A 230,686-nucleotide genomic window follows, 5' to 3' on the forward strand; every position below is an offset into this window, starting at 1 on the left:
CGCCATGGTCCGTGATCAGGTCGGCTGGCGATCCACTGCGCCTTGAGGAGCCAAAGGAAAAAGACAGTTGCTCCCACGAGTTGGGCGGCGCCACGATCACGGCTCGGCGAACAGCTTCCGCCAGCCCTCGATCCCCAGCCGATCCAGTGTCTCCATGTTCGCCTCGAAGATCTTCGAGGCCTCCGGGAACGCCGCCACCGCGCGGTCGATGCTCGCCTCGCGCAGCAGGTGCAGGGTCGGATAGGGCGACCGGTTGGTGTAGTTGGTGATGTCGTCGGGCGCGGTGCCTTCGAACTGGAAGGCGGGATGGAAACTCGCCACCTGGATATCCCCCTCCAGGCCGAGGTCGGCCACCGTCTCGTCGGCGACCTCCAGGAATTCGTTGTAGTCGAGGAAATCGTCGAGCACGTGGGGGTGGATCAAAAGCGTGGTGTCCACTGCCTCGGGGTCGGCGTCACGCAGAAATTCCAGCTCACGGACCAGGTCCGCGTGCAGTTGCAGCGGCTGCGTGGCTTCGCTGACGACGTAACGGACCTGTCCCTTCTTGTGCACCGCCTTGGCGAAGGGGCACAGGTTGAGGCCGATGACCGCGCGTTCGAGCCAGAGGCGGGTGGCCTCGATCGCCTGGTCGGGTGGGAGCTTGGAGTCCATGCGAAGGTTTCCGTGGTTCAGGGCGCGAGCCAGGCGTCGAGTTCCGCCTGGCTGAACGTGCCGAGCTTGCGCCGCAGGATACGCCCGTCCTCGCCGATGAGTACGCTATAGGGCAGCACCCGGCGGGTGTTGCCGAAAGACAGCGAGCCGCCCGGGGCGTCGCTGTCGGCAAGCACCACCGGATACTCCACCGGCTGGGCCGCGAGATAGGCGCGCACGGCGCCTGCCGTGTCCTCGGCTACGCCGAGGATGGCGACGTTGCGCGCCTTGTAGCGTCCCGCGTTCTCGCTCAACAACGGCATCTCCCGGCGGCAGGGAGCACACCAGGTGGCCCAGAAGTTGATGAGCAGGCGCTTGCCACGCCAGTCGGAAAGCTGGCGCGGCTTGCCTTCCACGGTGAGGAAGGTGGCCGGTGGCGGAAGCTCGCCGACATCCGACACCGTGACGCCTTGCGGCGGTGGCGGATTCAGGCGGCGATGCTCCAGGTACAGCCCCGTGGACGCGGCGGCGATCGCCAGCACCACGATCCAGAAGGTCGGGCCGCGGCTCATGGATGCGCGGCGGCCTCGAGTGCTTTCTCGACGCTGTCGTAGGTCAGCACGGTGGACAGCTTGCGGCCATCGCCACCGCCCTTCGGGTAGACCACGTAGAGCGGCACGCCCACCGAGTGGTACTGCTCGAGGAAGGCGGCGATGGTCGCATTCACGTCGGTCCAGTCGCCCTTCATGTAGACGGTGCCGGTGCGGGCGAGCAGCGCCTTGAAGGCGTCGGTATCGAGCACGGCCTTCTCGTTCGCCTTGCAGGTGATGCACCAGTCGGCCGTCATGTCGACCAGGACCGGCGTCCCCGCGCCGCGCAACTCGGCCAGCTTCTCCGGTGAATACGGGACGGAACCGTCGGCGGCAACGCGCAGGGTCGCACCCTGCGCCGGCAGGCCGTGCACGGTCCAAAGCGCCGCAGCGGCACCGATCATCAGTACGCTCGTGAATACCCAGGACAAGCGCGAGCCACGGCTGCGTCCGTACCACCACAGGGCCATGGCCAGCAGTACCCCGCCGGCGAGCACGAGGGCGGTCGCGTCGGCACCGCGCTGCTTGGTCAACACCCATAGCAGCCAGACGGCCGTGAGGTACATCGGAAACGCCAGCAACTGCTTCAGGGTCTCCATCCACCGGCCCGGGCGCGGCAACAGCCGCGCGATCGCGGGTACGAATCCGATCAGAAGGAAGGGCAGGGCAAGGCCGAGGCCGAGCGCCAGGAAGATGAGGAAGGCCACGCCAAGGGGCGCGGCGAAGGCGAAGGCGATCGCGGAGCCCATGAAGGGCGCGGTGCAGGGGCTGGCCACGACCACGGCGAGCACGCCGGTGAAGAAGTCGCCGGAGGGGCCCGATCGTGCGGCGAGACCGCTGCCCACGTTGCCGAGCGAACCCCCGATCTCGAACACGCCCGACATCGACAGGCCCACGGCCAGCATCACGTAGACGAGCAGGCCGATCGCCAGCGGTTGCTGGAACTGCGCGCCCCACTGGACGCCGTGGCCCGCCGCTCGGATGCCGACGATGACCAGGCCCAGGATGGCGAAGGCGGCCAGCACGCCGGCCGTGTACCAGAGCGCGTGCTTGCGTGCGGCGCCCGGGCTTTCCCCGCTTTCGAGCACGGTGATGGCTTTCAGCGACAACACCGGCAACACGCACGGCATCAGGTTCAGTACCAGGCCGCCGAGCAAGGCGAGGCCGATGGCCGCGATGAATCCGACGGGTGCGTCACCGCCTGGCGCCAGGCCGGGCGGCGGCGGGGTCGGGGCGACATCCGCCGGCGCGGCGGCGGGCTGTTCCTCGGACGGGGCGCCGACGGATGCCGTTCCCGCGCCCAGGTCGACCTTGATATGCCGCGTCATCACCGGATAGCAGATGCCGTTCTCGAGGCAGCCCTGGTAAGCCACGTCGATCGCCACCGCCGTGGCGCCCGCGGCGCCATTCAGCGGCACCGGCAGTTCCACCTGGTCGAAATAGACGATGGTGTCGCCGAAGTGCTCGTCGTGATGCGCGGTACCGCTGGGCCAGTCCGGCTCGCCCACGCTCACCCCGGCGGGCGAGGTCACCGTGATCTGCGTCTTGTCCCGATAGAGGTAATAGTCCTTGGGCATGGTCCAGCGCAGCAGCAGGCTGCCGTGGTCCTTGACCAGCGCCTCGAAACGGAACGCCTGGTCGGCGGGAAGCGCTTGCGCTTCGCTGCCGGGAGTCGCCGCCGGGGCGCCTAGCAAGGCCGCGCCGTTGGCGGCGGGCGCCGCGGCCGCGGGAATGGTCGACGCGCCGCCGATCGTGAGCTTCAGGTGCTCGGTGTTCGGCGGGTAGCAGATCTTCGGCTCCACCTCGTGGCAGCCCTGGTACTGGACGTCGAGGGCGAGCGTCTTCGTCGCGGCGTCGGCGAGCGTGTACGGCACGCTGGCTTCCACGTCACCGTGGTAGATCTCCACGTCGCCGAGGTATTCGTCGTGCTTCTTCAGGCCATCGGGAAGCGTCGGCTCGCCCAGCGTGACCGCCGCGGGCTCCGCCGCCTTGATCTTGATCCGGCCCCGGTAGAGGTAATAGTCCGGCGCGATCCGCCAGTGCAACTTCACCATGCCGGGCTGGCTGGCATCGGAAGTGAGGTGGAAGGCCTGGGTGACCGGCAGCAGGTCGTCATCGCCCTGGGCGAGCGCCGGCAGGGCGGCGGCGAACAAGGCGAGGCCGGCGACCAGGTTCCGCGCGAGGCGGGCGAACGACGTCATGTTGACTCCGGGGATCGGTGCGGCGACGAACCGCGAGGGGCGTCGATCATTATGACCGGGCATGCCCTTGTTAGCTTGCATCGACGCTGGCTTCCAGCCAGGCGAGGTAGGGCGCGTGGCCTTCCACCAACGGCAGGGCCACGACCTCCGGCACCTCGTAGGGATGGTGCTCGACGACGAAGGCCTCGACAGCGGAGAAGGCCTCGCGGGTGGTCTTCACCAGCAGGAGGTCCTCGGCGTCGGTGACCACCTCGCCTTTCCAGCGGTAGGTGGACCGCATCCCCGGCAGGTGGTTCACGCAGGCGGCCAGGCCGGCCTGCACGAGGCCATGGGCGAGGGAGGCGGCGGGTTCGCCGGCGGGACAGGCGACGAGGATGGCGATGGGTTCGGACATGGGTCGATTGTGGTCTTTTTTGTACCCGGGGCCTTGAACGGTTTCGCACAGGCGCCATCTGTCGATCACCCCGAGGCTCTTCCGATTCGCGTCGAGCTTTGGCTAAAATTCTGGCACTCACCCTTGGCAAGTGCTAACAGGGTGGACCAATTTCGTTATCCGTCAATCACATGGTTGGAGAAGTCATGAGCAAACTGCGCCCGCTGCACGATCGCGTCATCGTCAAGCGTCTCGAGGAAGAGCGTGTTTCCGCCGGTGGCATCGTCATCCCTGATAGCGCCACCGAGAAGCCCACCCGCGGCAAGGTCATCGCCGCCGGCACCGGCCTCCTCCTGGCCAGCGGCCAGCTCCGCCCGATGGGCGTGAAGGAAGGCGACGTCGTCCTGTTCGGCAAGTACGCCGGCCAGGAGATCAAGGTCGATGGCGAAGAACTGGTCTTCCTGAAGGAAGACGACATCGTGGCGGTCCTGGAAGGCTGAGCCCCCGCTCGCCCCGTTCCTCCCGGCTATCCCAAACAACTGATCTCAAGGATTCACTCTCATGGCATCTAAAGAAGTCCGCTTCGGCGAAGACGTCCGCGCACGCATGCTGAAGGGCGTCAACACGCTCGCCAACGCCGTCAAGGTCACCCTCGGCCCGAAGGGCCGCAACGTCGTGCTCGAGAAGAGCTTCGGCGCGCCGACCGTCACCAAGGATGGCGTCTCGGTCGCGAAGGAAATCGAACTCGCCGACAAGTACGAGAACATCGGCGCCCAGATCGTCAAGGAAGCCGCCTCGAAGACCTCCGACGTGGCCGGCGACGGCACCACGACGGCCACCGTCCTCGCCCAGGCGTTCATCCAGGAAGGCCTCAAGGCCGTTGCCGCCGGCATCAACCCGATGGACCTCAAGCGCGGCATCGACCAGGCCGTCACGGCCGCCGTCGGTGAGCTGAAGAAGCTTTCCAACCCGACCGCCGACGACAAGGCGATCGCCCAGGTCGGCACGATCTCGGCCAACTCCGATTCGAACATCGGCGACATCATCGCCACCGCGATGGGCAAGGTCGGCAAGGAAGGCGTGATCACGGTCGAGGAAGGCTCGGGCCTCGAGAACGAGCTCGACGTCGTCGAGGGCATGCAGTTCGACCGCGGCTATCTCTCGCCGTACTTCATCAACAACCAGCAGTCGCAGCAGGTTGAACTGGACGACCCGTTCATCCTCATCCACGACAAGAAGATCTCGAACGTCCGTGAGCTCCTGCCGGTGCTCGAGGCCGTCGCCAAGGCCGCCAAGCCGCTGCTGATCGTCGCCGAGGAAGTCGAGGGCGAAGCCCTGGCCACCCTCGTCGTCAACACGATCCGTGGCATCGTCAAGGTCGCCGCCGTCAAGGCGCCGGGCTTCGGCGATCGCCGCAAGGCCATCCTGGAAGACATCGCCATCCTCACCAACGGCGTGGTCATCTCCGAGGAAGTGGGCCTGCAGCTCGACAAGGCCACGATCAACGACCTCGGCCGTGCCAAGCGCGTCGTGATCACCAAGGAAAACACCACGATCATCGACGGTGCCGGCGAAGCCGAGCGCATCCAGTCGCGCATCGGCCAGATCAAGGCGCAGATCGAAGAGACCTCTTCGGACTACGACCGCGAGAAGCTGCAGGAGCGCGTCGCCAAGCTTGCCGGCGGTGTCGCCGTCATCAAGGTCGGCGCCGCGACGGAAGTCGAGATGAAGGAAAAGAAGGCCCGCGTCGAAGACGCCCTGCACGCCACGCGTGCGGCCGTCGAGGAAGGCGTGGTCCCGGGCGGCGGTGTCGCCCTGATCCGTGCGCTGAAGGCCCTCGAAGGCCTGAAGGGCAAGAACCCGGACCAGGACCTCGGCATCGCGATCACCCGTCGCACGCTGGAAGCCCCGCTGCGCGCCATCGTCACCAACGCTGGCGAAGAGGCTTCGGTCATCGTCAACCAGGTGAAGGACGGCCAGGGTAACTTCGGTTACAACGCCGCCACCGGCGAGTTCGGCGACATGATCGCGTTCGGCATCCTGGACCCGACCAAGGTCACCCGTTCGGCGCTGCAGTTCGCCGCCTCGGTGGCCGGCTCGATCATCACGACCGAAGCGGCCGTGACCGAGCTGCCGAAGAAGGACGACGGCCACGGCCACGGTGCCCCCGGCGGCATGGGTGGCATGGGCGGCATGGACTTCTAAGTCCGCGCTTCTCTGGCTCGTTATAAAAAAGCCCCGCGAAAGCGGGGCTTTTCTTTTTTCCCACCCACCCTCCGCCTCAGTACGAGATGGTCGCCGATGTCGCCGTCGTGCTGAGGCCGTAGTTGCATTGCGGGTTGATGCCGGAGGTGTCGCTGCCGCCCCAGGGCGGAGAGGCCACGCGTACGTTGTCGCGGTTGTACACCTGGATGTTGTGGAAGACGATCGGGCCGCCAGGGTATTCGCCGCACGTGGAGACGTTGTACACCTCGAGCACGCCGCCGAAGACCCAGGTGAGGTCGTCATAGGGATCGGTCGTGAGCGAACTCGTGCGGCCCGTGGTCGTGTTGCGCGAATCGATCTTCCACGTGGGGCAGTCCTGTCCCGCCGCGCAGGTGGAGTAGGTGTCGCCGACGACGACATCGCCCGCCTTCGCCGGAATCGGGTCGCTGTGGAACGTGGTGCCGTCGACACAGCAGTTCCAGCTCGCCAGTGTCCATGCCTTGTCGTTGTAGCCGTTCCATCCGAGCACGGGCTGGAGGATCGATTGCACGTTCGGCAGCTGCTCGAGGCCGGGGAAGAAATAGATGACCTGATCGTCCTTCGTCACGGGTGCGGATGGCACCGTCCATGTCGCGACGATGCGGCCGATGGGTGTGTTGCTGGCGTAGTTCGCGGCTTGCACCCAGCCGCTCTGCTCGGGCGGTGGCGTGGCGGCGGAGCGCAAGGTGCGGCGGCCGTCGGCTTCGATGCGGTCGCCGCGCAAGGTGTAGTTCGCCTTGCCGCAGGTCGCCGGTTTCTCCAGTGCGCCGGAGGCTCGCTGTATCAAGCCGTTCTTTTGCAGGCGATCACCTTCGTGCACGGTGGCCACGCAATCGGGAGAGAAATAGCCATTGGGGGTGACCACGTAATCGTCGGGGACGCCCGCGGGTTTCGCGGAGGGGGGCATGGCGGCGACGCGCGTGAGTTCCCGGGTTGGCACGGCCTGCGGATCTTGCGCGGCGGATGCCGCCATGGCGATGAAAAACATCGCGCCGATCAAAGCGAACCTCTTCATGTATACGACTCCTGCATTGGGAAGGATGTCGTCCATGTGGCAGCGGCGTAAGCGCCGGTGTCGCCCCCTGTTCCGCCGCGCATGAAGGGCGCGGATGATCAGGCTATGGGCGTGGGATCGCCAGGTTTGTGATGTGTGTACCAATCCATCGCGGCTTGCCGTCGATGCGTATGTCGCAAGAAATTGCGGTGGATGAGGCGCTACTGATGTGCGCCCGCCGCCGCGTTTTCGTCCGCCGTACCTGGCTGGCGCGCCAGCGCCGCCGCATCGGGCAGGGCGTATTGCGCAACCAGCGGTTCAAGCTTCTGCTTCATCCGCAGCATCGCCACGTTGCCCATGGATACATCCGTATATTTCTGCAGGGCATCCTCGGCCGGCGTGGGTGCGTCCGGTGCGTGCGTGAGCGCGGCGAGGCGCGGAGCGACGACCTGGGTGAGGGCGAAGTAGGGATCGTCGTGCACGCCCGCCTGCTCCAACAGCTTGCCGGGCAGCATCCACGCCGCGAGATCGGCTTTCTCCGGCGCGGGACCATCGCCGTGTGCGTCGATGAGGATGTACGGCACCGTCTGGTTGAACATGCCGGTACCGTCGGCGAAACCGAGCTTGTCGTACGCCTCGGTGAGCGCGGGCAGGTGATCGCCATAGAACAGGAGCAGCGTCGGCCGCTCGCGCTGCTTCAGGAGTTCGGCGAGGCGGCCGAGCTCGGCGTCGGCATGGCGCATGTGATAGATGTAGTTGCGCAGTTGCAGCTTCGCGTCGTCACTGATGCCGTCCGGCACGGGAATGGCGTCGCGCTCATGCGTGTCGATGTTCACGCTCTTGTCGTACGGTCCGTGCGCTTCCATGCTTATCGCGAAGACGAAGCGCGGCGGGCCGGAGTCCTTCAGCTGATTCATGATCTCGTCGGTCATGGCGCTATCGGCCATGTACTCGCCATCCTTGCGGAAGTCCTTGGGGAAATCCGGCTGTGAAACAAACCGGTCGAAGCCCAACGACCTGAAGGCCGTGGTCCGGTTCCAGAACGAGGCGTCGTTACCATGCACGGCGATGGTTTCGTATCCATGCGAACGCAACGTTCGCACCATGCCCGGAACGACGCCCGAATGCATCTGCAGGTAAGGGAATTGCATCGTCGGGAAATAGCGCAATGACAGACCCGTGAGCACTTCGAATTCGGTGCGGATCGTGCCGCCGCCGAACGTCGGCACATGCAGGCGACCCGTGCTCGCATGCTCCGCGAGACGGTGCAGGTTCGGTGCGAAGTCCTCGTTCTCGAGGCCGCGAATCGCGCTCGGGTCGAAGAACGATTCGCTCTGCACGACGACGATGTCGGGCGTCTGCCGTCCGTTGGCCGCCGCCACCGCCATGTGCTCGCGCAGGGCGGGCCCGGTGTCCGCCAGGAAGCGCCCGGCTTCGGCCGGATCAGCCTTGGTCTTCTTGCCTGCATCCTGGAGGCGGAACTGCACGATCGTCGTCACCACGCCGTTGTAGCCGGCGTTCGCCGCGGCGGACCAGGGTTGCAGCCCAAGGCGGTCCTTGTCGTAGATGGTCGACCACGCGGGGACGCCCGCGAACAGGGTTCCCATCAGCGCGACCAGCGCCAGGCCCGCGACGAGGCGGCGTCCCTTCGTGCGCCGCGCAAAAAGAGGCGGCTCGTAGCGGGCGATCACGACGATCAGCGCGATCGTTCCCAGGATGGCCAGGTACGGCAAGGGGTTGGCGGGCAGGTAACCGCCGAGCAGGTGGAGGCCGCCGTTCTTCAGCTGGCCGACCATGCGGAAGTCGGCAGGTAGCAGGGGCGCGCCCAGGTTCTTCATCTTGATGGCGCTGACCACCAGCACGGCGCCCTGCGCCATGAAGGCGAGGCCGAACGACAGCCATGCCCGGCGCGTCAGCACCAGCAACAGCGAGGCGAGCAGCAGGCCGGGGAAGGCGTTGGCGAACAGGTGCCAGGGCCGGGCGGCCCACTCGGCGCTGGATACGCCCGGGTTGCCGTCGAGGAAGCCGGTGTAGAGGACGAACGCCACGGCGAGGCAGAGTGGCAACGCCACCCGGGCCATAACGTCACGCCAACGCTTTGAATCGAAAGTCATAACGCCCTCTTGTCACGCCCCTGTAGCAAGGGGGTAGGGACTGTAACGCAGCGGACATGAACCGGTTGTCAGGCGAGGACGCACGTATTTCTTGCGATCCGTGACATGTCATGAGACGAATCGCAATCCGGTGCCGGGAAGCGCGCCATGCCGCCGCTAAGGCACAATGACCACCTCATGAATGCATCGACGACGGCTCCGCGCGAAAGCCCCGAACTACGCGCATTGATCGATACCCGTTATGCCGACGTGATGGCGGCATGCCGTGCCGCGCGCATCCCGCTGTACGACGATGCCGGCGTGGCCGAACGCATCCGGCGGACCTTGCTCGCCTCGGACTTCGCCTTCGATATCTTGCGTCGCCAGCCCGATTTGCTCGCGCCAGCCGGTCTGGAACGACTTCGTGCCAATGCCGACGCGGGAACGCGTGGCGCGACGCTGGAACTGCCGGCGGACGAGGATCGTTGCATGTCGGTGCTGCGCCGCTTCCGGCACGCGGAAGCGGTCCGCCTCGTGTTCCGTGACGTGAACGGGTTGGACGACCTGGACGAGACGCTTTCCTCGACGAGCGCGCTTTATGAAACCTTGCTCGAGGTCGCCTTGCGCTGGTCTGAAAGCGCCATGCATGCGCGTTACGGACAGCCGCGCGATACGAACGGCGTCGCGCAGCGCACGGTGGTACTCGGCTTCGGCAAGCTCGGCGGCAATGAACTGAATTTTTCCTCCGACATCGACCTGGTGCTGGCGTATGCCTCGGGCGGGGAAACCGATGGCGCGCGGCCGCTCGACAACGGCGAGTACTTCATTCGCGAGACGCGCCAACTCGTGCGCCTGCTGGCCGAGCCCACGCTGGATGGCATCTGCGCCCGCGTGGACCTGCGCCTGCGCCCGTTCGGCAACGCGGGGCGGCTGTCGCTGCCCTTCGCGGCGATGGAACAGTACTACCAGCGGGAAGGTCGCGATTGGGAACGCTATGCCTGGATCAAGGCGCGGCCGGTGGCTGGCGACCGCGTCGCCGGACGCGAACTGCAGGACATGCTCCGGCCGTTCGTTTATCGGCGCTACCTCGACTACACGGCGTTCGCGGGCCTGCGCGAGATGAAGGCGTTGATCGACGCGGAGGTCGCGCGCAAGGATCTCGCCGGCAACCTGAAGCTCGGACCCGGCGGCATTCGTGAAATCGAGTTCGTGGTGCAGCTGACCCAGATGATCCGTGGCGGTCGCGACCCGGCCTTGCGCGTGCGTGGCCTGTTGCCTGCGCTACGGGCTTGCGAGGCGCGCGGTTACATCCCCTCGGCACGAGCGAAGCTGTTGCGCTCGGCCTACGTGTTCTTGCGCCGCCTTGAGAACCGCGTGCAGATGCTGCGCGACGCGCAAACCCACGACATTCCCGACGATGCGCTGTCGCGCGAACGTCTGGCCCTTGGCTTGGGCTACGCCCATTGGGACGACCTGGCGCTCGACCTGGTCCGGCATCGCGATGCGGTGTCCGCCGAGTTCGCCGCCGTGCTCGTTCCCGAGGCTGGCGGTACGGCGACGGCCCCCATCGCCGATGTCGCGCTCTGGCAGGCGGCGCGGGCGGAGACACTCGATGCCTCCCTGATGGAGGCGTCGGGTTTCATCCCTGGCGAGGAAGCCGCCGGTGAACTGATGAAATTGCCGCGCACGGCGGCGGTCCGCTCGATGTCGGCGCGTTCGTCCGAACGCATCGAACGCCTGATGCCCCACTTGATCGGTGCAGCCCGTGGCAGCGTGGCGCCCGTGGCCAGCCTCTTGCGTTTGTTGCGCCTGGTCCAGGCCGTCGCGCGTCGTTCGTCCTATCTCGCCCTGCTCGACGAACAACCCAATGCGCGGCGGCGTGTCGCCAGCGTGTTCGCGGACAGTGCGTTCCTCGCGGAGCGAGTCATAGCGCAACCCCTGCTGCTCGACGACGTGCTCGATCCGCGCATCGACCAGTTGCCGCTGAAACGGGCGGATATCTCGGCCGAGATCGCACGCACCCTCGGTGCGTTGGACGAACGCGACGCGGAACACGAACTGGAACGCATCAACGAGTTCCGTTCGAGCATCGCCTTTCGCCTGGGCCTGGCCTTCAACGATGGCCGGTCGGACGCCACAGCGACGGCGCGGCGGCTCGCCGGGCTGGCGGAGGCGGTGGTCGCGGCCATCCTCGCGCTGGCGACGCGCGAACTTACCGCCCAGCACGGCCGCCTGCCGGGCGAGGGCAGCGGGTTCGCCGTGCTCGGTTATGGCAGCCTCGGCGGCGAGGAACTGGGTTTCGCCTCGGACCTGGACCTGGTCTTCGTCTACGACGGCAAGCGCGCCAATGCGATGAGCGACGGCCCCCGGCCGGTCGATGGCACGCGGTGGTACCAGCGCCTGGCGCAGCGCGTGATGCACTGGTTGAGCGTGCAGACGCATGCAGGCAGGTTGTACGACGTGGATACCCGCCTGCGGCCGGATGGATCGAAGGGGCTACTGGTCGCCAGTGTCGATGCGTTCGAGGCATACCAGCGCGACCGTGCATGGACCTGGGAACACCAGGCGCTGTTGCGCGCCCGCCCGGTCGCCGGCGATACGCGGCTTGGCGCCGCCCTCGCGGGCATCCGGCGCGAGATCCTCGGGGCACCCCGCGACGCCGCGCGCGTTCGTGCCGACGTGGGCGCCATGCGTGCACGCTGGCGCGGCGAGCGCGACCGCTCCGACATCGTCCATGTCGACCTGAAGCAGGGCGTGGGCGCGCTCATCGATATCGAGTTCATCCTGCAGGGCATGGTCCTCGGGCACGCGGCCACGCATCCGTCGGTGCTCGACACGCACGCCAGCAGCACCTTGATCGACGTGTTGCGCGAGGCGGGACTGTTCACCCAGGCCCAGGCCGACACGCTGCACCTGGCGCATGCGGACCTGCTGCAGATGGGACTCGCCTGCACGCTCGACCTGCGCCCGCGCATCGCCACGCGCACGCCGGCCCTGGACGCGCTGTGCGCCGGGGTGGAGCAGGTCGCGGCCGAACTGGGCTTCGATTTCTCCGGGCGTAGCGAGGCGGCGGCGCAGGGTGCCTGAATCCGATGCGCGGCGTTATGCTGTCCGGCCGTTCAACGACACGATCCCGATGACCCGAACCCCGTTGCTGATCGACACCGACCCCGGCGTGGACGACGCGCTGGCCATCCTGATGGCGCACGAGCATGCCGACGTCACCGCGTTGACGGTGGCCGCGGGCAATGTCGGGCTCGACCACACGGTGCGCAACGCCCGCACGCTGGTGCAACTGATCGGCGCGGCGACACCGGTGCATCCCGGTTGCCCTTCGCCATTGGTCCGCGCTCCCGACGAGGACGCGGCCTTCGTCCATGGCGCCGACGGTTTCGGTGATGTCGGATTCGCCGAACCCACGCATCCGTCGCAGGCCGAGCACGCCGCGCTCGCCCTGATCCGCCTGACCCGCGAGCGTCCGGGCGAGCTGACGCTGGTGGCGCTCGGGCCGCTGACCAATCTCGCCCTGGCCGTCCGTCTCGATCCGGCGTTCCCGGCGCGCGTGAAGCGCCTGGTCGTCATGGGGGGCGCCGTCACCGGTCATGGGAACACGGGCAAGATCCCGGCCGAGTTCAACATCGGTTTCGATCCCGAAGCGGCCCATGTGGTGTTCGAGGCATTCGAGATGTTCGACCTCGTGGACTGGGAAGCCACGGTGCGTCATGCCTTCGCGGACGAGGTCTACGAGGGATGGATAGCCTCCGGCGACGACCGGGCGGTGTTTTTCGAGAAGATCTTCGGTACCGCCCGCCGCTTCAACGCCGAGCACGAGCGCACGGGTTTCATCGCGGCGGACGCCCTGGCGATGGCTGTGGCCCTCGACCCGGCCATGATCGTCCGCGCCGAGACCCGCCATGTGGCGATCGAGCTCGATGGACGCCTGACCCGTGGCGCCACGGTGGTCGACTGGCACCGCCGACTCGGCGGCCAGGCCAACGCCAGGATCGTGCTGGAAGTGGACCAGGACCGCTTCCGCGAGTTGATCGCCGGGGCCCTGGGCGCCCGCTAGCCGCCCGTCCTCATGGGCCCCTGTCTTCCGTGGACTGACTGCCATGGGGGGCTCTTCCCGGCCGTGGTGGCTGGCAAGCCTCATATGTGGCTGGCAAGCCTCATATCCTGATGGGCTGGCCTAACCTGGTGGGAGCCGATTCATCGGCGATCCCGCGGCAGCGGGCCAGCCCGCGGCAAGCACCCATCGCCGCTGAAGCGGCTCCCACAACTGAAAACGGGGGAGTCAACCTGGGCCAGGCTTGCCGTGGCCGACTCCGCTGGTTACAATGCCGCTCTTTTCACCCCGCTATTTCTCAGGTTCAAGCCATGAAAGAGAACATCCATCCGAAGTACCAGCCGGTGGTCTTCCAGGACCTGTCGTCGGATTTCGCGTTCCTGACGCGTTCGACGATGTCCAGCAAGGAAACCGTCAAGTGGGAAGACGGTAACGAATACCCGGTGATCAAGCTCGATATCAGCAGCCACTCGCACCCGTTCTATACGGGCAAGCAGAAGACGCTCGATATCGGCGGCCGCGTCGACAAGTTCCGCCAGCGTTACGGCAGCAAAAAGTAAGAAGTCCACACCGAAATCCGCGCGCCGCCTGCGGGGTGGCGTTTCGCGAGGATCGACGGACACGGGGCGAGCCCACGGCTTGCCCCGTGTCTTTTTGCGTCCACGGATTGCCCTATGGTCGAACGGACGTTCGAACAGGCTCTGTGCGATAATGGGGAACTTCGGCTGCACGTAGTGGCCGGTACGACACCTTCCCCAGGGTGCCGTTTCCCCAAATCGTCGAGAAGAAGAGGAGCTCGCCGTGTCCGACGCCAAAACCGTCAAATTGGTCGATGAATCCAACAAGCCCGTGAGCGAACTGCCGGTCATCGGCGGCACGCTCGGCGCCGAGTGCGTCGACATCGGCACGCTGTACAAGGACACCGGCTACTTCACCTACGATCCGGGCTACGGCAGCACCGCCAGCACCAAGAGCGCCATCACCTACATCGACGGCGACAAGGGCGTCCTGCTGTATCGCGGCTACCCGATCGAGCAGCTTGCCGAGAAGTCCACCTTCCTCGAGACCTCGTACCTGCTGCTCAACGGCGAACTGCCCAGCAAGACCGAGTTCGCGAAGTTCGAGCACGACATCACGCATCACTCGATGATGCACGAGAACCTCAAGTTCTTCCTGCGTGGTTTCAACCACGACGCGCACCCGATGGCCATGCTGGCCGGCTCGATCGCTTCGCTTTCGGCGTTCTACCACGACAAGCTCGACGTCGATAACCCGGAAGACCGCAAGCTCGCCGCCATTCGCCTGATCGCGAAGATGCCGACGATTTCCGCGGCCATCTACCGCCATTCGATCGGTTGGCCCACGCGTTACCCGCGCAACAACCTCGAATACGTCACGCGCTTCCTGCACATGATGTTCGAAGTGCCGAGCGAGCCGCTGGAACTGAATCCGGTCGTCGCCAAGGCGCTCGACCTGCTCTTCATCCTGCACGCCGACCACGAGCAGAACGCCTCCACCTCGACGGTTCGCCTGGTCGGTTCGACCGGTGCCAATCCCTATGCGTCGATCGCCGCCGGCATCACCGCGCTCTGGGGTCCGGCCCATGGTGGTGCGAACGAAGCCGTGCTCAAGCAGCTCGAGGAAATCGGTTCGGCCGACAAGGTCGAGACGGCCGTCAAGCGCGCGAAGGACAAGAACGACTCCTTCCGCCTGATGGGCTTCGGCCACCGCGTGTACAAGAACTTCGACCCGCGCGCCAAGATCATCCGCGAAATGTGCCACAAGGTGCTCAACGAGCTCGGCGTTAACGATCCGTTGCTCGACGTCGCGATGAAGCTGGAAGAGGCCGCGCTGAAGGACGATTACTTCGTCGAGCGCAAGCTCTACCCGAACGTCGACTTCTACTCGGGCATCATCTACAAGGCGCTCGGCATCCCGACCGAGATGTTCACCGTGATGTTCGCCATCGCGCGCACGTCCGGCTGGATCTCGCATTGGATCGAGCAACACGAGACCCCGGGATCGCGCATCGGCCGTCCGCGCCAGATCTACACCGGCGCCGACGTTCGCGACTACGTTCCGAACGACAAGCGCTGAGAAAGAAACCCCGCGAAAGCGGGGTTTCTTTTGTGCCGGGAGGGGAGAAGCGCTCCGGCGTGGGAATCGCTTCTGTGGGAGCCGACTTTGTCGGCGATGGGTGCTTGCCTCGCCTTGGCCCGCTGCCGCGGGATCGCCGACAAAGTCGGCTCCCACACCCACAGGGCGTTCTCACCATTCGGTCGGCGGTCACGACGACGCGTTGAAGGCGGCGATATCCTCTTCCGCCATCAGCTCCTGCACCATGGCCGCCGTGGCGCGGCGCATCGGCCGTTCGTCCACGCGATCCAGGGGCGCCTGACGCAGCGCATCCATCGGCAACACGGTCAGGTCGAACGGAATGCCATCGGCACCGAACAGCAGCACCGGGTGTTCGCTTTGGGTGGTGCCGCCCGACCAGCGCAGCCGCCGCGTCTGGGTTTCCAGGGGAATGCCTTGCTCGCGCAGGAACAGGCCGGGAGCGTCCGGATCGTCGCTGAAGACATGCAGGCATACGGCGGAATGTTCGTCCGCCGTGCCTTCGAGCACGGCGCCGACCAGCCGCGCATCGAAACCGCGAAGGAATCGCATCGCCTCGACTGCGGCCTCGCGCCGGGCGCGTAGCGCCTGCGGCTGGGTGTCGGCGTGGAACAGGCGCTGGTGTTCGCGCAGCGCATCCTCGATCTCGTTGTTGCGGGGCAGGGCCTGCGTGTCGACGATGCCGAGCCGTTCGGCGGCCTTCACCTTCGCGTGGTGGAAATCCCGGATACCGTGCTCGCTCATCAGGCGTGCCGCCTCCTGGGCGACGAGGACGCGATTGCGCTGCGTCCGGTCCTGGGCATGGATCCTGTGGTGTTCGCCTCGTGCCATGACTCACCCCCGTATGGTGTGAACGTGTGCCAGGCGCGCGACCGCTGGCTCGGCGCGCGCGTCAGAAGATGTCGTAGGCGTGTTCCTGCTGTTCCTCCTGCTGTTTTTGTGTCGCCTGCTCGCGAAGACGGTCGACGTCCTCGACCTTCATGATCTCGTTCATGCCGCCCGGGGAGGGTAGGCCCGAACCCGGGTCGATCTGCACCGTGGCGATACCCGGCGGCATCGCCAACATGTGCGAGGGCTTGTCCTTGAGGAACGCGCCCATGTAGTCCATCCAGATGGGCAGCGCGGCCTTGGCGCCGAACTCGCCGCGTCCCAGCGAACTGAAATCGTCGAAACCGACCCAGACCGCCGTCGACACGTCGCCGTTGAAACCGACGAACCAGGCGTCGCGATGGTCGTTGGTGGAACCGGTCTTGCCCGCGATGTCGTCGCGGCCCAGGGCCTTCGCCGCGGCACCGGTGCCGCGCTTCACCACATCCTGCATCAACGAGGTGACGAGGTAGTCGTTGCGTACGTCGATCACGTGCGGCGCCAGCTTCGGTGCCTCCGAGGCGCTCGCATGGGCATCGGCGGGAAGCACGGCGTCGCCGGTGCCACTGCCCGCCGCCGTGCTCGAGGTCGCCGGGCGGGCGGGAATCAAGGCCGTCGAGGCCTGCGTCGGCGGTCCCGGCAGGGTCGGGTTCAACAGGCGCTCCTGGCATTCCGCACAGGCCCGCTCGGGATTGGCCAGGTAGACGGGGTTGCCGTCGCGGTCGTCGATCCGGGAGATGAAATACGGCGTGACGAGGTAGCCGCCATTGGCGAACACGGCATAACCGCGGGCCATGCTCATCGGCGACACGGATGCCGTGCCGAGCGCCAACGAAAGGTTCTGCGGCAGCGCATCCGGCGTGAAGCCGAACCGGGTCATGTAGTCGCGCGCGAAACGCAGGCCGATGGCATCGAGCAGGCGTACCGAAACCAGGTTCTTCGACTTCACCAGGGCTTCGCGCAGGCGCATCGGACCATCGAACTTGTTGTCGTCGTTGGCCGGTGTCCACATGCCATCCGGACGCGACGGATCGGGGAAGGCCACGGGGGCGTCGTTGACGATGGAGGCAGGCGTGAAGCCACGCTCGAAAGCCGCCGAATACAGGTAGGGCTTGAAGCTGGAGCCGGGCTGGCGGGCGGCCATCACGGCGCGGTTGAACTTCGAGCGCACGAAGCTGAAACCGCCTACCAGGGCGCGCACGGCGCCATCTTCCGGATCGAGCGAGACCAGGGCGGCCTGTACCGCGGGGATCTGGGTGAGGCGCCATTCGAGCCGGGCCGGTTCCGCCTTGGGTGCCGGTACGTCCTTGCCTTCTTCCGTGGCACCACTGGCCACGTCCTCGTTCACGTCGTCTTTCGCGGCGCGGAACAGGCGGACGACATCGCCACGCTTGAGCACGGCATCCACGCGGGTCGGTGCCGCGCCGGCGCGCCCTTCGTTGACGTAAGGGCGGGCCCAGGCCATGGACTCCAGGCTGAGCGTTACCGTCTCCTTGGGTGAGAGGTACACCTTGGCCTCCTTTGCGCCAGTCTCCGTGACGATGCCCGGCATCATGCCCGCCACGCTCGTGTAGCCGGCGAGAACGCGGTCATAGTCCTCCGGACCTGCCTGGGCAGGCAACTCTTCGTGGCCCTCGGGACCGCGGTAGCCATGGCGGCGATCGTAGGCCGAGAGGCGGCCACGCAAGGCCTCGTTGGCGGCGGCCTGGCTGTCGCTGGGCACCGTCGTATGCACGACGTAGCCTTCGGTCAGTGCCTCGTTGCCGAATTTCTCCAGCACCTGCTGGCGGACCATCTCCGCCAGGTACGGGGCGTCGACCTCGATCTGCTGTTCATGGGGGAAGGCGTCGTTGGGCTCGTTGATCGCCGCGTCGTACTCGGCTTTCGTGATGAAGCGGTTCGACAGCATCTGGCCAAGCACCCAATCCCGGCGGGCGAGCAGGCGCTTGGGATTGTTCAGCGGATTGACGACCGAAGGGAGCTGGAACGTCGAGGCGAGTGACGCGCTTTCGGCAACGGTGAGCTGGTCCAGCGTCTTTCCGTAGTAATACGAAGCCGCCGCCGCCAGGCCGTAGGAGCGGTGGCCCAGGAACATCTTGTTGATGTAGAGCTCCAGGATCTGGTCCTTGCTGAGCTCGTTTTCCATGCGCAGGGCGATGAACATCTCCGTCAGCTTGCGCGAATAGAGCTTCTCCGGGCTGAGGAAGAAGTTGCGCGCCACCTGCTGGGTGATGGTCGATCCGCCGGGACCCTTGTCGCCTCCGGAGAGGATCACGTGGATGCCGGCGCGGGCGATGCCGTGCCAGTCGACGCCCGGATGACTATAGAAATCCGCGTCTTCGGCCGATAAGACGGCATTCTTGAGGCGCGCCGGCACGTCGGCGATGCGCACGGGGATGCGCCGGGTTTCGCCGAAGGAGGCGATCAGGCGGCCGTCGGAGCTCAGGACGCGGAGGGGAACCTGCATGTGGTAGTCGCGCAGGACCGCCACGGAAGGCAGGCGCGGCGCCAGGAGCCAGTAGGCGACGCCCACGGCGCCAACCACGAACAGGATGCCGGCCAGGGCGAGGTACAGCGCATAGCGCAGCAGACGCTTGAGGATTCGCATGGAGGGGGAGGGGTCACCGCCGTATGGGTCGTGGCGGAGTATAGAACCAAGCCGGGGCCGGGGCGGGGGAGCCGGGGTTCGACCCGGTATGAGGGGATTTCGCTAACTCAGTGACTGGATTTGTGAATTAGTGCCGGTAAGCGGCCCGACGGGCCGTTGCCAATCTGTTAAGTTTTAGATCTAATGCCTTCGCGCCGAAGACCAATTCCGACAAGGCGCGGGGAAGGGGGAATCGTGGGGCTCTTTACACCCAAGGCGGCGCCGTTGATCGGCGTCGATATAAGCTCGACCGCGGTAAAGCTGCTTCAACTCAGCCAAGCCGGCGGGCGCTATCGCGTCGAACACTACGCCGTCGAGCCACTCCCACCCAACGCGGTGGTGGAAAAGAACATCGTCGAGGTCGAGGCGGTCGGCGAGGCCATCCGCCGCGCCCTGGCCCGCTCCGGCGCCAAGATCAAGCACGCGGCGGCGGCCGTGGCCGGCTCCGCGGTGATCACCCGCATCATTCCCATGTCGGCCGATCTCTCCGAGGACGACCTCGAAGGCCAGATCCAGGTCGAGGCGAACCAGTACATCCCTTACCCGATCGAGGAAGTCAGCCTCGATTTCGAGGTGCTCGGTCCGGTTCGCGACAATCCCGAGATGAATAACGTGCTCCTGGCCGCCTCGCGGACGGAGAACGTGGACATGCGCATCGCGGCGCTGGACCTGGGCGGACTGACCGCCCGGGTCATCGACGTGGAAGCCTTCGCCATGGAGAACGCCTTCGGCATGGTCGCCGACCAGCTCGCGGTCTCCCGCGACGCGCTGGTCGCGGTCGTCGACATCGGCGCCACCATGACGACGCTGGCGGTGCTCAAGAACCAGCGCACGATCTACTCCCGCGAGCAAGTCTTCGGCGGCAAGCAGCTGACCGACGAGATCATGCGCCGCTATGGCCTCTCCTATGAGGAAGCCGGGCGGGCCAAGCGCAAGGGCGGGTTGCCCGAGTCCTACGAGATGGAGGCGCTGGAGCCGTTCAAGGAATCGCTGGTCCAGCAGGTCAGCCGCCTTCTCCAGTTCTTCTTCGCCGGCAGCGAATACAGCCGCGTGGACCAGGTGGTACTCGCCGGCGGTTGCGCTTCCATCGAAGGCATCACCGAACTGCTCGAACAGCAGCTGGGCGTGCCCTGCGTGGTCGCCAACCCGCTCGCGCGGATGGCCTTGTCCAGCCGCGTGCAGGCCCAGACCCTCGCCCAGGATGCCCCCGCGTTGATGATCGCCGTCGGCCTGGCCATGAGGAGTTTCGACTGATGGCACGCATCAACCTACTTCCCTGGCGCGCCGAACGCCGCAAGCAGCGGGAAAGGGAGTTCTATACCCAGTTGGGCCTCGCCTTCGGCGCCGCGCTGGTGGTGTTGATCGGCTGGTCGTTCTGGATGGATGCCCGCATCGACAACCAGGGCGAGCGGAACACGTACCTGCAGGGCGAGATCAAGCAGCTCGACGACCGCATCGCGAAGATCAAGGACTTGGAGAAAGTCCGGTCCGACCTCCTCCAGCGCAAGCAGATCATCGAACAGCTCCAGGCCAACCGGTCGCAGATGGTCCACCTGTTCGACGAGCTCGTGAAGACGATTCCTTCCAGCGCCCGTTTGTCGGGCATGAAGCAGTCTGGCGATTCCATGTCGCTGGATGGCGTATCGCAGTCCAACTCCAGCGTGGCCGAGTACATGCGCAACATCGAGGCCTCGCCCTGGATGGGCCATGCCGACCTGCGCAAGACCGAGAACACGCACGACGCGTCGCGGATGCCGTATCGCTTCGGCCTCGACGTACGCCTGAACCAGCCGGGCGACACGCCTGGCGGTGCTCCGGCGGGGGCCTCGACCGCCGCCGCTCCGGCGCAGGCCGCCGTCGTGCCAGCCCCGTTGGCCAACGCCGCGCAGGCCATCGGTTCGCCCGCGCCGGCGACCCCGGCCCCGGCACCGGCGCAGGCGGCCGCTCCCGCCCCGGCAGGCGCGCCCCCGGCCCCGGTCGCCCCGGCAGGAGCCAAGCCATGAAATTCTTCGACGACCTGCGCAACCTCGATCGCCACAACGTCGGCGGCTGGCCGAAGTCGATCAAGCTGTTCTTCACCGTCCTGGTGTTCGCGGTGGTCCTGCTCGTGGGCTGGTATTTCCAGATCAGCACCCAGCAGGACGATCTGACCAACGCCGAGAGCCAGGAAGAGCGGCTGAAGACCGAGTTCTCGCAGAAGCAAGCCAAGTCGGCCAACCTCGAGGCGCTCGAACAGCAGCTGTCGGACATGCAGGACATGCTGCGCACCCTGCTGCGCCAGCTGCCCAGCAAGACGGAAATGCCGGAACTGCTGATCGACATCTCGCAGACCGCGTTGGCCGCGGGCATCGAGACGGAGCTGTTCCAGCCCGGCCCGGAAACGCCCAAGGACTTCTATGCGGAGAAGCCGATCACGCTGCGCATGATCGGTACCTACCACCAGTTCGGCACCTTCATCAGCGGCGTGGCCTCGCTTCCGCGCGTCGTCATCCTGACGCTGCACGATGTCTCGCTGAGCCCGAAGGAAGCGAAGGACGGCAAGGTCGGTTCCGGACAACTCGTCCTCCAGGGCACGGTGAAGACCTACCGGTACCTCGACGACGACGAGACGCCCAAGCCTGCGCAGACGGTGAAGGGGAAGAAGCGATGACACGCGCACACGCCATCCTTCGGCCCGTGGCCCTCGCCCTGTTCGCGGCCCTGGCGCTTGCCGGTTGCACGCGCGGCACGTCGGACCTGCGCGAGTGGGTCGATGCCGAGAAGCACAAGAAGGGCGAGCCGATCCCGCCGTTGCCGGTGATCCGCACGTTCGAGACGTTCGCCTACCAGGACCAGGGCGCCCGCGATCCGTTCAGCCCGAGCACGGCGGAAATGGACACGAGTGTCGCGAACGGTCCACGGCCCGACGAAAACCGTCCGAAGGAACCGCTGGAAATGTTCTCGCTCGACAGCCTGAAGATGGTTGGCACGGTCGGTGCTGGTGCCAAGCTGGAGGCGCTCGTGAAGGATCCCGGTGGGGTGATCCATCGCGTTCACCGAAATGAGTACATGGGGCAGGCCTACGGCCGTATCACGGCCGTCGGGGAGGATCGGATCGATCTGGTCGAGCTGGTGCCGAATGGCAGCGGCGGCTGGATGGAGCGTCCGGCAAGCATCGCGGTCGGCGAAAAATAAGAATTCGGGGATGACGCACATGACGACCAAACTCAACCTGCCGGGTAGCGCGCGCCATCGGCCGCGCCGCTGGATCCTCGGCGCCGTGCTGGCCTTGTCCGGAGCTTTCGCGGGCACGGCCGCGGCCGCCAACGCCTTGCAGAACGTTACCTACGACGCGCAGCCGGGAGGCCGCATCGAGTTGACCCTCGCCTTCGCGGATGCCCCGCCGGAGCCGAAGGTCTTCACGACCAGCAATCCGCCGCGCATCGCGATCGACCTGCCGGATACGGCCAACGCGTACAGCACCCGCCATCTCGACATCGGCAAGGGCGCCACGTCCGGCGTCTCGGTGGTGTCGGCCGGAGGGCGCACCCGCGTCACGATCGAATTGTTCCGCGACTCCGCCTACAAGACGCGCGTGCAAGGCAATAACCTGATCGTTACCGTGAACAATGGTCCGAGCAGCGCGACGACGACGACCGCGACCGTTTCGGACCCGACCAAGGCCTTGCCATCCAGTTCGGGCGTGCCCGTATCGAACATCGACTTCCGCCGCGGCCAGAACGGCGAGGGCCGCATACTGGTGACGCTCGGCAGCAGCGCCTCCACGCCGGAGATGCATCGCGAAGGCGATCACGTCATCGTCAGCCTGCCTGGCTCGACCCTGCCGCCGAAACTCGCCCAGCGCCTCGACGTGCTGGATTTCGCGACGCCGGTGCAGTCCATCGAGCCCACCTCCCGTCCGGGCGGCGCTCGTCTCGATATCCGCACCAAGGGCGAGATCGAGATCTCGGCGTACCAGAACGGCACGGAATACGCCGTCGAAGTGGCACCGAAGAAGGCCGCCGCACAGACCGGCAAGAACGCGAAGGGTCAGGAACCGACGTATTCGGGTTCGCGCCTGACCTTCAATTTCCAGGACATCCCGGTGCGTTCCGCCTTGCAGCTGATCGCCGACGAAGCCAAGCTCAACCTCGTCGCTTCCGACAGCGTCGGCGGCAGCGTCACCCTGCGCCTCGTCAACACGCCGTGGGACCAGGCGCTGGACGTGATCCTGCGTGCCAAGGGCCTGGACAAGCGCCGCAGCGGCAATGTCGTGTGGATCGCGCCGCAGGCGGAACTGGCCAACTACGAGCAGAGTCTCGCCGACGCCCGCCAGAAGGCCCAGGAGTCCGCGGAACTCATTTCCGACTACATCCCGATCAGCTACGGCAAGGCCGAAGACATCGCCAAGCTGCTGACCTCGGGCAGCATGCAGGGCGGTGGCGGGGCGTCCGGCGGCGGTAACACCACGCGCGGCTTCCTTTCCCCGCGCGGCAGCGTCTCCTTCGATGACCGCACGAACACCCTGTTGATCAACGACACGCCGGACAAGATCCGCGACCTGCGCGAACTGATCGGCACGCTCGACCGCCCGGTGCAGCAGGTGCTGATCGAATCGCGCATCGTGGTCGCCACCGACCAGTTCACCCGCCAGCTCGGCGTCCGCTGGGGTGCGCAGGCGTTCAACCATAACAACGCGAATCAGATCGTCGGCACCTCGCCGAACCTCAGTGGCGGTACGGACGGCACCGGCACGGCCGGCCTGGCGACGAGCGTCCGCAACAGCGACGTGAACTACGCCAACGCGGTGAACCAGTACAACGCCAGCGGTGGAACCGGCACCCTGCCGACGCGTGACGCCTATGAGTTGCCCGGCGGCTATAACGTGAACCTGCCCGTCTCGAACCCGGCCGGCAGCATCGGCCTGGCGATCCTCGGCGCCAACTACCTGGTCGACCTCGAACTCTCGGCGGCCCAGACCGAAGGTCGCAGCGAGGTCATCTCCAGCCCGCGCGTCATCACCGCCAACCAGCAGGAAGCGGTGATCAAGCAGGGTACGCAGATCGGTTACGTGACCTACCAGGCCTCCAGCACGGGCGGCGGCGCCTCGAACGCCACGGTCCAGTTCAAGGATGCGGTGCTCGAACTGCGCGTCACCCCGACGATCACGGCGGACAGCCGCGTCTACCTCAAGATCAACGTGAAGAAGGACGCCCTCGCCGGCAACACGCCGTCCCCGGGCGGTGGCTTCGTCCCGTCGATCGATACCCGCGAGATCAACACCTCGGTGCTGGTCGACAACGGCCAGACGGTGGTCCTCGGCGGCATCTACGAGATCACCAAGTCGAACACCACGGACAAGGTGCCCGGTCTCGGCGACATCCCCGGCCTCGGCGTACTGTTCCGTCGTACCAACCGCGGCAACAACAAGGCCGAACTGCTGATCTTCGTCACGCCACGCATCCTGAGCGATACGTTGCAGTAAGGTTCCGTCACCCGCTTGTCCGAACGCCCGCGCTAGTCGCGGGCGTTCTTTTTCCGGTGGGAGCCGACCCTGTCGGTGATGGGTGCTTGCCTTGACCTGGCCCGCTGCCGCGGGATCGCCGACAAAGTCGGCTCCCACAGGTCTGTTCCCAAGCTGGTCTACCCGATGCTGTTGTGGGAGCCGCTTCAGCGGCGATGGGTGCTTGCCTCGACCTGGCCCGCGAACCCTTACCCTGGATAGGCCCCCTGCCGGTGGTTGGCTAAACTTCTCGGCGCGAGTGTGGTCTCATCAGCCATTCCGCGTTACGAGTTACCCAGATGACCACATCGCCAACCGATGCAACGCCTCTCCAGGCGTCCTTCGTCCGTCTTCGCGAGGAACTGGCGCGCGGCATCATCGGCCAGCCGCATCTGGTCGAATGCCTGCTGATCGCCTTGCTGGCCGATGGCCACCTGCTGGTGGAAGGCGCGCCCGGCCTGGCCAAGACCACCGCGATCAAGGCCCTGGCGACGCGCGTGGAGGCCGATTTCCACCGCATCCAGTTCACCCCGGACCTGCTCCCGGCGGACCTGACCGGAACGGACATCTTCCGGCCGCAGACCGGTGGCTTCGAGTTCGAGCGGGGGCCGTTGTTCCACAACATCGTGCTCGCCGACGAGATCAACCGCGCTCCGGCCAAGGTGCAGTCCGCCCTGCTCGAGGCCATGGCCGAGCGGCAGATCACCATCGGCCGGCGCACCTGGCCGTTGCCCGACCTGTTCATGGTCATGGCCACGCAGAACCCGATCGAGCAGGAAGGCACCTTCGCCCTGCCGGAAGCCCAGCTCGACCGCTTCCTCATGCACGTGACGATCGGCTACCCGGATGCCGACGCCGAACTCGCCATCCTCCGCCTTGCCCGTGAGCAGGCCCGGCAGGCCCTGCATCCGGTGCCACCGCCGTCACACGTGCTGCGCCCCGCCGATGTGTTCGCCGCACGCGATGCGGTGCTGGACGTGCACATGGCCGAACCGCTGGAGCTTTACATCACCCAACTCGTGGTCGCTTCGCGCGAGGCCGGCAAATACGGCGCCGAACTGGCGCGCTGGATCGCCTGGGGCGCCAGCCCGCGTGCGACGATCGCACTCGACCGCTGCGCCCGCGCGCGGGCCTGGCTCGCTGGCCGCGACTACGTGGTACCGGACGACATCCACGCCATCGCGCACGAAGTGCTTCGCCATCGCGTGCTGCCGAGCTACGAAGCCGAAGCCGAGGGCGTTCGCATCGACGCCGTGATCGACCGCCTGCTGGACCTCGTCCCGTTGCCGTGAACGCCACCGCACCCATCGCCGATGGGCGCGTCCGTGTGTCGCTCCCGGAACTGATCGCCCTGCGCTCGCGCGTCGCCCGCGCACCCGCGCCACCGGTGGTCTCGCGCGCGCAGCGCAGTGGCCAGAAGCCATCGCGGCTGCATGGGCGTGGCATGGATTACGCCGAATCCCGCGTCTATCAGGCCGGCGACGATGTGCGCCGCATGGATTGGCGACTGACGGCGCGCAGCGGCGTCGCCCATACGAAATTGTTCCAGGAGGAACGCGAAGGGCGCTTGCTGATCCTGTTGGACACGAACGCGAGCATGCGTTTCGGCACGCGCACGCGCTTCAAGTCCGTGCAGGCGGCGCGCGTGGCGGCGATGGCCGCTTGGTACGCGGTGCGCGGCTCGGATCGCGTCGGCGTGCTCGCCTTCGGTGCCCAGCGCCAATTGCTGCGTCCACAGGGCGGTGCGCGCGGGGCGCTCGCCGTGGCGGGTGCCATCGCCACCTGGGACGGCCTTCCGCCTGGCGACGACGAGACCCTTTCCGCCGCGCTCCAGCGTGCGGGCAGGTTGATGCATGGTGCGTCGCGCGTGCTCTTGATCAGCGATGGTTTCGCGGTGGACGAGGCGGCACGTGGCCGGATGCTCGGCCTCGTCGCGAAGGCCGAGGTCGCGGTGCTGGCGGTGGCCGACCCGCTCGAACTCGGTGAACCCCCCGCAGGCCGCTACCCGTTCGCCCATCGGGGCACGCATTACGACGTGGTCCTGCATGGAGACCGCCAACGCGCGGACTTCGCGCGAAGCCTGGGCGAGGGGAACCGCCGTTTGACGGAACTCTGCACGGGGCTGGGCCTGCGCCAGCGCACGCTGGATACGAGTGCCGACCCGCTCGACGCGATCGTCGCCTTGCTCGGAACGGTGAGGGGACGCTGATGCCGGACAACGCGCCCGCACTGCGCGACATCCACGTGCCGCATGTGTCGATGTGGTGGCCCCTGGCGCCCGCCTGGTGGGTACTGCTGGCCTTGTTCGTAGCGCTCGTCGTGGCTCTGGTCGTGTTCCTGCGTCGGCGTGCGGCGTGGCGGCGCCACGTCGATGCTTCCCTGTCGGGCCTGCGCGACGCCGTGGCGAGGTATGCGACGGATGGTGACGCGCCCGCATTCGCGGCGGCGGCAAGCGACCTCGTTCGTCGCGTCGCCCGTAGCCGTGACGCAGGCAGCGTGACGAAATCCGGGCACGCGTGGCACGACGCGCTGGCCGCCATGGCGCCGAAACAGGATGTCACCGCCCTCGTCGCGCTGGATGCCGCGAAGTACCGGCGCAACGTGGATATCGATGTCACCGCCACGGCGCGCGATGTCGAGGCGTGGGTACGTGCGGCCATGCGACATGAGGGACGCCGGCATGTCGTTGCCTGAGTTCGCCTGGCCATGGCTGTTCCTCGCCCTGCCGCTGCCATGGCTGCTGCGCCGTGTGTTGCGTCCGGTGAAGCCGGCGCAGGCGTTGAACCTGCCGCAGCCCGGCCTCGTATTCGTGCAAGCCTCGTTGACCAAGGCACCTTTCTCAGCGACGTTGTTCCTGGCGCTGGCATGGATATGCCTCGTCACCGCCGCGGCGAGGCCGCAACACCTCGGCCCGCCGGAGCCACAGCGGCGCAGCGGTCGCGCCACCATGCTCGCGGTCGACCTCTCCGGAAGCATGTCGCTCGACGACATGCAATTGGCCGGCCGGATGGTGACGCGCTTCACCGCCGTGGAAGCGATCGCGGGCGACTTCATCGACCGCCGGGCCGGCGACGAGCTCGGCCTGATCCTGTTCGGCTCGCAGGCCTATCTCGTCACGCCGCTTACCTACGACCTCGACGCCGTGCGTGCACAGCTGCACGGTGCGGTGGTGGGCTTGCCGGGACGCGAGACCGCCATCGGCGATGCATTGGCGGTGGCGGTGAAGCGGCTGGCCGACATGCCCGAGCAGGCGCGCGTGGTCGTACTGCTCACCGACGGCGTCAACAACGCCGGCTCCATCGCGCCACGCGAGGCGGCTCGTGCCGCGAAGGCGGCGGGCGTGCGCGTCTACACCATCGGCATCGGTGCGAACGCCATGCGCGTGCCGGATTTCTTCGGCAGCCGCGTGGTGAATCCTTCCGCCGACCTGGATGTCGGCATGCTCACCGACATCGCCAACCAGACCGGTGGCCGTTTCTTCCGGGCCACCGATACCGACGAACTGGCCGACGCCTATCGCGCCATCGACGCGTTGGAGCCCGTGCCGCAACAGGGCGCGTCGCTGCGACCGCATGACGAACTGTTCCGCTGGCCGTTGCTCGCCGCGCTGGTGTTTTTCGCGCTCGCGGCCTTGCCGCGTTACGTGTCGGCCGGGAGGGCGGCCGCATGAGCCGGTGGCTGGCGGATTTCCACTTCATCGAGCCGCGCTGGCTGTGGTTGCTGGTGCTCGTTCCCGTCATCGCATGGTTCGTCGGGCGGCGCTCCGGCGAGGAACGCGTATTGGCCCGCCTCGCCGACCCCGCGCTGCTGCCCTATCTTTTAGATGGCACGCCGTCGGCGTCGCGCGCACCGGTCGTCGCGTTCGTCACCGCCGCCTTGCTCGCCATCCTCGCACTGGCCGGACCGGCGTGGGACAGGCAGGCGCAGCCCTTGTTCGCCGAGCGCGCCGCGCAAGTGGTCGTCGTTTCGATGTCGCCGCACATGTCGTCGCGTGACGTGGTACCCGACCGATTGAGCCGCGCTCGCTACAAGGTGCGTGAACTCTACGCCGCCAATCGCGATGGCATGAATGCCTTGATCGCCTATACGGGCGAACCTTTCACGGTGGCGCCCCTGACGACGGACGCGCACAGCGTGGATGACTTGCTCACCGCGTTGGCGCCCGACACCATGCCCGTGGAAGGCGACCATCCCGGAAAGGCGATCGACCAGGCGGCCGATCTGATCCGGCATGCCGACTTGCGCGGCGGCTCCATCGTGCTGGTGACCGATCGCGCCGATGGCGAGGCCGTCGCAGCCGCGCGCCGTGCGCGTGCGGCAGGCGACAGGGTTTCCGTGCTCGGCATCGGCACCACGCGCGGTGGCCCCATCGCCGTCGCCGATGGGGGATTCCTGAAGGACGAGCGCGGCGCCATCGTGATGGCACCGCGTGACGATGCCTCGCTGGCAGAAGTCGCCGAGGCTGGCGGCGGGCGTTACCTGCCGGTGGCCGACGATGCGTCCGACGTGACCGCGCTTGCCGGCCTGTTGCAGGGCGACGGCGATGGCAAGCCCGTCGAAGGGGCCGCCTCCGGTCAGTGGCAGGATCGCGGACCGTGGTTGTTGTTGCCCTTGTTGCCGATCGTGGCGTTGGCGTTCCGTCGCGGATGGTTGCTGGTGCTTGCCTTGGCCGTGCTGCCACTCTCGTCGCCCGCGCGTGCCGATGGCGTCGTCGACGCGTTCCGTACGCGCGACCAGCAAGCCGCGCACGCCCTGGCCCAGGGCGATGCGAAACGCGCACAGGCGCTGGCGCGGAATCCAGCATTGCGTGGTGCCGCGGCCTATCGCGCGGGCGACTACGCCGCCGCCGAAGCGGCGCTCGCGCATGGCACCGACAGCGATTCCCAATACAACCTCGGCAATGCGCTGGCGAAGCAGCAGCGCTACCAGGATGCGCTCGCCGCGTACGACCGCGCGCTGAAGGCTAACCCAGGCAACGCGGACGCCGTCGCCAATCGCAAGGCGGTGGCCGATTACCTGAAGCGGCAGCAACAGGACAAGCAACGCGACCAGGACAAGAAGGGCGGCAAGGGACAACAGGACAAGAACCCGCAAGGCCAGTCCGGCGACAAGGACAAGCAACAAGGCCAGGATGACGGCAAGGACGGCCGCGGCGGTGAGAACGGCCAGCAGTCCGGCGCCGACGGCAAGGATGGCAACGACCAGAAGGGTGCGAAAGACAAGGCGGGTGAAGGCGAGGGCGACGATCGCGGCAAGGACAACGGCAAGGCGCAGGCGCCGCAGGGCGACGCGGCGACGAAGTCGCAAGCCGAGCAGGCGCAGGCGAAGCAGGCCCAGGAAGCGCTCAAGCAGAAGATGGACGCCGCGCTGGCAGGCCAACGCGATACAAAGGAAGGCAAGGACGGCGATCAGGCGCACGACCTTGGCGTGGTATCGGACAAGGAAGCATCGTCCAAATTGCCGCCCGACGTACAGCGTGCCCTGATGCGCGTGCCGGACGATCCCGGTGGCTTGTTACGGAGGAAGTTCATGCTCGAGTATCAACGGCGCCACGGCGCGGAGCCGGAAGAATGAGATCGCGTCGGTTCCTGTTGTGCCTCTTGCTGAGTTGCGTCCCGCCGCTGGCCTGGGCGCAGGCCGCGGCACCGGTGGCGTCGCTCGACCGTAGCAAGATCGGTCTCGGCGAGACCGTGACGTTGAACATCGAGATCGGCGACGAGACATCCAGCCCACCGGATCTTTCGCCGTTGACGCCGGACTTCGTCGTACTGGGCACATCGACCAACCATTCGTTGAGCATCGTCAACGGTCGCCGGGAATCGCACACGATCCTCGGCATCGCCTTGCGTCCCCGTCGCGAAGGCCATCTCACCGTACCCTCACTGGTCATCGCGGGGCAGGGCACGCAGCCGTTGCCACTGGACGTGTCCGCGTCCAACGATGCCGGCAACGCCGCGGCGGATCGTCCCGTCGTGCTGGAAGGAAAAGCCGAGCCATCGCAGGCGTATGTCGGACAGCAGATCGATTACACGCTGCGCCTCTACTTCGCGGTGAACCTCGCGGACGGCCAGTTGGGTGACCCGTCCGCCGAGGCTGCCGAAGTACGCCGCATCGGACAGGATGCGAACTACCAGACCATGCGTGGCGGCCGGCGATTCAATGTCGTCGAGCGGCACTACGCGATCTTTCCCCAGCGCGCGGGCACGCTGGAAATCCAGCCGCCGACGTTCCAGGGCACCGCGGTGGACCCGACGGACGCGAACTCCTTCTTCGGCGCCGGGGAACCCATCAACGCCGTGGCGGAACGCGCGCGCGTCGACGTGCGTGCCCGGCCTGCCTCGGCGACCAATGGCGCATGGATTCCGGCGCGCGAACTCAAGTTGTCGCTCGATGGCATGCCGGCGGACGGCAAAGCGCGCGTGGGCCAGCCGATCACGCTGAACATGCGCCTGGAGGCCACGGGCATTCCCTTCGAGGCCTTGCCCGCGCTCTCGCTGCCGAAGCTGGATGGCGCGGACGTTTATCCCGACAAGGCCGTGACCGGCGGTGGCAGCAGCGGCTCGTGGGTCACCGGGCGGCGCCAGCAAAGCTTCGCGGTGGTGCCGACGCGCGTCGGTACCCTGCATATTCCGGAGACGACGCTGCACTGGTGGAACGTCGTCTCCGACAAGGCCGAAGTGGCGGTCGTGCCCGCGCAGGATATCGTCGTCGGCCCGGGCTCCGGCACCGCGGCGCCGGTGCCTGCGGCTCCGTCCCAGGAAGGTCGTGCGTCGGCACCGGCGCAGGCATCGACGACGGGCGTGGCGCCATCGCCGCTTGCCGGCGCTGGCGTGCCCTGGCGCTGGCTCTTCATCGCCGCGTTGGTGTTGTGGCTGGTCACGCTCGCCGCGTGGTTCGTGTTCGGCCGCCGACGCCGGCACAGTGCTTCGTCGACAGGCGCGTCCTCTGGTCCTGGCGTTCCCGCCGTCACCCGTGAGCGCCCGGCGCAGGAGTATTTCCTCAAGGTCGCGGCGGGCGACGATCTCGCCGCCACGGAGCGGGCCCTGCTGCAATGGGCCCGCATCGTGCGACCCTCCCTCCGCTCGCTGGGCGAGCTTTCCGTGGCGTTGCGCGAGGGCGCGCAACGGGACGCGATCACCGCATTGCAGCGCGCGCGCTTCGCCGGGGGCGAGCGCCCGGCCAGCCAGTTGCGCGACGCCTTCGCGAGGGGATTCGACTGGCTGGAGCCCCCTGCCGTGAAGGGGCGCGAGGGCCTGCCGCCGCTCTATCCTCGTTAGGACCTACAGCAGCGCCATGTATGTCCGGGTCATCGCGTCGCCGAACGTGCAGAAGACCACCCGCTCCGGAACCCATTCGGCGGTGCGCAGGGTTTCGACGGCCACGCTCGCGGCGGCATGGGCGGGGTAGCCGTAGATCCCCGCGCTGATGGCCGGAAAGGCGATCGATTCCACCCGATGATCGCGGGCTAGCTTGAGGCAATTCGCATAGCACGCCGCCAGCAGGTCCGCTTCCCCCTGCTCGCCACCCCGCCAGACCGGCCCGACCGTATGGATCACGAAGCGCGCGGGCAGGGCGAATCCGGGGGTGATCCGGGCTTCCCCCGTCGGGCAACGGACGCCGGGGCGGACCTCGGGAATCGCCCGGCAAGCGGCCAGCAAGGCCGGTCCGGCCGCCCGATGGATGGCGCCGTCCACCCCGCCGCCGCCCAGCAGGGATTCGTTCGCCGCATTGACGAGGGCATCCACCGCCAAGATGGTGATATCCGTCTGAATCACCTCGAAAGCCATAGGATTTTCTCTTTGTGACGGCTCGCCGGCATTTAGTTACGATGACAACCTGTCAGTTCTATTAATGCAGCCGAAGGTTATGGCCGACCAGCTCAAAGTTGAAGACATCTCGTTCGCCTACCTCATCAACGACGTGACCTTGCTCTTCCGCAAGCACTTCGATCGGCGAGCGGTGCGCTTCGGCCTGACGCGCGCCCAATGGCGTGCCCTCAAGGCCCTGCATCGCCGCCCCGGCATGCGCCAGAACGAGCTGGCCGAACAGCTGGACATGGAGCCGATCGCGGTGGGCCGGGTCATCGACCGCCTCCAGGCCGCCGGCTTCGTCGAGCGCCGGGCCGACCCCAAGGATCGCCGCGCCTGGCGGCTACACGACACCGAGCAGGCACGCGGTGTCATAGACGACATGGAAGATATCGCCCGCGGCCTGCGCCGCGATGCGACCCAGGGGATTTCCACCGCCGACCTGCAGACCATGCTGGCGGTACTGGACCGCATGAAGGAAAACCTGCAAGGGCTCGACGGGCCAGGCGAAGAAAGCTGAGTCCCCGGTCAACCGGCCGACAACATGTGCGTTAGCTTTTACGGATATCCGTCCTGAAACCAACGACCGCGTTCCCCAGCGCGGCGACCGAGCCCCGAGGGGGGATCGGCCGGAGCCCAGATGCAGCGATCCCCAGGGAAGAAACTCATCCTCGTCGTCGGCCTCGTGGCTGTCGTGGCCATTGGCGTCGGTCTCTGGCGTCATGATGCCGGGAGCAAGGATGTGTCCAAGACCGGGGCGTCCGCCCCCGCCGGGGTTCCGGTCGCCACGGCCGTGGCCACGCGGGGCGAGATCGACCTGTCCCTGAAGGTGATCGGCCGCGCCGAAGCCTATTCGACGGTGAACGTGCGCTCCCGGGTCAACGGGCAGCTGGAATCGCTGGCTTTCACACCGGGCAGCCACGTGAAGAAGGGCGACCTGCTCGCCCGCGTGGACCAGCGCCCGTTGAAGGCCGCCTACGACGAGGCCCAGGGCAACGTCGCCCGTGACCAGGCTCAGCTGGTGAAGGCCGAGGCGGACCTGGAGCGTTACCAGAACATGCTCGGCAAGGGCTTCGTCAGCCGCGCCGACTACGACTTGTACAAGGCCAACCTGGGCGTGGCCCGCGCCGCGCTGGAAAGCGACCGCGCGGCGGCCCGCGCCGCGCAGACCCAACTGGAATTCACCACCATCGTCGCGCCGTTCGATGGCGTGACCGGGGCGCCTCTCGCTTATCCCGGTGCCACGCTGAGCGCCGACACCACCGATATCGTGGTGTTGAACCAGGTCGATCCCATCCGCGTCGCCTTCGCCATTCCCGAGGACAGCCTCGCCGCCGTGCGCAACAGCCTGCGTCGCGGCCCGCTGCCCGTGCACGCGAAAATTCCCGGCGACGACGGCCAACCGCTGACGGGCGAGCTGGAATTCATCGACAACGCGGTGGATGCCACCACGGGCACGATCGTCCTGAAGGGCCGCTTCGCGAACGAGGATGGGCGGCTCACATCCGGGCAGTTCGCCGAGGTGACGCTACCGACCACGCGCCTGGCCGACGCGATCAGCATCCCCATGGTGGCGTTGCAGAGTTCCACGGCGGGGACCTTCGTCTTCGTGGTGAAACCGGACCACACGGTGGAGCAACGCACGATCGTCACCGGCGCCACCAGTGCGGATCGCGTGGTCGTCGACAAGGGTTTGCAGGCCGGCGAGCGCGTCGTCACCGAGGGGCAGATGCTGCTCGTCGATGGCGCCCGCGTGCGCGTCGACAAGGGCTGAGGGCGCCGTCGTGAACCTTCCGGAACTCTGTATCCGCCGGCCGGTGATGACCACGCTGCTGATGGCGGCGCTGATCATTTTCGGCATTGCCGCTTACCCGAGGCTGCCGGTCAACGAACTGCCCAACGTCGACTTCCCGACGATCAACATCAGTGCCAGCCTTCCGGGCGCCTCGCCCGAGACGATGGCCTCGTCCGTGGCGACGCCGCTCGAAGCACAGCTGTCCACCGTCGCCGGCATCGATTCGATGACCTCGTCCAGCTCGCTGGGCTCGACCACGATCACGGTCACCTTCGCGCTCGATCGCAGCATCGACGGCGCCGCGCAGGACGTGCAGGCGGCCATTTCCGCCGCGCAGCGCCAGTTGCCGCAGGACATGCCCACGCCGCCGACGTATCGCAAGGTGAATCCGGCCGATGCGCCGATCCTGTTCCTCACCATGCAATCGTCCACGTTGCCGCTGTCCACGGTGGACGACTACGCGGAGACGGAGCTGGCCCAGCGCCTGTCGATGGTCGACGGCGTGGCCCAGGTCAATGTGTACGGCTCGCAGAAGTACGCCGTGCGTATCGCGGTGGACCCGGACCGGCTTGCCGCCACCGGCATCGGCATCGACCAGATGCGCGAGGCGATCGCCGCGGCCAACGTCAACAAGGCCACGGGTTCGCTCAACGGCAAGCGGCAGTTGCTGTCGATTCGTTCGGACGGCCAGTTGATGCGTGCCGCGGACTATGGGCAGGTGGTGGTCGCCTATCGCAACGGCGCGCCCGTGCGCCTTTCGGACATCGCCGTGCCACGCGACAGCGTGCAGGATGACCAGAAGGCCAGCTGGTTCAACGGCAACCGTTCGATCACCCTGGCGATCCAACGGCAGCCGGGAGCGAACACGGTCGAGACAGTCGACAAGATCCTGGCCCTGCTGCCCGGCTTCACCGACACCTTGCCGCCGTCGGTGAAACTCAGTGTCATATACGACCGCTCCGAATCCATCCGCGACTCGGTGCACGACGTGCAGTTCACCCTCGTGCTCGCGGGCATCCTCGTGGTGCTGGTGATCTACCTGTTCCTCGGCAATGCCTCCGCCACGCTGATTCCCGCCGTGGCGCTGCCCATCTCGGTACTCGGCACCTTCGGCGCGATGTTCGCGCTGGGTTACAGCCTCGACAATCTTTCCCTGCTGGCGCTCACGCTCGCGGTCGGCTTCGTGGTGGACGACGCGATCGTGATGCTCGAGAACATCATGCGTCACATCGAGCATGGCGAAGCGCCTTTCGATGCCGCCGTGAAAGGCGCCAACGAGATCGGCTTCACGATCTTCTCGATGACGCTGTCGCTGGTCGCGGTGTTCATCCCGGTGATGTTCATGGGCGGCATCGTGGGCCGTCTGTTCCACGAGTTCGCCGTGGTGATCAGCGTGTCGATCCTGATCTCCGGCTTCGTTTCGATCACCCTCACGCCCATGCTGTGCAGCCGCTTCGTCAAGGCGCACGACCATGCGAAGCGCAGCTTCATCGTGGTCTGGTTCGATCGTGGGTTCTCGGCCGTGACCGCCAGTTACACACGTTCGCTGGCCTGGTGCATGAACCATCCGCGCACGGTGGTGGGTGTGTTCGGGCTCAGCCTCGCCGCCACCGCGCTGCTCTTCGTGATCGTCCCCAAGGACTTCATCCCCGCCGGGGACAGCGGCCAGCTGCGCGTCACGACCGAAGGCCCGACCGACATTTCCTTCGCCGCGATGTCCGCGCGCCAGCAGTCGTTGGCCGACATCGCGCGAAAGGACCCCAACATCGAAGCGGTCATGTCCAGCGTGGGTGCCGGCGGTGCGCGTGCCACCGTGAATTCGGGTTCGATGCTCCTGCGCTTGAAGGACCGGAGCGAGCGTGGGCACACCACACCCGACGAGATCATCCAGGAACTGCGACACAAGTTCGCCGAGGTGCCGGGCATCCGCACCTATATCCAGAATCCTCCGGCGATCCAGATCGGCGGCCGCCAGTCCAAGGCGCAATACCAGTACACGGTGCAATCGACCGACCTGCACGCGCTGTACGACTGGTCGGGCAAGTTGGTCGCCGCCTTCCAGAAGCTGCCCGGATTCCAGGACGTCACCACCGACCTCGATCTCAACAGTCCCTCGATGGTGGTGACGGTCAATCGCGACAAGCTCGCGCCGCTGGGCCTCACGATGGACCAGGTGCAGACGGCGCTGGGTACCGCGTTCGGCGAGAACCAGATATCCACGATCTACGGAGCCGCCACGCAGTACTGGGTGATCCTGCAAGTCGAGCGGCGCATGCAGGACGACCCGGCCGTGCTGTCGAGGCTCTACGTCACCTCGGACAGCGGCAAGCTCATACCGCTAAACACCGTGGCGAGCTTCGAACGCAAGCCGCAGGTGTTGACGGTAAACCACCAGGGGCAGCTGCCGGCGGTCACGGTGTCGTTTAATCTCGCCCCGGGCGTATCGCTGAGCGACGCGGTGGCGAGCATCGATCGCGCGACCACGGAGATGAAACTGCCGCCGACCCTGAGCGGCAGCGTGCAGGGTACTGCGCAGGCGTTCCAGGATTCGGTCAAGGGCATGGGCCTGCTCTTGCTGCTGGCCGTGTTCGTGATCTACCTCGTGCTCGGCATCCTCTACGAGAGTTTCATCCACCCGCTGACGATCCTGTCGGGACTGCCGGCCGCCGCGGTCGGTGCGCTGCTGACGCTGGTGATCTTCAACGCCTCGCTCGACCTGTTCGCCTTCGTCGGCATCATCATGCTGGTGGGCATCGTGAAGAAGAACGCGATCATGATGATCGACTTCGCGCTGGAACGTCAGCGCGAGGGAGGCGCCACGCCGTTCGATGCGATCTACGAGGCCTGCCGCGTGCGTTTCCGCCCGATCATGATGACCACGATGGCGGCCTTCGCCGGTACGCTGCCGATCGCGCTAGGCATCGGCGCGGGCGCGGAAACCCGGCGCCCGCTGGGCCTGGCGGTGGTGGGTGGCCTGGTGGTGTCGCAGATCCTGACGCTCTACCTCACGCCGGTGATCTACCTCTACATGAACCGCCTGCAAGACCGCCTGGCCCCGGTGGGGAGCCGCTCCCCGGGGGTAGCTCTCCGGTAAGAAGCCCCCCCGGTGGGTAGCCGCCCCCGGTGGGAAGCCTGCCGGGTGGGAAGCCGCTTCAGCGGCGATCCCGCGACAGCGGGCCAGGGTGAGGCGAGCACCCATCGCCGCTGAAGCGGCTTCCCACCAAGGCCTGGATCAGCTGAAGCGGTTTCCCACCAAGGCCTGGATCAGCTGAGCCAGCTTCCCACCAGGACCCGGATCAGTCGTGTGCGCCGTCCTTCGCGAAGGCGCCCGGGGCCGAGCCGAAATCGCCATTCGCCTGCGCCGCCATGTATGCGAACGTCACATAGACCGCCACGTTCTGCGCCAACGCCTTCGGGTCGATCTTGTCGAGCGTGTCGTTGGCGTTGTGGTGGTAGTCGAAGTAGTCCGTGCCGTCCTGCGTGAGCGACAGCGCGGCCATGCCCTTGGCGTGCATCTGCGAGAGGTCGGAGCCACCGCCGCCCGGCTTGCTCGCATCGTAGGCCACGCCGATCGGCTCGATCACCTTGGCGATCTGCTCGATGGCGCCGCGCGCTTCCGGCTTGACGCTGGCGGTCATGCGCCAGATGCGGCCCGCACCGAAGTCGGACTCGGTGCCGAGCTGAAACTTCGAGACCTCCTTCGCATGCGCCTCGGCATAGGCGCGACCGCCCCACAAACCCATTTCCTCATTGGCGAAGGCGATCACGCGGATCGTGCGATCCGGACGCTGCGGCATGTCCTTGATCAGTTTCGCCGCGGCCGCGGCGATCGCCACGCCCGCGCCGTCGTCGATGGCGCCGGTGCCGAGATCCCAGGAATCGAGGTGGCCGCCGATCGCGATGACCTGATCGGGATGCTTGCGGCCGGTCACTTCGGCGATGACGTTGGCGCCTTCATAGGTACCCGCGAAGCCGACATCGAGGTCGAGCTTCAGGGTGACCGGCTTGCCTTCCTTGAGCACGCGCTCGAGCTGGTCCGCGTCGGGCAGCGACAAGGCGGCGGCCGGGATCGCTTCCTTGGGGTCCTGGAAGCCGGTGACGCCCGTATGCGGGGTGCGGCTGTGCGGATCGGTGCCGGCGGAGCGCAGCAGGAAGGCGGCGGCGCCCATCTTCGCGGCCAGCACCGGGCCACCGGTGCGCGTGGCCGAGCCCATGCGGTAATCGTGGCCGTCCTTCTGCTGCTGCATGTGCGTCGAAACGTAGACGATCTTGCCCTTGACCGTCGCGGGGTCGGCCTTCTTGAAGGCGTCGAGGTCGTCGAAGCCGACGACTTCCGCGGTGAGGCCGCCTTGCGGCGTGCCGGCCGAATAACCCAGCGCCGTGAGCACCAGCGGCTGCGGGAACGGAGCGACGATCTCGGCATGCTCGCTACGGCGCTGCCACAACGGGTAGCTGACTTTCTCCGTATAGACCTTGTCGAAGCCCATCGCCTTGAACTTGGCCACCGTCCAGGCCACGGCACGCGCATCGGCGGCGCTGCCCGCCACGCGCGCGCCCACTTCCGTGGTCAGGCCGGAGACGAATTCGTAGCCGGTGTTGTCGTTCATGGCGCGGTCGCGCAGCGTGGTGGCGGCGGCGACGGCTTGGTCGGGAATCGTGGTGGCCTTCTCGGCGGCATGGGCGGAGAAGGCGAGTGCGAGGCACGCGGCGAGCGCGTGGAGGCGGAACGTATGACGCATGAGTGACCCCCGGGGACGGAAAGGTCGATTATGGCCCCGCGACGGGGTTTCCCGGCCTAGGTAGGAAGTCATGCATGGTCAGGTGGCGGCGGACCCTTCGACCGGCAATGTCACCACGACGCGGAGTCCTCCTTCCTTGCGGTTGCGCAGGGCCACGATGCCCCCGTGGTCCAGGACGATCGCCCGCACGGTGGCCAGTCCCAGGCCGATGCCGCCGGTATCGCGATTGCGCGACGCCTCCAGGCGGAAGAACGGCGTGAACACATGTTGCTGCATCGCCTCGGGAATCCCGGGACCGTCGTCGTCCACTTCCAGGACACAGTCGTCGCCGCTGGTGCGCAGGCGCAGCCGGACCCGGTGGCCATACTTGAGGCCGTTCTCCACGAGGTTCACGACCGCTCGACGCAAGGCGACCGGATCGCCTTGCAAGGTAATCGCGGAGCCGGATTGCACGCTCACCTCGTGGCCGACATCCACCAGGTCGTCCGCCACGCTCTCCACCAGCAGGCGGAAGTCCAGGGGTTGCCGCTGCACGCCCAGCGAACGGTCGCGGATGAAGTCCAGCGCGGCGGAGATCATCGCCTTCATCTCCTGGATATCGGCATCGACCTTGTCGCCCAGAGGGCTGGGCAGGCCGTCTAGCCGGAACGACAGGCGGGTGAGCGGCGTGCGCAGGTCATGGGCGATCGCGGCGATCATGTGCGTGCGTTCCTGCAGGAGACGGTTCACCCGGGCCTGCATCGCATTGAACGCGTCGACCGCCTTGCGCATCTCCGGCGGCCCTTCGCGCGGCACCGGTGGCGCATGGGTATCGGCGCCGAGGCGCTGCGCGGCTTCCGCGAAACGGTCGATCGGCGCGGCGAGGGCGCGGGCGAACAGCCAGGCCACCGGCAGCAGCGCCAGGGCGCCCAGGCCGAACAGCCATAGCAACTCCTGCTGCAACATGTCCGGAAAGGCCTCGCGCGGCACGGACACGACGCGCCATTGGCCGTCATCCTGTCGCAGCCCGATCACGGACCCCGCCCCCAGCACCGCATGCATGGGTCCCTGGCGGCGTTCGATGGCACTGGCGACGGCATAGACGCGCAACTTGTCCGTCGGCTGGAGAAGCAGATCGGACAGTCGTGTGGTCAGATGGGCCGAGAGGGTGGCGTCGAATTTCGCGGGCGGGGCGGGCGGGTCGGCCTGGGTAGCGATGTCGAGGTCGATGCCACCGGGCGGAGCCACCTCGTCACGCGCGGGCCCTTCACGATCGAACGGGCGCATGGCGAATGGCGGCATGTCCGGCTGCAACGTGGCCACCACGTCGAACAGGCTCGCCATCGGTGGCGGAGTCGGCGGGCGCACGACCAGCACGGCGAGCCCGATCGCGATGGAGAGCACCAGGGCGCAGACCGTCATCAGGAAGCTGCGGGCGAAGATCGACAGGCGCGAAAGCGCGATCACAGGCGTGAGACCCTCGGCAGCAACATGTAGCCCTCGTTACGGACGGTACGGATCATCTCTTCCTGCGCGCGATCGTTGAGCTTGCGGCGAAGCCGGCTTATCTGCGTGTCGATGGCGCGGTCGTACACCTCCGCCCGGCCGCCATGGACCAGGTCGAGCAGTTGGTCGCGGCTGAGAATGCGTTGCGGATGCTCGACGAAAGCGCGCAACAGCGAGAACTCCCCGTCGGAAAGATTGATGAAGATGCCGGTGGGGTCGCGCAGGTCGCGCCGCGTCACGTCCAGCCGCCAACCGGCGAAACCGTAGGGCCGCGCATCCTCGGTCTTGACCGGCTCCGCGCTGCCCGAGCGGCGCAGCACGGCGCGTACCCGGGCAAGCAGTTCGCGCGGATTGCAGGGCTTGGCCAGGTAATCGTCCGCGCCCACTTCCAGGCCGATGATCCGGTCGGTGTCGCTGCCCAGCGCGCTCAGGATGATCACCGGCGGACCATTGCTGGCCACCAACCGGCGGGCCGCGCTCAATCCATCCTCGCCGGGCATCATCACGTCGAGCACGACCAGGTCCGGCCGCTCGCGTTCGATCGCCGCGTTCATCTGGGCGGCGTTCTCGGCCGCCTGCACGCGGTAGCCGTGACCACCCAGGAAGGTGGTGATCAGGTCGCGCAGGTCGGGGTCGTCGTCGACGACGAGGATGAACGACTTCAGGTCCATGGGCATCCGTGGCTAGATACCAGATCAGTCTAAGCGCCGTGTGCCAGTCCGGCAAAAGAGCAGACACAAAGCTGACACACGAGGACAACCGGCGGTGACGCCGGCTCGGTAGTTTGAACGAGCCGTATCGCGTATTCCGGAGTCGTGTCTTGTTTTCCAATCAGTGCGTGTCCCAGCCCCCGGGGGATCTCGATGCCGGGGTGAACCGTGCCAACGCACGGCGGTTCTGGCAGGGATTCGCTGAAGGCACGGCCCGGCACGCCATCGCCACCAGCACGCTGGTCGACGGTTATGCAGGCGAGCGGCTGCGCCTGGGCGCGTTCCGGCACACGCCACACGTGCTGACCGACGAGGCGCTGCCCCGTGAACATCGCCAGGCCGTGCTGCTCACCCTGCAGCTCAATGGCCGCGCCCAGGTCGAACAGCACGACCGGCGCAGCGAGATCGAACCCGGCGATTTCTGCCTGATCGACCTTTCACGGCCTTTCCGCCTGGAGATCGATCGTTCCACCGTGCAGACGGTGCATCTACCCCTGGCCGTCCTGCGCGAGGCGGTGCCGCGCCTGGATGAAGTGTCGGCGGTCGGCCTGCATGGGCACCTCGGCTCGGTGGGATACCTGCGCGTGCTGTACCAGGAGATGTTCGCGCATCCCTCCGGGCTCACCGAAGCGGTGGCCGACCGGCTCGCCGATGCCATACCTCACATGCTCGCCGCCGCCCTCGAATCCATGGACGTGGCCGCCGCCGCGCCCTCGCGGTTGCGGCAGTACCACAAGCGGCAAGTGCGCCTGTTCGCTCGCGAGCACCTCTCCGATCCCGCGTTGTGCGTGGAAATGATCGCCAAGGGCGTGGGTCTCTCTCCAAGCCATCTGTTCGAATTATTTTCCGAAGACGACATCACCCTGATGCGCTGGGTGCGCATGGAGCGCCTCGCGCGCTGCCAGCGGGAACTTGCGGATACCAGCCTGCGCCATCGCAGCATCGCCCAGATCGCGCACGCCTGGGGATTCGGTGACATGACCCATTTCAGCCGTTGCTTTCGCGAACGTTTCGGCATGTCGCCCCGCGCCTATCGGCAAACGGCGATATCGGGAGCGCGGGCTATCGTCTCCCGCACGGACGTCCATACGTCCAACGAATGATCAAGTTACAGGGAAGTTTCCGCCATATGCGGACGTCTTCTTAACACTAAATTGAGGTCGTGGCCTCACTGCCACCGTTCACCACGTTATTGACGCGTCCATGGACCGGGTGGAGACGGCGCCTCGCCAAGGCGCCGGTCCGGGGACGCCGCACATCCAATCTTCTGGGGAGCTTTCCGCTGTGCTGATGAACAAACTGCAATTGATGCGCCTGAGCCGGATCAGCTTCGCGCTGGGCCTGGCGATGACCGGCGCCAGCGCGTACGCGCAGTCCACGACCGGTAGCGTCTTCGGCCAGGCACCGGCTGCCGAGGGCGAGTCGGTCCAGGTGAAGAGCACGTCCGGCGTCACGCGCGAAGTCGCCGTGGGTGCCGATGGCCGCTACACGGTGGGCTCGCTGCCGCTGGGCACCTATACCGTGTCGCTCGTGCAAGGCGGCAAGGTGGTGGATACGCGCAACGACATCACCCTGCGTGTCGGTTCCGGCACCGAGGTATCGTTCGCGACGGCATCCGGCGCGGATGCCACCAGCCTCGATTCGGTGACGGTCTCGGCGAATGCCTTGCCGGCCATCGACGTGAGCAGCGTCGACGCGCGCACGGTCATCACCTCGCAGCAGCTGTCCAAGCTCCCGCTGGCCCGTAGCGCCGAGGCGATCGCACTGCTCGCGCCCGGCGTCGTACCGGGCTACGGTGGCTTCACGGGCACCACCACCGGCGGTTCGCTGGTCTCTTTCAGCGGTTCGTCGGTCACCGAGAACGCGTACTACCTCAACGGGTTCAACACGACGGACCCGCTCAGCGGTTTCGGTGGCATCAGCCTGCCGTACGGGGCGATCGACCAGCAGGAAATCCTCAGCGGTGGCTATGGCGCGGCGTATGGCCGTTCCGACGGCGGCGTGATCAGCCAGAGCGGCAAGCGCGGCACCAACGAATGGCATTTCGGTGCGCAGGTGCAGTGGACCCCGGCTTTCGCCAGCGGCGTGAGTCCCGGCTCCTACTACGTTTCCGGCTCCAAGGCCGATACCCTTTATCGGCGCTATTCCGACAACAAGTCGTGGCAGGCGACCCAGAGCGCCTATGTGGGCGGCCCGTTGATCAAGGACAAGCTGTTCTTCTTCGCCGCGGTGGAAGGGCAGAAGCAGTCAGGTGACAGCGTGGGTTCGGTGACGTCGTCATACGACACCAAGTACGAGTACCACAATCCGAAGTGGTACTCCAAGATCGACTGGAACATCAACGACAACAATATCCTCGAACTGACCGGTGCGTCGACGAAGACCTCGTACAAGGGCAACCTGTACAACTACGACTACGCCACGAACAGCACCAGCGACCTCAACAGCTTCGACACGTCGACCAAGAACAGCGCGTCGGTCTACGTCGCCAAGTTCACCAGTTACATCACCGACGACATCACGCTTACCGCGCTCTACGGCAAGCAGAAGATGACGTACTACAGCGAAACGCCGGGGTACGACCCGACCCTGACGTACATCAGCGGCTCGGAATTCCAGAATCCGGACATCACCGGCGGAAACTCGATCGTCAATTCCCAGACGGTGCTCACGGCCGCCGACCCGACACATCGCGCGACGAGCAACAACCTGCGCCTCGACCTGTCTTGGAAGCTGGGCGATCACACGATCACGGCCGGCATCGACAACCAAAACTCGCACGACATGGATGATGGCGAGACCGGTACGGCCTGGATCTATGGTTTCGGCGACGCCGGCACGCCCATCAGCGACAGCCCGTTCGTCGCCGCGCCCAATACGGGTGCCGGTGGCGAGAACGGCTACTACGTGTCCAAGTACCTCTACAGCACGTCGGCGTCCGTGCGCGTGAAGCAGCGCGCGCAGTACATCGAGGACAGCTGGCAGGTCGACGACCGTTGGCTGGTGAAGATCGGCTTGCGCAACGATCAGTTCACCAACTACAACCCGGACGGTGACGCCTTCCTTCGCATGACCAAGCCCCAGTGGGCGCCCCGCCTCGGCTTCAGCTGGGACGTGAACGGCGATTCCACGCTCAAGGTGTACGGCAACGCGGGCCGGTACTACCTCGCCATGCCGGCGTCGGTGGCATTGCGCGCCGCCGCGGGTTCGCTCTATACCAACGAGTACTACACCTATACCGGCATCGACGGTAACGGCAATCCGACCGGCCTCACCCAGCTCGCATCCTCGACCGGCGGCGCGGTGTCGGCCAACAACGAATACGGCCAGGCACCGGATGCGAAGACGGTGGCCGCCAACGGCATCCAGTCCGAATACCAGGACGAGTACCTGCTCGGCTTCACCCAGCAGATCAACAAGGACTACGTCTGGGGCATGAAGGCGCAGGTACGTAAGCTGCGCAACATCCTCGACGATATCTGCGATACGAACACCATCGCTGCGAAGGCACAGTCACTCGGCTACGATATCGATCCGTCGACGCTCAACGGTTGTTACCTGTCCAATCCCGGCCGCAGCAACACGTACCGCATCCCCAATGGTTCGGGTGGTTACTACAACGTGAGCGTATCGGCCGATGAGTTCGGCATGCCCTCGGCCAAGCGCAACTATTACGGCCTGGAGACCTTCCTAGAGCATCCGTTCGACGGAACCTGGCAGGCGAAGGTCGACTACGTCTACTCGAAGAGCTACGGCAATTCGGAAGGGCAGGTGCGTTCGGACATCGGCCAGACCGACGTGTCGGCGACCGTCGACTGGGATTTCGGCAAGCTCATGGAGAACTCCAACGGCCTGCTGTCGAACGATCGCAAGCACCAGTTGAAGATCTACGGTTCATGGCAGGCGGCGCCCGAATGGATGCTTTCGGCGAACATCGCCCTGATGTCGGGCACGCCGAAGACGTGCCTCGGCTACTACGGCGCGGACGAGAGCAACCCGGTCGGTTATGGCAGCTACTACCACTACTGTGACGGCGTGCCTTCCGCGCCGGGCGATGCCGGTCGCCAGCCCTGGCAGCATATCGTCTCGCTTTCGGCGGAATACCGTCCGAAGTGGGCCGATCAGAAACTTGGCTTCAATGTGATGGTCTATAACGCACTCAACGAGTCGGTCGCCACGGCCACCTACGTTCTCCATGGCAGCTCGACTTCCGTGAACACCAACTACGACAGGGTCACGTACTGGAGCACGCCGCGCTACGTGCGCTTCGGCATCAACTACGACTTCTGATCGACGCCTCACCTTTTTCGCATACCAACAATAAGCGCCCGAGCCATCCCGGCTCTCCTCCCAGGGCGCAACGATCTCCCCGGATAGGCCGCCGATCTCCCAATCGGCGGCCTCTTTTTTTGGTAAGTGTTGGGTGGCTCGGGCTCGCCTTCGGCATCGCGGGTGGATGGTCGCGGCAAGAGCCGGCGAGTGCCACCCTCGGGGCCACGCCTCCGGCGACCCCTCAAGGAAGGGCCGCTGGCGCGGCCGTTTATCAATGGCCTGCGGCCGGGTCGTGAGCCAGCCGGGGTTCTTCGACTCGACATCCTGTCTCGCGAAGAAGGCCAACCATCCATGGTTGGCCCCCTGCGGGCCTGATCCGTCTGGATCACTCGCCTGCGCTAACGGCCCCGAGGGCGGCACTCGCCGGCTCTCCCCAACGACGAGGTTTGTTGCGGGAGAGCCACTGCTGCGATCGGCGCGCATGGCAAAAGCATGGGTTTTTGAGGATTCTTCTAAAGATGTCCTCATGCGGTATCGCTAAGCTGTCCTCATGAACCTAAGCACATGGACACTGCTTCCGCTGTTGTTGTTTCCCGCGCTGGCTGCGTGCACCGAGAAAAAAGACCTCAGTCCGCCGCCTCTGAATCCGCATCCGAAGGAAGCGCTGCACGTCACGGTGACGTTTGATCATCCCGAGGATGCCAAACGCTACCGCGTCACCATGAAGGCGCTTTATCAGAACCAGCAGCGCGAGTGTGGTTACTTCGACCCGCTTCGGGGTGGCGGTAGCTTTGTCTATCCCCACGGGACGTTCGACATTCCGAATGAAAGTCGGGACCAGAAACAGGCCCGGTTCGACGTCTACCTGGATAGGTACAACCAAGACGCCTGCAACTGGGAACTCGCGAAGCCTGGATTCACGGTTCATGACACCCTTACGGGACGTGATGCCTTCGGGTACTGGGGTCTCGACGAGGATCTGGCTCCCGGCAAGGAGTACAAGACCGTTTGCCAGTTCCAGGCAGATGATGATCCGCAAACCTGCTACGGCAGATGGCCGATGCCGGACGTGTCCCACTACAGCCGTGTCCCCATCACGGTTCATGTCTCCGATGACTCGGCACCCCTACATCCGAACGTACCGGGCTACTTCAGTCCTGGCAATTTCGTCAAACCCGTCACATCGAACGACGCACCAACCCTGTCCTCTCCGGGCAGCAACAATTGACGGTAATTTCTATCCAAGGAAACGGATATGTCTCTTCCCTCCGAACAATATGCATTTCTCTCTCATACGATTTATGAGCCGCTGACGGTTGGCGAAGAAATAAGAAGCAATACTCGTTTTTATGAAGTGCTCTATGTCTCTCCCCCGTCCGCCACAAACTATCGCGGTGCGGTAGTGCGGGACGAGACGACCGGCCAGCTTATCATCGCGAACAAAGGCACCGACCCTTCCAGTATTCATGACATCACCGCCGATCTGGGCATGGGGATGATGGGTGCGCCCACTCAATGGCCTGAAGCGGCTGCGACGATGCGCTGGGCTTTGCATCACGCCGAGAAGAATCATATCGCTGTAAGCGACATCAGCATCACCGGCCACTCCCTCGGCGGCGCCCTTGCGCAAATGCAAGCCGCCATGCCCGAATCGGCGGGCATACACGCGGAAACCTTCAACACCTATGGCGCCCGCTCCATGGCCGAGGGACTGGGTCTGGATGTCCGGGCCGCGGAGGATCGTGTCGTCAACCACCGCATGTACCACGATCCGGTGTCGACGCTCGCCGATTCGATTGGGCGCAGTGTGGACTACATGGATCACGCCGATTATCAGCGCCATAAGCAGGGCGGTCTGTCGCCGGTCGGCGAGGTGGGCGCCGTCGGCCGCGCGCACGGCATCGGCAACTTCTGGAACAACGAAAGCAATCAACCGGCGGCGGTGTTCGCGCATAACTACATGCGCGACCTGCACCATCGCCCGTTGGACGACTTGCCCCGTGGCGTTCCACTGGATCTGTCGGCGCCCTGGCACATGCTGGGCGAGCAGCAGGAGCGCACCGCCGTGCCGCCATTGGCGGCGACCGCCGGCATGGACGAGATGTTCGAGTATCTGTGCAAGGCCATGGAGCAGGACGACGAGGGTTTCATGGAGGCGCTTCGCCAGGTCGGCCAGACCGATGCCGCCAAGGAATTCCACATGGAGGCGGCGCGGCAGGTGGATATGGAAGACCGTATCGCGTCCCTGGAAGCGCAGGTGCAGCAGGCCCAGGAGCAGCAGTTTCGCAGGTCCGGGAGATCAGCGGCCCGGTGATGCGCCTGTAAGCTTTCCTGGTGGGAGTGTCCTGGTGGGAGCGTCGCTGTCGTGGGAGCCGCTTCAGCGGCGATGGGTGCTTGTCTCGACCTGGCCCGCTGCCGCGGGATCGCCGACAAGGTCGGCTCCCACCATGTCTGCTCAACCTTGATGGCGGTGAGTCTTGCTGTTGTGGGAGCCGCTTCAGCGGCGATGGGTGCTTGTCTCGACCTGGCCCGCTGCCGCGGGATCGCCGACGAAGTCGGCTCCCACAAGTCACCGGTGCACCCAACCAGTCACCGGTATATCCAACCAATCACGGGTGCACCAGCTAATTGTGGTGCACCCGGCTGGTCGGAACTGCTTTCAGTCGCTCAGGGTTGTGCGCCTGCGTGGATGGTTGCCTCGTTGATGGCGCGTACCTTGGCCTCGTCGACCTTTTCGACCTTGCGGTCGTAGGTGTACAGGCCGTTGTGTTCGCCTTCGACGTCGGTGATCTGGGTGTAGACGCTGCCGGATACACCGATGACGGGTCCCTTGTCGCGGAGTACCGCGGTGTTGGCGACGTAGCCATCGTTCAGTGCGGCGTTGTCCTTGACCTCACCATAGGGGTTGATGGCCGTGTTGGGCCACATATGTCCCGGGACGCCCAAGGTGAGGCCGCCGTGTTCGCCGTCCATGGAGGCGCGGGTGGCGTCGGGGTGGGGCAGGCCGGGCCCTTGATAGTCATGGATATCGTAGACGTCACCGGCGTGTGGGTCGCCCTTGGTGTCGCAACAGTTGAGGCCGCTGCGCGCATTCACCAGGCGCGAAGGGTCGAGTTGCTTGATCTGCTTCGCCAGTTCGGCGGCGGCGGGGATGCTCCACTGGCCCCAGCCTTCGTTGAATGGAATCCAGCCGATGATCGAGGTCGTACCCATGAGCTGTTCGACGATGGCCGAGACGTCCGTGCGGAAACCGGCCTTGTCCGCTTCGCTGAGTTTGTCGTTATGGCCGTTCGGTAGCGAAGGCATGTCCTGCCACACCATCAGGCCGAGGCGGTCGGCCCAGTAGTACCAGCGCGCCGGCTCCACCTTGATGTGCTTGCGGATCGTGTTGAAACCGAGGTCGCGGGTCTTCTGTATGTCGAACCTGAGTGCCTCGTCGGTGGGGGCGGTGTAGATGCCGTCGGGCCAATAACCCTGGTCGAGCGTGGCGAGCAGGAAGGTCGGCTTGCCGTTCAGCACGATGCGGTTGCGTCCGCCCACTTTCGCGATGGCGATGCTGCGCAGGCCGGCATAGCTGGTCACTTCATCGCGCTGGTCACCCTGGGCAAGCGTGGCCTTGAAGGTGTACAGGAACGGGTCCTGGGGACTCCATGTGCGCGGATGCGCGATGGCCAGGTGCAGTGGCTTGCTGGCGGGCCCCTTCGCCTCGCCTACCGGCTTGCCATCGGCATAGGCGATGACATGCAGCGTCGCGTCACCGCCGTCGCCATGCAGCTTCGAGGTCACCGTGAAGGCGTCCAGGCTCGAAACAGGTGTGAAATCCAGTTGCGCCAGGCTGGTGGCCGGCACGGGTTCCAGCCACACCGACTGCCAGATGCCGGAGGCCGCGGTATAGAATATCCCCTCGGGCTTCAGCCGCTGCTTGCCCACCATCACGTCCGCGGCGTCCACGGGCGCATGCACGGCGACGACGATTTCCTGGGGACCACCGGCACGAAGCGCCTTCGTGATGTCGGCACCGAAGGAGGTGTAGCCACCCTTGTGGCGAACCACTTCCGATCCGTTGACGTACACCGTCGCGTCCTGGGCCACGGCGCCGAAATTCAGCCGCAGGCGCTGGCCATTCGCGGTGAAGGAAGCGGGGACATCGACCAGTCGCCGGTAGAACATGAAGTCGGCATGCTGCTGCACGCCCGAAAGCACGGACTCGACCGGATACGGAACCAGCACCCGATCCTTCAAGGACTTTCCGAACGGCGGCGCGGTCTGCTCGTCGGCCGCCGTGTATTGCCACAGCCCGTTGAGGCTCATCCATTGCGGATGTTCCAGCGACGGGCGCGCCAGTTGCGGTCGCGGATACTCGGGCAAGGCGTTGTCGGGCGAAACCTCCGCCGTCCATGGCGTCGCCAGGGGCGCCTTCTTTCCGCTCCACGTGGTCGCCTGTTCCGGCGTGGGTGCCGCCGCCGTGCCGGCCGTCCCGCCTGTCGACATGGACGGCGGCGCGTCGTGCGGATCGGTGCCCCACGTCTTGCTCGGCTCCGGCCCCATCGTGAGTATCAGCGTCGCTCCGTTCTCGATATCGCCATGACTGAACCAGGGTTTGTTCCATGGCTTGCCGTCGAGCGTGGCGGACTGGATGTACATGTTCCGTGCGGAATTGTTGCGTGCGACGATCTCGAACACCTTGCCATTGCCCATGCGCAGACGAACGCGATCGAAGATCGGACTACCGATGATGTACTCGGGGCGGGACGGGTCGACCGGGTAGAACCCCATCGCGCTCAGCACGTACCACGACGATGTCGAGCCCTGGTCGTCCATGCCGGGATAGCCGTATCCCGTGGCATCGCTGCCATAGAGGTCGGCGAGGATGCGGCGCGTGAGCGCCTGCGTCTTCCAGGGCTGTCCGCTCCAGGTGTAGAGATAGGCGGCCTGCTGGTCCGGCTGGTTACCCTGCACGTACTGCCCGATCACGCCGGTGCAATCGCGACAGATCCCTTTCGGCTGGTACGGCGTGCTGAAGAACATATCGAGCTTGGCGTTGAACGCATCGCGTCCGCCGAGCAGGTTCATGAGGCCTTGCACGTCGTGCGGTACCAGCCATAGCGTGGACCAGCCCGAGGCTTCCTTCATCATGAAGTTGTAGTACGGCTCGGCTGGGTCGAAGGGCGAGATCCATTTGCCATCCTCCGTCCGGCCGCGGAAGAAGCCGACCGAAGGATTGAACACGTTGCGGTAGTTCGCGGCGCGCCGGAGGAATGTGGCGGCATCGTCGTTCTTGCCGAGACGGTGGGCCATGTCGGCGAGGGCATGGTCGTCCCAGGCATATTCCAAGGTGGTGGCGACGCCCGCCTTGCCGCCGGCGTAAGGCGGGCTCGGATTTCCCGGAGGAACGATGTCCGAAATCCATCCGTTCTTCACGTACTCGGCGAGATACCCACGTGGCCCCTTGGGATCGGTGGCGTTCTTGCGCAGCGCGTCATACGCGGCGGCGTAATCGAACGGGATGCCACGTTGCATCGCGCCGTCGTAGAGGAACACCGCGTGGTCGCCGTGGAACGACGTGTTCATGTAGCCGCGTTCGCGCGCACGGTCCAGTTCCGAACGCATGATGTCCTGCACGACGGACGGCGCGAGCAGCATCAGGAGCGTGATCTGGTTGCGGCCGGTGTCCCAGAACGGTACGGGGCCGTAATGGTCGTAGTCGGCCACCTGATCATGGCCTTCGGCGTCCGTGTAGTGCTCGCCCTTGCGGGCGATCATGCGCGGGCTGGCGAAGGAGTGGTAAAGCGTCGAATAGAACAGCTCGCGCTGCTTCGGCGTACCGCCGGTCACCTCGACTCGGTCGAACAACTCCGCCCACTTCGCCCGGGCTTTCGCATGCACCCGATCGAAGTCCGCGTCGCTGTCCTGCGCGCGAAGCCGCTGCTCGGCTTCCTGGGCACTGTGGCCATGAGCGATGCGCACCACCACCTGGTCGCCGGCCTTCGTGTCGAAGGTGACGTAAGCACCGGCGTAATCGCCCGAGACCGTGCGGCGGCCTGCCTGCACGTCTTCGTGTCCCAGCCCCTCTCCCGTGTGGGTCACCTCGGAGTGGAAGCTCCCGAAGCTGGCGAACGGCCGCGAGAATTCGGCGACGAAGAAGGGGCCGTCGGCGTCCCTGTCCCTGCGCCCGGCGGTGGCGACGCCACGAATGATCCGGTCACCCACCACTTCCACGTCGCCGCCCGCGCGGCGCAGGTTGACCACGACGTTGGAGCGGTGGCTCTCCGGGAAGGTGAAGCGCATCAGGCTGGTCCACTGCGTCGCGGTCAGCTCCACCTTGGTGTGGAATGTCGCGAGGTCGACCGTGTAGTAACCCGGCGACGCCTTCTCGGTCGCCTTGTCGTAATACGAGGTCGCGTAGTCGGGCGGCACCGTCCAGTCGCCCACGACAGGCATGACCATCGGCGCGCCGCGCGCCCCATAGGTCGAGCCGCCACCGGTGAAACCGAACATGACGGGACGCCGGTAGTCGTACGCCACCGGGACACCCGTGGCGAAACCCAGGTCGGCGTTGATGTTGACCGGTGCCGCCTCGGTGGCGCTCTGCGGAAGGCTCGCGCCCGGCGTCGTCATGCCCGTGTAGGTGGGCTCGCCGGGCGGTGGCGCGTTGCCGAGCAGCGCCTGGTTGTCGAGCGAGGCGGTGCCCACCAGGGGGTTGGCGATGTCCACCGGCGCCGCGGAGGACGTCGTGGACTGGTTGTCCTTCGCCAGCAGGGCCGTCGCCGTGGTCGCGGCGAGCACCGACAGCGCGACGGCTAGGGCACGGTGGGGAAGACGTGCCGTGGATGCGTTCATGGGTCATTCCTTCGCTTGGAAAGAAGACGGGGCCGGGCGATGTGCCCGGCCCCGTCGTTTTTTTACTTGTTGCTGTCACCACCGAACTTGTAGGTCACGCCCACGTAGTACTGGCGGCCCGGGTACAGCAGCTGGACCAGACGCGAGCGGGTGTCGCCGCCCAGGTAGGTATGCGGCCTCGCCTTGTTGAAGTTGATGATCGACGCGGTGACCATGAAGTGCTTGTTGAACTCGTAGTCGCCATTCAGGTCGATCTGGTGGTACGGCTGCGCGTAGATCGGCAGGCCGGCGGCCAGGCCTTCCATCGTGCGACCCGTCCAGTTGTCGCTGGCACGCAGCAGCAGGCCGTTCTTTTCATAGAACAGCGAGACGTTGGCCGCATACTTCGCGCTACCGATCAGCTCGGCCTTGCCGACCTGCGTATCGCCCAGCGACACCGCGGTTTCATTGGTGTGGTTGAGCGTGTAGTTGGCGATGTAGCCGAAGCCCGTGTCCCAGGTGTGCTGCGCGTAGATCTCGATGCCCTTCGACGTGCCGGAGCGGCCGTTGGCGTTGGTGCTGTACTGCTTGAAGTTCGTCTGGGTACCGCCCACGTTCACGTCGATATTGTTGACGGTGACCGGGACGACGAAGTTCTTCACCTTCTTCTGGAAGAAGTCGATACCGACGACGCCGTGCGGCGCGTAGTACCACTCACCGGCGAGGTCGAACTGGGTGGCGGTGAAGGGCTTCAGCTCGGCGTTGGCGCCGGAGCCGTACCAGCCCGGCAGCGGGGCGCCGAACTGCTTGCGGTCGTTGTAGTACTCCTGCGTGTTGTTGGTCAGCTGGCCCAGCTGGGCCAGGTCGGTGTAGTTGGCGCGGGCCATCGCCTGTGAACCGGCGGCGCGAAGGACGAAGTTCTCCGCGATGGTCCACGCGATGTTGAAGCTCGGCAGGAACTTGTTGTAACGCTTGTTGGTCGTCGAATTGTTGAAGTTCTCGACCACCGCCACTTCGCGCGGCAGGTACTGGAAGTCGCCCGGCGCGCACGCGCCACCGCCTGCGTTCACCCCCGAAGCAGGGCAGATCAGGATGTTGCCGCCCGCGTCGTGGTAGTACACCGCGTTGTTGGTGGTGACCTGGTTGGCAACGGTGAGGTCCTGCTTCGTGGTGACGAAGCGCACGCCGACGTTGCCGCGCAGGGTGCCCGTGTCGAAGTTGGCCTGCACATAGGCCGCCGCGATCTTCTCGCCGATCGACGACTTGTTCTGCGGCTTGTTGTAGATCGTCCGGTCGTAGGTGTTGTTGAGATAGTTGTAGTACGCCGGATAGTTGATGGCCGGGAAGATGCTGTCACCGTAGGCATGGTTCACGCCATTGAGGTAGTTCGACAGCAGGAAGTTGGACGGCAACTGGCCCGCGTTCGGATCGCAGGTCTGGAACTGCAAGGTGGTGCCCTTGCAGTACCAGCGCACTTCGTTGCTCTGCTGCTCGGCATTCGCATCGCTGTACTTCGCGCCGAACTGCAGCGACTGCAACCACGAGGAATCGAACGCCCAGGTGAAGTCCGCTTGCGCGAAGTTCTGCGAGTTGCGGGTATTCACCATGTTGGAGCCCGTCGAACCCAGGTCGACCTGGCCGGCACCGGCCTGCATGTTCTGCAGCACGGACGGATCGGCCGTGATGCCCGGCTTGCCGCTGAGGTTCCACGCGGCGCCGGTGCTGCCATTCACCCACTGGCCATTCACGAAGTTGCGCGGCTTGGCGGCCATGCCCAGTTCGATCGAGGGGCCACCTTTCGCCCAGGTCCGGCCGACGTTGAACGAACCGCTCAGGTCGCCGCCGTTATCCCACTCGCCTTCCAGGTTGAGGGTCTGCGAGGTCGCCTTCTCGACGGAATAGTTGCCGTTGAGCCACGGGATTTCCGTGTTGCACACGTCCACCGCCTGGCGGCTGGCACCGGTGACCGGGTTCACCGTGGAGTTGCAGCCGACGCCGGCGGGCGGGAGCACGTAGTTCGCACCGGTGACGATGGTGCCCGACTTGTCGAAGGTCAGGCCATTGGGTGCGAGAAGGCGGCCGTTCTGGTCGGCGTAGTTCGTATTGTTCGGCAGGCCCCACTCGGGAATCTCGAGGGTGTTGGTGATCTGTGTCTGCTCGCGTTCGAACCGGAAATAATTGCCCGTCAGCAGGAAGTGGTCGCTCGGCTTGAACTGCATCGTGGCCTGGGCGCCCTTGGTCTTCAGGGTCAGGTCGTTGCGGCTCGTGGCGAACTGCTGCGGCATCCAGAAGCCATTGGAGATGTTCCCGGCCTGATCGACGACGCCGTTGCCCCACAGGTCGATGTTGTTGTTGACCCCAGAGCTGTACGGATTGCCGTGGACGTCCACCGGCGGCTGCGTACAGGTCTCATGATCCTTGCAGGCGTCCGACCACCAGTGCCAGCTGGAGGCATCCGCCGAGTACGTGGTCGCCTGGCGCTTCTGGTAGGCACCGGCGACGAGCACGCCGAACGTCTCGTCCTTGTTCTTCCACGACCACAGCGCGGCGCCCTGCGGTTCCGTCTTCGAACTGGTATCCGAGCTCGCGGCGGTGCCGGTGACGAAGCCTTCGTTGGCGCCCATTTCGAGCGGGCGGCGGGTGCGCAGGTCGACGTTGCCACCGATGCCGCCTTCGTCCAGGCGTGCTTCCAGGCTCTTGTAGAGCTTGATGTCCGAGAACATGTTCGCCGGGAACAGCGTGTAGTTGAACGAACGCGTCAGGCCCGCCGAGGTATCGGCCGAGGCGACGTAGTTGCCGTTCAACTGCGTATAGGTCAGCTCGGGTGCGAGGCCGCGGATGCTCACCGTCTTGCCTTCGCCCGATTCACGGCTGATGACCACGCCCGGAACGTGCGCCAGCGCGTCGGCGATGTTCTTCGCGGGGAACTGCGCGATGTTCTGCGCGTTGATGACTTCGACGATGGAATTGGCTTCGCGCTTGTCCAGCACGTTCTGGTCGATCGACTGGCGGTAGCTCGTGACGACGACGGTATCGAGATTGGTGGGACTGGGCGACTGCCCGCGTTTTTCCTTATCGGCTTTCTTTTGCTTGTCGTCCTGGGCCGCAGTCGCACTATCGGACGTTTGCGCCGGCGCGGACGCCGGCGCGGTGGCCGGCCCGGATGTCTGTGCGAACGCGTCCGAGGGAATCCCCAGGTAGCCGACAAGCGACAAGGTCGCCGAGGCGAGCGCGGCGTAGAGCGGCTTGCGCTTGAGCATGTATGGCAGGTAAGTCATTTTTTTCTGTGTCCCCTCAGTGATGCGCCTGTGTGGATTCGGCGCGGTACTCCCCCGTTGAACCACTGCTACGTGTGCGCTTTATCGATGCACGCGTCCTCCTCTGTTCTCGACTTGGATCGATCCAAATTTCTGGCGTGCCACGGTCGCCGGCGTGTCGGCCGCGGATGGCAACTCAGGAAGTCGCTACGGCAGGAATCTGCCGAGGAAGGCGCAGGGAGATCGGTACGCCCCGGCGATCGAGGTCTCCCCTGGGGACGCGGCCAGCCGGTTGCCGCGTGGATCGGACATGATGAAAATGCGAGCGATTATCGGTTCCACGTCACGGCTCCCCATTCGTTCGACAGGCTTCGTGGCAAGCAGCGACGCGCGGACGGCGCGGTGTACGCACGTCGCGGTTCTCCTCACCCCGTTCCAGGTCGGGATGCTTCGTCGCCACGGCGTGGCGCGAGGCTCTCCTGGCTTGGATCGATCTAATTTCCCCCGGGGCGCAAATTAAGGCGCTGAAGTCGAAGGTGTCACGCTGCACCGCAAAAACTCGCTGTCGGACCGGTCATGGGCGAGTCCACGCCGGGCATACCCGATCCCGGGGTAACTCCCTGATGTTTCCTGCATTTGAAGCTATGCTCGCTATCCGATGGCGCACCGGCCATCACAGGGGAAATCGTTATGACGAGATGGGTCGCGCTGGCCTTTGGGCTGGCAGCCGTGGTGTGTGGGCCGGTTTCAATATCCGCCGATGCACCTGTGCGGCGTGTCGTGCGGGATGAAAGCCTTTCGCCTTCGTGCGGAAGCAAGCCGGCCAAGGTCGACGACTCGCGCTTTGTCGTCATCGGTGGGATCGAGCAGTGGGTGACGGCCAAGGGAGACAGCTGCGCCAATCCCATCCTCCTCTTCATCAGTGGAGGTCCTGGCAATCCGCTCAGCGGTCTTTCCGATAGCATCTACGGTGCCGGCGAGCGTGACTTCATCGTCGTCCAGTGGGACCAGCGCGGTGCCGGCATGACCTATGGCCGCAGTCCCCCGGCGCCGGGAGAGACGCTGACGATCGAGCGGATGGCGCAGGACGGAAACGAACTGGCCGCCTATCTGGCCAAACGCTATGGAAAGCGAAAGGTCATTTTGTGGGGCAGCTCGTGGGGCTCGATCCTTGCCGTGCATATGGCCAAGGCGCATCCCGAGTTGTTCTACGCGTACGTCGGCACGTCCCAGATAGTCAATTCGGTGGAGGCCCAGGCAGCGAGCTACGAAAAGCTCTCGCAACTCGCCGTGAAAGAGAAGGACGAGGGCTCACTCGCCGTGCTCAGGCAGGTCGGATCGCCGCCGTGGACCGATCCGCGCAGCTTCGGGAAAGTGCGCCGGATCATTCGCAAGTACGAGGCAAGGGTCACGTTGGCGCCCCCGGCGCACTGGCATCGCGCGGCTGTCTACACCACGGCCAAGGCAGAGGCGGATTACGAGGCGGGCGAGGATTATTCCTTCATGAATTTCGTCGGGATGCACGGCGACGGCATGCTGTCGAAGGTCGACCTGCCGAGCCTGGGCACGGACTTCGCCATCCCGGTGTTCTTCGTCGAAGGGGCGCACGACTTGCTGGCGCCACCGGAGTTGGCCCGCCGGTATTACGAGTCGATCAAGGCGCCGGCCAAAGGCTGGGTCTTGCTCGAACACTCCGGACACGATCCGAACCAGGAAGTCGTCGATGCCGAGTACAGGGTGCTCCGCGAGAAGGTCCTTCCGCTGACGCGAGATAAATAAGCCGACCCTGGATAAGTAAGCCGACCCTACATAAATAAGCCGACTCTGTCGGCGATAAGCCGTTGTGGGAGCCGACTTTGTCGGCGATCCCGCGGCAGCGGGTCAGGTCGAGGCAAGCACCCATCGCCGCTGAAGCGGCTTCCCACCAGAGCGTCGGCTCCCACAAAAAGCGTCGGGGCGGGACTTTACGGCCGCTGTTGCGACTTCAGCAGGTCGCGGATCTCGGTGAGCAGGGCCACGTCGGCCGGGGGCGCCGCTGGGGCTTCCTCTTCGCGGCGGCTGAGGCGGTTGATCGCCTTGACCACGAGGAAGATCGCGAAGGCGATGATGATGAACTGGATCAGGACGTTGATGAAAACGCCGTACTGCACGGCCACCTCGGCCGTCTTGGTGGCCGCGTCGGCGGGCTTCAGTACCCACTTCCAGTCGGAGAAGTCGATGCCGCCAATGGCCCAGCCGATCGGCGGCATGATGATGTTATCGACAAGCGACGTGACGATCTTCCCGAACGCGGCGCCGATCACGACACCGACGGCGAGATCGACCACGTTACCGCGCAATGCGAATTTCTTGAATTCCGCAACGAAACTCATCGGTCCTTCTCCTCATGGCATGGCTGAAACATTCGCGAAGTCAGACCACGCGCCCTTCGAGCGTGGCGATGCCTTCCAGCGTGGCACGGAAGCGGTCGCCGCGCTGGAGGGCGGCGACGCCCGCCGGCGTGCCCGTGTAGACGATATCACCGGCTTTCAGTTCGAACAGCCTGGATAGGGCGCTGAGTATTTCCGGCACGTCGAGCACCATGTCGGCGAGCGTGGCCTGCTGGCGTGTTTCGCCGTTGATCTCCAGGACGATGCGCGTGCCGGCTCCAGGGCTGGCCTCACTGGCGGGAACCAAGGCGGAAACCGGCGCGGAATGGTCGAATCCCTTCGCCACGTCCCACGGTGCGCCCTTGGCCTTGGCTTGCGCCTGCAGGTCGCGGCGGGTGAGGTCCAGCCCCACGCCATAGCCCCAGACCAGCGCGCGTGCCTCGTCGACGGAGAGGTTCGATCCGCCCGCACCCAGGGCCACGACCATTTCCACTTCATGGTGGAGGTCGTTCGTGGCGGACGGGTAGGGCACGTCGGCGCCGTCGGTGACGATGGCGTCGGCGGGCTTGGTGAAGAACATCGGGTTCGCCTTGTCGACCGAGGCGCCCATTTCGCGCGCGTGGTCGGCGTAGTTGCGGCCGATGCAGAAGACACGACGAACCGGAAAGCGCTCGGCGCGACCGGCGACGGGGATGCTCGGCGGGGCCGGCGGTGGAATGACGGTATTCATGCGCCAAGCGTATCAGGTGACACCTGTCACGACAGATGACTGATGCCCGAAAGTGGTGCACGTTCCGCGCGAATCGCATGATCTTGCCAGGGCGGCAGGCATGCGCTCGACCATCACGGGGACCCTGGGGAAGATGAATTCGAACAAGGAGCTGCTCCGGCAGCTGAAGATCGACAAGTCGCAGAAGGAGCCGCATGGCGAGAGCCGCGGGGGAACGCGCACCGTGCTGGTCGTGGTCGTCGTGTCGTTCCTCGTGCTCGTCGCGGCCGCAGGCGTCAGGGTCTTCCTCGCCCACCGGCCCGTGGAGGTCCGCACCGCCACGGCCGTATCGCCCAGCGCGGGCGCCGAGGCGGGGGCCGTATTGCAGGCGACCGGCTATGTCACCGCCCGGCGGCAGGCGACCGTCTCCGCGCAGATCACCGGCACCCTGGTCGAGGTACTGATCGAGGAAGGCGACCGGGTGAAGAAGGGCCAGGTGCTGGCCCGGCTCGAAGACAACGCCCTGCGCGCCAGCCTGGAGTCGGCCCGCGCCAACGCGGCGGCGGCGCACGCCAGCGTGGCCCAGACCCAGGCCCAGCTCGACCAGTCGCTGCGCGATGCGGACCGGCAGGAAGCGCTTGTCGGCCGAGGGCTGGTGTCCCGTCAGCTGGCCGAGCAGAGCCGCACCCAGGCCCATACCTTCCGCGCCCAGCTCAACACGACACGCCGTCAAGCCGATGCGGCCGAGGCACAAGTGGCCGTGGGCCAGGTGAATCTCGACTACACGGTGATCCGCGCGCCCTTCGATGGCGTGATCACCGACAAGGCGGCGCAGGTGGGCGAGATCGTCTCGCCGCTATCGGCGGGCGGCGGCTTCACCCGCACCGGCGTCGGCACGATCGTCGACATGGATTCGCTGGAGATCGACGTCGACGTCAACGAGGCCTATATCGGCCGCGTGCAACCGGACATGCCCGCCGAGGCGGTGCTGGACGCTTATCCGGACTGGCGCATCCCGGCCCACGTGATCGCCATCGTGCCCGCCGCCGACCGCGGCAAGGCCACGGTGAAGGTTCGCGTGGCGCTCGAGAACAAGGACGCACGCATCGTGCCCGACATGGGTGTTCGCGTGTCGTTTCTCGAACGGCGCGCCCCCGCGCAGTCCAGCGCGCCCAAGGGCGTACTCGTGCCCACGTCGGCGATCGTTCGTCGTGACGGCCAGGAGGTCGTCTATACGGTCGCCGATGGCAAGGCCATCCGTCACCAGGTCACGGCGGCGAAACAGGGTACTGGCGAGCTTCGCCTGGTGACCGATGGCGTGGCCGCCGGCGACACCGTGATCGTTTCTCCTCCCGATTCCCTCGCCGACGGCGCCGCCGTTCGCGTCGCCACCTCATCACCCTGATACGCACGGAGACATAGCGATGGCCACCCTGATCGACATCCAGGATCTTTCCAAGGTCTACGAGCGCGGCCGGCAGAAGGTCGAAGTGCTGCACGGCGTGAACCTGCGCATCGAGGAAGGCGACTTCCTCGCCCTGATGGGCCCGTCGGGCTCGGGCAAGACCACCCTGCTGAACCTGATCGGCGGCCTGGACACGCCGACCGGCGGGAGCATCACGGTCGGCGGCGACCGTATCGACCAGCTGGGGTCCGGCGCGCTGGCGAAGTGGCGAGCGGCGCATGTCGGCTTCGTCTTCCAGTTCTACAACCTCATGCCGATGCTGAGCGCGCAACGCAATGTCGAACTGCCCTTGCTGCTGACGAAGCTGTCCGGCGCGCAACGCAAGCAGAACGCGTCGATCGCGTTGCAGCTGGTCGGCCTCGCCGACCGGGCGACGCACAAGCCTTCCGAGCTGTCCGGTGGACAGCAGCAGCGCGTGGCGATCGCCCGCGCCATCGTCTCCGATCCGACCTTGCTCGTCTGCGATGAGCCGACCGGTGACCTGGACCGTCAGTCCGCCGAGGAGATCCTGGGCTTGCTGCGCGAGCTCAACCGCGAGCACGGCAAGACCATCGTGATGGTGACCCACGATCCCAAGGCCGCCGAATACGCCAACCACACCCTGCACCTCGACAAGGGCACCCTCGTCGAACAGTCCTTGGCCTGACGCGGAGGATGCCGGCATGAAATACCTGCACCTCATCTGGGCCGCGCTGTTCCGGCGCAAGGCCCGCACGTTCTTCACGCTGATCTCGATCCTCGCCGCGTTCCTGCTGTTCGGCATGCTCGACGCGACGCGTGCGGCCTTTTCCTCGGGTGGCAGCGTGATCGGCGTCGACCGCCTCATCACCACCTCGCGCTATTCCATCATCCAGTCGCTCCCGGCCAGCCTCGCCACGCGCATGCAGGCCGTCCCCGGGGTGAAGTCGGTGGGGCATGCCAACTGGTTCGGCGGTATCTACCAGGACCCGAAGAACTTCGTGCTCAGTTTCGCGGTGAGCGACAATTACGTCGATATCTACCAGGAGATCGTGCTTCCGCCGGAGCAGCGCAAGGTGTACGAGTCGACACGAACCGGCGCGATCGTGGGCGAGGCGCTGGCGAAGCGGTTCGGCTGGAAGGTCGGTGACAAGGTCCCGCTGCAATCCACGATCTTCCCGCAGCGCAATGGCGACAAGACCTGGCCATTCGACATCGTCGGCATCTACACGCCGGCCAAGGGCGCGGCCAACGGCACCGACCAGCAGTTCTTCTTCCATCACAAGTATTTCGAGGACGCGAACGCTTTCCAGAACGTCGGTACCACCGTGGGCTGGTACGTGGTGAAGCTGACCTCGGCCGACCAGGCGGATCGCGTGGCCAAGGCCATCGATGCCCTGTCGGCCAATTCGGACCATGAAACCAAGACGCAGACGGAACAGGCGTTCAATGCCTCGTTCGCCAAGCAGCTGGGCGACATCGGCCTGATCGTCTCGGCGATCATGGGCGCGGTGTTCTTCACCCTGATCCTGCTCACCGGCAACACCATGGCGCAGGCGGTCCGCGAACGGACCAACGAACTCGCGGTGCTGAAGACGATCGGATTCTCCAGCCGCAGCGTGCTCTGCATGGTGCTGGCCGAGGGTGTGTTGCTGCTCGTGCTCGGCGGTGTCTTGGGGCTCGCGCTGGCCGGGGTGCTCGTGCCGATCGTGGCGAAGGGCAGCGGGGGCATGCTCAACCTGCCGCCGATCGGCACGCAGACCTGGGTACTCGGGATCGTCCTGATGCTGGCCATCGGCGCGCTCGTCGGCCTGCTGCCCGCCATCCGCGCCATGCGTCTCAACATTGTCGATGCGCTCGCCGGGCGCTGAGGGAACACACGATGAAATCCGCAAAGAAGTTCGGAACCGGCGTCCTCACCTTGCTGGTGATCGCGGCCTTTCTCGCCGTATGGATCGCCTTGCCCTGGCCGGGCGTGGTGACGCTGGCGGTGGTGCTCGCCCTGTGGATGGCGCTGACCCGCCGCGGCCGGCAGACCTGGGAGGTGACCAAGGTGGGCCTGGCGACGGTCACCCAACGGCTGGGTTCGTCATCGGTCGTCGTCGTGGGCATCGCCGGCGTCGTCGGCGTGCTGGTGGCGATGCTGGCCATGAGCGAAGGCTTCGCCGAAACGCTGCGCTCCACGGGCAACGAACACACCGCCATCGTCCTTCGTGGCGGTTCACAGGCGGAACTCAATTCGATCCTCGATCGCGACAGCGCGAACGTGGTGATCCAGGCGCCGGGCGTGAAGAAGGATGCGAAGGGCAGGCCAATCGCTTCCGGCGAACTGGTGGTCGTGGCGAACCTGCCACGCAAGGGCGATCCCACCAGCGACTCGAACGTGCCCATCCGCGGCGTGAGCGAGGACGTCTGGAGCTTGCGCGACCAGGTGAAGATCGTCGAGGGCCGCAAGTTCCAGCCAGGGCTGCGCGAGTTGATCGTCGGCAAGGGTGCCAAGGCGCAGTTCGAAGGCCTCGATGTGGGCAAGTCCATCCGGCTTGCCGGGCAGACGTGGACCGTCGTCGGCGCCTTCGAATCGAAGGATGCCCTCGAGTCGGAACTGTGGGGTGACACGCAGAGCGTCGCTTCGGCCTACCGTCGCGGCAGCAGCGTGCAATCGGTGACGGTGTTGCTCGACTCGCCCAAGGCGTTCGACGCGTTCAAGGCCTCGCTGGTGGCGGACCCGCGCCTGAAAGTGGACGTCTCGACGACCCGCGAATACTTCGGCAAGCAGTCCGAAGGGCTGACCAAGGTGCTGCGCGCGGTCGGCATCACCGTGGGCATCATCATGGCGATCGGCGCGGTGTTCGGCGCACTCAACACGATGTTCGCCGCCATCCAGGCGCGCGCCCGCGAGATCGCCACGCTTCGGGCCATCGGCTTCCGCGGCGTGCCCGTGGTGGTATCCGTGATGCTGGAGACGATGCTGCTGGCCCTGCTTGGCGGCATCGTCGGTGCGGGTATCGTGTGGATCATCTTCAACGGCTACACCGCGTCCACGCTGGGTGCGAACTTCAGTCAGGTGGTCTTCCGCTTCCACGTCAGTGGCGAACTCCTGTGGACGGGCATCAAGTGGGCCCTGGCCATCGGGTTCATCGGTGGACTGTTCCCAGCACTGCGTGCGGCGCGGGTGCCGGTGACGACGGCGTTACGGGAGTTGTAGCGTCGCCGGGCGTGCCTTCCCGGAAGGGTTGGCACGCCGCCAGCGCGGCGATGCCGATGCCGAATACCGTCGTCATGCGTGCCATCCACCATCGAAGCCTGCGCGAGCAGGCGAAGCGCGCCGATCCGGCTCCAGCCATCGAATCTCTCCCACGAACGAGGAGGGCAGCCTAGGGAGTCGTATCTCGCATGGACATCGAAGGATTCTGAAAAACACCCGCTGCCTGCCGTCTTGCGACCTGCGTCACATTCCCGCACGCGTATCTGCGATCAGGCCTTGCGCACGCGCATCATCGTGATGATGCCCACGCCGACCAGGATGATCGCCATGCCTGCGAGATCGAACGGACCCACGTGTTCCCCGGCCAGGGCCACGCCGAACAACACGGCGACCGGCGGATTCACGTACGCGTAGCTCGTGGCGAGGGCGGGGCGGACGGTCTTCAGCACATAAAGGTAGGCACTGAAGGCGATGATCGAACCGAAGACCACGAGGTAGGCCAGCGCCGCGGTGGCACCGGTTTCCGGGTGCGCCGGGAAGCGTTCGCCATGCAGCACCGCGATGATCGTCAACGAGACGCTGGCGCACAGCATCTGCGCGGCGGTGTTCATCGGCCCCTTCGGCATGTCCTGGCGCTTCGACCACACGGAACCGAACGCCCACGCCATGGCCGCGCAGATCAGCGCGATGGCGCCGAGAGGCGAGCCGGAAAGGCCCGCGCCCAGGTTCAGCACGATCACGCCGACGAAGCCGAGCAGCAGGCCGGCGGTTTCACCGCGCGTGGGCCACTCACGATAGATGCCACCGAACAGCGCGGCGAACAGCGGCATGCTCGCCACCGCCACCGCGGCGATGCCGGAGCTGACCGTCTGCTCGGCGAAGCAGACCAGGCCATTGCCGCCGGCGAGCAGCAGGGTGCCGACGATGGCGGCGTTCTTCCACTGGCGCGCGGTGGGCAGCGCGGCCCCGCGCAGGCGCAGCACGGCGAAGAGCAACACCCCCGCCACGGCGAAGCGGATGGCGGCCAGCAGGAACGGCGGGTAGCTCACCAGGGCATAGCGGATGGCGAGATAGGTCGAGCCCCAGATCACGTAGAGCGCGAACAGCGACAGCGGCACCATCCAGCGCGGATCGCTGAGGGCGGTGGCGGGAGCTTGGCTGGTACTACAGGCGGCGTCTGACATGCGGGGGAATCCAGGGGCGGGCGCGCACCGCGTCGTGCGGCGCAATCCCGCAAGATATCGCCGCTACCGGATGGACGGTAGCGAAAGGTTCGACGGTCAGCCTTGAGTGGCTTTCATGGCACGCTCGGTGGCCAGCAGTTGTTGCTTGATGTCCATGCCCCAGCGCCACCCGCCGAGGCTGCCGTCCTCGCGGATGATGCGGTGACAGGGCACCAACAGGGCCAGCTTGTTGCTGCCGCAGGCGCGGCCGATGGCGCGCGCCGCCTTGGGTACGCCCAGCGCGGCGGCCAGTTCGCCATAGCTCAGGGTCTCGCCACGGGGAATGCGCGTGAGCGCATCCCATACGCGCCACTGGAAGGCGGTGGCGGCGACGTCCAGCGGTGGCAGGGCAGGCGCGTCGCGATCGCTCCAGCCGAGGTCGTGGGCCACGCGGGCGATGACCGCGTCTAGCCATTCCTCGCGACCCTCGTCGACCCGTTCCCGCTCGGCGAGCGGAAATTCCTCCGCCAGGCGAGTCTCGAGTTCGCGATCGTCCTGGCCCAGCGTCACCGAGCAGATGCCCTTGGCGGTGGTGGCGACCAGCAGCATGCCGAGCGGCGTCTGCGTGGTGGTGTAGCGAATCGAGGCGCCGGCGCCCCCGGCCCGATAGCTGGCGGGAGTCATGCCGAGGCGGCGGTCGCTTTCTTCGTAGACCCGGCTACCGGAGCCGAAGCCGGCTTCGTAAACGGCGTCGGTCACCGCCGCGCCATCGCGTAGCACCTCGCGCAGCTGATGGAACCGGCGGGCGCGGGCGTATTCGGCGGGACTGACGCCGTAGCGGCGCCGGAAGGCGCGCTGTAAATGGGTGGGACTCAGCCCCGCGATGGTGGCGAGGCTGGCGAGATCGGTGGCGCCGTCGGCCTGTTCCAGGGCGGCGCGGACGCGTTCGAGTGCATCGTCGGCGGCGGGACGCATGGCGTAAGCCTGAGAGTTCATGGTGGCCTCCTTCATGGGAGACCAGCGTAGGCGGGGCGGGGCCCCGTCACCATCCGCTTCTTGCGGGCCCGATCAGTGGTGGATGGGCGTGTTCTGGCGGATCACCACGAATTCGCCTTCCAGCACGTTCGGGTCTTTCTGGGCGGCGGGCCGTGCCGCGCCGGCCACGCGGCCGTGGGCGAGCTTCCACTGGCGCACGGCGAGGAACACCAGGCCGCCGGCCATCAGCACGCCGAGCACGACCACGCCGAACACGAGCAGCACCCCCACCACGGCGAGGCCCAGCACCAGCGACAGGGCGCGGACAAGGGGATTACGCGAACGGCGGATGGGTGGGAAGATGAAGCGCATTGGTTAAAAATCCGTATGGCACAATGACATGCATGCGAGCCTCTTTACCTTGGGGCAATCGATCCTCATAGACAAGTGCCATGACCACTACCGCCGACACCGCTCCTCTCTGCCTGCTGGCGGACATTCCCGACGGCAGCGCCGTCGAAATCGAGACCCTGGTCGACGGCGAGGTGGAGTCCCTGCTGGTCTACCGGCACGGCGACGAGGCCCGCGCCTACTTCAATGTGTGCCCGCATGCCGGACGACGCCTGGACTACGCCCCGGGCAAGTTCCTCGTTCGCGCCGGCCAGATCATCTGCGCGGCACACGGGGCCACGTTCACGGCCGAGAGTGGCGACTGTACGGCCGGCCCTTGCCGGGGCGACCGGCTACGCGCGGTACCGCTCGCCGTGGTGGATGGCGCCGTGCGGCTGGCCTGAGGCCGGCGTCAGCGATACATCAGATTGATCGTAACGAGCGTGAGCGTGAGGATCAGGATCGTCAGCGGCAGGCCCACGCGGAGGAAGTCCTTCGAGCGGTAGCCACCGGGGCCGGCGACCATCATCAAGGCGGGATGGCCGGACGGCAGCAGGAACGTGTTCGACGACGATACCGCCACGATCAGCGCGTATGCCGACGGATTGCCGCCCGTACTCACCGCCACGCTGATCGCGATGGGGACCATCATCACCGTGGCGCCCACGTTCGACATCACCTGCGAGAACATCAGGGTCAGCACGGCGATGGAGAGTTGCAGCGTCCACTGCGGCGCGTGGCCGAGGATGGCCAGCACCTCCTGGGCGATCCACGAGGCGGTGCCCGTGGAATCCATCGACCAGCCCAGCGGGATGAGGCAGGCGGTGACGAAGATCGTCTTCCAGTTGATCGCCTTATAGGCCTCGTCCATGTTGAGCACGCCGGTGAGCAACATGCCCACCGCGCCGGTCATCATCGCCACCGAGAGATCGAGTTGGGTGAACAGGGCCAGGCACTTGGCCAGCACGAAGAAGCCCACCGCCTGCCAGATCTTGCCGGGGCGCTGCTCTTCCTTCGGGATGTCGGTAACCACGACGATGTCGCGGTCTTCCTCGGCCAGCATCAGGTCGCGCCACTTGCTGTGCAGCACGAGGGTATCGCCGGCGCGCAGGGTCACGGCACGCACGTCCTCGCGGTAGACCTCGTCGCCGCGGTTCACCGCCAGCACCGAGATGCCGAAGCGCTTGCGCAGCCGCAGGTCGCCCACCGTCTGCTTGATGAAGCGCGAACTCGGCGGTACCACGGCTTCGGAAATACCGGCGCGGGTGGTGTTGAACTGGTCGCCCAGCTGGCGCATGCGCATGGACACGCGGCAGAGCTGGTTGTTGGCGAAGGCGTTGATCGCATCGCGCGGCGCCAGCACGCCGAGCACCGTGCCCACCCAGATCATCTGGTCCGAGGGCGGCGCCACACGGCTCTCGTTGCCGTTCTTGATCGCGAGGATCAACGGGGCCCCATGCAGTTGTTCCACCTCGCCGATGCTCATGCCCACCAGCGGGCTCTCGGCGGTGACGGTCAGCTCGGCGGTCTCGCCGGCGATGCCGTAGGTGTCGGCGAAGTAGCTCTCGGTACGGCCGGGGGTGACCTTGAGGCGCTCGTCCTCGCGTTCCGGAAGCAGCTTGCGGGTGAAGAAGTAGAAGAACAGCACGCCGGTCACGGCCAGCACGAGGCCCACGGGCGTGACGCTGAACAGGCCGAACTTCGGGATCGTGTGCGCGCCCGGCGGCAGGTTGCTGTTCGCGCTGGCGATCAGGTCGTTGAGGACGATCAGCGGCGAGTTGGCGATCAGCGTCGTGTTGGTGGCGGTGAGGATGCAGAACGCCATCGGCAGCAGCAGGCGCGACATCGGCACGCCCGTGCGGGCGGACAGGCGGCTGGTGACCGGGATCATCAGCGCGGCCAGCGCCTGGCTGGGAATGACCGCGCTGAACAGGCTGGTGACGCTGTTGATCACCACGCCCAGGCGCGATTCCACGCCACGGGCCATGCGCATGACGAAGGCGGCGGTGAGGTTGAGCACGCCGGCGCGGTCCAGGCCCGCGCCCATGATCATGATCGCGATGATGGCGATGACCGCGTTGCCGGCGAAGCCGTTGAAGACCTGATCGCCGGGGATCAGCCCGGTGAGGCCGATCGTGACCACCACCAGCAGGGCGACCATGTCGGCCCGGATCCACTCCAGAACGAGCATGAGCATGGTGAAGCCCACCAGGCCCAGCACGAGGATCATTTCGGGAGTGAGGGTCAGTGCCACTAGCCGGCTGTCCGGATCCGGTCGGTTGAGGCGTGCGGTGGCATGGTCTTGCCAGGCTGTGGATATTGCCGCAGGAGTATACGCGCTGGGGGTGGCTCCCGGCTGAAGCTGGCGGCACCGGACCCTCGGTGGTTCCTATCCGCTCATCGGCTGAGGTTGCTCAGCGCCAGGTCGACGATCGTGTCGCCACGGCCACTCATCACCGCCTTCAGCGCGTAGAGGCTGAAGCCCTTCGCCTGCTCCGCGGTGATCTTCGGCGGCATGGACAGCTCCAGGCGGTTGCTCACCACGTCCAGCAGCGCGGGACCTTCGTGCGAGAGCACCTCGGCGATGGCCGAGGGCAGGTCGCTGGCGCGGGTCACGCGACGGCCATGGATACCCATCGCGTTGGCCATGGCGGCGAAGTCCGGGTTGCGCAATTCCACGCCGGTTTCGAGCAGGCCCGCCGCCTTCATCTCCAGCTCGACGAAGCCGAGCGTGCCGTTATTGAGCACGATGACCTTCACCGGCAGCTTTTCCTGGGCCAGAGTGATGAAGTCGCCCATCAGCATCGAGAAGCCGCCGTCGCCCGAGAGCGAGATGACCTGGCGGCCTGGATAGGCCGCCTGCGCACCGATGGCCTGGGGCATGGCGTTGGCCATGGAGCCATGCACGAAGGAGCCGAGCAGGCGGCGCTTGCCGTTCATGCGCAGGTAGCGCGCGGCCCATACGGTGGGCGTGCCCACGTCGCAGGTGAACACGGCATCGTCCTCGGCCAGTTCGCTGACCAGGCGGGACACCTGTTGTGGATGGATCAGGTCGTGGCCGGGCTCGATCCTCGCCAACTCGTCCAGGCCTTCACGGGCACGCGCGTAATGGGCGAGGCAGCGGTCGAGATGGCCGCGCACGCGCTTGGGCTCGATGCGTGGAAGCAGCGCGCGCAAGGTCTCGCCGACATCGCCGACAACGCCCAGGTCCACGCGGCAGCGACGGCCGATGTTGCCAGGGCGGATGTCCACCTGCGCGATCTTCGCGTCCTCCGGATAGAACTGGCGATACGGGAAGTCGGTGCCGAGCATCAGCAGCGTGTCGCAATCCTCCATCGCGTGATAGCCCGAACTGAATCCGATCAGGCCCGTCATGCCCACGTCGAAGGGATTGTCGTACTCGACGTATTCCTTGCCACCCAGCGCGTGCACGATGGGCGATTTCAGTGCATCGGCGAGTGCGATGAGTTCGCCGTGCGCACCGGCCGTGCCGCGCCCGCAAAGCAGGGTGACGCGCTTGCCCGCGTTGAGCAGGGCCGCCAAGGCATCGAGTTCGCGTTCGGCGGGGATGACCTTCGGCGCGGGTGGAAGCAAGCCCGCCGCCGGCGTCACCTTCTTCACCGGTGACGCGCGCATGGCCACGTCGCCCGGGATCACCACCACGGCCACGCCGCGTTGCCCGACCGCCGCGCGGATCGCCGCGTCGAGCACGAAGGGCATCTGCGCTGGGTCGGACACCATTTCGCAGTACACGCTGCATTCGCGGAAGAGTTCCGTCGGATGCGTTTCCTGGAAGTAACCGCTACCGATTTCCGCGCTGGGGATATGCGCGGCGATGGCCAGCACCGGCGTGCGCGAGCGATGGCAGTCGAACAGGCCGTTGATCAGGTGCAGGTTGCCGGGACCGCAACTTCCTGCGCAAACGGCGAGTTGCCCCGTGAGTTGCGATTCACCGCCGGCGGCGAATGCGCCGGCTTCCTCGTTGCGCACATGCACCCAGTCGATGCGATTGCGCTCGCGCAGCGAATCGGTGATGGCATTGAGGCTGTCGCCCACCACGCCGTAGATGCGACGGATACCGGCTTCTTCGAGGGTTTCGGCGATCAGGTCGGCAAGGTTGGAGATGGACATGGGGGAACTCCGTGGGCACGAAGTTCCATGTTATGCCGCGACGACGGTCAAGAGGCCGTCGTCGGGCCTATCCATTCGTATAGGTAATCCCATACGCCATGACCGAGTCGCGTGCCCCTGCGCTCGAAGTGCGTCTCGATGCGCCACGCCGGACGCTCGGCGGTTTCGCCTGGGCCGACACGATTGCGCCAGCCTTCGGCGGCTTCCATCGTTTCGCGCATGTGCTCGGCGTAGGCCTCCCAATCGGTGGCCAGGTGCAGCAGACCGCCAGGTGCCATGCGCGACGCGAGCAAGGCCACGAACGCGGGTTGCACGAGGCGACGCTTGTTGTGGCGCTTCTTGTGCCATGGATCGGGAAACCAGATGCGCACCTCGGACAAGCTGCCCGCGGGAATCTCGTTTTCCAGTACCTCGACGGCATCGTGCTTGTACAGGCACACGTTGGACGCATCGCGCGCGGCCAACGCGTTCATCAGGCGGCCGACGCCGGGGCCATGTACTTCGACGCCGATGTAGTCGCGCGCGAGATCGTGCTCGCTCGCCCATGCCAAGGCTTCGCCATTGCCGAAACCGATTTCCAGCACGCGCGGCGCGTGCCGCCCGAAGGTGGCGTCGAGGTCGCGCTCATGACCCGTGTAGTCGAGGCCGAAGCGTGACCAGTGATCGTCGAACGCGCGCTGCTGCGCCGGGGTCATGCGACCCTCACGCAGCACGAAGCTGCGTATGCGGCGGTGGAACGGGGCGTCGCCCGGCGTGTCGTCGTCGTGTGCCATGGTCAACCGACCATCCCGTCGACGGGGCTCGATGCCGAAGCGAAACGCTTGCGCGGGATGCGGCCGGCGCGGAAGGCGGCGCGGCCCGCTTCGACGGCGAGCTTCATCGCGTGCGCCATCAGCACGGGATCTTTCGCCCCGGCGATGGCCGTGTTCATCAGCACGCCGTCGCAACCGAGTTCCATCGCGATGGCGGCGTCGGAGGCTGTACCTACGCCCGCGTCGACGATGACCGGGACCTTCGCGTTCTCCACGATCTCGAGCAGGTTGTAGCGATTCTGGATGCCCAGGCCCGAACCGATCGGTGCCGCCAGCGGCATGATCGCCGCGCAACCGATCTCTTCCAGGCGGCGGGCGAGGATGGGATCGTCGGAGGTGTAGACCATGACGTCGAACCCATCGGCCACCAGCTTCTCGGCCGCGACCAGGGTCTGCACCACGTCGGGATAGAGCGTGCGTTCGTCGCCGAGCACTTCCAGCTTCACCAGGTTGTGCCCGTCGAGCAGTTCACGTGCGAGGCGGCAGGTGCGCACGGCGTCGTCGGCGGTGTAGCAGCCGGCGGTATTCGGCAGCAAGGTGAAACGGTCGGGCGGCAGCGCGTCGAGCAGGTTCGGCTGGCTGGCGTCCTGGCCGATGTTCACGCGACGGATCGCCAGGGTGACGATCTGCGCACCGGCGGCCTCGGTGGCCCGGCGGGTCTCGTCGAAATCCTTGTACTTGCCGGTGCCGGTGAGCAACCGCGAGTGGAACGTGCGGCCGGCAACGGTGAGCAGGTCGTCGGCGGCGGGAGAGAAGTGGTTCATGGGGCTATCCGTCGGAGGGCGCGGCGTCAGCCGCCGCCAATGGCGTGGACGATTTCCACCCGGTCGCCTTCGGCAAGCAGGTGCGTCGGGTGCGCGCTGCGCGGCACGATCTCGAGGTTGACCTCCACCGCCACCCGCTTGCCGGCATAACCGGCGGCGTCGAGCAGGGCGGACACGGAAGTGCCGGGCGCGCATTCGCGCGCGTCGCCGTTAAGAGTGATCAGCATCCCCCAATTGTACCCAACCCACCTGCTTGGGAAACCAAGATGAGAGCAGCCTAGGATGAGGGAGGCATGCAAGGCGGCCGAGCAGGGTGGCCGAGCAGGGTGGGAAGCGGCCTAGGCCGCGAATCCCCCCCCTCACCGCCCCCGCCACCCCTCACCACTACCACCCCGCAAAGGAACCCCCGTCCCCGGCTGATTCCCCGACCCCATACCCGTCCCCGGCTGCGGCGCCCTGCTGTTCGTCATCCCCGTCCCCGGCTGAGGCTGCTGGTTTCCATAACCACCATTCCAACCATTCCGCCAACGGTTATCCCGCTCCGGAGGCCGCTGCGGCGCCAGCTTCACACCCGCTCCGCTGGCCGAGGCATTCCCACCGGATGGCGCTGCCAGGCTCAACGAGCCGTTCCGGCCATGATCATGATCGTGTCCACCATCGTGACCGTTGCCCGGGCCATCGTGGTCATGGCCATGCCCGTCGTCGTGGCCGTCATGCCCATGCCCGCGCCGGTTGTCCCGGTCGTAGCCGTAACCGTAGCCCGGGGGATAGCCGCCACCGTAGTAATAGCCGCTTTCCGCCACGGAGCCATCGCCGTAGCCTGACTGTTCCCGATACCCGTCATCGCCCACCGATACTTGCCCGCCCACATAGAACCGGGGCGGCTGGGGCAGGCTTCCGGTGCTCACGGTGTCCTTGCGAACGGGTACGGAGGGCCCGGAGATATAGCTGACCCCCGGCTTGGGCATGTCCGCCGTGGATACGGTGCGCGATTGCGCACCCGCGACACCCGCGCCGAGCGCGAGCCCGATGGCGATGGAAAGCGAAAACGCGCGACGCATGGCCTGACCCTCGTAGGGATTCCCTCGCCGGATTATGCGCCCGGGGCCTGGAGCCGGCGTAAGAACCCACGGACGCGTTCAGCCACCCGCCACCTTTCCCCTATCGCCACTGTCGTATTACCATCCATGCCCGACGCGGGTGTAGCTCAATGGTAGAGCTGTAGCTTCCCAAGCTACTGACGAGGGTTCGATTCCCTTCACCCGCTCCACAACCTGCTGTAGCCCTTGGGGCGCAACGGTTGCAGGCAATAAGCGATACCCGGAAACGGCCTTCGAATAGGTATCGTTTTGGGTATCGCCTTCATGCCAAAGCCCCTCTTTCTCCATCGCCCCGCCGGACTCTACGTCCGCTTCCGTGTGCCTGCTGACCTGCTTGGCGTCGTCGGCTCCCGCTTCCTCGTCCGCCCTCTGAAGATGGTCAAAGGCGACCACGCCCGGCTGGTTGCCGAGACCATGGCTGTGGCACTCTCGCAGGCGTTCGGCAGCCTACGGAAGGGGGAAGGCGTGGACCTCAAGAAAGCACTGGATGCGGCCCGAATCGCGGGTCGCCGGGACCTGACTTTGGGCGAAGTGTCGCTGCCCAATGGCGTGACATTCCGGAACGTGCAAATCGACACTCCCGAAGACCAACGGCAGTTCCGTGAGCTTGTCCGGGAGGCCACGCAGCCGGCCCCGGTTGCAGAAACATCACCCGTTCCGGTCGCTTCCGCGCCGAAGACCATCCCCAAGAAAGAGGGTCTCCTCTCACACCAGATTTCCGTGCATCTCGGAGACCTGGAGCGGGCCAAGCGCGAAAAGAAAACCGTGCTCGGCAGCAGGCACACCCTGCGTCTGTTCGTGGGCATCGTCGGGGACAAGCAGGCGTCGGCATTGAATGCCGATGATTGCCGGCTGTTTTTTGATGAAGTGGCGTTTTGGCCGCGCAACGCGTCCAAGCAGGTCGAGAATGCCGGACTGTCGGTGCGGCAAATCATCGCAAAAGCCAAAACAGCGGGCGGCGAACCACAAGCAGCCCACACCTTGAGCAAACATCGCCAGCGCTTGTCGGTCTTCATCAATTTTCTGATGGACAACGACCATTTCCAAAAAAGTCCATTGAAGGGCATCGCCAAGGCATCCAAGTTCGACGCCATTTTTGAGCCGGTGGCGTTCGCCCAGTGGTCGGCGAAGTACCCGCACCGGTTCTGGGCGCCCTTGATTGGCTTGTTTTCAGGGGCTCGAATCACTGAGGTCTGCCAGCTCTACGTCGATGACATCGCCACTGAACACGGCGTGCCGGGGTTTCACATCCGAAAAAGCAAGCCCGGCCAAAAGCTCAAGAACAAATCCTCATTGAGGTTCATCCCCATTGCTCAACCGCTTCTCGATGCAGGTTTCATGGCATTTGTTGAAGACATGAAAAGTGCCGGGCAAGAGCGATTGTTTCCGCATTTGCCCAATCACGATGGCAACGGATTCGGCCGGCAAATGAGCCGGCAGTTCTCGACGTACATCAAGGGCCGGGGTGTCAGTGACTCTGGCATGGGTTTTCATGCGTTCCGACACACGATGGCCACGCGGCTTGACCGGGCCGGCGTCGGTCACGGGACGATTGCCCGCATCACCGGGCACGGGCTGTCGGGGGGCGTGTTGCCCAAGTTTTACATTGATGCACCGAGCCTGCCGGAGCGGGTGATGGCTCTATCGAAGTTTGAGGCGGGCGTAGCGTTGCCTGCGTATCGGTCGGGGCAGTTTTCCTTGCCAGCCTGGGCATCAAACAAAAACAAGGGAACTGCCTGATGCGCACCAACTACGTCCTAGTCGACTACGAAAACGTCCAGCCGAAATCCCTTATCGCCTTGGCTGGTGACCAGCCCTTTAAGGTCTTGCTGTTTGTCGGGGCAAGCCAAGCGAAGGTGACGTTTGAAGTGGCGGAGTCGATGCAGGCCCTGGGGTCTAATGCCAGCTACATCAAAATCAGCGGCAACGGCTCGAACGCCCTGGACTTCCATGTGGCGTACTACATCGGCCGCATTTCTTGCGAGGACCCCACAGCGTTCTTCCACATCATCTCGAAGGACGCGGGCTTTGACCCGCTCATTGCCCACCTCAAATCAAAGAAGATTCTGGCGGCCCGGCACAAGGACGTCACCGACATCCCGCTGCTCAAGGCCGCCAACTCGAAAACACTGGCCGAGAAGGTCGATGTCGTCCTGGCGAACCTCCGGCAGCGAGGCGCTTCCCGCCCGCGCACAGTCAAGACACTGTCCAGCACCATCGGGTCCCTGTTCCAGAAGCAGCTGGTGGACGACGACATCAAGGCCATCCTTGCGGGACTCGGAAAGGCGGGTCATCTGGCTGTGGACGGGTCCAAGGTGACTTACCGCCTTTAGCACCGAATAGCGGTTGGCGGTGAAATTTTGTTTCGAAATGCAAAGGAGGAGTGTTGTGGAACTGAAGAAAACTGTCCTGGAAATGGAGTCCTTGGGCGATTCCACTCATGCCTTTGAAATCCTGCCCCGGAACTTCGAAAGGCCCGATGAAGAGCCTTTGTTCCATGCCGCATCTATCTCTTTTGCAAAGTATGCGAAAGACAAGATTGACTTGGCTCCGCTTCCTGCCTCTGACCGGTTTCTGGTGCAAAAGTCGGCGGACATCTATCTTCCGATACTCAAGTTTGCAATTGACAACTGGGCCGTGGGTGCGCCGTTTCTCAACATGGTCATTGATGTAGTCGTGGCGTACATGAAAGATACCCACCCAAACTCAAAGGATGCACAGGTAAAATTCTCCGTTGTCGTCGAAGAAACGGCGACGCATAAGGTCACGCGCCTGGACTATTCCGGTCCTGTTGAAGGTCTGAAGGACCTCAAGATGGATGCCTTTAAGGATGTCTGACTTGGTCCATACTGACTTCGGGCACAAGCTCACAATCCCGGAGCTCTGTGACCGCTATTCCACGTTCATCGATGCGTGTGTTCACTTGAACTACATGGTCCGGTCAACTGAGCTACAGCGTCTGAAGGCGGAGGAGATTGATTCCTACATTATTGGCATCAAAGCGGTTAAACGCCATGCGGTTGTAGAACAGTGGGAGGACGTCGCCCACTTGATGTTCCATTTCCAATGCATGTTGCGGAGCGTTCAATCTGCCCTGCGGGTGTGGGTGGAGCTCAAGGAGGGTGACAGTGTGCGGGCATGGAGTCATCTGGTCGATGCTCAGGAATACTGCGCGACCGCCCTTTTGGCCAAGGACCACAATGGCGCACAGACGCTCCATGGGGTCTTGGGCAGGATGGAAAGCTGCCTTTTCCCGGCATTTAAAATCTTCAACAGTGCTGCCTATATCGAGACAGCAGGAGACTGCTCGATTTGTGGGCAGCCCTTCGGCGACTGCGACCACATCGAAGGGTTGATTTACTGGGGGAGGCTATGTCGAAGAGCCAACGTCCGTATTATCGAGGCTGACCACGTCTCACTTGTGACCCATCCCCGTGACAGGCGCTGCATCATCACAAGTCACTCCAATGATGATGGACGAATGGTTGACGTTATGTCGCTTGAAGTGACCGGTGACGTGGAGCTTGAACCCGGCGTGCTCATGCATGCAAACAGCATCTTCATGACGGCCACTGTCCTCGATTTTGATTGAAGTCTTTCATGCTTGTTGTCGCGTCTCTGGCGACCCGGTTTAACCCTGAAGCGTCATGACGATGTGCCGGCGCGTAGGGAGACCGAGTGTTGATGGCTTGATGACGCATATCTGAGACTCAAGTTTTCCCGAGCAGGGCCGATAAACGCTCTCTCCGGAAAAAGGTTTAGGGATGACCCTGTCAGTACAAGAGGCCCGATAGAGGGCGACGACCTACAAGACCATCAGGTGGGCTCTCTCGCTGGTGGCGATGGCACTGTTTGCCGCAGCAATTCCACATTCGCTGTACGCCTGGAGCCTGTCGTGGTACCCCGGTCACCTGGCCAAGCTGGCCGCTGACCTCAGTGCATTAAACGACGCGGTTGTGGCACTGCCAGGTATCGGCTGGGTGTGGAGCAGCCTGCCTGACCCGACGGAAGACCTCATCTCCGAATTGCTTCTGTCACCGGTCATCTGCACAGCCGTTGCCTTTGCCCTCGTCGGCGTGTAGCTGCGGAAGGAGGCCGCACGCTTGCGTGAAGCCATTGCCCCATGCCGGCAGCCCCTCGTCGCTGGTCCCACCCAGTCCATCGGTGCGGTCCATGCAGGCGGTAACATCAATATCCATCAGGTGGTTAACGAAAAACCCCGTGACAAGCCAATTCGTGTGGCGCTGATTAGCGGAGCCATCACTGTGGCGGTTAACCTTATCGGGGCAATCGTGCGGCACTTCCTGGGCTGACGAGAGGTTCCCGACGCACGACGGTCACGCCGCCCTGATGTGCTTCGCCAGAGCAAAGGCCAGCTCCACGTATATTTGAGTTTCGGCGACACCCAAATTTAGTTCTTCCGCGTGGACCGCCTTGTTCCGCAGCTCCTTGAGTTTGTTGAACGCGGCGAGCTGCGAAGCGTCGATGACTTTGCATTGGAGCAGGTACTCGCCGAGGCGCCGACTGTTGCGGAAGATTTCTGGCCTATTTCCAGGCATCCAAAATGACGCGGCCATTTCTGCTGCTGCCGTCTCCAATTCGACCCACGCCTCCATTATCGACGCACGCGGCGAAAGGGAGGCGAGACGCAAGACCTCTTCTTCGCGGTTCGGCCTTGCTTCCCGGCTGGCTAATGGGGGCGTCTGGCTCGTAGGGGCTTCGTTTGGACCGCCATCAGTGGCGGGGATGGGTGTTTCCTCTGTTTTGGAATTCGCCGAATCGAGTTGAACCTCTGCACCCAGTTGCACGACCTCCCTGGCAAACTCGACTTCGAACTCCTTGACCTTCAATTTGCGAAGGAGTGGAACGAGGTCTCGAATCGGTTTCCTTAGCCAGAATGTCAGGCCGAGTAGGGTGGCGGGCCAAGCGACGGCCTTGAGCACGCCCACAATGAAGGTCAACCAATCCATCTTGTGCTCCTGAATCCGTTGCAAGGGCCAATCGTCTTTGAGACTGCGTTGGCGTGATATCTCAAGCCAGTGCCGCCGGAGCTGACGGTGAATCGACCACCGACCATGGAAGAAGCTTGCGGTTTTCACACGTCAGGACCGCTAACCCCATGGGTGAGCATGCCTGCCCCTGGATGACAAGCACCGGAACTGCGGTTGCAAACCGGGAATTTTTGACGAGCTGTATGAATGCGTTGACATCACTCCTTGATGGGCGCGGATGAGGTTCTGGGTGTGTGTGCCATTCACCAAGATAAAAGAGCCCCCCCTCGCGCATCTCGGCAATAGCCCGGGCGGCAGCATGAGGATTTGAGCGATAGCTCGTCCGCGTTCGAGTATCACCTTTGTAGGGGCCACTCGCAGTAACGACGAGCAAACCCGTGTCGGCTGCACGTCCGAAAAGTTGTCCGCCCGCCTCCTTCGCAAACCAACCACTCTGCCGGTGCGCCTGGAGATGAGAGAGAGCTTCGAGTGCAAAACGGATGTCATCGGGAAAGTCAGGGTGGCTAGCCCGCCAAAGGGTTGAGGCGGAATTCGATGTCATAGAAGCTCTTTTTCCCGGCGGCTTCCATCAAACGCACCCGACAGCTTCGCCCCGAGTGCTTCCGGAACACTCCGGTCACCCAGCCAAACGCGGTGGACCGGGGCAGGCGTGCCCTTGAGCAGCACGTCGAGTGCAAGGCGCGTGGTGGTCTGGACGGTGCCCATCATGTCGGTGGCGGTGTAAGGCTGGAAGGCACTTCCGCACCCGGCAGGCGTGACATTTACGGCGGCGGCGAGTGGCCAATCGGACGTAAGGTTCGCAACCGGTCGGCCCCTGGAGTTGAGGAACGTGTCGCTTGTGAGCCCCGGTTCCACCAGTATGGCGTGGCCTGCGCAGGCAAATTCCTCCGTCCACGCAACCAGCAGGGGCGGCGGGTCGTCCAGACCGTCCCGCCAGCGGCATATACGGATAATGGCGAGGGCGTCAACGCCGGCCGCAATCAATAGATTACAGCTGGCAAGTTCGTTGAGCGCTTCGTCGCCCAAGTCCTCAAAGGCGCGGTGGTAGCACATAGATTTCGCAAGGTGCGGAAATTGCCGGGCGACATGACTACTCAGAGCGGGCGCCTTGCCTTGTCCTACCGATGACGCCCCCAGCGTGTGCCGCGTGGTGTTGGCCGACTCCATGCGGTCCTTGTCAACCAGAACAAATTGTCCGGTACCTGCCGCCGCAAGGAGGCGAACAATTTCGCTGCCAAGCGCGCCGCACCCGACGACGCCAACGACCTTGTCCGATAGGGTTGCGGCTGCCGAATTTTGGTCGCGACCGTGTACCCAGGCATGGTCTTGACGCATGACGCTCATCCGCGCGACCGGTGCGTTTCCAAAGACTTGGTCGCGTCGGTCTGCCGAAACGGGGTGAGCTCTTTTCGGGAGGCCGGGGACGTCCGGGGGTTGAATGACGACGGCCACCTGTGAAGTGCCGCCAGGCGTAGGTACATCGATAAGCACCGGCAACGGTGCCCGTCTCTCGCAAAGGTCACGCAGCTGTGGGTCAAGCGCAATAAGGTCCGCGCCCATCTTCGGGTAGTCGTCGGGTGAAGGGGCGGTCGCCAGGCGCACAAGCCGGGAGCGGTGGATATCGTCCGCTTTGTGCCCACTATGTGTAAGCCAGTGCGTGAGAGCAGCCTTGTCCTCGGCGAAGATATACGACTTGTCCCACCGGGCCCACACAATTGGACGCGTCGGCCCGCCGGGAACGACGAGTGAGCGTGCTTCGGGGATGGTGCCTGTCCGTCGGCCCCAATACGGGATGAACTCCCGGCCAAACTCCTCCGTCCGCGTTGCGTCGTCCATGCCGAGAATGTCGAATGCGTCACTGATGGCAAGTCGTACATGGCGCTCGACGTCGAGGGGCAAGGCACGCAGACAGAGTGCGCCTTCACCTTCGACGTGAGGCCATGCTGGCGTACCAGGCCCGACGGCGCCCGGGGCGTGGACGCGCATCCTGCTCAGGGGGAAGTCAGGGTCGACAGAGACCCATACGAACCGAACCCCGGCATGGCTGTGGTCTCCCGGCGCTGCATCTAGTCGCCACACGGTCCGTCCGGACATGCCGCCGGGCATGACCTCGTTGTCTCGGGCCCGGCGCCACTCGCCAGGCCAGCGCGCTTCAAGAATCGCCTCAATGGCATTGCGGGCAGCAGGGGGTAACACGATGGTCAACCGTAGACCCCACCACCATCGTTGCGGTCATCCGCCTTCGCCTCATCCACGGAAAGGCGCTTTTCGGGCGTCGGCTGCTTGGTGAAGTAGGTGGTGTCGTAGACCGCGTCCCAGGCCTCACGAGCCTCACGCCTAGTGCAGATGGTGTCCAGGATTTCCAGGTTTCCGAGTGCCTCGGTGAGCTTTCCAAGAAAGAAGTTGAGCTTTTCATCGCCATCTTCGGCGAGATTCTTGTCATTGACAGGATGGACGACCGCCAGCGAATTGGCCAGACGCGTCTCGATGGCCTGCCACGTTTTTCGTAGCGACTCGTCGTCTCGGGCCGGCACCTTCGCAAACTCGTCGCAGACAAGGCGGGTTAGTGTGATGCCGCTGCCCGTTTTCTCTGTCCATCCGTCCCGGCTGCGGGCAAAGGACTTGGTCAATCGCACGACACGACGAAGCTGTTCCCCCTTCTCGCCATCGCCCACACTTTCCAGCTTTCGTTCAAACCACCGGGTAACTTCTCGCGCATCGGACGATTCCCATCCTTGCTTCGTGGAGAGCTCGTAAGATTGATTTCCGTTGCCGTCGGCGCCTTTCGACACCTTGATGCGGTATACGGGAATATCGATGTGATACCCCTCCGGGTACACTTGACGGACGCAGTTGTCATGGATGGTTGCCGGATTGGCAAGGCGCTCATCCTGGCACAGGGCGTTGCGCACTCGCTCCTTGGCCTCGAGCGGGGTGAGTTCATTTCCACCGTCGTGCGTCAACGCGTCCAGAGAAAAATATGCGCCGTCGTCGATGTCAAATTCTCGATTGTCGTCCTGCACCATAGTTTTCATGGCATAAGACCCCTGTACGTGAAAGCTTGGGGTTTTGAAGCCGTCGCGTTCAAGCCCGTTTTCAAGACGGATGCGGCCATTCTTTCGCCGCTCTCGCATCTCCGTTTGCATCGCGGTCGGCAGCGCCACATCGTCGTCGTGAAAGTTCTTCATTTCCTTGCTGCAGTCAAACATGTGTCACTCCTCGTTTTTGATGCAAGCGGCGAGCGCGTTGCGGAATTGGGCAGCGTGGCCGTCGGGACTGCGGGCCGCCTCGGCCCAGAGCAGGTCGACATCGGACGCAGCCTGTCTGGACAACGCACCCAGCACCTTGGGTCGGGCATCGTCCATGTTCTCTAGATAGCGGTGGAGCTCGCCCGACGGGCACTGGGCCGGAAGGCGGTAGGCAAAGGACGCATGCTTCAGTTCCAGCATCTTCCGGGCAACGTAGTCATACCCTTCCGCCTGAGCATTGAGGCTTACCGTGATTGGTTTGACTCCAAATCCCCATCCGACCATGCCGCGATATCGCTTCCGGTCCGTGATTTCCTCGCCGCCTTGAGCGGGCAGGGAGCCGAGCATGAAGAGATGGATGGGCCGGTCGGTCTCTTTTCGCTCATTGAGCATCTCAATTGCCTCTATCGCGGCCAGTACGCCCGGGTTGTTGGCCCAGAGGCCGCCGTCTGTATAAACCACGCGCGCGCCGGAGCCTGGCTCGGTCACCGCTGCGAGCGCACGGAGGATGGGTGCGGCGGTAGTCGCCATGCAGGCGTCAACAAGAGTGCGTGTGTCGTCCCGGCCGTTCGAGCGCGCCAGATGCCGAGTTTTGAATACGACGGGTCGGTGTCGTCCCATGTCAATGGTGGGTACGGCCAGCGCGATGCCGCGCTTGTCGAGCACATCGGCAAATGTCATCGGTCCGAAAACTTCTTCAAGGGCCGTTCGGAGCGCCTTCTCACCAGCCCGGCTGCCGTAGCCGATTCCTCGAACGAGTTTGCCAAGGTAAGGAACGGACCGTAGCCACTGGCCTGGGAAAATGTCCGGCCCCTTCTCTGAATAGAGATCGCGCACCTGTTCAAGGGGAACTCCGGCTGCGAGCGCACAAGCGACAAGGCCTCCTGTGCTTGTTCCTGCAATAAGGTCGAAACACCGGCCGATATCGGTCTTGCCGGATGCGTCGCCACGCCAACGGCTAGCAAAGGTTTGCAGATAGGTAATCTGGTAGACGCCGCGCATTCCGCCGCCATCCAGACACAGCACCCTATATGGCTCGCTCAAGTCGATTCCCCTGATTGCATATCCCCGCGAATGAGACTGGGGCGCAGGTCACACTTATTCAAGTGTGTTCAAGGGCAGCTTCGCGCGGCCATGTCTCACCACCTGAGACAACTGGGCACGTCCGGTCTGGCGTGGCACCGGGTCCTTCGCAACGCCGTATGTGGTGTTCCACTACAGGAGAATGCCAGACAGTCCAGGTGACGGTTTTGCCGCATTTGCATATGCGCCGTCCTTTTGCAACGTTGCGGAGTTCCTACTCAAGGACTCCTACGCGCATACCTACCCTGGAGAATGCTCTGGATGGCTGTGGACAGTTCGGACTCGGTCGCGCTGAAGCGGCGCTAGCGATCAGTGACGTTGCATCCGTCACGCGAAGCTGGATGGGCTACTTTGAAGACTTCAATGTTCCAGGTAAGCAGATCGATTTGATCACCAGCGCCTTCAGGCGCCCATCCGATATCGGAATGGCCGTGGTCGACAAGGCGCTGTGATGCCAATCGTGGCACGATCAACATGCACGCCTACAGACAACTCGTTGTTGTTTTGCTACGGTCGCAACGTTGTCCACGCGTAGAATGTCTGCCTCGCGAGCAACCGCCGCTCAATGCGGTGAGAAGCGCAGGCCAAGGGTGCTACAACACCCCTGACCTGCTGACCACTACCAACTGTCAAGGAGTCGATCAGTGGCTACCCACGATCATACGGCACCCGCTCGCCCGCCGAATCCCCCCGGCGACATCCCCAACGGTCACCGGGCCGTCTGCCGACCTCGCAGACACGGTTGACGAACCGCGGATTCAGCCCCTCATTTGAGATGTTTCTTGGCCGCTTCCTAGGGCAAGCGCCTGCGTGGGCTACTGAAACAGGCTGACGCCGCATCCACTTCATCAATCAATCCGCCCCGGCGCCCGGTCTCGGGCAGCCGCTGAACCTGCGAGTCCGTTTGATCCGCGGCACGCTGCGCTGTGTGGCGTGCCGCACCTGGACGAGGGTGCGGCAGCATTCAAGGAATTCTCCATGTCTTTATCCGAAGGCAAGGGCACGCCTCGTCGTGCCAACGATCCGCTCGATCCCGACGCGACACCACATGATCTCCTGAACGGTGCCATCGAGTGGCTGCAATACGCGCGCGGTCTTTCCGAATTTCTCGCCGATCTCGTGCATGAATCCGATGCAGTCGACTGTCGTCGCATGGCGCTTTCATTGGAGGCCATCGCGGCACTGACGAACATGGGCGTGCAGTGCACGGCACAGGCGCATGCGCGGATGTCGTGGGATCAGGCGCGGGATGCGAATGCCTTCAATGCCGTCACTGAACGAACCGAAGTGAAGTAGTGAAGCGCTTATCTTCCTATAGCGTGAGAACTTTCCCCACGTTGATTGGCGCTCCGCATCCGGACATATCAGCGGACGATTTCATGGCCGTCGATGCAGCCTTGGGAATGCGTCGAACCTACACGGACTGCATTAGCGGAGGCGGCCCGGCTAGCGCGCGCCACGCTCCGCACGAACCAGCTCAAGCACCGCGTCCGCGAATGCCCTCGGCGCCTCTTGCGGCAGGTTGTGTCCCGCTCCCGGTATCACGCGGTGTATGCGCGGCCCCGTGAACTTCGCCGCCTGGGCCGAACCGTCGGTCGGTCGATGGGCGCTATCGTCGCCGCCATCCAGTGTCACCGTCCGCACCGGTATCGCGGGCAGCGATGCAAGCTTGCGACCGATCTCGGCATAGGCAGGGTCTCCCTGGACTGCGCCGAATCGGTGGCGGAACGAATGTATGGAGACTTCGACATGGTCGGGGTTGTCGAACGATGGGGCCGTGCGTGCGAAGGTCGCGTCGTCGAAGCGCCAGGTCGGTGACCATTGTTTCCAGAAGAGCCGGTTGAACTCACGGCGGTACTTTGTGTAACCGGCGCGTCCTCGCTCGGTCTGGAAGTAGAACTGCCACCAGAGCGGCATCTCGCTTTCGGGCTTCGCCGGGATCAACGCCGCAGCCGGGTCCGCGAACGCATAGCCGTTGCCCGATACCAGGCCCGCGCAGCGTTCGGGCCAGAGGGCCGCGACGGCGCTGGCCGCCTTGCCGCCCCAGTCGTATCCCGCCAGCACGGCGCGCGGCAACGACAATGCGTCGAGCAGTGCCGCCAGATCTGCGCCGAACGCCGCGAACTCGCCCGACCGAAGCGTGTCCGCGCTCAGGAATCGCGTGGGGCCGAAGCCGCGCAAATAGGGAACGATCACCCGGCAACCCGCGGCCACCAGGATGGGCGCGACTTCCGCGTAGGCCTCGATGTCGTACGGGAACCCGTGCAGAAGCACCACCGCGGGCCCATTTGCCGGCCCCGCTTCGTAGTAGGTGATGTTCAAGACACCGGCATCGACATTCTTCAAATGCGCCAAGGCCAATGCGGGTGATCCGATGCCACTGGCGGACGCCACTTTGCCACCCAGAGCCAGGTGCAGGCCGGCGATGCCTGCACCTGCCGCGACGCCTCGCAGCAGTCCGCGCCGCAGGAAATCCACGTGATTGGTCATACGGACTTCATTCCGCCGCTGTCGCAGCGAAACGCTGTGGCGCCCGGCCTGCGTCGTTCAATGGGGTCACTGCATCCGTCATCTGAATCTTTCCGTCGTCGAGTCGAAGGCCGCGTCCATCGTAGGTTCGGGCGGGGCCTGCCACTAGTCACGCGCCAGGCCCCACCGTGTTGAGCGATGGACATCAATCGGTTCGTTCTGCCGCGACAACCTCCTCCACGAACCCCCGATACGAATGAAGCGGCCGCCCCAACAACGTCGCCAGCCGCTCGACATCGCCAGCCTCCGGCACCATTCCGTCGGTAACGAACCGCTCACCCATCAGGCGCATGTCGAAAGCCATCCAGCTGGGCATGTATTGGCGCAGGTTCTGCTCGAATCCAGCCATGTCTTCACCCGGGTAGGCGATCGGGCGGCCAAGCACGTCCGCCCAGATCGCAGCGACATCCGCTCCGGTGAGCGTGTCGGGGCCGACGAGGTTGATCCGGTTGAGCGGCAGCGGTTCGGCCGCTTGCTCGCGGCGAAGCAATTCGATGGCCGCGATTTCGCCGACGTCACGCGTATCGACCATCGCCAGGCCCTTGCTGCCGATGGGCATGGGATAGATGCCGTACCCCGTCACCACATCCTTGATCGAAAGGTCGTTGTTGATGAAGTAGGCCGGGCACAGGATCGTCGCGTGGAGGCCCATGTCTTCGATCATGCGCTCGACGCCGTGCTTCCCCGCGAAGTGAGGAACGTTCACGTAGATGTCGCTATGGATCACCGACAGGTAGACGATGCGTTCGATGCCTGACTCACGGGCGATGTTGAGCGCGATGAGCGCTTGCGTGTATTCGTCGGCGGTCACGGCATTGAGCAGGAACAGCGTGGAGACGCCCGAGAAGGCTGCCCGCAGGGAGTCGACGTCGAGCAAGTCACCTTGGGCGACGGTAACGCTCGCCGGGAAGTTGGCCTTCGAGGGATCGCGTACGAGTGCGCGGACGTCGGCGCCGCGCTTCACGAGTTGTTCGACGACTTGGCGGCCGACATTGCCGGTGGCTCCGGTAACGAGAATGGTCATGATGTTTACTCCGGTGATTTAAATGAGGAGGGGTTACGGATTCAGAGGGAAAAATCGACGACGACCTTGCCGAGCTGCGGCTGGGTCCGGTTGCGTTCGATGGCTGCGGGGAGGTCGTCGAAGCGCACGACGTTGGCGATCTTGGACTGCAGGCGGCCCGCAGCCACTTCTTCGGCGATCGCATGCAGGCGGGTGGCGTCTGGCGTATTCACGAACCAGAGGCCACGGCGTCCGGCGGGTGTGTTTGCTTCGATGGCCGGCGACGCGGTGCTGACGATGACGCCGTCATCGGTGAGCACGGACCACGAGCGGCTCAGCACTTCCCCTCCGACGTAATCGAGTACGAGGTCGATGTCGCTCGCGCGGTCTTCGAATTGCTCCCAGTCGTAAGCGATGACGTGGTCCGCACCAAGGCCGCGGACGTACTCGGCGTGTTCTCCCAGCGCGGTGGCGAACACTTCCGCTCCCGCCTGGTGTGCGAACTGGACAGCGAAGCCGCCGAGCCCACCCGCAGCGCCATGGATCAGGACGCGCTGGCCGACGTGTATCGGGCCGGCGAAATGCAGGCTCTGCCATGCCGCCACAGAAGCCACGGGCAACGCGGCGGCTTCAACGAAGCTCAATGATTGCGGCACGGCACTGAGGTTGGCCTCCTCGACGGCGACCAGGTCGGCATAAGCGCCGAGTCGTCCGAGTGAACCCATGACGCGGTCGCCTTGACGCAGCCGCGTCACGCCGGGGCCCACTGCCTCGACCACGCCGGCGAGTTCGATGCCCAGGGTGGTTGGCAGTTGCAACGGAAAGACATCCCGCACGTAGCCTTCGCGGACTTTCCAATCCAGCCCGTTGACTCCGGCGGCGTGGACGCGGACCAGGACCTGGCCGGCTTCGGGAACAGGGGCGTCAACGGAGGATGTCCGGATGGTTTCCGGGCCGCCGTACGCGGCGAGTTGCAGGGCGCGGATAGTGTTCATCGATGCGTTTCCTTTGGTGTTTGGTGGGTACGGACCAAACAATAGGGGGTTCCACATTCGATACACAGACCATAGAATCGAGACACCTGGTATCAAAAACGAGACACCATGGATCTCAACGCACTCGATGACTTCCATCTCGTGGCGACACATGGGGGCTTTGGAAAGGCCAGCCGTGCCACGGGCCGCTCCAAGGCAACGCTGTCGCGTCGGGTTGGGGATCTGGAAGAGGAACTGGGCGCGCGTCTGATCGAGCGCGGCACGCAACGCCTGGAGCTGACCGACGCAGGCCAGTTGTTGGTGGGGCGCACGGAAGGACCCATGCGCGAGATCGCCGAGGCGTTCGCCGCCGTACGCGATGGCCTCGCGATGCCACGCGGTCGTTTACGTATCGCGGCGCCGCAGCTGTTCTCGCAACTCGCCTTGGGAGGGCTCGCCGCGAAATTCGTCGAGCGCTACCCGGAAGTACAGATCGAGACAGTGTCGGAGGACCGCTTCGTCAATCTGGTCGATGAACATTTCGACGTGGCCATCCGCATCAATCCGCAGAAGGACAGCGACCTCGTCGGGCGGTGCTTCGCCCGGGACCGTTTGGTTCTCGCCGCGGCGCCATCCATCCCGATGCCCAAGGGTCGCCGTGACGGACCTTTCCCCATGCCAGCCGTGGTCATGTCCACCTATCGCGACGGCGATGTATGGACCGTTCGCAACGGCAAGCTCGCCATCGAGCCGCAACCCGTGTTGCGCCTGTCGTCGCTACTGATGGTTCGCGATGCCGTTGCCGCGGGCGCGGGTGTCGCCTTGTTGCCGCAATCGATCGTGGGAAACCTGCTCGAAAGCGGCGACCTCGTGACATGGGGGATCGCGGGCAAGGACGTCGAGCTTTGGGTGCTGCATACGTCGCGACGTTTGCAAAGCCCGAAGGTGCGGGCCTTCGTGGAGTTCATGGCACAGCAGTACCCGGGCGGGTCGTTCACCATTCCACTCAGGTAGAGGGGAGTGGATGCGAACGATCGCCGCGTACTCAAGGTGCGTTACGTGGCGCGTCCAGCGTGCGGTACAGGCGACCCAGCGCCAGGACCTTCTCCCGGATCACCGCGATGTCCGTCTCCACGAGTTCCGGAGGCGACAACTCCTTCCCGAAGAATCTGGCCAGCAATTGCCGGGGCGGTGCATCGAACCCTTCCGCCATCAAGGCGGCATACCGCTTCTGGAAACCGGCAGGGTCCTTTCGAGCCATCTCGAACATCCTGGTCGCCCATAGGCCGGCATACAGGTAGTTGGCGAGATATAGAGGGTCCTCGAACATCAGCCGCTTGCCGATCCATGCATGGGCCAGTTGCGGGTCGATGGATGGCCAGATCTCGAACCGCTTCGTGATGTCCAGGGTCAAGGCATCCATGTCCGCGGCTCCCCGGATCTTGCCTGCCACCACGCCGTCGTACAGGCCTTCCTCCAGCTGGGCTTCCTCGGCGGAGGTAAAAATCTCGAAGGTCATTTCGTCCAGCTGTGCCTGCAAGTAGTAGGCCTTCGCGGCAGGATCGTCGGTATGGCGATAGAGGTATTCGTAGAACAGCATCTCGTTGAGGATGGCGATGCCTTCATGCATCCAACTCGGACCATGGTTGAAGAAAGGCGATACCCCACGCTCGTTCATCAGCTGGCTATGGATGGCGTGACCACCCTCGTGTGCGACGACGCTGGCTTCCGTGACCGTCGGCTTCCAGACACCGAGGAACAAGGTGCCGGGAGCACCCGGAGCGGTCATGGAGAAGGCATCGTTCTCGCGCGTACCTTGCGACGTGGCCAGGTCGGTACGCTTGTTCGCGGGGTCGAGCAGGGCGCGAAAATGGGCGACGTAATCACGGCCCAGGGGCGCCAGCGCGTCGGGAATCACACGGCGCATCCGCTCTTCATCGAACGCCGGTGGCGTGAAACCCGGCGTCGGCATGGACAGGTCCCAGCTGTGCGCCTGTTCGGTGCCAAGGACGTGTGCGACATGCTCCGCGCGTAAGCGTTGGTAATCCTGCAGCACGGACGCGTGAGCCTCCACCGCCTTCGACGTGGCGTCCACGTCGGCGCGCGTGAAAAGACGCGCGAAGTACGTGGCTTCCGGTGCGTCGTCGAAGTGCTGCATTTTGGCGACGCGGTCGTTCAGGCGGACGATGCCCACCAGGATCGATGCGTAGGTTTCCGCCTGGGCGGCAAGGGCGGCCTGGCGCTGTTTCCACGCCTGTTCGCGAACGCCACGATCGGCATCGGCCGCCAGCTTGTCCGCGTCCTTTCCGGCATCCAGGTCGCCATGCGCGGTGTGTACGCTGCCATAGGCGGCGCTCCGGCGGGTCTTCTGGTAGATGTTCCAGAAGGCCTTGCCGTCCTGGTCGGATAACGCGGAGACGATGGCTTGCTGGTCTTCAGGGAGTTCGTGCGGGAGTGTCCGCGTGGCGCGCTCGAGCAACCAGTGGTACTTGTCCAGGGCGGGCAGGGCGGCGACGTCCTTTGCAAAGCCGTCGTCGCCGATTTTCCGCAGGGTTTGTCGCGTGCGTTCCACCACGGTGTCGGCGGCATCGCCCACGGCATTTCGTGCTTCGTCGGCGGCATGATCGTCGATGTCCAACGCGGTGCGCAGATGTAGCCATGCGGCGTGACGCTGGTTGCGGCCGAGCAGGCTCTCGGCGCGGTGCAGGTAGTCGAGAAGCGCGCCCGGCGAGGGATTGTCCAGGACAGGCAGTGCGTCCGCATCCGCCAACAATATCTTGCGATCGGTGGCCTCCGCCGCGGGGCTCGCAAACCATATGCCGGGATCGATATGCCGGTCTTCGGCGTGGGCGGAAGCGGAAGCCAGGGCAAGGAAGGTGGCGAGAACATGGTTTTTCATGTGGCCAAGCTATCAGCCGTCGGCCACTCGCGCTTTACACGGATTAGCGTGACCTGCGCCAGGCCGAGGGTGTCATGGCGTGCACCGCGCGGAACGAGCGGGAAAACTGCGCCGCTCCCGCGAAGCCGCATTCGAGCGCGATATCCAGGAGAGGCCGTTTCGTGGTGCGCAAGAGATGCCCCGCACGTTCCACGCGCAGGCGGCGCAGGTAATCGCCCGGCGTGCAGTGGTGGAACAGACGGAAGCTGCGCGCCAGATGCACGGGATGCCGGCCTGCCACGGCGGCCAGGTCAGCCAGGGACAGTTCACGCGCCGGATCGTCATGCAGGCACTGCCGTACGCGGCGCATCCAGCCCGGTTCCATCAGGCTCAGTTCCGCCATGCCGCGACCGGTTTCAGCGAGCACATCGAGGGCCAGGGCCTCGGCGCACATGGGCGCGTGTGCGTCATCTACCGCCACCGCCTCCACGATGCGCCGTCCCAACTCGTATAACGCAGGCGAGCGGCGTATCAGCGGACGCCCGTCCAATCGCGCACGATGCTCGCCCAGGAGGCCCGTCAAGGTGTCGTCGGGATGGAAAATGACCTTGCGCGCACCCTGACTGCCGAATCGCTGCCCATGCGCGGCGTGGGCGGGGCAGAACAACAGGTCACCCGGCCCGTGGACATTGCGCATGCCCAGGATGCTTTCCTCGTAACCACCTTCCACGACGAGGCAAAACCACGCCTCGTCGTGACGATGACCCGCCATGCTGCCGCCCGGGCGGTACTCGGAGACGTGGAGATCGACGATACCGCTCATCCGTGTGTTCCCTTGCCGTCTATCTGGCAGTCGCTTTACCGGTCAGCCATGGCTGCGGTTCGACCAACTCGAATACGTTGGACTCCACCGCGTCTTTGCGCAAGTGCGGCCCATGGCCCGCCCCATAGACGACGAGCACGCGATCTCCCGGCTTCGTCGCCAGTGCGCGGATATGCGTGAAGATGCGCAGGTTCCGCGCATACCATTGGCCGACCCATGCCGCGCCCGGGTTGTTGGTATCGTCGCCGAAGAGCGGGAGCTCGAAGTAGCCTTTCGCGTCTTCGTTCATGCGCTTGGGATCGTTCCAAGTGAGGTACCAGTCGGTCACGCTGTGGCCTTTCAGGTACTCGGTCTCCTTTGCCGCTTCGGCCTTCCATGGCGCGACGGTTTTTTCCAGCAGATCGGTCTTGCCGTGCGCTTTCGCCCATGCCATCCAGTCGTAGTCGGCGTCCTTGCCTGGGGCGTCCCCGTTCCAGTCGACGGCATCGACACGCGGCAACCCGAGCTGCTTGGCCAGCCGCAATCCGATCTGGTCGGTTTCATCTGCCGACAAGGCGTACCGGCCGGCCCGATAGTCCGCGTAGCGCTTATCGAGTTCGGCCTGCTTGGCGTAGGGATATTCGATCGCGATGTGCGTGGGCTTCCAGGCGGCGAGCCGCGCGACCATCTGTTCGATCTCGGCCTGGCGTGCCGGCGTCCGCACGTCTTCCACATGCGTATTGGCCACGTCGCGATTGTGGTTGGCGAGGTGGCCCGAGCCGAGGAACATCATCTTCGGCAGTTCTTGCGCCGTAGCGGCGACGGAAACCAGGGCCAGAAGGGTGGCGGATATCCAGCGATGCATGTGATTCCCGTACTGACGAGTGAGCGGGTGGGATGCCGGCCCTGACGGGATGGTTGGCATGACTGATGGCATGTTGCCGGACCTCGGATATGTCCCGCAGGGACCGCTAAGTCGCCACCACGTCGTATTCGTGAGCCGTGTCGTGCGGCGCCACGGCCACGCGATACTCCATCAGCAACGGCGACGGCATCCGGCATGCCGGGTGCATCCGGGCCAACTGCAGGATCGATCCGGAGACACCGCTCATCAACCCGGGGGTGAACGCGTCGCGTGCGAGGCCGCCGACGATGCCGTGTTCCTCGATGCTGGACAGCACGATGGCCGCGGCTGGCAGCCCTGTGTTCGGCACGAGTGACGGATCGAGCCGCGCCGCGCGCGTCAGCAACTCCCAGGTGCTGAGGTCACCGTGGCAGAGGGTGTGGCTGTGTCCCCAGCCGCCGTCGGCCGCCGCGAGCACCGCACGGCGCAGCGTATCCAGGTGGCGCGGGTGCCTCGTTCGGTCGTAGAGGTCACACGCGGCCAGGCCGATGCCGACGCTGCCGTGGCACCAGGTGTTCGCGAAGTCGCCGCTGTCGGGCTTGCGCACGTCGATCCAGTTGCCCGCCTTCATGTCGAATAGCGACTCTTCGAAATCGAACGCCCGTTCCGCGAGGTTGAGCCAGCGGTGCCGGTCGTCCGCGTCGCCGGCATCGCTGAGGCCGAGGCGCGTGAGAGCCCAACCGGTGCCTGTCGCGCCATGGGCGAACCCACCGATCGGCTCGTCGAATATCGAAGCGGGCCAGCGCGCCCCGCGTTCATCGACGATGGCGGCCGCTTCGAGATGCCTGCCGGCGCGCCCGGCGAGCGCAAGCCAGCGCGAGTCGCCGGTGACGTCGGCGAGGTTCAGCAAGGGAACGATCGCGCCGCCCACGCCTTCGAGGATATCGAGCACGCGTTCGTTCTCGATGTCCCAGCGCTCCATGAGTGTCGCCTGCGCCACGGCACGCGCGAGGAAATCTTCGCCGGGATGAAGGTGGTCGAGCGTCAGCCAGGTCTGCACCTGTGAGCCCAGGCCGATGAAGCCGCCGATCGCCTCGGCTTCGTCGGTGTCCTCCGCAGCGCGCAGGATGCGAAGGACACCGTGCAACGCCTCCATGGTGCCGTCGACCTCGTCGAGCCGTCCTTGACGCATCTCCTCGGCATAGCCGGCCAGTGCGATGGCGATGCCGCCGAGGCCGACATAGAGGTTTGGCTGCAGGGTGCGCATCGTCCATCCCCCGCGCCCCAGGATGGGACTGATCCAGGTCATCGTCCCATCGTCGCCGCGCACGGAAAGGCGCAGGAGTTGTTCGAGCGTCTCCCGCGCCATCGACCGCCGCCTCCGGTCCAGGTCCCCGGCATGGGCGTTGCGGGCCGAAAGGTCGTAGGGCGAACGCTTGTCGTCGTTGAGCCGCACATTGAGGTGGGCTGTCACGAGAGCGCCGCGAATGGTCAGTTCCTCCAGATCGATGCGCATGTCCAGCCAGGCATGGAATACCTCGTCCCGTTGCGACTCGTCCAGGACGTTGGCGAAGACGGGAACGTCGCCGTGACGCATGTCGTCGATCTCGCTCGCGATGATGGCCGGGTCGGAAGGGGCGACGGGCGAGACGGCGGCATTGCGCGTCAGCAGATCGCGGGCGCGCTCGATGGCGGCCGGTTCGTCGTGCAGTGATGCGGGATGCCAGAGCATGCGCATCACCTCGACATACGCCTGTGTCGGCCGCCGGATGCGTCGTATGCGGCAACCGACGAAGGCATCGAGCAACGGCGCGAGCGCCCCGTCGCGGTGCCGTTCGGCGAGCACATCGGTCATCGTGCGGAAACCCGTGACGATGTCTTCCCAGAAGCGCGAGATGTCGGGGTTGGTGCAGGGATGGTTCTTGCCGGTCTCGATCTCGACGCTGACCAGACCGACCCGGGCGTCGGTCGTCCCGGCATCGACGATCTCCGGAACGCGGATCTTCGGTTGCTCGCCCTGAAGCGCGCCGATGGCGGAGATGTCGACGCCGTCCAGGCCCAGCACCGGTGCACGAAACGGCACCAGCCCCGTGCGCAACACCGACGAGCGGATGAGCGCCTGCGCGAGGTCGACCGCTTCGCCTTTCTGCGAGGGCGGGAGGGGAATCTCCGTGACGAACAGGCTCTCGACGTCGACCACGTATGGGATGGTGGACGAAGCGATCAGATTCTCGTAGTGGATATCGGTGCCGCCGAGCAAGCGCATGACCGCGAGCCAATGCCCGATGTTGCGATAGAAGATGGCCAGCTGCGTGTCGTCGGTGCAATGGACATGGTCGACGTGGCGGCTCCATCCGTAGTCGCCCCGGTCGAGCACCGGGGGTACGCGTATGCGTGAAGGATCGTCATGGAGCATCGTGTCGAGAAAATGGTCCAGCACGGCGTCGACACGCAACGACCTCGGCTTGTACATGACCGTGCCGCCGGCGAAAGTCAGGCGCGCCACGGACTGTCCGCCTTCATGGACATCACCCTCGCCGAGGTACAGCGAGCGCAGCTCGACTAGATCGGCCCCGACGAAGAGCGATAAGGCTTCACGGTCGGCGGCCAGCCGTGAAAGCATGGTGACGATGGCATGGCGTTGCTGGTCCAGCACCTTCGTGAGGCGAGGCGTCAGGACGGGATAGCGGCGATCGATCGCCGCTACGAATTCCGGTGTCATGGCTCGCGTGACGAAGGCGGCGAAACGCGAGGCTTCGGTCCCCTCGGGAAGATCACCGGAGAGCTTTGCCGCATGCAGCTCCAGCAGGAGTACGCGGTTGAGCTTTCGCTCGGCGTTGTCGAGCAAGGCGCGTTCCGCGACCCTTGCGACGAGCGGGCGCTCCATGTCGTCGAGCCCGGGTTGGCGGGCGATGTCCTCGGCGAGCCGCCGGCGTATGTGATCCGTGAGAAAGGCGATGACAGGGGCGAAGGCGTTCTGCGACGCGGATGCATCCATGGGCGGTCCCGGCGATACCGTTGCGGTTTCTAGGATGGCGAAGGGATAGCCGTGGTGGTTGGCCACGGCTATCGCGGCTACCGCGTGTTAGCAGCAGACGCCCGGCCGGGAGGCCGTACAGGAACTACAGTTGGAAATCAGTGCGATGTCCGTGCTGGTCATCGCCATCACCGTCTGGGCGTGGCCCTCGGTGTAGAGCGAACCCGCCGGATTGTCATACCCACCTACGCTGTCGGCGCCACTCAACCATCCCGCCAGGATCTTGTCGGTCTGCATACGAGTACTCCTAGGTGTTACGAATGTGCGCCCGGACGTTGAAGAAGCGCGTCGCGGCGGGCGCGTCCACGACGACGCCGCCGGAGCATTCTGATGACTCCGGGACAAGGATTTGCCCGGTTTGCCGAATTTGCGCGCAAGAGACGACACATACCGGCGACCGGTGTCTGGCACCATGCGATGACGCCGCCACGCCGGGTGGAAGGACGTATCGATGATCCTCAAGCGCTTCATCCTTCGACACCGTGGCCTCGTCCTCGGTGCCGTGGCCCTGTCCGCCGCGAGCGCCCTGTCCACCATGACGCTGCTGTCGCATATCAACGAACTGGCGGCCAATGGCGTGCATGCTGGCCGCACGGCGCCGCCGCTGGAGGGCGCAGGCTGGCTGGCCGCCGTGCTCGCGACAGGCGCGGTATCGCAGTTCATCCTGGCTCGCCTGGGCGGCGACCTCGTCGCGCAACTGCGGATCGATCTCTCGCGCCGCTTCATCGACCTGGAGTACGAGAAGCTGGCCAACGAGAAGCACGCGATCTTCGGTTCGCTCATCGAGGACGTGGCGAGCATCGCGCCGCTGGTGCTCGTCGCACCCTTGCTGGCGTACAACGGGCTGCTCGTCGTGCTGTATGCGAGTTACCTCGCCAGCGTTTCGCCACCTCTCCTCGGGATACTCGCCGCTTTTCTCGGCGTCACGGTCGTGGTTTCCCTGGCATTGGAGCGGTTTCTTCGCCGGCGTTTCGACGCCTTGCGCGAAGCGAACGAAAAGGTCTTCGAATACTTCCGCTACCTCAGCGAAGGAAAGAAGGAACTGGCGCTCAATGCCGCACGCGCCAGGCATGTCGCCGAGGAACTCATCCGTCCGGCCATCGGCCGTTCCCGCCGATTGATGATCCAGGTGCATACGGGCCTGGGTTTCAACGAGGCGTGGTCGTCGGCGGTTATCTACGCATCGGTCTTCGTCATCGTCTATGTCGGTTACGCGAGCCTGGCATTGCCGCAGGCGACGCTCATGCGCTTCGTCATCGGCGCACTGTTCCTCAGTGGCCCGGTCGCGTTCATCGTGAGCGCGGCACGGCAGGTGGGCGTCGGTACGGCCAGCTTGCGTCATCTCCAACGCGTCGGCCTGGACCTTGGTGGTGACGTCGATCCACCCGCACGCGAGGCGGATACGGGCATCGGCGACGAATGGCGCAGCATCGCGCTCAGGGGCGCCACCTATGCCTATGCCGGCGAGGAGGACGGACGGGTAGCGCTCGGCCCGGTCGACATGGAAATCCGGCGCGGCGAACTCCTCTTCATCGTCGGAGGCAACGGCAGTGGCAAGTCGACCTTGTTGCTCCTGCTCGCCTCGCTGCTCACGCCACGCACAGGCGAACTCGTCGTCGACGGCGTGCCATTGAATCGGGACAGGCAGCGGCATCGTGAGCGTTTCACGGGTGTGTTCGGCGATTTCTTCCTCTTTCCGCACGTGCTCGACGTGGCGGGACATCCTCTTCCCGACGAACGCATCCGGACACTGCTGGTATCGCTGGGGCTGGGCTCGCAGGTCGAGGTGACGCAGGGGGAATTATCGAAGCTCACCCTTTCCACCGGACAGCGAAAGCGCCTGGCACTCTTGCAGTGCTATGCGGAAGACCGCGATATCTTCTTCTTCGACGAGTGGGCCGCCGACCAGGACGCGCACTTCCGCGATTACTTCTATCGCAGCTTGCTGCCCGAGTTGAAGGCGCGTGGCAAGACGGTCGTGGCGATCACCCACGACGACAGGTATTTCTCCCTGGCCGACCGCGTGGTGAAGCTCGAAGCAGGGCGCATCGTTTCCGATACGCGGCGTCGCGATGATGAAGGGGCGTATGCGGCATACGACTCCGCGGCGGATCACCGCGTGATCTAGACGAAAAAGGCCCGCCACGAGGATACGTGGCGGGCCTTTCCTTCTCGCGTCTTACTTCCGCAGGTCGAAGCGGTCGAGGTTCATCACCTTCGTCCAGGCGGCCACGAAGTCGCCGACGAATTTCTCCTGCGCGTCGGCGCTGCCGTAGACTTCCGCCAGCGCGCGCAGGATGGAGTTCGATCCGAAGACCAGATCCACGCGGCTGCCGATCCATTTCAGCTTGCCCGTGCCGCGCTCGCTGCCTTCGAACGACTCCCTGGCGGGGGAGGTCGGCTTCCATACCGTGCTCATGTCGAGCAGGTTACGGAAGAAGTCGTTGGTCAGCGTGCCCGGGCGATCGGTGAAGACACCTTGCTTGCTTGCCTCGACATTCGCGCCGAGCACGCGCAGGCCACCCACGAGCACCGTCATTTCCGGCGCGGTCAAGGTCAGCAACTGCGCCTTGTCGATCAGCAACGCCTCGGCCGGCACGCTGTAGCGACCCTTGACGTAATTGCGGAAACCATCGGCGGCGGGTTCCAGCGGCTCGAACGAGGCGACATCGGTCTGTTCCTGCGAGGCGTCGGTGCGACCCGGTGCGAAGGGAACGGTGACGGCACTCCCGGCATCCTTCGCCGCTTTCTCGACGGCGGCGCTGCCCGCCAGCACGATCAGGTCGGCCAGGGAGATCTTCTTGCCGCTTGCCTGCGCGCCATTGAATTCGGTACGGATCCCTTCCAGGCGTTCGAGCACCTTCGCCAGTTGCGCGGGCTGGTTGACCTTCCAATCCTTTTGCGGCGCGAGACGGATGCGCGCGCCGTTGGCTCCGCCGCGCTTGTCGCCACCACGGAACGTGGAGGCGGAGGCCCAGGCGGTCGAGACCAGTTCCGATACGGTGAGGCCGGAAGCCAGCACCTTCTCCTTGAGCTGCTTGACGTCGTTCTCGTCGACCAGCGGGTGATCGACCTTGGGCACCGGGTCCTGCCAGATCAGCTCTTCGGCGGGTACCTCGGGACCGAGGTAGCGCGAACGCGGTCCCATGTCGCGATGGGTCAGCTTGAACCAGGCGCGCGCGAAGGCATCCGCGAATTCTTCCGGATGATCGAGGAAGCGGCGGGAGATCTTCTCGTAGGCCGGATCGAGGCGAAGCGAAAGATCGGTCGTCAGCATCGTCGGCTTGCGGTTCGGGCCGCCATGCGCATCGGGGATGACATCACCGCTGTCCTTCGCCACCCATTGGTGCGCGCCGGCCGGACTCTTCGTCAGCTCCCACTCGTGCTTGAACAGGTTCTCGAAGAAGAGGTTGCTCCACTTCGTCGGTGTCTGCGTCCAGGTGACTTCCAGGCCGCTGGTGATGGTGTCGCGACCGACGCCACTGCCATGGCTGTTCTTCCAGCCCAGGCCCTGCTGTTCGAGGTCGCCCGCCTCGGGCTCGGCCGCGACATTGGCGGCGTCGGCCGCGCCGTGTGTCTTGCCGAAGGAATGGCCGCCTGCGATCAGGGCGACGGTTTCTTCGTCGTTCATCGCCATGCGGGCGAAGGTCTCGCGGATATCGTGCGCCGCGGCGATCGGGTCCGGCTTCCCTTCGGGGCCTTCCGGATTGACGTAGATGAGACCCATCTGCACGGCCGCGAGCGGGTTCTCCAGCTTGCGCCCGCCTTCGGTGCGGTCTTCTTCCTCGCCGTGCAACTCGGGATCGGCGACGAGCACGCCTTCCGTCTGCGGCGTGACCTTGCCATAGCGGTGGTCGCCACCGAGCCATTCGGTTTCGTTGCCCCAGTACACGTCCTGGTCGGGTTCCCACGTGTCCTCGCGCCCACCGGCGAAGCCGAAGGTCTTGAAGCCCATGGTTTCGAGGGCGACGTTGCCCGTGAGGATCAGGAGGTCGGCCCAGGAGATGCTGTTGCCGTATTTCTGCTTGATCGGCCAGAGCAGGCGGCGCGCCTTGTCGAGGCTGACGTTGTCGGGCCAGCTGTTCAGCGGCGCGAAGCGCTGCTGGCCACGGCCACCGCCGCCACGTCCATCGCCGATGCGGTAGGTACCCGCGCTATGCCACGCCATGCGGATGAATAGCGGGCCGTAGTGGCCGAAATCGGCTGGCCACCAGTCCTGCGAATCGGTCATCAGGTCAGCCAGGTCTTTCTTCAGCGCGGCGAGGTCGAGCTTCTTGAACGCCTCGGCATAGTCGAAGTCCGGTGCGAGGGGATTGGACCGGGACGAATGCTGGTTGAGCAGGTCGACCCTCAGGCGCTTCGGCCACCAGTCGCTATTGGTCGTGCCGCCGCCGGCGGTGTGATTGAAAGGACATTTCGCTTCGCTCGACATCAGGAGGTTTCCTCTGGCTTGCCGGGACGAAGGACCGAGCGCCGGCGACTCGTGGTTTACCTAGTGCCTGGATCATGGCCCGATTGTGAGCATTGCAGAAATTGATTGATCTTATGATGACAAGAGGCTGCGCCTATCAAGAATTAGCGCAACTCCTGTAACCGGATCAGGTTTCCCGCCGGGTCGCGAACGGCGCAATCGCGGACCCCGTACGGTTGGTCGGCCGGTTCCTGGACGATTTCCGCGCCGCTGGCTTGCAGCCGGTCGAAAGCCTCGTCGAGGTTCCTCGTGGCCAGCAGGAGGATGGCGAAGGTGCCCTTGGCCATCATCTCGGCGATCGTGCGGTGCTCCTCCTCGGTGACGCCGGGCGAGGCGGCCGGGGGATACAGGACGATGGAGGTACCCGCCTGGTCGGCGGGGCCGACGGTGATCCAGCGCATGCCGTTGTACCCGACGTCCTTGCGAACCTCGAAGCCGAGGATGTCGCGATAGAAGGCCAGGGAAGCCTCGGGATCGTTGTGCGGCAGGAAGCTGGCGTGGATGGTGATGTCCATGGCGACGGTGCTCGTTGGTTTGGGAGCGGTCATCCTAGTCGTCGCATCGAACGGGGCGCTTCTCGATTCCTGACCGGTCGCGTGACCTGCTTCGCCACGCACGACGGCATACCGGACACCGCCTGCGCCTCCCGCTGGCGATAGACACTCGGAGGCATGCCGACCAGTTCCGTGAAGCGGGTGCTGAAGGTGCCGAGCGAAGAACAACCCACGGTGAAGCAGACATCGGTGACACTGAGGTCGCCGCGACGCAGCAACGCCATCGCGCGCTCGATACGGCGCGTCATCAGGTAGGCATAGGGCGATTCGCCATAGGCGAGCCGGAACTGGCGGCTGAGGTGGCCCGCCGACATGTGTACGCCGCGGGCGAGTGCTTCGACGTCCAATGGCTGGGCGTACTCGCGGTCGATGCGATCGCGGACCCGGCGTAGACGTGCCAGGTCGCGCAGATGCTGTGGCGGGGCGGGCCGGTCGGTCACGCGGCGGATCGTGACACGCCGCACCTTCTTCCCTCAAGCCGGTTGACGCTATCGGCGCGGCGCGCTTTCATCGGGAGATCTCTCTCCAGGATCCCCCCTTCGATGCCCCAGCGCACGCGCCGTCTCCTGGCTGGCATGGCCGCCGTTCTCGTCACCGGCATGGCCGTGGCCGCTGCCAGCACACCCTCGCCGTGGTGGAAACACGCTCTGATCCTCGAGATATACCCACGCAGCTACGGTGACAGCAACGGCGACGGCGTAGGCGACCTCGACGGCATCACGGCCCATCTCGACGACGTGCGCTCGCTGGGCGCCGATGCGATCTGGATCGCGCCGATGTATCCCTCGCCGCAGGTCGACTTCGGCTACGACATCTCCGATTACCGCGCCGTGGATGCGCAGTACGGCAACCTCGCGGATTTCGACCGGCTGCTTGCCGAGGCGAAGAAGCGTCACGTCCGCGTGCTCCTGGACATGGTGTTGAACCACACTTCCGACAAACACGCATGGTTCATCGAATCGGCCGGTTCGCGCCAGAATGCCAAGGCCGACTGGTACATCTGGAACGATGGCGTGGACGCGAACGCCCCGGGCGTGACCGCATTCCAGAAGCGGTTCATCCACGAGGGCAAGGTGCCGCCGAACAACTGGGAGTCCGTCTTCGGCGGTTCGGCGTGGGAATGGGTACCGGCACGCAAGCAGTTCTACTACCACCGCTTTTACCGGCAGCAACCCGACCTGAACTGGCGTAATCCCGCCGTGGAAGCCGCGATGTTCGATGCGATGCGCTTCTGGCTCGATCGCGGCGTCGCCGGTTTCCGGCTCGACGCGATCTCCACCTTGTTCGAGGACACGCGGTTGCGTAACGATCCCGAGCGGGGCGGTACCAACGCGCAGGGCGATCCGAACCTGCACAACCAGTACAGCGACAACCTGCCGGAAGTGCACGACGTCATGCGCCGCATGCGAAAGATGGTGGACGGCTACGCCGGCGACCGCGTGCTCATCGGCGAAACCTATACACCCAAGACCAGCGATCTCCTGCCCTGGTATGGCGGTGAACATCAGGACGAACTGCACCTGCCGATGGACCTGATTCCCGGCTTCGGCTGGCAGGCGAAATTCGACGCGGGCTGGTTCCGCGAACACCTGCAGGCCGCGCAGACCGATCTGCTCGGCCTGCCGCCGCTGATGGTCTTCGACAACCACGACAATCCGCGTTCCATCGACCGGTTCGGCGATGGCCGCAACGACATCGCGCGTGCCCGGATCATCGCGGCAATGTTGCTGACTAACCGTGGCGCGGCGCTTACCTATTACGGTGCTCCCATCGGCATGACCACGAGCACGCCCACGCGCAAGGAAGACGTGCGCGATCCCATCGGGATCACCGGCTGGCCGAAGGAAAAAGGGCGCGATGGCGAACGCACCCCGATGCAGTGGACGGCCGGCCCGCAAGCGGGTTTCTCCACGAACCCGAAGACGTGGTTGCCGGTGGCGGCCAATTACCGCACCGTCAATGTCGCCAGCGAAATGGCCGACCCGTCGTCCCTCCTGCAGTGGTATCGCACGCTGATCGCCTTGCGCCGGGACAATCCCGCATTGCGCGACGGTGCGATGACCTTCGTCGACACGAAGAACCCGGACGTGCTCGCCTACGTGCGCGAAGGCAAGGAACCCGTGCTGGTCGCCATGAATTTCAGCGGTGAGCCAAGGACGCTGAAGTCCGGCGTCGAGGGCCACGGCCTGCGCACGCTGGCTGCCAGCGACGCCTCGTTGAGCCGGTCGGACAAGCTGGATGGCACGATCCTGCCGCCGTACTCCGTCTGGGTGATTTCTTTCGAGCGATAAGCACCTATAGTCGCGCGATCACTCCCCGGATATCCCCATGAGCGCCATCATCGATACCGACATGACCGACCGCCGGCCGTTGGGCCGTGGCGATGCGAAAACATTGATCCTGTCCGCGCTGGGCGGCGCGCTCGAGTTCTACGACTTCGTGATCTTCGCGTACTTCGCCAAGACGCTCGGGCACCTGTTCTTCCCACCGGGAACCTCCGACTGGGTGGCACAGTTGCAGGCCTTCAGCATCTTCGCTGTGGGCTATCTCGCGCGGCCGCTCGGTGGCCTGGTGATGGCGCATTTCGGTGACCGGGTCGGCCGCAAGCGCATGTTCACGCTCAGCGTGTTCCTGATGGCGGTGCCGACCCTGTGCATCGGTTTCCTGCCCACGTACGCGACGATCGGGGTCCTGGCGCCCGTGCTGCTCACGCTGTTGCGCGTGGTGCAAGGCATCGCCATCGGTGGCGAGGTGCCGGGCGCATGGGTCTTCGTCGCCGAGCACGTGCCACGGCATCGGGTAGGCCTGGCGTGCGCGAGCCTGAGTTCCGGGTTGACCTTCGGCATTCTCATCGGTTCGCTGGTGGCTGCGGCGATGAGCGCGCGGATGTCCGAAGCGGACATGCTCGACCACGGCTGGCGCATCGCGTTCCTCCTGGGTGGCGTGTTCGGCTTCTTCGCGGTGTACCTGCGCCGCTGGCTCAGCGAGACACCGGTGTTCGCACGCATGCGCGAACGCAAGGAACTGACGACGGAGTTGCCCGCGTGGGTCGTCCTGCGCGACCATCTGCCGGGCGTGGCCCTGTCGATGGTCGTCACCTGGGTGCTCACGGCGGCGATCGTCGTGGTGATCCTGATGACGCCGACGCTGATGCAGACGGCCTTCCATATCGAACCGGCCCGGGCGTTCACCGGCGGCAGCCTCGCCGCGTTTTCCCTGTGCATCGGCTGCGTGCTCGGTGGCCTGCTGGTGGACTGGCAGGGCAAGGCGCGCGCGATGCTGGTGGCTTCGGTGGGACTGGCCGCCAGCACCTATGCCTTGTACCTCGACCTGAGAAGCGGCGGCACCCACCTGCTTGCGCTGTATTCGCTGGCCGGGCTGTTCGCGGGCGTGGCGGGCATCGTGCCATCGGTGCTGGTCGCCGCCTTTCCGCCGGCCATCCGTTTCTCGGGCATTTCCCTGTCATATAACGTGGCTTATGCCATCTGCGGTGCGGCCACCCCGGTCCTGGTGGGCTACCTGGCGAAGACCGCGGGTGGGCTGGGGCCCGCGCACTACGTCGGCCTCGTGGCCCTGGTCGGCATCGCCAGCTCCCTTTACATGATGCGGAAAGGGCGGGGCACGGACGCGGGCTGAGCCGTCGGGCCGCTTTCGCGCTTCACGCATTTTTCATGCCCGTGACGAGGGTGGTCCCCCGGCTGCCCGGTACAGTTGCGCCGGCTTCGTACCTTCGGCATGCTTTTCCCATCGAGGCATGCCGCCGCGAACATGGGTCGTTCCCCGCGACCCGCCGTCGTCCCCCCTACTCGTCGCTCCAGACCCCATGACTGACGTCATCACCCTAGGCTGGCGCGAACGGCTCGCACTTCCGTCGCTCGGCATTCCCGTCCTCAAGGCCAAGCTCGACACGGGCGCGCGCTCGTCGTCGCTGCACGTCGAATGGCTGGAGGTGGACCAGCGGGCCGACGGCACGTGGCTGCGCTTCCAGGTGCGTACCACGCGCAAGGGCGGGGTGTCCGCGCCCTGCGAGGCGAAGGCGACGGGCCAGCGCTCGGTCACGGACTCGGGCGGTCATGCCACCACGCGCTGGTTCATCCGCACGGAAGTGGAACTGGCCGGCCACCGCTTCATGGCCGACGTCAACCTGACCGACCGGCGGCACATGCTGTTTCCCCTCCTGCTCGGCCGGACCACCCTCGACGGGCGTTTCCTGGTCGATCCGTCGCTTTCCTACTCGCAGACGCCGCGCCGCGCCGTCCGGGACCCCTCATGAAGATCGCCATCCTGTCGCGCAACGCGCGGCTCTACTCCACCCAGCGGCTGGTGGAGGCTGCGCGCAAGCGCAAGCACACGGTGCGGGTGATCGACCCCCTGCGTTGCTACATGAGCATCGCGCCGCAATCGTTCGCCATCCATTTCAAGGGCAAGCCGCTCGGCCCGGTGGACTGCGTGATTCCACGAATCGGCGCGTCCAGCACGTTCTATGGCACGGCGGTGCTGCGCCAGCTGGAACTGATGGGCGTCTTCACCCCGAACCCGTCCGATGCCGTGCTGCGCGCGCGCGACAAGCTTCGGTGCCTGCAGTTGCTGGCGGCACGCGGGGTGGACATGCCCCTGACCGCCTTCGGCGACAACCCCGACGACACCGCCGATCTCATGGCGATGCTCGGCGACCCGCCGCATGTCATCAAGCTCAATGAAGGAACCCAGGGCGCCGGCGTGGTCCTGGCCGAGAAGCGCTCGGCGTCGCAGAGCGTCATCGAGGCGTTCCGCGGCCTTTACGCCAATTTCCTGGTCCAGGAGTTCATCCGCGAGGCGAATGGCCAGGACCTGCGCTGCTTCGTCGTCGGCGACCAGGTGGTGGCCTCGATGCAGCGGTCGTCGGCACCGGGCGAGTTCCGCGCGAACCTCCACCGTGGTGGCAGCGCGGCCCAGGTGACCCTCACCGAGGACGAGCGCCGGGTGGCGATCGAGGCCGCCTCGGCGCTGGGGCTGGAGGTGGCCGGCGTGGACCTGTTGCGCTCATCGCGTGGGCCGCTGCTGCTCGAGGTCAATGCTTCCCCGGGGCTGGAGGGCATCGAGGGCAGCACAGGCGTGGACGTGGCCGGTGCCATCGTCGCCCATTGCGAGGCCCGGCTGGCCGGCCGTCCGGCCGTGCCGAAGGCCCGCCGGCCCAAGGCGCCGAAGGGGTTAACAGCGATTTAAAGGGCGCTCCCCTATAAAGGTTCCACTGTGATTCCGCGACGCGGGGTGACGGTATCGGGGCAGTAGTTCTTTCGGCCCGGGCGGGTTCCCCCCGTCCGGGCCTCTCTTTTAGTTCTGTCCGCTTCACGGTTTCCCCGTTAAGCTTGCCGTCGCAATACTCATAAGACTCAAGCGACCGCACAACGGAGTGCCGCATGCGCGTTCTGGTCATCGAAGACAATACCGACATCGCGACCAACATCGGGGACTACCTCGAGGATCGTGGTCACGTGGTCGATTTCGCCGGCGACGGCGTCACCGGCCTGCATCTGGCCGTGGTGCACGATTTCGACGTCATCGTGCTCGACCTGACCCTTCCGGGGATGGACGGGCTCGATGTCGCCAAGAAGCTGCGCCACGAGGCGCACAAGCAGACGCCCGTGCTCATGCTCACGGCGCGCGATTCGCTGGAGCACAAGCTCACGGGCTTCGAGTCCGGCGCCGACGATTACATGACCAAGCCGTTCGCCCTGCAGGAACTGGCGGCGCGCCTGGAAGTGCTGGCGCGGCGCGGCAAGGGTCCGCAGAGCCGGGTGCTCAAGGTCGGTGGCCTCACCTACAACCTCGACACGCTCACGGTGACCCGCGAAGGCAAGTCGATCCAGCTGAACCCCATCGGCCTGAAGCTGTTGCAGGCGCTGATGGAGGCCAGCCCGTCCGTGGTGACCCGCCAGGACCTCGAACAGCGCGTCTGGGGCGAGGAACTGCCCGATTCCGATTCGCTGCGCGTGCATATCCACGGGCTGCGTGCGGCCATCGACAAACCCTTCGAGAAACCGCTGATCCACACGCGTCACGGTATCGGATACCGCATGGTCGATCCGGATGCGGTCCAGGCGTAAGCTTCGTTTCCGACTGATCGTCACATTCACGCTGTTCGGGTTCGGCCTGAGCGCGTTGTTCGCGTTCGCCGCGATCAACATCCGTGAGCGCGTCGAAGAGCAGCTGATCAACTCGGCCCTCCAGGACGAGGTCGATTCGCTGAACGAGCAGGTGCGCGCGAATCCGAACGAGCGCCCGCAGTTCAACATCGTCAAGGCGTCCACCTTCAGCGACCGCACGATCTACAAGGCGCCGCTGAACTGGCAATCGCTCGACACCGGCGTGCACGATCTCTACGAGACGGAAAGCGACGGCAAGAACCACCATTACAAGGTGGCGGTGCGGCGGGACGGCGGCATCATCAACTTCCTGCAGTTCGACGTCTCGCGCGATGAACTGGGCAAGCGCCAGCTGATCACCAGCGTGGTCGCGGCCGTTTTCCTGTTCGGCCTGTTTTCGCTGGTGCTGGGCGTGTGGCTGTCGTCGCGCGTCTTGCGGCCGGTGACCGACCTGGCGCGCCGCCTGCGCGACTTCCGCCGGGTGGGCAAGGCCGAGGCCCTGGCTCCGCATTTCGCCGACGACGAGGTGGGCGAGCTCGCCGTGGCACTCGACGAATACGCCATGCGGCTGACCTCGGTGGTCGAGCGCGACCGCGAGTTCAACTCCGACGTGAGCCATGAATTGCGTACGCCGCTCGCGGTCATCGCCAGCACCACGGAGCTGTTGCAGGGCTCGCCGGATCTCACCGACAAGCTGCGCGAGCGCCTGAAGCGTATCGAACGCGCCTCGCGCCAGGCCACCGAACTGATCGAGGCGCTGCTGCTGTTGTCGCGTGCGGAGCGCCGTGGGCCGACGCGTGGCGAGACCACGGACGTGGCCAAGGTCGCCGCCGACGTCATCGAGAGCCAACGTCCGCAGATGGGCGGCAAGCCGATCGAGATCGAACTGATCGCGCATGGATCGGTGACCGTCAATGCACCCGCATCGGTGCTGTCGGTGGCCTTGACCAACCTGATCGGCAATGCGATCAAGTACACGATGGAAGGCAAGGTCACCGTGCGTGTCCTCGACGGCCACATCGACGTTATCGATACCGGCCCCGGAATCAAACCGGAAGATGCGGAAAAGCTCTTCCAACGTGGTATCCGTGGCGAAAGCGCCACCGGTGGCGGCGCGGGGCTCGGCCTCGCCATCGTTCGCCGCCTGTGCGAACTCTACGACTGGGACGTTTCCCTGCGTCCCCGCCCCGAGATGGCCGGCGCGATCTCGACGATCGACTTCCGCTGACACGAGGGGCCCACGAGCGGTTCCCCTCGTTGTCATCTCAGCTGTCATCAAGATTTCATTTGGACGCCCGACTATCCAACGCTTCCACGGCGTGGACCGGGCTGCCTCAGGGGAGGGGCCGCGGCGCGTCAGCGTGAGTAAGGATGCCACTCTTGTTGAAGCAGACCGTTCTGGCCATCGCCCTGGGCATGGCCTTCGCTTCCGTCGCCCAGGCGACGGACACCGATACCACGGCCGAGACCGCCGATGCCGCGGCCAGGCGCGACAAGGCACAGGATCTCGACGCCGTCTCCGTCATCGGTACGGGCGAGACGCGCCAGGTGCAGCGCCTGCGCACGTCCGACCAGAAGGTGCTTCCCCCGGGAACCAGCTTGCAGAAGGTGTTGAACGTCCTGCCTGGCGTGAACGCACAGTCCGCCGACGCATTGGGCACCAACGAGCAGTCCATGACCCTGAGCTTGCGCGGCTTCAGCGGCACGCGGCTGGGCTATACGCTGGATGGCATGCCGCTCGGCGACAGCGCGTACAACAACTACAACGGCCTCTCGATCAACCGCGCGCTGATCTCCGAGAATTTCGCCGGCGCCGAACTTTCCGAAGGCATCGGCAACCTCGGCACGCCTTCCACGAGCAACCTCGGCGGCACGATCGCCTACCGTTCCAGCGACCCGCTCAAGACCATGGGCGGGCGCGTCGTACAAGGTTTCGGCAGCGACCAGAACCGCCACACGTTCGCCCGCTTCGATACCGGCGAGTACAACGGGTTCTCGATGTACCTCTCCGCCGCTCGCACCACCTCGGACCTGTGGAACGACCAGAGCGCCTACAACGGGTCGACCACGAAGCAGTTCAACGGCAAGGCGGTGTGGGATTTCGACTGGGGCCGCCTCACTGGCTTCGCGGATACCTCGCGTACCTCGCAGGCCGACTACTTCTATCTGTCCAAGAGCGAATTGGCCCGCGGACTCGGCTGGGATTGGGGTGGTTACGCACCGGACTGGCAGCGCGCCATCGGCAAGGCGTACTGCAACGCCGGTACGCTCAACGCGAAGCTCTGCGACAAGAGCGGTGCGGACACCGATGCGGACGGTGCCTTCACCGCCGGTCAGATCCTGCGCGACGACGATCTCTACTATCTCGCCGGCGACTTTTTTCCCAGCGACGCGGTCACCATCCACGCCCAGGTCTATCACCACGAGGATGCCGGTGAAGGACACAACTGGAACAGCGGTACCTATTCGTATCCGGGCACCCCACGCCAGTTGCCGATCATCTTCCGCAACACGCTGTATACGATCAACCGCTCGGGGGCGATCCTCTCGGCGGCGTGGGATTTCGCCAACCATCACATCGAAGGCGGTGTCTGGTACGAGCACAATGTCTCCAGCGCCTCACGCTACAGCAGCTATGTGAGCGGGCCGCGCGACCTGAGCGCGCCGATAGACGCGACACCGGACATCGGCGTGTTCGCGCAGCGCACGGTATGGAATACGCGGCAGGCCTTCCTGCAGGACACGATCCGCTTCCTCGACGACGCGCTCACCGTGGACGTCGGCGTGAAGAGTCCGCACGTCACCTCGCAAGCCACGGCGCTGCCCGGCGACGCCGTGCAGCCGATCAAGCCCACGTCGAACAACCAGTTCGCCAGCGGCAAGCTGAGCGCGAGCAAGGCCTTGTTGCCGCAGTTCGGCGCGCGCTACAAGATCGCCGACGGCCAGGAAGTATTCGCCAGTTTTGCGAAGAACATCGCGATGTTCCAGGGTGGCTTCAAGCTCGGACCGCAGGCGGTGAGCCAGGCGATCTGGGATACGCAGGGCGACCTCAAGCCCGAGAAGTCGCGCAGTCTCGAAGCGGGTTATCGCGTCGAGACCGGTCCGATCGCCGCCTCGGTGGCCGCGTACAACGTGCGCTTCGACAACCGGCTGCTCCAGTACAACCCTTGCGACTCTCGCCAGCCCGTCGGCCCGTCGTGCGGCAACCGCTTCTACAACGTGGGCGGCGTGGACAGCCATGGCGTGGAAGTGACCTTCGTCTGGACACCGACCGACCACCTGCGCTGGTACAACTCGGCCTCGTACAACCGCTCCACCTATGCCAGCGACTACACGCAGGCGGGCGTCGTCCAGCACACCAAGGGCAAGATCCAGACCGACACGCCGACCAAGCTCTTCGCGACGCAGATCGACTGGACCCAGGGCGCCTGGTTCGCCTCCTTGCGCGGGAAATACACGGGTGAGCGCTTCTACACGTACACGAACGACCAGGGCTTCGGCGGCTTCACCGTCTGGGACCTTTCCGGTGGTTACGACTTCGGGCCGGTTTCCTTCGCCAAGGACATCCGCCTGTCGATCAACGTGACCAACCTCGGCGACAAGCGTTACGCGAGCAACTTCGATTCGAGCGCCTTCGTGCCCGCCGATCCGAAGGGCACCGCGTATGTGTTCCATGCCTCGGCGCCGCGCCAGTACTTTGCCAATCTCGACGTGCGCTTCTGATGTTGCGCACGGTCGCCGCCTTCGCCATCGCGCTCCTGATCGGTAGCGCCATGGCGCAGACAGGTGAGGTGCGTGTGCCGGACATCGCTTCGACGCCACTGCCCAGGGCCATCCACGTGGGTGGCACGACGTATGTCGACAAGGGGCTGGTCGCCACGGGATCGCTGGCGGCCGGCACGGTGGATTTCCTCGGCGACACGCTCGGTTCGTTCTCGTCGCTGATGATCGAGCCAGGTAGTTGGAAGCGGGAAGGCGACACGTATACCGGTGTCCTGTGGACGCTGCCGGACCGTGGACGCAACGATCCGGAGCACGACGTGTTCTTCGATTACCGGGGGCGTTTGCATCGGTTTCGTTTCAGCATGACGGTGGGGCGGGGGGCTTTCGCCGCTGAAGCGGCTCCCACACGGGGTGTGATGCCGACGCATGGTGCGGTTCCTATACAGGGGGCGCGTCTTGTGTTGGTGCCGGACGGTGGGCGCGAGTTGCGCGACTTCGACGGCAAGCCATTCACGGGGGCGGAGCCACGAAGTGGCCTGCGTACGGAGCGAGGCATCGTCTTGCCTTCACCCTCGAAGGGAGAGGGCGCCGGCAAGGTGTCGCTGGATGCCGAGTCATTGCAGTTCACCGGCGATGGCGGCTTCTACGTGGGTGACGAGTATGCGGCCAACGTCTACCGCTTCGACGCGAAAGGGAGGCTCACCGGCGTCATCGTTCCGCCGAGATCGGTGCAGCCGCTCGACGCTGACGGCAAGTCCGACTTCACGTCCCTGCGTGCGCCCGCGAGCGGCCGGCGCAATAACCAGGGCGTGGAAGGCATGGCGCTTTCGCCAGACGGCAAACGCCTGTTCGTCGTGTTGCAGAGTGCCCTGGTGCAGGACAGCGCTCCCGGCGATGCCTCGGGCCGTACGCTCACCCGTGTACTCGTCTACGACGTGAGCCGGAATGCGGTGCCCAAGCGCCCCCTGGCGCACTATGTGGTTCGTCTTCCCGCGTACGACGACACGGGTAAGGGCGGCACGCCGAACAAGACAGCCGCACAGAGCGAGATCCGGGTCATCGACGACCACCGTTTCCTCATGCTTGCCCGGGACGGCAATGGCTACGGTGCCGAGAACGGCAAACCCATCGTGTTCAAGAGCGTGTTGCTGGTGGATACGGACGGCGCGAGCAACCTGGCGGGAACCACGCACGAGACGTCGACGATGTCTTTGCTCGGACAGGACGGCGGCCTGCGCGCCGAAATCCGCCCAGCCAGCTGGAAACCGCTGGTCGACCTGCTGGCCCCCGCCGACCTTGCTCGCTTCGGACTTTCGATCGAACGTGACCAGCCGGGCATGGCGATGCTTTCCGAAAAGTGGGAAGCGATGGACCTCGTCCCCGTGCTCGATCCGGCCTATCCGGACGACTGGTTCCTCCTGGTCGGCAACGACAACGACTTCATCGCGAAGCACTGCGTCATGGAAGGGCGGCGCTGCGATTCCGCCATCGATAACGACAACCGCATCCTCGTGTACCGGCTGACCTTGCCGGGCATGCGTTCCACCGCCGCCTCCTACCACCATTGAAGGGTCATGCGCATGATGAAACGTACGGTTCTATCCCTGTTGTCGGCCACGCTGCTTCTCGGCGCCACGGCCAGCCATGCCAACACGCCGGCCTACGTCGACAGCAAGGAATACAAGGTGCTGCTCGATCCCACGCGCTTCGCCAGCAATCCGTCCAGCGCGGCGGCCACGCTCCTGCACGATGTTTCGGTGCGTCTGTCCGCGCTTGCCTTCGACAAGACGATCACCGGCAACTTCAGCGCGGGCGATCGCGACACGCTGGCCTACTACGACACCCCGCACAGCTGCTCGCTGATGAATCGCGGCTATTCGGTGCGGACGCGCGCCGGCGACCATAGCGATATCCAGTTCAAGTTCCGTCACGCGGACGAAGAGCTGTCCTATTGGACGGACGTATCGGGTGCGGGCAAGAACAAGGAGACCAAGCTCGAGACCGACGTCACGCCGGGCGGCCTCGTGCTCGCACATTCCACCAAGCAGGACGCGACCACCACGCCCACGACCGTCTCGGCCCTGATCAAGCAGTTCCCGGGTGCGTCGGCGTTGTCCGATATCTCCACCGCCGGGCTTTCGCCGGTGGCGGGTGTCACGGTGACGCAACAGGAATACGACGGCCCGGAATCCGACATCGGGCAATCGGTGGCCGAGTTCACGCTGACCCTGTGGTACATCAACGGCGCGTCCGCTCCCGCGCTGGCCGAGCTGTCGTTCCGCGTCGAGGCCGACGCGGACAGCTACTTCACCACGCCAGTGCTCACCCGCTCGCAGACCCTGAACAAGGCGATCGGCTCGATCGGCAACGGCTGGAACATCGCCAACGACGGCGGCAAGACCAGCTGGCTCTACGCCTACAAGTCGTCCTCCTACCCGAACGGCTTCTGCAACTAAAGCGGCCCAAGGTGAAGCCACCCGAGGGTGGCAAGCAACCTGGGGTAGGAAGCAACCTGGGTGGGAAACGGCCTGGGTGGGAAGCGGCCTGGGCCGCGATCGGGCTTGCCGCAAGGCCGATCGCGCGCCAGCGCGCTTCCCACCCCGGTCCTACCCCGGGCCTAGCCGGGGGCCACCCTGGGCTTTCCTTTTGATCAGCCCCGCGGGTCCTCGTCGCAATGGCTGCCCTTGCAAGTGATTTCCAGCGGCGAGGCGGTGCCAGGACAGGCGCTGTAGAAATGAGCTTCGGCGCCGCTCACGCTCCTGACGCGCAGCAGTCGCTCGCACTGGTGCCGTGAGGCGACATCCTGTGCCGCAAGAAAGGTCGGCTTGTCCACGCGGGTATCGAGTACGGCCAGTCCACCCTCGGGCTGCGCTGCCGCCACGTTCGAGGTCGGGGCTGTAGATGCCACGGATTGTTCGGCAGGTACGGGAGTCGCGGCGTCGACGGCGGCATCGACCGGCTCGTTGACCGTCGGAGCGGCCTCGACGACCTTCGTCGGCGTAACGACCGTCCCCGTCGACGGGGGCACGCGGAACGCAGGGACGTCGGTCTGCAACAGGTCGCATTTTCGAACGCCGGCTTGCCCTACTTGTTCGGAGACGAGATGGAGCGCGCTACGGGCCGACATCAGGCCCATCTTCACCTCTTGCCAGACGTAGTACGTCTTGCCGGCTTCGGCATCGATGGCGAGGGAAGCGTCCTTCTCGCTGAGGGACGTGATGACGTGGTGTCCCGGAGTGACGGCGAGTTGCAGGAAGCTCTTCGGGCCCGTCTGTCCTGCAACGACGTCGTCGATCTTCACCGGCATCTTGATCGCGGCGCCCAGCAGTTCGTCACGGTAGACATAGACGATGGCCTTGTCGGTCATCGGTGTGAACATCTTCGCCTGGTCGTTCGCATCGTGTCCCGCTTTCTGGACACTGGCGCAGCCGCTGAGGACGGACGCGAGCGCTATCGCCGCAACGGCGGCGAGGTGGTTCCATTTCATGTTTTCCCCCTGTCGATGAGCCAGTCCGAGTTGGCACCTCCCTGGCGGCCGGATCGTATCGCGACGGGCCCGTCTCTTAACAGAGGGCTAGCCCGCCGCCGGGGGGCGACGGGCCAGTTTGCGGCTTCTTACAACGGTTCCAGCCAACCCCAGCGGTCTGCGGTCTTGCCGGTGAACAGGCCGAAGAAGAGTTCCTGGAGGCGGCGGGTGATCGGGCCGCCCTTGCCGCTGCCGACCTTCTTGCCGTCCACGGAGCGGATCGGCGTGACTTCGGCCGCCGTGCCGCACATGAGGATTTCGTCGGCGAGGTAGAGGTACTCGCGCGGCAGGTCGCGTTCGACCACCTCGATGCCTTCCTCGCGCGCCAGCGTCATCAGGGTGTGGCGGGTGATGCCGGTGAGGATCGAGGCGCTGGCCGGGGTGGTGTGCAGCACGCCGTCGAAGACCAGGAACAGGTTCTCGCCCGCACCTTCGCTGAGCAGGCCCGTGGAGGCCAGCGCGATGCCTTCACCGAAGCCCAGGCGGCGCGCCTCGCGGGCGATCAGCTGGCCGGAGAGGTAGTTGCCGCCCGCCTTGGCACCGGCGGGAATCGTGTTGGGCGCGAAGCGCTGCCAGCTCGACACGCAAGCGTCGATGCCATTCTCCAGCGCCTCGGGACCGAGATAAGGACCCATGGGCCACGTCGCCACGGCCACGTCGGTGGGGCATTCGGCCGAGAGGCCGAAGCCGCCCAGGCCACGGAAGGCGACAGGACGCAGGTAGGCGGCCTTGAGGTCGTTCTTCTTGACGACCTCGCGGCAGGCCTCGGCCAATTCATCGACCGAGTAGGGGATCTCGATGTCGTAGATCTTCGCCGAGAGGAACAGGCGCTTCAGGTGGTCGGTGAGGCGGAAGATGGCGGCGCCATCGGGCGTTTCGTAGCTGCGGATGCCTTCGAACACCGACGAGCCATAGTGCAGCGCATGCGCCATCACGTGGACGGTGGCTTCGCGCCACGGCTTGATCTGCCCGTTCTGCCAGATCCAATCGGGGTAGTTCTGCGACATGGGTACGCTCCGGAGGGGACCGCCCATGATAACGGGTACGGCGGCGGCCTACATGGCGCGTCGCGTCAGTGCGGTGGCGGATGGAGCGCCTGTCTCACCCCGGCGGGCGCAGCCACAGGCAGCCGGAATCCCTCACCACGCCAAAATGCGCGCGGCGGGTCGATCCGTCACCGCCGGGGCCCGAGGTCACCGCGTCGATGCCGCCACCCTCGCTGCCTTCGAGTGAGACCAGGGGTTGCCGCACCAGCGCTTCCATGGAACGAAGGCTGTCCACGGTGCCACCGCTGCCGTAGCCGTTCCACAGGATCAGACCGCCGATGCGGTTGGCGCTGCGGGAGGCGAAGGCTTGCGCCACGCCGTCGCGTAATTCGGCGAGATCCTTCGCGCAAAGCAGACCGGCCGAGGGGCCATCCGGTGTGGCCGCCAAAGCGGAGGACGCCGTCGCAGGCATGATCGACGTGGCGCCGAGGCTGGTGCACGGCTGGTCGCTGAAGACGGGGCGCCCGTCGGACCCGACACAGCGATGGATCGCGGTCTGCGCGGCGGCGGGCAGGGCGAGGAAAAGCAGGAGGAGCAGGGCGATGGCGCGGATCACGGGGCGGAACACGGTGGCGAGCGGTGCGTCATCATCCCCGGCGGCGCCTCACCGAAGGGTGACGGCGCGCACGTTTACCGCGCGGCGAGCCGTTCCAGCACGGAGATCGTCGCGCGCGCGCGATTGATCGTATAGAAATGCAGCCCGGGTGCGCCGCCGTCGAGCAGGCGCTGGCACAGTTCCGCCACCACCTCGGCACCCAGGTCGCGCACCGCGGCCGCGTCGTCGCCGTGGGCTTGCATGCGCTTCACGATCCAACGGGGAATTTCCGCACCGCATTGCTCGGAGAATCGGCGCAACTGGCTGAAATTGGCGATCGGCATGATGCCCGGGACGATCGGCACCTGCACGCCCAGCTTCGCCACGTCGTCCACGAAGCGGAAGTAGGCATCCGCGTTGAAGAAGTACTGCGTGATCGCGCCATTGGCGCCGGCGTCGACCTTGGCCTTGAAATGCCTGAGGTCGGTCAACGCGTTCTCGGCCTGCGGATGGGTTTCCGGATAGGCCGCGACCTCGATATGAAAGTGGTCGCCGCTGTGCTCGCGGATGAAGGCGACCAGTTCCGCCGCATAGCGGAAATCGCCAGGAGTGGCCATGCCGGAGGGAAGATCGCCGCGCAGGGCGACGATGCGACGACAGCCCGTGGCCTTGTAGGTCTCCAGCAGCGCGGCGATCTCCGCCTTCGTGCCACCCATGCAGGACAGGTGTGGCGCCACCGAAAGGCCGTGCTCGGCTCGCAGGCGCTTTACCGTGTCGTCGGTGTAGCTGAGCGTCGACCCGCCCGCGCCAAAGGTCACCGAAACGTAGTCGGGCGCGTGTGCCTTGAGGCGGACGACCGCCGCATCGAGCTGCGCGCGCTGCTCGTCGGTCTTGGGCGGGAAGAATTCGAAGCTGATGGCGGGCATGGGCGATCTCGCGTGAATGCCCGCAGTATAAATATCTTTCCATCCAGATGGAAAGATGTCCGTACGCGCGGATACAAATATAGGCGATTCGGGAAATCTCCCGAATACAGCGCAAGCGCCTAATGGGGCTACTCACCGGAGTAGCCCATGAAAACCATCGTCCTCGCCGCCGTCCTGGCATTCACTGCCACGTCGGCCACCCAGATCGCCGCCGCGGACCAGCCCACGACCAGCCGCCGCACCGAACTTTCCCAGCACGACCTCAGCATCCCCGGCTGGGAAGAAGTGCAATTGCGCGTCGATATCGATCCCGGAAAGACCGCGCCGAACCACAGGCACCCGGGCGAGGAAATCATCTACGTGATCGAAGGCACGTTGGAGTACACCCTGGAAGGGAAACCGCCGGTTCGCCTGAAGGCGGGCGAGGTGCTGTTCGTGCCCGCCGGTGTCGTGCACAAGGCGACGAACGTAGGAACCACCAATGGCGCCGAACTGGGCACCTACATCGTCCCGAAGGGAAAGCCACTGGTCGAATGGGTGCGTTGAACGTCATGGCCCGTGGTCCAAACGCAAGAAGGCGCCCGAAGGCGCCTCCTCGTGACCACGACGGATCGTTCGATCAGTAGCGGTAGTGGTCCGGCTTGTACGGGCCTTCCACCGGCACGCCGATATAGTCGGCCTGTTCCTTGGTGAGCACGGTCAGCTTTACGCCGATCTGCTCCAGGTGCAGGCGGGCGACTTCCTCGTCGAGCTTCTTCGGCAGGCGGTACACCGTCTTCTCATAGGTGTCCTTGTTCTTCCACAAGTCGATCTGCGCCAGCGTCTGGTTGGAGAAGCTGTTCGACATGACGAAGCTCGGGTGGCCGTGTGCGCAACCGAGGTTCACCAGGCGGCCTTCGGCCAGCATGTAGATGCTGTTGCCCTTGGCGAAGGTGTAACGGTCGACCTGCGGCTTGATCGTCTCGCGGGAGACGTCCTTCGCCGCGTTCAGACGGTCGATCTGGATCTCGTTGTCGAAGTGGCCGATGTTGCAGACCAGGGCGTTGTTCTTCATCGCCGCCATGTGCTCCAGCGTGATGATGTCCTTGTTGCCCGTGGTGGTGACATAGATGTCGCCGAGACCGAGGGTCTCTTCGATCGTCGTGACCTGGAAGCCTTCCATCGCGGCCTGCAGGGCGTTGATCGGATCGATCTCGGTGACGATGACGCGGGCACCGAAGCCCTTCAGCGAATGGGCGCAGCCCTTGCCCACGTCGCCGTAGCCACAGACGACGGCGACCTTGCCGGCGACCATGAGGTCGGTGGCGCGCTTGATGCCGTCGGCCAGCGATTCACGGCAACCGTAGAGGTTGTCGAACTTGCTCTTGGTGACCGAATCGTTGACGTTGATCGCCGGGACCAGCAGCTTGCCGGCTTCGGCGAGCTGGTACAGGCGGTGCACGCCGGTGGTGGTCTCTTCGGAGACGCCGCGCCATTCGGCGGCGACCTTGGTCCAGAAGCCCGGACGCTCCTTGGCGACGCGCTTGAGCAGGTCCTTGATGACCTGTTCCTCGTGGTTGGCGGCCGGCGAGTTCACCCAGTCCGAACCCTGCTCGAGTTCGAGGCCCTTGTGGATGAGCAGGGTGGCGTCGCCGCCGTCGTCGACGATCAGCTGCGGGCCGAGCTCGCCCGGGTGGGTCAGCATGTCGAGCGTGCAGTCCCAGTATTCCTCCAGCGACTCGCCCTTCCAGGCGAACACCGGCAGGCCACCGGCGGCCAGCGCCGCGGCGACGTCGTCCTGGGTGGAGAAGATGTTGCAGGAAGCCCAGCGGACCGACGCACCCAGCTCGCGCAGGGTCTCGGCCAGCACGGCGGTTTCCTTGGTGACGTGCAGGGAGCCGGAGAGGCGCACGCCCTGGAGCGGCTTCTCCTTGGCATAACGGGCGCGGATCTGCATCAGGCCCGGCATTTCCTCTTCCGCCATGCGGATGCGGCGGCGGCCGAGGGCGGCCTGCGAGATATCGCGGACCTTGTAATCTTGGAAGGTGTCTTTGGTGACGGCGTTCATCTGGCGTAGCTCCGGAGATTCACGGGGGCGCCGTTTGGTGGGACGCCGCGCCGAGCCTGGCCTATGGGACGTTCCCACGGTCGCAGCGCCCCTCGGCGGGCAAAACGGTCCGCCGATTGTATCGCGGAATCCGGATGCAGGGATGAACACATCTTTTTCGGTACTCTCAGGGTTTCGACGCCAACCGAGAGTCCCATGGAAGCCGCACGCGATCCCGAGTTCCTGCCCCACGACGGCCCCCTGCGCGAGGACGTGCGCCGCCTCGGCGCCCTGGTCGGCCAGATGTTGGCGGAACAAGGCGGCCAGGCCTTCTTCGAGCGCGTGGAACACGTGCGCACGGCGGCGATCCACCGCCGGCGCAGCGGTGCGGCCGTGGATGCGCTGGCCGAATCGCTGACGGGCCTGGACGCCGCGGACGCCGAGGCGCTGGCCCGCGCCTTCGCCACCTATTTCCAGGCGGTGAACACCGCCGAACGGGTCCACCGCATCCGCCGCCGCCGCGACTACCAGCGCGAGGGCGGGGCGCCGCAGCCTGAGTCGCTGGCGGCGGTGCTCACCGTGCTGAAGAAAGACGGCGTCGGCCGCGACGAACTGGTCCGCCTGCTCGAACGGCTGGACGTGGAGCCGGTGTTCACCGCCCATCCCACGGAAGCCGTGCGCCGCTCACTGCTCGAGAAAGAGCAGGAAATCGTCCGGGCGCTGGTCGAGGAGTTCGATCCCACGCGCACGCCGCAGGAACTGCGCGACGACGACGCGCGCATCCTCATGGCGCTCTCCGCCGGCTGGCAGACCGCCGAAGCCTCGCCGGTACGGCCCAGCGTGCAGGATGAATTCGACCATGTCGGCTTCTACATCTCCCGGCCGATCTACCGCGTGCTGCCCGCCCTCTACGAATCGTTGCAGCAGGCCATCGCGGAAACCTATGGCGAAGGCGTGACGATCCCGCGCCTGCTTCGCTTCGCCACCTGGGTGGGCGGCGACATGGACGGCAATCCCAACGTCAACGCGGACACCATCGCCGCCACTCTCGCGGCGCAACGGACGCTGGTGCTCGAGCGCTACATGGAGGATGCCGCCAGCCTCGGCCGCCTGCTCAGCCAGACCGAGGATCGCGTCACGCTGGACGACAAACTTCAACGACGCATCGAGGATTACCGCGAACGCCTTCCCGACGCGGCGGAACGCATCCGGCCCCGCCATGCCGACATGCCCTATCGCGGCTTCCTGACCTTCGTCGCGGCCCGTCTGGACGCCACGTTGCACGAAGGAGCCGAGGCCTATGCGTCGGCCGACGAGTTCATCGGCGACATCGCGCTGGTCGAGAAGAGCCTCGTGGACCACGGCGGCGCGCATGCCGGCGCGTACGCGGTGAATCGTCTCCTGTGGCGCGCACGCACGTTCGGATTCCACCTGGCACGCCTGGACGTACGCCAGGATGCGCGTGTCCACGATGAAGCGTTGGCGGCGTTGCTCGGTGACGGCGACTGGGCCAACCGCGACACGGTGGCGCGCGTGAAGACGCTGCGGCCGTACGCGGCGGGCGAGCGCAGTTTCGTCGCGGGCGACGACCACGAGGCCGCCGGGATGCTGCGCGCGGTGTTCGCCACCTTGGCCGATTCGCGCAAGCGTTATGGCCCGGAAGCCACCGGGCTCTACATCATCAGCATGGCCGAGACCGCGGCGGACGTGCTCGCCGTGCTGGCGCTCGCGCGGCGGGGCGGTCTCCTGGAGGACGGCCGCGTGCCGCTCGATATCGCACCGCTGTTCGAGACGATCGACGACCTCGCCGGCGGTGCGGAAACCCTCCAGGCGCTGCTGGACGACCCCGTCTATCGCGCCCACCTCAAGGCGCGTGGCGACCGGCAGTGGGTAATGCTGGGATATTCCGATAGTGGCAAGGACGGCGGCACCGTCGCGTCCAAGTGGAGCCTGCAGCGCGCTCAAGTGGAACTGCTCGACGTGGCCTCGAAGGCCGGTGTCCGCGTGGCGTTCTTCCATGGCCGCGGCGGTTCGGCGAGCCGCGGTGGATCGCGCATCACGCCGGCATTGATGGCTTCGCCGCGCGGTTCCGTCGGTGGCGTGCTTCGTGTCACCGAACAAGGCGAGGTGATCCATCGCAAGTACGGCATCCGCGCACTCGCCGTGCGCAACCTGGAACAGACGCTCGGCGCCGTGATGCGTGCCTCGTTGCGGCCGCGCGAGGTCGAATCACGCGAGGCCGCGTGGAAGGAGACCATGGCACGGCTTTCCGGTGAAAGCCGCAAGGCTTACCGCGCCTTCGTCGACACCGAGGGCTTCGTCGAGTACTTCCGTGGCGCCACGCCCATCGACGTGATCGAGCGCATGACGCTCGGTTCGCGTCCCGCGCGCCGGCGCAGCATGAAAGGCGTCGAGGACCTGCGCGCGATTCCCTGGGTGTTTTCCTGGACCCAGTGCCGCGCGGTGCTCACCGGCTGGTACGGGCTCGGCGCCGCGCTCGACACCGTAGCGCGGGAGTGCGGTGAGGAAGCGCTGGTGCGCATGGCGCGCGACTGGCCCTTCTTCTCCACCATGCTCGACGACGTGGAAATGGTGTTGGCCAAGGCGGATATCGACATCGCCGAGGCCTTCTCCCGTCTGGCCGGCCCGTTGCACGAGCGCTTCTTCCCGATGATCCGCGAGGAGTTCGAGCGAACCGTCGCCTGGCTGCTGAAACTCAAGGGCGCGAAGGAGCTGCTGGCCGCCGAGCCCCGGCTGGCCACCTCGATCCGCCTGCGCAACCCGTACGTGGACCCGATGAGCCTGCTCCAGGTCGACCTCCTGCGACGCTGGCGCGCCACCGGCGGACAGGACGACGCCCTGCTCAGCGCCCTGGTCGCTTGTGTGAACGGCGTCTCACAAGGGCTCCAGAATACGGGTTGAGGGCTAAAGCCCCGCCCGGGCCTGCCGACATAACGGCCATGGGCACCCGTTCGGGGTGCTCCACCACTCCGGTAGGACTCCATGAACCAGAACAGCGACCGCGCCGGCCGGCGCGGCATGAGTGTCGGCGCGCGACTGACCCTGCTCGTCGTCGGCATCGTCGCCCTCGGCATCGCCTTGCTCACCGTCGTCGTCACGACCATGGCCTCGCGGGAGCTGGAGGCCAGGGCCCGCGAGGACCTCGCCCGCGGCAACCGGGCCATCATCGGCACGGTCAACACGTTCAGCGGTGCGCTCCTGGCCGAGTCCGACCGCTTCCTCGGCGTGTACAAGAGTTACTTCCCCGGAAAGTTCACGGTCGACGACAAGCACCGCGTGATGATGGCCGGGCACACCGTGCCCTCGCTGTTGCATGACGGCAAGCCGTTGAACAACGATTTCACCCTGACCGACGAATTTTCCGCGCGGGCACACGTGGTGGCGACGCTGTTCGTCCGTGACGGGCCCGACTTCGTTCGTGTCACCACCTCGTTGAAGAAAGAGGACGGCTCGCGTGCGGTCGGCACCTCCATCGATCATGCCCATCCGGCGTTTCCCTTGCTGCTCACGGGCAAGTCGTACGGTGGCCCGGCCGTGTTGTTCGATCGTCCGTACATCACGCGCTACGAGCCGATCAAGGACGAGGCGGGCAACGTGCTCGGCGTCTTCTTCGTCGGGGTGGAGATCGGCAAGGAGATGAAATCGCTGCAGGACGAGATCGCCGCGATCCACATCGGCCAGAGCGGCTATTACTCCGTCGTCGATGCCAGCGCCGGAAAGCGGTACGGCACGCTGATCGTCGATCCGTCGATGACGAACGATGCGGCGAAGGCACCCGGCGCCGCCCTCAAGATGCTCGACGTGGATGGTCAGCCGATCTTCGGCCGCATGCTGTCCGGTGGGAAAGGCGAACTGCGCTATCGCGTCGAGGTGGATGGTCATGCGGTGGACCGGATGGCCGTCTATGCGACCGATCCCGCATGGAACTGGCTCGTGGCGGGTACGGTGGACATGGATGAACTGTTCGGCCCGGTCCGGCATATGCGCCTCATCGCCGCGGCGACCAGCGTCGCACTGGTCATCGCGTTGTGCGTGTTCCTGTTCCTCGCGATACGCACGCGTATCACCCGGCCGCTTGCCGACGCCGTCGAGGCGGCGCGACGTCTCGCCGAGGGCGACCTCACGGCGCGGCTCGCCTCCGCGCGCGAGGACGAGATCGGCCAGTTGATGCGTTCCATCGATGGCATCGGCGACGGTCTTGGCGATATCGCCCGTTCCGTGCGCAAGGCCGCGGCCAGCATGGCGGGCAGCACGTCGGAGATCGCGGCGGGCAATGCCGATCTGTCGTCACGCACGGAAACCCAGGCGCACGAACTCCAGCTGACGGCGTCCAGCCTCGACCTGCTGACGCGTACGGTCCGCGACAACGCGGGCCACTCGGCGAGGGCGAGCGCGCTGGCGGCCGACGCGAGCGTGGCGGTGCAGCAGGAGGCTGGCGCGATGCAGGAGGCAGTGGAAGCGATGAACGGCATCCAGGCCTCGGCGCAGCGTATCGCCGACGTCATCGGCATCATCAACGGCATCGCCTTCCAGACGAATATCCTTGCGCTCAACGCCGCGGTGGAAGCGGCGCGGGCGGGCGAGCAGGGCAAGGGCTTCGCCGTCGTGGCGGAAGAGGTGCGCCATCTCGCCCAACGCAGCGCGTCGGCGGCGAAAGAGATCGAGTCGCTGATCACCGAATCGGTGGCCCAGGTCGACGCGGGGCACGGCCTGGTAACGGACGCGGGGCGCAACATGGAAACGGTGCTGGGCCGCATTCGCGCGGTGGCGGACCTGATGGGCAACATCAGCCAGGCCTCCAGCGAACAGTCCGAACAGATCGGCCGGATCAACCACGCCGTCTCGCGCATGGACGACTCGACCCAGCAGAACTCGGCCCTGGTCGAGGAAGCCGCGGCGGCCGCGAAGAGCCTGGAAGACCAGGCCGCCGAACTGGCCCGCGTGGTCGAGGTGTTCCAGCTATAAAGCGATGCCCCGGTGGGAGCCGGCTTTGCCGGCGATCCCGCGGCAGCGGGCCAGGTCGATGCAAGCACGCATCGCCGCTGAAGCGGCTCCCACAACAGCATCGAGCAGACCGGGCAGGAGCAGACCGGCAGGAACCAGACCTGTGGGAGCCGGCTTTGCCGGCGATCCCGCGGCAGCGGGCCAGGTCGAGGCAAGCACCCATCGCCGCTGAAGCGGCTCCCACAAGGGGTGAGGGCCTTTCGGGCGGCCTGGATCGGGTGGGCTTTATCAGCCTTCCAGTTCTTCCCAGCGCGCGAACGCCACGTCCAGTTCCGTCTGTAACCGGGCCAGTTCCTCGTTGCCGCGCGTGATCGTCGCCGCATCTTGCTGGAAGTACTTCGGGTCGTTCATCGCGGCGGTGCGGCGGGCGATCTCGGATTCGAGTTCCTCCAGCTTCGCCGGCAGCAATTCAAGCTCCCGCTGCTCTTTGAAGGAGAGCTTTTTCTTCGGCGTAGCTGCGACGGGCGCGGCTACGGCCGTCGGTGCCGAAGCAGAAGTGGCGGCTTGCGTCGCCCCCGGCCCCGATGCCTCTGACGTCGACGAAGACCACGCAGCCTTCGACCCGGCAGGCTTCGAGGCCACGGCGGGCCTCTGCCGCAACCAATCGCTGTAACCGCCGATGTATTCGCCGACCACACCGTCGCCTTCGAGCACCAGGGTGCTGGTCACCACGTTGTCGATGAAGTCGCGATCATGCGATACCAGCAACAGCGTACCGGTGTATTCGTTCAACAGTTCCTCGAGCAGTTCCAGCGTCTCCACGTCGAGATCGTTGGTCGGTTCGTCCATCACCAGCAGGTTCGACGGCTGGGCGAACAGCTTCGCGAGGAGCAGGCGGTTGCGTTCGCCGCCGGAAAGCCGCGTGATCGGTGCGCGGGATCGTTCGGGCGAGAACAGGAAATCCTGCAGGTAGCCGACGATGTGCTTGCGTTGGCCGTTGAGCTCGATGTATTCGCGGCCCTGGGCAACGTTGTCGAGGGCGTTCAGCCGGTCGTCCAGCGTGGAGCGGTGCTGGTCGAAATACGCCACTTCCAGGCCGGTACCCAGTGTGACCTCGCCTTCCTGCGGCTTGAGTTCACCCAACAGGATCTTCAGCAGCGTGGACTTGCCCGCGCCGTTCGGGCCCATGATGCCGACGCGGTCGCCACGCATGATCGTGGTGGAGATATCGCGCAGCAGCGTGCGTCCGCCGTAAGCCTGGGTGACGTGCTTCGCGTCGATCACCTTGCGCCCCGAGGACTGCGCGGTGGCTAGGGTGATCCTGGCGTTGCCGGATTGTTCGCGTCGCTGGGCGCGCTCGTTGCGCATCGCTTTCAGCGCGCGCACGCGGCCTTCGTTTCGGGTGCGACGCGCCTTGATGCCCTGGCGTATCCAGACTTCTTCCTGGGCCAGCTTGCGGTCGAAATGCGCCTGGGCCTGGGCTTCCGCATGCAGGCGTTCCTCGCGGCGGCGCAGGTAGTTGTCGTAGTCGCCGGGCCAGCTGGTGACCTGGCCGCGATCGATCTCGACGATGCGCGTGGCCAGGGCACGCAGGAAGCTGCGGTCATGGGTGATGAAGACGATGCTGCCGGCGAAGCCCTTGAGGAAGGTTTCGAGCCAGGCGATCGCCTCGATGTCGAGATGGTTGGTCGGCTCGTCGAGCAGGAGCAGGTTCGGGTCGCGCACGAGCGCCTGGCCAAGCAGGACGCGGCGCTTCATGCCGCCGGACAACTCGGAGAAATCGGTGTCCGCCGGCAGTTCCAGGCGTTCGATCACCTGCTGCACGCGTGAATCGAGATCCCATGCGTTGTGGGCCTCGATCTGCGACTGCACGTCGCCGAGGGCGTCCATGTCGCCGGTTTCCAGCAGGTGGTGATAGCGTGCGAGCAGGTGGCCCAGTTCACCCAGGCCGTCGGCCACCACGTCGAAGACGCTGCCCGAGGTGTCCTGCGGCACTTCCTGCGTGAGGCGTGCGATGCGCGTGCCGCCTTGCAGGCGGATCTCGCCATCGTCCGGGTGCAGTTCCCCGGCGATGAGCTTCATCAGCGTCGATTTGCCGGCGCCATTGCGCCCGACGACGCAGACGCGTTCACCGGCATCGAGGGAAAGGTCGACCTGTTCGAGCAGGAGCGGGCCGCCGACGCTGAAGTCGACGTTGAGGAGTTGGATAAGGGACATCCGGATATTGTACCCGGTGGCGCCTCGTCACCTCATGACATGGCCCGTTGGTAGAAGGTCCCGCTCAGGTGGGGAGCCCTGGTTGGAGCCGACCTTGTCGGCGATGGGTGCTTGCCTCGACCTGGCCCGCTGCCGCGGGATCGCCGACAAGGTCGGCTCCCACCGGGGCTGGCCTGTTCCATCAGGCCGCTGCGTTAAGGTGTATCGACCCGGTAGCGCGTGTGCTGGCGCCATACCGCCCCGGGGCGCAGGATCGCGCCTTCCGCATCCGGGCCATTGACCTGGTCGGGAAAGGCCTGGGTCTCCAGCGCGAAGCCGGCGAAGGGCCCGTAAGCGTCGCCGTTTCGCGAGGGTTGCCCGGTGAGTTTCTGTCCGCTGTAGAACTGCAGGCCGGGGCGGTCGCTCTCGACGGTGAGACGGCGGCCGCTCGACGGTTCCACGACTTCCGCGACCACGCGTGGCGCCTGGGCCATCGATGGGCGCGGGATATAGCAATGGTCGAAGCCGCCCACCAGCTGCAATTGCGGATCGGGCCAGTGCAGGCGCGAGCCGATCGGCGCCGCTTCGCGGAAATCGAAGGCGGTGCCGGCCACGGGCTGGCGCCCCACCGGTATCGCTCCCGCATCGATGGCCAGGAATTCGTCCGCGTCGATCCGGATCACGTGGTCGCGGACATCCGGCCGCCGGTCGTTGAGATTGAAATACGGATGCGCGGTCAGGCTGAGCGGGGTGGGGGCGTCGCTGGTGGCGATATAGCGCAGGTCCAGCGTGCCGTCGTCGTCGAGCCTCACGTGCAACTCGACCTTCACTTCGCCGGGAAACCCGCCGTCGCCCTCGGGCGAGACCAGTCGTAGCACCAGATCTTCGCCTTCCGGCTCCACGTCCCAGCGTTGCAGGTGAAATCCGTAGTTGCCGCCATGCAGGTGGTTGCCACCGTCGTTGCGATCGACCTTGTAGTCGATGCCATCGAGCCGGAAGCGCCCGCCGCGGATGCGGTTGGCCCAGCGGCCGACGATCGCGCCCATGTACGCATTGGAATCGATGTACTGCCCCGCGTCGGCGTGACCGAGCAAGACCTCGCCCACGCGGCCCTGGCGGTCCGGGGTCTGCCAGGAGAGCAGGGTGCCGCCGAGGTCGGATATCTCGACCTGGGTGTCTCGCGCGTTGCGCAGGGTCCAGCGGCGGAGCGGGCGGCCGTCGGGGAGTTGGCCCCAGGCGGTGGCGTTGGATACGGGCATGGGTGAAGCGTTTCCCTGCGGAAGGCGATCAGGTCGCCGCCGTCTTGCGATGGAGGTCGAGGTATTGGCGCGGCGTGCAATCGTATTCGCGACGGAACACCGCATACATGTACTGGAGTGAGGTGAAGCCACAGCGCAGCGCGATGTCGGCGAGTGGCGTATCGGAATTCGTCATGAGATCGCAGGCGGTGTCGAGCTTGTGCTTGAGGATCACCTGGTGCACGGTCTGCTTCAGCTCGCGCTTGAAGTGTTCTTCCAGCACCGTGCGCGACACACCGACGTAGTCGGCCACCTGTTCGGTCTTGATGCCCAGGCAACCGTACTGGCGAATGTAGTGGCTCGCCCGCATCACATGCGGACTGCGCATCGGCTGGTACTTGCTCGACACCTGCACGTTGATGCCGACGGGTGGCACCAGCACGCGCGTGCCGGAGCAATCCATGCCGCGCAGCATCTGATGCAGCAGGTGGGCGGCGGTGCGACCCATTTCCTCCGCGCCCTGGATCACGGAGGTGAGCGGGATGCGGGTGAGCAACTGCGCCATGGGGTCGTTGTCGATGCCGACGATGGCGATCTGCTCGGGTACCGCGAAGCCGCCGATCACGCAGGCCTGCAGCAACTGCCGGGCGCGTGCGTCGGTGACGGCGATGATGCCGATCGGCTTGGGCAGTTCGGCCAGCCAGGTGACGAGTTCCTCCACCGCCATTCCCCAGCCGCCCGCGCTGGTCGGCGAGCCCTGGTAGACCATCCCCTCGACCGATTCCTCGTCCACGATCGCCTGGAAGGCATGCTCGCGTTCCTGCGCCCAGCGACTGCCGGGGTGGGGCGGTATGCCGTAGAACGCGAAACGGCCGAGGCCTTGTTCGATCAGGTGGTCGTACGCGAGCCGGATGAGCCGGGCATTGTCCGTGGCGATATAGGGCACGCCGGGAGGATAAGCGGCGGGATCGTGATACGAGCCGCCGATCGCGACCACCGGGATGTGCAGGTCGCGCAATGCGTCGGGGGCTTCCGGATCGTCGAAGTCGGCGATGACGCCGTCGCCGCGAAACTGGTGGATGTCGCGCATGCGGCTGCGGAAGTCCTCTTCCATGAAGAGGTCCCATTCCACGCGCGTACTGTTGAGGTAATGCCCAATGCCGGCGATGACCTGGCGGTCGTACACCTTGTTGGCATTGAACAGCAAAGCGATTCTGTGGGGAGACATGGGGTTCCGTCGAGGGGGCATCGCCGACAAGGGTCGGCTCCCACCCGGACCTCGTGTGGGGCCACCGGACCTCATGCGGGGATCGGTGGGACCGACCCTGTCGGCGATGATCGCCAGTCGCCAAAAACTATCAGGCTTTGCGTTATCTGACCATGACGCAGCGCGGCATCGAAAAAGAGCCGGCCCCCGTCGGAAATCGCAATTGCGCGCGATAGGCGCCGCTCGTCAGGATCGTCGGGATTCGTCCCCACGTTTGTCAAGGAATTGTTATGTCGTACTTTTCCAGCGTCCCCAAGATCAGCTACGAAGGCCCCGGCAGCGACAACCCGCTGGCGTTCCACCACTACGACCCGAACAAGCAGGTGCTCGGCAAGAGCATGGCCGATCATCTTCGTCTCGCCACCTGCTACTGGCACACCTTCGTCTGGCCGGGCTCCGACGTGTTCGGCGCGGGCACGTTCGAGCGTCCCTGGCAGACGGCAGGGGAGCCGATGGCCAAGGCCCGCGAGAAGGCCGACGCCGCGTTCGATTTCTTCTCCCGCCTGGGCACGCCTTATTACACCTTCCACGATACCGACGTGGCGCCGGAAGGCGACAGCCTCTCCGACTACAAGAAGAACTTCGCGGCGATGGTCGACATGCTCGAGAAGAAGCAGGCCGAGACCGGCGTGAAGCTTCTGTGGGGCACCGCCAACGTGTTCAGCAATCCGCGCTATGCCGCCGGTGCCGCGACCAACCCGCAGCCGGAAGTGTTCGCTTACGCGGCCACGCAAGTGCGCCATGCGATGGAAGCGACGCACCGCCTGGGCGGCGCGAACTACGTGCTATGGGGCGGCCGTGAAGGCTACGACACCCTGCTCAACACCGACCTGAAGCGTGAGCGCGAACAGCTCGGCCGCTTTTTCCAGATGGTGATCGAGCACAAGCACAAGATCGGCTTCAAGGGCACCATCCTGATCGAGCCCAAGCCGCAGGAGCCGACCAAGCACCAGTACGACTACGACACCGCCACGGTCTACGGCTTCCTGAAGGAGTTCGGCCTGGAGAACGAGGTCAAGACCAACCTCGAGGCCAACCACGCCACGCTGGCCGGCCACTCGTTCCACCACGAGGTCGCGACCTCGATCGCGCTGGGCGTCTTCGGCTCGATCGACGCCAATCGCGGCGACCCGCAGAACGGTTGGGATACGGACCAGTTCCCGAACAGCGTGGAAGAGTTGACCCTGGTCACCTACGAGATCCTGAAGGCCGGCGGTTTCACCACGGGCGGTTTCAATTTCGACACCAAGGTGCGCCGCCAGAGCAGCGCGCCGGAAGATCTCTTCCACGGCCACATCGGCGCGATCGACGCATTGGCCCTCAGCCTGGAACGCGCGGCGAAGATGATCGAGCGTGATGCGCTCGCCGACTTCAAGGCGAAGCGCTACGCGGGTTGGGATGCCGATTTCGGCACGAAGATCCTGCAGGGTGGCTTCACGCTGGCCTCGCTGTCGGACGAGGCGATCGCCCGCGACATCCATCCCAAGCATGTCTCCGGCGGCCAGGAGTTGCTCGAGAACATCGTCAACCGCTATATCTATGGGTGATATGACCCCCGACATGGACGCTTCGGCACGCATGTACCTCGGTATCGACCTGGGCACGTCCTCGGTGAAGGCCGTCCTCATGGACGAGGCGGGTGAGGTGCGCGCCAGCGCGACCAGCCCGCTGGAGGTCTCGCATCCGAAGCCACGCTGGTCGGAGCAGGACCCGGCCACGTGGTGGAGCGCCACCGAGGCGGCCGTCGCGGACGTCCTCAAGGGAACCGATGCCCGCCGCGTGGCGGCCATCGGCCTGTCCGGGCAGATGCACGGCGCCACGCTGCTGGATAAGTCCGACGCTATCCTGCGGCCGGCCATCCTGTGGAACGACGGCCGTTCGGATGTCGAATGCGCGGAACTGGAAAAGGTGCCGGGTTTTCGTTCGATCACCGGCAACCTCGCCATGCCCGGGTTCACGGCGCCGAAACTCGCCTGGGTGCGCAAGCACGAGCGCGAGGTTTTCGATCGCGTCGCCAAGGTGCTCCTGCCGAAGGACTACCTGCGCCTGCGCCTCACCGGTGAATACATGACCGACGCATCCGATGCGGCCGGCACCCTCTGGCTCGACGTCGAGAAGCGCCGGTGGAGCGACACCATGCTCGCGGCAACGGGCCTGGACCGTTCGCACATGCCGCAGGTCTTCGAAGGTAGCCAGCCTGCGGGTCGCTTGCGCAAGGAACTGGCCGAACGTTGGGGCATGGATACCGTCCCGGTCGCCGCCGGTGGTGGCGACAACGCGGCGGGCGCGGTGGGCGTGGGCATCGTTCGCCACGGCCAGGCCATGCTTTCGCTGGGCACGTCGGGCGTCTATTTCGCCGTGTCCGAGGGCTTCCGCTCGAGTCCCGAGCAGGCGGTGCACAGCTTCTGCCATGCCTTGCCGGATACCTGGCACCTGATGTCGGTGATGTTGAACGCGGCGAGTTGCCTCGACTTCACCGCGAAGCTCACCGGACAGAAGGACGTGCCGGCCCTGCTCGCCGAGGCCGAGGCCAAGGGTCTTCAGGAGAACGGTCCGCTGTTCCTGCCCTACCTCACGGGCGAGCGTACGCCGCACAACGATGCGCATGCGCGTGGCTCGTTCACGAACCTGGGGCCCGGCACGGATCGCGCCGATCTCGCCAATGCCACGCTGGAAGGCGTCGGGCTGGGCCTGCTCGACGGCCTGCTGGCGGTGGAGTCGACCGGCCTCGTGGCCGATGAAATCACCGTGATCGGCGGCGGTTCGCGCAGTGCCTACTGGACGCAGATGCTCGCCGATATCCTCGGCAAGCGGCTGGTCCTGCGCAGTGGCGGCGAGGTGGGACCCGCGCTCGGGGCGGCACGCCTCGCACGGCTGGCCATCGAACCGGACGCGTCCCTCGACGCCGTTTGCCCGATGCCGGCGGTCACCGCCGTACGCGAGCCCGATGCAGCGCGTCATGCTTATTTCCTGCAAACGCGCCACCCTTTGTTCCGCCGCTCTTACGAGCAGTTGAAGCCGCTGTATTCCGACGCCGCTCGCGGCGACGATTTCCGCCCCTCCTGAAGGGCGATCCCAGAAGCATGGAGATGAGCATGAAGCAGAAGGCCCTATATACGTTGCTGGCCGTATCGATGATCGGTGCCGGTCTTTTCGCGGCGCCGCAGGCGCACGCCAGCAAGGAAAAGCCGGTGATCGGCTTCTCCATCGACGACCTGCGCGTGGAGCGCTGGACGCGTGACCGCGACTACTTCAAGGCCGCGGCGGAAGCCAAGGGCGCCACCGTGTCGGTGCAGTCCGCCGATGCCAACGAGCAGAAGCAGATCCAGCAGATCGAGAACCTGATCTCGCGCAAGGTCGACGTCATCGTCATCGTGCCGTTCAACGCCAAGACGCTGACCACGGTCGTCGCCGAGGCGAAGAAGGCCGGTATCAAGGTGATTTCCTATGATCGCCTCATCCTCAATGCCGACGTCGACGCCTACATTTCGTTCGACAACGACAAGGTCGGCCAGATGCAGGCCCAGGGCGTCGTCGACGCGGCACCGAAGGGCAATTACTTCCTGCTCGGCGGCGCGCCGACCGACAACAACGCGAAGATCCTTCGCGAAGGCCAGATGAAGGTCCTGAAGCCGCTGGTCGACAAGGGCGACATCAAGATCGTCGGCCAGCAGTGGACCAACGAATGGCTGGCCTCGAACGCGCAGTCGATCATCGAGAACGCGCTCACCGCCAACAAGAACAACATCCAGGGCATCGTCGCCTCCAACGACGGTACCGCCGGTGGCGCCATCGCCGCCCTGAACGGCCAGAAGCTGGCCGGCAAGGTGGCCGTGTCGGGCCAGGATGCCGACCTCGCCGCGATCAAGCGGATCAAGGCCGGTACGCAGACCATGACGGTCTACAAGCCGATCAAGGAAATCGCCACGGAAGCGGCGAACCTGGCGGTGGGCCTGGTCCAGGGCACCGCGCCGAAGTTCACCTCCAAGATGAACAACGGCAAGAAGGATGTGGATACCATCCTGCTCACCCCGACCATGCTGACCAAGAAGAACGTGGACCTCGTGGTCAAGGACGGCTTCTACACCCAGGCCCAGGTCGGCCCGTAAGCGTAAGATCGGCGATGCCCCGCCCGGTGCGGGGCATCGTCCAGCGAAAGGAGTACCGGTGAGCGAATACCTGTTCGAGATGCGCCAGATCGTCAAGGAATTCTCCGGCGTGCGCGCGCTCAATGGCATCGACCTGGCCGTGCGGCCCGGCGAGTGCGTCGGCCTGTGCGGCGAGAACGGCGCAGGCAAGTCCACCCTGATGAAAGTCCTGTCCGGCGTGTATCCCTATGGCACGTGGGAAGGCGAGATCCTGTTCGACGGCAAGCCGCTGAAGGCGTACTCGGTACGCGACAGCGAGGATGCCGGCATCGTGATCATCCACCAGGAGCTGATGCTGGTACCTCAGCTCTCCGTCGCCGAGAACATCTTCCTCGGCAACGAGATCCGCAAGTTCGGCGGCGTGATGGACTACGACGCCATGTATGCCAAGGCCGAGGCGCTGCTCGCCCGCCTGAAGCTCAAGGACGTGAACGTGGCCGCGCCGGTGATGAATTACGGCGGCGGCTACCAGCAATTGTTCGAGATCGCCAAGGCGCTGGCCAAGAATGCCCGTCTGCTGATCCTCGACGAGCCGTCTTCCTCGCTGACCTCGTCCGAGACCGACACCTTGCTGTCGATCATCGAGGATCTCAAGCGCGACGGCGTGGCCTGCGTCTACATCTCGCACAAGCTCGAGGAAGTGGCGCGGGTGTGCGACACGGTCACCGTCATCCGTGACGGCAAGCACATCGTCACCAAGCCGATGAGCGAGATGACCACCCATTCGATCATCACCGCCATGGTCGGGCGCGACATCGAGAACCTCTTCCCGAAGGTCGAGCACGACATCGGCGAAGTGATCTTCGAGGCCAGGCACGTCACCTGCTGGGACGTCGCCAATCCGAATCGCAAGCGCGTCGACGACATTTCGTTCCAGATCCGCCGCGGCGAGATCCTCGGCGTCGCCGGACTCGTCGGTGCCGGCCGCACCGAACTGGTGTCGGCGATCTTCGGCGCGTACCCGGGGCGCTACGAGGCGGAGCTGTTGCTCGAGGGCAAGCCGATCAAGGTCAGGTCGCCCGAACAGGCGATCAAGGCCGGGCTGTCGCTGGTGCCCGAGGATCGCAAGCGGCAGGGCATCGTTCCCTTGCTGGGCGTGGGCGACAACATCACGCTGGCGACGCTTTCACACTATGCCCGCGCGGGCCAGATCGACCGCCAGGCCGAGTTGCAGACCGTGGAAGCCGAGATCAAGCGCCTGCGCGTGAAGACGGCGAGTCCCGAGCTGGCCATCGTCGGCCTGTCCGGTGGCAACCAGCAGAAAGCGGTGCTGACCAAGATGCTGCTGCCCAAGCCGAAGGTGCTTATCCTCGACGAGCCCACCCGTGGCGTCGACGTCGGCTCCAAGTACGACATCTATAAGCTGATGTTCGAGCTGGCCGCCAAGGGCGTGGCCATCATCATGGTCTCCTCGGAGATGCCCGAAGTGCTCGGAGTCAGCGATCGCGTCCTCGTCGTGGGCGAGGGTAAGCTACGCGGCGATTTCAAGAACGTCGACCTTACCCAGGAGCAGGTGCTCGCCGCGGCGATCTCGCATGCCGCCGAAGGGCCCGCGCACGCGGCCTGATTCTCCGAAAACCATTCACGCGTTACCAGGGAAGCCTTCATGCAGGCCCAGAAAGTCCAGCAACTGTTCGTCCGCTACAAGATCCTCGCCCTGCTCATCGCGGTGGCGATCATCTGGGTGTTCTTCCACCTGAAGACCGAATCGGCCTTCATCACGCCCGGCAACCTGTCCAACCTGTTCCGGCAGATGGCGATCACCGGCATGCTCGCCTGCGGCATGGTGTTCATCATCATCGCCGGCGAGATCGACCTTTCCATCGGGTCGCAACTCGGCCTGCTCGGCGGCGTGGTGGCGATCCTCACGGTGAACCAGGGTTGGGGAACGTGGCCGGCGATCTTCGCCGTGCTCGGGCTCGGCCTCGTCATCGGCGCCTTCAACGGCTTCGTCGTCACCAAGATGCGGGTGCCCTCGTTCATCGTCGGCCTGGGCGGCATGCTGGCCTTCCGCGGCATCGTGCTCTACATCACCGGCAGCTCGACGATCGCTCCCGCGCCGGACGACCTGATCGCGTTGGGCCAGGGCTTCGTTCCGCCGGCGCTGTCGCGCTGGATCGGTGCCGTGATCTTCCTCGCGATGATCGCCCTGACCGTGCGCCGCCGCCTTCGCCGTGGGAAGCTCGGCCTGCAGCAGGGCGCGTTGTGGGTCGATATCGCCCGCCTGGTGGCCATCGGCGCCTTCATCTTCGGCTTCGTGCGCATCCTCAACGACGCCAACGGCATTCCCATCCCGGTGATGATCCTGCTCGGCCTGCTCGCCGTGTTCACCTATGTGTCCACGCAGACGGTGTTCGGCCGGCACATCTACGCCGTCGGCGGCAACATGGAAGCCACTCGCCTGTCCGGCGTGAACGTGGCGCGTGTGAAGCTGGTGGTGTTCGCCCTGATGGGCCTGATGTGCGCCTTCGCCGGCATCATCACGGTGGCCCGCACCGGCTCGGGCTCGCCCTCCGCCGGTACCGGCGGCGAACTCGACGCCATCTCCGCCTGCTTCATCGGTGGCACGTCGATGCGCGGTGGCTCGGGCACGGTCTATGGCGCCCTGATCGGCGCCCTGGTGATGGCCAGCCTCGACAGCGGCATGCAGCTGATGGACGTCGATAATTCATGGCAGATGATCATCAAGGGCGTGATCCTCGCCCTGGCCGTCTGGGTGGACGTCCTCTCCGGCTCCAACCGCAACGCCTGATTCCAGGCATCGCCTGACTCCAAAGCATCGCCGACAGGGTCGGCTCCCACCAGGTCGCCGCAGACTGGTGGGAGCCGCTTCAGCGGCGATGGGTGCTGGCGAAGGCATCGCCGCTGAAGCGGCTCCCACAGGGGTGGCTTCCACAAGGTCGCTGCGGGACGGTCAGGGAAGCGTCTTTGCCTGCTTCAAATGATCCTTCAGCGTCGGCAGTGTCTTCTTCGCGAAGGCCTTGAGCTGGTCGTTCGAGCCCTTCTCGATCTCCACCTCGAAGATCGCCACGGCCTTCTGGTGGTCGGCGACCATCAGCTTCGCGTATTCGCGATCGAAATCGGCACCGTGCAGGCGCGATAGCGCGTCGATGCGCTTCTCGCTGTCGGGCAGGGGGTCATGAGCGATCGGGTAGCCCTTGTCGCCCATCTTCAGCGACTTGAGTTCGTCGTGCGCTTTCGTATGGTCGTCGACCATGCGCTGTGCGAACGCCTTGACCTTCGCGGACGTCGCTTGCTTCAGGGCGAGTTCGCTCGCCTGGACTTCGGCCATGCCGGACGCGGTCGCGTTCTTGAAGAAGCCCGCATCGGTGGCGGTGCCGCCGAGCGTGTCTTTTTCCTGGGCTTGAACGGCACACGAAAGCGCCATGGCGAGGAAGGTGGTGGCGAGGGCACGGACAGGACGATGAGTCATGGTGGCTTCTCCGCTGGGGACTCTTCAGGTGTCGCATCCCGGCCATGAAATGGCTGTGACCAAGTCGGAAGTGAGGTCATCAGTCAGCAGGAGGAGGACGTGCTGTAAGCCCCATGGGACACCGCTTTGGTGGTAGCCGACCCTGTCGGCGATGGGTGCTTGCCGTAGGCTGGCCCGCTGCCGCGGGATCGCCGACAAGGTCGGCTCCCACAAAAGCAAGGTCGGCTCCCACAAAGGCTAGGCCCTCACCGAAAGCGGGCTTCACAAAAGAGAACGGGCGCCTGGGCGCCCGTTCTCATGCCTTGCTGGAAGCCCCGCTTACTTGCGGCGGGCGACCGTCGCACCGAGTCCGGCGGCGTCGCGCAGGACGTCGGCCTTGTCGGTCTTTTCCCAGGAGAACGCCGTGAACGTGTTGCCGTTCTTGTCGGTGATCTCGTAGGGCTTGCGGCCGAAGTGGCCGTTCGACGCGGTCGGCTGGTACATCGGGTGGACCAGGTCGAGCATCTTGATGATGCCGTACGGACGCAGGTCGAAGTGCTTGCGGATCAGCTTCTCGATCTTCTCGTCGGGGATCTTGCCGGTGCCGAAGGTGGTCACCGAGATCGAGGTGGGCTCGGCCACGCCGATGGCGTAGCTGACCTGGATCTCGCAACGGTCGGCGAGGCCGGCGGCGACGATGTTCTTGGCGACGTAGCGAGCCGCATAGGCGGCCGAACGGTCGACCTTGGACGGGTCCTTGCCCGAGAACGCGCCGCCACCGTGACGGGCCCAGCCGCCGTAGGTGTCGACGATGATCTTGCGGCCGGTCAGGCCGCAGTCGCCCACCGGACCACCGATGACGAACTTGCCGGTCGGGTTGATGTGGAACTTGGTGCCCTTGTGCAGGAGCTTCGCCGGCAGCACGGGCTTCAGGATCAGCTCGCGCACACCTTCGATCAGGTCCTTCTGCTTCACGTCCGGATCGTGCTGGGTCGACAGCACGACGGCGTCGATGGCCACGGCCTCGCCGTTCTCGTAGCGCAGGGTGACCTGGCTCTTCGCGTCCGGGCGCAGCCACGGCAGCGGCGAGTTCTTCTTCTTGCGGACCTTGGTCTGCTGCTCGACGAGGCGGTGCGCGTAGTGGATCGCCGCCGGCATGTATTCGCTGGTCTCGTTCGTGGCATAGCCGAACATCAGGCCCTGGTCGCCCGCGCCCTGTTCTTCCGGCTTCTTGCGGTCGACGCCCTGGTTGATGTCCGGGGACTGCTTGCCGATCAGGTTCAGCACGCCGCAGGTCTCGCCGTCGAAACCGACTTCCGAGCTGTCGTAGCCGATGTCGAGGATGACCTTGCGGGTCAGCGCCTCGAGGTCGATCCACGCGCTGGTGGTGATCTCGCCCGCGACGATGGCGACGCCGGTCTTCACCAGCGTCTCGCAGGCCACGCGAGCGCGCGGGTCCTGGGCCAGGATGGCGTCCAGAACGGCGTCGGAGATCTGGTCGGCGATTTTGTCCGGATGGCCTTCGGAGACCGACTCGGAGGTGAAGAGGTAGTTGCTCATCGCGGGGATATATCCTTCTTTACGGATAAAGAGATAAAGGGCGCGCCATGATACACGCCTCCGGGTCGGTTTGCAGGGGGAAGGGTAGCGCCCGGGAGTGACGATTGCATGGATGTTCAGGGCGCGCCCACCGGCCCGCGCCAGGTCAGGCGGCCGCGCCCAGCCGTTGGCGTGCCGCCTTCGCCACCGTGACCATGGCCTTCAGCGCCGCGGCGACCTCGGGCCAGTCGCGGGTCTTGAGGCCGCAATCGGGGTTCACCCAGAGCTGGTCGGGACGCAACACCTGCAGCGCGCGGGCAAGCAGGCCGGCCATCTCGCCCTCGGTGGGAACGCGGGGGGAGTGGATGTCGTAGACGCCGGGGCCGATGCCGTTCGGGTACTGGAACCGTGTGAAGGCATCGAGCAGTTCCATCCGCGAGCGGCTGGTTTCGATGGAGATCACGTCGGCATCCATCGCCGCGACCGCCTCGATGATGTCGTTGAACTCCGAGTAGCACATGTGGGTGTGCACCTGGGTCGCGTCACTGACGCCACCGGCGGTGATGCGGAACGCCTCCACCGCCCACGCGAGATAGCCGCCCCACTCGGCGCGACGCAGCGGCAGGCCTTCGCGCAAGGCGGGTTCGTCGATCTGTACGATGCCGATGCCCGCTCCTTCGAGATCGCGCACCTCGTCGCGCAAGGCGAGTGCGATCTGCCGGCAGACATCGGCGCGGGGCAGGTCGTCGCGCACGAACGACCATTGCAGCATCGTCACCGGACCGGTGAGCATGCCCTTCATCGGTTTTTTCGTCAGCGATTGCGCGAACGCGGACCAGGCCACGGTCATCGGCGCGGGCCGTGCCACGTCGCCATAGACGATCGGAGGCTTCACGCAGCGCGAGCCGTAGCTCTGCACCCAGCCGAATGACGTAAAGGCATAGCCGTCGAGTTGTTCGCCGAAATACTCGACCATGTCGTTGCGTTCGGGCTCGCCATGGACGAGCACGTCGATATCGGCCTCCTCCTGGAACGCGACGGCGCGACGCACTTCATCGCGCAGGATGGCGTCATACGCCTCGTCGTCCAGTTTGCCTGCGCGATGCGCGGCGCGGGCGACGCGGAGGGTCGCGGTCTGCGGAAACGAACCGATGGTCGTCGTCGGCAGGTCCGGCAGGCCGAATCGTTCACGCTGCACGGCCGCGCGGAACGGATACCCCGAGCGGCGGCGGCCGAACTGCGCCGTGAGCTGGCGAACGCGTTTGCGTACCTCGTCACGCACGACCCCGGGCGCGTCCTGTCGCCCGGCGATCAGCATGGCCTGGTGCGCGAGCGCTTGCCGGGCGACCTCGTCGCCCTGGACGGCGTCGGCGTAGCGGCGTAGTTCGGCGATTTTCTGCCGGGCGAACGACAACCATGTCGCGAGACTTCCCGGCAGGCGTTTTTCCTCGTTGGCGTCCAACGGTACGTGCAGCAAGGAGCAAGACGTCGACAACCATAAGCGCTCGTCGCCAAGGCGATCACGTAGCGTCTGTATGCGGGGAAGGATGATCGACGGATCGCTCAACCAGATGTTGCGTCCGTCGAGCACACCCGCCGAGAGGACACGGTCGGCCGGCAACGCGGCGAGCACCGCGTCGAGTTGCTCCGGTGCACGTACGAGATCGACGTGCAGGCCGGCGACGGGCAGCGACATGGCGAGTTCGAGATTGCCGTCGAGTGGACCGAAGTAAGTCGCGACCAGTACGCGTAGCCGCGACTGCGTGGCGATCCACGCATAGGCGCGGCGAAAGGCATCACGCGTGGCATCGTCGAGATCGAGCGCCAGTACGGGCTCGTCCACCTGCACCCACCCGGCACCTTCGTCGGCAAGGGCGTCGAGCACGCCGAGCCAGGCGGGTAGGAGCGCATCGAGGAGTGCCAACGGGTCGCTGCCATCGGCCGCCTTGGCGAGGTACAGGAAGGTGATCGGGCCGAGCAGTACCGGACGTGCGATATGTCCCGCCGCGACCGCTTCGCGATATTCGCCCACCACCTTGCCGGGCCGGGCGGCGAACCTCTGGCCCGCCGACACTTCGGGGACGATGTAGTGGTAATTGGTGTCGAACCACTTGGTCATTTCAAGCGCGGGCAGGTCGACGCGATCGTCCTGCCTGCCGCGTGCCATGGCGAAGTAGCCGCCCAGCGGATCGATATCGTGAAGCGGTCGGTAGCGTTCGGGAATGGCGTCCACCATGACCGCCGCATCGAGCACGTGGTCGTAGAGCGAGAAATCATTCACTGGAACGCTGTCGGCACCCGCGTCCCGGGCGAGCGCCCAGTGTCGCAAGCGCAATTCACGGGCGATATCGAGTAGTTCTTCGGTGCCGATGTTTCCCTTCCAATGACTTTCGAGCGCGCGCTTGAGCTCGCGGCGGCGACCGATACGGGGAAAACCGGGGTAGGTGACGTGTGGCATGACTGTTCCTCTTCGCAAAGAAAGAGGAGGGAAGGGCGGCTTGTCGCATGACACGGACGTCGCCCGGTAACCCCATGGGCGATGCCTGGGTCATGAGGGTTTGCCGTCGACCTTCGCCCCCGCGGGCGAACCGGGCCGCGTCCCGGAAGGAGGCGACGGCCCAGGCCGGACGGAGCGACGCACCCATGACGGCGCGTTCGTTCCGGCTGGCGGCAGGTCTTCGGGCTCGTGGATGTGACGCCGGGGCGTCTCCTCCCCCGCCGCTTCCCGGATCGCCATCGATCCAGTGCCTGTGACGGGTTCGTCTCCACATACCGCTGCGGGGCAGCGCCGGATTCCCACCGGCTTCCCTCTTAGCTTTATCTTCCTATTCGAATAGAAAGATAAAGACCGCTAACGAGCGGCAAATTAGCCCTCTGGACGTCCAAAGTCAATGCGGGGGAGGGACAGTGGTCGCTTATTCGAAGCCTGCGACGGGATGCGGGCCGTAGGCGGCTTCCAACGTCGCCGTCTCTTCCGGGCTCAGCACGAGATCGATCGCCGCCACGGCGTCGTCGAGGTGATGGGGCTTGGAAGCGCCCACGATGGGTGCGGTGATGCCATTGCGGTGAGCGACCCATGAGAGGGCGACCTGCGCTCGCGGCACGCCGCGCTCCTCGGCGACCTTCTTCACCGCCGCGACGATCGCCTTGTCCGACTCGGCGGTCGCGTTGTACAGCGTGCTGCCGAAGACGTCGCTCTCCTGGCGGGTGCTGGTTTCGTCCCAGTCGCGCGTGAGGCGGCCGCGTGCCAGCGGGCTCCACGGGATGACCGCGATGCCCTGGTCGATGCAGAACGGAATCATCTCGCGCTCTTCCTCCCGCTGGAGCAGGTTGTAGTGGTCCTGCATGCTCACGAACTCGGTCCAGCCGTGGAGCCGAGAGGTGTAGACCATCTTCGCGAATTGCCATGCATACATGGACGACGCGCCGAGGTAGCGCACTTTTCCCGCCTTCACCAGGTCGTGCAGCGCTTCGAGCGTCTCTTCGACCGGCGTGGTGTGATCGGCGCGGTGGATCTGCAGAAGGTCGATGTAATCGGTGCCCAGACGCTGAAGGCTGTCGTCGACGGAATGGAAGATGGCCTTGCGCGAAAGACCGCCGCCATTGGGCCCCTTGCGCCAGTGGAAGTAGGTCTTCGTGGCGATCACGACTTCGTCGCGCCTCGCGAAATCCTTCAGCGCGCGCCCGACGATTTCCTCGGACGTGCCATCGGAATACGCGTTCGCGGTATCGAAGAAATTGATCCCGAGATCGAGCGCCTTGCGGATGAAGGGGCGGCTTTGTTCCTCGTCGAGCGTCCAGGCGTGGTTGCCGCGCTCGGGCACGCCGTAAGTCATGCAGCCAAGGACCAGGGGGGAAATGTCCAGGCCGGTACGGCCGAGTTTGACGTAGCGCATGCGGGACTCCAAGACACGTATGGATGGGGCGGTATCCGGACCCGGATACATCGGTAACCACATACTGTAAATGTCGGCAGCCCCGTCGATCATGACAATCGCGTCATGTGAAAGGCGAGCATCACGACACGGAAGCGAAGGTACCGGGTCCCCTTGAAACCGACCCAGGCGTCCCTATCTAGGAGCCCAACGCGAAGACGACGCACCTTGCCGGTCAACCGGCCCGGGCGTAGCATTCGCCTCCTGTCACGAGAGCCAAGCCATGTTCCGCTGCAAGCACGATTTGATGCACGTCCCACCGATCGCCCCATGGGCGCGTCGCGGGTGCGCGCGTTCCGTGCCTGGCGGAGCTTCGTCGTAAGACGTCGCACCGGCTGCCAGGAACACCGAAAGCACCCGCAAGGGTGCTTTTTTTTGTCTCGAATTTCCTTGTGAACCCACCTTTTGGAGCAGCGTGCCATGAAGAACTGCCGCGACCCCCGATCCTGACCGTCCCGCTCAGCCAGGGGCGGCGGTAAACGGATCGGGGAGTGCCTCGCTCGAGATGACATCCGAGCCCCTGGCGACCCCATCAGGAACTGTTAGCCATGAGTACCACCCGCGAAACCCAGATCCCCGTCGGCCGTTGGCGCAACCTCGGCATCATCGCGCACGTCGACGCGGGCAAGACCACGCTCACCGAACGCCTGCTCTACAAGACCGGCACGATCCACCGTACCGGCGAGGTGCACGATGGCGCCACCACCACCGATCACATGGAACTCGAGCGCGAGCGTGGCATCACGATCGGCGCCGCTGCCGTGCGCGCGAACTGGACGCCGGAAGGCGGCCAGCCGCATCGCCTGACCCTGATCGATACGCCGGGACACATCGACTTCGCGATCGAGGTCGAGCGCTCGCTGCGCGTGCTCGATGGTGCCGTCACCGTGTTCTCCGGCGTGGCCGGCGTGCAGCCGCAATCCGAAACCGTCTGGCATCAGGCGCGCCGGCACGGCGTGCCGCTGATGGCGTTCGTCAACAAGATGGACCGCCCGGGAGCGGACTTCGATGCGGTGGTCGGGCAGATGCGCGACAAGCTCGGTGCGAACCCATGGGTGGTGGCGCGCCCGATCGTCGAAGGCGAACACATGACGGGCCTCGTCGACCTCGTGGCGGAACGCACCTGGCGTTTCGACGAGGCCGGCACGCGCGCGGTCCAACCGTGGACGGAGAGCGAACGCGCGGTGTATGCGGACGCGCGTGCCGAACTCGTGGCCGCCGTGGCCGATCGTGACGACACGCTGGCCGAGCTCTGGCTCGCCGAGCAGCCGATCGACGCGGCGGCGCTCACGGCGGCGCTTCGACGCGGCACGCTCGCGGGTGCCGGCTCGCCGGTACTTCCGGGCTCGGCGTTCCGCAACGTCGGCATCGAACCGCTGCTGGATGCGTTCGTCGCGTACCTGCCGTCGCCGCTGGATCGTCCGGCCGTGGTCGGCCATACCGACGAAGGCGACCTGATGGTCGCGCCCGATGCGGACGCGCCGTTGGCGGCGCTCGTCTTCAAGGTGGTCAACCAGGCGCACGGTCCGCTGGCCTTTATCCGGGTGTACTCGGGCCGGTTGAGCGTCGGCGACGCCGTGTGGCGTAGCGGTACCGATCGTGTGCAGCGGATCGGCCGGCTTGCCGTCGTGCGTGCCGAAGACACCGAGGCGGTGGATGCCGCCGAGGCGGGAGACATCGTCGCCATCGCGGGCTGGAAAGACGTGGCGACGGGCGAGACGTTGTCCGATACGCACCGCCGCGTACGGCTGGAGACCATCCAGGCGCAACCGGCCGTGCTGTCGTGGCGGCTGTCGCCCGAGCGTTCCGCCGACCTGCTCAAGCTGGGCAACGGTCTTGCCCGCCTCGCGCAGGAGGACCCGTCGTTCCGCGTCGGCACCGATCCGGACACCGGCGAAACCCTGGTCTGGGGCATGGGCGAACTTCACCTGGAAGTGATGGTGGAGCGCCTGCGCCGCGAGTGGGGCGTGCAGGTGCGCACGGGTTCGCCGCGCGTGGCTTACCAGGAAACCCCGGCGGCCGCGTCCGGCGCCGTGGAGGGCAAGCTCGCCAAGCAGACCGGCGGCAGCGGCCAGTTCGCACGCGTGGTGTTGACGGTCACGCCGACCGGCGAGGAGAGCAACCGCTTCGAGGACCGCACCACGGGCGGCGTCATTCCCAAGCAGTTCCAGGCGGCGGTGGAAAAAGGCGTCGCCGCGGCGCTGGTGGAAGGGCCGCGAGGCTATCCCGTGGTGGGCGCGGCGGTCGTCGTGCTGGATGGGCAGGCCCATGCCGTGGATTCGAACGAGACCGCCTTCCATCGCGCAGCGCAGATCGCGGTGAAATCGGCGCTGGAAGCCACGGGCACGGTGCTGCTGGAGCCGGTGATGCGTGTGTCGGTGAGTGCCCCGGGTTCGGCGGTGGGCGATGTGTTGGGCGACCTGCAACGTCGCGGCGGGCAGATCGTCAACCTCGTCGACCGCCAGGAACGCACGGAGATCGACGCCGACGTGCCCCTGGCACAGCTCGACGGCTACAGCACCGCCTTGCGTTCGTTGAGCCAGGGGCGTGCGTCCGCCACGGTGGCGTTCCATGCCTACCGGCCGGCGGCGATGCAGGAACAGTCACGCCGTTCGGCGTGACGCGAGGCAAGGGCGGCCATGGGGCCGCCCTTTGCTCCTACACGGCTGCGTGTGGGCGGGTTACGCTTCGCCCATGATTTCCTACCCCGAAGCGCTGGCACGCCTGCTTGCCGAAGTCCGGCCGCTCGACGTGGAGCAGGTCGCCCTCGATGCGGCCCGGCGGCGATTCCTAGCGGCCGACATAGCCAGCCCGCTGGCGCTGCCCTCGTTCGACAACGCGGCGATGGACGGTTATGCCCTTCGATCTGAAGGCGACACCATCCCCGCGGGAACCGTCCGCGTCGTGGCCGCGATGCATGCGGCCGGCGACACGATCGACACATATCCGGACGCCGAAGCCTGCGAGATCGCCACGGGTGCGCGGATGCCCAAGGACTTCGATACCGTGATTCCCGTGGAGCGCTGCGAGCGGCAAGGAGGGGAGGTCCGTTTCCTTGCCGATGAGCGCCGGGGGCAGAACGTGCGCCACGCCGGAGCGGACATCGGCGAAGGAGCGCTCGCGCTCGAACGCGGACGGCGCATCGATGCCGCGGCGATCATGTTGCTCGCCGCCTTGGGTATCGATCGCGTCGATGCCGTGCGCCGGCCACGTGTGGCGGTGATCGCCACCGGTAGCGAACTCAACCCGACCGGTCCCTTGCCACCGGGAGGCATCCACGACTCCAACGGACCTTTCCTCGCCGCCAGCCTCGCGTCCTGGGGCATCGAGCTGGCCGGGCGCACGCGGGTGCCGGACGTGGGCGATGCCTTCCATGCCGCGGTAGGCGACGCACGCGCCGCCGGTGCGGATCTCATCGTTACCACCGGTGCCGTGTCCGCGGGCCGCTTCGACTTCGTTCCCGCCGCATTGGCTTCGCTCGGCGCGCGGGAACTCTTTCACAAGGTCGCCATCCGCCCAGGCAAGCCCTTGCTCGCAGCACGTTTCGATGACGGCCCGCTGGTACTCGCCTTGCCCGGCAACCCCATCGCGGTGGCGGTGGGCTATCGCTTCTTCGTCGCTCCCGTGTTGCGTGCCATGGCGGGACTCGCGGCCGAGCGTCCCACGCGCGTGACGCTGGCGACGCCATTCACCGGGCGCGAAGGCATGCGGCATTTCGCATTGGGGCACGTCGGGAACGACGCGCAAGGAAGGCAGGTCGCGCATCTCGCGGACGCGCAGGCGGCCTATCGCATCCTTCCCTATACGCAGGCGAACACCTGGCTGACTCCCGTCACCGACGACGGTGCCGACGCGTGGCCGATCGACCCGGCGGACGCCACGTGATCGTCGGGCTCGTCCTGGCTGGCGGCCGCTCGTCCCGCATGGGCGAAGACAAGGCGCTGATGCGTGTTGGCGGCCACACCTTGCTCGAACGCAGCCTCTCGGTATTGCGCGCCGCGGGCGCGGAACGGGTGGCGATCAGTGGAACGCGCGCGGGCGGGATTCCCGATCGCTGGCCCGAGGCCGGTCCCGTCGGCGGCATCGCGAGCGCGGTCGACGGACTTCCGGACGGCGAGTGGCTGGTGATTCCCGTCGACATGCCGCGGCTGCACGAGGACGTGCTCCGGCCGTTGCTTGCCGCATCCTCGCCAGCGGCCATCAGTTGGCAGGGCCACCCGCTGCCGATGCGCCTGACGATGAACGCGGCCACGCGCGAGGTACTCGCCCGAGTCATGGCGCTCACCGGACGCGAGCGCTCGGTCTTCGCCTTGCAGGAGCGGCTCGGTGCGGCGAGACTGCCGCTCGACGGCATCGATACGCGGTACCTGTTGAACTGCAACACCCCCCAGGAATGGCGCGAGGTCAACGCATGAGAGTGCAACTGGAAGACGACACCGTTCGTGTCCGCATCGACGAGGACGAGCTGGGCGAGTTGCTCGACGACATCGCCCTGCTGGGCTCGACGGCATTCGGCAAGGCATTCACCATGCGTTATTCGATCGACGCCACCGACGGGCCCGTATGCACGCTTTCCGGCAATGCCCACGAATGGCGCATGGGCGTCCCCCGCACGGCGCTGCGCGACCTGCTGTCGCGCCTGCCGAGCAAGGATGGCCTGGTCTTCGACATCCCCGGCTACGACACCGTGGCCACCACGGTGCGCTTCGACGTGGACGTGAAGGACAGCCTGCGCCGGCGCAAGGGGTGAGCGGTCAGGCGATGCGCTCGGGGCGGCTGTAGATGTTGAACCGACCCGGGCGGGCGAAGCCGAGCAGGGTCACGCCGCAATCCTCGGCCAGGTGCACGGCGAGCGCCGTAGGCGCGGAGATCGCAACCACGATGGTCATGCCGGCGACGGCGGCCTTGGTCACCATCTCGTAGCTGGCGCGGCTGGTGATCACGAGGAAACCGTCGCGGGGATCGCTGCCGTCGACGAGCATCGCGCCGATCAGTTTGTCCAGCGCGTTGTGCCGGCCGACGTCCTCGCGCACTTTCACGATCGTGCCATCCGGTGTGGCCCAGGCCGCGGCATGCACGGAGCCGGTGAAGGCGTTGATGGGTTGCATGCCGCGTAGCGCTTCGAGCGCGCGCTCGATGGCGTCGGCACTAATCACAGGGCCGGCTGCCACGGGGGCGGGATGGCGAACGACGTCTTCGAGTTCCCGACTGCCGCAAATGCCGCAGCCGCTACGGCCGGGGAGCTGCCGGGCCCTGTGGGAGCCGACTTCGTCGGCGATGGAGCCGGCGTCGACGGTGGGGTGCCCGGGCAGGCTGGCTTCGCCGCTGAAGCGGCTCCCACAGGTGCGCACATCCACCGTGATCCCTTCCAACACCTCGTGCACCTCGATATCGACGATCTCCAGCACCGTCTCCACCTTGCCTTCCGTCAACGCGAACCCCCGCGCGAAATCCTCGAGATCGTCCGGCGTCGCCATCATCACCGCGAACGGCGAGCCGTCGAAATGCATCGCTACCGGGACCTCTTCCGCGAGCCTGTCGTCGTCGGCCACGCGCAGCCCGCGTTCGACCCGCGTCACCGGCCGGGTGGCACATCCGACAGGGGGGCGGCGCTCAGGCGGCATGTTCCGCTCTCGGCCGTGCCTTGGAGGCCGTGCGCGTGGTCGAGGCTTCGATCTTCACCGGTACCGACTTGTACGCCGGCGTGCCGGAGCGGCGATCATGGCTTTCCAGCGCGATGAGCGCGTTGCCCTCGGGGTAGTACATCGCGACCGAACCCTCGGCGATGTCGTAGGCGACGGCGACGAAGCCACGCACCGAGCGCTCCTTGCCATCGGCGATGTTGGCACCGGTGGCGAAGACGTCGATGCGGTCGCCGTGCTTGAGCCCGCGTGCGGCGAGATCGTTGGCATGCATGAAAACCACGTCGCGCCGTCCCGTGACGCCACGGTAACGGTCGTTGAGGCCGTAGATCGTGGTGTTGTACTGATCGTGCGAACGGATGGTGGTCAGCATGAGGCCACCCGTTTCCAGCGGCGGATCTTCGTCGAGGCCACGCGCGACGAGGAAACGGGCACGCCGTTCAGGCGTGGCCCATTCACGCGCGCTCGCCGCCACCGGCAGGCGAAATCCGCCAGGCACGTTCACACGCTTGTTGAAGTCGCGGAAGATCGGAAAGACCTTTTCGATGTCGTCGCGGATGAGGTTGTAGTCGCCCACCAGCCTGTCCCAGTCCACCCGCGTGGCAGGCAGGGTGGCTTTGGCGATGCCGGCGACGATCCATGGTTCAGAGCGGAGGTGCTCCGAAGCCGGGGTCAGCGTGCCGGCCGAGGCGTGCACCATCGACATCGAATCCTCCACGGTGACCGACTGCGGGCCGGTGGCCTGCACGTCCAGTTCGGTCCTGCCCAGGCAGGGTAGGATGAATGATTCCTTCGCCAGGATGAGGTGCGAGCGGTTGAGCTTCGTGGCGATATGCACGGCCAGGTCGAGTTTCGCCATCGCCTCGAAGGTTTCCGTCGTGTCCGGCATCGCCACGGCGAGGTTGCCACCGAGTGCGACGAGGGCTTTCGAGCGGCCTTCGCGGATCGCGATGACGGCGGCGACGGCGTCGTGGCCATGTGCCGCGGGTGGTTCGAAACCGTAGGTGGCGCGGATGCCGTCGTTCAGCGCATCGGTGGGCTTCTCGGTGATGCCCACCGTGCGGTCGCCCTGCACGTTGCTATGGCCACGCAACGGGCAGATGCCCGCGCCGCGGCGGCCGATGTTGCCGCGCAGGAGCAACAGGTTGGCGATCTGCTGCACGTTCTCGGTGCCATGCACGTGCTGGGTGATGCCCATGCCGTAGCAGACGATGACGTTCTTCGCCTTGGCATATATGTCGGCCGCGTCTTCGACCTGCGCGCGGGTAAGTCCGGAGGCGCGTTCGATCGCTTCCCAGGACGTGTTCGCGACATCCTCCAGGAGTGCTTCGAAACCGGTCGTGTTGGCCTCGATGAACACATGGTCGACAACGCGGGGCATGCCCGCCGCGACAGCGCGTTCATCGGCGGCGACCACGGCCTTCATCATGCCTTTCAACACGGCGACGTCGCCGCCGATCTTCAGCTTGTAGTAGGTGGATGCGATGCGTGTGGATTTGCCGGTGAGCATTTCCACGGGATGCTGTGGGGACGTGAACCGTTCCAGCCCGCGCTCGGGCAGTGGATTGAGCACCACGATGGGCACGCCGCGCAGCGAGGCCTCGCGCAAGGTGGAAAGCATGCGCGGGTGGTTCGTGCCGGGGTTGTGCCCGATGCAGAAGATCGCGTCGCAGTGCTCGAAATCCTCGAGCACCACCGTGCCCTTGCCCACGCCGATCGATTGCGGCAGGCCCACGCTCGTGGCCTCATGGCACATGTTCGAGCAGTCCGGGAAATTGTTCGTGCCGAACTCACGCACGAACAGCTGGTACAGGAACGCGGCTTCGTTGGAGGCGCGGCCCGAGGTGTAGAACTCGGCCATGTCCGGGTCCGGCAGCGCACGAAGCGCCGCGCCGATACGCTGGAACGCCTCTTCCCATGCGATGGGGCGGTAGGTGTCGCTGGCGCGGTCGTACACCATGGGGTGGGTGATCCGTCCCAGCCCTTCGAGCGTGTAGTCGGACAGGTTCCACAGGTCGGCCACCTTGTTCTTCGCGAAGAACTCCGGCCGCACGCGCTTGGCCGTGGCCTCCCAGGACACCGCCTTGGCGCCGTTCTCGCAGAACTCGAACGAGGAAGTCTCCTTGGGGTCGGGCCAGGCGCAGCCCGGACAGTCGAAGCCTTGCGGCTGGTTCACCTTGTGCAGGGCGATGGACTCGCGGGCGATGGCCATCTGCCCGCTGAGCGCGCGAGCCACGGCGCCGAGCGCGCCCCAGCCGCCCGCGGGGCCATCGTAGTCGTCGATACCGGGGACAGTGTTTTCACTCATGCCCGCATCATTCTACGCCGCACCAAAAGGAGCAATAAAACCAAGGTACGGGCATCTCCTGGGGAGCCGACCTGGGCTGACCTGGTGGGAGCAGACCTGGGGGCTGACCTTGTGGGAGCCGGCCTTGTCGGCGATCCCGCGGCAGCGGGCCAGGTTGAGGCAAGCACCCATCGCCGCTGAAGCGGCTCCCACAAAAAAACGAGGCGATCGGCTTAGGCGGCGAGGGAGACGCCGGCTTCCAGGGCGTCGAAGTACTCGCGGGTCAGGCGCAGTTGGGTGGTGGCGTCTTCGGCCTGGTTGACGACGTGGCGGAAGGCGGCGTTCTCCGGACGGTCCTTGGCATACCAGCCCAAGTGCTTGCGCGCGATGCGCACGCCCATCCGCTCGCCATAGAAGGCGTACAGGTGTTCCAGGTGGCCGATGAGGATGTCGCGCACCTCACCGGGCGTTGGCTCAGGCAGGTACCCGCCGGTGTCGAGATGATGCGCGATCTCGCGGAAGATCCACGGACGTCCTTGCGCGCCACGGCCGACCATGACGGCGTCCGCGCCGGTGACACGCAGCACTTCGCGTGCCTTCGCCGGATCGACGATGTCGCCATTGGCGAGGACGGGGATCGAGACGCTCGCCTTCACCGCCGCGATGGTGGCGTATTCGGCTTCGCCCTCGTACTTGTCCGCGCGTGTACGGCCGTGCACGGCGAGCGCGGCGATGCCGGCATCCTCGGCGATGCGCGCGATGTTCAACGCGTTGCGATGCTCGCGGTCCCAGCCGGTGCGGATCTTCAGCGTGACGGGAATATCCACCGCCTTCACTACGGCCTGCACGATGCGCGCGACCAGCGGTTCGTCCTGGAGCAGGGCGGAGCCCGACCAGACATTGCAGACCTTCTTCGCCGGGCAGCCCATGTTGATGTCGACGATCTGCGCGCCGTTGTCCGCGTTGTACTTCGCCGCCTCGGCCAGCATGCCGGGATCGTAGCCGGCGATCTGCACGCTCACCGGCTCCGGCTCGCCTTCGTGGTCCATCCGGCGCAGCGACTTGGTGGTGTTCCACAGGCGCGGATCGGCCGTGGTCATCTCGGACACGGCCAGGCCGGCCCCCAGGCGCTTGCACAGGAGGCGAAAGGGTTTGTCGGTGACGCCGGCCATGGGCGCGAGCACCACGGCCGGTGCGATGGTGTAGGGACCGATGCGCATGGCATTGATTTTACACGATTCGCTCAATGCATCCCGAGCATGGCCGCCAGCGCGCCGGCGAGGATGCCGAAGCCGACCACCGCCAGCGCGACCGTCACCAGCAAGCGCAGGGGCAGGGAACGGCCCAGCATCGCCAGCGACGGCAGGCTCACCGGGGGCAGGGTCATCAGCAGGGCGGCGGCCGGGCCGCCGCCCATGCCCAGGGCGAGCATCGCCTGCACGATCGGCACCTCGCCCGCGGTGGGAATCACGAAGAGCATCCCCGCCACGGCGAACGCGGCGATCCAGTACCAGTGCTCGCCGATGTCCGGGCCGATATGCGGGAACATCCACGCGCGCGCCGCGCCGAGCAGCAAGACGATCACCAGGTATTCCGGGATGAGCCGCAGCGTCATCGTGGTGAAGATCCGCCCCCAGCGCTTGCCGACCTCCGCCAGGGACTGCGGCTCGGCTTCGGCGATCGGCGCGACGGCGGCCGTGGAAGGTTCCAGGCCGGACATGCGGTTGGCGAGATAGCCGAGTCCGAAGACCATCGGCACGCCCAGCAGCATGCGTAGCGCGGTCCAGTGCCAGCCGAGGACGAAGCCGGTAAAGACCAGGGTCGCCGGGTTCAGCATCGTATTGCCGAGCCAGAACGCGATCGAGGCGCCCAGCGAGGCTTGGTGCTTGCGCAGGCCCACCACCACCGGTGCCGCGCAGCAGGTACACATCATGCCCGGCACGCCCAAGAGGCCGCCCGCGAGGGTGCTGCCGAAGCCACGGTTGCCCAGGGTGCGCCGCACCCATTGCACCGGCAGCAGCGCCTGGACACCCGACCCCAGCAGCAGGCCCAGCACCATCGCCTTCCAGATGGCCTTGCCGTAGGCCAGCGCATAGTCGAGCGCCGCGTTCCAGGAAGGCGCCGGCGCGCTGGCCTGGTCGCCCATGAGGATCGAATGACCGATGGAATGCTGGTCCGCCGCGACGAACGCGCGGCCGTAGTACGGGTACCACTTCACGTAGAACAGGCCGGCGACGGCCAGCAACAACAACACCGACCAGCGCACGGTGCGCGCCTTTTGCAAAGCGACGGCCATAGACCCCTCCGAACAGGGTGTGACATGACGGCCCTACAGGGCACGACGTTGCCGGCCGGGAGCCGCAGGCCCGATGCGCTGCGGAGGGGCAAGACTTTCGCTGGAAGATACTTCAAGCTCCGGTAGCTTCGCTATGCTCTACGTGACCTCGCGGTTGCATCAACGGTACTTTCGCAGGATTCGCCATGACCTCCGTCCGACTGACCGAACTCGCCCACGGTGGCGGCTGCGGCTGCAAGCTCGCCCCTTCCGTGCTTCGACAATTGCTGGCCGGCAAGCCATCGGCGATGCCATTCGCGCAACTGCTGGTCGGCACCGAATCCAGCGATGACGCCGCCGTGTGGCAGGTGGACGAGCGCACCTGCGTGATCGCCACCACCGACTTCTTCATGCCGGTGGTCGACGACCCCTACGACTTCGGCCGCATCGCCGCGGCCAATGCGCTGTCCGACGTATATGCGATGGGTGGAAAACCGATCATGGCGCTGGCCATCCTCGGCATGCCCCTGGACAAGCTGGATATCGACACCGTCCGTGCCATTCTCGCGGGCGGCGAATCCATCTGCGCGGAAGCGGGTATCCCTGTCGCGGGCGGTCATTCGATCGACTCGGCCGAACCGATCTACGGCCTCGCGGCGATCGGCTTGTGCACGCCCGCCAACGTGCGCCGGAACACGGGCGCGCAAGCGGGCGACGTGCTGATCCTGACCAAGGGCATCGGCGTCGGCATCTATTCGGCGGCGTTCAAGAAGCAGGCTTTGCCGGAGGACGCATACGCGGAAATGCTGGCGTCCACCACGCTGCTCAACCGCGTCGGTCATGAGCTGGCGCAGGACGGCGACGTGCATGCGATCACCGACGTCACCGGTTTCGGCTTGCTGGGGCATGCGCTGGAACTGGCGCGGGGCAGTGGATTGCGGGTCCGGATCGAACAAGACCATGTTCCTTTCCTGGACCAGGCCGAGGCACTGGCCCAGGCCGGCTTCATCACCGGCGCATCGAATCGGAACTGGAACAGCTACGGCGATGGCGTCGTCCTGCCCACCGGTCTGCCGGACTGGCGTCGCGTCTTGCTGACCGACCCGCAGACGTCCGGCGGCTTGCTCGTGGCATGCAAGGCGGAACGGGCCGAGACGATCCTGGCGACGATCGAGGCGGCGGGCTATCCCCGCGCGCGCATCGTCGGCACGGCGATGGCCGGCGCGCCAGGCGTCGAGGTGGTCTGAAAGGACCCGAAGCCGGGTGGGAAGCGGGCTGGCCCGCGATCCGTCACGCCAGGATGGCGGAAGAGCATGGGAGTCGAACCCACCCGAGGCAGTCTGGCTGCCTCACCCGGATTTGAAGTCCGGACGTCCCACCGGGAACGATGCTCTTCCATGGATGGCGGTTACGCGGTAACCGGTCCGAACAGGTCGAGGTAACGCGCCTGTATCCGGCGCAGCGTGCCGTGATTCAGGGTAACACCCTGGCGGTCGAAGAACTCCAGGATCTGGATCGCGACCTTCCGTCCGTTGTCGAGCCGGTCGCGGAACTGCGCCGCGGTGAAGCGGCCGTCCGTCGCGTGCGACGCGACGTCGGCGGCGATCAGCAGCATCTCATGCACGGTCGCGCGCAGGAAGAAGTGATCGTGCGCTACTTCGTCGACGAGGCCGACGCGCGCCGCGGACTTCATCAACTGGCGGACCTCCGCCTCCGGACGCCCGACCGCCGTGGCGATATCGCGCACGCGTGGAGGCCGGAAGCGGACGTCGCCGCCAAGCAAGGGTTCGACCGACCGCCAGGCGGCCTCGCGTTCCGGAGTCAATTGCAAGGCGTGCGAGGCCATGCGCACGAACGCGCCGTCGCGAACCACGCGGCGGGCGACGTCATCGTGTTGCAGCGCCAAGGCGAACGCGGCGGGCGACAGCCTTGGACGCAAGGCCACCCGCAGTTTTTCCCGGCCGATGCCTTGCACGTCCGGATGGGCCGCATGGAAGGCCTCGAGGCGTTCGATCAGGGCATCGACGAAACCCCGCCAGTGCCTCTTGTCGATCGCCACGCGCTCGTCGCCCCCGTCGAACACCAGCGGTGCGAGCGCGGCGACGATGTCATCCAGCATGTTGGTCGTCAGCGCGCGATCACGCGCGAAGGCAAGCACATCCCATGCGAACGGCGGCGTATCGAGCAGCGCCGCGAGCGTCTTCCGTGGATCGTCGATCGCCAGCGCCGCTCGTTGTGCCTGTCGCTCTGGCGTGCGGCGCTGGCGCGACGGCGCGCGGAGGTCGAGGAAACGTCCGCCGCCGATGGTTCGCCGTGCGGAGACGTCGCGCAGCACGAAGCGGTCGAGCGCCGCGGCGGCGATCGGCTCGCTCAACACCAGCTGCACGTCGGCCGTGTGTCCGGGAAGCAGCTGCTCGCCTTCCAGCGGCACGACGCGCACGCCGACCTCGGCCGCGCCGTGATGCAACCGGGCAGGAAACCATGTGCCGACGGGCTTGGGTTCGCCGGCCAGGATATGCACGCTCGCGTCGATGCGACCGGTTGGCGCGTGCAGGAAAGGATCGACGAGCATGTCGCCGCGCTGGATCGCATCCTTGCTGATGCCCTCGCCCGCGAGGTTCAGCGCGCAACGATCGCCTGCGCGGCCCATCTCGACCTGTCGGTTCTGTGCATGCAGCGAACGTACGCGCGCGGTCAGTCCCGAGGGACTGAGCATGACCTGGTCCTTCACCCGCACGGTGCCGGACAATACGGTGCCGGTCACCACCACGCCGATGCCGGCAAGGGTGAACACACGATCCACCGCGAGCCGGAAACGTCCGTCCGCACGACGTTCACCGAGCGCTCGTGCCTCCATGGCGAGCCGGTCGCGCAGCGCGTCGACACCCAGGCCCGTCGTCGACGACACCGGCAGGATGTCGGCCTTCCCGAGCATCGTGCCTGCGGTCGCTTCGCGGATCTGCGCCGTCACCTCCGCCAGCCGTTCCGGCGGTACCAGGTCGACCTTGGTCAGCGCGACCAGTCCGCGCTCGATGCGCAGGAGGTCGAGGATCGCGAGGTGTTCCAACGTCTGCGGCATAACGCCATCGTCGGCGGCCACCACCAGCAGGGCGATGTCGATGCCACTCGCGCCCGCGGCCATCGTGTGCACGAATCGTTCGTGACCTGGCACGTCGACGAAGCCGAGGACGTGCCCATCGTCCAGCGGCAGATAGGCGAAGCCCAGGTCGATGGTGATGCCGCGTGCTTTTTCTTCTTTCAGGCGATCGCCGTCGACGCCGGTCAACGCCCTGACCAGGGACGTCTTGCCGTGGTCGATATGGCCGGCCGTGCCGACGATCATGGCGTGCGCGCGAGGTGAGCCAGGGTCGCCAGGAAGGCGTCCTCGTCGGTTTCCGCGAGACAGCGCAGGTCCAGGTGCAGCGCGCCTTCCCCGATGCGGCCGACGATGGGGCGCGGCAATGCGCGCAGCGCCGCCGCGAGGTTTTCCAGCGTGCGCTGGCTGCCGACCGGGCGGATCGACAGCGCGGCGCTGGCAAGCGTATCCAGCGGCAGCGCGCCGGAACCTATCTGGCTGTGGCAATCGCCGACTTCGACGACGAAGGTTTCGCCAATCCGCTCCGCGACCGGTGCCCGCAGCCGGCGCGCCTGTGCCTCGATGTCCGCGTGGATGCGCGAGAGGAAACGCAGAGTCGGCAGCCGTTCGGCAAGCCGATCGGGATCGCGATACAGGTTCAGCGTGGCCTCGATGGCGGCAAGCCGGATCTTGTCCACGCGCAAGGCGCGCTTCAGCGGGTTGCGGTTGATTTTTGCAATCAGTTCGCGGTCGCCCACGATGAAGCCTGCCTGCGGTCCGCCCAGCAATTTGTCGCCGGAGAACGTGACCAGCCGCGCGCCCTCGGCCACCGCTTCGCGCACGGTCGGTTCTCGGGCGAGTCCGTAGGGGGAGAGATCGACGAGGCTGCCCGAGCCCAGGTCGTTGAGCAGCGGCACGCCGGCCTCGTTGGCGATCGCCGCCAACTCGCGCGCCCCGACCTCGGCGGTGAAACCCTGGATGCGATAGTTCGAGGTATGCACCTTCAGAACGAGGCCGCTGCGCTCGTTGAGCGCGTCGCGGTAGTCCGCCGGATGGGTGCGATTGGTGGTGCCCACCTCGATCATCTCCGAACCGGCACGCGCCATGATGTCGGGCATGCGGAAAGCGCCGCCGATCTCGATCAGCTCGCCGCGCGACACCACCGCCTCGCGGCCGAGCGCGAAGGTGTTGAGGCAGAGCAGGACGGCCGCGGCATTGTTGTTGACCACGGTGGCATCTTCCGCGCCGGTCAGTTCGCGAAGGAGGGCGCGCAGGTGGTCGTCGCGTTCGCCGCGCGCGCCGCTGGACAGGTCGAACTCCAGCGCCACCGCGTGGCGCATCGCTTCCACCGCCGCGTCGATGGCGGCTTCGGCGAGTACCGCGCGGCCCAGGTTGGTGTGCAGCACGGTGCCGGTGAGATTGAACAGCGGGCGCAGGCCCGGCATCCTCGCTTCGAGCAGCCCCCGCGCCCGTTGCGCGATTTCAGCTGCGCTGGGGGCTTCCGCAGGGGACAGGCGAAGGGCATTCCGTGCGTCGTCGATGACCTGACGGATAGCCTCGGTGGTGGCGGCACGTCCGTGGCGCTCCAACACCAAGGCTACCTCTGGGGTCGCCAGCACGGCGGCTACCGCAGGCAGGTTGCGCAGCGAGGTTGCGTCAGGTCCGGACATGCTTCGTATGCTGAGGTGCCGGCCGTGTAGGGTCAAGGAAAACCCTCCATCTCCCCCTCAGGAAGTCGGCTTGACCGGCCCCGGTATGTAGATGGTCGTTTCGTTGGATTCGATGTACTTGAGCGTATTTTTCCTGAAGTCTTGGAATTCCTTGTCGGTCACGACATACCGATCGGGTGTGCGATCGAGCGACAAGGTGAACTTCACCGAGAATGCGCCACCCGCTCCGTAGTCGTATTCGTAGGTGAGGTCTACTTCCTTCTCAATACTTTCCCCACTTTGCAGAACGAAAAAATAGTTGGAGAGGATTCGTGAGATGTTGACTGAGCGACCGATATATCGGGAAACCTCGCCCGCGCCGTTCTTTACTTCGTACTGGGATTTCGGAAGACGCCCATCGGACATGACGAATGGAGTGTCCCATTTCATGATGGCAACCGGTTCGTCCCCTATGTTGTGCAAAGTCAGCTTCACGATAGCCGAGCGTCGGCTATCCGACGCGTAAGGAGTCTCCAGTTTCGCTGTCAGGCGTTGCTCGGCCAAGCTAACAGGACTTGTCGTTAGTGCTCCCACGCTCCAGCCGAGCAAAACCAACATACGTTTCCACTTCATATTCTATCCCTGCCTTTGATCATTCCCCGGAGCGTCGATACGCACCAGTCGCCTTTCGGGCGACCGCCGAAGCTACGCCCAGGAATGAAGCAAACACATGGAAGGATTCTGAGAAAGTTGATGTATTCGACGCTCTGTGACCTGTGTCACAGAGCCGACTGGATTGACCACGTGGCTGCCCGGACATCACATCGAACGGCCGCTCCCTTGCTCCCCGTGAGGTTGGCCGAACAAGGGCCGTGCAGCCGTACCGGAGGTTTTTAGCCTTCACCAGCCAACAGCAACGGGTTCGGCGCATGCCGCGCGAAACCGGCCTCGGCGATCAACAGGTCCAGTCCCAGCGAAGCGAGGTCGTCCGCGAACGGATCGGCCTGCATGTCGTGCACCTGGAAGAACAGCTTGGAATACGTGTGGCAGTCGGCGCAGGTCTCGGCCTTGACCAGGCCGTTGTCGCCTTCGATGGATTGGAGCGAAAGGTGACGCGTGCCACCGCAGGTGATGCATACGGCGCGTACGTGGTTCCACGCGGTGGAACACATCGAGCAGTGCAGGTAGCGCGTGCCGGGCGTGGTGCCGCTTGCGGTGATCACGCCAGAAACCGACGGTGAACCACAGCACGGACAGAGGCCGCGTTCCTCGAGAAGACGAAGTTCGTCGACATTGAGCCGGGCGGCGGAACAGGTGAAGTACACCTGCAAGGCCGCCGCGACGAAGACGGCCGCGGCCGCGTCGGTGGTGCTCACGCGGCCGCGCAGGAAGTTGTCGGCCAGCCTGTCCAGCGTGGCGTCGTCGCCACGTCGCAAGGCTTCCATGGCGTCGAGGGCGGGGGGTGGCAACCCCGCGACGTCGATACGATCGAGCAGCAGCATCAACCCGCCGCGCCATGAAACGTCACGGCGATGGCCGTCGGCGGCCAGCGGCGGCAATCGCGCCTCCGTCGCCTGCGCCACGGTATCGGTCCCGAGCGTGGCGGCGGGGCCGAGCGTCGTTGCGACGGCGTGCTGCGCGCGTGCCAGTCCCGCCATGAAACGCAGCCACGCTTCCATCGGATGGCCCGCCGCGAGCTCGTCGAGCCGTTTCGCGGTCGCCGCGAAGCGTCGCGACGGATCGGCGAGCACGATCGGATCGGGAGCCTTCACGCCTGCGTGGGAGGGGCCGCTCCACTTGGCGTTGGGTGGTGCCTCGGCTTGCTTCACGTATCTTTCCTGGGCGGGGTCTTGCCGCGCTGGCCGGAAGCCAGTTCCAAGAACCACTTGCGATGATGATGCCAGGCCCAGCCCGGGGTGACATAGCCCTGGGTCATGCTGCGCACCGAGTTGCGAATCCAGATGGCTGCATAGACATGGGCCACCCAGACGAGGATGGCCGCGATGGCCGCCAGGCTATGGATGAGCACGGCCACGCGTTGCACCTCGATCGAGGTGGCCTCGCCGAAATAGACTTCCCAGATCAGCAGCCCGGTGATGAACAGCACCGGGATCAACAGCGTCATCGCCCAGAACACCGCCTTCTGACCACTGTTGTTGCGGCCGATCGGAGGTACGTGTTCATCATCGTTGGTGACGACCTGGACGATCGCCTTCGACCAGGCGATGTCCTCACGTGCCGGAAGGTTGATGCGCCAGAACTGGATGATCATGCCGATCCAGCTGAGCATGAAGAGGACGCCGAACCACGGATGCGCCGCCCGCGCCCATTGCCCGCCGCCGAACAGGCCGGACAGGAAGAACAGCATCGGATGGAACATGGACAGCCCCGACAGGAGCAACAGGATGAAAAGCCCGGCGTTGGTCCAGTGGTTGATCCGGTTGACCGTCGTGTAGCGGGTGATCGCGTACTTCGGGCGGGTCATGACTTCTCCTCCGGGTCCGGTTCGCGTTCTCCACGCAGGGCACGCGCGGCCTCTTCCTCGTCCTCTTCCGTGACTTCGTTCGGGCCGACGGTGATCCAGTGGAAGAAACCGGCGATGGCGGCGAAGGCGATGCCCGCCACGGCCAACGGCTTGATGATGCCTTTCCACGCCTCGACCACCGGGCTGATGCGCGGCTTGTCGGGCAGGCCGGAATAGAGCGACGGCTTGTCCGCATGGTGCAGCACGTACATCACGTGCGTGCCGCCGACCTCCTTCGGATCGTACAGGCCGGCATTCTCGAAGCCACGTGATTTCAGGTCCTCGATGCGTTCACCGGCCCAGTGGGTCATGTCGCTCTTGGAACCGAACATGATGGCGCCGGTGGGGCAGGCCTTGACGCAGGCAGGCTCCAGCCCGACCGAGACGCGGTCGGAACAGAGCGTGCACTTGTACGACTTGTGGTCCTTCTTGCTGATCCGGGGAACGTCGAACGGACAGCCCTTCACGCAGTAGCCGCAGCCGATGCACTTGTCGCTGATGAAGTCGACGATGCCGTTGGCGTACTGCACGATCGCGCCGGGCGCCGGGCACGCCTTCAGGCAGCCCGGGTCCTCGCAATGCATGCAGCCGTCCTTGCGGATCAGCCATTCGAGGTTGCCCTGTTCGTTCTCGTACTCGGCGAACTTCATCAGGGTCCATACGCTCGGCCCCAGGTCCATCGGGTTCTCGTAGGAACCCTCGAAGTGTCCGATCTCCGGACGCAGGTCGTTCCACTCCATGCAGGCCGACTGGCAGGCCTTGCAGCCGATGCAGCGGCTCACGTCGATGAGCTTGGCGACCTGGTCCTCGTGGCTGCGCGCCACGGGGGGCGTCATCGTCGAGGCCGAGCGCCGGACATAGTCTTGGGATTGCAGGTCTGACATGTCGTGGGCCTCAGGCTGCGACCGGTGCGCTGGTCTTTTCGACGTTCACCAGGAACGCCTTGAACTCCGGCGTCTGCGTATTGGCGTCGCCGACGGACGGCGTCAGCGTGTTCGCGCCGTAGCCCTTCCGGGCCTGGCCGGTGAAGCCCCAATGCAACGGCACGCCGATCACGTGGGCAGGCTTGCCGTCCACGATGAGCGGCTTGATGCGCTTGGTCACATAGGCCTTGCACACCACTTCGCCACGCTTGGACGACACCTTCACCCAGCCGCCTTGCTCGATGCCCTTCTCCTTCGCCAGGACCTCGCCGATCTCCACGAATTCCTCCGGCTGGAGGATCGCGTTGATCAGCGCGTGCTTGGTCCAGAAATGGAAATGCTCGGTGAGGCGGTACGTGGTCGCCACGTACGGGAAGTCCTTGGCGTTTCCGAAGGCGGAGCGGTCGTCGGCGAAGACGCGGGCCACCGGGTTGTTATTGACCTTCGGATGCAGCACGTTGTCCACCGGCGATTCCATCGGCTCGTAGTGCTCGGGGAACGGGCCTTCCGCCATCAGGTTGCGGGCGAACAGGCGACCCATGCCTTCGGCGTTCATGATGAAGGGGCCGACGCCGTCGGAGGGCTTCACGGTCGGGCCATAGTCGGGCACGTCGATGCCGACCCAGCGCGTGCCGTTCCATTCGATCACCGGCTTCTTGGGGTTCCAGGCCTTGCCTTCGAGGTTCGCGCTGGCGCGGTTGTAGAGGATGCGGCGGTTGGCCGGCCACGCCCACGCCCAGTTCGGGGCGATGCCTTGCTCACGAGGATCGGTCGCATCGCGGCGGGCCATCTGGTTGCCCTTCTCGGTGAACGAACCGGTGAAGATCCAGCAACCCGACGCGGTCGTGCCGTCGTCGCGCAATTGCGCGAAGGCGTCGAGCAGCGTGCCGGCCTTGGTCGTCACGCCCGTGGCCGGGTCGGTGATGTCGACCAGCGCACGGCCGTTCATGTCCTTGGCCAGTTCCTCCGGGTCCGGTGCGACCGGATCGGTGTACTTCCAGGTGACGTTTAGGATCGGATCGGGGAAGGCGCCGCCTTCCTTGCGATACAACTCGCGCAGGCGATGGAAGATGCCGCTCATGATCCAGATATCGGACATGGCTTCGCCCGGCGCCTCGGCCGCCTTCCAGTGCCATTGCAGCCAGCGCGCCGAATTGACCAGCGAACCGTTTTCCTCGGCGAAGCAGGTGGTCGGCAACTGGAACACCTCGGTCTGGATCTCGGCGGGCTTGGCCGGATTCTGCGGACCGAAGTCCTGCCAGAAGCGCGAGGTCTCCGTATCCAGCGGGTCCATGGTGACGAGGAACTTCAGCTTGCTCAGGCCACGGCGGATCTTGCCGCGGTCGGGGAACGCCTGCAGGGGGTTGAAGCCCTGGCAGATATAGCCGTTCATCTGCCCCGCGTTCATCATCTCGAACGCCTTGATGATGTCGTACAGGGGCACGTCGAGCTTGGGCAACCAGTCGTAGGCCCAGTTGTTCTCCTGCGTGGCGGCATCGCCATACAAGGACTTCTGCAGGCTGACCACGAACTTGCGGTAGTTCTGCCAGTAGCTGGTCTGGCCAGGACGCAAGGGCTTGAACAGCTTCGTCGACATGTATTCGTCGAAGCTGGTTTCCTTGTCGTTGGGCAGGGTCAGGTAGCCGGGCATCTGGTTGGACAGCAGGCCGACGTCGGTCAGCCCCTGGATGTTGGAATGCCCGCGCAGCGCGTTCATGCCGCCGCCGGCCACGCCGATGTTGCCCAGCAGCAGCTGGATCATGGCCATGGCGCGGATGTTCTGCGCACCCACCGTGTGCTGCGTCCAGCCCAGCGCGAACAGGCTGGTCATGGCCTTGTCGGGCGCGGCGGTGCTCGCGAACAACTCGCAGATGTGCAGGAACTTGTCCTGCGGCGTGCCCGTGATGCGCGAGACCATTTCCGGCGTGTACCGGGCCACGTGCTGCTTGAGCAGGTTTATGACACAGCGCGGGTCCTGCCAGGTGTCGTCCGTCTTGGCAAAACCCTGCTCGTCCAGTTCGTAGTCCCAACTCGACTTGTCATAGCTATGGGTTTCGCTGTTGTAGCCGCTGAACAGGCCGTCCTGGAAGTCGAAGCCATCCTTCACGATCAGGCCGGCGTTGGTATACGCGCGGACGTACTCGTGCTGGATCGCATCTTTTTCCAGCAGGTAGCGCATCACGCCACTCAGGAACGCGATGTCCGTGCCCGGCCGGATGGGGGCGTAGTAATCGGCCACGGAGGCCGTGCGGGTGAAGCGCGGATCGACCACGACGAGCTTGGCGCCGTTCTCGATCTTCGCCTCGATCACCCACTTGAATCCGCAGGGATGCGCTTCGGCGGCATTGCCACCCATCACCAGGACGACGTTGGCGTTCCTGATGTCCTGCCAGGTGTTGGTCATCGCACCGCGACCGAATGATGGGGCCAGACTGGCCACCGTCGGTCCGTGTCAGACGCGCGCCTGGTTGTCGAACACCACCATGCCGAGGGAGCGGGCGACCTTCCAGGTGAGGAAGGCGGTTTCACTGGACGAGGCCGAGGCCGCCAGCATGCCGGTGCTGGTCCAGCGATTGACCGTGGTGCCGGCCGCGTTCGTGGCGATGAAGTGCTTGTCGCGGTCTTCCTTCATCAACCGGGCGATACGGTCGAGGGCGAAGTCCCAGGAGACGTCCTTGAACTCGGTGCCTCCCGGTTCGCGATAGCGCGGCGTCTTCAGGCGGGTAGGCGCATGCACGATATCGAGCAGGGCCGAGCCCTTCGGGCACAGGGTGCCGCGGTTCACCGGATGGTCCGGATCGCCCTCGATGTGGATGATGTTCGAGAGGGCGTTCTTCGCCCGGTCGCCCATGCTGTAGATGAGGATTCCGCAGGCGACCGAGCAATACGTACAAGTATTGCGTGTTTCAGTCGCGTGGGTGAGCTTGAAGGGACGGACGGCGGCGGCTTGCGCCACGCCCGATCCCCCGAAGCCGAGCATGCCCATGCTGGACGCTGCCAGGCCCAGGCCGGTGAACTTGATGAACTCGCGGCGGGTGAGTGCCATCGCTTGAGCTCCCGAGGAACTTGGCTAGACGTACCGCCTTGTCCAGGCGGGGACGCGGCCCCGGGATCGTCATGGAATGACGGGACGGGCCGCTCATTCAGGAAGGTACATGAAGTTCCCCCTCGGGTCGATGACGTTTTTGCACGTTTCCGCCGTCACGTTAGGCGCTCGTGAAAGCCACCGCATCGTGCGCGTGCAAGCTCTCCTGGTGTTCCAGCCGGACCCGGAAGCCAGCCAGGTCCGCGTCGCCGTCGAGTACCCGCTGTATCCGTCGCGCCGCATCCTCGCAGAACATGAGGTTGCCGCCGTTGGCCAGCGCGAAAGCCTGTTCGTCCTCGCGCTTGACCGCGGTCTGCACGGGCGTGCCGAGTGCCCCTTCGACCGCATCCAGCAAGCCGATGAGGTTCGGCGTGGCGCCCGCGGCGTAGCGCACCTGCAGGCGTGCCACGCTGCGCTGCGCATGAGGGGTGGCGACAATGCCCTGCTCGCTGCCCAGCCATGCCAGCACGGCGGCGCGGTCCAGCGGGGAGTCCACCGCGAAGTCGGTGGCGAACCGCTCCTGGATAAGTTGGCGCGCCAGGGCCGCGGACGCGGGGCAGGTGGACGAATAGGTCACTTCCGTCGTCAGGCCGAGATGGAATCCCCGCGCGTCCCGCGTGGCCTCGATCGTCACGGGATACGCCCGCCATCCGCTGTTGTCGCTGCGCAACGCGCGCCGGCGCACGAGGTGCTGGAAGCGGATGTCCACGCGGGCGCTATCCGCCAGCCCTTCGTGGGAATCGAGGAAGGCCTGCAGCATGGCGTCGAGCGTTCCCGTGTCCAGGCCGCGCGTGCCCAGGTATTCGTCCACCATCAGGTAGAGCCGTGACATGTGGATGCCGCGCACGTCCGGCCGCACCAGGTTGACGAAGGCACCGATCTTCGCCGCCGCGACCTGCGGCACGCCGTCACCGGCGTCGAACCTGACGGGGGCGTCGATGCCGTCCATGCCCACCCAGTCGAGTGGAGCGCCGAAACGCGGAGCGGTCTGGGTGGCGACATCGGGCATCGCGCCCGTCGTGTCCGAAAGGATCTTCATGGAGTTTCGCTCGTTCGCAACGCGGCGACCGCCGAGGCGGCGTTCACCTCGAGCATGCCGTTGGTGACGGTGCTCGTGCGTAGCAGGATGTCGCGCGCCGTGCGGGCGTCGAGCCGCGGTGCCAGTGACAGCAGCAGCGCGACGATACCGCTCACGTGGGCCGTCGCCATCGACGAGCCGGAGGTGAAGTCGTATCCCCCACCGGGCTGGGTGGTGAGGATGTCGTTGCCCGGTGCGCTCACGATGCCCGCCGGAGCCGGGGTGGTCGCGCTGGAACGCACCACGATGACACCGGGCGCATTGTCCGGAAAGCCGCCCGTGGCACCGTCGGGCGGCAGCGCCGCGACCACGATGCGGCCCTGGCCCACGAGTTGCGCCAGCAACTTGCCGAGCAGGGGATCGGCCGGGCCGCCCAGGCTGAGGTTGACGATGCGTGCATCGGTATCGTTGACGGCGGCGAGGGCCTTGGCCAGCGTGAACGAGTTGCAACGCGCCGCGCGCTGGCCGGGTGGATACCAGCAGGCCTTGTAGATGCTGAGCCGCGACTTCGGCGCGATGCCCACCATGCCCTGGCGGTTGTCAGCTACCGCGGCGATCACGCCCGCCACCTCGGTGCCATGGCGGTCGTGGTTGAACGCGGAGGTGTCGTTGTCGACGGCATCGCCGCTGTCGTGGACGTGCCCTTGCAGGTCGGGATGCGACATGTCGACGCCGGTGTCGACGATCGCCACGTGCACGCCCTGGCCTTGTGTCGTGGCATGCGCCACGGCGGCTCGCGTCTCCACGAAACCGCGCTGCAGGTCCGTGTAAGGATCGTTGTATTTCTTCCCCTCCGGCGGGGCATCCGAATAGACGGAATAGTCCTGCAACGCCTGCGCCAGTTGCACGCGGCCATCGTTGGCCAGCTGCGCGACCAGGGCGTCGCGGTCGGCCCCCGGCGGCGGTTTCAGCACCACGCAGTACGCACCCAGCGCCTTGATCGGCCAGCCGGCGACCTCGCGCATGCCGTAGGCGCGCTTGATGTCGGACAGCACCGAAACGGCACGCTGCCCCGCGCCGTAGCTCGCCGAGGGCGCATAGCCGAGCAGGTTGGAACCGGCGTGCGTCGAGGCCGGTTCCAACGGGTTGGCCACGACCAGCACGATGTCGCGTTCGCTGTCCATCGAGGCAACGCCACCGGCGGAGGCCGGTGTGGCATCCACGCCGGATGCCTGCGGCCGGTCCGGTCGCACCGGTGCGCAGGCGGCGAGGGTGGATAGCAGCAACGCCAGGACGAGGGAGGCTTGCTTCATGGGGTATCGGTGACGGGTTCCGCGAACCGGATGCCCGGATCGGCGCGCAGGCCTTGCAGGGTCTGCGGCGTCGGCGCGCTGCCGTCGGTGGACACCAGCGTGTACGCACCCACGTCGTTAGGGCCACCGATCACGCGCAGGTGGTACTGGCGCAGCAGGGTGTTCCATTCGGCCACCTTCAGTGTCGCCACGGGTACCACGTGGAGCGAGCCGGGCGCCGCGGGGGCGGCTTCCTGGCTCAGCGTGCGATACACCGGTGCGGCGGCATGGCCGGCGCCGTCGCCACCGAGCTTGATCCCCAGCACGCCGATCCCGACGGCCTGGACCAATACCGCGGCGACCAGTGCGCGGGTCACCCAGTGGGACGATGCCGCGCGGCGCGACGGAGCAGCCTGCTGCGGGTCCGCTTCATCGATGCGCGACAGCAGGCGGGCGAGCCCCGCTTCGGCGTCGATATCCAGTTCGGGCGACAGCGCCAACGCGGCCCGCAGCCGTTCCTGTTGCGCGAATTCCTCGCGGCAGGCCTGGCACTCGGCCAGGTGCATGTTCAGCCAGGCGCCCTGCACGGGCGACGCGTCGCCCTGGAGTACCCAGGGCATCGCTTCCCAGGCGCGCGGGCAATCCCGGCCGATGTCCTTCTGGAAAGTCATGGCACGATCTCCCTGTTGATGGTTCGCTCGCCGGCAAGCCCCGGGAGCACGTTGCGCAGTTTTACGCGGGCATGGAAAAGCCGTGCCTTCACGGTGCCCACCGGGCATTGCATGATCGTCGCGACATCGTCGAGCGTGTGGCCGATGCCGTAGACCAGTTCGATCACGACGCGCTGGTCGGCGGAGAGACGGTCCAGGCCCTTGCCCAGCCAGTCGCGCATCTCGCGGTCTTCGCCGGGGTCGTGCGAGGGCGTGCGGTCTTCCAGCACGCTGTCCTCGTCGACCGGCTCGCTGCCGTGCTGGCGCAGCGCCTTCAGGCCGCAGCGATAGGCGATGCCCATGATCCAGGTGGACACACGGGAGTCACCCTGGAACGTGGCCGCCTTCTGCCAGGCGATCCAGAAGCAGTCGTTGATCGCTTCCTCGACGACGTCCGTGCGCCGGGTCAGGCGGGAAAGGAAGCGGACGAGCCGCCCGTGGTATCCGCGGTACATGACCGCGAGCGCGGCGCGGTCGCCGGCCGACATGCGCTGCAGCAGCATGCGGTCGACGGCGTCGGCATCGAGTTCGGCTTCGCTCATGGGCTCGGGAGGCATTCGGATAGGACTCATGAGTGCCGGGACGGGCCCCAAAGGTTGCGCCGGCTACCTTTCAGAAGGCCCACGCCACCGTCGCGACCCAGGGAGAGACCTCCGGTTGGAAGCCGTGGGTGTCGCGGTTGCTCATGATGTGGGCGAGGTCCACCCGCCATGGGCCCTCGTTCCAGGTCAGGCCCAGGTGGCCGTAGTAATAGTGGTTCGGCCAGTCGTAGCTGCGTCCCCGGGGTGGCACCAGTTCCTGGGCCACCCCGGCGCTGGCGGTGATCGAGAGGTGGCGGGCCACCGGCCAGCGCAGGCCCAGGTCGGCCGCGCCACGGGGACGTTGCCCGCCGTAGTCGTTCAGGTGCGTCGCCGACAGGCCGATGGTGACGACGTCGCGATAGATCCAGCCCACCCCGAATTCCGTGCGGTCGTAGGTTCGCGCCTGGCCGTGGCGAGGGTAGTGGTAGTAGAGAAGGTTCGACTGCATCTGCCAGTCGCTGGAAAGCGACCATGAGCGTGCCACCTGGGCGAGGGTCTCCACGATACGCCGGGGCGCCTGCAACTGCGCGCTCGCCGACGCGCCGATGGCCCATCCCCCGGGGGTGGACCACGTGCCCGCCGCTTGCAGGATGGGGCCTCGCGGGGTGATGGCTACGCCTCGATCGACCAGTTGCGAGCCGAGCGCCACCACGCCGCTCCATGCCTGCGACTGCGCCTGCGCGGGTGCCACCGCTCCCGCCGCGACGAGCATCCAGACCGCCCCGACGCGATATCGGGGCCGGGCGCATGAGGAACGCTGCTCCAGCATCGGCTGGGTTTCGCCTCAGTGGAGGGTGTCGAGATAGGAGATGAGATCGTCCAGTTGCGTGGCGTCGGTGAGGCCGTCGTATTTCATCTTGGTGCCCGGGTTGGCGATCTTCGCCGGTTGCGAAAGATACGTATGCAACTGCTGGGGCGTCCATGTCCATGGACTTTGCTTCAACGCATCGGAATAGTCGTAGTCGGTCACACTTCCGGCCTTGCGGCCGACGATACCGAACAAGCTGGGTCCTTTCTTGTTCCGCCCTTCTTTTACCGCGTGGCATTCGGCGCATTCGGACTTGAAGACGTCGGCACCGGCCTTGGCGTCGCCGGCGCGGGCAAGGGGCGATGCCAGGGCCCCGCCGCTGGCCAGCAGGGCCATGGCGGCGAGGCGCAGGCTTTGTCGCACGATCGGGTTCAACACGCTGTCGCTCCTGTGGTGGGTTTAGAAGGCGAGGCTCGCCGTCACGAAGAACGCGTTCAGATCGCCGGCATTGGTCGGCCGCGCTCCCGGTGGAGCGAAGAAGATGTCGTCGCCCCGGCCATTGAACCGGGTGAAGCGGAACCAGTTGGCCGCCAGCTTCAGGTTGGCGATCGAGGTGTAGGAGTCGTCCCTGCCGAAGGGCGTCCAGAACACCGTGAGCAGGTTGCTGGTGGTGTCCGGACTGCCCGAAGGTCCATAGCGCGCGACGTCGTTGGAGCCGGTGCTCTTCATGTGGCTCACGGAAAGGCCGTAGCTTTGCCTGAACGTGTAGGTGACGCTCGCGGTCTGGTCGTGCACGTTGCCGTGGTCACGCGCCTGCACGCCACCGATGACCGGGGCGCTGCCATAGTCGCGCCGTTCGAGGATGTTCACGTAAGCCACCTGGACGATGTGCTCGCGGTTGCCCAGGTATTGGTAGCTGAGGTCGTAGCCGAGGTCGGTGAGGTCGTCACTCGGCCCGGAACGCGGCAGCTGGCGCTTCGTCGTCAAACCGACGACGCCTGCGGAGAAAAATTGCCGCTTCATGTCCTTCATATAGGCGAGGCGGACGTAACCCGTATCGCTGAGCCGCCCGGGATCGCCGGCCACGTTGTAGCCGAGGTGGTCTTGCTGCGACGTCGGCAACGAGCGGTAGGTACCGACTTCTCCGTACCAGTTCGAATCGTAGAGGCCGTACACGCTGGCGCCGATAACCCGGTTCGCCAGCGAGTTGGGGCTGGATGGATTGAGCAGGGTGCCGGTGACGCCGGCGGGTCCCAGCGTCGAGAACGCCGGCAGCGTGCCGACGGGGTCGGTGAAGCCCGGGCTGTTGTTCACGCTCACGCCGAACAAGGCCTCCTTGCCATGGACCTTCAGTTCCTTGGCGACGAAGCGAAGGTCGATATTGCTGAGCCGGGTGTTGTAGGTGTTGTGGCCGGTGTGATCGGCTTCGATCTTCACGTAGCCGCCGACCTGGTCGGTAAGCCTTCCCGCCAGGTACAGGTCGCCTTCGCTGAGCTGGGTGCTGCTATCGCCGCGGGCCGGTGCGGAATGCGATTCGATCAATTGCATGGATAGCGGAATCTTGTGGCCCTTGCCGTCGGTATCGGTATAGCCGTTGAGCTTGAAACGCATGCCATACGGCGTGAGGGCGGGACCATAGGACCCGGCATGGCAGTCCGCGCAGGCGGCACCCGTCTGCCGTGCATAGGCGGGGATCGCGTGGGCCGCGGTGCTGGCCAGGAACAGCAGCAGCGTGGCGAGTGCGGCCCGGATGGCGTGTCGTCGGTTCGATATCGGCAACATGGCGGGTTCCTTCTTCCTTTGTCGATCAGCGGTGGCGGCGCGGGAGCATCATTCGGAGGGTGTGGTCGCGCAGCACGAAGTGGTGCCACAGGGCCGCGGCGAGGTGCAGGGTGACCAGGGCGAGCAGCGCCCATGCGGCATCCACATGCAAGGACTGCAGCGTGTCCGCCAGGTCCTCGTCTTCGCCCACGAGGGCGGGCAGGGTGAGGCCGAAGAAATGCACGGGCGTGCCCGCGGCGCTCGACATGGCCCAGCCGAGCAGGGGCAAGGCGAGCAACAAGGCGTAGAGGGCGATGTGGGTAAGCCCGGCGAGCACGCGGACGAGCCGCGAATGCTCGCCGCCGGGTGGCAGCTTGCCGTAGCGGATACGCAAGGCCACCCGGACGGCGAAGAGCAGCAGCACCAGCAGGCCCGCGTGGCGATGTCCTTCCAGCAGCCATTGGCGCAAGGCCCGCCCGTCGAGTTCGTCGCGGGTCAGGATGAAGATGGCGGCCAGCGAAACGCACAGCACCGTCAGCCAGTGCAGTGCCACCAGTTTTCGTGGCCGCGTCGGTGCCGCGTCGTCGTTGTCCACTGTCGTGCCCCATCCATCCTCGTGTTCCGCTTGAGTGCCGGGACGCGCACGGAAGGTTGTGCCGGTGGCGGACGCAACCTTCGACGAAGGCGGCGGCACTCAATCCCGACTCTCGCAGCCACTGTCACAGCCGGGCCATCGCATGGACATCCAACCGATTTCCCTGACCTCGCACGGCGATAGCCGGGGAATGCTCGTCGCGCTGGAGCAGGAGCGGAACGTGCCCTTTCCCATCCGGCGCGTGTATTACCTGTTCGCCACCACGCCCGACGTGCATCGCGGGCGTCATGCGCACCGGCGGTTGAACCAGCTGGCGGTGGCCGTGCGCGGCCGCGTCACTTTCCTTCTCGACGACGGCGACGGTCCGGTGGAGGTCGTGCTCGACGATCCCACCAAGGGACTGCTGCTGGGGGCCATGGTCTGGCGCGACCTCTACGATTTCAGCGACGACTGCGTGCTGATGGTCCTGGCCGACCAGCACTACGACCCGGATGACTACATCACCGACTACGACGATTTCCTGCGCGAGGTGCGTGGCGGTACGCGGGTGGAAGGATTGGCGGTATGGTGAGCGTCGCTACACCAGACGTACCCTTCCTCGATCTCGGTGCGGTCAATGCGCCCTATGCCGATGAACTGAAAGCGGCGGCCGGCAAGGTCGTCGATTCCGGGTGGTATGTGCTGGGTGATGAACTGGACGCTTTCGAGCGCGAGTTCGCCCGTTACTGCGGCACGGCGCACATGGTCGGCGTGGGCAACGGCCTCGACGCGTTGTCGTTGATCCTGCGCGCCTATAGGGAACGCGGCGCGCTCGCCGAAGGCGACGAAGTCATCGTGCCCGCCAACACCTTCATCGCCAGTTTCCTCGCCGTCACGGCGAACCGGCTGGTCCCGGTGCCGGTCGAGCCCGACGACGCCTCGTTCAACCTCGATCCCGCGCGCGTCGAGGCGGCGATCGGGCCGCGCACGCGGGCCATCATGGCGGTGCATCTCTACGGACGCCTGGCCGACATGCCCGCGCTCGCGGAGATCGCCCGCCGTCGTGGCCTGTTGCTGATCGAGGACGCCGCGCAAGCCCACGGCGCCTCCTGCCATGGCCGCAGGGCGGGTTCGCTGGGCGACGCAGCGGCTTTCAGCTTCTATCCCGGAAAGAACCTGGGCGCGCTCGGCGACGGCGGAGCCGTGGCCACCGACGACGAGGACCTGGCGACCCGTGTCCGTGCCCTGCGCAACTACGGCTCACCGGAGAAATACAGGCACGACACGCAGGGCGCCAATTCGCGGCTGGATGAAATGCAGGCGGCCATGCTGCGCGTGAAGCTGCGCCACCTGGACACCGACAACGCGCACCGTCGCGCGGTGGCCGAGGCCTATCTCGCGGGAATACGTCATCCGGCGATCCGCCTGCCCGCCGCCGGCGCACCCGGCACGCACGCATGGCACCTGTTCGTGGTCCGCAGCGCACGCCGCGAGGCCTTGCGCGAGCACCTCGCGCGGCAGGGCATCCAGACGCTGGTGCATTACCCGGTTCCACCGCACCGGCAACCCGCCTACGCTTCGCTGCGGAACCTTCGGCTACCGCTCACCGATCGACTCCACGCCGAAGTATTGAGCCTGCCGATGGCCGCCGTCCTGCGCGACGATCAGGTCGAGCGGGTGGTCGAGGCCTGCATGTCCTACCCGGACGATCCATGAGTTTCCTCCGCTCGGGTTTCTACGCGGCCCTGGGCACCGGCGCACGGCTGATCGCCGCGCTGGTGGTGGTGAAGCTCGTGGCCTCGTCCGCCGGTCCGGAAGGCATTGGCCGGCTGGGCCAGTTCATGAGCCTCATGTCCGTCCTGGCCGTGTTCGCGGGCGGGGGCATCAGCTCCGGCGTGGTGAAATACGTGGCCGAGTACCGCGAGGACGCGTCCCGGCTGTCCCGTCTTCTCGCCGCGGCGCTCTGGTACGCCTTGATCGCTTCCTGCGTCATGGGTGCCGCCACCTGGCTGTTCAGCCGGCAGATCGCCGCGTGGCTGATGGGCGATGCCGGCTATGCGAGCCTCGTTCGCGTGCTCGCCGTCGCGCAGCTGGGCATCGCCGTCGTCAACTACATGCTCGCCGTGGTCAACGGCTTCATGGACGTGCGCCGGCTCGCCGTCATCCAGGTGGCCGGCTCGATCCTGGCGATGCTCGCCGCGCTGTGGCTGTCCCGCTGGCTGCATCTCTACGGTGCCTTGCTCGCCCTCGTGCTGGGGCAGTCCCTGTGGTTGCTCGTGGCGTTTCCCGCGTGCTGGAAGAGCCCCTACTTCCGTCGCGGCATGCTGCGCATGCGCTTCGACCGGGAGATGACCGGACGCCTCGCCGCGTTCTCCACGATGACCCTCACCTCGGCGCTGGTACCGCCCCTGGTCAACATCGCGGTCCGCGACCATCTCGCCGCGCGCTTCGGCTGGGAGCAGGTCGGCTATTGGCAGGCCGTGAGCCGCGTTTCGGACGCGTACCTGCTGTTCCTCGTCACCGCCATCACGGTCCACTACCTGCCCAGGCTTGCCTCCACGAAAGGGAAGGCCGCGCTCGTCGCGGAATTCCGCCAGGCCTACCGTTTCCTCCTGCCCGTGGTGGTGGCGATCGCGGCCGTGGTGTACCTGATGCGCGAGCCCATCACACGTGTCCTTTTCAGTGCCGACTTCACGGCCGGGGCGAACGATCTCTACGGCCCGCAGCTGGTGGGCGACGTGTTCAAGATCGCGTCTTTCGTCCTGGCCTACCTGATGCTGGCGAAGTCGATGACCCGGCTCTTCATCGTTTCCGAGATCGTCTTCGGCGTGACCTATTTCCTGCTGGTCTGCGCCTTCACCACGACGTTCGGCGTGATCGGCGCGATGTACGCTTTCGCGGCCAACTATGCCCTCTACCTCGTCTTCAACGTCGTGGTGGTGCGGCGCTACCTGGGAGGGCTCTGACCATGCCCGCGAGTAAACCGGAACGCGTGCCGGCGCTGCCGCTCGTGTCGGTATTGATACCCGCGTTCAACCACGAGGACTTCGTGCAGCGTTGCCTGGACAGCGTGCTCGACGATCCGTATCCGGCCAAGGAGATCGTCATCATCGACGATGGATCGACGGACGGGACGGCGGAGCGGATCGAGGTATGGATCGCGACCCACGGCGAGGCCATCGCGATCGAATACGTGAGTCGCGAGAACAAGGGCATCGCGGCGACGCTGAACGAGTTGGCGGCACGCGCGCGGGGGGAGTTCCTGCGCATCGGCGCCAGCGACGATTACCTGCTACCCGGCGGTTCCGACGTCCTCGTCCGCTATCTCATCGAACACCCCCACAAGGGTGCCGCGATAGGGGACTGCATCGTCGTCGACCGGCACGGCGCGAAGATCCTCGACAGCGGCATGTCCGACCTCCATCACGCGAACAAGCGGCTGTACGGCTCCGACGACGGTATCCGGCGCGCGGTGATCAGCCACTGGGCGATCGGTGGGCCGGTCACGATGTTGCGAAAGAGCGCGCTGGAAACCGTGGCACGCTGGACGGAAGGCCTGCGCATCGACGACTGGGACCTGTTCCTGCGCCTGGCGGCGAGGGACGCCATCGGCTTCGTCGATGTAAAGGTGTGTGCTTACCGGCTGCATGGCGCGAACTTCAGCAAGACGCGCCATACCGCCACGCGTATCGTCAATCTCACCGAGGCGCGGCAGGTGGCCTTGCGCCGGCTGTGCATGTTCGACGAACCGGACCGTACCCTCCTGCGTGCCGAGGCGTTCCGCATCGGCGCCAAGATCGCCTTCCTGCAGGGACGATCGTGGTTGGTGGCGATGCAGATGACGGCTTACCTGTCGTTGCTGATGCTGTCGCGGATACGTCCCGTGCCGCATCGCCAACGGATGGGCGAAACATGAAACGCTTGCTGCGCCTGCCGTCGGCCTACCTGTGCCTGCCGCTCCTGCTCGCCTGCGGCATCACGCCGCTGACCTACGACCTGCCCGCCGGATACGGCCAGGGCATCCTGTTGCTCGTGCTCGCGGCGGGGGCCATCCTGCTGCTCGACGCCACCATGGGCATCCGCCTGCCTGCGCCCGAACGTTTCCGCGCACGGCGGTATGCCGGAACCCGCGAGGCCTTCGTGGCACTGGCATTCGCCGCGGTGGTGACGCTGTTCTGCGGCCTCGACCTCGCGCTCTTCCCCATCCCCCTGATCGACGATCCCTCGTCGTACGCGACGATGGAGCCCGGGCGCGAGCATCTGCGCCATATCTCCGACATGTGCTGGACCTTGCCCGTCATCGGCTTGTTGTGTACGCGCCATGCCGGATTGCGCTACTTGCTGCTGACGGTGGGCCTGGTGTTTCCGGTGCTCGTGATCGACCGGAACCGCATCTTCGCGGGCCTGTTCTCGATCGCCTTCATCGCGGTCTTCCGTCGTGATGCGAGCCGGCCCTTGCCCTGGAAAGCGATCGCCATGCTGGGCCTGCTCGGATGCGTCGTCTTTTCGGTGCTGGGCGCCTTGCGCTCGGGGTCGCTGGACAACGTGACGCTGCCTTTCAGCAGCCTCTACCGCGCGGCCCCGCAGGGCGTGAAGTGGCTGCTTCTTTACATCAGCGCCGGCCCCTACAACTTCGGCGCGATGCTGGCCAAGCACTATGCCAACCCGGACTTCCTCGTGCACCAGCTGATACCGGGAAGCGGCCCCTTGTCGAGCATGGACACCGACATCCCGTTCGATGCGATGAACATCAACGTGGGTACGGAGTACCTTCCTTTCCTGCTCGCCTGGGGTGCGCCGGGCGCGCTGCTTTCGATCGCGGCGGCCTACGGCCTGTTGATCTGGTGCGTGCGCCGGTTGCGTCCGAACGTGCCGCTCTTCGGACTCCTGATGTTCCTGCGCATCGCCTACGTCTCGGTGATGTCGCCCTTCGCGCCCCAGATATTCATCTGGATGAATGCCGCCTTCCTCGGCATCTGCCTGTTGTTGCAGGTACTGGCAGCGTTGCTGCCGGGCCGGACGCCATCCCCCTTCCACCCTTCCGAGTCCCCCGCATGGAACGAGCCGACGAAATCTACCTGATCGACATGTGGCGCATCGTCGCCCGCGAATGGCGCTGGTTCGCCGGCACGGCCGCCGTCGTCCTCCTGGCCACGTTCGCCTACCTCCATGCATCGCGTAGCCAATGGGAAGCGACGGCATGGATACAACTGGGCCAGCTGGGTGTCGCGCCCGCCGGTCAGGACCCGAAGGTCGAACCGTTCCAGCGCGTGCTCGAGCGGCTCGACACGGTCGGCTTCCAGAACGACGTGCTGAAGAGCGTCGGCGTTCCCGTCGAAGCACCCGAGGCGAAGCTTTACCGGCGCAGCCTGAAACTGGAGCCGTTGCCGTACGCGAGCGTGATCAAGCTCCGTCTGCGCGCCTATTCGGGACGCGATGCCGCCGAACTGGCGTCGGCGACGGTGACGGTGTTGCAGGCGATCCACCAGCGCATCGAGGCGCGACCGCTGGAACTGGCGCGCAAACGCCTGGGCGAGGTCGAGGCCAGCCTGAAGGACGCTCGCGCCGAACAGGCCAGGCTGTCCCGCGAGGCCACCGGCGGCAAGGGCGACGACGCACGCATGGCGGGTGTGCTGCTGGCCGGCGCGAACGGCGACGTCCGCACGCTCGAACAGGTTCGCAACGACCTGGTGACGCGGCTGGCGGACAACTACACCTCCGGCACGTCGATGGCCTGGCCGATCGACGTGCCCGCGGACCGGGTCTTCCCCAACGCTCCATTGACCTTGGGCATGGGCGTGCTGGCGGCGGCCTTCCTCGCCTCGCTGGCGGCCGTGGCACGGCATGCGTTGCGCCGCCGTGGTGCGGCGACGGCGAACTTCGCCTGAGTCAACCAAAGCGCGGCCAGGCGGCACACACAGGCCATACACCCATGGGTTCGGAGATCGACATGACTGGCCAGGCACGGATGGAGCGAATGCCGCCCCCGCGAGGGCTCGACGAGGCGCAATTGCTCGACACGCAGAAGGCGTTCGACAGCGTGGCGGCGGATTACGACGGTCCGCGCGGCAACAACGAACTGATCCAGCGCATGCGCGGCACGATGTGGACGACGATCGCCCGGACGATGCCGGCGGGATCGCGGCTGCTCGACCTTGGTTGCGGGACCGGCCTGGACGCCGTCGAGTTCGCCCGGCACGGTTACGAGGTGGTGGCCAGCGACTGGTCTCCCGAGATGGTCGAGCGCACGCGTGCGCGGGCCGAGGCGGCGGCACTGGGATCGAAGGTGAGCGCCGTGCACCTCGGCGTGCAGCAACTCCACATGCTGGGCGGCCGCTTCGATGGCGTCTACTCGAACTTCGGGCCGCTGAACTGCGCGCCCGACCTGCGCGCCGTCGCGGATGAATGCGCGCGGCTGGTGCGTCCCGGTGGCAGCCTCGTCTTCTCGGTGATGGGCCGCCTCTGTCCATGGGAAGCCGGCCACTACGCCATGCGCCGCCGCTTCGGCCGGGCTGGCGTACGTCTCGCGCGCGGGGCGCAATCGGTGGGCATGAATGGCCACACGATCTGGACGTACTACTACATGCCGCGTGAGTTCTATGCGGCGTTCCAGGAGCATTTCGTGCTGGGCGGCTATCGCGCACTGAGCCTGTTCCTGCCGCCGCCCTACATGGTCGAGCGCTATCGCCGCCGCCCCGGCTGGTACGAGCGGCTCGGCCGCATCGACGACCGTTTCGGCGGGCTGCCCTTGCTGCGCGACATGGGCGATCACTTCCTGATCGTGATGCACCGGCGCTGAGGGTGGACGCCACGCTTTCCGGCGCCGCCCTGGTGACCGTCGCCGGTGCCGTGCGTTCGCCGTTGCATTTCGTCGGCGGTCGCATCGGTGCACGCGCCGGCAAGGTTGGTTTCCCGGTGGACCTGCGCGATCACCTGGTCTTTCCGGGCCTGATCAACGCCCACGACCACTTGCAGGTGAACTGCGTACCGCCCCTGGGTGCGACCGCGCCGTTTCCGAACAGCTACGCGTGGATCGAGGCGTTCCAGGCGCACTTCACAGAGCCGTCCGTGGTCGACGCCCTGGCGATACCCAAGGAACGGCGGATGCGCCACGGCGCGCTCAAGAACCTGCTCGCGGGCGTCACCTGCGTCGCACACCACGATCCGTGGCATCCCGCGCTGGATGCCGCGGATTTTCCGGTGGCGCTGCTGCGCGACCACGGCTGGAGCTACACCCTGGACGGCCCCGCCTACGGGCCGCCCGTGCAAGCCAGCTTCGCCGAGACGCCGTCCATGCATCCGTGGATGATCCACCTCGCCGAGGGAACGGATGCCGTGGCCGCCGCCGAACTCGCGCGGCTCGACCGGCTTGGCTGCCTGGCCGCGAACAGCGTGCTCGTGCATGGCGTGGGCATGGGGGAACAGGACATCGACCGGGTGATCGCGGCGGGCGCGTCGGTTGTGTGGTGCCCGGGCAGCAACCGCCGCCTGCTCGGCCGAACCCTCGATCCACGTCGTCTGCATGCGGCGGGACGGCTCGCCCTGGGCAGCGACTCCCGCCTCAGCGGCGCACGCGACCTGCTCGAGGAACTGCGTATGGAGGACTTGCTCGGCACGCTGGATCGGCGCGCCTTGCTCGACTTGGCGACCGAAGCCGGCGCGCGCGTGCTTCGCCTTTCCAGGCGGGGCCGGCTCGAGCATGGTTTCGTGGGTGACGCGGTGATCGTGGAGGATCGCGGCGGGGACGAGGCGGACTGCCTGGTCGGCCGGCGACGCGCCGATCTTCGCGCCGTGATACGCGACGGCGTGCCCCGTATCGCCGATCCCGACTTCGCCGGCTGGTTCGCCGCCGCCGGGGTCGAGACGGTGCCGGTGACGCTGGACGGCAAGGAGAAGTTGCTCGCCCGTGAACTGGCCGATCCGGACCTGCTCGCGCTCGAACCGGGCTTGGAGCATGTACCGCTGGCGACGCACGAGAGACAACCCGCGGAGATTTCCCCATGAGCGTCACGCCCATCCTCGAGCCGTCGGCCGCGTACGCGCTATGGGCCGGCAGCTATCCCTCCCATGCGCACAATCCCGTGATGCTGGCCGAGGAGCGCGCGATGCTCGGCCTGTTGCCGACAGACTTGCGCGGACAATCGGTGGTCGATGCCGGTTGCGGCAGTGGCCGCTACATGCGGCACGCGGTGGAGCGTGGCGCGGCCCGCGTGCGCGGCGTCGACCTGTCACCGGAGATGCTGGAGCGTGCCGCCGCCGCGCTCGCCGGCACCGCAGCGCCCGCCTCCGTCGAGCTGGGGCAGGGCGACCTGGAATCCTTGCCGCTACCTTCGGACGAGGCCGACATCACGCTTTGCGGCCTGGTGATCGGACACCTCCGGCGACTCGAGCCATCGCTTGTGGAGCTGCGCCGGGTGACCCGTCCCGGCGGCCTGATCCTGTGCAGCGACGTGCACCCCACGGGCCACGCGCTGGGCTGGCTGCGCGACTTCAAACACGGCGGACAGCGCTATGCGGCGCGTCATACCCCGCACCTCTACAGCCATTGGCACGCGGCCTGCGCGCGCCTCGGCCTGCTCATCGAGCACGTGCTCGAGCCGATGCTCGATGCCGCGGACATCCCCGAGGGCGCGCACTTCGACCGCGTGGCCCTCGACGTGCCCGTCGCGCTGGTATTCCAGCTGCGCCGGCCTTCCTGAATCCATGCGACCGCCTCCATGACCCACGCCCCGAACACCCTGCTGGTCAATCCGACGATCACCTCGCGCGGTAGCGCGCGTTTCCCGTTGTCACTGCTTCATCTGGCCGCGGCGCTGGACCGCGGTGGCACGAGCCGCGTGGTGGATGGAAACATCGATCGCGACGTCGTCGCCGCGACCTTGCAAGCGATCGAAGCGGAACGCTTCGATGCCGTGGGCATCAGCGTCATGGGCGGTCCACAGATGGAACCGTCGATCGCCGTGTCGAAGGCGATCCGCGAACGGTTCCCGCGGATGCCCATCGTATGGGGCGGCTATTTCCCGACCCTGTACACCGATACCGCGCTTTCGGCGCCTTACGTGGATTACGCCATCCGCGGGCAGGGCGAGGAAAGCCTGCCCGAACTGATGGTTGCGCTGGGCCGGCCCGACCGCGATGTCTCGCGCATCGGCGGGCTGTCCTGGAAGCGCGACGGCGACATCGTGCACAACCCTGGTCGCCGCTTCTCGCTCGGCGACAGCGGCATCGTGTTGCCGTACGACAAGCTGGGCGATCCACGCCGATACCTGGCGCCGACCTTCCTCGGCCGGCGCACCGCCGCGCACCAAGCCGCCATCGGCTGCCGCTTCCGCTGCACGTTCTGTGGGGTGGCGGCCATGTTCGGCGGCACGACGGCCTTGCCGGCCGTGGCCCGCCTGGAACGCGACCTGAGTTATCTCAAGCATGGGCTGGGGGCCGATTCGATCCAGTTCTTCGACCACAACTTCTTCGACCGCGAAGAGGACATGGTCCCCTTGCTGGAAGTGATGGCGAAGCTGGAGCTGCCGTGGTGGTGTTACGCCCGTTCGGATGCCTTGCTCAACCTTTCGGAAAGCTCGTGGAAGTTGGTGCGCAAGAGCCGCCTGCGCATGGCCTACATCGGCGCGGAATCCCCCAGCGGCGCGATGCTGAAGGAAATCCGCAAGGGCACGCGACCCGACCAGACCCTCGAAGTGGCGGAGCTGTGCCGCCGCCACGGCGTGATTCCCGAACTGTCGTTCATGGTCGCGCCGCCGCAGAACACCGAGGAAGAGACCTTGCATACCTTCGAGTTCATCCGTGAACTGAAGAAGATCAACCCGCAGTCGGAAATCATCGTCTACATCTACACGCCGCTACCGGAAAGCAGCAAGCACGAGAAGGATCGCGGCAAGCGCGCCTCCACGCCCTTGCTCGACCTCGATGGCGAGCCGGTGATCTTTCCGGCGACGCCGGAGGAATGGACGGAGAAGCGTTGGGTCGATTACGCGTGCCATGCGGACGCCCCCTGGCTGACGGACGACCTGCGCCGGCACATCCAGGACTTCGTCACCGTGCTGCGCTGTCGCTTTCCCACGGTGCAGGACCTGCGCTCGCCACCCTGGGCCAAGCGCGGTCTCAGCGCCATGGCGTCCTGGCGTTACCGCCGGCGCAAGTACGACAAGCCGTGGGAGCTGAATCTCGCCAATCGCCTGGTGCGCCTGCGCATGCCGCAAGTGTCCGGCCTCTAGGGGAGCGCGTCGCATGCACGCCGTCCTGGTCAACTTCCTGCCCGCGCCCGCGGAACTCGACGCCGCCGCGATCTTCGCGCGCTGGCCCTCGCTGGCCGACATCGCCGAGGCGATCGCGAGCGGAGGCACGCGGGTATCGGTCGTGCAGATGGCGGGGTTCGACGGACGTGTGACGCGCTCGGGTATCGGCTACCACTTCGTCGATAGCCGGGGCATGCGTGGCGCGGGAGACCTCGGCCGGTCGGCGGCGAGTATCGCCGCCGAGCTCGGGGCGGACATCGTGCACGTGCATAGCCTGGCTTTCGCACGGCATGCGGCGGCGCTGGCACGCTGCCTTCCCATGCTGCCGGTCGTCCTTCAGGACCACGCGGACGGCCTGCCTTCGCGATGGCGTCACCTGCCGTGGCGGCGATGGTACGGCGCGGCGGCGGGCATCGCCTTCACCTCGCTCGACCAGGCGATGCCGTTCACGCGGCGGCGCTTGTTCGGCAGGCATACGCGCCTGCTGGCGATTCCTGAAAGCAGCAGTCGCTTCACGCCGGGCGATCGTCGCCAAGCGCGTATGGTCACGGGCCTGCATGGCGATCCCTGCGTGCTTTCCGTCGGCCACCTGGCCGTGGGAAAAGATCCATTGACGATGCTCGACGGTATCGCCAAGGCCAGCGAGCGCTTGCCCGGCCTGCAACTGTGGTGCGCATATGGCACGGCTCCCTTGTTGTCCGCCGTGCGCCGGCGGATCGAGGGCGATGCACGTCTTGCCGGCCGGGTCCACTTGCTCGGTGCCGTGCCGCATGCGGATATCGAATCGCTCATGCGTTCGGCGGATCTCTTCGTCTCGGCGAGCCTCGCCGAAGGGTCGGGTTACGCGTTGCTGGAGGCGATGGCCTGCGGACTTCGTCCCGTGGTGACGGACATTCCTTCGTTCCGCGCCATCTCCGGTGACGGGCGCATCGGCCGTTTGTGGCCTCGCGGCGACGCCGCCGCATTGGCCGAGGCGCTCGTGGCGGCGTCCTCCGACGTCGCGGCATCGGACACATCGAGGGAGGAGGTGCGCGATCATTTCAACGCTGCCTTGTCGTTCGACGCCCTCGGCAGGCGGTGGGCCGAGGCATACCGCCAAGTCGCCGGTGGAAAGGGCGCCGCATGAAGATCGCGATAGTGCTTCCCGGTGGCGTGGACCGGGGTGGCGAGCAGCGGGTGATACCGGTGTTCCTCGCCCTGATCGGACGCCTCGCGAGGACGCATGAAGTGCATGTATTCGTACTGCACCAAGAGCCCGCGCCGGGGACCTGGCCACTGCGCGGCGCGACGATACATAACATCGGCGAAGGCCGCACGGTATGGCGTGCCATCGCCGCGATCCGTGCCGAACATCGATGCACACCCTTCGACGTGGTCCAGTCGATCTTCTCCGGGCACTGCGGCCTGATCGGCGTCGTGGCGGCGAAATCGCTCGGCCTTCCGGCCCTCGTGCACATCGCGGGTGGCGAGTTGGTGGCGCTGGACGCCATCGGCTATGGCGGAAGGCGCAAATGGCGTGGACGGTTGCGCGAGGCGGTGATCTTGCGCGTGGCGAACGTCGTGACCGCCGCGAGTAACCCGATCATCCAGGCCCTGGGCGCCTTGGGCATTCCGGCGAAACGCGTGCCGCTAGGTGTCGACACGGACACGTGGAAGCCGCTGGAGCCACGGCCGCGTGACGACGCGCCGCCGAAACTGATCCATGTGGCCAGCCTCAACCGGGTGAAGGACCAGGCGACCTTGTTGCGCGCGTTGGCGATCCTGGCCAATGCGGGAGTGGACTTCGAGATGCGGATCGCCGGCGTGGACACGCTGGACGGCGAGATACAGGAACTGGCGCGTTGCCTGGGCATCGAACGGCGCGTCACCTTCCTCGGTTTCCGCACGCAGGCGGAACTGCGGCCGCTCATGGCCGCGTCCGACCTGCTGGTGATGTCGTCGTTGCACGAGGCGGGGCCGTTGGTCCTGTTGGAGGCCGCCGTGGCGGGCGTGCCGACGGTGGGTACGGCCGTCGGCCACATCGCCGAATGGGCGAACGTGGCGGCGTTGGCGGTCCCCGTAGGCGACGCCGATGCGCTCGCCGATGCGATGGCCCGCGTGCTCGACGACGAAGCCTTGCGCATGCGCCTGGCCAGGGAAGCGCAGCGCCGCGCGCTGGCGGAAGATGCCGATCACACGGCGGAGTTCTTCGAGGACATGTACCGCATCGTCACGGCCATCGATCCCGCCAAGGCAGGCAGCGTCCGTTAGGCGAGGCTTTTTTTTCGGTGGGAGCCGCTTCAGCGGCGATCCCGCGGCAGCGGGCCAATTTCACGCACGGCTCGGTTTCGCCCTCGCATTCGTTATGCGCGTGGCGGGGGAGCTGCCGGGTGGGGTTGTGCGCGTGGCGGGGGAGCTGCGGGTGGGAAGCGGGCCGGCCCGCGAGTCCTCGATCTTCTTGCCGGCGAAGGAAGCCTTGCCGTAATCGGGCGAGGCTTTCCACCGCTCGCTCGGTTGCGATGCACAGCCTCATCCGCTCGACACAGGGTGGCGAATCGCGGGCCAGCCCGCTTCCCACCCGGGTGAGGGAGACTTTCGCAAGAACCTTTGTTTATCCCGCCACGACCGCATCGAGCGCCTTGCGCACCACGTACAAGGTATCCATGCGCGGTACCGGACGGGTGAGCCAGGTGAGGAGGCGGCGGCGGTGACCGAGGCTGACCCAGCTCTGCCCTTGCAGCCAGACCTGGGTCCGGATCATGTCGGCGCGTTCCTTCACGCCTTCCTCGGTCGGTCGAAGCCGGTTCTTCAGGCAGCGGCCGGCTTCGCCGAGCGAGCGCGACCATTCGACGCCGGGGAGGGCGTGCAGCCAGAGGTTGGAGCAGGAGACATGGGTGAGCGTCTGCCGGCGCGCGGCCATGCGTAGCAGGAGCGGGCAATCGCGGCGGAGTCGCCGGAGCACGTTCTTCGGCACCGCCCCGGCGTAATAGCGCGCGACGAGTTCGAGCGGCGGCAGCGCCCACCAGGGACGCTCGCCCGCCCAGAGTACGGCCCAGTCGTCCGGCCGCATGCGCGTGGCGAGCAGCGCGATGTCGTTGAGGTGGAGCAGGCGCAGGCTGCGACCGCACATGTTGCCCGCGGCGTGCAGCAGCAAGTGGCTCATCAACGCGCCCGGCGACGGATAGGGTTGGATGCCGGGGCGGCCTTCGCATGGGCGGATGGCTGGCGTGATGTCCACCGTGTCGAGTGGCAGGCGTTCGTGGATGCGGGTATGCAGCTCGATGTTGATCGGCGTGTCGCGATGTTCGCCCAGGCCGGCGATCGCGTCGCCGTCCGATGGCTTGAACACGCGGTGTTTCCACTGCGCGAACGATTCCTCGTAGCCGATCGCGAGCAGCATGCGGGCCGTGGCATCCGCGTCGGCCTCGTCCACGAGCAGGTCCACGTCGGCCATCGGCCGGTCGCCCGGCACGTACAGGCCGAGCGCATGCAGCGCGGCGCCCTTCAGCGCGACCATCGGCAATCCGGCATCGCGCGCGCCTGCATCGATACGATGCAGCAAGGCGGCGATCCGCTCGTGGCGCTGGATGACGTGCTGGCGCTGGTCGACGAGGAAACGCCGCCACGAGGGCCGTTGCCAGGTGGAGAAGCGGCAGAGCAGGGGCGAGACGCCGTGGGCGACGGCGGCGGCCGAGGCGAGCCGCCACTCGAGGTCGGTCCAGTCCGGCATGTCGGTGCCGGGCTGGGCGAGGGCGAGTTCGGCCGCCAGCGTTTCCGTGGTGCGGCGCAGGCCGTGCTTGACGAGTTTCAGTGGCGGCAGCATGGCATGCTCATGCGAGGGGGAGGGCGACGCCTTGCGACGTCACGGTGGAAGGGAAGGTCGGCGCTTCCGTGCGGTGCGCCCGCTCGCCGGCCAGCAACGCGTTCCAGCGCAGGCCCAAGGACGCCTCGGCCTCCGCATCGGCCGCACCTTGTCGCAGCGTCACCTGGTCGTGCAGCAGGTTGCGGAACTGGCGGTAGAAATCCGAATCGTAGGCGCCGCGAAACATCATCGCGAGGTCGGCGCTGTCGTCCCAGTGCGTCTTCGCGCCGAGCTGCGCCTTCACTTCCTCGAAGAACTTCGTGCCGGGGAGGGGATAGGACACGCTCACGCCGATGTCGTCGGGTGCGGCCAGTTCCACCAACTCGCGGGTGGCCAGCAGGTCGTCGAGCCGTTCACCGAGATAACCCAACTGGATGAAGAAGCCGACGCGGACGCCGTGCGCGCCGAGGCGTCGCCGGGCGGCGACGAGGTCGGGCACCTTCGTGCCCTTCGTCATGCGATCGAGGACGCGCTGGCTGCCGCTCTCGGCGCCGATCCACGCTTCCCTGCATCCTGCTTTCGCCAGCGCGGCGGTCATGCGCTCGCTGGTGAGGTCGGCGCGTGTCTGGATGGTGAAGGGGATGGAACCGTCGCTGGCTTCCAGGTGCATGGCGAACTCGCTCACCCAGTCGACATGGAAACCGAAGATGTCGTCCGCCATCCAGACATGGTCCGGCGCGAAGGTACGCTTGAGATAGGTCATCTCGGCGGCGACTTCCTCCGCGGGTCGCTGGTTGTAGTGGTTACCCCAGATCGGCTTGGCACACCAGTTGCACCGGAACGGACAGCCACGGGAGGCCGCCATGTTGAGGCTGAAGTAGCCATGCCGGTCCTGCCAGAACGCGCGGTACCGGTCGACGTCGAGCAGGTCCCACGCCGGTTGCCCGGCGATGCGCGGGTCCGGAGGCACGGCGCCGATGCGGGTGACGCGGGTCGTGCCATCGGCGATGCTGGCCACGCCGGGAAGACCCTCCGTCCACGCCGCGGGATCGATGTCCGGCTGGCGCTGGAGACGCTCGACGAGCGCGATCAAGGCGCCGATGCCTTCGCCGATCAGCACCGCGTCCGCGCCGGCGGCGAGGAAGGGCTCCGGATGATCCGAGGCATCGGAACCGGCCACGATGACCCGGGCCCCGTTCGCACGCGCCTCGGCGATCATCCGGCAGGCCGCGTCGCGCATGCGGCCGAGGCACATTTTGGTGAGGAAATTGAAATTGTCCTCGTAGAAGACCACCAGGCCGGGCCGCGCGCGTTCCAGCGTCGCGGCGTAGTCTTCCACGCCGTCCGCCAGCATCGCGTCGAACAACGTGACCTCGTGTTCCATCCGGCGTAATAGCGCCGCGATCTGGATCGTCGCCAGTGGCGGATAGGGCTTGCCACGTTCCCACTGCTTGCTGTCGTAGCGCAGGAAGTAGGAATGGCCTACCTGGATATTCAACATCGGTGACGAGCCTCGGACTGAACCAGGGGAGCGCGGTGCCGGGACGCCGCGATGGGCGTAGGTGCCGTCGGGTGCCGGCGAGGTTGCGTCGACGCCACGGCGCGCATCGACAACCTTCCCGGTCCCGCGTCGCACTCACGCCCTCAACCGTTCCGGGCCGGGAAGATCGACAGGCGATGACGTTTTCGACCGATGTCCATGCACGAGACGTATCCGTCGCGGATCCGTTCGGCGAGCGCATACGCCCGAAGGTCTGCGTCCGCCGGCAGATCCTCGGTGGCCGCTTCCGCTTCGAAAGCGACAGCGCCGAACTGCTTGCCCTGGTGGATGCGGCGTACGGTGGCTTGCCGGAGCATCGCTTCTCCACGGTGTCGCCTGAATTCCGCGTCGAGTTGCGCGTGGTGCCGCGCGAGTCCGCGACCGTTCGCGACACGCCGCCCCCGGTGCGCACGCAGGCGGGCGCCGGCCTGCTCTGCGGCACGATGGACGAGGCGAACTACGTGGTGCTGGTTCCGGCGCAACACCGTGCCCTCGTCGTCGTGTCGCAGGACATGCTGGCGCATCCGTACCACGTGCGTTACGAGTTGATCGAATTCGCCGTCTTCATGCTCGCCGCCCGCGGCCTGAACCTCGTTCCGCTGCACGGCGCGTGTGTCGGACAGGAAGGGCGCGGCCTCCTTCTGCTCGGTGCGAGCGGGGCGGGCAAGTCGACGCTGGCCTTGCATGCCTTGCTCGACGGCATGGATTTCCTCGCCGAGGACGGCGTCTTCGTGCAGCCGGAAAGCATGTCGGCGACCGGCGTGGCCAACTTCCTGCACGTGAAGAGGGATGTGTTGCGCTTCATCGACGATGCGGCCGTTCGTGACTGGATCGAAACGTCGCCGGTGATCCACCGGCGCAGCGGCGTGGCGAAATTCGAGGCGGACTTGCGCGAAAGCGGCGGCCACCAGGCGCCGGCGCCCTTGCGCGTGGTCGGCGCCATCGTCGTGAGCGCCGAGATGGCGGTCGATCCCACGCGCCTGCTGCGCCGCCTGCCGTGGGAGCACGTGGCTTCGCTGCTGGCGATCGACCAGCCGTATGCGGCGGCACAGCCGGGGTGGGACCGTTTCGTCCATCGGCTCGGAGGGCTGGGCGCATACGAACTGCGCCGGGGCGGCCATCCTCGTGAATCCATCGCCGCGCTGCGTGCCTTGCTCGCGGCCGGTACACCGGGGCGTTGACGATGCTCAACGGCACGCGGTCCGCGGCGCCACCTTTGCACGCGTTGCTGCGTTCGCTGCCGCCCGGGGACCGTCTCCCGACGCTTGCCTATGTCGTGTTGTCGCTGGTGTCCGCCTGCGCGGGCAGTGTCGCGACCGTGCTCCTGGTCGCCTTGGTGCAGCCGTCGCACGCCTTGCCCCTGCCTGATCTGCCTCTCCCTGGCGGTGGAGTGGACGCGACGGCCGGCGCTTTCGCCCTCGTGACGGCGGTGTTCGCCGTGCTGCGCTGGCAGGCCTCCCGCCTGGGCGCGCGACTCACGGCACGCTATGGGTTGGGCCTGCGCCGGCGCGTGCAGGCACGGCTGGTGGACGCCTCGTTGCCCGCCTTGGCGAACGCGACATCCGCGGAAATCGCGAACGTGCTCACCTACAACACCGAGATCGTCGTACAGGGTTTCAGTGCCTTGCAGCAGTTGCTCGTCGCAGGCGTGACCGCGGCGGCGAGCCTGGCCGTCGCATGCTGGGTCTCGCCGGTGCTGGTGCTCGCCACGCCCGTGCTGGGCCTTCTCGGCCTGCTCGGTTCGCGTGCGTTCGGTCGCGAGCAATCGGAAGTGAGCCGCGCCTATGTGGCGGACATGACACGGCTGTTCTGGCATAGCGAGGATTTCCCGCGCCGCTTGCGCCACGTGCGTTCCTATGGCCGCGAGGACGCGGAGAAGGCGAGTTATGGCGGCGTGGCCGCGCAGCTTTGCGAGGGCTATGCGCGGCAACTGGAACTGATCGCCTCGGGCCGCCTCCTGCTGGAACTGGCGGCGGCATCGGGGATCGCCCTGGTCTTCGCGCTGGCCCATCGCCGGCATGGCATCGACGGTTCGTCGTTGATGGCCGTGTGCCTCCTGCTCGGACGCTTGCTGCCCTACCTCGTTTCCACGCGGCAGAGTTTCCAGCAACTGAGGTCGGCCGCGCCCGCCCTGGAGCTCTGGCAGCGCTATATGGGACTGGAGACCGAGGTGAAGGCGTCGACGCCGCCCACGGTGGTGCCCGGTGCCACGCTGCGCATCGAGCGCCTGCGGGTCAGCCCGCCCGTGGGCGGCCTCCATGTATGCGAGTTCGACCTGGTGCCGGGCGAGCTCACCCTCGTTTCCGGGGACTCGGGCATCGGCAAGAGCAGCCTCGTCGACGTGCTGGCCGGCATGGCGCGTCCCGATATATTCGTCGCGCGGCTGGGCAGCGAGGTCCTCGACTTCGACGCTTACCGGCAACTCGTCTCGAACGGGGCCTATGTCAGCCAGAGCGTTCGCCCCTGGCAGCACACGGTGCGCGAGTGCCTGCGTTGGGCGGCGCCCACGGCCGCCGACGCGTCACTGCGTGAGGCGCTGGCCGACGTGGGGCTCGACCGCCGCCTCGCCGGCGCGGGCCTGGATACCTCATTGGCCGACGCGTCGAGCCGTCTCTCCGGCGGGGAACTGCAACGCCTGCTGCTGGCCCAGGTGATCCTTCGCCAACCTGTCCTGGCGGTGCTCGACGAAGCGACCAGCGCGTTGGACGCGGCATCGGAGAGGGCCGTGCTGGCGGCGATGAAGCGGCGCCTGCCGCACACGGTCATGGTGGTGGTCTCGCATCGCCCGGGCCTCGCGGCGCTGGCCGAGCAGTGCCTCGTCATCGGCCCCGATCGCGACAGGGCCGCGTCGCCCGTGCGGTCCGTAGGCCGGGCGAGTGCGTGACGCCGGTCCGCCGCGCGACAGGCCCTGCCGTTCGGTCTATTGTTCCGTCACGTTCCGCGGCATAACGTCGGAGCCGACACAGGGGGGACCGGCCGATGCATACCACCGTCAGATACATGGCTCTCGTCGCGGGGCTGGCCGTCTCGCTGGCAAGCGGTGCCGCATGGGGGCCGGGCCGGCCGTCATTCGACGCCGTGGCCGCCGCGCACCGCGGCTATCCGTGGAACACCGATCCCTGTGGGCTGCACCGGCCGATCGTGGGGCTCTGCCGCATGCTGCGTCCGGTTCGCGGATAAGCGAACGCGCTTCCCCGCGACAGTTCGGCGTAGGATGGCTTGCAGGGCCACGAACGATCGGTGGGTAGCTGCTTGGAGCAGGATGTCTGGGAGCGCAAGTACCATCTTGCGCTGGAGCGGATGGAGCGTGACGAGCGCGATTTCCATGCGTTGCAGGAAGGGTTGCGCCGGTTGGCGTTGCGCCTCGCCGCGCTCGCCCGGGGTCGCGGCGACGACGTGGACCGGCTCCTCGACCGGCTGGCCGCCGAACTCCGCCACGTTCCTTCACTCGCGGCGCTCGAGCCGTTGCTCGAGGCCCTGGCGAAGGCCGTCACCACATCGGACGATCCTCCGCCGGCAGGCGGCGACCCGGATGCGGCCAGCATCGATGGATTGCGTGCCGACATAGCGCGCCTCCAGGAATTACTGGCGGCGGTAAGCCTGCGCCTGGGCGACATGACCCGTTACCTCGCCATCGAACTCGAACGGACGGGTGTCGAGGATCGCGAGGGCCGCGCGCTCGACGCCAGCGTTCGCGAGGAAATGCGCGCGCTGGGCGAGACGACGCTCGCCGCCGCGGACCTGGGCAGCCTGCAGGCCGAGGTCGCCGCGCGTCTCTCCCTCATCGACCGCCATTTCCGTGAATACCGCGAACGCGAGGATGCGCGCCTCGCCGCCTATCGCGATCGTGCCGAGCGCATGCGCGACCGGGTGGAGGAACTGGAAAACCAGGCGACCTCGCTACAGGACTCGCTGCGCCGCGAACACGAGCTGGCCTTGACCGACGGGTTGACCAGCCTGCCGAACCGCCTGGCCTACGAGCGGCGCGTGGCCGAGGTGGAGCGTGAGATCCGCGAACGAGGCGGTGCCGCCTGCCTCGGCGCCTTCGATATCGATCATTTCAAGGGCATCAACGATACCTACGGCCATGGTGCAGGCGATGCGGTGCTGCGAATCGTGGGGCAGACCCTGGCGCGCGAACTGGAAGGACGTGCGTTCGTCGCCCGCTATGGAGGCGAGGAATTCGTCGTGGTCTTCGCCGGCATGGACACGGACGAGGCGTGGGAACTCTCGCTCGCTTTATGCGCCACGGTGGAGAAGCTGGCGTTCCATGCCAGTTCCAGGCCCGTGACGGTCACCATGTCCGGCGGGATTACCCGCTTCGGCGTCGACGACACCTCGGCGGCGGCCTTCGACCGCGCCGACCGCGCGTTGTACGCGGCGAAGCGGGCGGGCCGGAACCGCTGCGTCCTGCTCTAGTCGCGCCTTTCACCGGCGCTGGATGCGGCAACGCGTCATAATGGTCCACCTCCGGTTCGCAAAGGGGTGACGCCACCCATGGAAGCCACGACAGACAGCCGCCCTTCCACGGGGGCCGCCGCCCGGCCCGAGGCGATAGTCGAGCGGGGCGATATCCGCTTCACCGTGCTGACACCGCGGCTCGTCCGCCTGGAGTGGAGCGCCGAGGGACGCTTCCGCGATGGGCGCACCCAGGTGGTCGTGCATCGTGCGCTCGACGTGCCGCCGTTCGGGCTGGCCGAGGACGATCGGTTCATCGAGATCGACACCGGCATGTTGCGGCTGCGCTACGAGAAGGGGACCGGCCGCTTCGCCGCCGGCAACCTGGCGGTCCTGGTTCGTCGCGAGAACGGGCCGGTCACCTGGAACCCGGGCGATGCGCAGAAGGCCAACCTCGGTGGAACCTATCGCACGCTCGACCGCTACGACGGCGATACCTGGCAGGACGGCAGCACCTTGCCGCTGGAAGACGGGCTGATCGCACGCGATGGCTGGCACGTCGTCGACGACACCGAGGGTTTCGGCCTGGACGACGACGGTTGGGTGGAGGATCGCCCTCCGGGCGATCGCCAGGACCTGTATTTCTTCGGCTACGGCCACGATTACCGCGCCGCGCTCGCGGATTTCGCGGCGATCGCCGGTCCGCAACCGATCCCGCCGCGTTTCGTCTTCGGCTACTGGTGGTCGCGCTACTGGAACTATTCCGACGAAGAACTGCGCACGCTCGGCGCGCGTTTCGAAAAGGAACGCATACCGCTCGACGTGCTCGTGCTGGACATGGACTGGCACACCACGCCCGGCCTTTCGCTGCGTCCCGGGCATGAGCAAAAGGATGTCTTCGGCGAGGCGTCGGGTTGGACCGGCTACACCTTCAATCGCAGCCTGTTCCCGGAACCCGGGGCCTTCATGCGCTGGGCCCATGGACAGAACCTGCGCGTGACGCTCAACCTGCACCCCGCGTCGGGTGTCATGCCGCACGAGGAAAACTACGAAGCGATGGCGAAGGCCTTGTCGTGGGACACCTCCACCCAGGCGCCCATTCCGTTCGAGGGCACCTCGCAGCCATACATGCGCGCCCTGTTCGACACGATCCTGAAACCGCTGGAGGCGCAGGGCGTGGATTTCTGGTGGCTGGACTGGCAACAGTGGCCCGAATCGAAGGCACACCCCGGCTTGTCGAACACCTGGTGGCTCAACCATGCGTTCTTCACCGAGATGCAGCGCGACGGCGATCGCCGCGGCCTGATCTACCACCGCTGGGGTGGCCTGGGTAACCACCGTTACCCGATCGGGTTCTCCGGTGACAGCGTCATTTCCTGGACATCGCTCGCCTACCAGCCCCATTTCACGGCGATGGCGTCCAACGTGCTCTATGGGTACTGGAGCCACGATATCGGCGGGCACACCTTCCACAAGCACATCCCGCGACCGGAACGGCACCTCGAGCCGGAACTCTATGCACGCTGGATGCAACTGGGGGTGTTCAGCCCCGTCCTGCGCACGCATTCGGCGAAGGAAGCGAGCCTGCACAAGGAGCCCTGGCATTTCGGGCCGCCCTATGGCGATGCGATCTTCGCGGCGATCCGCCTGCGTTACCAGCTCGCGCCGTACATCTACGCCGCCGCGCGACAAGCCTACGACACCGGCGTGTCGATCGTCCGGCCCATGTACTACCACTGGCCGGAGCACGAGGAAGCCTATGCGCATCCTGGGCAGTACATGTTCGGCAACGACATCCTCGTGGCACCCGTGACCACGCCGGCCGGCGCCGACGGCACCGCGCCGTTCCCGGTCTGGCTCCCGCCGGGCAAGTGGTACAGCCGCGATGGCGCGGAAGCCTTCGACGGAGGCGGGATGGTGGAGCGTTCGTACACGCTGGAGGAAATCCCGATCTTCGTGCGTCCGGGCAGCGTCGTCCCGCTTTACCCGGAAGGCATGCGCGACCTTGCCAACCTTCCCGATGCGCTGATCCTGCAGGTTTTCCCCGGTGCCCAGGGTACCACCGAGCTCTACGACGACGACGGCACGAGCCAGGGTTACCAGCGCGGTGAGTTCGCCCGCACCTGCGTGCGCAACCGGCATGGCGATCGTGCGCACCGGGTGCACATCGATCGCATGGAGGGGCGGTACGAGGGGCGCCCGGCGAAGCGCGCGTACGTGGTGGAGTTCCTCGATGCGGGCATACCCGAGTGTGTCGAGGTCAACGGCGAGGCGTTGCCTTATAGCGCGGAGCCGACGCCGCGCTCCTGGTTGTTCGACGCGGCGTGGCTGTGCATCCGGGTGGACCTGGGCCCGGTTTCCGTGGATGAAGCGCAGGACGTCGTGGCTCGCTTCGTACCCGAACACGCCGCCCCGGAAGGATTGCTGCACCGCATGCGCCGCGCCGCCGACGCGGTGCGGTACCTCAAGCAGGTGTGGGGCGATATCTCCGCGTTGCCCGACGATGTCGACCTCGCCGGCCAGGCGGCCCGCGTGTTGGCCTATGCGGTGGACGAAGGCGATGACGAGGGCAGGGCGGAGCGTTTCTCGGCGGCCGTGCGTGCGTTCGAAAAACGCTTCGCCGGGCTTGCTGCCGCCGTCGAGGCCACGCCGATCGACGATGCCTTCAAGCGCGCCTTCGCCGACCGGCTGGGACGCTGACCATTGCGCCGCTTTCTGGCCGTGCTCCTGGCCTTGCTCGCTTGCGCCGCGAACGCGCAGGCGCCGCTGCGGGTCGGCTCCAAGGCCGATAACGAAGGCGCGCTGCTTGGCCAGATCGTGTTGCAGGTGCTGCGCCACGAGGGCGTGCCCGTAGTGGACCATACGCAGCTGGGGCCGACCTCGATCGTCCGCCGCGCCTTGCTCAACGGTGACCTGGACATCTATCCGGAGTACACCGGCAATGCGGCGTTCTTCTTCCATCGCGAGGACGATCCGGCCTTCCGCGATGCGGGCAAGGCGTATGCGTTGGCCGCATCGATCGATCGCTCGGCGAACAAGCTCGTCTGGCTGGCGCCCGCGCCGGCCGACAATCATTGGGCCATCGGTGTTCGCGGCGACGTCGCCGCGCGCGAACGCCTGCGCACGCTGGACGATTTCGCGCGATGGGTGAACGGTGGCGGCGACGTGCTGCTCGCGGGTTCCGCGGAGTTCGTCGAAAGCGAGGCGGCGCTGCCCGCGTTCCAGGCGGCCTATGGCTTCAACCTGCGTGGCAGCCAGTTGCTGGTGCTTGCCGGCGGGGATACCTCGGCGACGATCAAGGCGGCGGCGGAGGGTACGTCCGGCGTGAATGCGAGCATGGTCTATTCCACCGACGGCGCGATCGCGGTGACGGGCCTGGTGGTGCTGGAGGACCCGAAGCACGTGGAGATGGTGTACCAGCCCGCGCCCGTCGTGCGCGAGGAAGCGCTGAAACGCTACCCATCGATGCGGCCCGCCTTGGAGGCCGCGTTCCGGCCACTGACCCTCGACGTGCTGCGCAAGCTCAACGCGCGCACGCAGATCGATGGCGAGGATGCCGCGACGGTGGCGGCGGATTACCTGCGTTCCCACGGACTGCTGAAATGAAGCGTCTGGAACCGCTCGCCGCGTTGCCGGTGCTCGTGCTTTCCGCGATCGGCCTGCTGGCGGCGGCGTTCGCGGCGTTCCTTCATGTCGCGCCGAACCGGTTGCTTGCCGGGCAGGCGTTCAACCCGCATCCCTGGCTGTGGATCGGCGCGTGGTCCGCGGTGATGGCCTGTGCCGTGTTCCAGGTTCCGCGACATCGCTTCGTCGCAGCCTCCATCGCGTGGCTCGCCGTGGTGGGCCTGCCGCTGCTCGCGGGACTCGATGCGCAGCGGGTCCTCGTCCATGCCGCTCCGTCGACCCGCGTGCAGCTCGGTGCCGGCTTCTGGCTCATGTGGCTAGCCGCCGCCCTTCTGCTGCTCGACCGCCTGCGCGGCCTGCGCATTGGCGTACAGGTAGCCGCGTGGCTTGCTGCGTTGGCACTCATCCTGGGCCAGGGCGTCATCGGCGTGCTCGACGGGCTCGCCCTGTTGCGCGAATGGCACGCGCAGCGCGCACCTTTCGCCGAGGCATTGGCCGGTCACTTGCGCTTGAGCGCGATAACCCTGGTGCTGGCCTTGCTGGTCGGCGCGCCCTTGGGATGGTGGGTCTGGCGCCGGCGACGGAGCGATGGCGTGCTCGTCAGCGTGCTCGCCTTCCTTCAGACGGTGCCGTCTCTCGCGTTGTTCGCTCTGTTGATCGGACCGTTCGCATGGCTGGCGCGCGCGTGGCCCGCGCTCGGTTCGCTGGGTTTCGGTGGTACGGGTGCGGCACCCGCGGTATTCGCCTTGCTGCTGTATGCCTTGCTGCCCGTGGTCCGCTATACCGCCGCCGGGCTGGACGCCGTGCCCGCCGATGCACGCGAGGCGGCCCGTGGACTCGGCATGAGCCGTGCGCAGTTGCTCCTTCGCGTGCAACTGCCGCTTGGCTGGCCGGTATTGCTTGCCGGCCTGCGCGTCGTCGCGGTTCAAACGATCGGCCTTGCCGCCGTCGCCGCCCTGATCGGTGCCGGGGGGCTCGGCCGCTTCGTCTTCCTCGGCATAGGGCAGGGGGCGACCGACATGGTGCTGCTCGGTACGCTGGCCATCCTTGTCCTGGCCCTGGCCGTGGATCTCGTCTTTCAGGGCCTGCTCGCCCTCACGGAGCGTCACGCATGATCGAGTTCGAGCACGTCTGCAAGCGCTTCGGCGACCATGTGGTGATCGACGATCTCTCCCTGCGCATCGCCGATGGCGAATTCTTCGTCCTGGTCGGGCCGTCCGGATCGGGCAAGTCGACGCTGCTGCGCACGGTGAATCGACTGATCCACGTCGACGCGGGCACGGTGCGCGTCGACGGCGAGGATGTCGCGACGCGTGACGTGGAAACACTGCGTCGTGGCATCGGCTACGCCATCCAGTCGGTCGGCCTGTTTCCCCACCGCACCGTGGCCGAGAACATCGCGACGGTGCCGCGCCTTCTCCATTGGCCCGAGGACGCGGTCCGTGCGCGCGTGGCCGAGTTGATCGACATGCTCCGGCTGGACGAGCCGGGTATCGCCGATCGGTATCCGCACACCTTGTCGGGCGGCCAGCAGCAGCGCGTGGGCGTGGCGCGCGCACTGGCCGCGCGCCCACGCATCGTGCTGATGGACGAGCCGTTCGGCGCGCTGGACCCGCTGACGCGTGAGTCTTTGCAGACCAGCCTCAAGGCGATCCAGCGCGAAACGGCCACCACGATCCTGTTCGTCACCCATGACATGGACGAGGCCTTCGGCCTGGGCGACCGGGTGGGCCTCATGCTGGGCGGGAAGCTGATCCAGGTCGGCGCGCCGCTCGCTTTCCTTCGCCATCCGGCGGACGAGCGCGTGCGGGATTTCGTCGGCGGCACGCGTGCGCGTTTGCGTGAACTGGCGGTGCGCACCGTGCGCGACAGCATGCGTGGCGGCGAACACGCGGAGGGCGAGCCGGTCGACGCGGCGGCATCGTTGCAGGACGCCCTGGGTGCCATGCTGGCGCAGGGTCGCGACCGCCTGCCCGTGCGCGATGGCATCGAGCATGTCGGTGCCATCGTGCTGGCCGACCTCGTGTTGCGTCCATGAAGCTGGCCGTGACCCTGGCCGTGCTGGTCGCGCTCTTGCTGGCGCTGCCGCATGCGGCGCCGCTCTTCCATGCATGGCAACCATCGCTTCCTCATCCGTTGTACACGCGCACGTCTTTCCTTGCGCTGACGCTTGCCCACCTCTCGCTCGTGCTCGCGGCGACGCTCGCCGCGGTGGCTATCGGCCTGTCACTCGGCATCCTCGCCACGCGCCCGCTCGGCCGCTCGTTGCTGCCGACGGTTCGCGCGGTGGCGGTGATCGGACAGACGTTCCCGCCGGTGGCCGTGTTGGCGATCGCCGTGCCGCTGCTCGGTTTCGGTGCCGCGCCGACGTTGTTCGCACTGGTGTTGTATGGCGTGTTGCCGGTGCTGGGGCAGGCCGTGGCGGGCCTTGACCAGGTGCCGGCGGCGGCGTTGCACGCGGCCGATGGCATGGGCTATGGCCGCTGGCGCCGCCTGCGCGATGTGGAGTTGCCGCTGGCGGCGGGGCCGATCATGGCGGGCATCCGTCTTTCGGCCATCGTCAGCGTCGGCACGGCGACGATCGGTTCGGCGGTCGGCGCCACGACGCTCGGTTCACCGATCGTCGAGGGGCTGGTGGGGAACAATCCGGCTTACGTGGTGCAGGGCGCCTTGCTGGTGGGCGTGCTGGCGTTGACGGTGGATGCGGCGCTGGCCGCGGTGGAGAGGCGCGTGCGGCGCTCGGATCGCCGCTGAAGCGGCTCCCACACAAGCGCCCGAATCAGGATGGCCGACCGTGTGGGAGCCGCTTCATTGTGGGAGCCGCTTCAGCGGCGATGGCGTCACCAGATCCTCACCCGCTGCTTCGGGTCGAGGTACAGCTTCTGCCCGGGCTTCGGCTGGAACGCGTCGTACCAGGGATCGAGGTTGCGCACCGTCTGCGCGCGGAATTCACCCGGCGCATGGCCGTCGCCGATGACCTGCTGGCGCAACGCCGCGTCGCGGGTCTTGGTGCGCCAGGACTGCGCGAAGGCGAGGAAGAAGCGCTGGTCACCGGTCAGGCCGTCGATCACCGGCGCGGGCTTGCCGCCAAGGCTCTCCTTGTACGCGGCGTAGGCGATCGCCAGGCCGGCCACGTCCGCGATGTTTTCGCCCAGCGTCTGCTGGCCGTTGATGTGCAAGCCAGGCAGCGGCTCGTACTGGTTGAACTGCTCGACCAGGCGCTGGCCGGCTTCCTTGAAGTGCTTCTCATCGGCGGCGGTCCACCAGTTGGCGAGCCGGCCCTGGGCATCGAACTCCGCGCCCGTATTGTCGAAGCTGTGGCTGATCTCGTGCCCGATCACCGCGCCGATGGAGCCGTAGTTGGAAGCCGGGTCGGCCTTCGGATCGAAGAACGGCGCCTCGAGGATCGCGGCGGGGAAGTTCAGCGCGTTCTGCAACGGCAGGTTCACCGCGTTGACGGTCTGCGGCGTCATCCACCATTCGTCGCGGTCCACCGGCTTGCCCAGCTTGGCGACCTGGTGGTGGTACTCGGCGAGTTCCGCGCGGGCATGGTTGCCGAGCGCGTCGTCGGGACGGACTTCCAGCTTCGAGTAATCGCGCCAGGTGTCGGGATAGCCGACGCCCACCTTGATGGTGGCGATCTTCGCCTTGGCCTTCTGCTTCGTGGCGGCAGACATCCAGTCGAGCGTGTCCACGCGCGCGTCGAACGCCTTGAGGATGTTCTTCACCATGTCCTGCACTTCCGCGCGCGACGACGCCGGGAAGTACTGCTTCACGTAGAGCTGCCCCATCGCGTCGCCGAGGTCGGTGTTGACGCGGCCGAGGCCGCGCTTCCAGCGGTCGCGCTGCTTCGGCGTACCGGAGAGGGTCTTGCCGTAGAAGTCGAAGGCGAGGTCGTCGTAGGCCTTCGGCAGCAGGCCGGAGGCGTTTTCATTGAGGGTGTGAAAGCGTAGCCAGGCCTTCCACGTGTCCAGCGGCTCGCTGGCGACCAGGGCGGCGAATTTCGTCACCGTGGATGGCTGCCAGACGATGAAGGTGGGCTGATCGTCGAGGCCCGCGGCCTTGAACCAGGCGTTCCAGTCGATACCCGGCGCCTTGCTCGTGAAGCTCGTGCGCGGCCAGGGATTGTTCGCCTTATGGATGTCTTCGCTCTCGACGATGGACAGCTGGGCCTGGGCGATCTTCGTTTCGAGGGCGACGATGGCCTTCGCCTTGCCGGCGGCATCGGGCGTGCCCGCCTGCGCGAGCAGGGCCTGGACATAGGCGGCGTATTTCTCGCGCGTCTCGACCATGTCCTTGTCGTTCTTCAGGTAATAGTCGCGGTTGGGCATGCCCAGGCCGCCCTGCAACAGGTAGGGCACGTTCTTCGAGGGGTCCTCGAGGCCCTGGGCGACGAACAGGCCGAGCAGGTGCTCCGTGTCGAGGTTGGTCGCGTTGATCGGGTCGACGTCGGCGCGCAACTGCGCGCCGAGCGCCGTCGAGAGCTGCGTCTTGTCCTTGATCGCATCGATCCGGGCCAGGGCCGGTGCGAGCGGTTCGAGGCCGGCCTTTTCGATGGCCGCCTCGTCCATATAGGCCTTGTAGTAGTCGGCGATGAGGCGCTCGTTGCTCCCCGGGGCCGCCTTGCCGTCGCCGGCCGCCTTGAGCAGGTCCGCGTTGCGCTTCTCGGCTTTCTGGAACACCTCCAGGAAGATGCCGGTGCTGGCCCTGTCGGCCGGAATGACCGCGGTCTTCTTCCAGTTGCCATTGGCATATCCGTCGAAATCGTCGCCAGGCTGCACCGAGCGGTCGATGCCTTTGAGATCGATGCCCGAGGGCTGCCCGGCGGCGAGCGCGCCGGTGGAAGCGAGGCCGCAGGCGATCGAGGCGGCGAGGATCCGGTGGATGGTGGCCATGGAAGGGTCCTTGCTGGTGGGGCGCCCACGATAGTCCTCGCCGTGGCACTTGTGTCCATGACCGATGGACTAGGCGCAAGGCCACCCGCCGGGCCCACAAAGCACCCCGGGGGATGTGCCCTAATGATCGTCCGGCTTCGCAACGAGGCCGGTATCGGGGCGGGCCGCGGGTCGCCCGGGCCCGCCCGACCATCATTGGCAGCAGATCTTTAGGGAGATCTATATGAACGCACGTTTCGAACTGACCGGCTCGCAGACCGAGATCGCCAGCTATCCGCTCTGGGCGCAGGACATGGTTTCGTCCTGCGAGGACGCCCGGCGGGGGATCGTCAGCCATGAGATGTGGACGGCCATGTGCGCCGCCACCCTCGACCCGCAGACCACGCGCAACTTCATGGTCGGCGTCTGGCCGGTGATCGAGCGCTTCCCGGGCTACATGTCGCACAGCCTGTTGAAGACCCGTTATGGCCGCAGCCCGGGCGACGACCTCGCCCGGCGCTGGCTGGTCCGCAACATCCGGGTGGAGCAGAACCACGCCGAGTACTGGCTGAACTGGGCCGAGAGCGCGGGGGTGTCGCGCGAGGACGTGCTGGGAGCCGAGCCGCCCAAGGGCTCCCAGGCCCTGGCCGACTGGTGCGAGGAGGTTTCCCGCAACGACTCGCTGGCCGCGGGCATCGCCGCGACCAACTATGCGGTGGAGGGGGCGACCGGGGATTGGTCGCAGCTTGTCTACGAAAGCAAGGCTTATGCCGAAAGCTTGCCGATTTCCGGCCGAAAAGCCGGGCTTCGCTGGCTTCAGCTTCACGCCGCCTATGACGATACCCATCCGTGGGAGGCACTGGAAATCGTCTGCACGCTGCTGGGAAGCAACCCTCCGGTGGACCAGGTCGAGCACATCAAAGAGTGTGTTCGCCGTAGTTATGTCTGCATGAGCATCACGCTGGACCGTTGCATGGACGCGGTCGGCTCGATCCGCAAGTGGAACGAGGCGGCGGCGTAACTCGCAAGTTGGGCGTCATGTGGAGCACTATCACGTCCGGTTGAGGAACAAGGGGAATCCATGCGCCGCCTCGAGGCCAGTCACCAGCAGCTTCTGTCCAGGCGCCTCAGGCCGCTGGCCTATGCCTTGGTGGCGGTCGTCGGCCTCATCCTCACCCTGACGTGGGTCGCGCTCCAGACCCAGGTGACCCTCGCCGGTTTCCTCAACGGCGAGAGTCTCTGGTCCAAGGCGCAGAAGCAGTCGGTCATCGACCTGGACGCCTATGCGGCCCACGGCCGTCCGGCGGACCTGGCCGGGTTCCGGCGGAATTACGCCGTGCTCATGTCCGATCGCTGGGCGCGCGATGCGATCGCCAGCGGCGACTTCTCCCATGCGGACGTCAACGACGCCTTCGCCAGGGGCGGGGTCATTCCCGAGGCCATCCCCGGGATGGTCTTCATCTTCCAGTATTTCGACGGCATGCCTTACGTGCGCGAGGCCGTGGCGGAGTGGCGTTCTGTGGACGGCAGCCTCGCCGACCTCGAGGACACCGCCGACCGTCTCGAAAAGGGTTATGGCGCCGGCGCGTTGCAACCGGGCGACATCGTCGCCGAGCGGGCGCGGATCGCTGCGCTCAACAACTACATCGAACCCCGCGCCAAGGCGTTTTCGCTCTACATCGCCAACGGCGCCTCGTGGCTGGGCCGGGTGTTGTTCTTCACCGTGCTCGGCGTGGCCGCCCTGGCCTCGTTGCTGTGGCTGCGCATGGCCGGACGCATCCTCGCCGGGATTCGCGGTACCGAGGAGCGTTACAGCCTTCTCTTCGACAGTGCGGCCGATGCCATTTTCATGGTCGACGAGGAAACCGGACGTATCCTCGACGCCAACCGCCGCGCGGCCTCGTGGCTGGGCAGTTCGCGCGAGGAATTGACCGGGATAGAGCTGGCCGCCTTGTTCGTGGACGGTTCTCCGAATACCGGCATGGGCAGCCTGCGCAATCCCGATGGCAGCCTGCGGCCGGTCGAGACACAGAGCAGCCTCGTGGTCTGGGGCGCCCGGCGGGTCTCGCAGGCCATCGTGCGCGACATTTCGGACCGCGTGGCCATGGAGCAGGAGCGCAAGATCGCCTCCGAGGCGCTGGCCAGTATCGCGGAGGGCGTGATCATCGCGGACGCCGACCGCAGGGTGACCACCGCCAACGCGGCGCATACGAAGCTCACCGGGTTCCCGGTGCAGGCGCTGCGCCGTACCCGCTTCGACATCACGCGGACGCTTCCGGACGGCCGTCCGTTGCCCCAGTCGTTGTGGGACGACATCGCGGCGGGCGACAACTGGGTGGGCGAAGTGGAAAGCCGCCGCGCCGACGGCAGCACCTATCCGGAACTGATGAGCATCAGCACCATCCGCGACCGTGACGGGCGCCCGCAGCACTACGTGGCGGTGGTATCGGACATCACCGCGCGCAAGGCCGACCGGCAGCGCCTGCAGCACCTGGCCACGCACGATCCGCTCACCGGCCTGGTCACCCGCTCGGAATTCGAGCGCCGCTGTGCCGAGGCGATCACCCGTGCGGCGCACGAGCGAGGCGCGGTGGCGGTGTTGTTCGTCGACCTCGACGCTTTCAAGGTGGTGAACGACAGTTACAGCCACGCCACGGGCGACGCCCTGCTGATGCGCGTGGCCGAGCGTATACGCGCCCAGCTTTCGCCGCACGACGTGGCGGGCCGCATCGGTGGCGATGAATTCACCGTGCTGCTCGCCGACCTGCGCTCGCGCGAGGAAGCGCTGGTGGTGGCGGAGACGATGCTCGCCGCGCTGGCGCGTCCCTTCGACCTGGGCGACTACGAACTCTACGTCAGCGCCAGCATCGGCATCGCGGGGTATCCGCTCGATGGCAACGACGCGGTCACCCTGATCGCCAACGCCGACGCGGCCATGTATGTGGCCAAGACCGAAGAGCGCAACGCGCTGCGTTTCTATACGCCGAAGATGCACGCGGACGCGCGGCGCCGCCTCAAGCTCGCCTCGGAACTGCGCCAGGCGCTGATCCGCAACGAGTTCTATCTCGTCTACCAGCCCAGCATCGAGATGAAGAGCGGGCGCATCGTGGCCGTCGAGGCCCTGATCCGCTGGCGTCACCCGGAACGCGGCAACGTCGCGCCGGACGAATTCATCCCGATCGCGGAAAGCCTCGGCCTGATCCGCCAGATCGACCAGTGGGTGCTCGAGACGGCCTGTCGACAGTTGTTGCAATGGGACGAGGCGCGCCTGCCTCCCCTGCGCATGGCGGTCAATGTGTCGGCGGGCTCGTTCGGCCACCCGGATTTCCTGCAAGGCGTCTGCCAGGCATTGCAGGAGATCGGCATCCCGCCGAAGCGCCTGCTCGTCGAACTGACCGAAAGCGCCATCCTGCGCCTGGGTGAGGATACCGAGCGGGCCATGCTCGCCCTGCACAACCTTGGCGTGGCCGTGGCCATCGACGATTTCGGAACCGGCTATTCGTCCCTGGCTTACCTGAAGCTCCCGGCGGTGGCTTACCTGAAGATCGACCGCTCCTTCGTCACCGGGTTGCCGATGAACGCGAACGACGTCGCGATCACCGAGGCGATGGTGGCGATCGCGCGCAGCCTCGAACTGCACACGATCGCCGAAGGCATCGAGACCGAAGGCCAGCACGAATTCCTGCTCCGCGCCGGCTGCCAGGAAGGGCAGGGCTTCCTGTACTCCCGTCCGCTGCCGCCGGACGAGATCGAGCGCCTGCTGGCGCCGAGGACCACGGGCAGCAAGCGCCTGTCGCTGGTTCCGCCCAAGCGCGCCTAGCAAGGGGGGCCCTGCCGTAGGGCAGGCCGTGCCAAGAAGGGCTCACCTCTTCGAATCAGAATGTCCAACCCCATATATGCGGTCACGTACCCGCGCCAAGGATCCATCGTGTCCACCCACGACCCCATCGTCTTCCTGTTCGACGTCGACAACACCCTGATCGACAACGATCGTTTCAGCGCGGACCTCCGCGCCCGGCTGGAGCGCGATTTCGGCGCCGAAGGCCGCACCCGCTATGAAGCCATCGACAAGGACATTCGCAGCCAGGTCGGTTACGCCGACTATCTGGGTGCGTTGCAGCGCCTGCGCGGACAGGCCAGCAGCCCCGAGTTCATGGGCATGTCGTTCTTCCTGCTCGATTACCCTTTCGACGAGCGCCGGTTCCCGGGCGTGCTGGAAGCCATCGCGCATCTGCGCACGATCGGCCGGCCGGTGATCATGTCCGACGGCGACACCGTGTTCCAACCGCGCAAGATTCGCCGCGCGGGCCTCTGGGACGCGTTCCAGGGCGACGTGCTGATCTACGTGCACAAGGAAGACATGCTCGACGACATGCGCCGGCGTTATCCGGCGGACCACTACGTGATGGTGGACGACAAGCCGCGCATCCTCGTCGCGTTGAAGAAGCTGCTTGGCGACAAGGTCACCACGGTGTTCGTGAAGCAGGGCCATTACGCGGCCGCCGCGGGCAAGGAACTGGAAGAGACCCCACCGGACATCACGATCGATACCGTCGCGGAGCTGGCGACGATGCGCCGCGAGGATTTCCTGGCGGCGGCCTGACCGGCCGCCATCGCCGCTGAAGCGGCTCCCACAGTCGCAACCCGCTCCCACAGTGTGAGATCTGCTTTGTGTGGGAGCCGCTTCAGCGGCGATGCCTTACAGGTGGGAAGCCGACCCTGTCGGCGATTCAGGCATCGAAAGCCCCCCGCACCCATTCCACGCCATCGCCTTCGAACGCCAGCACGTCGAACCGGCAAGGCCTCCGCGCATCATGCGGATGCCACGCGATCCACAAGTGCGCCGCGCTGACCAGCTTGCGCCGCTTGGCTGCCGTCACCGATCCCAGCGCACCGCCGAAGGCGCCATTGCACCGGTAGCGCACCTCGACGAACACGACGGTTTCACCCTCGCGCATCACGAGGTCGATCTCGCCATGCCGACAGAGGAAGTTGGCGCGGACGAGGCGCAGTCCCCGTTCTTCGAGAAACGCCCGGGCCGCGCTTTCGAAACGGTCGCCGGTGGCGCGGCGCGGGGTGGTTTTCTTGGTTGCCGTCACGCGAACTCCCTGTTCGCGCCGGCGGGGATCAGCCCCCGCCGCTTTCGACGTCGGGAGCCGTGGCCGGCGCTTCGAGTTCGAGGCTACCCGCGACGGGGCGTGCCACGCCGTCGGCGAAGCGCGCCCAGATGAGTACGCGGCGCACGCGGCCGAACTCGTCCGCGACCAGCTGGCCGGTCGCGCCGGGCAGATAGCTGCCCGGATGGCCGCGCATCCAGTCGATGTAGGGCACCAGGCCCCAGGCATCCATGCCGAAGGCGAACAGCCGTGCCGTCACGCCCTTGGTCGCCGGCAGCGCGTTGTTGAGGTCGGTGCGCCGCGGCAGGCCCGGCTGCGCATCGAACAACCAGGGTGCGTCGCAGAATTCCACGCCTTCGAGGTCGCGGTCCGCGGTCGCGTCGTCACCACCCGCGTAGACGTGCGACGTGGCGAAGACTGGAAGCGTGTTCTTCGCCAGGCGCAGCTGGGGCAGTAGCAGGCGTGCCTGCTGTGGCTTCATGCTGATGAAGACGCCGCTGGTGGCGGGGTCCTGCCCGACCGGCTCGGACAGCTGCGAGGCGAAGTCGATGCTTCCCGAATCGAGCGTGACCTGGCTGGCCAGCGTGCCACCGCGCGCCTGCCATTCGGCCTTGAACGCGTTGCCCGCACGGCGGGCGAAATCGTCGGTGGACACGATCACCGTGGCCGTGCGCATGCCCCTGTCGGCCATGTGGTCGGCCACCTGCGCGCCTTCGGTTTCCGGCAGCAAGCCGAACTCGTTGGCACCCGCGGGCGGCAGGTTCTTGTTGTCGTTGGGGTAGTTCAGCGTGAGCATCGGCGCGGGCAGGGCGCCCTTGGCGAAGATCGCCGACACGCCGTCGCGATTGAGCGGGCCGACGACGAAGCGGGCGCCTTCCGCCACGGCTTTGTCGTAAGCGGCGACCGCGTGCTGGGCATCGTTGCCGGAATCGTAGACGGCCACTTCCGGACGGGGCGCGTCGTTGTGGGCCGCTTCGATGTAGTTGGTGAAGAACCCGTCGCGAATGGCGGCGCCCGCACCGGCCAGCGGGCCGGACAGGGGCAGCAGCAGCGCGACCTTGGTCGGCACCTTGTATCCCTCGCGGACGCCCTTGTCGCCGGTGACCGTGCCGACGGCCTGGTCGAGCACGGCGGGCGAACGAGTCACGCTGCCGAGTTGGGCCTGGCCTTCCGTCACCCAGGGTTTCATCGGATCGTTCGCCGGAAGGGCTCCGCCGCGTTCGGCGAGCGCTTGCGCACCGAGGCCCATGAGCTGGGTGAGGATTTCCTTGCGATTCTGCTCGCGGTCGATGCCGCGCAACTGGCCGTCCAGTTCGACCCGGGTCTGCGCGGCGCTCCATGGATCGCCGGCGGCGGCCTGGGCGCGGGCGCGCAGTTCGGCGAGGCGCTGGTCGATCTGCGGCGACACACGCGACGACGGTTTTCCGGTGAGGGAGAGCGCGGTCTTCGCGTCGTTGTTCTTCAGGGCCACTTCGGCGCGCAACGCGTCGAGGCGCAAGGCGTCCTCGCCTTCGAGGCGGGAGCGGCGAATGTCGGCGACGATGGGAGCCGCGCGGTCAAGCGCCCCTTCCTGCCGGTACGACTCCGCGGCGAGCAGCTTGTAATAGTCGCGGTGGTCGCTGTCCTGCGTGGACAGGGCGAGGTACGCCTGCGCGGCCTGGTCGAACTGGCCCTTGATGTAGAGCGCCTGCGCCGCCTGGGTGGCCTCACCCGAAGGGGCGGCACCGTGCTGGACCCCGCCCTGGGTCACGCAGCCGGCGAGGCCGGCGGAAAGCAGGAGGACGAGGGTGGTGGCGCGGATCGATCGCATCGCAACGGATTCCTTGACTGCACGAAGGCGCCCTCCGGCGCCGAAACGACCGGATCATAGCCCATCGCTCCGCGAGGCCGTTGTGAGCCGGCCCGTGCTTGCACCGATCCAGCCCCGGCCGACCCCGATCCGGCCCGCCCGCTTCCGGCCGGTCCCGGTGGGAGCCGACCCTGCCGATCAAGTCCCGTAAAGCGCCTTGCGCGGCGCACCGGTGATCGCGGCCGCCAGCTTCGCCGCCTTGGCCGGCGGCAACTCGTCCTTGAGGATCGCGAACACACGCAGGCCCTCGGCCAGACGCTCGTCCTCGCCGGCTTCGCGGCCGGCGACCATCACCACGAACTCCCCGCGCTGCTGGTTCGGATCGGCGGCCACGCGCTCGACCAGGGTGGCGAGCGGGCCATCGAGCACGGTTTCGAACATCTTGGTGAGTTCGCGCGCGACGACCGCCTCGCGTTCGACCCCGAAGATATCGCGCATGTCCTGCAAGGATTCGAGGATGCGATGGGAGGACTCGTAGAAAATCACCGTGCGTGTTTCGCCGGCCAACTCGCCCAGCCGCGCGCGGCGGGCCCCGGCCTTGGCGGGCAGGAAGCCCTCGAAGACGAAGCGGTCGCTGGGCAGTCCGGCGACGGAAAGCGCCGCGACGACCGCGCTCGGTCCCGGAACCGGACTGACCTTCAGCCCCGCCGCCCGTGCGGCGCGGACGAAGCGGAAGCCGGGATCGCTGATCAGCGGCGTGCCCGCGTCGGAGACGAGTGCGATGTCGTCGCCGCCGAGCATGCGCTCCACGAGGCTGTCGACCGCCGTCCGCTCGTTGTGGTCGTGCAGCGCGACCAGGGGCGTGTCGATGCCCAGGTGCTGGAGCAGAGGGCGCGTGTGCCGTGTGTCCTCCGCCGCGATGACCTTCACCCGGCGCAGCGTGTCGATGGCGCGCGCACCGATGTCGTCGCGATGGCCGATCGGCGTGGCGACGACATGCAACGTGCCGGGGCGTGGTGATGACATCGAAGGGTCCGCTGGATGGGGCGGATCATTCTACGTGCAGGCGCCGCTTCTGCCGTACAATCGGAGGTGGAGTCGGCCGGACAGTCGCGTCGCGCCTTCGGGCGTATCGAGGAAAGTCCGGGCTCCATAGGGCAGGGTGCCAGGTAACTCCTGGGCAGCGTGAGCTGACGGCCAGTGCAACAGAGAGCAGACCGCCGATGGCCCCGCGAGGGGATCAGGTAAGGGTGAAAGGGTGCGGTAAGAGCGCACCGCGTGCGGGGCTAACGCCGCACGGCACGGTAAACCCCACCCGGAGCAAGACCAAATAAGGGAACCATGACGCGGCCCGCGTCGTTCCCGGGTAGGTTGCTGGAGCCTGGCGGTGACGCCAGGCCGAGAAGAATGACTGTCACGTCGCAAGACGCACAGAACCCGGCTTACAGGCCGACTCCTTTTTCTTCCAGGCATCGCGGCGCCGTCCTCACAGACGGCGCCGCGGCGTTTCCAGGATGCCCCTGACCGTGGGAGCCGACTTGTCGGCGATCCCGCGGCAGCGGGCCAGGTCGAGGCGAGCACCCAATCGCCGCTGAAGCGGCTCCCACAACAGCATTGACTAGGCAGGGTAGGAACGAGCCTGTGGGATTAGGAATACACCTGTGGGAGCCGACCTTGTCGGCGATCCCGCGGCAGCGGGCCAGGTCGAGGCAAGCACCTCATCGCCGCTGAAGCGGCTTCTCACCACGGCATCGGTCCCACTACAGCATCGGTCCCACCACAGTATCGGGTGGGCCAGCTTCGATGAACGTGGAGTTCATGCGCGGCCGCCATTTCGCCTTTTGGCGACCGCTGGAACAGCGAGGCCTGTCACAAAAAACCTCACCGATTCAACCACCTTCCGCCCCTTCCTCAGAAACGGCTGGAAATTGGCATGAACGTGAGCTTTCTCCTTGATTCACAAGAAAAAATTCCTTGACAGTCTCAGGACCCGAGACTATCGTGGGCCCCAGTGTCAAATCGTGGGATTTGGTGGGGCGGCCAACTAAAGATGTTTCAAGGTGAGACAGCCATCACGGTCGACGACAAGGGTCGTCTGACGATTCCGACCTCGTATCGGGATCTGGTGGCCGACGCCTGTGCGAATCGTCTGGTCGTTACCTACAACCCCTTCGAGACCGGCTGCCTCTGGATCTTTCCGTACGCGGAGTGGGAGCAGGTGCGTGACCAGGTCAACGCGCTGCCCAGCGTGAAGGCCGTCCACCGGGCGTTGCAGATGAAGCTGGTGGGTGCCGCGGCCATCGTCGAACCCGACGGAGCGGCCCGCATCCTCCTCCCTTCCAGCCAACGGTCGGCGGCAGGCATAGAGAAAAAAGCCGTGTTGCTCGGCATGGGCAAGAAGTTCGAGCTTTGGAGTGAACTGGCCCACCTCGCGAAGATCCGCCAGACGATCGGCGAGGACGACATCAGCGACGACATGGCGGAGCTGCGGTTGTGACGACGACGAACTAACTTTCGAGGTTTTTTGGTGGAACGGGAGCGGGATGTGGCAATGGCGGGGCGCGATGTGCACATCCCTGTGATGCTCGACGAAGTGCTGGAGGGCCTCGCCTTGCGCGAGAACGGGCGTTATCTGGACGGGACTTTCGGCCGCGGCGGTCACGCCCGGGCGATCCTCGGCCGTCTCTCCGACGCCGGCAGGCTCTTCCTCATGGACCGCGACCCGGCCGCCATCGCCGTGGCCGAAGCCGGCCTCGCCACCGATCCCCGTGTATCCCTGCGCCACGACAACTTCGCCACCATGGGCGACTGGTCCGCGCTGGAAGGCGGCCTCGACGGCATCCTGCTCGACCTGGGCGTGTCTTCGCCGCAGCTCGACGATGCCAGCCGTGGTTTCAGCTTCATGGCCGATGCGCCGCTGGACATGCGCATGGACACGACGCGTGGCGTGAGCGCGGCGGACTTCCTGGCCGATGCGGACGAGGCCGAGATCGCCCAGGTCCTGTGGACCTTCGGCGAGGAGCGCTTCAGCCGCCGCATCGCCAAGGCGATCGTCGAGCGCCGCGCCACCGATCCCATCACACGTACGGGCGAACTCGCCGAGCTTGTCGCGCGCTGCGTCGGCCGCCGCGAGCCCGGCAAGAATCCCGCCACGCGCACCTTCCAGGCGTTGCGTATCCGCGTGAACGCCGAACTCGAATCCGTCGAACGCGGTCTCGATGCCGCCCTCGAACTGCTCAACGTGGGCGGCCGCCTGGCGGTGATCAGCTTCCACTCGCTGGAAGACCGTACGGTGAAGCAGTTCATCCGTGGTCACGAGGGGCGTGTGCAGGGCAGCCGCCGCGGCCCGCCGGTCGAGGCGAAGACCGCCCGCCTGAAGCCCGTCGGCAAGGCCATCTTTCCTTCCGACGCCGAAGTGTCCGCGAACCCACGTTCGCGCTCCGCCGTGCTGCGCATCGCGGAGAAACTCGCATGAAGGCCTTCGGCGCCGCCTGCCTCTCGATCCTGCTGCTGGCGGTCATCGCCAGCGCGATCGGCGTGGTGTGGACGCGCCATGAGAGCCGCGTGCTGTTCGTCGAACTCTCGCGGCTGCAAAGCCAGAAAGACGACCTCGGCGTCGAATACGGCCGCCTAGAACTGGAACAGGCGACCTACGCCGAGCCCAGCCGCATCGATGCGGACGCCCGCGGCAAACTCGGCATGTTCACGCCGAAGCCGCAGGACATCCAGCTGGTGCGTCGATGAAGGCCCGTTACGGCAAACCTGTCGTTCCGAGCCGCCGCCGCGGCCAGGGGCCGAGCCCGCGCAAGCGCATGACGGTCATCGTCGCGCTGCTCTGCGTGGCCGTCTCGGGCCTGGTGGTGCGCGCGTTCGACCTGCAGGTGGTGCGCAAGCAGTTCTACCAGGACCAGGGCGATGCGCGTTTCCTGCGCGAGATGCCCATCGCCGTGTCGCGCGGCACCATCTTCGATCGCAATGGCGAGCCCCTGGCGGTATCCACGCCGGTGGCTTCGATCTGGGCGAACCCGCCGGAAGTGCTGGAGAACGAAGACCGTATCCCTGAGCTGGCCAAGGCGCTGCACGTCGACGCCGACGACCTGAAGCAGAAGATCGTGCAGCGCGCGGACAAGGAATTCATGTACATCGCGCGCCAGCTGCGTCCGGAGGACGCGCAGGCGATCGTGGACCTGAAGATCCCCGGCATCGCCGCGCAGCGCGAGTACCGTCGTTACTATCCGTCGGGCGCGGTGAACAGCCATATCCTCGGCTTCACCAACATCGACGACCACGGCCAGGAAGGCCTGGAACTGGCGTTCGACGAATGGCTGGCCGGCAAGCCGGGTGCGAAGCGCGTCATCCGCGACCGCATGGGTCATGTCGTCGAGGACGTGGAACTGGTGCGCGAGCCGCAGCCCGGCCGCGACCTCACCCTGTCGATCGACCGCCGCATCCAGTACCTCGCCTATAGCGCCTTGAAGGACGCGCTGGAGAAGAACAAGGCCGAGTCCGGTTCCATCGTCGTGATGGACGTGCATACGGGCGAAGTGCTCGGCATGGCCAACCTGCCTTCGTTCAATCCGAACGCGGTGCGCGGCAGCACGCCGTCGGAACGGCGCAACCGCGCCGTCACGGACGTGGTCGAGCCGGGTTCGACGATGAAGGCGTTCACCATGGCCGCGGCGCTCACCAGCGGCAAGTACACGCCGACCGCGCCGCTGATCGAGACCTCGCCTGGCACCTGGATGATGGGCGGCCACCCGGTGCGCGACACGCACAACTGGGGCACGCTCACACCCACGGGCGTGATCACGAAATCGTCCAACGTCGGTGCGGCCAAGATCGCGATGACACTGGACACCGATTTTCTCTACGGTGTCTACAAGTCGTTCGGGCTCGGCAACAGCACGGGCAGCGGTTTTCCTGGCGAAGCGGCGGGTTACCTGCCGGTGGGCCGTACCTGGAAGCCGATCGAGAAGTCGCGCCTGGCCTACGGCTACAACCTCAACGTCACGCCGTTGCAGCTGGCCACGGGCTATGCCGCCATCGCCAACGGCGGCGCATTGCGCTCGCCCAGCTTCATCAAGGGCGCGGACAACCCGCCGAACCAGATCGTCACCCCCGAGGTGGCGCACAACCTTGTTCGCATGCTCGAGACGGTGATGGCACCGGGAGGCACCGGTTATGGCTTCGCCTCCGTCGCCAACTACAGCGTCGCTGGCAAGACGGGCACCTCGCACAAGAATTCCGCGGGTGGTTACTACGCCAACAACTATATTTCGCTGTTCGTCGGCATGATTCCCGCGAGCGCGCCGCGCCTGGTGACCGTCGTCGTCATCAACGATCCGAAGGGCGGGCATTACTACGGTGGTTCCGTGGCCGGCCCGGCCTTCGCCCAGGTGATGGAAGGCGCCGTGCGCCTGCTCGACATCCCGCCGGACAACGTGGGCCGCTGGTACGCGGGCGGCCCGAGCCAGGGCGGGCTGATCGGCACCACCAATGCGCAGCCGCCCCAGGCGGACGAAAGCGCCGCCGAAGAGGTGGTGCCATGACGATGCGCCTCACTGACCTGCTCGACGGTTTCGCCGACGCTTCCAGCGCCGGCGACATCGACGTTTCGGGCCTCGCCCTGGATTCCCGCGAGATCGTCCGCGGCAACGCCTTCGTCGCATTGCGCGGCATGAAGGGCCACGGCATCGAGTTTGCCGCCAAGGCGGTCGGGCAGGGCGCGGTGGCGATCCTCGCCGAGCCTCCGTTCGACGCTGCCGACGGGGGCGTCCCGGTCATCACGGTCGACAAGCTGCGCGAGAAGGCCGGCCCCATCGCCGCGCGCTACTACGGCGACCCGTCTCGCGCGCTCGATGTCATCGGCGTGACGGGCACCAACGGCAAGACCTCCACCGTCCAGTTGATCGCGCAGGCGTTGGCCTTCCTCGGCCGAAAGCCGGCCACGGTCGGTACGCTGGGCGCGGGCTTGCACGGCGCGATCGCCGAGGGTGAGCGCACCACGCCGGATGCGATCCGCATGCAGGCGCTTCTCGGCGAGTTCCGCGACGCGGGCGCGACGCATGTCGCGATGGAAGTGTCCTCGCACGCGCTGGAGCAGGGCCGCGTGAACGCCATCGCCTTCGACGTGGCCGTGTTCACCAACCTCACGCGCGACCACCTCGACTACCACGGCACGATGGAAGCGTATGGTGCCGCCAAGGCCAAGCTGTTCGCTTTCGAAGGGCTGCGCAGCGCGGTCATCAACGTGGACGACCCGTTCGGAGCGAAGCTGGCCAAGGGCCTCGGCGAAGGCATCGCCAAATTGCGCGTGTCGATGGCGGGCGACAGCACGGAGAAGGACGCCGAGATCCGCGCGGACATCATCGTCACCTCGGCGAAGGGCCTGTCGTTCAACCTCAATACGCCATGGGGCATGCGCACCGTGCGCAGTGCGCTGCTCGGGCGTTTCAACGTCGCCAACCTGCTTTCGGTCGCCGCCGTGCTCGGCGCGCTGGGCGAGCCGTTCGACCGCATCCATGCGGCGCTCGAGGCGTTGCAACCGGTGAATGGCCGGATGAGCCGCCTCGGCGGCGACGGCCGCAAGCCGCTGGTGGTGGTGGATTACTCGCATACGCCCGACGCGCTGAAGCAGGCGCTGCTCGCCCTGCGCTCGCATACCAAGGGCAAGTTGATCTGCGTGTTCGGCGCCGGTGGCGATCGCGACCAGGGCAAGCGGCCGATCATGGCCGGCATCGCCGAGCGGCTCGCCGACGTGGTGATCGTGACCGATGACAATCCGCGCAGCGAGGACGGCGACGCCATCGTCGCGCAGATCGTGGCCGGCTTCGCCCATCCCGACACCGTCATGGTCGAGCGCGACCGTGCGCAGGCCATCGCCCTGGCGCTCGCCGACGCGAAGGCCGACGACGTCGTGCTGATCGCCGGCAAGGGCCACGAAACCTATCAGGAAGGTCCGGAGGGCAAGCGCCCCTTCGACGACCTCGCCGTCGCCCGCGAGGCGATGGAGACGAGCAAGAAAGGAGTCCGCGCATGATGCGCCTGTCCGCCGTCGCCCTCTGGACCCGCGGCCGCCTGCAAGGCGCCGACGCCGAGGTCAGCGGTTTTTCCATCGATACCCGTACCCTCCGCCCGGGCGACCTGTTCGTGGCCTTGCCGGGCGAGCGCGTCGACGGGCACGACTTCGTCGCCGCCGCGGCGGAGCATGGCGCCGTCGCCGCGCTGGTCACGCGTCCGGTCGACGCGCCGATTCCACAGGTGATCGTCGACGATACCCAGGCCGCGCTGGGCGACCTGGCCAGCGCCGTGCGTGCGCAGCGCGACGTGCGCGTGGTCGGCATCACCGGTTCCAACGGCAAGACCACGGTGAAGACGCTCACCGCGTCGATCCTGTCGCGCCATGGCCGCACCCATGTCAACGCCGGCAACTTCAACAACGAGATCGGCATGCCGCTGACCTTGCTGGCGATGCCGGAAGACACCCGCTACGCGGTGCTGGAAATGGGTGCGGGCAAGCCGGGCGACATCGACTACCTCGCCGCCATCGCGCGGCCCGATATCGGCCTCGTCAATTCCATCGCGCCCGCGCATCTTGAGCGCATGGGCACGATCGAAGGCGTCGCCGAAACCAAGGGCGCGTTGTACCGGTCGCTGCCCGCCGACGGGATCGCCATCGTCAACGCGGACGACGAGCGCTTCGCCGGCTTCTTCGCCAACCTGGCCGGCTCGCGCACCATCCTGCGCTACGCGCTGGACCATCGGGCGGATATCGGCGCCGACATCGTCGAAGAGCGTATCGACGGCACGCACTTCGTGCTGTCGACGCCGCATGGCGATGGTGACGTGCACCTTCCGCTGCCGGGTCGCCACAACGTGGCCAACGCGCTTGCCGCGGCGGCCATCGCCACGGCGCTCGGCGTGCCGGTGGACCTCATCGTGGAGGGCCTGGAGCAGGTTCCACACGTGCCGGGCCGCCTCGAACTGGAACCGATGCCCGGTAACTGGACCCTGATCGACGACAGCTACAACGCGAATCCCGGCTCGGCGGCCGCGGCGATCGACACGCTGGCCCTGGCCCGTGGCGAGCGGTGGCTGATCCTCGGCGACATGGCCGAACTGGGGCCGGATGCGTCGAACCTGCACGCCGGTGTCGGTCGCCTCGCGCATGCGCGGGGGATCGAGCGCCTGCTCGCCACGGGAACCCGGAGCGCGGCGGCGGTGGAAGCCTTCGGTCCGGGGGCACAGCATTTCGCGACGCAGGAGGCGCTGATCGAGGCTGCCTGCGCGCAGATCCACGAGGGCGTGACCTGCCTCGTGAAGGGGTCGCGTTCCTCCGGCATGGACCGGGTCGCGGCGGCGATGAAGAAGTACGCTGAAGGAGCATTCCATGCTGCTTGAACTGGCGGAATGGATGGCTCGGCACTTCACGTCGCTGCATCTGTTCCAGTACATCACCTTCCGCGCGATCATGGCCGCGCTCACGGCGTTGGCTGTCTCGCTGCTGCTCGGGCCCGCGCTCATCCGCAAGCTCGCCGCGCTGAAGGCGGGCCAGGTCGTGCGCAGCGATGGCCCACAAACCCACCTCGCGAAGGCAGGCACGCCGACCATGGGTGGCCTGCTCATCCTGTTCGCCGTCGGCATCGCGACGCTGCTGTGGGCCGACCTCGGCAACCGCTACGTGTGGGTGGTGCTGGCGGTGACCGTGCTGTTCGGCGCGATCGGTTTCTACGACGACTACCGCAAGCTGGTGCTGAAGGACAGCCGCGGCCTCGCCAGCCGCTGGAAGTATTTCTGGCAGTCGGTGTTCGGTCTCGGCGCCGCGGTGTTCCTCTACCAGACCCACCAGCTTCCGGCCGAGATCGCGCTGTACGTGCCCTTGTTCAAGCAGGTCGCCATCCCGCTCGGCGTGTTCTTCGTGGTGGTCGGCTATTTCATCATCGTCGGCTTCTCGAACGCGGTGAACCTCACCGACGGCCTCGACGGCCTCGCGATCATGCCGAGCGTGCTGGTCTCGGGCGCCCTGGGTATCTTCGCCTACCTCGCCGGCAACAAGCTGTTCTCCGAGTACCTCGGCATTCCGGCGATTCCCGGCGCCGGCGAACTGGCGATCTTCTGCAGCGCGCTGGCGGGAGCGGGGCTCGGCTTCCTCTGGTTCAACACGTACCCGGCGCAGGTGTTCATGGGCGACGTGGGCGCGCTGGCGATCGGCGCCGCGCTCGGCTGCGTCGCGCTCATCGTCCGCCAGGAAATCGTGTTGCTGGTGATGGGTGGCGTGTTCGTGCTGGAGACGGCCTCGGTGATGCTCCAGGTCGGCAGTTTCAAGCTGCGCGGCAAGCGCATCTTCCGCATGGCGCCGATCCACCATCACTTCGAATTGAAGGGCTGGCCCGAGCCACGGGTCATCGTCCGTTTCTGGATCATCAGCGTGGTGCTGGTGCTCATCGGTCTTGCAACCTTGAAGGTGCGCTGAGAAAAGCATGTTCGGCTTCGGTAACAAGCAGGCGAAACGCCGTCAGGGCCCGCGGGGGAGCTTCGACCTCCCGTTGCTCGTGGCCGCGCTCGCGTTGGCCGCCCTGGGCGTGGTGATGGTCACCTCCAGTTCGATCGCCGTGGCCGACGGCTCGCACCAGGGCGCGTTCTATTACCTGAAGCGCCACCTCGTCTTCCTGTTCCTCGGCGGCTGCCTCGCCGCCGCCGCGATGCGTACGGAACTGAAGACGCTGGAGAAGCACAGCTTCCTGCTCCTGCTGGTGGGCATCATCATGCTGCTGATGGTGTTCCTGCCGGTGTTCGGCATGCGCATCAACGGTGCGCGGCGCTGGGTGAACCTGCTGGTCACCAGTTTCCAGCCCGTCGAGGCGGTGAAGCTGATCCTCGTCGCCTATCTGTCGAGCTATCTCGTGCGTCATCGCGAAGGCGTGGAGTACGAATTGTTCGGTGTGGTGAAGCCGGTGGGTGTCGCCGGTTTCATCGTGTTGCTGTTGCTGGCCCAGCCCGACTTCGGCTCGGCCGCGTTGGTCGTCGCCACCACCGTCGGCATGGTCTGGCTGGCCGGTGCGCGCATGCGCAACCTGCTGGTGCTCGCCACGCCGCTGGTGCCCGCGCTGATCTACGCGGCCACGGCCGAGGATTACCGCATCAAGCGCCTCACGTCCTTCCTCGACCCATGGAAAGACCCGTTCAACGACGGCTTCCAGCTGACCCAGGCGTTGATCGCCGTGGGTCGTGGCGAGTGGACGGGCGTAGGCCTGGGCTCCAGCGTGCAGAAATTGTTCTACCTGCCCGAGGCGCACACGGACTTCATCCTCGCGGTGCTGGCGGAGGAGCTCGGCCTGGCCGGGATCATGGTGGTCATCCTGCTCTACGTCGTGCTGGTCGGCCGCGGCCTCTACATGGGGCTCAAGGGCGTCGAGCTCGGCCATCGCTTCTCGGGCTACGTGGCGTACGGCATCTCGCTGATGATCGGCTTCCAGGCGATGGTGTCGATCGGCGTGAACCTGGGCGTGTTGCCGACGAAGGGCCTGACCTTGCCGCTGATCAGCTCGGGTGGTTCGTCCGTGCTGATGACCTGCGCGATGGTCGGCGTGCTGCTGCGCGCCACCTTCGAGATCAACCGCGCCGAAGACGCGCGACAGACGGCGGTGCGTCTTCCCGCGAACGCCGTGCCCGATTCCGCGGCGGCGGCGGGAGGCATGGCATGAACGCGCCCGTGCTGATCATGGCCGGCGGTACCGGTGGCCACATCTTCCCCGGCCTCGCCGTCGCCGACGAGCTGCGTTCGCTCGGCATCCCCGTGGCGTGGCTCGGTGCCGAGGGTGGCATGGAGACGCGCGTGGTGCCCGCGCATGGCCTGGACCTGCATACCGTCGCGGTCGGCGGGCTGCGCGGCAAGGGCATGAAGACGCGTGTCCTCGCGCCGCTGATGCTCGCCCGCGCATTGTTCGCTTCGCTGAAACTCCTGCGCAAGCTGCGTCCGCGCTGCGTCCTCTCGATGGGCGGCTACGTGGCCGGACCGGCCGGCGTCGCCGCACGGATCGCGGGAATCCCGCTGGTCGTGCACGAGCAGAACGCCGTCGCGGGGTTCACCAATCGTAAGCTCGCCTCGTTCGCCAGGAAGGTCCTGACGGGTTTCCCGAACGTGTTGCCGAACGGCGAGTGGGTGGGTAACCCGGTGCGCGCGCGGATCGCCGCGCTGCCACCGCCGGGCGAGCGCATGGCCGGCCGCACCGGGCGCGTGCGCATGCTCGTGCTTGGCGGTAGCCTTGGCGCCCGCACACTCAACCTCGTGATCCCCAAGGCGCTCGCGCACATGCGCGGCAACGCCAGCCTCGACAACGCCGAGCCGGAAGTGGTCCACCAGACCGGTGAGCGCGGCCTCGAGGAAGCACGCGACGCGTACACCGATGCCGCCGTGGCCGCCACCATCGTGCCCTTCATCGAGGACATGGCCGGCGCCTACGAATGGGCCGATATCGTGGTCTGTCGTGCCGGCGCGCTGACCGTGGCTGAACTCTGCGCCGTGGGCATCGAAGCCTTGCTGGTACCGTTCCCGCATGCGGTGGACGACCACCAGACGGTCAACGCGCGCGCCATGGTCGATGTCGGCGGCGCGCGACTGGTGCCCGACGCCACGCTCAGCCGACCCGGTGCCCACGAGGCGCTCGCGGCCATCCTGTTCGACATGATGCTGGATCGCCAGAAGATCCTTTCCGCCGCCAACGCGTCCCGCACGCTGGCCAAGCCCGACGCAGCAGCAACGATTGCCCGTCACTGCATGGAGGTTTCCGCATGACGCCCGGTCGTTTGCGTGCCCACGAAGATTTCATGACCTCGTTCCGCCGTGTCCATTTCATCGGCGTGGGCGGCGTCGGCATGAGCGGCATCGCCGAGGTGCTGTGCAATCTCGGTTACAGCGTGTCCGGTTCCGACCGCGCGCACTCGCCGACCACGGAGCGCCTCGCCAAGCTGGGTATCGAGGTGCACATCGGCCACGAAGCCTCGAACGTGGACGGCGCCGACGTGATCGTCACTTCCAGCGCGATCCGCCAGGACAACGCGGAACTCGTCGCCGCGCGGGCCGCGCGCATCCCGGTCGTGCCGCGTGCGGAAATGCTCGGCGAACTGATGCGCTTCCGCCGCGGCATCGCCATCGCCGGTACGCACGGCAAGACGACCACCACGAGCCTCGTGGCGAGCGTGCTGGCCGAGGCCGATTACGATCCGACCTTCGTCATCGGTGGCCAGCTCAACGCCGCCGGCGCGAACGCGCGCCTGGGTACCGGGCAGTACCTGGTGGCCGAAGCCGACGAGTCCGACGGCTCGTTCCTGATGCTTTCCCCGGTGATCGCGGTCGTGACCAACATCGACGCCGACCACCTCGAGAACTACAACGGCGACTTCGGCCAGGTGAAGAAGGCCTTCGGCGATTTCCTGCATCGCCTGCCGTTCTACGGCCTGGCCGTGCTGTGCATCGACGACGAGGAAACCGCGAAGCTGGCCGAGGACACCTCGCGCCGCCTGCTCACCTATGGCATCGACAAGCCGGGTGCGGACGTGACGGCGAGCAACGTGCGCCAGGTCGGCTTCGAGATGCACTTCGACCTGCACCTGCCCGGCATGGCCGGCACCTTGCCGGTGACCTTGAACCTGCCCGGCCGGCACAACGTGCAGAACGCGCTCGCCGCCGCGGCGGTGGGCTGGCAGCTGGGCGTGGACGCGGAAGCGATCGCGCATGCGCTGGCCCGTTTCGAAGGCGTCGGCCGCCGCTTCCATCGCCGTGGCGAGATCGCACTGGATACGGGCAGCGCGTTGCTGGTCGACGACTACGGCCATCACCCGCGCGAGCTGGCCGCCGTGTTCGCCGCCGCGCGTGGTGGCTGGCCGGAGCGTCGCCTCGTGGTGGCCTTCCAGCCGCATCGCTACAGCCGCACGCGCGATCTGCTCGACGATTTCGCCAAGGTGCTCGCCGAAGTGGACGTGCTCGTGCTGACCGAGGTGTATCCGGCTGGCGAGTCGCCCATTCCCGGTGCGGACGGGCGCGCCCTGGCGCGTGCGATCCGCGCGCGCGGAAAGACCGACCCGGTCCTCATCGACCATCCGCGCGACCTGCGCGACACGCTGCCCGCCCTGGCGCGGGACGGCGACCTGATCATGCTGCTCGGCGCCGGCGACATCGGCGCGGCGGCCATCGAGCTGGCCAACGCCGGCAACCTGAGGACTCGTACGTGATGAGCAGTACCCGCTTCCCCCGCACCGTCACGGACGCCGCCGATTTCGGCCGCGTCGCCGTCGTGATGGGCGGCAATTCGGCCGAGCGCGAGGTGTCGCTCGACTCCGGTCGCGGTGTGTTCGAGGCCCTGCGCTCCACCGGCGTGGATGCGCACCTGATCGACGGTATTCCCGCCTTGCTCGACGCCGTGCGCGCGGGCCATTTTGCGCGCGTGTTCAACATCCTCCACGGCGCCGGTGGCGAGAACGGCGAATTGCAGGGAGCCCTGCAATCGCTCGGCGTGCCGTACACCGGTTCGGGCGTGCTTGGTTCGGCGCTGGCGCTGGACAAGGTGCGCGCCAAGCAGGTGTGGATCGCCCTGGGCCTGCCGACCCCGAAGTTCAAGGCGTTGCCGCGTGGTGCCGACGTGCACGCCGCGGCGCGCGAGGTCGGCTTCCCGTTGATCGTGAAGCCGGCATGGGAAGGGTCGAGCGTGGGCGTGACGCGCGTGTTCGACGAATCCGGCCTCGATGCCGCCGTCGAGCTGGCGCGCAAGTACCCGGGCGACATGCTGATGGAGACGCTTATCGAGGGCGACGCGAACGAGGGCGGCGAGTTCACCGTCGGCATCCTCGGACGCGAGGTGCTGCCGACGATCAAGATCGTGCCCAAGGGCGAGTACTACGACTACAACGCCAAGTACATCGCCGAGGACACGCAGTACATCGTGCCCGGCCTGTCGGGCGCGGAAGAGGAAGCCATGCGCGCGCTCGCGCTGCGGGCCTTCGACGCGCTCGACTGCGTGGGCTGGGGCCGCGTCGACGTGATGCGCGACCGCCACGGCAAGAACTGGCTGCTCGAAGTGAACACCGCGCCGGGCATGACCTCGCATTCGCTCGTGCCCAAGGCCGCCGCCGCCGCGGGCCTGGACTATGCCGCCTTGTGCTGGCGGATTCTCGAGACCTCGATGCAGCGGGAGGGTGCGAAGGGATGAAGGGAGCCGCCGCCACGCGGATCGTCGCCTGGGGTATCGCCATCACGCTGGTGGTGTTGCCCGTGGTCGGCGTGATGCAGGGCTGGTTCGCCGCCGGCCGTTGGCCGGTGACGCAGATCAAGGTCGAGGCGGAGTTCGCGCACGTCAGCGCCGAGCAGATCCGCAGCGCCGTGCTGCCGCGCCTGGGCAAGGGATTCTTCGCCACGGACCTGGAAGACGTGCGTCACGCGATCGGCGCGTTGCCCTGGGTGGAATCGGTGGAGGTGCGCAAGCGTTGGCCCGATACGCTGCTGGTCCGTATCTACGAACGGCAGCCGTTCGCGCGCTGGAACGAGGATCGCCTGATCAGTCGCCAGGGCCTCGTCTTCGATGCGCCCGGCGCCGACCAGATGGGCGACCTTCCTCGACTGCGCGGTCCCGATTCGCGCCTGGCCGAGGTGGTGAGTTTCTACGCGCAGGCGCGCAAGTCCTTCGAGGGCCGCACCGGCCTGTCCATCGTCGGCGTCAGCCTGAGCGAGCGTGGCAGCTGGAGCGTCACCACCGACAGCGGCGCCGAGATCGTGATCGGCGATCGCGACCAGGCCGATCGCCGCCTCGCGCGCTTCCTCGATGTCTACCCGCAACTCGTTGCCGGCCGGCAGGGCGGTTTCGCCTATGCCGACCTGCGTTACACCAACGGATTCGCCATCCGGTGGCCGCAACCGGAAACCACGGCCACACCCAAGGTCGGAAGCTGAGCTAACCATGAGAAACAAGAACGACAAACAGCTCGTCGTCGGCCTCGACATCGGAACCTCGAAGGTGGTCGCGATCGTGGGCGAATACGAACCGGGCGAACCGATCGAGGTGATCGGTATCGGCACGCACGTCTCGCGTGGCATGAAGCGTGGATCGGTGGTCGACATCGAATCCACCGTGCATTCCATCCAGCGCGCGGTGGAGGAAGCCGAGTTGATGGCGGGTTGCGACATCCGCTCGGTGTACGCCTCGATCTCGGGTAGCCACCTGGAAACACGCAACTCGCACGGCACCGCGGCCATCCGCGACCGCGAGGTGATGTCGGCCGACCTCGAGCAGGTGCTCGAAGCCGCCAGCGCGGTCGCCATTCCGGCGGACCGCAAGGTCCTCTACAAGGAATCGCAGGAATATCGCATCGACGGCCAGGACGGCATCCGCCATCCGGTCGGCATGAGCGGCGTGCGCCTGGAAGCCAGCGTGCACCTGGTGACCGGCGCGGCGAGCGCGGTGCAGAACATCTCCAAGTGCATCCAGCGCTGCGGCCTGTCCGTCGACGAACTCGTCCCGGCCGCCGTCGCCAGCGCCAAGGCCGTGCTCACCGAGGACGAACTGGAACTCGGCGTCTGCCTCGTCGACATCGGCGCGGGCACCACCGATATCGCCATCTACACGCAGGGCGCGATCCGTTACACCAAGTCGCTGCCGGTCGGCGGCGACCAGGTCACCAACGACATCGCCTACGGCGTGCACACGCCGACCGCCCACGCGGAAGAGATCAAGATCAAGTACGCCTGTGCGCTCGCCCAGCTCGCGCACGCCGAAGAAACCATCCAGGTGCCCAGCGTCGGCGATCGACCGCCGCGCCGCCTCGCCCGGCAGGCGCTCGCGCAGTCGGTGCAGGCGCGCTACGAGGAGATCTTCGAGATGGTGCAGGATGAACTGCGCCGCTCGGGCTACGAAAGCCTCGTCGCGGCCGGCATCGTGCTGACCGGCGGCGCCTCGCGCATGGAAGGTGCGCTGGAGCTGGCCGAGGAGATCTTCCACAAGATGGTCCGCATCGGGGTCCCGCAGCACGTCTCGGGCCTGGGCGACGTCGTTTCCAGCGAACTCCATTCGACCGGCGTGGGCCTGCTCCTGCATGGCTCCCGGTCGAGCGGCGGTTCGCGTCACGCGAGTTCGGCTGCCGGCAACGTCGGCAGCGTGGTCGAGAAGTTCCGGAGTTGGTTCACCAAGAACTTCTGAGTAGCTGTTCACCGGATTGTCGGTGCCCGATGGAAGGGGGGCGCCGGGGCACGAGGAAGGCCCGCAACCCGCGGCCGACAGGAGTCGGACACGGGACATAAACCAAAAAAACTAAAAGTTCTGCGGAGGACGGGAAATGTTCGAACTGATCGAAAAACTGGCACCGAATGCGGTCATCAAGGTCATCGGCGTGGGCGGTGGCGGCGGCAACGCCGTGGCCCACATGGTGAATTCCAACATCGAAGGCGTCGAGTTCGTCGTCGCCAACACCGACGCGCAGGCGATGAAGAGCTGCGCATCGCGTACCCACCTCCAGCTCGGTGGCAACGTCACCAAGGGCCTGGGTGCCGGTGCGAATCCGGAAGTCGGCCGCCAGGCCGCGCTGGAAGACCGTGAACGCATCGAGGAAATGCTCGAAGGCGCCGACATGGTCTTCATCACCGCCGGCATGGGCGGTGGCACGGGTACCGGCGCGGCGCCGGTCGTGGCGCAGCTGGCGAAGGAGAAGGGCATCCTGACCGTCGCGGTCGTGACCAAGCCGTTCCCCTTCGAAGGCCGTCGCCGCATGCAGGTGGCCCTCAAGGGTATCGAGGACCTCTCCCAGCACGTCGACTCGCTGATCACCGTGCCGAACGAGAAGCTGCTCTCGGTGCTGGGCCGGGAAGTGACCCTGCTCAACGCCTTCAAGGCGGCCAACGACGTGCTCCAGGGCGCGGTCCAGGGCATCGCCGACCTGATCACGGCCCCCGGCCTGATCAACGTCGACTTCGCCGACGTCCGCACCGTCATGAGCGAGATGGGCATGGCGATGATGGGCTCGGGCACCGCCCGTGGCGACGATCGCGCCCAGGCCGCCGCGGAAGCGGCGATCAACAACCCGCTGCTCGAGGACGTGAACCTGGCCGGTGCCTGCGGCATCCTGGTCAACGTGACCGCCGGCCCGAACCTCACCATGCGCGAGTTCGACGAGATCGGCCGGGTGATCCACGATTTCGCCTCCGAAGACGCGACCGTGGTGATCGGCACCTCGCTCGACCCGGAAATGCAGGACGATGTCCGCGTGACGGTCGTCGCCACGGGCCTGAACCGTGGCGTCACCGCCAAGCAGCCGATCCGCCAGCCGGTCCAGCAGCACGTGGAAATGCGCCAGCGTCCGCGTCCGGTCGTGCTGCGCACGGGCACCGGCAACGAAGTGGTCGACTACGCCCAGGCCGACGCGATGCCGTCGGTCCGGTCGGAACCCGCCCAGCCGCAGAAGAACGCGGAACCGGCGATCGATTACCTGGATATCCCGGCGTTCCTGCGCCGCCAGGCCGATTGACCGGCACTCACCGCTGAAGGCACGTTAAGGAAAACGTGAGGCCGACCCGGCACGATGCCGGGCCGCCCGGTGCCCCGCCGCCGTCCCGTTCCGGGCGGCGGGGCACCGCCGTGCCTCGACAGGAAAACCTGCAAGTGATATCGATCACCGCAAGTCGTTGAATGAGCGCCAATTCAGTCGCAGGCCAGATGAGAATGGGTCTCGGATCTTGCTGAAGGAACGGTGAAGCAATGCTGGACTGTACCGTCCGGTTTGTTTATTCCGAGGTTAAGACTGTGTTAGCATGTCCGCTACTTTAGGCTGCTGCCAACAAGGTTCGACCCAACATGATCAAGCAGCGCACGCTCAAGAACATCATTCGCGCCACGGGCGTCGGCCTCCATACCGGCGACAAGGTGTACATGACGCTTCGCCCAGCGGCGCCGAACACGGGCATCGTGTTCCGCCGTACCGATCTCAATCCGCCGGTCGAGTTGCACTCGCGCCCGGAGAACGTCGGTGACACGCGTCTTTCCACCACCCTGATCAATGGCGACGTTCGCGTGTCGACCGTGGAGCACCTGCTCTCGGCAATGGCCGGTCTCGGTATCGACAACGCCTACGTCGACCTCTCGGCGCCTGAAGTGCCGATCATGGACGGCAGCGCCGGTCCGTTCGTGTTCCTGATCCAGTCCGCTGGCATCGAGGAACAGGATGCGGCCAAGCGCTTCATCCGTATCAAGAAGCCGGTGATCGTGCAGGACGGCGACAAGTGGGCCAAGCTGGAGCCGTTCGACGGCTTCAAGGTCGGCTTCTCCGTCGAATTCGACCATCCGCTGTTCAACAAGCGCAATTCGCAGGCCGAAATGGATTTCTCGACGACGTCCTTCGTCAAGGAAGTCAGCCGCGCCCGCACGTTCGGCTTCATGCGTGACATCGAGATGCTCCGTGAGCGCAACCTCACGCTCGGCGGCTCGATGGACAACGCCGTGGTGCTCGACGACTACCGCGTGCTCAACGAAGACGGCCTTCGCTACGACAACGAGTTCGTCAAGCACAAGATTCTCGACGCCATTGGCGACATCTACATGCTGGGTCACAGCCTGATCGGCGCGTACTCCGCGCACAAGTCGGGCCACGAGCTCAACAACAAGCTGCTCCGCAGCCTGATGGCCGACGTCACGGCATGGGAAGAAGTCAGCTTCAAGGACCCGGCCAAGGCGCCGATCTCCTACGCCCACCCCGCCCAGGCGGTGTAAGGCGCCGCCCTCGGGGCGACCAAGGATGGCCCTTCGGGCTATCCGTTACGAAAAAGGCCGCGATCGCTCGCGGCCTTTTTCGTTGTCCGGGCAGGCTGATGAGTCAGCTGGGTGGCATCGATGAACCTGCGTTGGTGAAACCTGCCTGTTGAGACAAGCACCCATCGCCGCTGAAGCGGCTCCCACAGTTGAAGCGGCCCCATCCCAAGCCCATGGGCGGCCTCCTGGGCACGTGAGATCGGCCGTGATCCACGTCACGTCCGTGAAATTTACGTGCAATTTAGGCATTTGTACGCTTCATGCGTGCTATAAAGTTCGCCGCCCTTGCCGGTCCGTGGGTGCTTACGGATCAGCGAAGGTGAACGCAAGCATAGGATTATTCTGAATTTTCGGCCTTGGAGGCCAATCCAAGGAACAGATCCCGCAACGTGGGGTCGGAGAGTGACGCCGCGGCGCTCCGAAGATGTCGGGCCGCCGAGGTGGAAAGCGGTTTGTGCCGGTCGGGGATCACTTCCACGGGCGGTAGGGGGGCCACTTTCACGGCAACCGAGTGGGCCTTCGCGCCGATGGCGCGAGCGGCTTCGAGGATTTGCGCCTGGTAAAGGCGCACCCGCGAAGCCCAGGCCGACGAGGGCGCAAGGAAGACGAGCCTGCCATCGCGCAGGTCCGCGAAGCGGACCTGGTCACGCAATGGCGAGGGCAGCGTCGCGCGCAGCTGGCGGTCCAGTTGGTCGAGTTCGCGGGCCCGTTGGGCCAGCGACGCGACAGGCCCGAACTCCGTGATGGACGTCAGTCCACGTGTGGAGCGGCGGGGCGGCTGGGATGGCGGTGGCATGGGCCGGCTTTAACTATTCGATGTGGAACGTATGCAGATCATACTCGTGTCACGTGGCCTGAAAGGGCCGAAAACGCTCGACCTGACTTGCCGGCGCTTGCGCTGCAAGTTCGCACTGATGGCCATCGCCGGTTTCGTGGGTATCGCCTGCGTCGGCGCGGGCGTAGCCCTCGCGGTGGCGAGTCCGAAGGAGCGGGCCCTCGGCGATATCGGCAGCATCGCGCAGCGGGTGGGCGACCAGGACGCCCGGGTCGCGGAGATCAAGCGTGACGCCCAACGCGACCTCGACGCCCTTGCCGTGAAGCTGGGCCAGCTCCAGGCCCAATCCGTCCGTCTCAATGCCCTGGGAGAACGCCTCACCCAGGTCGGCAAGCTCGACGACGGCGAATTCGATTTCGACGAGGAGCCGGGCCAGGGCGGCCCGGAACTGACCACCGGTGCCGACGTGCCGGCTTACGCCTTGCCGGCGTCGCTCGACAAGAGCATCGACCAGCTTTCCGGACAGTTCGACACCCAGCAGGCCCAGCTCGAAGCGCTGCGCGACATGCTGATGGACCGCACGATCGAATCCAGCCTTCGGCCCACAGGCATGCCGGTGAATGGCTACATCTCCTCGTTCTTCGGCGGGCGACCCGACCCCTTCAGTGGCCATGCCGCCCGTCACACGGGCATCGACATAGCCGCGCCGACGGGTACGCCGGTGACGGCGGTCGCCGAAGGGATGGTCACCTTCGCCGGTCAGCGCAGCGGCTATGGCGACGTAGTCGAAATCGACCACGGCAATGGCTATATGACCCGCTACGCTCATAACAGCGTCATCCTGGTGCATCCCGGGCAGCGCGTCCGGATCGGCGACGCCATCGCGAAAGCCGGGTCCACGGGCCGATCCACCGGGTCGCACGTCCACTTCGAGGTCTGGTACCACGACCGCGTGGTGAACCCGCTGGCCTACGTCCGCAGCCATCGTTGAGAAGGCTTGAATCCGGCCCGGCCCGCCGCCACCCCGAGGAAAGCCGGGGACGCCCGTAGTATGATCGTCCCTTCGTGCCGGCCGGCCATGGCCGTTCGGCAGCCCTTTTCGCTTCAGATCCGGATGATCGATGTTCAATCGTGCCCTGACGAGTATTTTCGGCAGCCGTAACGAGCGTGTCCTGCGCGACCTCTCCAAGACGGTCAAGCGCATCAACGCCCTCGAGCCGGAGTACGAAAAGCTGTCCGACGACGCCCTTCGTGGGAAGACCGAGGAATTCCGCCAGCGCCTCGCCGCCGGTGAGACCCTCGACAAACTGCTGCCCGAAGCCTTCGCGGTCACCCGCGAGGGCGCCAAGCGCGTCCTCGGCATGCGCCATTACGACGTGCAGCTGATCGGCGGCATGGTCTTGCACGGCGGCCGGATCGCGGAAATGCGCACCGGCGAAGGCAAGACCCTGGTCGGCACGTTGCCGGTGTACCTCAACGCCCTGGAAGGCAAGGGCGTACACGTGGTCACCGTGAACGACTACCTGGCCCGTCGCGATTCGGCGCAGATGGGCAAGCTCTACAACTTCCTCGGCCTCAGCGTCGGCGTCGTGTATCCGGGCATGGACCACGCCGACAAGCGCAGCGCCTACCAGGCCGACATCACCTACGGCACAAACAACGAGTTCGGCTTCGATTACCTGCGCGACAACATGGCGCTCAGCAAGGAACAGCGCAACCAGCGCGGCCTGCACTACGCCATCGTCGACGAAGTCGATTCGATCCTGATCGACGAAGCCCGCACGCCGCTCATCATCTCCGGTCCCGCCGAGGATTCCCCGCAGCTGTACATCGCGGTGAACAAGATCGTGCCGGGCCTGACGCGGCAGGAAAAGGAAGACGGCCCGGGCGACTACTTGGTCGACGAGAAGCAGAAGCAGGTGCACATGTCCGAAGAGGGCATGGAACACGCCGAGCAACTGCTGCGCGAGGCGGGTGTCATCGATCCCGACAGCGGCCTGTACGACTCGAAGAACCTCGCCGTCGTCCACCACATGAACGCGGCGCTGCGCGCCAACGCCATCTACCAGCGTGATGTCGACTACATCGTCCGCGATGGCGAAGTCATCATCGTCGACGAGTTCACCGGCCGTACGCTGGCGGGTCGCCGTTGGTCCGACGGCCTGCACCAGGCGGTGGAAGCGAAGGAAGGCGTGCCCATCCAGCGCGAGAACCAGACCCTGGCGACGGTCACGTTCCAGAACCTGTTCCGCATGTACAAGAAGCTGGCCGGCATGACCGGTACGGCCGATACGGAAGCGTACGAGTTCCAGACCGTCTACGGCCTGGAAGTCGTCGTGATCCCGACGCACAAGCCGATGATCCGCGTGGACAACCCGGATTCCGTGTTCCTCGGCCAGGAAGCGAAATACAAGGCGGTCATCGCCGACATCAAGTCGTGCCACGAGCGCGGCCAGCCGGTCCTCGTCGGTACCGCGTCCATCGACGTGTCGGAACTGGTGTCGGGCCTGCTCAAGAAGGAGCGCATCCCGCACGAGGTGCTCAACGCGAAGCAGCACGAGCGCGAAGCGCACATCGTGGCCCAGGCGGGCGCCCCCGGTGCCGTCACCATCGCGACGAACATGGCCGGCCGCGGCACGGATATCGTGCTCGGCGGCAGCCTCGAGGCCGCGCTCGCCACCTTGCCGGAAACGGCATCCGAGGCGGAACGCCAGAAGGTTCGCGAGGACTGGAAGAAGCGCCACGAGCAGGTGCTCGCCGCAGGCGGCCTGCACATCATCGGCACCGAGCGTCACGAATCCCGTCGTATCGACAACCAGCTGCGCGGCCGTTCGGGCCGCCAGGGCGATCCGGGTTCCTCGCGCTTCTACCTGTCGCTGCAGGACAACCTGATGCGCATCTTCGGCGGCGAGCGTATCGGCCGCTGGATGCAGATGTTCGGCATGAAGGAAGACGAGGCGCTGGAAGACCGTCTCATCACTCGCCAGATCGAGAAGGTGCAGCGCAAGGTCGAGCAGCACAACTTCGACATCCGCAAGAACCTCCTCGAGTTCGACGACGTCGCGAACGACCAGCGCAAGGTCATCTATGCGCAGCGCGACGAGCTGCTGGAAACCGACGATATCTCCGACATGATCGGCGACATCCGTCAGGACGTCGTCGTCGGCCTGGTGCGCAAGTACGTACCCGCGGACAGCATCGACGACCAGTGGGACATCGCCGCCCTCGATCGCGAACTGGCCAGCGACCTGAATCTGCGCCTCGACCTTGTCCAGTGGGTCGAATCCCAGAAGGACGTCGACGCCGACGGCATCCTCGACCACGTGCGCGAAGCGGTGGACGCCATGTTCGCCGAGAAGGAAGCCCAGGTCGGTGCGGAAACCATGCGTTCGCTCGAGAAGCACGTGATGCTCTCGGTGGTCGACAACGCATGGAAGGAACACCTCGCCAGCATGGATTACCTGCGCCAGGGCATCTACCTGCGTGGCTATGCTCAGAAGCAGCCGAAGCAGGAGTTCAAGCGCGAGTCGTTCGAACTGTTCGCCGAGATGCTCGACCGCATCAAGCTCGAAGTCGTCCAGATGCTCGCGCGCATCCGCATTCGCAGCGAAGAAGAAGTGCTCGCGATGGAAGCGGAGCAGCAACGCGCCGCGGAGACACAGCGCCTGCAGTTCCAGCATGCCGACGCACAGGCCATCGGTCAGGGCGGTGGCAACACCGAGTCCGAGCCGACGACGGCCCCCATCTTGAACGACGGCCCCAAGGTCGGTCGCAACGACCCATGTCCTTGCGGGTCAGGCAAGAAGTACAAGCACTGCCACGGTCAGCTGAGCTGATACGAAAAATCAGACTGCGTCTAACTTGTATCGCAGCCATGAAGGCGCTCCTCATCCGAGGGGCGCTTTTTTTCTGGCTCCCGCTGGACCTTCGGGTACTGCGCCTCGGCTTCGCCCTCGGGTTTTTTGCGTCGAGGAAGGGGGAGCCGTCGGGTGCCATTCTCTTCGCTAAGTCCTCGTCCGGCCTACGCCTCCCTGCGGAATCGCTCTGAGAACGGCACCCGACGACTCCCCACCGAACGTTGCGGCTGAGTGTTTAGCGAGCGAGTTCATCTCATCGAACGATGACCGCGAGCAAAGTGCCAAGGAACGCTCCGACAGCGACCATTAGCGCGCCGATGGCCTGAGTGGCCAGGAATTTTCTCCTCACGGATAGAAGATGTAGCTTGGCGCGGCGAAGCCCTGGCCCATCTGTCGACCGGACGAAATTTCCAGGGCGAAGTAAGTAATCGGCCTTCAGCGCGAACGAGAAATGCATATCTAGCAAATCGCCGCCCTCGCGCGCCATGCGCTGTGCTGCGACTATCTCTCGTTGGAATCCGGCCATGCCTTTCACCAGATAGATCAGTCCTGGCGCAGCGCCCACGAAAAACCCCAATTCAGCGGAACTCATATACCTCCGGTTGAAGGTCACGTTCGCTCGTCGACACTACCGGCAGGGCCAGGCATCGAGTACCAATGAGCAACACCAGCACCCTCGCTCTGCTCGCCAATCAACCCGCCGCAATGTTCGGAGGGGAGTCGTCGGGTGTCGTTCTCAGAGCGATTCCGCAGGGAGGCGAAGGCCGGACGAGGACTTAGCGAACGAGAACGGCACCCGACGACTCCCCCTTCCTCAGTCCCCGCCGCCCTTCGGCTTCTGCCGATACGATTCTGCATCGACGGTGACATACACCGGCTCAGGCACGTCGATACGCATGGCGGTCAGCTGGCCGCCCCACACGCAACCCGTGTCGATCGCATAGACGCCGAGGCCCGCGAAACGTCCCAGCGCGGACCAGTGCCCGCAGACGATCTTCGTCTCGCGACGACGCATCCCCGGTACTTCGAACCACGGGTACATGCCGGGCTTCTGCGTGCCGGGGATACCCTTGCCCTCGAAGTCGATGCGGCCGTTGACGTCGCAATAGCGCATGCGCGTGAGCGTGTTGATCGTGGCGCGGTGGCGCTCGACGCCCTGCAGCCGGTTGTTCCAGCCGGGCGGACGATTGCCGAAGAGATTCTTGAGCAAGCGCTGGTGGCGCGGGCCGCCGAGTTCGCGCTCGACTTCCAGCGCGGCACGCTGCGCCTGACGCAAGGTCCAGATCGGTGCCAGGCCGGCATGGACCATCGTCCAGCCGAGCTCTTCGTCGTTATGCAGCAGCTTCTGCATGCGCAACCATTCGAGAAGCACGGGTGCGTCGTCCGCGAACAGAACTTCACGCAGCTCGGGGTTCACCCGCGCCTGTGCGTCTTCGCGACGTTGGCCGATCGCGAGCAACGAGAGGTCGTGGTTGCCGAGCGTGATGACCGCCTGGTCGCGCAGCGAGTGGATCAGGCGCAACGTGGCCAGCGACTCGCCGCCTCGATTCACCAGGTCGCCGCAGAACCACAGCCGGTCGTTGGCCGGGTCGAAACGAAGCTTCTCCAGCAGGCGCTGGAGTTCGGGGTAGCAACCCTGGACGTCGCCGATCGCGTAGACGGCCATCAGTACTGTTGCTCCGTGATGCCGTTCCCGGCGTGCGCACTATCCATGGGTTCGATCCTAGTGGAGCGTGCGCGGGATCGAAAGCACGAATGCCGGGATGGGTGCATCGAAATGCGTTCCGTCGTCGGCGACCATGCGATAGCTGCCTTCCATGGTGCCGACCGCGGTTTCGAGCACGGCGCCCGAGGTGTACTCGAAGGTGTCGCCGGGTCGCATCCACGGTTGTTCGCCGACGACGCCGTCGCCGCGTACTTCTTCGACCTTGCCGTTCGCATCGGTGATCAGCCAGTGTCGCGTGAGCAACTGGGCGCCGGTGTCGCCGACGTTGCGCAGCGTGATCGTATAGGCGAACACGTAGCGGTTGTCGGTCGGTTGCGATTGGTCGGGAACGAAGCGGGAAGCGACCTCCACGTCGATCGTGTAAGGGGATTTGGAGTTCATGCTGCGATTGTCAGGGACGGGGAGGGGGTGGGCAAGTGAGTCCGCAGCAGGCTTCACATCGCATTCGCGAGTTTCACGAAGTCCCCGGGGGCCAAGGTCTCCGCACGTGCACGCGGATCGATGCCGAGTTCACGAATGGTCGATTCGTCGACCAGGCCCTTCAGCGTGTTCGTGAGCGTCTTCCGGCGCATCGCGAAGGCGGCCTTCACGACCGTGTGAATCTTCGCCGGATCGCCCTTGGGCAACTGCTCCGGGGCCAGGGGCACCAGGCGGACCACGGCGGAATCGACCTTGGGCGGCGGCCGGAAGGCGCCCGGGGGCACCGTGAAGAGCGGCGTCACCTTGCAGGCGAGCTGGAGCATCACGCTCAGCCGGCCGTAGACCTTGCTGCCCGGCTCGGCGGCCATGCGGTCCACGACCTCCTTCTGGAGCATGAAATGCATGTCCTGGATCGCCGCCGCGTGCTCGACACAGTGGAAGAGGATGGGGCTGGAAATGTAATAGGGGAGGTTGCCCGCGATACGCAGCCGCTCGGCGCCGAGCTCCCGGGCGAGCTGGCTGAAGTCGACCTTGAGCACGTCCGAATGGACGATCTTCAACTCGCCGATCGCCGCCGCTCGTGCCTGCAAGCCGGGAATCAGGTCGGTATCCAGTTCGATGGCCGTCATCTTCCGGGCCACGGCGAGCAAGGGCAGGGTCATCGCGCCTTCGCCGGGGCCGATCTCGACGACGGTGTCGCCATCCTTCGGTGCGATCGAGGCGACGATGCGCTCGATATAGCGCTTGTCGTGCAGGAAGTGCTGGCCGAAGCTTTTCTTGGGGCGTGCGTTCATGGGCGGCCCCGGTGGCGGGCGAGATCGATGGCGAAGCGCGTGGCGGCGAACAGGCTGGCTGGATCGGCCCGGCCCGTACCGGCGAGGTCGAGCGCCGTACCGTGGTCGACCGACGTGCGGATGAAGGGCAGGCCCAGGGTCACGTTCACGGTGCGGTCGAACGCCTCGCTCTTGAGCACGGGCAAGGCCTGGTCGTGATACATGGCCAGCACCGCGTCGTAGCGTTCACGCATGGCGGGGACGAAGGCGGTGTCGGCCGGGAGCGGCCCGATCAGGTCCATGCCTTCGGCGCGGAGGCGTTCCATCAAGGGAATGATCGTGTCGATCTCCTCGCGGCCCATGTGCCCCCCTTCACCCGCATGCGGGTTCAGGCCCAACACCGCGATGCGCGGATGGGCGAGGCCGAAAAGCGAGGTCAGCGCACCGGCGACGATGCGCAGCGTACGTTCCAGCAAGGCGGGCGTGAGGGCGGCGGGCACCGCGGAAAGCGGCAGGTGCGTCGTGGCCAGTGTCACCCGCAGTTCCGGACTGGCGAGCATCATCACGACCTCGGTACCCGCGCGTTCGGCGAAGAACTCCGTGTGGCCACTGAAGGCGACCCCGCCTTCGTTGATGCTGGATTTCTGTACGGGTCCGGTCACCACGGCGTCGAAATCGCCGGCCATGCAACCATCCGCGGCCATGCGCAGAAGATCGAGCACATGCTGCGCATTGCGTGGGTCCGGATGGCCGAAATGGACATCGGCCCCTAGCGGCACATGGCGAATCCGGACACGGCCAGCGGGACGCGAGGCGACGCGCGTTCCGTCGTCGTCCACGATGTCGAGGTCGAGCCCGCAGAGAGTGGCCGCGCGTTGGAGCAGGTCGCGATCGGTGATCGCGACGAGATCGGCGGGGAGTTCGGAGGCCGCGAGGCGCGCGACCAGCTCGGGTCCCACCCCGGCGGGCTCACCGGCGGTAACGGCGAGCCGTGGCAGGGTGGTGGTAGTCATCGGAGCATTACGGCGTGGTCGAGACCTGCTTGTCGTCGGGGTCCTTCAGTTCCGGCACGCGGATATCGACGAACGAGGTCGAGCGCAGTTCGCGCAGGTAGTTCTCGTAGGCCTCATCCGCCTTGCGGTTACCGATGGCCTGACGGGCCTGGTCACGCTGGAGCTGATCGGTGAGATCGCTCTGACGGGTGCCGAGACGCTGCAGCACGATCCAGCCCGCATCGGTCTGGATCGGGTGCGACACCTCGTTGTCCTTCAGCTGATCGACCTGGGCGGCGATGGCCTGGCCCCAGGCGTCCTTCACGAACCAACCCATGTCGCCGCCGTTGTTCGCCGTGGTGTTGTCCTTGGACTCATCCTTGGCGACCTTGGCGAAGTCTTCCTTCTTGTCGACGACGCGGGTGTAGATGTCCTGGGCCTTTTTCTCGGCCTGTTCCGGCGTGACGATCTCGGAAGGCTTGATGAGGATCTGGCGGGCGTGGTACTCGGTGACGATCTGCCGGCCCGGCTGGCGGGTTTCCACCAGCTTCAGGATATGGAAGCCGGTCGGGC

186 protein-coding genes, 2 tRNA genes, 1 other RNA gene and 2 riboswitches (1 of these 191 cut by a window edge) are annotated in these 230,686 nt (G+C 66.0%); of the genes, 104 read left to right on the top strand and 85 right to left on the bottom strand.

Going from position 1 to position 230,686, the window contains the following annotated elements; genetic code table 11:
* Positions 1-96 precede the first annotated feature (96 nt).
* From AB6730_RS04960 to cutA, 4 genes are all read right to left on the bottom strand, one after another.
* A complete protein-coding gene (locus AB6730_RS04960; protein ID WP_371022556.1) occupies positions 97-651 on the bottom strand; it encodes a DUF1415 domain-containing protein in 555 nt (184 codons plus the stop codon).
* 17 nt (positions 652-668) lie between these two features.
* The gene (locus AB6730_RS04965) at positions 669-1,202 is read right to left on the bottom strand and encodes a TlpA family protein disulfide reductase (protein WP_371022557.1); all 534 of its coding nucleotides are present in this window, start codon (positions 1,200-1,202) and stop codon (positions 669-671) included.
* A complete protein-coding gene (locus AB6730_RS04970) occupies positions 1,199-3,421 on the bottom strand; it encodes a protein-disulfide reductase DsbD family protein (protein WP_371022558.1) in 2,223 nt (740 codons plus the stop codon). Before AB6730_RS04970 ends, AB6730_RS04965 begins: the two co-directional genes overlap by 4 nt.
* A 70-nt stretch (positions 3,422-3,491) precedes the next feature.
* Complete coding sequence (gene cutA / locus AB6730_RS04975) at positions 3,492-3,815, bottom strand: divalent-cation tolerance protein CutA (protein ID WP_371022559.1); 324 nt, start codon at positions 3,813-3,815, stop codon at positions 3,492-3,494.
* Between the two features lie 185 nt (positions 3,816-4,000).
* Here cutA and groES point away from each other — a divergent pair, with 185 nt between their 5' ends.
* On the top strand, positions 4,001-4,294 hold the full coding sequence (groES, locus tag AB6730_RS04980) for a co-chaperone GroES (protein WP_036110126.1): 294 nt from the start codon (positions 4,001-4,003) through the stop codon (positions 4,292-4,294).
* Between the two features lie 61 nt (positions 4,295-4,355).
* Complete coding sequence (groL, locus tag AB6730_RS04985; RefSeq protein WP_306851021.1) at positions 4,356-5,999, top strand: chaperonin GroEL; 1,644 nt, start codon at positions 4,356-4,358, stop codon at positions 5,997-5,999.
* Between the two features lie 76 nt (positions 6,000-6,075).
* On the opposite strand, the gene AB6730_RS04990 is transcribed toward groL, so the two are convergent.
* Positions 6,076-7,053, bottom strand: a complete 978-nt coding sequence (locus AB6730_RS04990) for a hypothetical protein (RefSeq protein ID WP_371022560.1) — start codon at positions 7,051-7,053, stop codon at positions 6,076-6,078.
* A 200-nt stretch (positions 7,054-7,253) separates the two neighbouring features.
* Positions 7,254-9,146 carry an LTA synthase family protein gene (locus AB6730_RS04995; protein ID WP_371022561.1) on the bottom strand — a complete coding sequence of 631 codons (1,893 nt, stop codon included), beginning with the start codon at positions 9,144-9,146 and terminating at the stop codon, positions 7,254-7,256.
* A gap of 177 nt (positions 9,147-9,323) precedes the next feature.
* Here AB6730_RS04995 and glnE point away from each other — a divergent pair, with 177 nt between their 5' ends.
* The 4 genes from glnE to AB6730_RS05015 all read left to right on the top strand — a co-directional run bounded on the left by glnE (position 9,324) and on the right by AB6730_RS05015 (position 15,288).
* A complete protein-coding gene (gene glnE / locus AB6730_RS05000) occupies positions 9,324-12,212 on the top strand; it encodes a bifunctional [glutamate--ammonia ligase]-adenylyl-L-tyrosine phosphorylase/[glutamate--ammonia-ligase] adenylyltransferase (protein WP_371022562.1) in 2,889 nt (962 codons plus the stop codon).
* A 49-nt stretch (positions 12,213-12,261) separates the two neighbouring features.
* On the top strand, positions 12,262-13,194 hold the full coding sequence (locus AB6730_RS05005) for a nucleoside hydrolase (RefSeq protein ID WP_371022563.1): 933 nt from the start codon (positions 12,262-12,264) through the stop codon (positions 13,192-13,194).
* Positions 13,195-13,502: 308 nt separating this feature from the next.
* A complete protein-coding gene (locus AB6730_RS05010) occupies positions 13,503-13,751 on the top strand; it encodes a type B 50S ribosomal protein L31 (protein ID WP_371022564.1) in 249 nt (82 codons plus the stop codon).
* Between the two features lie 241 nt (positions 13,752-13,992).
* Complete coding sequence (locus AB6730_RS05015) at positions 13,993-15,288, top strand: citrate synthase (RefSeq protein WP_306851016.1); 1,296 nt, start codon at positions 13,993-13,995, stop codon at positions 15,286-15,288.
* A 189-nt stretch (positions 15,289-15,477) separates the two neighbouring features.
* Here AB6730_RS05015 and AB6730_RS05020 read toward each other — a convergent pair whose 3' ends face one another.
* Both AB6730_RS05020 and AB6730_RS05025 read right to left on the bottom strand, forming a co-directional pair.
* Entirely contained in the window at positions 15,478-16,137 is a 660-nt protein-coding gene (locus AB6730_RS05020) for a hypothetical protein (protein WP_371022565.1), read from the bottom strand.
* Between the two features lie 61 nt (positions 16,138-16,198).
* Entirely contained in the window at positions 16,199-18,781 is a 2,583-nt protein-coding gene (locus AB6730_RS05025) for a penicillin-binding protein 1A (protein ID WP_371022566.1), read from the bottom strand.
* Between the two features lie 234 nt (positions 18,782-19,015).
* Between AB6730_RS05025 and AB6730_RS05030 the strand changes: the two genes are divergently transcribed.
* From AB6730_RS05030 to AB6730_RS05080, 11 genes are all read left to right on the top strand, one after another.
* Positions 19,016-20,074, top strand: a complete 1,059-nt coding sequence (locus AB6730_RS05030; RefSeq protein WP_306851013.1) for a pilus assembly protein PilM — start codon at positions 19,016-19,018, stop codon at positions 20,072-20,074.
* Positions 20,074-20,823: a PilN domain-containing protein gene (locus tag AB6730_RS05035; RefSeq protein WP_371022567.1), complete on the top strand. Its 750-nt coding sequence runs from the start codon at positions 20,074-20,076 to the stop codon at positions 20,821-20,823. The genes AB6730_RS05030 and AB6730_RS05035 overlap by 1 nt, the downstream gene beginning before the upstream one ends.
* The gene (locus tag AB6730_RS05040) at positions 20,820-21,470 is read left to right on the top strand and encodes a type 4a pilus biogenesis protein PilO (protein ID WP_371022568.1); all 651 of its coding nucleotides are present in this window, start codon (positions 20,820-20,822) and stop codon (positions 21,468-21,470) included. The genes AB6730_RS05035 and AB6730_RS05040 overlap by 4 nt, the downstream gene beginning before the upstream one ends.
* Complete coding sequence (locus AB6730_RS05045; RefSeq protein ID WP_306851010.1) at positions 21,467-21,994, top strand: pilus assembly protein PilP; 528 nt, start codon at positions 21,467-21,469, stop codon at positions 21,992-21,994. Before AB6730_RS05040 ends, AB6730_RS05045 begins: the two co-directional genes overlap by 4 nt.
* A gap of 19 nt (positions 21,995-22,013) precedes the next feature.
* Positions 22,014-24,284, top strand: a complete 2,271-nt coding sequence (gene pilQ / locus AB6730_RS05050) for a type IV pilus secretin PilQ (protein WP_371022569.1) — start codon at positions 22,014-22,016, stop codon at positions 24,282-24,284.
* A 317-nt stretch (positions 24,285-24,601) separates the two neighbouring features.
* The gene (locus AB6730_RS05055; RefSeq protein WP_371022570.1) at positions 24,602-25,594 is read left to right on the top strand and encodes an AAA family ATPase; all 993 of its coding nucleotides are present in this window, start codon (positions 24,602-24,604) and stop codon (positions 25,592-25,594) included.
* Complete coding sequence (locus AB6730_RS05060; protein WP_371022571.1) at positions 25,591-26,511, top strand: DUF58 domain-containing protein; 921 nt, start codon at positions 25,591-25,593, stop codon at positions 26,509-26,511. The genes AB6730_RS05055 and AB6730_RS05060 overlap by 4 nt, the downstream gene beginning before the upstream one ends.
* Complete coding sequence (locus AB6730_RS05065) at positions 26,511-26,996, top strand: DUF4381 domain-containing protein (protein ID WP_371022572.1); 486 nt, start codon at positions 26,511-26,513, stop codon at positions 26,994-26,996. Before AB6730_RS05060 ends, AB6730_RS05065 begins: the two co-directional genes overlap by 1 nt.
* Entirely contained in the window at positions 26,989-27,972 is a 984-nt protein-coding gene (locus AB6730_RS05070; protein ID WP_371022806.1) for a VWA domain-containing protein, read from the top strand. The genes AB6730_RS05065 and AB6730_RS05070 overlap by 8 nt, the downstream gene beginning before the upstream one ends.
* The gene (locus tag AB6730_RS05075) at positions 27,969-29,876 is read left to right on the top strand and encodes a VWA domain-containing protein (protein WP_371022573.1); all 1,908 of its coding nucleotides are present in this window, start codon (positions 27,969-27,971) and stop codon (positions 29,874-29,876) included. The genes AB6730_RS05070 and AB6730_RS05075 overlap by 4 nt, the downstream gene beginning before the upstream one ends.
* Complete coding sequence (locus AB6730_RS05080) at positions 29,873-31,579, top strand: BatD family protein (protein ID WP_371022574.1); 1,707 nt, start codon at positions 29,873-29,875, stop codon at positions 31,577-31,579. The genes AB6730_RS05075 and AB6730_RS05080 overlap by 4 nt, the downstream gene beginning before the upstream one ends.
* Before the next feature lie 3 nt (positions 31,580-31,582).
* Here the strand turns inward: AB6730_RS05080 and AB6730_RS05085 are convergent, their stop codons facing one another.
* Complete coding sequence (locus AB6730_RS05085; RefSeq protein WP_371022575.1) at positions 31,583-32,089, bottom strand: O-acetyl-ADP-ribose deacetylase; 507 nt, start codon at positions 32,087-32,089, stop codon at positions 31,583-31,585.
* Between the two features lie 79 nt (positions 32,090-32,168).
* On the opposite strand from AB6730_RS05085, the gene AB6730_RS05090 reads away from it, so the two are divergent.
* The 3 genes from AB6730_RS05090 (at position 32,169) to AB6730_RS05100 (ending at position 36,999) form a co-directional block, all read left to right on the top strand.
* Positions 32,169-32,630 carry a MarR family winged helix-turn-helix transcriptional regulator gene (locus AB6730_RS05090; protein WP_371022576.1) on the top strand — a complete coding sequence of 154 codons (462 nt, stop codon included), beginning with the start codon at positions 32,169-32,171 and terminating at the stop codon, positions 32,628-32,630.
* A 120-nt stretch (positions 32,631-32,750) separates the two neighbouring features.
* Positions 32,751-33,884, top strand: coding sequence for an efflux RND transporter periplasmic adaptor subunit (locus tag AB6730_RS05095; RefSeq protein ID WP_371022577.1), 1,134 nt, complete (start codon positions 32,751-32,753; stop codon positions 33,882-33,884).
* Positions 33,885-33,894: 10 nt separating this feature from the next.
* Positions 33,895-36,999, top strand: a complete 3,105-nt coding sequence (locus AB6730_RS05100; RefSeq protein ID WP_371022578.1) for an efflux RND transporter permease subunit — start codon at positions 33,895-33,897, stop codon at positions 36,997-36,999.
* Positions 37,000-37,201: 202 nt separating this feature from the next.
* Here AB6730_RS05100 and AB6730_RS05105 read toward each other — a convergent pair whose 3' ends face one another.
* From AB6730_RS05105 to AB6730_RS05115, 3 genes are all read right to left on the bottom strand, one after another.
* On the bottom strand, positions 37,202-38,644 hold the full coding sequence (locus tag AB6730_RS05105) for a M20/M25/M40 family metallo-hydrolase (RefSeq protein ID WP_371022579.1): 1,443 nt from the start codon (positions 38,642-38,644) through the stop codon (positions 37,202-37,204).
* Positions 38,645-38,722: 78 nt separating this feature from the next.
* Positions 38,723-40,045, bottom strand: a complete 1,323-nt coding sequence (locus AB6730_RS05110) for an ATP-binding protein (RefSeq protein ID WP_371022807.1) — start codon at positions 40,043-40,045, stop codon at positions 38,723-38,725.
* A 41-nt stretch (positions 40,046-40,086) separates the two neighbouring features.
* Positions 40,087-40,800 (bottom strand): response regulator, encoded by a 714-nt coding sequence (locus AB6730_RS05115; RefSeq protein ID WP_371022580.1) that lies wholly within the window; start codon positions 40,798-40,800, stop codon positions 40,087-40,089.
* 149 nt (positions 40,801-40,949) lie between these two features.
* On the opposite strand from AB6730_RS05115, the gene AB6730_RS05120 reads away from it, so the two are divergent.
* From AB6730_RS05120 to AB6730_RS05135, 4 genes are all read left to right on the top strand, one after another.
* Complete coding sequence (locus AB6730_RS05120) at positions 40,950-41,942, top strand: helix-turn-helix domain-containing protein (RefSeq protein ID WP_371022581.1); 993 nt, start codon at positions 40,950-40,952, stop codon at positions 41,940-41,942.
* Positions 41,943-42,129: 187 nt separating this feature from the next.
* A complete protein-coding gene (locus AB6730_RS05125) occupies positions 42,130-45,129 on the top strand; it encodes a TonB-dependent receptor plug domain-containing protein (RefSeq protein WP_371022808.1) in 3,000 nt (999 codons plus the stop codon).
* A gap of 532 nt (positions 45,130-45,661) precedes the next feature.
* On the top strand, positions 45,662-46,339 hold the full coding sequence (locus AB6730_RS05130; protein ID WP_371022582.1) for a hypothetical protein: 678 nt from the start codon (positions 45,662-45,664) through the stop codon (positions 46,337-46,339).
* 27 nt (positions 46,340-46,366) lie between these two features.
* Positions 46,367-47,425 carry a hypothetical protein gene (locus AB6730_RS05135; RefSeq protein ID WP_371022583.1) on the top strand — a complete coding sequence of 353 codons (1,059 nt, stop codon included), beginning with the start codon at positions 46,367-46,369 and terminating at the stop codon, positions 47,423-47,425.
* Positions 47,426-47,778: 353 nt separating this feature from the next.
* Here the strand turns inward: AB6730_RS05135 and AB6730_RS05140 are convergent, their stop codons facing one another.
* Entirely contained in the window at positions 47,779-51,951 is a 4,173-nt protein-coding gene (locus AB6730_RS05140; RefSeq protein ID WP_371022584.1) for a GH92 family glycosyl hydrolase, read from the bottom strand.
* Between the two features lie 62 nt (positions 51,952-52,013).
* Positions 52,014-55,208 carry a TonB-dependent receptor gene (locus AB6730_RS05145; RefSeq protein ID WP_371022585.1) on the bottom strand — a complete coding sequence of 1,065 codons (3,195 nt, stop codon included), beginning with the start codon at positions 55,206-55,208 and terminating at the stop codon, positions 52,014-52,016.
* A gap of 669 nt (positions 55,209-55,877) precedes the next feature.
* Here AB6730_RS05145 and AB6730_RS05150 point away from each other — a divergent pair.
* Positions 55,878-56,966 (top strand): alpha/beta fold hydrolase, encoded by a 1,089-nt coding sequence (locus AB6730_RS05150; protein WP_371022586.1) that lies wholly within the window; start codon positions 55,878-55,880, stop codon positions 56,964-56,966.
* Between the two features lie 185 nt (positions 56,967-57,151).
* Here the strand turns inward: AB6730_RS05150 and mscL are convergent, their stop codons facing one another.
* Positions 57,152-57,559: a large-conductance mechanosensitive channel protein MscL gene (gene mscL / locus AB6730_RS05155; RefSeq protein WP_306850995.1), complete on the bottom strand. Its 408-nt coding sequence runs from the start codon at positions 57,557-57,559 to the stop codon at positions 57,152-57,154.
* 40 nt (positions 57,560-57,599) lie between these two features.
* Complete coding sequence (locus tag AB6730_RS05160) at positions 57,600-58,286, bottom strand: fumarylacetoacetate hydrolase family protein (RefSeq protein WP_371022587.1); 687 nt, start codon at positions 58,284-58,286, stop codon at positions 57,600-57,602.
* Positions 58,287-58,386: 100 nt separating this feature from the next.
* Between AB6730_RS05160 and AB6730_RS05165 the strand changes: the two genes are divergently transcribed.
* Genes AB6730_RS05165 through AB6730_RS05180 form a run of 4 tightly spaced genes read left to right on the top strand, consistent with a single transcriptional unit; the run spans position 58,387 to position 62,893 of the window.
* Positions 58,387-59,670 (top strand): efflux RND transporter periplasmic adaptor subunit, encoded by a 1,284-nt coding sequence (locus AB6730_RS05165; protein WP_371022588.1) that lies wholly within the window; start codon positions 58,387-58,389, stop codon positions 59,668-59,670.
* Positions 59,671-59,689: 19 nt separating this feature from the next.
* Entirely contained in the window at positions 59,690-60,376 is a 687-nt protein-coding gene (locus AB6730_RS05170; RefSeq protein ID WP_371022589.1) for an ABC transporter ATP-binding protein, read from the top strand.
* 16 nt (positions 60,377-60,392) lie between these two features.
* Positions 60,393-61,559: an ABC transporter permease gene (locus AB6730_RS05175; RefSeq protein ID WP_371022590.1), complete on the top strand. Its 1,167-nt coding sequence runs from the start codon at positions 60,393-60,395 to the stop codon at positions 61,557-61,559.
* 11 nt (positions 61,560-61,570) lie between these two features.
* Positions 61,571-62,893 (top strand): ABC transporter permease, encoded by a 1,323-nt coding sequence (locus tag AB6730_RS05180; protein ID WP_371022591.1) that lies wholly within the window; start codon positions 61,571-61,573, stop codon positions 62,891-62,893.
* A gap of 269 nt (positions 62,894-63,162) precedes the next feature.
* On the opposite strand, the gene yedA is transcribed toward AB6730_RS05180, so the two are convergent.
* The 3 genes from yedA to AB6730_RS05195 all read right to left on the bottom strand — a co-directional run bounded on the left by yedA (position 63,163) and on the right by AB6730_RS05195 (position 65,403).
* Entirely contained in the window at positions 63,163-64,077 is a 915-nt protein-coding gene (yedA, locus tag AB6730_RS05185; RefSeq protein WP_371022592.1) for a drug/metabolite exporter YedA, read from the bottom strand.
* 96 nt (positions 64,078-64,173) lie between these two features.
* A complete protein-coding gene (locus tag AB6730_RS05190; protein ID WP_371022593.1) occupies positions 64,174-65,052 on the bottom strand; it encodes a methylated-DNA--[protein]-cysteine S-methyltransferase in 879 nt (292 codons plus the stop codon).
* Between the two features lie 72 nt (positions 65,053-65,124).
* Entirely contained in the window at positions 65,125-65,403 is a 279-nt protein-coding gene (locus AB6730_RS05195) for a hypothetical protein (protein ID WP_371022594.1), read from the bottom strand.
* 80 nt (positions 65,404-65,483) lie between these two features.
* Here AB6730_RS05195 and AB6730_RS05200 point away from each other — a divergent pair, with 80 nt between their 5' ends.
* Positions 65,484-65,825 (top strand): Rieske (2Fe-2S) protein, encoded by a 342-nt coding sequence (locus AB6730_RS05200; protein ID WP_371022595.1) that lies wholly within the window; start codon positions 65,484-65,486, stop codon positions 65,823-65,825.
* 8 nt (positions 65,826-65,833) lie between these two features.
* Here AB6730_RS05200 and AB6730_RS05205 read toward each other — a convergent pair whose 3' ends face one another.
* The 5 genes from AB6730_RS05205 to thiS form a co-directional block, all read right to left on the bottom strand.
* A complete protein-coding gene (locus AB6730_RS05205) occupies positions 65,834-67,651 on the bottom strand; it encodes an SLC13 family permease (RefSeq protein WP_371022809.1) in 1,818 nt (605 codons plus the stop codon).
* Positions 67,652-67,818: 167 nt separating this feature from the next.
* On the bottom strand, positions 67,819-69,552 hold the full coding sequence (gene poxB, locus AB6730_RS05210; protein ID WP_371022596.1) for a ubiquinone-dependent pyruvate dehydrogenase: 1,734 nt from the start codon (positions 69,550-69,552) through the stop codon (positions 67,819-67,821).
* A 47-nt stretch (positions 69,553-69,599) separates the two neighbouring features.
* Positions 69,600-70,325, bottom strand: coding sequence for a tRNA (guanosine(46)-N7)-methyltransferase TrmB (trmB, locus tag AB6730_RS05215; RefSeq protein ID WP_371022597.1), 726 nt, complete (start codon positions 70,323-70,325; stop codon positions 69,600-69,602).
* Positions 70,326-70,327: 2 nt separating this feature from the next.
* The gene (locus AB6730_RS05220; protein WP_371022598.1) at positions 70,328-71,128 is read right to left on the bottom strand and encodes a thiazole synthase; all 801 of its coding nucleotides are present in this window, start codon (positions 71,126-71,128) and stop codon (positions 70,328-70,330) included.
* A 26-nt stretch (positions 71,129-71,154) separates the two neighbouring features.
* Positions 71,155-71,355 carry a sulfur carrier protein ThiS gene (gene thiS, locus AB6730_RS05225; RefSeq protein ID WP_306850982.1) on the bottom strand — a complete coding sequence of 67 codons (201 nt, stop codon included), beginning with the start codon at positions 71,353-71,355 and terminating at the stop codon, positions 71,155-71,157.
* Between the two features lie 969 nt (positions 71,356-72,324).
* Here thiS and AB6730_RS05230 point away from each other — a divergent pair.
* The 7 genes from AB6730_RS05230 (at position 72,325) to AB6730_RS05260 (ending at position 76,541) form a co-directional block, all read left to right on the top strand.
* Positions 72,325-72,398: transfer RNA gene (locus AB6730_RS05230), tRNA-Gly, on the top strand.
* 79 nt (positions 72,399-72,477) lie between these two features.
* Positions 72,478-73,968, top strand: a complete 1,491-nt coding sequence (locus AB6730_RS05235; protein WP_371022599.1) for a tyrosine-type recombinase/integrase — start codon at positions 72,478-72,480, stop codon at positions 73,966-73,968.
* Positions 73,968-74,561 carry a PIN domain-containing protein gene (locus AB6730_RS05240; protein WP_371022600.1) on the top strand — a complete coding sequence of 198 codons (594 nt, stop codon included), beginning with the start codon at positions 73,968-73,970 and terminating at the stop codon, positions 74,559-74,561. Before AB6730_RS05235 ends, AB6730_RS05240 begins: the two co-directional genes overlap by 1 nt.
* A 55-nt stretch (positions 74,562-74,616) precedes the next feature.
* Positions 74,617-75,066, top strand: a complete 450-nt coding sequence (locus AB6730_RS05245; RefSeq protein ID WP_371022601.1) for a hypothetical protein — start codon at positions 74,617-74,619, stop codon at positions 75,064-75,066.
* Positions 75,059-75,820, top strand: coding sequence for a hypothetical protein (locus AB6730_RS05250; RefSeq protein ID WP_371022602.1), 762 nt, complete (start codon positions 75,059-75,061; stop codon positions 75,818-75,820). The genes AB6730_RS05245 and AB6730_RS05250 overlap by 8 nt, the downstream gene beginning before the upstream one ends.
* 250 nt (positions 75,821-76,070) lie before the next feature.
* Complete coding sequence (locus AB6730_RS05255; protein ID WP_371022603.1) at positions 76,071-76,310, top strand: hypothetical protein; 240 nt, start codon at positions 76,071-76,073, stop codon at positions 76,308-76,310.
* Positions 76,311-76,331: 21 nt separating this feature from the next.
* Positions 76,332-76,541, top strand: a complete 210-nt coding sequence (locus AB6730_RS05260) for a hypothetical protein (protein WP_371022604.1) — start codon at positions 76,332-76,334, stop codon at positions 76,539-76,541.
* A gap of 24 nt (positions 76,542-76,565) precedes the next feature.
* Here the strand turns inward: AB6730_RS05260 and AB6730_RS05265 are convergent, their stop codons facing one another.
* From AB6730_RS05265 to AB6730_RS05285, 5 genes are all read right to left on the bottom strand, one after another.
* Positions 76,566-77,198 (bottom strand): hypothetical protein, encoded by a 633-nt coding sequence (locus tag AB6730_RS05265; protein WP_371022605.1) that lies wholly within the window; start codon positions 77,196-77,198, stop codon positions 76,566-76,568.
* Between the two features lie 61 nt (positions 77,199-77,259).
* Positions 77,260-77,781, bottom strand: coding sequence for a Mov34/MPN/PAD-1 family protein (locus AB6730_RS05270; RefSeq protein ID WP_371022606.1), 522 nt, complete (start codon positions 77,779-77,781; stop codon positions 77,260-77,262).
* Positions 77,778-79,139, bottom strand: a complete 1,362-nt coding sequence (locus AB6730_RS05275; RefSeq protein ID WP_371022607.1) for a ThiF family adenylyltransferase — start codon at positions 79,137-79,139, stop codon at positions 77,778-77,780. Before AB6730_RS05275 ends, AB6730_RS05270 begins: the two co-directional genes overlap by 4 nt.
* 302 nt (positions 79,140-79,441) lie before the next feature.
* Positions 79,442-80,449: a cyclic GMP-AMP synthase DncV-like nucleotidyltransferase gene (locus tag AB6730_RS05280; RefSeq protein WP_371022608.1), complete on the bottom strand. Its 1,008-nt coding sequence runs from the start codon at positions 80,447-80,449 to the stop codon at positions 79,442-79,444.
* A 3-nt stretch (positions 80,450-80,452) separates the two neighbouring features.
* Positions 80,453-81,514: a patatin-like phospholipase family protein gene (locus AB6730_RS05285; RefSeq protein WP_371022810.1), complete on the bottom strand. Its 1,062-nt coding sequence runs from the start codon at positions 81,512-81,514 to the stop codon at positions 80,453-80,455.
* A 1,035-nt stretch (positions 81,515-82,549) separates the two neighbouring features.
* On the opposite strand from AB6730_RS05285, the gene AB6730_RS05290 reads away from it, so the two are divergent.
* The gene (locus AB6730_RS05290; protein ID WP_371022609.1) at positions 82,550-82,867 is read left to right on the top strand and encodes a hypothetical protein; all 318 of its coding nucleotides are present in this window, start codon (positions 82,550-82,552) and stop codon (positions 82,865-82,867) included.
* 150 nt (positions 82,868-83,017) lie between these two features.
* On the opposite strand, the gene AB6730_RS05295 is transcribed toward AB6730_RS05290, so the two are convergent.
* The 3 genes from AB6730_RS05295 to AB6730_RS05305 form a co-directional block, all read right to left on the bottom strand.
* The gene (locus tag AB6730_RS05295; RefSeq protein ID WP_371022610.1) at positions 83,018-84,061 is read right to left on the bottom strand and encodes an alpha/beta fold hydrolase; all 1,044 of its coding nucleotides are present in this window, start codon (positions 84,059-84,061) and stop codon (positions 83,018-83,020) included.
* Positions 84,062-84,245: 184 nt separating this feature from the next.
* Entirely contained in the window at positions 84,246-85,124 is an 879-nt protein-coding gene (locus tag AB6730_RS05300) for an SDR family oxidoreductase (RefSeq protein WP_371022611.1), read from the bottom strand.
* 41 nt (positions 85,125-85,165) lie between these two features.
* Positions 85,166-86,098 (bottom strand): NADP-dependent oxidoreductase, encoded by a 933-nt coding sequence (locus AB6730_RS05305; protein WP_371022612.1) that lies wholly within the window; start codon positions 86,096-86,098, stop codon positions 85,166-85,168.
* A 108-nt stretch (positions 86,099-86,206) separates the two neighbouring features.
* Between AB6730_RS05305 and AB6730_RS05310 the strand changes: the two genes are divergently transcribed.
* A complete protein-coding gene (locus AB6730_RS05310) occupies positions 86,207-87,091 on the top strand; it encodes a LysR family transcriptional regulator (protein ID WP_371022613.1) in 885 nt (294 codons plus the stop codon).
* Positions 87,092-87,122: 31 nt separating this feature from the next.
* On the opposite strand, the gene AB6730_RS05315 is transcribed toward AB6730_RS05310, so the two are convergent.
* From AB6730_RS05315 to AB6730_RS05335, 5 genes are all read right to left on the bottom strand, one after another.
* Positions 87,123-88,976: a M3 family metallopeptidase gene (locus AB6730_RS05315; RefSeq protein ID WP_371022614.1), complete on the bottom strand. Its 1,854-nt coding sequence runs from the start codon at positions 88,974-88,976 to the stop codon at positions 87,123-87,125.
* A 43-nt stretch (positions 88,977-89,019) separates the two neighbouring features.
* Positions 89,020-89,778, bottom strand: coding sequence for a helix-turn-helix domain-containing protein (locus tag AB6730_RS05320; RefSeq protein WP_371022615.1), 759 nt, complete (start codon positions 89,776-89,778; stop codon positions 89,020-89,022).
* Positions 89,779-89,797: 19 nt separating this feature from the next.
* Positions 89,798-90,622 carry a DUF5694 domain-containing protein gene (locus tag AB6730_RS05325; RefSeq protein WP_371022616.1) on the bottom strand — a complete coding sequence of 275 codons (825 nt, stop codon included), beginning with the start codon at positions 90,620-90,622 and terminating at the stop codon, positions 89,798-89,800.
* Positions 90,623-90,728: 106 nt separating this feature from the next.
* Positions 90,729-93,599 (bottom strand): type 2 lanthipeptide synthetase LanM family protein, encoded by a 2,871-nt coding sequence (locus AB6730_RS05330; RefSeq protein WP_371022617.1) that lies wholly within the window; start codon positions 93,597-93,599, stop codon positions 90,729-90,731.
* 87 nt (positions 93,600-93,686) lie between these two features.
* Complete coding sequence (locus tag AB6730_RS05335; protein ID WP_306850975.1) at positions 93,687-93,875, bottom strand: DUF6229 family protein; 189 nt, start codon at positions 93,873-93,875, stop codon at positions 93,687-93,689.
* A gap of 214 nt (positions 93,876-94,089) precedes the next feature.
* Here AB6730_RS05335 and AB6730_RS05340 point away from each other — a divergent pair, with 214 nt between their 5' ends.
* Positions 94,090-95,766, top strand: coding sequence for a cyclic peptide export ABC transporter (locus AB6730_RS05340; protein WP_371022618.1), 1,677 nt, complete (start codon positions 94,090-94,092; stop codon positions 95,764-95,766).
* Between the two features lie 51 nt (positions 95,767-95,817).
* Here AB6730_RS05340 and katG read toward each other — a convergent pair whose 3' ends face one another.
* The 3 genes from katG to AB6730_RS05355 all read right to left on the bottom strand — a co-directional run bounded on the left by katG (position 95,818) and on the right by AB6730_RS05355 (position 99,127).
* Positions 95,818-98,070 (bottom strand): catalase/peroxidase HPI, encoded by a 2,253-nt coding sequence (katG, locus tag AB6730_RS05345; protein ID WP_371022619.1) that lies wholly within the window; start codon positions 98,068-98,070, stop codon positions 95,818-95,820.
* Positions 98,071-98,213: 143 nt separating this feature from the next.
* Entirely contained in the window at positions 98,214-98,624 is a 411-nt protein-coding gene (locus AB6730_RS05350; protein ID WP_371022620.1) for a VOC family protein, read from the bottom strand.
* A 29-nt stretch (positions 98,625-98,653) separates the two neighbouring features.
* Complete coding sequence (locus tag AB6730_RS05355; protein WP_371022621.1) at positions 98,654-99,127, bottom strand: helix-turn-helix transcriptional regulator; 474 nt, start codon at positions 99,125-99,127, stop codon at positions 98,654-98,656.
* Between the two features lie 78 nt (positions 99,128-99,205).
* Here AB6730_RS05355 and AB6730_RS05360 point away from each other — a divergent pair, with 78 nt between their 5' ends.
* The 9 genes from AB6730_RS05360 to AB6730_RS05400 all read left to right on the top strand — a co-directional run bounded on the left by AB6730_RS05360 (position 99,206) and on the right by AB6730_RS05400 (position 110,967).
* Positions 99,206-100,954, top strand: coding sequence for an alpha-glucosidase (locus AB6730_RS05360; protein WP_371022622.1), 1,749 nt, complete (start codon positions 99,206-99,208; stop codon positions 100,952-100,954).
* A 37-nt stretch (positions 100,955-100,991) separates the two neighbouring features.
* Positions 100,992-102,299: an MFS transporter gene (locus AB6730_RS05365; RefSeq protein WP_371022623.1), complete on the top strand. Its 1,308-nt coding sequence runs from the start codon at positions 100,992-100,994 to the stop codon at positions 102,297-102,299.
* A 187-nt stretch (positions 102,300-102,486) separates the two neighbouring features.
* Positions 102,487-102,936: an ATP-dependent zinc protease gene (locus tag AB6730_RS05370; RefSeq protein ID WP_371022624.1), complete on the top strand. Its 450-nt coding sequence runs from the start codon at positions 102,487-102,489 to the stop codon at positions 102,934-102,936.
* On the top strand, positions 102,933-103,868 hold the full coding sequence (gene rimK / locus AB6730_RS05375) for a 30S ribosomal protein S6--L-glutamate ligase (RefSeq protein WP_371022625.1): 936 nt from the start codon (positions 102,933-102,935) through the stop codon (positions 103,866-103,868). Before AB6730_RS05370 ends, rimK begins: the two co-directional genes overlap by 4 nt.
* A 194-nt stretch (positions 103,869-104,062) precedes the next feature.
* A complete protein-coding gene (locus AB6730_RS05380) occupies positions 104,063-104,749 on the top strand; it encodes a response regulator transcription factor (RefSeq protein WP_166699672.1) in 687 nt (228 codons plus the stop codon).
* A complete protein-coding gene (locus AB6730_RS05385) occupies positions 104,733-106,016 on the top strand; it encodes a sensor histidine kinase (RefSeq protein WP_371022626.1) in 1,284 nt (427 codons plus the stop codon). Before AB6730_RS05380 ends, AB6730_RS05385 begins: the two co-directional genes overlap by 17 nt.
* A 143-nt stretch (positions 106,017-106,159) precedes the next feature.
* Entirely contained in the window at positions 106,160-108,511 is a 2,352-nt protein-coding gene (locus AB6730_RS05390; protein ID WP_371022627.1) for a TonB-dependent receptor, read from the top strand.
* Positions 108,511-110,079, top strand: a complete 1,569-nt coding sequence (locus tag AB6730_RS05395; protein WP_371022628.1) for an esterase-like activity of phytase family protein — start codon at positions 108,511-108,513, stop codon at positions 110,077-110,079. Before AB6730_RS05390 ends, AB6730_RS05395 begins: the two co-directional genes overlap by 1 nt.
* Before the next feature lie 12 nt (positions 110,080-110,091).
* Positions 110,092-110,967 carry a hypothetical protein gene (locus AB6730_RS05400; RefSeq protein ID WP_371022629.1) on the top strand — a complete coding sequence of 292 codons (876 nt, stop codon included), beginning with the start codon at positions 110,092-110,094 and terminating at the stop codon, positions 110,965-110,967.
* 194 nt (positions 110,968-111,161) lie between these two features.
* Here the strand turns inward: AB6730_RS05400 and AB6730_RS05405 are convergent, their stop codons facing one another.
* The 4 genes from AB6730_RS05405 to metF all read right to left on the bottom strand — a co-directional run bounded on the left by AB6730_RS05405 (position 111,162) and on the right by metF (position 114,544).
* Positions 111,162-111,998, bottom strand: a complete 837-nt coding sequence (locus AB6730_RS05405; RefSeq protein ID WP_371022630.1) for a DUF2846 domain-containing protein — start codon at positions 111,996-111,998, stop codon at positions 111,162-111,164.
* 128 nt (positions 111,999-112,126) lie between these two features.
* On the bottom strand, positions 112,127-113,044 hold the full coding sequence (locus AB6730_RS05410; protein ID WP_371022631.1) for a branched-chain amino acid transaminase: 918 nt from the start codon (positions 113,042-113,044) through the stop codon (positions 112,127-112,129).
* Positions 113,045-113,138: 94 nt separating this feature from the next.
* Positions 113,139-113,651: a DUF4124 domain-containing protein gene (locus AB6730_RS05415; RefSeq protein ID WP_371022632.1), complete on the bottom strand. Its 513-nt coding sequence runs from the start codon at positions 113,649-113,651 to the stop codon at positions 113,139-113,141.
* A gap of 62 nt (positions 113,652-113,713) precedes the next feature.
* On the bottom strand, positions 113,714-114,544 hold the full coding sequence (gene metF / locus AB6730_RS05420) for a methylenetetrahydrofolate reductase [NAD(P)H] (RefSeq protein ID WP_371022633.1): 831 nt from the start codon (positions 114,542-114,544) through the stop codon (positions 113,714-113,716).
* A gap of 147 nt (positions 114,545-114,691) precedes the next feature.
* Between metF and AB6730_RS05425 the strand changes: the two genes are divergently transcribed.
* A complete protein-coding gene (locus AB6730_RS05425; protein WP_371022634.1) occupies positions 114,692-115,090 on the top strand; it encodes a cupin domain-containing protein in 399 nt (132 codons plus the stop codon).
* A gap of 73 nt (positions 115,091-115,163) precedes the next feature.
* On the opposite strand, the gene ahcY is transcribed toward AB6730_RS05425, so the two are convergent.
* Positions 115,164-116,591 carry an adenosylhomocysteinase gene (ahcY, locus tag AB6730_RS05430; RefSeq protein ID WP_371022635.1) on the bottom strand — a complete coding sequence of 476 codons (1,428 nt, stop codon included), beginning with the start codon at positions 116,589-116,591 and terminating at the stop codon, positions 115,164-115,166.
* Between the two features lie 18 nt (positions 116,592-116,609).
* Positions 116,610-116,691, bottom strand: a riboswitch (S-adenosyl-L-homocysteine riboswitch).
* A gap of 95 nt (positions 116,692-116,786) precedes the next feature.
* Between ahcY and ppc the strand changes: the two genes are divergently transcribed.
* Positions 116,787-119,492 carry a phosphoenolpyruvate carboxylase gene (gene ppc / locus AB6730_RS05435; RefSeq protein WP_371022636.1) on the top strand — a complete coding sequence of 902 codons (2,706 nt, stop codon included), beginning with the start codon at positions 116,787-116,789 and terminating at the stop codon, positions 119,490-119,492.
* 81 nt (positions 119,493-119,573) lie between these two features.
* Positions 119,574-121,556 (top strand): Cache 3/Cache 2 fusion domain-containing protein, encoded by a 1,983-nt coding sequence (locus AB6730_RS05440; RefSeq protein WP_371022637.1) that lies wholly within the window; start codon positions 119,574-119,576, stop codon positions 121,554-121,556.
* 267 nt (positions 121,557-121,823) lie between these two features.
* Here AB6730_RS05440 and AB6730_RS05445 read toward each other — a convergent pair whose 3' ends face one another.
* The 3 genes from AB6730_RS05445 to AB6730_RS05455 form a co-directional block, all read right to left on the bottom strand.
* A complete protein-coding gene (locus AB6730_RS05445) occupies positions 121,824-123,752 on the bottom strand; it encodes an ATP-binding cassette domain-containing protein (RefSeq protein ID WP_371022638.1) in 1,929 nt (642 codons plus the stop codon).
* 194 nt (positions 123,753-123,946) lie between these two features.
* Positions 123,947-124,990, bottom strand: coding sequence for an aldose epimerase family protein (locus AB6730_RS05450; RefSeq protein WP_371022639.1), 1,044 nt, complete (start codon positions 124,988-124,990; stop codon positions 123,947-123,949).
* A gap of 28 nt (positions 124,991-125,018) precedes the next feature.
* A complete protein-coding gene (locus AB6730_RS05455; protein ID WP_371022640.1) occupies positions 125,019-126,197 on the bottom strand; it encodes a XylR family transcriptional regulator in 1,179 nt (392 codons plus the stop codon).
* A gap of 269 nt (positions 126,198-126,466) precedes the next feature.
* Here AB6730_RS05455 and xylA point away from each other — a divergent pair, with 269 nt between their 5' ends.
* Genes xylA through AB6730_RS05480 form a run of 5 tightly spaced genes read left to right on the top strand, consistent with a single transcriptional unit; the run spans position 126,467 to position 133,136 of the window.
* A complete protein-coding gene (gene xylA / locus AB6730_RS05460; RefSeq protein ID WP_371022641.1) occupies positions 126,467-127,783 on the top strand; it encodes a xylose isomerase in 1,317 nt (438 codons plus the stop codon).
* Positions 127,776-129,302 carry a xylulokinase gene (gene xylB / locus AB6730_RS05465; protein WP_371022642.1) on the top strand — a complete coding sequence of 509 codons (1,527 nt, stop codon included), beginning with the start codon at positions 127,776-127,778 and terminating at the stop codon, positions 129,300-129,302. The genes xylA and xylB overlap by 8 nt, the downstream gene beginning before the upstream one ends.
* Before the next feature lie 29 nt (positions 129,303-129,331).
* Entirely contained in the window at positions 129,332-130,345 is a 1,014-nt protein-coding gene (xylF, locus tag AB6730_RS05470; protein ID WP_371022643.1) for a D-xylose ABC transporter substrate-binding protein, read from the top strand.
* A 58-nt stretch (positions 130,346-130,403) separates the two neighbouring features.
* Positions 130,404-131,951 (top strand): xylose ABC transporter ATP-binding protein, encoded by a 1,548-nt coding sequence (locus tag AB6730_RS05475; RefSeq protein WP_371022644.1) that lies wholly within the window; start codon positions 130,404-130,406, stop codon positions 131,949-131,951.
* 39 nt (positions 131,952-131,990) lie between these two features.
* A complete protein-coding gene (locus AB6730_RS05480; RefSeq protein ID WP_371022645.1) occupies positions 131,991-133,136 on the top strand; it encodes a sugar ABC transporter permease in 1,146 nt (381 codons plus the stop codon).
* Positions 133,137-133,298: 162 nt separating this feature from the next.
* Here AB6730_RS05480 and AB6730_RS05485 read toward each other — a convergent pair whose 3' ends face one another.
* The 4 genes from AB6730_RS05485 to AB6730_RS05500 form a co-directional block, all read right to left on the bottom strand.
* Complete coding sequence (locus tag AB6730_RS05485) at positions 133,299-133,817, bottom strand: DUF4142 domain-containing protein (RefSeq protein WP_371022646.1); 519 nt, start codon at positions 133,815-133,817, stop codon at positions 133,299-133,301.
* Positions 133,818-134,135: 318 nt separating this feature from the next.
* Positions 134,136-135,356: a methionine adenosyltransferase gene (metK, locus tag AB6730_RS05490; RefSeq protein WP_306850936.1), complete on the bottom strand. Its 1,221-nt coding sequence runs from the start codon at positions 135,354-135,356 to the stop codon at positions 134,136-134,138.
* Between the two features lie 145 nt (positions 135,357-135,501).
* Positions 135,502-137,793 (bottom strand): 5-methyltetrahydropteroyltriglutamate--homocysteine S-methyltransferase, encoded by a 2,292-nt coding sequence (gene metE, locus AB6730_RS05495; RefSeq protein ID WP_371022647.1) that lies wholly within the window; start codon positions 137,791-137,793, stop codon positions 135,502-135,504.
* Between the two features lie 193 nt (positions 137,794-137,986).
* A riboswitch (cobalamin riboswitch) is annotated at positions 137,987-138,203 on the bottom strand.
* Positions 138,204-138,250: 47 nt separating this feature from the next.
* Positions 138,251-139,231 carry an aldo/keto reductase gene (locus AB6730_RS05500; RefSeq protein ID WP_371022648.1) on the bottom strand — a complete coding sequence of 327 codons (981 nt, stop codon included), beginning with the start codon at positions 139,229-139,231 and terminating at the stop codon, positions 138,251-138,253.
* A 587-nt stretch (positions 139,232-139,818) separates the two neighbouring features.
* On the opposite strand from AB6730_RS05500, the gene fusA reads away from it, so the two are divergent.
* The 4 genes from fusA to AB6730_RS05520 all read left to right on the top strand — a co-directional run bounded on the left by fusA (position 139,819) and on the right by AB6730_RS05520 (position 144,020).
* Positions 139,819-141,891, top strand: coding sequence for an elongation factor G (fusA, locus tag AB6730_RS05505; protein ID WP_371022649.1), 2,073 nt, complete (start codon positions 139,819-139,821; stop codon positions 141,889-141,891).
* A 73-nt stretch (positions 141,892-141,964) separates the two neighbouring features.
* Positions 141,965-143,155: a molybdopterin molybdotransferase MoeA gene (locus AB6730_RS05510; protein ID WP_371022650.1), complete on the top strand. Its 1,191-nt coding sequence runs from the start codon at positions 141,965-141,967 to the stop codon at positions 143,153-143,155.
* Positions 143,125-143,685, top strand: coding sequence for a molybdenum cofactor guanylyltransferase (locus AB6730_RS05515; protein ID WP_371022651.1), 561 nt, complete (start codon positions 143,125-143,127; stop codon positions 143,683-143,685). The genes AB6730_RS05510 and AB6730_RS05515 overlap by 31 nt, the downstream gene beginning before the upstream one ends.
* Entirely contained in the window at positions 143,682-144,020 is a 339-nt protein-coding gene (locus AB6730_RS05520) for a hypothetical protein (protein WP_371022652.1), read from the top strand. The genes AB6730_RS05515 and AB6730_RS05520 overlap by 4 nt, the downstream gene beginning before the upstream one ends.
* A 4-nt stretch (positions 144,021-144,024) precedes the next feature.
* Here the strand turns inward: AB6730_RS05520 and fdhD are convergent, their stop codons facing one another.
* From fdhD to AB6730_RS05540, 4 genes are all read right to left on the bottom strand, one after another.
* Positions 144,025-144,822 carry a formate dehydrogenase accessory sulfurtransferase FdhD gene (gene fdhD / locus AB6730_RS05525; RefSeq protein WP_371022653.1) on the bottom strand — a complete coding sequence of 266 codons (798 nt, stop codon included), beginning with the start codon at positions 144,820-144,822 and terminating at the stop codon, positions 144,025-144,027.
* Positions 144,823-144,883: 61 nt separating this feature from the next.
* Positions 144,884-147,220, bottom strand: coding sequence for an FdhF/YdeP family oxidoreductase (locus AB6730_RS05530; protein WP_371022654.1), 2,337 nt, complete (start codon positions 147,218-147,220; stop codon positions 144,884-144,886).
* A 212-nt stretch (positions 147,221-147,432) separates the two neighbouring features.
* Positions 147,433-148,419, bottom strand: coding sequence for a tRNA dihydrouridine synthase DusB (gene dusB / locus AB6730_RS05535; RefSeq protein WP_371022655.1), 987 nt, complete (start codon positions 148,417-148,419; stop codon positions 147,433-147,435).
* Positions 148,420-148,442: 23 nt separating this feature from the next.
* The gene (locus AB6730_RS05540) at positions 148,443-149,495 is read right to left on the bottom strand and encodes a permease (RefSeq protein WP_371022656.1); all 1,053 of its coding nucleotides are present in this window, start codon (positions 149,493-149,495) and stop codon (positions 148,443-148,445) included.
* A gap of 185 nt (positions 149,496-149,680) precedes the next feature.
* Between AB6730_RS05540 and selD the strand changes: the two genes are divergently transcribed.
* Complete coding sequence (gene selD, locus AB6730_RS05545; RefSeq protein ID WP_371022657.1) at positions 149,681-150,721, top strand: selenide, water dikinase SelD; 1,041 nt, start codon at positions 149,681-149,683, stop codon at positions 150,719-150,721.
* 54 nt (positions 150,722-150,775) lie between these two features.
* Here the strand turns inward: selD and AB6730_RS05550 are convergent.
* The 16 genes from AB6730_RS05550 to AB6730_RS05625 form a co-directional block, all read right to left on the bottom strand.
* Positions 150,776-150,871 (bottom strand) — tRNA-Sec (locus AB6730_RS05550).
* Positions 150,872-150,882: 11 nt separating this feature from the next.
* Complete coding sequence (gene selB, locus AB6730_RS05555) at positions 150,883-152,817, bottom strand: selenocysteine-specific translation elongation factor (RefSeq protein WP_371022658.1); 1,935 nt, start codon at positions 152,815-152,817, stop codon at positions 150,883-150,885.
* Positions 152,814-154,220, bottom strand: a complete 1,407-nt coding sequence (gene selA, locus AB6730_RS05560; protein WP_371022659.1) for an L-seryl-tRNA(Sec) selenium transferase — start codon at positions 154,218-154,220, stop codon at positions 152,814-152,816. Before selA ends, selB begins: the two co-directional genes overlap by 4 nt.
* A gap of 57 nt (positions 154,221-154,277) precedes the next feature.
* Positions 154,278-154,832: a hypothetical protein gene (locus tag AB6730_RS05565; RefSeq protein WP_371022660.1), complete on the bottom strand. Its 555-nt coding sequence runs from the start codon at positions 154,830-154,832 to the stop codon at positions 154,278-154,280.
* Between the two features lie 260 nt (positions 154,833-155,092).
* Positions 155,093-156,028 carry a formate dehydrogenase accessory protein FdhE gene (gene fdhE / locus AB6730_RS05570; RefSeq protein WP_371022661.1) on the bottom strand — a complete coding sequence of 312 codons (936 nt, stop codon included), beginning with the start codon at positions 156,026-156,028 and terminating at the stop codon, positions 155,093-155,095.
* Positions 156,025-156,684, bottom strand: coding sequence for a formate dehydrogenase subunit gamma (locus AB6730_RS05575; protein ID WP_371022662.1), 660 nt, complete (start codon positions 156,682-156,684; stop codon positions 156,025-156,027). Before AB6730_RS05575 ends, fdhE begins: the two co-directional genes overlap by 4 nt.
* Positions 156,681-157,607 (bottom strand): formate dehydrogenase subunit beta, encoded by a 927-nt coding sequence (gene fdxH / locus AB6730_RS05580; RefSeq protein WP_371022663.1) that lies wholly within the window; start codon positions 157,605-157,607, stop codon positions 156,681-156,683. The genes AB6730_RS05575 and fdxH overlap by 4 nt, the downstream gene beginning before the upstream one ends.
* A gap of 10 nt (positions 157,608-157,617) precedes the next feature.
* Positions 157,618-160,692, bottom strand: a complete 3,075-nt coding sequence (gene fdnG, locus AB6730_RS05585; RefSeq protein WP_371022664.1) for a formate dehydrogenase-N subunit alpha — start codon at positions 160,690-160,692, stop codon at positions 157,618-157,620.
* Positions 160,693-160,852: 160 nt separating this feature from the next.
* On the bottom strand, positions 160,853-161,770 hold the full coding sequence (gene folE2, locus AB6730_RS05590; protein ID WP_371022665.1) for a GTP cyclohydrolase FolE2: 918 nt from the start codon (positions 161,768-161,770) through the stop codon (positions 160,853-160,855).
* Entirely contained in the window at positions 161,767-163,062 is a 1,296-nt protein-coding gene (locus AB6730_RS05595; RefSeq protein ID WP_371022666.1) for a S8 family serine peptidase, read from the bottom strand. The genes folE2 and AB6730_RS05595 overlap by 4 nt, the downstream gene beginning before the upstream one ends.
* Positions 163,059-163,712 carry an anti-sigma factor gene (locus AB6730_RS05600; RefSeq protein WP_371022667.1) on the bottom strand — a complete coding sequence of 218 codons (654 nt, stop codon included), beginning with the start codon at positions 163,710-163,712 and terminating at the stop codon, positions 163,059-163,061. Before AB6730_RS05600 ends, AB6730_RS05595 begins: the two co-directional genes overlap by 4 nt.
* Positions 163,709-164,293, bottom strand: a complete 585-nt coding sequence (locus AB6730_RS05605) for an RNA polymerase sigma factor (RefSeq protein ID WP_371022668.1) — start codon at positions 164,291-164,293, stop codon at positions 163,709-163,711. The genes AB6730_RS05600 and AB6730_RS05605 overlap by 4 nt, the downstream gene beginning before the upstream one ends.
* A gap of 70 nt (positions 164,294-164,363) precedes the next feature.
* Complete coding sequence (locus AB6730_RS05610) at positions 164,364-165,044, bottom strand: hypothetical protein (RefSeq protein WP_371022669.1); 681 nt, start codon at positions 165,042-165,044, stop codon at positions 164,364-164,366.
* 72 nt (positions 165,045-165,116) lie between these two features.
* Positions 165,117-165,515 carry a cytochrome c family protein gene (locus AB6730_RS05615; protein ID WP_371022811.1) on the bottom strand — a complete coding sequence of 133 codons (399 nt, stop codon included), beginning with the start codon at positions 165,513-165,515 and terminating at the stop codon, positions 165,117-165,119.
* Positions 165,516-165,539: 24 nt separating this feature from the next.
* On the bottom strand, positions 165,540-166,862 hold the full coding sequence (locus AB6730_RS05620; protein ID WP_371022670.1) for a cytochrome C: 1,323 nt from the start codon (positions 166,860-166,862) through the stop codon (positions 165,540-165,542).
* A gap of 25 nt (positions 166,863-166,887) precedes the next feature.
* Complete coding sequence (locus AB6730_RS05625; protein WP_371022812.1) at positions 166,888-167,397, bottom strand: cytochrome b; 510 nt, start codon at positions 167,395-167,397, stop codon at positions 166,888-166,890.
* Between the two features lie 181 nt (positions 167,398-167,578).
* Between AB6730_RS05625 and AB6730_RS05630 the strand changes: the two genes are divergently transcribed.
* The 12 genes from AB6730_RS05630 to AB6730_RS05685 all read left to right on the top strand — a co-directional run bounded on the left by AB6730_RS05630 (position 167,579) and on the right by AB6730_RS05685 (position 179,915).
* Positions 167,579-168,007 carry an FdtA/QdtA family cupin domain-containing protein gene (locus AB6730_RS05630; RefSeq protein ID WP_371022813.1) on the top strand — a complete coding sequence of 143 codons (429 nt, stop codon included), beginning with the start codon at positions 167,579-167,581 and terminating at the stop codon, positions 168,005-168,007.
* A complete protein-coding gene (locus AB6730_RS05635) occupies positions 168,001-169,131 on the top strand; it encodes a DegT/DnrJ/EryC1/StrS family aminotransferase (RefSeq protein ID WP_371022671.1) in 1,131 nt (376 codons plus the stop codon). Before AB6730_RS05630 ends, AB6730_RS05635 begins: the two co-directional genes overlap by 7 nt.
* Positions 169,128-170,381, top strand: coding sequence for an O-antigen translocase (locus tag AB6730_RS05640; protein WP_371022672.1), 1,254 nt, complete (start codon positions 169,128-169,130; stop codon positions 170,379-170,381). Before AB6730_RS05635 ends, AB6730_RS05640 begins: the two co-directional genes overlap by 4 nt.
* A gap of 2 nt (positions 170,382-170,383) precedes the next feature.
* Entirely contained in the window at positions 170,384-171,331 is a 948-nt protein-coding gene (locus AB6730_RS05645) for a glycosyltransferase (RefSeq protein ID WP_371022673.1), read from the top strand.
* Positions 171,328-172,497 (top strand): hypothetical protein, encoded by a 1,170-nt coding sequence (locus tag AB6730_RS05650; RefSeq protein ID WP_371022674.1) that lies wholly within the window; start codon positions 171,328-171,330, stop codon positions 172,495-172,497. The genes AB6730_RS05645 and AB6730_RS05650 overlap by 4 nt, the downstream gene beginning before the upstream one ends.
* Positions 172,470-173,303 (top strand): Wzz/FepE/Etk N-terminal domain-containing protein, encoded by an 834-nt coding sequence (locus AB6730_RS05655; protein WP_371022675.1) that lies wholly within the window; start codon positions 172,470-172,472, stop codon positions 173,301-173,303. Before AB6730_RS05650 ends, AB6730_RS05655 begins: the two co-directional genes overlap by 28 nt.
* Positions 173,304-173,392: 89 nt before the next feature.
* Complete coding sequence (locus AB6730_RS05660; protein ID WP_371022676.1) at positions 173,393-174,214, top strand: class I SAM-dependent methyltransferase; 822 nt, start codon at positions 173,393-173,395, stop codon at positions 174,212-174,214.
* A gap of 2 nt (positions 174,215-174,216) precedes the next feature.
* Positions 174,217-175,419: an amidohydrolase family protein gene (locus AB6730_RS05665; RefSeq protein ID WP_371022677.1), complete on the top strand. Its 1,203-nt coding sequence runs from the start codon at positions 174,217-174,219 to the stop codon at positions 175,417-175,419.
* Positions 175,416-176,114, top strand: coding sequence for a class I SAM-dependent methyltransferase (locus tag AB6730_RS05670; RefSeq protein WP_371022678.1), 699 nt, complete (start codon positions 175,416-175,418; stop codon positions 176,112-176,114). Before AB6730_RS05665 ends, AB6730_RS05670 begins: the two co-directional genes overlap by 4 nt.
* A gap of 18 nt (positions 176,115-176,132) precedes the next feature.
* Complete coding sequence (locus AB6730_RS05675) at positions 176,133-177,644, top strand: radical SAM protein (protein ID WP_371022679.1); 1,512 nt, start codon at positions 176,133-176,135, stop codon at positions 177,642-177,644.
* Positions 177,645-177,657: 13 nt separating this feature from the next.
* Positions 177,658-178,791 carry a glycosyltransferase family 4 protein gene (locus AB6730_RS05680; RefSeq protein ID WP_371022680.1) on the top strand — a complete coding sequence of 378 codons (1,134 nt, stop codon included), beginning with the start codon at positions 177,658-177,660 and terminating at the stop codon, positions 178,789-178,791.
* Positions 178,788-179,915: a glycosyltransferase family 4 protein gene (locus AB6730_RS05685; protein WP_371022681.1), complete on the top strand. Its 1,128-nt coding sequence runs from the start codon at positions 178,788-178,790 to the stop codon at positions 179,913-179,915. Before AB6730_RS05680 ends, AB6730_RS05685 begins: the two co-directional genes overlap by 4 nt.
* 340 nt (positions 179,916-180,255) lie before the next feature.
* On the opposite strand, the gene AB6730_RS05690 is transcribed toward AB6730_RS05685, so the two are convergent.
* Both AB6730_RS05690 and AB6730_RS05695 read right to left on the bottom strand, forming a co-directional pair.
* Complete coding sequence (locus AB6730_RS05690) at positions 180,256-181,467, bottom strand: nucleotidyltransferase family protein (RefSeq protein WP_371022682.1); 1,212 nt, start codon at positions 181,465-181,467, stop codon at positions 180,256-180,258.
* Positions 181,468-181,474: 7 nt separating this feature from the next.
* Positions 181,475-182,947, bottom strand: coding sequence for a radical SAM protein (locus tag AB6730_RS05695; protein WP_371022683.1), 1,473 nt, complete (start codon positions 182,945-182,947; stop codon positions 181,475-181,477).
* A gap of 176 nt (positions 182,948-183,123) precedes the next feature.
* Here AB6730_RS05695 and AB6730_RS05700 point away from each other — a divergent pair, with 176 nt between their 5' ends.
* From AB6730_RS05700 to AB6730_RS05740, 9 genes are all read left to right on the top strand, one after another.
* Positions 183,124-184,167: a serine kinase gene (locus AB6730_RS05700; protein WP_371022684.1), complete on the top strand. Its 1,044-nt coding sequence runs from the start codon at positions 183,124-183,126 to the stop codon at positions 184,165-184,167.
* Between the two features lie 2 nt (positions 184,168-184,169).
* The gene (locus tag AB6730_RS05705) at positions 184,170-185,870 is read left to right on the top strand and encodes an ATP-binding cassette domain-containing protein (protein WP_371022685.1); all 1,701 of its coding nucleotides are present in this window, start codon (positions 184,170-184,172) and stop codon (positions 185,868-185,870) included.
* 95 nt (positions 185,871-185,965) lie between these two features.
* Positions 185,966-186,166 carry a hypothetical protein gene (locus tag AB6730_RS05710; RefSeq protein ID WP_371022686.1) on the top strand — a complete coding sequence of 67 codons (201 nt, stop codon included), beginning with the start codon at positions 185,966-185,968 and terminating at the stop codon, positions 186,164-186,166.
* A gap of 60 nt (positions 186,167-186,226) precedes the next feature.
* The gene (locus AB6730_RS05715) at positions 186,227-187,405 is read left to right on the top strand and encodes a diguanylate cyclase (RefSeq protein ID WP_371022687.1); all 1,179 of its coding nucleotides are present in this window, start codon (positions 186,227-186,229) and stop codon (positions 187,403-187,405) included.
* A 78-nt stretch (positions 187,406-187,483) separates the two neighbouring features.
* Complete coding sequence (locus AB6730_RS05720; RefSeq protein ID WP_371022688.1) at positions 187,484-190,084, top strand: TIM-barrel domain-containing protein; 2,601 nt, start codon at positions 187,484-187,486, stop codon at positions 190,082-190,084.
* A gap of 3 nt (positions 190,085-190,087) precedes the next feature.
* Positions 190,088-190,990 (top strand): ABC transporter substrate-binding protein, encoded by a 903-nt coding sequence (locus AB6730_RS05725; RefSeq protein ID WP_371022689.1) that lies wholly within the window; start codon positions 190,088-190,090, stop codon positions 190,988-190,990.
* Positions 190,987-192,123 (top strand): ABC transporter permease, encoded by a 1,137-nt coding sequence (locus AB6730_RS05730; protein ID WP_371022690.1) that lies wholly within the window; start codon positions 190,987-190,989, stop codon positions 192,121-192,123. The genes AB6730_RS05725 and AB6730_RS05730 overlap by 4 nt, the downstream gene beginning before the upstream one ends.
* Positions 192,120-193,046 (top strand): ABC transporter ATP-binding protein, encoded by a 927-nt coding sequence (locus tag AB6730_RS05735; protein WP_371022691.1) that lies wholly within the window; start codon positions 192,120-192,122, stop codon positions 193,044-193,046. The genes AB6730_RS05730 and AB6730_RS05735 overlap by 4 nt, the downstream gene beginning before the upstream one ends.
* Complete coding sequence (locus tag AB6730_RS05740) at positions 193,043-193,762, top strand: ABC transporter permease (RefSeq protein ID WP_371022692.1); 720 nt, start codon at positions 193,043-193,045, stop codon at positions 193,760-193,762. The genes AB6730_RS05735 and AB6730_RS05740 overlap by 4 nt, the downstream gene beginning before the upstream one ends.
* Before the next feature lie 86 nt (positions 193,763-193,848).
* On the opposite strand, the gene AB6730_RS05745 is transcribed toward AB6730_RS05740, so the two are convergent.
* Positions 193,849-195,903: a M13 family metallopeptidase gene (locus tag AB6730_RS05745; protein ID WP_371022693.1), complete on the bottom strand. Its 2,055-nt coding sequence runs from the start codon at positions 195,901-195,903 to the stop codon at positions 193,849-193,851.
* A 223-nt stretch (positions 195,904-196,126) separates the two neighbouring features.
* Between AB6730_RS05745 and AB6730_RS05750 the strand changes: the two genes are divergently transcribed.
* The 3 genes from AB6730_RS05750 to AB6730_RS05760 all read left to right on the top strand — a co-directional run bounded on the left by AB6730_RS05750 (position 196,127) and on the right by AB6730_RS05760 (position 200,485).
* Positions 196,127-196,903 carry a TenA family transcriptional regulator gene (locus tag AB6730_RS05750; protein WP_371022694.1) on the top strand — a complete coding sequence of 259 codons (777 nt, stop codon included), beginning with the start codon at positions 196,127-196,129 and terminating at the stop codon, positions 196,901-196,903.
* Between the two features lie 60 nt (positions 196,904-196,963).
* Positions 196,964-199,702, top strand: coding sequence for a putative bifunctional diguanylate cyclase/phosphodiesterase (locus tag AB6730_RS05755; protein WP_371022695.1), 2,739 nt, complete (start codon positions 196,964-196,966; stop codon positions 199,700-199,702).
* Positions 199,703-199,810: 108 nt separating this feature from the next.
* Positions 199,811-200,485, top strand: a complete 675-nt coding sequence (locus AB6730_RS05760; RefSeq protein WP_371022696.1) for an HAD family hydrolase — start codon at positions 199,811-199,813, stop codon at positions 200,483-200,485.
* A 127-nt stretch (positions 200,486-200,612) separates the two neighbouring features.
* On the opposite strand, the gene AB6730_RS05765 is transcribed toward AB6730_RS05760, so the two are convergent.
* The 3 genes from AB6730_RS05765 to rsmI all read right to left on the bottom strand — a co-directional run bounded on the left by AB6730_RS05765 (position 200,613) and on the right by rsmI (position 203,814).
* Positions 200,613-200,981, bottom strand: coding sequence for a YraN family protein (locus tag AB6730_RS05765; protein WP_371022697.1), 369 nt, complete (start codon positions 200,979-200,981; stop codon positions 200,613-200,615).
* A gap of 28 nt (positions 200,982-201,009) precedes the next feature.
* The gene (locus AB6730_RS05770) at positions 201,010-202,809 is read right to left on the bottom strand and encodes a penicillin-binding protein activator (protein ID WP_371022698.1); all 1,800 of its coding nucleotides are present in this window, start codon (positions 202,807-202,809) and stop codon (positions 201,010-201,012) included.
* A gap of 177 nt (positions 202,810-202,986) precedes the next feature.
* Positions 202,987-203,814: a 16S rRNA (cytidine(1402)-2'-O)-methyltransferase gene (gene rsmI / locus AB6730_RS05775; RefSeq protein ID WP_371022699.1), complete on the bottom strand. Its 828-nt coding sequence runs from the start codon at positions 203,812-203,814 to the stop codon at positions 202,987-202,989.
* A gap of 68 nt (positions 203,815-203,882) precedes the next feature.
* Here rsmI and rnpB point away from each other — a divergent pair.
* The 16 genes from rnpB (at position 203,883) to lpxC (ending at position 221,531) form a co-directional block, all read left to right on the top strand.
* An RNA gene (rnpB, locus tag AB6730_RS05780) (RNase P RNA component class A) lies at positions 203,883-204,249 on the top strand.
* 589 nt (positions 204,250-204,838) lie between these two features.
* On the top strand, positions 204,839-205,285 hold the full coding sequence (mraZ, locus tag AB6730_RS05785) for a division/cell wall cluster transcriptional repressor MraZ (protein ID WP_371022700.1): 447 nt from the start codon (positions 204,839-204,841) through the stop codon (positions 205,283-205,285).
* Positions 205,286-205,339: 54 nt separating this feature from the next.
* Positions 205,340-206,263, top strand: coding sequence for a 16S rRNA (cytosine(1402)-N(4))-methyltransferase RsmH (gene rsmH, locus AB6730_RS05790; protein WP_371022701.1), 924 nt, complete (start codon positions 205,340-205,342; stop codon positions 206,261-206,263).
* Entirely contained in the window at positions 206,260-206,532 is a 273-nt protein-coding gene (gene ftsL, locus AB6730_RS05795) for a cell division protein FtsL (RefSeq protein ID WP_306850873.1), read from the top strand. The genes rsmH and ftsL overlap by 4 nt, the downstream gene beginning before the upstream one ends.
* Positions 206,529-208,337 carry a peptidoglycan D,D-transpeptidase FtsI family protein gene (locus tag AB6730_RS05800; protein WP_371022702.1) on the top strand — a complete coding sequence of 603 codons (1,809 nt, stop codon included), beginning with the start codon at positions 206,529-206,531 and terminating at the stop codon, positions 208,335-208,337. Before ftsL ends, AB6730_RS05800 begins: the two co-directional genes overlap by 4 nt.
* Positions 208,334-209,827 carry a UDP-N-acetylmuramoyl-L-alanyl-D-glutamate--2,6-diaminopimelate ligase gene (locus AB6730_RS05805; RefSeq protein WP_371022703.1) on the top strand — a complete coding sequence of 498 codons (1,494 nt, stop codon included), beginning with the start codon at positions 208,334-208,336 and terminating at the stop codon, positions 209,825-209,827. Before AB6730_RS05800 ends, AB6730_RS05805 begins: the two co-directional genes overlap by 4 nt.
* Complete coding sequence (gene murF / locus AB6730_RS05810) at positions 209,824-211,188, top strand: UDP-N-acetylmuramoyl-tripeptide--D-alanyl-D-alanine ligase (RefSeq protein ID WP_371022704.1); 1,365 nt, start codon at positions 209,824-209,826, stop codon at positions 211,186-211,188. Before AB6730_RS05805 ends, murF begins: the two co-directional genes overlap by 4 nt.
* Positions 211,178-212,260, top strand: a complete 1,083-nt coding sequence (gene mraY / locus AB6730_RS05815; RefSeq protein WP_371022705.1) for a phospho-N-acetylmuramoyl-pentapeptide-transferase — start codon at positions 211,178-211,180, stop codon at positions 212,258-212,260. The genes murF and mraY overlap by 11 nt, the downstream gene beginning before the upstream one ends.
* A gap of 7 nt (positions 212,261-212,267) precedes the next feature.
* Positions 212,268-213,491 carry a putative lipid II flippase FtsW gene (gene ftsW, locus AB6730_RS05820; RefSeq protein ID WP_371022706.1) on the top strand — a complete coding sequence of 408 codons (1,224 nt, stop codon included), beginning with the start codon at positions 212,268-212,270 and terminating at the stop codon, positions 213,489-213,491.
* Entirely contained in the window at positions 213,488-214,582 is a 1,095-nt protein-coding gene (murG, locus tag AB6730_RS05825) for an undecaprenyldiphospho-muramoylpentapeptide beta-N-acetylglucosaminyltransferase (protein ID WP_371022707.1), read from the top strand. Before ftsW ends, murG begins: the two co-directional genes overlap by 4 nt.
* On the top strand, positions 214,579-216,018 hold the full coding sequence (gene murC, locus AB6730_RS05830) for a UDP-N-acetylmuramate--L-alanine ligase (RefSeq protein WP_371022708.1): 1,440 nt from the start codon (positions 214,579-214,581) through the stop codon (positions 216,016-216,018). The genes murG and murC overlap by 4 nt, the downstream gene beginning before the upstream one ends.
* Positions 216,018-216,992, top strand: coding sequence for a D-alanine--D-alanine ligase (locus tag AB6730_RS05835; RefSeq protein WP_371022709.1), 975 nt, complete (start codon positions 216,018-216,020; stop codon positions 216,990-216,992). Before murC ends, AB6730_RS05835 begins: the two co-directional genes overlap by 1 nt.
* A complete protein-coding gene (locus tag AB6730_RS05840) occupies positions 216,989-217,729 on the top strand; it encodes a cell division protein FtsQ/DivIB (RefSeq protein WP_371022710.1) in 741 nt (246 codons plus the stop codon). Before AB6730_RS05835 ends, AB6730_RS05840 begins: the two co-directional genes overlap by 4 nt.
* A 7-nt stretch (positions 217,730-217,736) precedes the next feature.
* Positions 217,737-218,972 (top strand): cell division protein FtsA, encoded by a 1,236-nt coding sequence (ftsA, locus tag AB6730_RS05845; protein WP_306850864.1) that lies wholly within the window; start codon positions 217,737-217,739, stop codon positions 218,970-218,972.
* Between the two features lie 136 nt (positions 218,973-219,108).
* Positions 219,109-220,293 carry a cell division protein FtsZ gene (gene ftsZ, locus AB6730_RS05850; RefSeq protein ID WP_371022711.1) on the top strand — a complete coding sequence of 395 codons (1,185 nt, stop codon included), beginning with the start codon at positions 219,109-219,111 and terminating at the stop codon, positions 220,291-220,293.
* A 326-nt stretch (positions 220,294-220,619) separates the two neighbouring features.
* Positions 220,620-221,531, top strand: coding sequence for a UDP-3-O-acyl-N-acetylglucosamine deacetylase (gene lpxC / locus AB6730_RS05855; RefSeq protein ID WP_306850862.1), 912 nt, complete (start codon positions 220,620-220,622; stop codon positions 221,529-221,531).
* Positions 221,532-221,907: 376 nt separating this feature from the next.
* Here lpxC and AB6730_RS05860 read toward each other — a convergent pair whose 3' ends face one another.
* Positions 221,908-222,366, bottom strand: coding sequence for a DciA family protein (locus AB6730_RS05860; RefSeq protein WP_371022712.1), 459 nt, complete (start codon positions 222,364-222,366; stop codon positions 221,908-221,910).
* A 31-nt stretch (positions 222,367-222,397) separates the two neighbouring features.
* Between AB6730_RS05860 and AB6730_RS05865 the strand changes: the two genes are divergently transcribed.
* Together AB6730_RS05865 and secA are read left to right on the top strand one after the other, a co-directional pair.
* Positions 222,398-223,336 (top strand): M23 family metallopeptidase, encoded by a 939-nt coding sequence (locus AB6730_RS05865; RefSeq protein WP_371022713.1) that lies wholly within the window; start codon positions 222,398-222,400, stop codon positions 223,334-223,336.
* 130 nt (positions 223,337-223,466) lie between these two features.
* Entirely contained in the window at positions 223,467-226,181 is a 2,715-nt protein-coding gene (gene secA, locus AB6730_RS05870; RefSeq protein ID WP_371022714.1) for a preprotein translocase subunit SecA, read from the top strand.
* 274 nt (positions 226,182-226,455) lie between these two features.
* On the opposite strand, the gene AB6730_RS05875 is transcribed toward secA, so the two are convergent.
* The 6 genes from AB6730_RS05875 to AB6730_RS05900 form a co-directional block, all read right to left on the bottom strand.
* Entirely contained in the window at positions 226,456-226,794 is a 339-nt protein-coding gene (locus AB6730_RS05875; RefSeq protein WP_371022715.1) for a hypothetical protein, read from the bottom strand.
* 222 nt (positions 226,795-227,016) lie between these two features.
* On the bottom strand, positions 227,017-227,868 hold the full coding sequence (locus AB6730_RS05880) for a symmetrical bis(5'-nucleosyl)-tetraphosphatase (RefSeq protein WP_371022716.1): 852 nt from the start codon (positions 227,866-227,868) through the stop codon (positions 227,017-227,019).
* A 57-nt stretch (positions 227,869-227,925) separates the two neighbouring features.
* On the bottom strand, positions 227,926-228,309 hold the full coding sequence (gene apaG / locus AB6730_RS05885; RefSeq protein WP_306850857.1) for a Co2+/Mg2+ efflux protein ApaG: 384 nt from the start codon (positions 228,307-228,309) through the stop codon (positions 227,926-227,928).
* Positions 228,310-228,362: 53 nt separating this feature from the next.
* Complete coding sequence (gene rsmA / locus AB6730_RS05890; RefSeq protein ID WP_371022717.1) at positions 228,363-229,142, bottom strand: 16S rRNA (adenine(1518)-N(6)/adenine(1519)-N(6))-dimethyltransferase RsmA; 780 nt, start codon at positions 229,140-229,142, stop codon at positions 228,363-228,365.
* Positions 229,139-230,134 (bottom strand): 4-hydroxythreonine-4-phosphate dehydrogenase PdxA, encoded by a 996-nt coding sequence (gene pdxA, locus AB6730_RS05895; RefSeq protein WP_371022718.1) that lies wholly within the window; start codon positions 230,132-230,134, stop codon positions 229,139-229,141. The genes rsmA and pdxA overlap by 4 nt, the downstream gene beginning before the upstream one ends.
* A gap of 7 nt (positions 230,135-230,141) precedes the next feature.
* Positions 230,142-230,686: the final stretch of a peptidylprolyl isomerase gene (locus AB6730_RS05900; protein WP_371022719.1), read on the bottom strand. It continues 823 nt past the right edge of the window; only the last 545 of its 1,368 coding nucleotides appear in the window; its start codon lies off the right edge, out of view; the stop codon is at positions 230,142-230,144.

The sequence above is a fragment of the Luteibacter sp. RCC_6_2 genome (assembly GCF_041360655.1).
Taxonomy (GTDB): Bacteria; Pseudomonadota; Gammaproteobacteria; order Xanthomonadales; family Rhodanobacteraceae; genus Luteibacter.

Excerpts from the sequence above, each read along its gene's own strand:
- secA (WP_371022714.1), top strand. The coding sequence starts at position 223,467 with ATGTTCAATCGTGCCCTGACGAGTATTTTCGGCAGCCGTAACGAGCGT.
- AB6730_RS05065 (WP_371022572.1), top strand. The coding sequence starts at position 26,511 with ATGCCGGACAACGCGCCCGCACTGCGCGACATCCACGTGCCGCATGTG.
- AB6730_RS05700 (WP_371022684.1), top strand. The coding sequence starts at position 183,124 with ATGACGTTTTCGACCGATGTCCATGCACGAGACGTATCCGTCGCGGAT.
- AB6730_RS05145 (WP_371022585.1), bottom strand. The coding sequence starts at position 55,208 with ATGACTTACCTGCCATACATGCTCAAGCGCAAGCCGCTCTACGCCGCG.
- rimK (WP_371022625.1), top strand. The coding sequence starts at position 102,933 with ATGAAGATCGCCATCCTGTCGCGCAACGCGCGGCTCTACTCCACCCAG.
- AB6730_RS05165 (WP_371022588.1), top strand. The coding sequence starts at position 58,387 with ATGCGCTCGACCATCACGGGGACCCTGGGGAAGATGAATTCGAACAAG.
- AB6730_RS05290 (WP_371022609.1), top strand. The coding sequence starts at position 82,550 with ATGTCTTTATCCGAAGGCAAGGGCACGCCTCGTCGTGCCAACGATCCG.
- AB6730_RS05080 (WP_371022574.1), top strand. The coding sequence starts at position 29,873 with ATGAGATCGCGTCGGTTCCTGTTGTGCCTCTTGCTGAGTTGCGTCCCG.
- cutA (WP_371022559.1), bottom strand. The coding sequence starts at position 3,815 with ATGTCCGAACCCATCGCCATCCTCGTCGCCTGTCCCGCCGGCGAACCC.
- AB6730_RS05180 (WP_371022591.1), top strand. The coding sequence starts at position 61,571 with ATGAAATCCGCAAAGAAGTTCGGAACCGGCGTCCTCACCTTGCTGGTG.
- AB6730_RS05085 (WP_371022575.1), bottom strand. The coding sequence starts at position 32,089 with ATGGCTTTCGAGGTGATTCAGACGGATATCACCATCTTGGCGGTGGAT.
- poxB (WP_371022596.1), bottom strand. The coding sequence starts at position 69,552 with ATGTCCATCTCCAACCTTGCCGACCTGATCGCCGAAACCCTCGAAGAA.
- fusA (WP_371022649.1), top strand. The coding sequence starts at position 139,819 with ATGAGTACCACCCGCGAAACCCAGATCCCCGTCGGCCGTTGGCGCAAC.
- ftsA (WP_306850864.1), top strand. The coding sequence starts at position 217,737 with ATGAGAAACAAGAACGACAAACAGCTCGTCGTCGGCCTCGACATCGGA.
- AB6730_RS05770 (WP_371022698.1), bottom strand. The coding sequence starts at position 202,809 with ATGCGATCGATCCGCGCCACCACCCTCGTCCTCCTGCTTTCCGCCGGC.
- AB6730_RS05445 (WP_371022638.1), bottom strand. The coding sequence starts at position 123,752 with ATGTCCCTTATCCAACTCCTCAACGTCGACTTCAGCGTCGGCGGCCCG.
- AB6730_RS05130 (WP_371022582.1), top strand. The coding sequence starts at position 45,662 with ATGAACCTAAGCACATGGACACTGCTTCCGCTGTTGTTGTTTCCCGCG.
- AB6730_RS05135 (WP_371022583.1), top strand. The coding sequence starts at position 46,367 with ATGTCTCTTCCCTCCGAACAATATGCATTTCTCTCTCATACGATTTAT.
- AB6730_RS05600 (WP_371022667.1), bottom strand. The coding sequence starts at position 163,712 with ATGACTTTCCAGAAGGACATCGGCCGGGATTGCCCGCGCGCCTGGGAA.
- AB6730_RS05530 (WP_371022654.1), bottom strand. The coding sequence starts at position 147,220 with ATGAGTGAAAACACTGTCCCCGGTATCGACGACTACGATGGCCCCGCG.
- AB6730_RS05095 (WP_371022577.1), top strand. The coding sequence starts at position 32,751 with ATGCAGCGATCCCCAGGGAAGAAACTCATCCTCGTCGTCGGCCTCGTG.
- rsmH (WP_371022701.1), top strand. The coding sequence starts at position 205,340 with ATGGCGGGGCGCGATGTGCACATCCCTGTGATGCTCGACGAAGTGCTG.
- AB6730_RS05620 (WP_371022670.1), bottom strand. The coding sequence starts at position 166,862 with ATGTTGCCGATATCGAACCGACGACACGCCATCCGGGCCGCACTCGCC.
- apaG (WP_306850857.1), bottom strand. The coding sequence starts at position 228,309 with ATGAACTCCAAATCCCCTTACACGATCGACGTGGAGGTCGCTTCCCGC.
- AB6730_RS04995 (WP_371022561.1), bottom strand. The coding sequence starts at position 9,146 with ATGACTTTCGATTCAAAGCGTTGGCGTGACGTTATGGCCCGGGTGGCG.
- AB6730_RS05295 (WP_371022610.1), bottom strand. The coding sequence starts at position 84,061 with ATGACCAATCACGTGGATTTCCTGCGGCGCGGACTGCTGCGAGGCGTC.
- AB6730_RS05055 (WP_371022570.1), top strand. The coding sequence starts at position 24,602 with ATGACCACATCGCCAACCGATGCAACGCCTCTCCAGGCGTCCTTCGTC.
- ftsL (WP_306850873.1), top strand. The coding sequence starts at position 206,260 with ATGAAGGCCTTCGGCGCCGCCTGCCTCTCGATCCTGCTGCTGGCGGTC.
- AB6730_RS05730 (WP_371022690.1), top strand. The coding sequence starts at position 190,987 with ATGAAGCGTCTGGAACCGCTCGCCGCGTTGCCGGTGCTCGTGCTTTCC.
- selD (WP_371022657.1), top strand. The coding sequence starts at position 149,681 with ATGACCTCCGTCCGACTGACCGAACTCGCCCACGGTGGCGGCTGCGGC.
- AB6730_RS05875 (WP_371022715.1), bottom strand. The coding sequence starts at position 226,794 with ATGAGTTCCGCTGAATTGGGGTTTTTCGTGGGCGCTGCGCCAGGACTG.
- xylB (WP_371022642.1), top strand. The coding sequence starts at position 127,776 with ATGGGTGATATGACCCCCGACATGGACGCTTCGGCACGCATGTACCTC.
- murC (WP_371022708.1), top strand. The coding sequence starts at position 214,579 with ATGACGCCCGGTCGTTTGCGTGCCCACGAAGATTTCATGACCTCGTTC.
- groES (WP_036110126.1), top strand. The coding sequence starts at position 4,001 with ATGAGCAAACTGCGCCCGCTGCACGATCGCGTCATCGTCAAGCGTCTC.
- AB6730_RS04960 (WP_371022556.1), bottom strand. The coding sequence starts at position 651 with ATGGACTCCAAGCTCCCACCCGACCAGGCGATCGAGGCCACCCGCCTC.
- glnE (WP_371022562.1), top strand. The coding sequence starts at position 9,324 with ATGAATGCATCGACGACGGCTCCGCGCGAAAGCCCCGAACTACGCGCA.
- AB6730_RS05125 (WP_371022808.1), top strand. The coding sequence starts at position 42,130 with ATGAACAAACTGCAATTGATGCGCCTGAGCCGGATCAGCTTCGCGCTG.
- AB6730_RS04970 (WP_371022558.1), bottom strand. The coding sequence starts at position 3,421 with ATGACGTCGTTCGCCCGCCTCGCGCGGAACCTGGTCGCCGGCCTCGCC.
- AB6730_RS05610 (WP_371022669.1), bottom strand. The coding sequence starts at position 165,044 with ATGCTCGTCGCGGCGGGAGCGGTGGCACCCGCGCAGGCGCAGTCGCAG.
- metK (WP_306850936.1), bottom strand. The coding sequence starts at position 135,356 with ATGAGCAACTACCTCTTCACCTCCGAGTCGGTCTCCGAAGGCCATCCG.
- AB6730_RS05650 (WP_371022674.1), top strand. The coding sequence starts at position 171,328 with ATGAAACGCTTGCTGCGCCTGCCGTCGGCCTACCTGTGCCTGCCGCTC.
- AB6730_RS05655 (WP_371022675.1), top strand. The coding sequence starts at position 172,470 with ATGGAACGAGCCGACGAAATCTACCTGATCGACATGTGGCGCATCGTC.
- AB6730_RS05280 (WP_371022608.1), bottom strand. The coding sequence starts at position 80,449 with ATGTTTGACTGCAGCAAGGAAATGAAGAACTTTCACGACGACGATGTG.
- AB6730_RS05025 (WP_371022566.1), bottom strand. The coding sequence starts at position 18,781 with ATGCGAATCCTCAAGCGTCTGCTGCGCTATGCGCTGTACCTCGCCCTG.
- ppc (WP_371022636.1), top strand. The coding sequence starts at position 116,787 with ATGGAAGCCGCACGCGATCCCGAGTTCCTGCCCCACGACGGCCCCCTG.
- AB6730_RS05605 (WP_371022668.1), bottom strand. The coding sequence starts at position 164,293 with ATGAGCGAAGCCGAACTCGATGCCGACGCCGTCGACCGCATGCTGCTG.
- AB6730_RS05720 (WP_371022688.1), top strand. The coding sequence starts at position 187,484 with ATGGAAGCCACGACAGACAGCCGCCCTTCCACGGGGGCCGCCGCCCGG.
- AB6730_RS05090 (WP_371022576.1), top strand. The coding sequence starts at position 32,169 with ATGGCCGACCAGCTCAAAGTTGAAGACATCTCGTTCGCCTACCTCATC.
- AB6730_RS05835 (WP_371022709.1), top strand. The coding sequence starts at position 216,018 with ATGAGCAGTACCCGCTTCCCCCGCACCGTCACGGACGCCGCCGATTTC.
- AB6730_RS05680 (WP_371022680.1), top strand. The coding sequence starts at position 177,658 with ATGCACGCCGTCCTGGTCAACTTCCTGCCCGCGCCCGCGGAACTCGAC.
- dusB (WP_371022655.1), bottom strand. The coding sequence starts at position 148,419 with ATGCGCATCGGTCCCTACACCATCGCACCGGCCGTGGTGCTCGCGCCC.
- AB6730_RS05035 (WP_371022567.1), top strand. The coding sequence starts at position 20,074 with ATGGCACGCATCAACCTACTTCCCTGGCGCGCCGAACGCCGCAAGCAG.
- AB6730_RS05380 (WP_166699672.1), top strand. The coding sequence starts at position 104,063 with ATGCGCGTTCTGGTCATCGAAGACAATACCGACATCGCGACCAACATC.
- AB6730_RS05510 (WP_371022650.1), top strand. The coding sequence starts at position 141,965 with ATGATTTCCTACCCCGAAGCGCTGGCACGCCTGCTTGCCGAAGTCCGG.
- AB6730_RS05150 (WP_371022586.1), top strand. The coding sequence starts at position 55,878 with ATGACGAGATGGGTCGCGCTGGCCTTTGGGCTGGCAGCCGTGGTGTGT.
- AB6730_RS05595 (WP_371022666.1), bottom strand. The coding sequence starts at position 163,062 with ATGAAGCAAGCCTCCCTCGTCCTGGCGTTGCTGCTATCCACCCTCGCC.
- AB6730_RS05500 (WP_371022648.1), bottom strand. The coding sequence starts at position 139,231 with ATGCGCTACGTCAAACTCGGCCGTACCGGCCTGGACATTTCCCCCCTG.
- AB6730_RS05800 (WP_371022702.1), top strand. The coding sequence starts at position 206,529 with ATGAAGGCCCGTTACGGCAAACCTGTCGTTCCGAGCCGCCGCCGCGGC.
- AB6730_RS05195 (WP_371022594.1), bottom strand. The coding sequence starts at position 65,403 with ATGCGCTTCATCTTCCCACCCATCCGCCGTTCGCGTAATCCCCTTGTC.
- AB6730_RS05755 (WP_371022695.1), top strand. The coding sequence starts at position 196,964 with ATGCGCCGCCTCGAGGCCAGTCACCAGCAGCTTCTGTCCAGGCGCCTC.
- AB6730_RS05670 (WP_371022678.1), top strand. The coding sequence starts at position 175,416 with ATGAGCGTCACGCCCATCCTCGAGCCGTCGGCCGCGTACGCGCTATGG.
- AB6730_RS05410 (WP_371022631.1), bottom strand. The coding sequence starts at position 113,044 with ATGTCGCAGAACTACCCCGATTGGATCTGGCAGAACGGGCAGATCAAG.
- AB6730_RS05645 (WP_371022673.1), top strand. The coding sequence starts at position 170,384 with ATGCCCGCGAGTAAACCGGAACGCGTGCCGGCGCTGCCGCTCGTGTCG.
- AB6730_RS05340 (WP_371022618.1), top strand. The coding sequence starts at position 94,090 with ATGATCCTCAAGCGCTTCATCCTTCGACACCGTGGCCTCGTCCTCGGT.
- AB6730_RS05405 (WP_371022630.1), bottom strand. The coding sequence starts at position 111,998 with ATGAAATGGAACCACCTCGCCGCCGTTGCGGCGATAGCGCTCGCGTCC.
- AB6730_RS05455 (WP_371022640.1), bottom strand. The coding sequence starts at position 126,197 with ATGTCTCCCCACAGAATCGCTTTGCTGTTCAATGCCAACAAGGTGTAC.
- AB6730_RS05190 (WP_371022593.1), bottom strand. The coding sequence starts at position 65,052 with ATGAACTCTCAGGCTTACGCCATGCGTCCCGCCGCCGACGATGCACTC.
- AB6730_RS05385 (WP_371022626.1), top strand. The coding sequence starts at position 104,733 with ATGCGGTCCAGGCGTAAGCTTCGTTTCCGACTGATCGTCACATTCACG.
- AB6730_RS05805 (WP_371022703.1), top strand. The coding sequence starts at position 208,334 with ATGACGATGCGCCTCACTGACCTGCTCGACGGTTTCGCCGACGCTTCC.
- selB (WP_371022658.1), bottom strand. The coding sequence starts at position 152,817 with ATGATCGTCGGCACGGCCGGCCATATCGACCACGGCAAGACGTCCCTG.
- metE (WP_371022647.1), bottom strand. The coding sequence starts at position 137,793 with ATGCCACACGTCACCTACCCCGGTTTTCCCCGTATCGGTCGCCGCCGC.
- AB6730_RS05865 (WP_371022713.1), top strand. The coding sequence starts at position 222,398 with ATGCAGATCATACTCGTGTCACGTGGCCTGAAAGGGCCGAAAACGCTC.
- AB6730_RS05390 (WP_371022627.1), top strand. The coding sequence starts at position 106,160 with ATGCCACTCTTGTTGAAGCAGACCGTTCTGGCCATCGCCCTGGGCATG.
- AB6730_RS05140 (WP_371022584.1), bottom strand. The coding sequence starts at position 51,951 with ATGAACGCATCCACGGCACGTCTTCCCCACCGTGCCCTAGCCGTCGCG.
- AB6730_RS05480 (WP_371022645.1), top strand. The coding sequence starts at position 131,991 with ATGCAGGCCCAGAAAGTCCAGCAACTGTTCGTCCGCTACAAGATCCTC.
- AB6730_RS05710 (WP_371022686.1), top strand. The coding sequence starts at position 185,966 with ATGCATACCACCGTCAGATACATGGCTCTCGTCGCGGGGCTGGCCGTC.
- AB6730_RS05305 (WP_371022612.1), bottom strand. The coding sequence starts at position 86,098 with ATGAACACTATCCGCGCCCTGCAACTCGCCGCGTACGGCGGCCCGGAA.
- AB6730_RS05250 (WP_371022602.1), top strand. The coding sequence starts at position 75,059 with ATGTCTGACTTGGTCCATACTGACTTCGGGCACAAGCTCACAATCCCG.
- AB6730_RS05635 (WP_371022671.1), top strand. The coding sequence starts at position 168,001 with ATGGTGAGCGTCGCTACACCAGACGTACCCTTCCTCGATCTCGGTGCG.
- AB6730_RS05365 (WP_371022623.1), top strand. The coding sequence starts at position 100,992 with ATGAGCGCCATCATCGATACCGACATGACCGACCGCCGGCCGTTGGGC.
- AB6730_RS05675 (WP_371022679.1), top strand. The coding sequence starts at position 176,133 with ATGACCCACGCCCCGAACACCCTGCTGGTCAATCCGACGATCACCTCG.
- AB6730_RS05350 (WP_371022620.1), bottom strand. The coding sequence starts at position 98,624 with ATGGACATCACCATCCACGCCAGCTTCCTGCCGCACAACGATCCCGAG.
- AB6730_RS05240 (WP_371022600.1), top strand. The coding sequence starts at position 73,968 with ATGCGCACCAACTACGTCCTAGTCGACTACGAAAACGTCCAGCCGAAA.
- xylA (WP_371022641.1), top strand. The coding sequence starts at position 126,467 with ATGTCGTACTTTTCCAGCGTCCCCAAGATCAGCTACGAAGGCCCCGGC.
- trmB (WP_371022597.1), bottom strand. The coding sequence starts at position 70,325 with ATGGCACACGACGACGACACGCCGGGCGACGCCCCGTTCCACCGCCGC.
- AB6730_RS05335 (WP_306850975.1), bottom strand. The coding sequence starts at position 93,875 with ATGCAGACCGACAAGATCCTGGCGGGATGGTTGAGTGGCGCCGACAGC.
- AB6730_RS05745 (WP_371022693.1), bottom strand. The coding sequence starts at position 195,903 with ATGGCCACCATCCACCGGATCCTCGCCGCCTCGATCGCCTGCGGCCTC.
- AB6730_RS05310 (WP_371022613.1), top strand. The coding sequence starts at position 86,207 with ATGGATCTCAACGCACTCGATGACTTCCATCTCGTGGCGACACATGGG.
- folE2 (WP_371022665.1), bottom strand. The coding sequence starts at position 161,770 with ATGAAGATCCTTTCGGACACGACGGGCGCGATGCCCGATGTCGCCACC.
- AB6730_RS05880 (WP_371022716.1), bottom strand. The coding sequence starts at position 227,868 with ATGGCCGTCTACGCGATCGGCGACGTCCAGGGTTGCTACCCCGAACTC.
- AB6730_RS05300 (WP_371022611.1), bottom strand. The coding sequence starts at position 85,124 with ATGACCATTCTCGTTACCGGAGCCACCGGCAATGTCGGCCGCCAAGTC.
- rsmI (WP_371022699.1), bottom strand. The coding sequence starts at position 203,814 with ATGTCATCACCACGCCCCGGCACGTTGCATGTCGTCGCCACGCCGATC.
- AB6730_RS05565 (WP_371022660.1), bottom strand. The coding sequence starts at position 154,832 with ATGAAGTGGAAACGTATGTTGGTTTTGCTCGGCTGGAGCGTGGGAGCA.
- AB6730_RS05330 (WP_371022617.1), bottom strand. The coding sequence starts at position 93,599 with ATGGATGCATCCGCGTCGCAGAACGCCTTCGCCCCTGTCATCGCCTTT.
- AB6730_RS05175 (WP_371022590.1), top strand. The coding sequence starts at position 60,393 with ATGAAATACCTGCACCTCATCTGGGCCGCGCTGTTCCGGCGCAAGGCC.
- AB6730_RS05320 (WP_371022615.1), bottom strand. The coding sequence starts at position 89,778 with ATGAGCGGTATCGTCGATCTCCACGTCTCCGAGTACCGCCCGGGCGGC.
- AB6730_RS05315 (WP_371022614.1), bottom strand. The coding sequence starts at position 88,976 with ATGAAAAACCATGTTCTCGCCACCTTCCTTGCCCTGGCTTCCGCTTCC.
- mraZ (WP_371022700.1), top strand. The coding sequence starts at position 204,839 with ATGTTTCAAGGTGAGACAGCCATCACGGTCGACGACAAGGGTCGTCTG.
- AB6730_RS05740 (WP_371022692.1), top strand. The coding sequence starts at position 193,043 with ATGAAGCTGGCCGTGACCCTGGCCGTGCTGGTCGCGCTCTTGCTGGCG.
- xylF (WP_371022643.1), top strand. The coding sequence starts at position 129,332 with ATGAAGCAGAAGGCCCTATATACGTTGCTGGCCGTATCGATGATCGGT.
- ftsW (WP_371022706.1), top strand. The coding sequence starts at position 212,268 with ATGTTCGGCTTCGGTAACAAGCAGGCGAAACGCCGTCAGGGCCCGCGG.
- AB6730_RS05750 (WP_371022694.1), top strand. The coding sequence starts at position 196,127 with ATGAACGCACGTTTCGAACTGACCGGCTCGCAGACCGAGATCGCCAGC.
- AB6730_RS05705 (WP_371022685.1), top strand. The coding sequence starts at position 184,170 with ATGCTCAACGGCACGCGGTCCGCGGCGCCACCTTTGCACGCGTTGCTG.
- AB6730_RS05520 (WP_371022652.1), top strand. The coding sequence starts at position 143,682 with ATGAGAGTGCAACTGGAAGACGACACCGTTCGTGTCCGCATCGACGAG.
- AB6730_RS04990 (WP_371022560.1), bottom strand. The coding sequence starts at position 7,053 with ATGAAGAGGTTCGCTTTGATCGGCGCGATGTTTTTCATCGCCATGGCG.
- selA (WP_371022659.1), bottom strand. The coding sequence starts at position 154,220 with ATGTCCGGACCTGACGCAACCTCGCTGCGCAACCTGCCTGCGGTAGCC.
- AB6730_RS05485 (WP_371022646.1), bottom strand. The coding sequence starts at position 133,817 with ATGACTCATCGTCCTGTCCGTGCCCTCGCCACCACCTTCCTCGCCATG.
- AB6730_RS05255 (WP_371022603.1), top strand. The coding sequence starts at position 76,071 with ATGGCACTGTTTGCCGCAGCAATTCCACATTCGCTGTACGCCTGGAGC.
- AB6730_RS05040 (WP_371022568.1), top strand. The coding sequence starts at position 20,820 with ATGAAATTCTTCGACGACCTGCGCAACCTCGATCGCCACAACGTCGGC.
- AB6730_RS05370 (WP_371022624.1), top strand. The coding sequence starts at position 102,487 with ATGACTGACGTCATCACCCTAGGCTGGCGCGAACGGCTCGCACTTCCG.
- pilQ (WP_371022569.1), top strand. The coding sequence starts at position 22,014 with ATGACGACCAAACTCAACCTGCCGGGTAGCGCGCGCCATCGGCCGCGC.
- AB6730_RS05450 (WP_371022639.1), bottom strand. The coding sequence starts at position 124,990 with ATGCCCGTATCCAACGCCACCGCCTGGGGCCAACTCCCCGACGGCCGC.
- AB6730_RS05860 (WP_371022712.1), bottom strand. The coding sequence starts at position 222,366 with ATGCCACCGCCATCCCAGCCGCCCCGCCGCTCCACACGTGGACTGACG.
- lpxC (WP_306850862.1), top strand. The coding sequence starts at position 220,620 with ATGATCAAGCAGCGCACGCTCAAGAACATCATTCGCGCCACGGGCGTC.
- thiS (WP_306850982.1), bottom strand. The coding sequence starts at position 71,355 with ATGCTGATCACTCTTAACGGCGACGCGCGCGAATGCGCGCCCGGCACT.
- AB6730_RS05270 (WP_371022606.1), bottom strand. The coding sequence starts at position 77,781 with ATGACATCGAATTCCGCCTCAACCCTTTGGCGGGCTAGCCACCCTGAC.
- AB6730_RS05440 (WP_371022637.1), top strand. The coding sequence starts at position 119,574 with ATGAACCAGAACAGCGACCGCGCCGGCCGGCGCGGCATGAGTGTCGGC.
- AB6730_RS05160 (WP_371022587.1), bottom strand. The coding sequence starts at position 58,286 with ATGAATACCGTCATTCCACCGCCGGCCCCGCCGAGCATCCCCGTCGCC.
- AB6730_RS05360 (WP_371022622.1), top strand. The coding sequence starts at position 99,206 with ATGCCCCAGCGCACGCGCCGTCTCCTGGCTGGCATGGCCGCCGTTCTC.
- murF (WP_371022704.1), top strand. The coding sequence starts at position 209,824 with ATGATGCGCCTGTCCGCCGTCGCCCTCTGGACCCGCGGCCGCCTGCAA.
- AB6730_RS05630 (WP_371022813.1), top strand. The coding sequence starts at position 167,579 with ATGGACATCCAACCGATTTCCCTGACCTCGCACGGCGATAGCCGGGGA.
- AB6730_RS05640 (WP_371022672.1), top strand. The coding sequence starts at position 169,128 with ATGAGTTTCCTCCGCTCGGGTTTCTACGCGGCCCTGGGCACCGGCGCA.
- AB6730_RS05660 (WP_371022676.1), top strand. The coding sequence starts at position 173,393 with ATGCCGCCCCCGCGAGGGCTCGACGAGGCGCAATTGCTCGACACGCAG.
- AB6730_RS05325 (WP_371022616.1), bottom strand. The coding sequence starts at position 90,622 with ATGCATCGCTGGATATCCGCCACCCTTCTGGCCCTGGTTTCCGTCGCC.
- AB6730_RS05840 (WP_371022710.1), top strand. The coding sequence starts at position 216,989 with ATGAAGGGAGCCGCCGCCACGCGGATCGTCGCCTGGGGTATCGCCATC.
- AB6730_RS05540 (WP_371022656.1), bottom strand. The coding sequence starts at position 149,495 with ATGGCCGTCGCTTTGCAAAAGGCGCGCACCGTGCGCTGGTCGGTGTTG.
- AB6730_RS05200 (WP_371022595.1), top strand. The coding sequence starts at position 65,484 with ATGACCACTACCGCCGACACCGCTCCTCTCTGCCTGCTGGCGGACATT.
- AB6730_RS05400 (WP_371022629.1), top strand. The coding sequence starts at position 110,092 with ATGATGAAACGTACGGTTCTATCCCTGTTGTCGGCCACGCTGCTTCTC.
- ahcY (WP_371022635.1), bottom strand. The coding sequence starts at position 116,591 with ATGAACGCCGTCACCAAAGACACCTTCCAAGATTACAAGGTCCGCGAT.
- AB6730_RS05010 (WP_371022564.1), top strand. The coding sequence starts at position 13,503 with ATGAAAGAGAACATCCATCCGAAGTACCAGCCGGTGGTCTTCCAGGAC.
- ftsZ (WP_371022711.1), top strand. The coding sequence starts at position 219,109 with ATGTTCGAACTGATCGAAAAACTGGCACCGAATGCGGTCATCAAGGTC.
- yedA (WP_371022592.1), bottom strand. The coding sequence starts at position 64,077 with ATGTCAGACGCCGCCTGTAGTACCAGCCAAGCTCCCGCCACCGCCCTC.
- mraY (WP_371022705.1), top strand. The coding sequence starts at position 211,178 with ATGCTGCTTGAACTGGCGGAATGGATGGCTCGGCACTTCACGTCGCTG.
- AB6730_RS05170 (WP_371022589.1), top strand. The coding sequence starts at position 59,690 with ATGGCCACCCTGATCGACATCCAGGATCTTTCCAAGGTCTACGAGCGC.
- AB6730_RS05115 (WP_371022580.1), bottom strand. The coding sequence starts at position 40,800 with ATGGACCTGAAGTCGTTCATCCTCGTCGTCGACGACGACCCCGACCTG.
- AB6730_RS05735 (WP_371022691.1), top strand. The coding sequence starts at position 192,120 with ATGATCGAGTTCGAGCACGTCTGCAAGCGCTTCGGCGACCATGTGGTG.
- AB6730_RS05425 (WP_371022634.1), top strand. The coding sequence starts at position 114,692 with ATGAAAACCATCGTCCTCGCCGCCGTCCTGGCATTCACTGCCACGTCG.
- mscL (WP_306850995.1), bottom strand. The coding sequence starts at position 57,559 with ATGAGTTTCGTTGCGGAATTCAAGAAATTCGCATTGCGCGGTAACGTG.
- AB6730_RS05005 (WP_371022563.1), top strand. The coding sequence starts at position 12,262 with ATGACCCGAACCCCGTTGCTGATCGACACCGACCCCGGCGTGGACGAC.
- AB6730_RS05045 (WP_306851010.1), top strand. The coding sequence starts at position 21,467 with ATGACACGCGCACACGCCATCCTTCGGCCCGTGGCCCTCGCCCTGTTC.
- AB6730_RS05220 (WP_371022598.1), bottom strand. The coding sequence starts at position 71,128 with ATGAACCACTTCTCTCCCGCCGCCGACGACCTGCTCACCGTTGCCGGC.
- groL (WP_306851021.1), top strand. The coding sequence starts at position 4,356 with ATGGCATCTAAAGAAGTCCGCTTCGGCGAAGACGTCCGCGCACGCATG.
- katG (WP_371022619.1), bottom strand. The coding sequence starts at position 98,070 with ATGTCGAGCGAAGCGAAATGTCCTTTCAATCACACCGCCGGCGGCGGC.
- AB6730_RS05075 (WP_371022573.1), top strand. The coding sequence starts at position 27,969 with ATGAGCCGGTGGCTGGCGGATTTCCACTTCATCGAGCCGCGCTGGCTG.
- AB6730_RS05205 (WP_371022809.1), bottom strand. The coding sequence starts at position 67,651 with ATGATCCTCGTGCTGGGCCTGGTGGGCTTCACCATGCTCATGCTCGTT.
- AB6730_RS04965 (WP_371022557.1), bottom strand. The coding sequence starts at position 1,202 with ATGAGCCGCGGCCCGACCTTCTGGATCGTGGTGCTGGCGATCGCCGCC.
- AB6730_RS05395 (WP_371022628.1), top strand. The coding sequence starts at position 108,511 with ATGTTGCGCACGGTCGCCGCCTTCGCCATCGCGCTCCTGATCGGTAGC.
- AB6730_RS05020 (WP_371022565.1), bottom strand. The coding sequence starts at position 16,137 with ATGGCACGAGGCGAACACCACAGGATCCATGCCCAGGACCGGACGCAG.
- metF (WP_371022633.1), bottom strand. The coding sequence starts at position 114,544 with ATGCCCGCCATCAGCTTCGAATTCTTCCCGCCCAAGACCGACGAGCAG.
- fdxH (WP_371022663.1), bottom strand. The coding sequence starts at position 157,607 with ATGTCAGACCTGCAATCCCAAGACTATGTCCGGCGCTCGGCCTCGACG.
- murG (WP_371022707.1), top strand. The coding sequence starts at position 213,488 with ATGAACGCGCCCGTGCTGATCATGGCCGGCGGTACCGGTGGCCACATC.
- rsmA (WP_371022717.1), bottom strand. The coding sequence starts at position 229,142 with ATGAACGCACGCCCCAAGAAAAGCTTCGGCCAGCACTTCCTGCACGAC.
- AB6730_RS05575 (WP_371022662.1), bottom strand. The coding sequence starts at position 156,684 with ATGACCCGCCCGAAGTACGCGATCACCCGCTACACGACGGTCAACCGG.
- AB6730_RS05685 (WP_371022681.1), top strand. The coding sequence starts at position 178,788 with ATGAAGATCGCGATAGTGCTTCCCGGTGGCGTGGACCGGGGTGGCGAG.
- AB6730_RS05110 (WP_371022807.1), bottom strand. The coding sequence starts at position 40,045 with ATGACGGTCTGCGCCCTGGTGCTCTCCATCGCGATCGGGCTCGCCGTG.
- AB6730_RS05690 (WP_371022682.1), bottom strand. The coding sequence starts at position 181,467 with ATGCTGCCGCCACTGAAACTCGTCAAGCACGGCCTGCGCCGCACCACG.
- AB6730_RS05105 (WP_371022579.1), bottom strand. The coding sequence starts at position 38,644 with ATGCGTCATACGTTCCGCCTCCACGCGCTCGCCGCGTGCCTCGCACTC.
- AB6730_RS05695 (WP_371022683.1), bottom strand. The coding sequence starts at position 182,947 with ATGTTGAATATCCAGGTAGGCCATTCCTACTTCCTGCGCTACGACAGC.
- AB6730_RS05265 (WP_371022605.1), bottom strand. The coding sequence starts at position 77,198 with ATGGATTGGTTGACCTTCATTGTGGGCGTGCTCAAGGCCGTCGCTTGG.
- pdxA (WP_371022718.1), bottom strand. The coding sequence starts at position 230,134 with ATGACTACCACCACCCTGCCACGGCTCGCCGTTACCGCCGGTGAGCCC.